Here is a 230,686-nt window from a genome sequence, read left to right as displayed (position 1 = left end):
GCCGTTGGCCATCCGGTCCTCGTTCTCGCGCATCTTGCGCAGCACGGTGTCCAGCTCGCGGGCGGAGAGGATGCGGTCGCGGGCGAGCACGTCGAGATCGCCGGTGCGCGGGTCCTGCGGGAGGTAGCCGACCTGGCCGGAGCGGGTGATGGTGCCGCCCGCCGGGATGCCCTCACCGGCCAGGCACTTGGTGAGGGTGGTCTTGCCCGCGCCGTTGCGGCCGACCAGACCGACGCGGTCGCCCTTGGCGATACGGAAAGAGGCGGACTCGATGAGAACGCGGGCGCCGGCACGCAATTCGACGCCGGAGGCGGTGATCACGGGAATTACTCCTGGGCAGGATGGGGCGGCTGACGGGAGGAGCCGAGGGGCCGCGCGCAGCGCGTCGTCCAAGGGTGGCGGTGGGCGACGGGCGGGCTGGCCGGCGCCGTCTAATGCACGAGGAGAATTGCCATGCGGCTAGCTTAGCGGGGCGGGCAAGTCGTTTTTCCCGGGCCCATTCCCCGCCGACGCCCCCGCTTTCCCCTCGGTGAGGCCCCTGTTGAGGCGGCGGCCACCGGCTTTGCGGGCGTCCGTACCACGAGGCTCTGTCGTACCCCGGTGCCAGATTGTGGAGCAGATCACATCCGAGGCGTGCGAACCGGATGGTCCACCGGCGGCGGCCGTCAGACGCCGCCGGTATGCACCTGGAAGGCCGCCCGGCGCACCGCCTTGGCGAGCGCGGGGTCAGGATGGGCGGCGGCCAGCGCCACCAGCACCTGCACGGTGCGGGGATGGCCCACCGCCCGTACCTCGCGCAGCAGGGCGGGCACCGTGCCCTGGACCGCGGACTCCAGATGGCGGACCAGCAGCGGGCTCTCGCCGTGGTCGGAGATGGCCGCGGCGGTGTCCACCCACAGCCAGGTGGCCTCCTCGCGGGTGAGCGCGTCGAGCGCGTCCTCGGGGTCGGCGCCCTCGTGCTCGGCCAGCCACAGCAGCGCGTAGGGGCGCAGACAGGACTCCTCGACAGCGGCCCGCACCGACGGCTCGGCGGGCGCCCCGACCACCCGCAGCGCCTCGAAGGCGAGCCCGCGCAGCAGGGCGTCGTCCCCGCGGGCCGCGTCGAGCAGTTCCACGACGGCGCTGCCCACGGGCCGCGCGGCCAGCCAGGCCCGGTACTCGGCGCGGGCCGGTCCGGGGGTGAGTCCGGCGCAGCCGCGCAGCATGTCGGGGGCGGGCTGCTCGATGTTCCCCGCGGGGCTCTGGGCGGCCACGCAGATCTGTTCCAGCTTGACCCAGACCGCCCAGTTGCCCAGCGCGGTCAGCACGGCCTCACGGTCGCCGTGCGCGGCCCCGTCCTCGGGCCCCACGGTGAGCGCCCCCACGGAGGTGAGCGCGTCCAGGGCCCAGTCGAGGAGCCGCTCGAGCGCGTCCTCGTGCGCGGCGGCCGACTCGGCCCGGCCGGCGGACTCCGCGGTCCGTCCGCCGTCATGGTCCTGGGGCACCTCGCAGCGCTCGGTGCGCAGTTCGGCCACCCGCTGCCGGAGCATGTCCAGCAGCGCGGAGATCTGCACCGGCCCCGCCGACAGCTGGAGCAGGGAGAGCAGTTGCGGTACGGCCTCGACGACCTCGGCCACGGCCGTGGGCTCCGCCGTGGCCGGAGCCGGGCTCACCAGGGACCACGCGTCCAGCAGCGCGACCCAGCCGCGCAGTACCGCGCTGTCGTCGCGGTGCCACGCCTTGAGCCGCCAGCCGAGGCGGGCGGTCCCGCCGTGGATCTCGACCAGGCCGACGAGCCGGGCCCGGTCCCAGTCGGCCCGTACCTCCTCGGGGGTCAGCCCCAGCGCCTCGGCGGCGCGGGCGGCGGTCTCGTCGGAGAGCGCGCCGGGCGCGCCGTGCCGGGCCGCGGCCCAGTGGGCCATCTCAACGGCACCGGCAAGTCCCGATCTGGCCTGCCGGGCCAGCTCCGCGGGCGGCGGGGTGCCCTCGGGCGGACGGGGCGCCGGGCGGGAGCCGCGGTGCGACGCGGGCCGGCGGTCGGTGGCCGTCGGCCGCTGGCGGACGAGTCGGAGCCGGGAGTCGCGCGGAGTACGGGACGTCACGGGAGCAGTTTCGCCGTTGACGGCCCGAAAGCCCAATCGGCACCCGTCCGGCGGTCGCCTCCGGCGCGGGGAGCGCGCTCCCCGCGCGCCGCGCGAGCGGCGCCGAGCGCTACAGGAGAGGGGTCAGAAAGCGCCGCAGCGCCTCTTCGTAGCCTTGCGGATCGGCGTTCCACATGGCGCCGTGCGGGGCGTCCGCCACCGGGTGAAGGGTGACCAGTTCGGATCGGCTTTCGGCCAGTTCACGGGAGACCGACCAGGGGGCCAGGGTGTCGTCGGGGCCGTGCACGATGAGCACGGGGACGGTCAGCCGCTCGGGGTCGGCCGCTTCCGCGAGTCCGCTGCCGTGGAGTCCGGTGCGCCCCTCGGCCGCGCGTATGACGAGCGGCATCAGCGCCGCGGGCGTGCCGCGGGCCGCGGCGAGGGCCCGCAGGGTGGCCTGCCAGTCCAGCACCGGGGAGTCGAGGACAACGCCGTTGACGCGGTGGCGCAGGGCGGAGTTGGCGGCGGCGTGCAGGGCCATCGCACCGCCGGTGGACCAGCCGTGCAGCACGACGCGGTGCGCCCCGTACCGCACCGCGTAGCGGATCGCCGCGTCCAGGTCACGCCATTCGGTGTCGCCGAGGTGACCTATCCCGTCCTCCGGGGGCGGGGCCCCGGGGTCGCCGCGGTAGGCGAGGTCGAGCACCGGGACCCGGAGCTTCCGCAGAAACGGCATGACGACCATGGGGTGTTCACGGGTGGTGCCCAGCCCATGGACGGTGATGACCCAGGTGGCGCGTTCACCGGGGACGAACCAGGCGGGCAGCGGGCCGAGTTCACCGGGTACGTCGACTTCGGCGTGGTCGATGCCGAGGGTGTCCCGCGGATTCCCGATGTGCACCTGCGGGGTGAGCCGCACCTTGTCGCCGAGGCCGAGGGTGCCGTGGGTGATCCGCTCCAGGCGGCGCACCACGCAGTCGGCGGGGCTCGGCGCGTCCTGAAGGACCGGGCCGATGACGGCATGGCAGGCCGGGCCCGCCAGTCCGTAGACGCCGGGGCGCAGCGAGGCGAGGGACCGGGTCAGGGTGATCCGGCCGGGCTCGGTGGCGTGCACGGTGAGCGGGGGCTCGTCGGGCAGCGGACGGTCGGGGGCTGGGCGGAGGGCAGCGTCGGTGGCGTACCGCCCGGCCGCCACCGCGGCCACGCCGGCGCTGAGCAGGGTGCTGGCGGCCGCGGCCGCCGCTGTCCGCAGACGCACCCTCCCAGTGTGGGCGGCCGGGCGCTCGGTGGCCAGCGGGCGTACCCGGCGGGGTGATGTCCGGCGGCGGGACGGTGACAGAGCGGTGAGCGGACCGTGAGCGGGGTCAGTGGGGCTGGCCGTAGCCGCGCAGCTTGGCGGCGGCGCGCTCCAGCTCGTCCGGCGGGATCAGCGCGGGGGTGCGGCCGGGGACGGCCGAGGCGGCCAGCCAGACCTGGCACATCCACTCCAGCTGCGCGGTGCGGTCGTACGCCTGGTCCAGGGTGGCGCCGTACACGACGGTGCCGTGGTTGCGCAGCAGACAGCCGGAGCGGTCGCGCAGCGCCTGGAGCATACGCTCGGCCAACTCGTCGGTGCCGTAGAGGGCGTAGTCGGCGACCCGCACGGGCCCGCCGAGCGCGCCGGCCATGTAGTGGATCGCCGGGAGCTCGTCGACGAGTGTGGAGACCGCCGTGGCGTGGACGGCGTGGGTGTGCACGATGGCCTGCGCGTCCGTGGCGCGGTAGACGGCCAGGTGCATGGGCAGCTCGCTGGTGGGCTCCAGGGTGCCGAGGACCTGCTCGCCGTCGAGGTCCACGGCGACGGCGTCCCGCGGGCCGAGCCGGTCGTACGGGACACCGCTGGGGGTCACCAGGACGGTGTCCCCGACCCGGGCCGAGACATTGCCCGACGTCCCGACGACCAACCCCTCGGCGGTGGTCCTGCGGGCGGTCCTCACCACCTGCCCCCACGCCTGCCGCAGGGGCTGGTTCGGCCGCCGCGCGGATCGCTCCTGTGCCATACGCCTCACCTCCGGCCCGATCCTTCCAGCAGCCCGGTGTCCGACGAACCCCCGGGGCCGCCGGGTCCGCGGGTGAGGTACGACCGGGGGCCGCAGACGACCATCAGCCGGGTGGGAGCGGCGGAACGGGCAGTGGGGTGGGGCGCGAGGGACGGGAGGGGCTTGGGTGTACGGTGCCCAAACTCCTTGCGACAGGCGGAAATACGCCAGGTGGCCGACAGATGCTGGACCCCCTCAGCCACGTCACCCTCACGCCCGCCACCGTTAACCTTTCGTTCACCAAGTTTCCTTACGTTCACCGTGCCACTATCGACCTTCGAACTGATTGACCGGGTGTATGGAACACATCACGCTTCTGATCGGGATCGTGATCATCACGGCCTTGGTGTTCGACTTCACGAACGGCTTCCACGACACAGCCAACGCCATGGCCACCACCATCTCCACGGGCGCACTCGGTCCCCGGGTGGCGGTGGCGATGTCGGCCGTCCTCAATCTCGCCGGTGCCTTCCTGTCCGTGGAGGTCGCCAAGACCATCTCCGGCGGAATGCTCGACGAGGATTCCGGTATCCGGCCCGAAGTGATCTTCGCGGGTCTGGTCGGAGCGATCCTCTGGAACCTGGTGACCTGGCTCGCCGGGCTGCCGTCCAGTTCCTCGCACGCCCTCTTCGGCGGTCTGATCGGCGCCACCGTGGCCTCGGTCGGCATCGACGGGGTCAACGGGGACGCGATCGTCATGAAGGTCCTCATCCCGGCCGTCGCCGCTCCGCTGGTGGCGGGTATCGCCACGGTGGCCGCGACCCGGCTCACCTACCGGCTCGGCCGCGGCCGCGCCCCTGAGGACACCGCGAAGGGCTACCGGGCCGGACAGATCGCCTCGGCCGCCCTGGTCTCCCTCGCCCACGGCACCAACGACGCGCAGAAGACGATGGGTGTGATCACCCTGGCGCTGGTGACCGGCGGTGTGATCGCGCCGGACTCCGACCCGCCGATGTGGGTCATCGTCTCGGCGGGTCTGGCCATCGCGCTCGGCACCTACCTGGGCGGCTGGCGGATCATCCGCACCATGGGCAAGGGCATCACCGACATCCAGCCGCCGCAGGGCTTCGCCGCCCAGACCGGCGCGGCGACCGTCATCCTCGCCTCCTCGCACATCGGCTTCGCGCTCTCCACCACCCAGGTCTGCTCCGGCGCCGTCATGGGCGCGGGGCTCGGCCGCAAGGGCGGTGTGGTGCGCTGGTCGACCGCGGGCCGCATGGTCATCGCCTGGGTGCTGACCCTGCCCGCCGCGGGTCTGATCGCGGCCGGGGCCGCGCTCCTGGCCGACCAGGGCAACTGGGGTGTCACGGCGGTGGCCGTGCTCGCCATCGCGGCCTGCGGAGTGATCTGGGTGCTGTCCCGCCGCAAGCCGGTGGACCACAGCAACGTCAACGAGGTCGGCACCGCCGAGCCGGTGGGTGTGGTCACCGCCGCCCTCCAGTCGGTGGCCCCGCCGCCGGTGGGTGCCACCGCCGGACCGGGCAGCGGCACCGACACCACCGCCGACAGCGCCACCACCGACAGCACGACCGACCAGCCGAAGGCCGTCGCCACGGCCGGCTCTGCCGCCCCCGTGGCGTCGAGCAGCACCAGCAGCTAAAGGGAGCAACTCAATGAGCATCGACTGGGCGGCACTCGGCCAGGTCTTCGGCGTCAGCCTCGCGGTGACGGTCGGCGTGGTGGGCGTCTTCACCCTGGGCATCGTCGGTACGTCCCGCAAGGAGCTCGAGTCCGCGGGCGCGGGCGCGGCCACCGGTGGCGTCACGGCGCAGGGCGGCGCGTCGGCCCTCGCCCGCTCCGGCGCGTACGCCTGTTTCGCGCTGTGCGCCGCGGTGGTGGCGTACGGCATCTATCTGATCGTCGCCTGAGGGCCCCTCGGCAACTTCAGGGACGCCTGACGGCACCACGGCCGCCGGGCGGGAGACGCTGACCGGCGTTTCCCGCCCGGCGGCCGTGTGCCATGCGCTCCGCGCGGGCCCCATGTGGGCCTCGGCACACTCGTGCGTCGCAGGTCACGGGTGAGTTGACGGCCCTTCGCGGCCCATGGTGGACTTCCGGAGCCAAACGGCGGCAGCAGAGGAAGCCGGTGCGAATCCGGCGCGGTCCCGCCACTGTCACCGGGGAGCGCTCTCCCATCGCCTGCACGGGGTCACGGCTCGTCAGTACGGCTGGTTCGTACACAGAGCTGGAAGACCGGGAGAACCGCGGATCCGGGAGCCAGGAGACTCTCACCGCCGGTCACGTCGAGCCAGGGCGCGGACCCTGAGTGAGGACACCGCCATGCCCGGCACCGCCACGCCGCCAGCCCCACCGCTGCACAGCCCCCTCGGTGAACGCACCACGGGGGAACCCCTCGGCCGAGGCACGACGGCGGGCTGACGGATGCGTGCCGATCACGCCTCGTTCGCGTGCGGCGCCGCTCTCGGCTTCCTCTGCGACCTCGCCACGGGTGACCCCCGCCGCGGCCATCCGGTGGCCGCGTTCGGGCGGGCCGCCCTGGCCGCCGAGCGGGTGCTGTGGCGCGACCACCGCGGTTACGGGGCTCTGCACACCGCGCTGTGCGCGGGCGGCGCCGCCGCCGGTGCCGCCCTGCTGACGCGCGCCGTACGGGCCGTGGCGGGGCGCCGCCGCGCCGATATCGCCCTGACCGCGGCCGCCACCTGGGCGGTGCTGGGCGGTACGACGCTGGGGCGCGAGGCGCGGGCCATCGGCGGCGCGCTGACCGCCGGGGATGTGGCGACCGCGCGGGAGCGCCTGCCGCATCTGTGCGGACGCGATCCCCAGGCGCTGGACGCGCAGGCCATCGCCCGCGCGGTGGTGGAGTCGGTCGCGGAGAACACCTCCGACGCCGTCGTGGGTGCCCTGGTGTGGGGGGCCGTGGGCGGCGTGCCGGGGCTTGTCGCCTTCCGGGCCGTCAACACCCTGGACGCCATGGTGGGCCACAAGTCGCCGCGCTACCGGCGGTTCGGCTGGGCCGCGGCCCGGCTGGACGATGTGGCGGGCTGGCCCGGGGCGCGGCTGACGGCCGCTCTGGCGACCGTGGTGGGTCCCGATCCGCGCGGTGCCCGGCGCGCCTGGCGGCGGGACGGACGGCGCCATCCGAGCCCCAACGCGGGGCCGGTGGAGGCGTCGTTCGCGGGCGCCCTCGGGGTGCGTCTTGGCGGCACCCTCGCGTACGCCGGGCGGGTCGAGCACCGGCCGGTGCTGGGCGGCGGCGGACGGCCGGTGCGCGCCGCCGACATCAACCGCGCGGTGCGGCTGTCACGGCGGGTGGGCGCACTGGCCCTGGTGACGTCGGTGACGGCACGGCTGGTGGTGGGCAGGGTTCTGTCCGACAGGGGCGGGGCCACGGGCGGGCCGGAGAAGCGGAGAGGGAGCGGATGAGCGGGACAGGGGGCGGGCTGCTCGTCGCCGGGACGACCTCGGACGCGGGCAAGAGCGTGGTCACGGCGGGCATCTGCCGGTGGCTGACCCGCAAGGGCGTGAGCGTGGCGCCGTTCAAGGCGCAGAACATGTCGCTCAACTCCTTCGTCACCCGGGACGGGGCGGAGATCGGGCGGGCCCAGGCCATGCAGGCGGCCGCCGCGCGAGTGGAGCCCAGCGCGCTGATGAACCCGGTGCTGCTGAAGCCGGGCAGCGACCGCAGCAGCCAGGTGGTGCTGCTGGGCAAGCCGGTGGGCGAGATGAGCGCCCGCGGGTACCACGCGGAGCGGCGCGAAGGGCTGCTGGAGACGGTCACCGCGTGCCTGGAGGAGCTGCGGCGCACCCATGACGCGGTGATATGCGAGGGCGCGGGCAGCCCCGCCGAGATCAATCTGCGCCGCACCGACATCGTCAATCTGGGGCTGGCACGGGCGGCCGGGATCCCGGCGGTGGTGGTCGGGGACATCGACCGCGGCGGGGTGTTCGCGTCGTTCTTCGGTACCACCGCGCTGCTGTCCAAGGAGGACCAGCGCCATATCGCCGCCTATATGGTCAACAAGTTCCGCGGTGATGTGACCCTGCTGGAGCCCGGATTGGAGATGCTGCGCGGGCTCACCGGGCGGCCGACGGTCGGGGTGCTGCCGTTCGCCCACGGCCTCGGCATCGACGAGGAGGACGGGCTGCGGGTGTCGCTGCGCGGCGCGGTGCGCGAGAGCGTCGTCGCGCCGCCCCACGGCGACGATGTGCTGCGGGTCGCGGTGGCCGCCGTCCCCCTGATGTCCAACTTCACGGATGTGGACGCGCTGGCCGCCGAACCGGGCGTGGTGGTGCGCTTCGTGGACCGCCCCGAGGAACTGGCCGACGCCGACCTGGTGGTGGTGCCGGGCACCCGCGGCACGGTCCGGGCGCTTCAGTGGCTGCGGGCGCGCGGGCTCGCCCGCGCCATCGTGCGGCGGGCCGCCGAGGGGCGGCCGGTTCTGGGCATCTGCGGCGGCTTCCAGGTGCTGGGCGAACGCATCGAGGACGAGGTCGAGTCCAAGGCCGGGACGGTCGAGGGGCTGGGGCTGCTGCCGGTGCGGGTGCGGTTCGCGGCGGAGAAGACCCTCGCCCGGCCGGTGGGCGAGGCCCTGGGCGAGCGGGTGGAGGGCTACGAGATCCACCACGGGGTCGCCGAACTCCTCGACGGCGGCGACGAACCCTTCCTCGACGGCTGCCGCGCGGGCTCGGTGTGGGGCACCCACTGGCACGGCTCGCTGGAGAGCGACGGCTTCCGGCGGGCCTTTCTGCGACGGGTGGCCGACGCGGCGGGCCGGGCGTTCGTCCCCGCGCCCGGCACCCGCTTCGGTGAGCTGCGCGAGGAGCAGCTCGACCGCCTGGGCGATCTGATCGAGGAGCACGCCGACACCGACGCGCTGCTGCGGCTGATCGAGGACGGCCTGCCGGACGGGCTGCCCTTCATACCGCCGGGGGCGCCAGGAGGACCGAAGTGAGCATCCCGGACCGCGACCGCGTACGCACCGCTGGAGGTACCGCCGAATGACCACCGCCACCTACCCGTTCACCGCGGTCGTCGGGATGGCCGACATGCGGCTGGCCCTGCTGCTCAACGCGGTCTCCCCCGCCGTCGGCGGCGTCCTGGTGCGCGGTGAGAAGGGCACGGCGAAGTCCACGGCCGTCCGTGCCCTGGCCACGCTGCTGCCGCCGGTCGAGGTGGTCCCGGACTGCCGGTTCTCCTGCGATCCGGCCGCGCCCGACCCTCAGTGCCCGGACGGGCCGCACGAGCCGGGCACGGGCGCCGCGCGGTCCGCGCGGATGGTCGAACTGCCCGTCGGCGCCTCCGAGGACCGGCTGGTGGGCGCGCTGGACATCGAACGGGCGCTGTCGGACGGGGTCAAGGCGTTCGAGCCGGGGCTGCTGGCCGACGCGCACCGGGGTGTGCTCTACGTCGACGAGGTCAACCTGCTGCACGACCATCTGATCGACCTGCTGCTCGACGCGGCCGCCATGGGCGCCTCCTACGTGGAGCGCGAGGGCGTGTCCGTCCGGCATGCGGCGCGCTTCCTCCTGGTGGGCACCATGAACCCCGAAGAGGGCGAACTGCGGCCGCAGTTGCTGGACAGGTTCGGGCTGACGGTCGAGGTCACCGCGTCGCGCGACACCGAGGAGCGGGTCGAGGTGGTGCGGCGGCGGCTGGCGTACGACGAGGACCCGGCGGGGTTCGCGGCGCGCTGGGCGGAGGACGAGGGGAGCCTGCGGGAGCGCATCGCGACGGCGCGCGCCCTGCTGCCCGACGTGGTCCTGGGCGACCGCGCGCTGCGGCAGATCGCCGCGGTGTGCGCCGCGTTCGAGGTGGACGGGATGCGCGCGGACATCGTGACGGCGCGTACGGCGACGGCGCTGGCCGCGTGGGCGGGCCGGACGGATGTGCGCACCGAGGACGTGCGCCGGGCGGCGCTGCTGTCGCTCCCCCACCGGCGGCGCCGGGCCCCGTTCGACGCGCCGGGGCTGGACGAGGACAAACTCGACGAGGTGCTGCGGCAGTTCGAGGACGAGGAGCCGGAGCCGCCGGAGCCGGACGAGCCGGACCAGGGTCCCGGGTCCGAGGACGGCGACGGTGACGGGCCGGACGGGCCGGAGGGCGGCCCCGACGGTCCCGAGGGCGGCCCCGGCGGCGGACTGCCGCACGACAGCGACGGCGCGCAGGAGCCGCCGGCGGCGCCCGAGCCGTCCGTCCCCGGCCCGCGCGAGAGCGAACCCGAGGCGGCCGACGGCCCCGAGACACCCCAGGAAGCCGGGGCGGGCGACGGAGCGGGCGCGGGCGGCGGCGGGGAGAAGGCGGCCGTGGGTGCCGCCGAGCCGTTCCGGACCCGGCGGCTGGATGTACCGGGTCTGGGCGAGGGGGCGGCCGGACGGCGGTCGCGCGCCCGCACCGCGCACGGTCGCACCACCGGCGCCCGGCGCCCCCGTGCCACGCTCTCCTCGCTCCATCTGACGGCGACCGTACGGGCCGCGGCCCCGCATCAGCACGCGCGCGGACGCAGCGGTCCGGGTCTGCTGGTGCGCCGTGACGATCTGCGCGAGGCGGTGCGCGAGGGCCGGGAGGGCAATCTTGTGCTGTTCGTGGTGGACGCCTCGGGGTCGATGGCCGCGCGCAAGCGCATGGGCGCGATCAAGGGCGCGGTGCTGTCCCTGCTGCTGGACGCCTATCAGCGCCGCGACAAGGTCGGCCTGATCACCTTCCGGGGCACGGACGCGGAGCTGGCGCTGCCGCCCACCTCCTCGGTGGACGCGGCCGCCGCCCGGCTGGAGCGGCTGCCCACCGGCGGCCGGACACCGCTGGCGGCCGGGCTGTTGAAGGCCCGCGAGGTGCTGCGGGTGGAGCGGCTGCGGGACCCCTCACGCCGACCGCTGCTGGTCGTGGTGACCGACGGCCGGGCCACCGAGGCCCGCCGGGACGGCGTGGCGGGGCGGGACGGCTCGGCCACGCCGGTGGCACGGGCCGGGCGGGCGGCGCGGCTGCTCGCGGGCGACGGGATCGCCTCGGTGGTCGTGGACTGCGAGTCGGGGCCGGTACGGCTCGGGCTGGCGGGGGCACTCGCCCAGGAGCTGCGGGGGACCCCGGTGACACTCGACGAACTGCGCGCGGACAGCGTGACCGCGCTGGTCCGCGAGGTACGGAACGTTTCGACCACTTCGACCACTTCGACCGCACGGAGGGCCGCCTGATGCCGCAAGGACAACCGACCGTCGTCCCCGACGACGGGCTGACCACCCGCCAGCGCCGCAACCGTCCGCTGGTGCTCGTGCACACGGGCGCGGGCAAGGGCAAGTCGACCGCCGCGTTCGGGCTGGCGCTGCGGGCATGGAACCAGAACTGGCCGGTCGGTGTATTTCAGTTTGTAAAGTCCGCGAAATGGCGGGTCGGCGAGGAGCGTGCGCTGCGCGTCCTGGGCGATTCGGGCGAAGGGGGGACCGTCGCATGGCACAAGATGGGCGAGGGCTGGTCGTGGGTCCAGCGCGACATGGCTTCCAGCGAGGAGGCCGCACGCGAGGGCTGGGAGCAGGTCAAGCGCGATCTCGCGGCGGAGACATACCGGCTGTATGTGCTGGACGAGTTCGCGTATCCGATGCACTGGGGCTGGGTGGATCCTGACGAGGTGGTGTCGGTGCTGCGCGACCGGCCGGGGACCCAGCACGTTGTCATCACCGGGCGCAACGCACCCGCGCAGCTGCTGGACTTCGCCGACCTGGTCACTGACATGTCCAAGATCAAGCACCCGATGGACACCGGTCAGAAGGGCCAGCGAGGCATCGAGTGGTGAATGTTCCCCGTCTGGTCGTCGCCGCTCCCTCCTCCGGGAGCGGCAAGACGACCGTCGCCGCGGGGCTGATGGCCGCCTTCGCGGAGCGGGGGCTGGATGTGTCCCCGCACAAGGTCGGGCCGGACTACATCGACCCCGGCTATCACGCGCTGGCCGTCTCGCGGTCGGCCCGGTCGGCCGGGTCCGCACGGTCCACTGTGTCCGGTGGCGGGGGCTCCCGTCCCGGCCGGAATCTGGACGCCTATCTCTGTGGTCCGGACCGGATCGCCCCGCTGTTCCTGCATGGCGCGGCGGGCTGCGATCTGGCCCTGGTCGAGGGCGTGATGGGGCTGTTCGACGGTGCGGCCGGACAGGGCGAGCTGGCCTCCACGGCCCATGTGGCGAAGCTGCTGCGTGCCCCGGTGGTGCTGGTGGTCGACGCGTCCTCGCAGTCGCGGTCGGTGGCCGCGCTGGTCCATGGCTTCGCCTCCTGGGATCCGGAGGTGCGGGTCGCGGGGGTGATCCTCAACAAGGTCGGTTCGGACCGGCACGAGACCATGCTGCGCGAGGCGCTGGAGGGTTCCGGGGTCCCGGTGTTCGGCATGCTGCGCCGTACGGACGCGGTGCGGGCCCCCAGCCGCCATCTGGGGCTGGTGCCGGTGGCCGAGCGGCATGCGGAAGCGCTGGACTCGGTGGCCGCCCTCGCCGCCCAGGTGCGCGAGGGGTGCGATCTGGACGGCCTGTTGGCGCTGGCGCGCAGCGCGCCACCGCTGTCCGGCCCGGTGTGGGACCCGGTGGCGGAGGTGGGTGCGGAAGCGCTCGGGGACGCGAACGCGCTCGGGAACGTGCCCGGGACGGGCCCCGTCCCGGCCGGCCGGCCGGTGGTGGCGGTCGCGGGCGGGCCCGCGTTCACCTTCTCCTACGCGGAGCACAGCGAGTTGCTCACCGCCGCCGGGGCACAGGTTGTGCCGTTCGACCCGCTGCGGGACGAGCGCCTCCCGGACGGCACGGGTGGTGTGGTGATCGGCGGTGGCTTCCCGGAGGTGTACGCGCCCGAGCTGTCGGCCAACGAGCGGCTGCGTGCGGAGGTGGCCCGGCTGGCGGCGTCCGGGGCGCCGATCGCGGCCGAGTGCGCCGGGCTGCTGTATCTGGCGCGCTCGCTCGACGGACAGCCGATGTGCGGGGTGCTTGCGGCGGAAGCACGTATGTCGGATCGGCTGACCCTGGGCTACCGTGAGGCCGTGGCCGTCTCCGACACCGCTCTCGCCGTCGCCGGGACACGGGTGCGCGGCCATGAATTCCACCGCACCACCATCACCCCGGACGCCGGACCGGAGCCCGCCTGGGGCATCGTCCACCCGGAGCGCCGCACCGAGGGGTTCGCCCAGGGGCGGGTGCATGCCTCGTACCTCCATGCGCACTGGGCCGCGGTCCCGGGCGCGGCGGCCCGGTTCGTCGGCGGATGCGTCCCGTATGTGTCCCGCGCCGGGTGAACGGGTGGAGCTGGTGGTGGGGGTCGGTGCGAGCCGGGGGGTGTCCGCCGGGGAGGTCGCCGGGCTGATCGAGTCGGTCCTCACCGCCGAGGGCCTCGCCCCGGCCCGGATCACCGAGTTGGCCACCGTCGAGGCCAGGGCGGCCGACCCCGGCCTGCTCGGCGCGGCCGCGCGTCTCGGGGTACCCCTGCGCGGCTACCCGGCATCGGCGCTGGCGGCGGTGGATGTACCCAGCCCGTCCGCGACCACCCTCGCCACGGTGGGCACACCGGGCGTCGCCGAATCCGCGGCGCTGCTGGCGGCGGGCCCGGACGCCCAACTGCTCGTGCCCAAACGCAAGTCCACCCCGCCCAGTGGCCCCGCACGGGCCACCTGTGCGGTGGCCCGCCGCGTACCCCGTGCGCCGGGGGCCATCGAAGCCACTTCCCGGTCGTACCTCGCGCCCCTACCGGGCGCCGCCGCCGCCCAGGACGCCGAGCCCAGCCGGCCCGCACGCCCCGAGCCTGGCACCACACCCCGGCCAAAGGCCGCGACCCGACCGGGCAGCCCCGGGCCGAGCGCCGTGCCCGCGCGGCGCGGCAAGCCCGCACAGGACGGCGAAGGTTCGTCGGCTACCGGCACCGGGGCCGGGCCGGACGGCGCCCCCGCAGCCACACTGTCCGCGCAGCGCGGCAATCGCAGCCACGCCGCGCCCGCAGGGCGATGCGAACCCGTACCTCGCAAGAATCCCATGCCCCGTGCCACACCCCGGCCGCGCGGCCTCCCCACGCGGGACGCTGAGCCCGCCCACCGCGCCGGCCCCGCGCCGAACGCCGCGACCGCGCGGCGGTTCAACCCCGTGCCGCGCGGGAATCCCAACCCCCGTGCCACACCCCGGCCGCGCGGTCACCCCGCGCGGGGCAGTGGGCCCGCCCACCGCGCCACCCCCGCGCAGGACGCCGTGCCCGGGCGGGGCGCCCCGCCCCAACGGGGCAGGGCGCCAAGTCTCCGTGGCGAACCCGCCCCGGACGGCAAATCCGCCCAGGACGGACAGCGGAGACCTGCTGTCGCGCGCAGCGGCATCCGTCAGTAACGTCTCGGGGGCGAACCGGCCCCCGCCGCACCCCCGTTCGCCGAGAGCCCCCGCATCACCTGCACCATCAAGGAGAGCTTGTGACGACCCCGCCAGCGCTGCTGATCGCCGGCATCGGCACCCGGGACGACAGGCACGCCACCGTCTTCCACAACTTCGTCCAGGAGGTGGCCGCCCGCCACCCGGAGCTGCCCGTGGCGGGCGGCCTCACCGGACCGGGCGGCGCTCATCCCCTGTCCGACGCGATAGGCCGTCTCGTCGAGGACGGGGTGACCCGATTCGCCGTGGTGCCGCTGACCCTCATACCCGTGGAACACCCCAGGGACGGCATCGCCGCCGCGCTCGCCCAGGAGGCGGAGCGGCACGCCGACGCCTCGTTCTCCTGCGCCCCCGCGCTGGGCCCGCACCCCGCTCTGCTGGATGTGCTGGAGCGCCGCCTCGACGAGGCGCTGGGCGACGGCCGCCGACGGCCCTCGGACCGGGCCGAGACCACCGTGCTGCTGGTGGGCGGCGGTTCGCCGCTCCCCGAGGCCAACGCCGAGGTGCACCGGGCGGCGCGGCTGATGTGGGAGGGCCGCGGTTTCGCGGGGGTGGAGGTGGCTTTCGCCTCCATCGCCGCACCCGACGTGCCGTTCGGCCTTGACCGCTGTGCGCGGCTCGGGGCACGACGCGTCGTTGTGCTGCCGTACGCCCTCTTCCCCGGCGACGCGCTGGAGCGAGTGCGGCAGCAGGCGGAGGGCTGGTGGCTGGCCCATCCGGAGGTCGAGGTGATGACCGCCGACGCCATCGGCCCGGCAGAGGCGTTGATGGAGGTTGTCCTCACTCGTTACCAGGAGGCGGCGGGAGCCTCCGAGCGGGCGGGCTTCACCTCCGAGGACCACGCCTTCGCCCACCCCGACGCACACGCCGATGTCCGCTGAGTTCGATCTGCGGCACCACGGGGACGCGGAGGTACGGGGTGCCGACGCCGAGTTGACGGACCTGGCCGTCAACGTCCGGGCTGATACGCCCCCGGACTGGCTCAAGGCCCGGATCGCCGCGTCCCTCGACGGGCTGGCCGCCTACCCCGACGGGCGGGCGGCCCGCGCGGCGGTCGCGGCGCGCCATGGGGTGCCGGTCGGCCGGGTGTTGCTGACGGCGGGAGCGGCGGAGGCGTTCGTCCTGCTGGCGCGGGCCCTTCAGGCGCGGCGGCCGGTTGTGGCGCATCCGCAGTTCACCGAGCCGGAGGCCGCGTTGCGGGACGCCGGGCACCGGGTGGAGCGAGTCGTCCTGGACGAGCGGCACGGCTTCCGGCTGGACCCGGCGGCGGTGCCGGACGACGCGGATCTGGTGGTGATCGGCAACCCCACCAACCCCACGTCGGTGCTGCACCCGGCCGATGTGCTGGCCGGACTGGCCCGGCCGGGACGGACGCTGGTGGTGGACGAGGCGTTCATGGACGCCGTGCCGGGTGAGTCCGAGTCCCTGGCGGCCCGAACCGATGTGCCGGGGCTGGTGGTGCTGCGCAGCCTCACCAAGACCTGGGGCCTGGCGGGGCTGCGTATCGGCTATGTGCTGGCGGATGAGGAGACGATCGGCGCGCTGGAGCGGGTGCAGCCGCTGTGGCCGGTGTCCACGCCCGCCCTGGTGGCGGCCGAGGCGTGCTGTGCGGGCCCGGCGTTGGCCGAGGCCGCGCGGGCGGCGGAGCGGACGGCCGCCGACCGGGCCCATCTGGCCGCCCGGCTGGCGGAGTTCCCGGAGGTGCGGGTGTGCGGCCCGGCCGCCGGGCCGTTTCTGCTGATCCAGGTACCGGGCGCCGCCGCGCTGCGCACCAGGCTGCGGGAGCTGGGCTTCGCCGTACGGCGCGGCGACACCTTCCCGGGTCTGGGCCCGGACTGGCTGCGGCTGGCGGTCCGCGACCGCCCCACCACGGACCGGTTTGTCATAGCCCTGGGCAAGGCCCTGGCGGAACACCGCCCTTGACCTCCTGAGAGCCGGGAAGACCCCCGCCCCCTGTGGGGTCGGGTAGAGGCGGCGTCGGAGCACGGGGTCCTGGCACCCGATCCAGGACCCCGGCCCCGCCACCGCCCATGCCCACGCCCCCGCGCCTCAGGGGCGTGGGGAAGGCCGACCCCGCGCCCCGGACGGACGCCGACCCCGGGCCGGGCCACACCGGGCCGATGCCCGCTCCCGCGCCGTCGTCACGGCACGGGAGCGGGGACCACCGGCACCTGCCACCTGCCACCCGTCGGTGCCAGTGAGTGCCAGTGAGTGCCGGTCAGTGCGCTGAGTGCCGGTTACGCGTCGGCGTCCGCTCCGGCGCGACGCCGGCGGGCCAGGGCCACGGCCCCACCTCCCAGCACCAGCAGCAGCGCGCCGCCGCCGATCAGGTACGGCGTGGCCGAACTGCCACCGGTCTCGGCCAGGTTCTCCGGCTTGGGATCGGGCTTGGTCTGGTTGCCTACCTCCGGGGTCTTCGGCTCGTCCGCGGCCGCGGGGGACTCGCAGGTCGCGCGGGCGAGTGTGATCTGGCCGTTGACCTCGGAGACGTTCAGCTTGAGCGGGTTGACCGAGACCTTGAGGTTCAGGGCCGTGGCCGCCGCCGTGCTGGATGTGACCGAGGTCTTCGACAGGTCGAGCTGGACCTTGCCGACCGACGGCACGTCGACCGTGGCGGTGCCGCCCGCGGTCAGGTTGACCTTCTTCCCGAGCACGGTGGCGCTGCCGAGCACGTTGGAGTCGGCGGTCGGCCGCTTCCCGGCCGCGCAGACCGCCTTCGAGGTCACCTGCTCGACCTGGATGAGCGGCATGGTGGCCAGACCGGGCACATGGACCTGGGCGTTGACGAGGTTGGAGTAGCCCTCGGCCCGCTGCTTGTCCACGGCCGCCCGCGCGGTGGCCACATCGGCGCGCAGCACATTGAACGGCTTTCCGCCGTCGACCCCGTCCAGGGTCGCGGAGAGCGCGGTCTTGCTGGCGGTCTGGGGCGCGTGCACCTCGTTGAGGGCGACGGCGAGCGGTGCGGAAACCGTCTTGTTGAGCAGCGCGACGTTCAGGTCGGTGCGGAGCACGACCGCGTCGGCCTTACCGGTGGTCTTGCCGGTGTCGGCATGCGCGGACCCCGCGGGCAGGGCGCCCAGGACGGAGACAGCGGCAGCAGCAGTGGCGGCCGCCAGACGGCGAGCAGGCATGCCGAAGAAGGTGTTACTGGAACAGGACACGTGAGTTGACCCCCACAGGAGACATGGAGCCGCCGGCGCCTGCCGCGGGGGACTCCACGGGCGCCGACGGCCTCGACCACGCCATATTTGCGCACCGACGGTAAACAGGCAGACACATGATGTCCGTTCATCCCAAAGGGTGGGGTTCGGCGCTGAGTTCGAACCCGGTCGAACTCCTCCACCGACCTCGGACCCCGCCTTCGGACCCCGCCCTCGGACCCCGGCCGCCAACCCGGCCTCAGGCCACGACCCGCCCCCGCAGCACCACACGCCGCGGCGACGTCAGCACCCGCACGTCCTCCCGCGGATCCGTCTCGTACACCACGAAGTCCGCGGAGGCCCCTTCCGTGAGGCCCGGCCGTCCGAGCCACGCCCGTGCGCCCCAGGTGGCCGCCGAGAGCGCGTCCCGGGCCGGAATGCCGGCCTTCACCAGCTCGGCCACCTCCTGGCCGACCAGCCCGTGGGCGAGCGAGCCGCCCGCGTCGGTGCCGGTGAAGATCGGGATGCCCGCGTCGTAGGCCGCGCGCACCGTCTCGTAGCGGCGTGCGTGCAGCTGCCGCATATGGTCCGCCCAGCGCGGGAACTTCGCCTCGCCGCCCAGGGCGAGCCGGGGGAAGGTGGCGATGTTGACCAGGGTCGGGACGATCGCGACCCCGCGCTCCGCGAACAGCGGGATGGTCTCCTCGGTCAGCCCGGTGGCGTGCTCGATGCAGTCGATCCCGGCCTCGACCAGCGGTGCGAGCGTCTCCTCGGCGAAGCAGTGGGCCGTGACCCGGGCGCCGAGCCGGTGGGCCTCGGCGATGGCCGCCTCGACCGCGCCGCGCGGCCAGCAGGCGCCCAGGTCCCCGGTCTCGCGGTCGATCCAGTCGCCGACCAGCTTGACCCAGCCGTCGCCGCGGCGCGCCTCCGCCGCGACATACGCGACCAGGTCCTCCGGCTCGATCTCATGGGCGTAGTTGCGGATGTAGCGCTTGGTACGGGCGATATGGCGGCCCGCGCGGATGATGCGGGGCAGATCCTCGCGGTCGTCGATCCAGCGGGTGTCGGAAGGCGACCCGGCGTCCCGCAGCAGCAGCGCCCCGGCGTCGCGGTCGGTCAGGGCCTGCTTCTCACTGGTGGACTCGTCCACGGGGCCATGGGCGTCGAGGCCGACATGGCAGTGGGCGTCGACGAGGCCGGGCAGCACCCAGCCCTCGATGAGGCGGACGTCACGCGCCCCGGCCGGGCGCCGGAAGGTGATCTTGCCGTCGAGCACCCACAGTTCGTCCCGGACACTCTCGGCGACCTCGGCGACCCCGGCGACCTCGGCGTCGTCCCCCGGCCCCACCAGGACCCTGCCCTTGATGTGCAACACCGCGCAATCCCTCATGTCACGCACTGTACGAGACCGAGCACAACATCAGGTACGGCCATCACTTCCGTCAGTCAGTTCCCCGGGGCTTCCGCCCGTTCCTCGGGGCCTCGCCGGGACTTCCCGGTATGTTCCTCTGGACTTCTCCGCGGAGGATTGAATTCAGGGTCGCCAAAAGATAAATTCTTGACGCCTTTCCAGTGCAGCTTCCCACAATCGTCTGCCCGCTCCCCGGGAACTTAAACCCAGATTTTTCCCACGCTCCGGATCCCAGAATTCACGCCCGCCGCCTGCCCGATTGCAGAGATGTGACGGACTCCACACGCGAGGCGATTCATCCCGCTAACTCCCGTACAAACCAACGCTTTTCAGCGATCCGCCGCGCGTACGCACGTGCCCGCGTGATAACACACCCACCCCCCTCCGCGTAACCCCTCCCCACGATGCAATTTTGGATTTCGCTCGGTAAATTTAATTTGCATGACCGCCGCACAAGCAGACCTAGCCCGTAGCGAATTGGATTTGCCGGAGGGACTGACCCTCGACACACCGCGCGTCGAGGACGGAGCCGCGATCTGGCGAATCGCTCGCGACTCCAAGACCCTGGACCTCAACTCCTCCTACAGCTACCTCCTGTGGTGCCGTGACTTCGCAGCCACCTCCGTGGTGGCCCGCGACGCCGCGGGCGGACCGGTCGCCTTCATCACCGGCTACATCCGCCCCGAGCGTCCCGAGACGCTCGTCGTCTGGCAGGTCGCCGTCGACCACGCCTGGCGCGGCCGCGGACTGGCCGCCACCCTGCTGGACGGGCTGACCCAGCGCGTCGCCGGGATGGGGGTCCGTGGCATCGAGACCACGATCACCCCGGACAACACCGCCTCGAACCGGCTGTTCACCTCGTTCGCCGAACGGCACGGTGCGCCGGTGGAGCGCGAGGTGCTCTTCCACGGCGGGCTGTTCCCCGACGGAGGACATGAGCCCGAGGTGCTGTACCGCATCGGCCCCCTCGCGGAGCGGCCCTGATCCGGTCCGGGATCCGGTCCGGGTCCGACCGCGGCCCCTGACCGCGGCCCCGCTCCCCCTCCCACCCAACGCCCCCTCCTCACCCCCCCTCGTAACACTCATCTCCCAGGAGAATGCTGTGACCATCACCCCGCCCGCCCTGAGCGTCTTCGAGGCCCTGGAGTCGGAGGTGCGCAGCTACTGCCGTGGCTGGCCTGCTGTCTTCGACCGCGCCCAGGGCAGCCACATGTACGACGAGGACGGCCACACCTACCTCGACTTCTTCGCCGGTGCCGGGTCGCTCAACTACGGCCACAACAACCCGGTACTGAAACGCGCACTGATCGACTACATCGAGCGCGACGGTGTGACGCACGGTCTCGACATGTCCACCACCGCCAAGCGCGCGTTCCTGGAGTCGTTCCAGAACAACATCCTTCGCCCGCGCGACCTGCCCTACAAGGTCATGTTCCCGGGCCCGACGGGCACCAACGCCGTCGAGTCCGCGCTGAAACTGGCCCGTAAGGTCAAGGGCCGCGAGGCGATCGTCTCCTTCACCAACGCCTTCCACGGCATGTCGCTGGGCTCGCTGGCCGTCACCGGCAACGCCTTCAAGCGCGCCGGTGCCGGTATCCCGCTGGTCCACGGCACGCCGATGCCGTTCGACAACTACTTCGACGGCACGGTGCCGGACTTCCTGTGGTTCGAGCGGCTGCTGGAGGACCAGGGCTCCGGCCTCAACAAGCCCGCCGCCGTGATCGTCGAGACGGTCCAGGGCGAGGGCGGCATCAACGTCGCGCGTCCGGAGTGGCTGCGCGCCCTGGCCGAGCTGTGCGAGCGCCAGGACATGCTGCTGATCGTGGACGACATCCAGATGGGCTGCGGCCGCACCGGTGCCTTCTTCTCCTTCGAGGAGGCGGGCATCACCCCTGACATCGTGACCGTCTCCAAGTCCATCAGCGGCTACGGCCTGCCGATGTCGCTGTGCCTGTTCAAGCCCGAGCTGGACATCTGGGAGCCGGGCGAGCACAACGGCACCTTCCGCGGCAACAATCCGGCATTCGTCACCGCCGCCGCGACCCTGGACACCTACTGGTCCGACGGCCAGATGGAGAAGCAGACGCTGGCCCGCGGTGAGCAGGTCGAGCAGGCCCTGCGCGCCATCTGCGACGAGGAGCAGTCCGGTGCCCACTTCCGCGGCCGCGGTCTGGTCTGGGGCCTGGAGTTCGAGGACAAGGACCGCGCCACCGCCGTGTGCCGCCGCGCCTTCGAACTCGGACTGCTCGTGGAGTCCTCGGGCCCCGAGAGCGAGGTCGTCAAACTGCTGCCCGCACTGACCATCTCGCCCGAGGAGCTGGACGAGGGCCTGCGGACCCTCGCCCGCGCGGTCCGCGAGACCGCTTGACCGTTCCATAACAGCACCACAGAGAAAGGCAGCAACTCACCGTGATCGTCCGATCCTTCAAGGACATCGAGGGCACCGAACGCCATGTGAAGGCGAAGTCCGGCACCTGGGAGAGCAAGCGCATTGTGCTGGCCAGGGAGCGCGTCGGCTTCTCCCTGCACGAGACCGTGCTGTACGCGGGCACCGAGACGTCGATGTGGTACGCCAACCACATCGAGGCCGTGCTCTGCGTCGAGGGCGAAGCGGAGCTCACCAACGACGAGACCGGCGAGAAGCACTGGATTACGCCCGGCACCATGTACCTGCTGGACGGCCATGAGAAGCACACGATGCGGCCGAAGACCGACTTCCGCTGCGTCTGTGTCTTCAACCCCCCGATCACCGGACGGGAGGACCATGATGAGAACGGCGTATACCCGCTGATCACAGAGGACGAGGAGGTCTGATCCGATGACCACGGTCACTGACCTGTATCCGACCCGAGGAACAACCGAGGTGGCCACACCGCGGGTGGACCCGGTGGTGTGGTCCGAGCCCGGCGCCCCGGGCCCGATCACGGAGTCCGAGCTCAGCGACTTCGATCGCGACGGTTTCCTCGCGATCGAGCAGCTGATCGCCCCGGACGAGGTCGCGGTCTACCGGGACGAACTGGACCGGCTGATCCACGACCCGGAGGTACGTGCCGACGAGCGCTCGATCATCGAGCCGAAGTCGAAGGACGTACGGTCGGTGTTCGAGGTGCACCGGATCAGTGAGGTCTTCGCGAACCTGGTGCGCGACGAGCGTGTGGTGGGCGGCGCCCGCCAGATCCTGGGCTCGGACGTGTATGTCCACCAGAGCCGGATCAACGTCAAGCCGGGTTTCGGCGCCTCGGGCTTCTACTGGCACTCGGACTTCGAGACCTGGCACGCCGAGGACGGTCTGCCGAACATGCGGACCGTGTCGATCTCGATCGCGCTGACCGAGAACTTCGACACCAACGGCGGGCTGATGATCATGCCCGGCTCGCACCGCACGTTCCTCGGCTGCGCAGGTGAGACGCCGAAGGACAACTACAAGAAGTCGCTCCAGATGCAGGACGCGGGCATCCCGTCGGACGAGGTGCTCACCGCGTTCGCGGACAAGCACGGCATCAGGCTGTTCACCGGCAAGGCCGGGTCGGCCACCTGGTTCGACTGCAACGCCATGCACGGCTCGGGCGACAACATCACGCCCTACTCGCGCAGCAATGTCTTCATCGTGTTCAACAGCGTGGAGAACACCGCGGTGGAGCCGTTCGCGGCGCCCATCCGCAGGCCGGAGTACATCGGAGCGCGGGACTTCACCCCCGTGCGGTGAGCCGAGTCGGCCGTACGCCGAGTCGGCCGTACGGTAAGCCGACGCACGCCTGAGCCTGAGGGGAGCCGGGATGTCCCGGCTCCCCTCAGGCTTTCCTGGCCACGTCTCAGGCTTTTCTGGCCACGGAGCGCCAGCACGCTCAGCCCGCCAGCACCTCCAGCAGTCGGTCCACCTCGGCCGCCGTGTTGTACAGGTGGAACGATGCGCGCAGGTTCCCGGCCCGCGCCGAGACATAGACGTCCCGCTCGGCCAGCCGGGGCGCGGCGTCCCCGAGCCCCGGCACCGAGACGATGGCCGAGCCCGGGGCGGCCACCGGAGTGTGGCCCAGTGCGGTGACCCCGTCCCGGAAGCGGTCGGCGAGCGCGCGGTCGTGGGCGGCGATGGCCCCGGTGCCCAACTCCTCGATCAGCGCCAGGGAGTGCCGAGCGGCCACATAGGAGAACAGGCTGGGGCTCTCGTCGAAGCGGCGGGCGGAGTGGGCCAGTTCGGCCACCGGGCCGTAGCAGCTGTCCCAGGGCTTCTCACCGGCGACCCAGCCCGCGAAGACCGGGGTGAGTCCGCCCAGGTCCTCGGGCACGGTCAGGAAGGTGACCCCGCGCGGGCACAGCAGCCACTTGAAGCCGACGGACACGGTGTAGTCGGCGTCGGCGGCGTTCACCGCCAGCCATCCGGTGGCCTGGCTGGCGTCCACCAGGGTGCGGGCGCCGTGGGCGCGGGCCGCCGTACGGATGGCGTCGAGGTCGGCGATCCGGCCGTCCGCCGACTGTACGGCGCTGACGGCGACCAGCGCGGTGCCGGGCCGTACCGCGTCCGCGATCTCCTCCAGCGGGACGGTGCGCAGCTTGAGGTCGCGGCGGACGGCGAAGGGGTTGACCAGGGAGCTGAAGTCGCCTTCGGCGGTGAGGACTTCGGCGCCGGAGGGCAGCGCGGCGGCGATCATTCCGGCGAAGACGGCGACCGAGCCGCCGGTGGCGACCCGGCCGGCCGGTACGCCGACGATCCGGGCATAGGCGGCGCGGGTCTCCTCGACGGCCTCGAAGGCCACATCGGCGGCGGGGCCCCCGGCCGCCGCGTCGTCGAGGGCCGCCTTCATGGCGGTCACGGAGCGTGCGGGGATCAGACCGCTGGACGCGGTGTTGAGGTATGTCGTCTGTGGCGCGAACTCCGCGCCGGACAGGCTCTCCATGCCCATCAACTATGGTTCGGCCGCACCCCCGCGTCCATTGCGGGTTTTTGACGCATGCCTTCAAGGGACCCTTATGAATCCCTTCTGACCTGCGATGTTCCTCCGAGGATCGGCGACGCGGGGACAAAAACCGGGGTCAGCCGGTCGGGTCCGCGCCGCCCCGCTCCTGGACACCGTCGACCCGGCGGGGCAGCCCGAGCGGGTTGTCCTCGCGCAGCTCCGGCGGCAGCAGGGCTGCCGGGGTGTCCTGGTAGGTGACCGGCCGCAGCCAGCGCTCGACGGCGGTGCCGCCGACGGACGTGGAGGTCGAGGTGGTCGCCGGGTACGGGCCGCCGTGGTGCTGGGCGGGTGCGACGGCGACACCGGTCGGCCAGCCGTCGACCAGGACCCGGCCCGCGAGCGGGGTCAGCTCGGCGAGGAGGGCGGCGGCACGGCCGTCCTCCTCCTCGGCCTCGGCGGCGGAGATCTGGACGGTGGCGGTGAGACTGCCCGGGAGCCGGCCGAGGACGGCGGTGATGTCGGCGTCGCCGTCGTAGCGGGCCACCACGGTCACCGGGCCGAAGCACTCCTCCAGCAGGACGTCGTGCGGCCCCTCCTCGGCGAGCAGCCGTGCCGGGACGGTCAGGAAGCCCGCACTGACCGTGTGCTCACTGCCCGCGCCCGGGGTGACCGGGGCCTTCACCTCCGGCAGCTCGGCGCGCTCGAGGATCCCGGCGAGGAAGGCGTCGCGCATCCGGTGGTCGAGCAGCACCCCGGGGTCGGTATTGCTGACCGCGTCGGTGAGGGCGGTGACCAGCCGGTCGCCGGTCTCCCCCGCGGGCGCGAGCACCAAGCCGGGCTTGGTGCAGAACTGGCCGACGCCCAGGGTCAAGGAGCCCGCGAGGCCCGCGCCGATCTGCTCGGCCCGCTCTGCGGCGGCGGCCTCGGTCACCACCACCGGGTTGAGGCTGCCCAGTTCGCCGTGGAAGGGAATCGGCACCATCCGGGCCGCCGCGGCGTCGAACAGCGCCCGGCCGCCCCGGATCGAGCCGGTGAAGCCCGCGGCGGCGACCAGCGGATGGCGGACCAGGTCCAGCCCCGCGTCGAAGCCGTGCACCACACCGATCACCTCGGTGGGCAGCCCGACCCGCTCGGCGGCACGGCGCAGGGTGGCGGCGGCCAGTTCGGAGGTGGCGGGGTGGTCGGGGTGGGCCTTGACGACGACCGGGCAGCCCGCGGCCAGGGCGCTGGCAGTGTCGCCGCCGGGTACGGAGAAGGCGAGCGGGAAGTTGCTCGCGGCGTAGACGGCGACAACGCCCAGCGGGACCTTGTGGCGGCGCAGATCGGGCCAGGGCGGGGTCTGCGCGGGGTCGGCGTGGTCAATGCGGATGTCGAGGAAGCCGCCCTCGTCCACCACCTCCGCGAACGACCGCAGTTGGTAGGTGGTGCGGGCGAGTTCACCGGTGAGACGGGCGGGGCCGAGCGCGGTCTCCGCGTCGGCGGCCTCGACCAGCACATCGCGCGCGGAGTCCAGCAGGGCGGCGGCGGTGCGCAGCAGGGCGGCGCGTACCGCGCGGTCCGCGAGGGCGCCGCGGGCCGCGTGGGCGGCCGACACCACGCGGTCCACCTCGTCCGCGGTGGCTTCGACAGCCACCTGTTCCCGTTGGTTTCCGGTTCGGGGGTCGACGCTCCACACTGGTGCTGACACCGCGGATTCCTCCTGCTGTGTATCCACTGCTTGCGTCTCGCATCTCGAGCGCTGTTCGATACGCTGAACGCTGTCCCGGGTGATGAATTCCCCTCGGGACTCGGACTCTATGGCTGGCCGAACAGAGGGGTCAAGGCGATGTCTGCTGCCGCACCGGGCAGAGCTGCCGAGTCGGACACGGTCCAGGGCGGCGGCCAGGTGAAGTCGGCGGTCCGCACCGTGGAACTGCTGGAGTACTTCGCCGGACGCCCCGGAATGCACAGCCTGGCAGCCGTCCAGGAGGCCGTGGGCTATCCCAAGTCGAGCCTGTACATGCTGCTGCGCACGCTGGTCGAGCTGGGCTGGGTGGAGACGGACGCCACCGGCACCCGCTACGGCATCGGGGTGCGCGCACTGCTCGTGGGCACCTCCTACATCGACGGCGACGAGGTGGTGGCCGCGGCCCGCCCCACCCTGGACCGGCTCTCCGACGACACCACCGAGACCATCCACCTCGCCCGGCTGGACGGCACCAACGTCGTCTATCTGGCCACCCGCCAGTCACAGCACTATCTGCGCCCTTTCACCCGCGTCGGCCGCAGGCTGCCCGCCCACTCCACCGCGCTGGGCAAGGCTCTGCTGGCCACCTACTCCGACGAACAGGTGCGCTCGATGCTGCCGGAGAGCCTGGACCGGCTCACCGAGAACACCGTCACCGACCGCGAGCAGCTCATCGAGGAGCTGTACACCGTCCGCGCACAGGGCTATGCGGTGGACCGCGAGGAAACCACCCTGGGCCTGCGCTGCTTCGGCCTCGCCATCCCCTACCGCACCCCGGCGCGGGACGCGATCAGCTGCTCGGTGCCGGTGGCCCGGCTGACCCCCGCCCATGAGCAGATGCTCAAGGACGCGCTGTTCGACGCCCGCGACCGGCTCACCCTCGCCACCCGCCGTCTGTAAGGCCGCGGGGAGGACGGCCCCCTCCGCCGCGCGGCGGATACGGTTCATCGGACGGGCCGAGGCGCGAAGGGGCGGCGGACCGGAATCCTGACGGCATGACCGATTCCCGACCCGTCCTGCGGGCCGTCGCCATCACCGCCTGTCTGCCCTACATCGCCCTCAAGGTTGCCTGGATGGCGGGCAGTTATGTCGGCATCCCCGAAGGAAGCGAACTGCGCGAGCCCGGTGAACGCGCGATGATGCTCGCCTTCAACGGGCTGTCGATACTCATGGACGGCGCCGTGATCGTCCTCGCGCTGCTTCTCACCCGCCCCTGGGGCAGACGGGTCCCCTCCTGGCTGCTGGTCCTGCCGGTGTGGGCGGCCTGCGGTCTGCTCGCCCCGATCATGACCGGTTTCCCGGCCCAACTGGCCGCCAGGGCACTCGGCTTCGGCGGAGGCGGCAGCGGCGGTTCCGACGAGAAGGGCGGGCAGTTCCTGGCCGAGTGGGTCTTCGGTGTCGTCTACGGCGGCTTCATCGTCCAAGGGCTCGCCCTGGGAGCCCTGTTCGTGGCGTACGCCCATGAGCGCTGGGGCCATCTGTGGCGCGGCCGGGTGGCCGACCTGCCCGCCCGGGGCCCGGCCCGCGCGGCGCACCGCCTCACCGCCGTGATCATCAGCGTGCTCGCGGCGCTGCCCGCCACCATCCATGCGCTGTGGGCCGGGGGTTCGGCGGCGGGGCTCAACGAGGCCATGGCCGCGGACCGCAACGCCGACTTCTACCTGCCAGAGGCGCTGTACGTGCTGTATGCCCTGGTCACCGCCGTCGGCGTGAACATGGTCGCCTTCCGTGCCGGAGGCCGGGCCCGGCTGGTCCTGCCGCTCTCGCTGGCCTGGGTCGGCTCGGGGGCGCTGGCCTGCTGGGGCGCCTGGATGACACTGAACGGGCTGACCGCGGAGGGCGCCAAGGCCCCGACGGCGCTGCTGAATCTGACATACGCTGTGCAGATGATCGTCGGCTTGCTGGTCCTCACGGCCGGCACGTACTTCTTCAGCGAGCGGCGCGACGCCCTCACGTCCGGCGACACCCCCGTCGAGGCCGACAGGGACGGGGCCGACGGACGCCCGGCCCTCTCCCCCCTGGTCCGGCAGATCCCGTGACCGACGCGTGGTGGCGGCGGGCGGCGCGTACGGCGCTGGGGCGGCGGACCCGGCTGCGATGGGTGCATCTGGTACTCGGCGGCGCCCTGTTGATGCCGTACTTCCTGCTGACCACCGTGATCCTCGCGGCGTTCGCCCCGGACTCCAATCCCTTCAGCTCGCTGGGCTGGCAGCTCACCACCTTCGTGACCGCGCTGCCGCTCACCGCGATCACCGCGCTCTTTCCGCTGGTGCGCCCCCTGGAGGCGACCGCGGCGCGCTCGCTGTGCGGGCTGCCCGCCTCCGTCGAGCTCGCGACGGGGCCCGCCACCTCGTGGGACGCGCGCAGCCGCACCTCGCTCTGGTACACCCTGCATCTGGCGGTCGGCGGGCTGGTCAGCGGGGTGACGCTGTCCCTGCCGCCCGCCGCGCTCATGCTGCTGATGGTGCCGTTCGCCGATCCCTCCGACGCCCGGGAACTGGGCTGGCCGACCGGGTTCACCGGATCCCGTACGGTGCTCGCCCCGCTCGCCGCGCTCGGGGTGCTGGCCGTGGTGGTGGCGGTCGCCGTGGGCGCCGGGGCGCTGCTGGCCCGCTGCGCTCCCGCGCTGCTCGGCCCGGCCCCGGCCGAACGGCTCGCCGCCGCCGAGGAACGGGCCGCCCGGCTGGCCTCCCGCAACCGCCTCGCCCGTGAACTCCATGACTCGGTCGGCCATGCGCTCAGCGCGGTGACCCTCCAGGCGAGCGCCGCCCGCAAAGTGCTGGACGCCGACCCGGAGTTCGCCCGGCAGGCGCTGGCCGCCATCGAGGAGACCAGCCGGGGCGCGGTCGGCGAACTCGACACCGTGCTCGGACTGTTGCGGGAAGGCGAAGAGGGCGCGGCCGGTGCGGCCACCGCCCCCTCCCCCACCCTGGCCGATCTGGACGGACTGCTGGACCGCACCCGCGCCGCGGGCGTCACGGTCGAGCTGACGGCCCCCGGCCCGCTGGGCGCGGTACCGCCGGTGGTCTCCCGCGAGGCGTACCGGATCGTGCAGGAGGGCCTGAGCAACGCGCTGCGCCACGCGGGCCCGGTGCCGGTGCGGCTGCGCGTCGGCGAGGACGGACCACGGAAGGAGCTGGAGATCAGCATGGAGAACCCGGTGGGCGGCACCGCCCGGGGGCACCGCACCGGCGGCGGCCGGGGCTTGCGCGGTATCGCCGAGCGCACGGCACTGCTGCGCGGCGTCTGCGACTGGGGACCGGAGGGTGAGGTCTGGCGGCTGACGGTCCGGCTCCCCCTGGAGGTCTCCCGGTGACCACCGCACCGTCCACCCTGCGGGTGCTGCTCGCCGACGACGAGCGGATGGTGCGCACCGCACTGCGCGCGATCCTGTCCAGCGAACCGGATCTGGAAGTGGTGGGCGAGGCGGGCAGCGGCGCCGAGGCCGTCCCGCTGGTCCGCCAACTACGGCCGGACGTGGTACTGATGGACGTCCGGATGCCCGACGGGGACGGGATCCGCGCCACCGAGGAGATTCTGCGCACCGTTCCGGAGCCACCGCGCATCATCGTGGTGACGACCTTCGAGAACGACAGCTATGTGTACGACGCGCTGCGCGCCGGAGCCAGCGCCTTCCTGCTGAAGCGGTCCCGGGCGGAGGAACTGGTGCAGGCGGTGCGGCTGGTGGCGAGGAGCGACTCGCTGCTGTTCCCGGCCGCGGTCCGGGCGCTGGCCGCCGAGCACGCGGCCACCCGCGCGGAAGGCTCCCAGAAGGCCGGGCGCCGGCTGCACGATCTGCTCTCCGAGCGGGAGGCGGCGGTGCTGCGGCTGATGACCTGCGGGATGACCAACGTCGAGATCGCCGAGCGGCTGGCGGTGGGCCCGGCCACGGTCAAGACGCATGTGGCATCGGTCCTCGCCAAACTGGGCGTCCGCGACCGCACCCAGGCGGTGATCGCGGCATACGAGTGCGGGTTCGTCACCCCCGGCTGACATCCGGCCCCCGCAGTGGTCTGCTGTGGGGTGAGGGGGGTGGGAACCGCGAGAAGGGAAGCGACATGGAGTACGCGCGGCTCGGCACCTCCGGCGTCAAGGTGTCCCGGATCTGCCTGGGCATGATGAGCTACGGCAGCCCCGAACACCGCCCCTGGCAGCTGGACATCGACGCGGCGCGGCCGATCGTACGCCGGGCGGTGGAGGGTGGGGTGACCTTCTTCGACACCGCCGATATGTACGCCATGGGCCGCAGCGAGGAGATCACCGGCGAGCTGCTGCGCGAGCTGTTCCCGCGCCGCGAGGACTATGTGCTGGCCACCAAGGTGTACTCCCCGATGGGTTCCGGCCCCAACGACCGGGGACTGTCGCGCAAGCACATCATGGCGGGCATCGACGCCTCGCTGCGGCGGCTGGGCACCGACCATGTGGACCTCTACCAGATCCACCGCTTCGACCCCGAGACCCCGGTCGAGGAGACCATGGAGGCGCTGCACGATGTGGTGCGGGCGGGGAAGGCCCGGTACATCGGGGCGTCGTCGATGTGGGCATGGCAGTTCGCCATGTGCCAGTACACGGCCGCCTCGCACGGCTGGACCCGGTTCGTGTCGATGCAGAACCACTACAACCTGCTGTACCGGGAGGAGGAGCGGGAGATGAACCCGCTCTGTCTCGACCAGGGGGTGGGGGTCATCCCCTGGAGCCCGCTGGCGCGCGGTCTGCTCGCAGGCAACCGCGACCGGGACCGCTCCGGCCCCACCACCCGCGCGCGGAACGACGCGATGGTCGAGAAGTGGTACGCGGACGCCGAGTTCGACATCGTGGACGCCACCCGCGCGGTGGCCGCCGAGCGCGGGGTGGCCCCGGCGCGGATCGCCCTGGCCTGGCTGCTGGGCAGACCCTCGGTGACGGCGCCGATCGTGGGCGCGACGAAGGCCGCACATCTGGACGACGCGGTGGCGGCGGTCGATCTGGAGCTCGACGAGTCCGAGGTGGCCCGGCTGGAGGCGCCCTACCGGCCGCGCCCGATCATGGGCCACCGCTGACCCACGACGGTCAGCGGGCGGTCAGTTCATCGTCGAGCGCTGACGTCGAGCGCTGACCCGGACGGTCAGTTCATCGGCGAGCCGAGCGGCGTGCTGTCCATGACCACCAGGAAGCTGGTGACGGGCAGCGCGCCGTTCTGCCGCCGGGAGCCGTAGGCCGTCGTGGGATCGGTGGTGACGAAGGGCGGCGAAGGGCGGGCCCCCGGAGTCCAGTTGTCGTCCTGGGAGAGCGCGAAGCGCCCCATGGCGGCCTTGTCCCGGCCGTTGGAGACGGACAGGTTGTACCGCAGCCGGGCATGGGAGCCGTCGAGGTCGTAGCCATCGTCCCGGTTGCCGAAGGCGGTGGTGCGCTGGATGCGGAGCGCGCCCTTGTTGCCGCCCGCGTCAAAGCCGTTCTTGCTGTTGCTCCAGGCGCTCGAGGCCCGTACGACATGGGCGGGCGAGGGTGCGGGGACACGGTCGGCGCCGAGCTGGAAACCGCTGCCGTTGCCCTTGAAGCCGGGGATCTGCCAGCGGTTCTCGCCGTTTCCGTACGCCCAGGAGTGCTCGATGGTGACGGGGCTGGCCCACATCCACAGATCCACGCCATCGTCGCTGTTGTGGTAGAGCCGGGAGCCGCTGATCACATTGCCCTTGCCGGAGCCATGGGTGATGGCCAGGCCGTCGGCTCTCTGCCCGCCGGTGGCGTCGTCGTGATTGCCGAAGGAGTCCAGGTTCCGGATGAGGTTGTCGGTGGTGCCGCCGCCGCGCAGAGTCAGTCCGGTGTCGCCGTTGCCCCAGGTGGTGAGGTTCTCGAAGACGCCCTCGGAGCAGGAGGTGCACACCAGCCCGCCGCCGGGGGCGTTGCGCAGTTCGAGACCGGAGACGGTCCAGTAGTCGCCGCTGAGCGCGACCAGGGTGGAGCCGCTGCGCAGCCGGGAGCCGTCGATCCGTACCTTCTCGCCTTCGTACGGCCGCAGTTCGACCCGCTCGCGCCGGGTGCCGTCGACCGAGGAGCGCAGGGTACGACCCGGGTAGTAGGTGCCGCCGCGGACCTCGATGGTGGTGCCCGCCTCGGCGACCGAGAACGCCTTCTCCAGCGTCCGGAAGGGCGACGTGAGTGTGCCCGCCTTGCTGTCGCTGCCGCCCGGGGAGACATAGACGGTGCTGGGCACGGCCTGCGCACCGTCCGGGGAGGCCGTGAGATACACCCCGGCCACAGCCGATGCCACGATGATCGCGCTGCCCAACGGCAGCGTGCGGTCCTTGCGGCGGCGGTGGCGGCCCCGCTTTCGCCTCACCCTCATGGCAACTCCTGTTCTGCGTCGAGAGAGCGGACCGGGGGATCAGGACCGGCCGCTCCGTGCGTAGTTGCCGCCAGTCCAGAGTAGGTTGCCGCCGTCTCGAGGATTCTTAGATTACGAAAATGGACCTCCCTGGGGATAGGGCTCGGCAAGTCTTGATCGTTTTGTGGCCGATCCTGTTCGGCACCACCCCGGTCCGCACGGCACCTACCCGGTCCGCACGGTGCCTACTCGGCCTGCACGGGGACGCGTAGCCCTCAGGGCTTTCAGCCCTGAGGGCGCGTGGATCTCAAGGACCTCAGGGCTAGGTGTTCTGTCCACAGAGGTTGGTGATGGACGGCACGGCTTGGTGGTCTTGAACGAGTGAGGGCCTTCCGGCTTCGGTGTGGATTGCGACATCTCCACCGAGCACCGAGAAGGCCCTCTTGCCCCACCGTAATGCACCCCTGACTGAGACCGGCCGTCTTCGCCTCGCCCGCTGTGTGGTCGAGGACGGCTGGACCCTGCGCCGTGCCGCCGAACGTTTCCAGGTCTCACCGACCACAGCCCAGCGATGGGCGGACCGCTACTGTCTGCTCGGCGAGACAGGTATGACCGACCGGTCCTCCCGGCCACACACGAGCCCACGACGTACCCCGACCCGCACCGAACGCCGGATCATCAAGGTCCGCCTCCAGCGCCGGTGGGGCCCGGCCCGCATCGCCCACCTGCTGGGCCTGGTGCCTTCGACCGTGCACCGCGTGCTGACCCGCTACCGGCTGGCCCGGCTCACACACCTGGACCGGGCCACCGGACACGTCATACGCCGCTACGAACGCGACCGGCCGGGCGAACTGATCCACGTGGACATCAAGAAGCTCGGCAACATCCCCGACGGTGGCGGCCACAAGATGCTGGGCCGCCAAGCGGGGCGCAAGACCCGCAAGAACGCCGGCTACAGCTACATCCACACCGCCGTCGACGACCACTCCCGCCTGGCCTACAGCGAGATCCTCGGCAACGAGAAGAAGGAGACCGCGACGGCCTTCTGGACCCGGGCCCAGGCATTCTTCACCTCGTGCGGGATCACCGTCGAGCGGGTTCTGACCGACAACGGCGCCTGCTACCGCTCACGCGACTGGCGCGAAGCCCTCGCGGCGGCTGGGATCACCCACAAGCGAACCCGGCCTTACCGCCCCCAGACCAATGGCAAGGTCGAACGCCTCAACCGCACCCTGCTCGACGAATGGGCCTACGCCCGCCCCTACCGATCAGAGACCGAGCGACGCGAAGCCTTCCCCGGCTGGCTGCACACCTACAATCACCACCGCGGACACACCGCGCTGAAGGGCCAACCACCCGCCAGCCGCGTCCCCAACCTCACAGGGCAAGACAGCTAGGGCTTGTAGACCTTGCCCGGCTCCGGCACGGCCGGAGACAACAGCTGGCCGACGGTCACCACCGTGTAGCCCTGCTTCTTCAGCGCCTTGAGGATGCCCGGCACCGCCGGGACCGTGCCCTTGTAGATGTCGTGCAGCAGGATGATGCCGTCGCGGTCGGTCTGCTCGAGGACCCGCTTCTTGATCAGGGCGGAGTCGGTGGTCTGGTAGTCCTTCGCGGTGACGCTCCACAGCACCTGCGCCACCCCCAGCTCCTTGCTGAGCTTGGAGACCCGCTCATCGGTGCGGCCCTGCGGCGGACGCATCAGCAGGGGCGTCCGGCCGGTCAGCTTCTTCACGGCCTTCTGCACCCGGTTGATCTCGGAACGGACCACATCGTCGTCGGACTTGGTCAGGATCTTGTGCGACCAGGTGTGGTTGGCCAGTTCATGCCCCTCGTCGGCGATCCGCCGCACCAGGTCGGGGTGCTTTTCGATGTGGTTCTTGCCGAGCATGAAGAAGGTCGCGTGGACGTCGTTCTTCTTGAGGATCTTCAGCAGCCGCGGGGTGTTCTCACTGGGACCCGCGTCGAAGGTCAGGGCGACGCACTTGGCCTTCGAGCAGTCGACGGCCTTTTTGCCGTCCGCCGTGTCGACCGTGGTGTTCTTCGCGTCCGCCTTCGACTCCTGATCCTTCACCGCGTCTTCTCTGGCGCTGCGCGGTGCGGTGGTGTCGTAGGAAGCGCCGCAGCCACTGAGACTCAACGCCAGGGCCACGGCCGTCACCAGCCCGGATATGCGGCCTATCCGCCTCATGAAGATCTCCGCTTGATCAAGTTGTGCGACGTATGCCGGTTTCCGCCATGCTCAGGTCGTTCGGCGGTCACATAACGGCACATGCGCGCTGTAGTGGACGGTATGCCGTCAACAGACACTGAAAGACGCCTTGTTGGCAACATGGTCGATCACACTACACGCAAGGTATACACCGTGTTCATAGGGGGCTGGGGCGAAGCCGGTGCCATCAAATCGCTGGACGTCACGCGCGTGCTGGCGACACTGAGTCCGAACGGGATCGCAGCACACGCCCACAGGAGGTACCGCCCATGCCCGCCCCCCGCACCGTCCTTCTCACCGGCGCCGCCGGCGGTATGGGCACCCAGATGCGCGCACTGCTGCCGCAGTACGGCTATGAGCTGCGGCTGCTGGACCTCGTCCCGATCGAGGGCACACCGGACGCCATCACCGCGGACCTGGCGGACAAGGACGCACTGCGCGAGGCCGTACGGGGCGTGGACGCGATCGTGCACTTGGCGGGCATATCCGTAGAGTCCACATTTGAGAAGATTCTGCGCGCCAACATCGAGGGCACGCACAACGTTTACGAGGCGGCGCGGGAGGCGGGCGTCCGCCGCGTGGTCTTCGCCTCCAGCAACCACGCCGTCGGCTTCACCCCGCGCCCGGTCGCCGAAGGCGATCCACGAACCCCTGTCGGCACCCGGCACCGGCCCGACACGTTCTACGGGCTGTCGAAGGCGTTCGGTGAGGACCTGGGGTCGTACTACTGGGACAAGTACGGCATCGAGTCCGTCGCCATCCGCATCGGCTCCTGCGATCCGGAGCCGCTCACGGTGCGGATGCTGTCGACCTGGCTGAGCCCGGCCGACGCCGCCCGGCTGCTGCACGCCGCGCTGAGCGCGGAGGACGTCGGCTTCCGGGTGGTCTACGGCAGCTCAGCCAACACCCGGCTGTGGTGGGACCTTTCGTCCGCGCGCGAGCTGGGGTACGAGCCCCAGGACAACGCGGAGGCGTACGCGGCGAAGCTGATAGCGGAGCAGGGCGAGCTGGTGCCGGGAGATCCCGACACCGATCGCATCGGTGGGGACTTCTGCACCAACCCGCCCTTGTGGGACCGCTTCTAGTCGTTGGCCGCGAACCCTACGAACGCGGCCCACGCGTCGGCCGTGAACGTGAGGACCGGGCCGGTGGTGTCCTTGGAGTCGCGGACGTGGATGTTGCAGGGGCAGGTGGCGACCTCGACGCAATCGCCGCCTTCAGCTCCGCTGTAGCTGCTCTTGTGCCAGTCGGTGGCGACCTCGACGCAGTCGCCACCTTGGGCACCGCTGTAGCTGCTCTTACGCCAGTCCATGGCGACCTCGACACATTGGCCGCCTTCGGCACCGCTGTAGCTGCTCTTGAACCACACCAGTCGGTCTATGTCGTTGCTCATAGCTCTCCCAGCAGCTTCTCAATGAAGACCAATGACTCTCGTGGAGTGAGAGCCTGCGCCCGGATAATTCCATACCGCGCAGCGATGGCGTGGACTTCTTCTCGGTCAGTGAGCAGGGTGCTGCGTCCCTGACCCTCGAGATACGCGAGCTGCTCACCCCCCTTGGGGGTCATCAAAGTGAACGGGCCGTCAACTCCGGCGTTGTCCTCCCGAGCTGTCGGCATGACCTGGATCTCCACATTGCGCTTCTCGCCGATGAGGAGCAGTTGCTCCAGTTGCCCGCGCAGCACCTGCTTCCCGCCGAACGGCTTGCCCAGGACAGCTTCTTCGATGACGAACCCGAGCAGCGGCGCAGGCCGCGCGTTGAAGATCTCCTGTCGAATCAATCGCGCGGCTACACGCTGCGCGATGACCTCTTCGTCAAGTAGAGGGCGGCGCATGCCGAAGAGGGCTCGTGCATACTCTTCCGTCTGCAACAGCCCGTTGATCACGACGGTGTCGTAGACCTGAAGCTCAACCGCTTCGGCTTCCAATCGCGCCGCATCGCGGAAGAACGCCGGGTACCGCGCCTGCGCGACCTCGTCCTTCATGGCCTTGAGAAGGCCACCGGCCTCCAGCACCTCATCCGCCTTGTCGATCAACTCCGGCTTCGGAATGCGCCGTCCGCACTCGACCGACGCCACCTGTTCCGTGCTGTACCCGACGCGCGACGCCAGCTCCGCCTGGGTGAGTCCGGCACGCTCGCGTAAGAGCTTCAGTTGCTTACCGAGGCCCTTCAGGAACGCCGACCTCTCCGTCCCCGCCATCGTCAAATCCCTCCCATCCGCACTTCACGTGTCCGTACAGGGACTGTCCGTACACGCGCGCTTCCTGGTCAGGCTAGGCACGGCACCGCAAGGCTCGTACCCATGACGACCGAAAAAGCGCCCGCACGAGGGACGGGAGGGGGACATTCCCCTTCCGTCCCCGGCGAGTTCGCCATGCGCTTCACCTCGACCGCAAGGGGTGCGCGGCTCGCCCGGCGGCTCGTTTCGCACCGGCTGGCCGAGTGGGGGTACCCGTACGATTCCGGCCCCAACGAGACCGCGACCCTCATCGCCAGCGAGCTGGCGGCCAACGCCGTACGCCATGGGCGCGTCCCCGGGCGGGACTTCCATCTGCGGCTGACCGCGCCGCCGTTCTCCCCCGGCCCGACCATCCGTATCGAGGTGTCGGACACCCGCGCCGAGAGGCGCCCGGCACTCCGCCTGGCGGGCCCCGAGGCTGAGACCGGGCGCGGTCTGTTCCTCGTCTCGCAGCTCGCGGAGCGCTGGGCGGTAACACCCCGCTTCGGCGACGCACCAGGGAAGACCGTCTGGGCGGAGATCGCGACGGACTGAGGTTGCCCGGGACCGGCGGAAGGGGATGGGCCTCCACACGCCCATCCCCCTCGCGCGCGCCGTTACTGGCGCGCGGTCAGTACCGAGCCGGGACCCACGTCCTGGGAGCCCGTGGCCGGGCGCGATCCGGTGACGTCGATGGTCCGGCCCGAGACCGAGACGTCGCTCGCCGTATACGGCTTGGCGCCGTCGGCGGGCAGTTTCATCGACACCCACTCTCCGCCGGAGTAGCGGAGCGCGGTGCTGGTGTCCGCCGTCTTCCGCTCCAGGACGACAGGACCACCCTGACTGATCGCGACCGAGACCAGCTCCTTGATCCCCCGCGGCAGCGGGACGTTGACCCACTTCTTGCCGTCGTAGCGCACCGCCAGCGCCTGTAGGGAGCCGTCAGACGCCTGGGTTGTACCCACGGCCCACACCTGCCCGCCCGGTCCGGCGACGACATCATTCAGCCTTGCGTGCGCGGCACCGACGCCAGGAACGGCGACCTTGCTCCAGCGTGCGCCGTCGTAGTGCAGCAGCAACGGCTTCTCGGGCTTGAAGAAGCCTGTGCCGCCCACGGCCCACACGTCGTCGGCGGCGAGCGCGGTGACGTTCTGCAGATACCAGTCCTTGCCCCCCGCACCGACGTCCGGCAGCTTCTGCGCCTTCCAGCGGGTGCCGTCCCAGTGCTGGAGCGTTCCGGCAGACGTGGAGCTGCCTTCCGTCCAGCCCGCTGCCCAGGCATCGTCGGGAGCGCGGGTGTCGACGGAGGTGAACCCGGCCCCTACGGTCCCCCGGGGCACCGGAGCGACAGCGGCCTTCCACGTCTTGCCGTTCCAGCGCTGTGTCACCACACCGCCGGCGTGCTCTGAGTAGTCACCGACCAGCATGCCGTTGCGCGTCGAAGTGGCATCGACATCGTTGAACCGGACGTCGTCCTGGGTCGCCACCGGCGCCGTCTTCACCCGCTTCCAGCCGGGGCCCTCGCGTTCGTCGCGCTCCCACAGGGTGGGCGCGAAGTTGGAGCTCCCCTGGACGAACCGCGCCCCCGCCACCCACGTGGTCTGCGCGTCGGGCCGCGTGGAGGCCAGGAGCGTGGCGTCGCCCGTCGTCACCTTCGACTCGCTCCACCCGGCGGCATGCGGCGAGGCCGCGGACGTCGTGGGCTCGGTCTCGGAGGCGGCGGCTATCGCCGGCATCGTGCCCGCGGCCAGCGTCAGCGCCGCCCACGCCACCATCGCACCGCGGACACCGCGGGTGCTGATGAACTTGTTCACGTTGCTGCCTTTCACATAGACGTCAGCGGACGGCCCGTGCGCTCTCCCCCCTGGGGGCACCGCGGCGCGACCGCTCCGCCATTCCAGCGGCCGTACGGTTGTTCAGCAGCCCTCTTCCGAAGCACTGAACAATGAAGAAAGCGCTGGTGGTTGGGGGGTACGGCGGGGAGCGCAAGAGCTGCGCAAGCTACGTCACTCGGCAGGTGCACGCGGGTCGCTAGTCGGTGACCCCTCGGCCGATCTTGTGTCCGTCCCAACGATTAGTATTCGGCAACCCGTGCGACTCAGAAGGGGCAGTCATGGCCAAGGAACCGATCGACCTGATCTGCCTGGAGGGGGATGGCAACAGCGTCATCCTCCGGATCGCGGGAAAGGAGCAGCGGAAGCCTCCCGCCGAGGCCGATGCCCTGGTCGGCGAATTCCTGGTCGATACGCCCTTCGTCCGTGGCACCCTCAAGACCTGGATCTTCCCCGAGGACCTGCGGGAGTGGCAGCAGGCTCTGGACTCGCTCGACGCGGGACAGGACATCGCCTGGTGCGAGGGGAAACGCAATCCGTGGTTGTTCATCGAACTCGACGAGGACGATGACCGGTGCGAGGTCACGATCAAGGACCACTCCATGTCCCTGACGACGGTGACGGTCACCGTCCCACTGGTCGATGCCTGGTTCGACGACGCCTACCGACGCCTTGACCTGGTCTTGGATACCTGGCCCATGACCGAAGACTGAACCACGGCCGACGGTTCTGTCCGGGGAGGACGGGAGGCTCAGGAGAGGGAGCAGGTCAAGGAACCGTAAAGCGAGGATGTTCGTTACCCCGGTCATGACCGCAATGACTCCCGGCTCGAACCTCCCCCTCCCCGTCGCACGCGTGGCGGTCGATGTCACCGCCCCGGTGCGGCTCGATGTGTCGGGCCTGCTGCTCACCGCCCATGGCAAGGTGCGCTCCGATGACGACTTCGTCTTCTACAACCAGCCGTCCGGCCCTGGGGTGACCCACCGCGCGGGCGCCGGGGGCGCGGGCGACACCATCACCGTGGACACCGCAGCGGTCCCCGCCGACATCGAGAAGATCGTGGTGACCGCGAGCCTGGACCAGCCCGGTGCGACCTTCGCGGGCACCGAGCCCACCGCCACCGTGCGCGGCGCCGAGGACGGCGCCGTGATCGCCACCTTCACCCCGCCCCGGCTCGGCACCGAGACGGCGCTCGTGGTGGTCGAGGTCTACCGGCGCAATGGCGCGTGGAAGGTCCGCGCGGTGGGCCAGGGCTATGCGAACGGGCTGGCGGGGATCGCCACCGACTTCGGCGTCTCGGTCGAGGAGCCCGCCACCCCTGCGGCTCCGGCCGCGGCCCCCACCGCCCCTGCCGCACCCGTCGCGCCGCCGGTGCAGGCACCGCCGCCGTCCGGGCCGCCCGCCGGTTTCGGGGCCCCGCCGCCGCCCATGCCGAGCGCCGCGCCGGCCGCTCCCCCGGCCGCCGGGGTGGCGTCCGGCGGCAAGATCAACCTCGACAAGGGGCGGGTCAGCCTCCAGAAGAACCAGACCGTCTCGCTGGTCAAGGGCGGCCGTCCGCTGCTCAGCTCGGTGAAGATGGGCCTCGGCTGGGAGCCCGCCTTCCGCAGCAAGGACATCGACCTCGACGCGTCCGTCATCGCCTTCGGCGTCGACCGCAAGAAGATCGACGCCTGCTTCTTCGGCAAGCTGGCCATCCTCAACGGCGCGATCCAGCACTCCGGTGACAACCTCACCGGTGAGGGCGGGGGCGACGACGAGACCATCACCGTGCATCTGGGCGGGCTGCCGCCGGAGGTCACCGGGCTGGTCTTCACGGTCAACTCCTTCTCCGGTCAGAAGTTCACCGACGTGGCGAAGGCGTACTGCCGTCTGATCGACGCGCAGTCCGGGGAGGAGCTGGTCCGCTTCGACATCACGCACTCCGAGCCGCGCACGGGCGTGATGATGGCCAAGTTCATCAAGCAGTTCTCGGGTGAGTGGGAGATGACCGCCATGGGTGAGTATGTGGACTCACGCACGGTGCGCGGCATGGTCAAGCCCGCCGCAAAGGCCCTCTGAGGTCTGAAGTCTGAGGTCTGAGGTCTGAAGTCCGAACGCTTCGGAACTCACTCTCACGCCAACGCGAACGCGAACGGGGCCGGGGGATTCCCCCGGCCCCGCCCGTGCCATCGGGTGTTCAGCGCTGGCGGCGCCAGGGCCCGGTGATCGCGAGCATGATGCCCGGCTCCTGGATGTTGGCGTAGAGAGTCTGGCCGTCGGGCGAGAAGACCACGCCGGTGAACTCGCTGTACGACGGCGCCTCGGCGCTGCCGATGTTCAGCTCGTTACGGGCGATCGGGTACGTCCGGCCGTCATCGGTGGCGCCGAACAGGTGCTGGATGCCCTCGCCGTCCTCAGCGAGGATCAGCCCGCCGTAGGGCGAGACGGTGATGTTGTCCGGGCCGTCGAAGGCGCCGTCCTTGGCGGGGTCGGGGTTGACACCCAGCAGCACCTTGAGGGTGAGGGTGCGGCGCTTGGGGTCGTAGAACCACACCTGGCCGTCGTGCTGGACCGGGCTCTCCGCACGGGCGAATGAGGAGACGATGTACGCGCCACCGTCGCCCCACCACATGCCCTCCAGCTTGCGGGCGCGGGTGATCCGGCCGTCGGCGAACTGCTTGCGCACCGGGACGGACTTCGCGTCGCGGTCCGGGACGTCCACCCAGTCCACGCCGTAGACCGTGCCGATCTTGGTGGCGCGGGAGAGGTCGTCGACGAACTGGCCGCCGGAGTCGTAGCACACGGGCGCCTGGAGCACACCCGCGTCATCGGCCAGCGTGCGGAGCTTGCCGCGGCCGTGCTCGAAGCCGTGCGGCGGGACCCAGCGGTAGAGGAGCCCGTTCGGGCCGGAGGCGTCCTCGGTGAGGTAGAGGTCACCGCGCTTGGGGTCCACAACCACGGCCTCGTGGGCGTAGCGGCCCAGGGCCTTGATCGGCTTGGGGTCGCGGTTGGCGCGACGGTCGTGCGGATCGACCTCGAAGACATAGCCGTGGTCCTTGGTCATCCCGTGCTGACCGGCCTTGTCCTCGGTCTCCTCACAGGTCAGCCAGGTGCCCCAGGGGGTGCGTCCACCGGCGCAGTTGGTGGAGGTGCCCGCGATACCGACCCACTCGGTGACGTGGTCGCCGTGCTTGGACACCTCGACGACGGTGCAGCCGCCGGACGCCGCCGGGTCGTAGACCAGCCCCTCGGTGAGCGGCACCGGGTGCGGCCAGTCCGAACGGAGGCCCTTCAGCTCGTGGTTGTTGACCAGCAGGGTCGCACCGCGGGTGCCCTCGAAAGTGGCGGTGCCGTCGTGGTTGGACGGGGTGGACTCGCCGGTCTCGAGAGTGGTCTCGCCGGTGCGGGTGATGATGCGGTACCGGAACCCCTCGGGGAGGGCGAGGATCCCCTTGGGGTCGGAGACGAGCGGCCCGTACCCGAGCCCGGTCGCGGCCGCGTCTGCGGCGTCCGCGCCATGGTCCTCCGCCGCGAGGGCACCGGGCGCGGTGCCGAGCACCCCGGCACTGCCGACGAGGGCGACCCCGGCCCCGGTGTACGCGGAACGCTTGGCGAAATCTCTTCGGGTGAGCGGCATCTTCATCTCCTGAGCGGCAGACATCTCCTCCGAACTGCGCGCTCACGGTCCCGCTCGCGCCCAAACGCCAGTTGAACGCAATGCGACTTCACCACGCCGATTGGCCTCCCGGCCGGGGGTGGGTGGCCTCCTGGCCCGGGGTGGGTGGCCTCCTGGCCGGGGGTGAGTGGCCTCCTGGCTCGGGGTGGGTGGTTGGCCTTCCGGCCGGGGTGGTGAGGCGGCTCCCCGACCGACGGGCAGTGGTGGGCTCCCGGCCGGGGGGTCGGTAGGGCGGCGCCCCCGCCGGGCGTGGTGGCTTCCCCGCCGGGGGGTGGGTGGCCTTCCGGCCGGAGGTCGGTGGGGCGGCGCCCCCGCCGGGGGTGGGTGGCCTCCCGGCCGGGGGCGGGTGGTTGGCCTCCCGGCCGGGGATGGGTGGGCGGCGCCCCCGCCGAGAGTGGTGGCTTCCCCGCCGGGGGCGGTCTCCTGGCCGAGGGGCGATGGGCGGCTCCCCCGGCCGGGGGTCGGTGGACCGACTTCCTGGCCGGATCGGTACGGCGGAGCCGGGCGTCGGTGGTTGGCCTTCCGGCCGGGGTCCGTGGGGTGGCTCCCCGACCAGGGGAGGAGAGACGGCTTCCCCCGGAGGGCCGGTGCCGAGGGTCGGGGGGTGGCCTCCCGCCTGGGGCGCGGCGGGTGCGGCGGGCGCCGGGCGCTCGCGGCGGGGCCGGGTCGCGGTCGCGCGGTGCCCGGCCGGGCATGTCGCGGGTGCGGGCTGTGAGGCCAGGGAGTGCAGCCTCACCAGCGGCGCGAGGCGCGCTCCCGCCAAGCCCTCGAACCGTAAGCCGCCCGGCCCGGCCCCAGGTGGCACAGGAGCCGAGGCGGGGCAGGGCCCGGCGGGTGTGTGGGGTTCGTGCGCGGCCGCCGGGGGCCCGCAATCGTCCGGCTCGCCGCCAGGCGCTCGCGTTATGTCCGGGAGCGGGCCTTGAAGGCGGCCTTGCGGGCTTCCTTCGCGGCCTTCTTGTCCGGGTGGAGGCGGCCCATCGCCTCCAGTACATCCGCCGTGGCCGGGTGATCCACCCGCCAGGCCGAGTCGAAGAAGCTCCCCGACTGGTCCACCAGTCCGCGCACCAGCTCCCGCATCTCCTCCGAGTCGTCCTCGGTCGCGAGCTGCGCGGCCAGCGTGTCCACCGTCAGCCAGAAGACCATCTGCTCCGAGGGCTCCGGCACCCCCGCCACACCGTGCTCGGCCAGCCAGACCCGGACCAGACCGCCCAGGTGGCGGTCGTCGAGCACCTCGCGCAACGCGGGCTCGGCTTCCGCCCCGACCAGCGACAGCGTCTGCTGGCAGGTGAGGCGGCGCAGCGGCGCGGCCTCGTCGTCGCCGCGGGCGGCGGCCAGCAGTTCGCGGGCGGCCTCCGCAGGCGTACGGCGGGCGAGCCACTGCTCGGCCTCGGCCTGGGCCGCGGGCTCGGGGTGGCCGGGCAGGGCGTCCAGCAGTACATCCGCGCCCTTGTCGGCCAGGTCGCCGACGGCCGGGGCGTCGATGCCCGCCTCGATCATCCGGGACCGCATGCCGTAGATCCCGAGCGGGGTGAGCCGGACCATGCCGTAACGGGAGATGTCCTCCTCCTCGTCATCAGCGAGGGCGGCGTCCGAGCTGTGGATACGGCCCTCGCCGTCGACCTCCTCAATGAGCGCCTCGTCCACCGGCTGGTAGTCGATCAGACCGGTCGGCGCGAGCAGCCGGAACTGGTCGTCCAGCCGCATCATCGCCTCGGAGACCTCTTCGAGGACGTCGTCGGTGGGCTCGTCCATGTCCTCGGGGACGATCACGGAGGCGACGAGGGCGGGGAGCGGGACGGAGCCGACGGTGGCGTCCTCGTCGAGGGCGGTGAGCATGTACAGATTGCCCAGGATCCCGTCGAGGAAATCGGCCTCTTCCTCCGGGTTCCAGTCGATCGCGTCGAGGTCGAGCTCGCCGCCCTCGCTGATCTGGTCGACGATGTCGGCCAGGTCGGGGGCCGCGGCGTCGGCGAGGACGGTCTCGAAGCCGTCGAGCCAGATGTCCAGGACGTCCTGGGGGCTGCCCTGGGTGATCAGGCGCAGCTCCTCACCGCTGACGGCGGTGGCGCTGACGTTGACGGCCTCGGCGTTGTTGTCCTCGGCTTCCTCGCCGTCCTCGGCTTCCTCGCCGTCCTCGCTCTCCTGGATCTCCACGAGTCCGGTGTCGACGGCGAGCTGCCACGCCTGGGCTGTGTACTCGGGGCCGTTCTCGTCGGCGGTGAGGTCGAGCAGCTCGACGGCGGCGCGCAGATCGTCCCCCGGCAGGACGCCGCCCGCACCGACCGGCTTCCCCGGCTCGACCCAGCGGGCGAGCCGCACCGCGCGGGCGAGGAGCGGCGCGGCGAGCGCGTCCCGCGCGAGTTCCGCGTCGGTGCGCAGCCGCACGGGCGGCATGGTGGGGCGGTCTCCGGACATGGGCGGAGTCATCTCCTCGGGGTGCGGATGTCGCGGGCACGGTATGGACACGCGGCCCGACCCCAGCGTAGACGGAACGTGCGGGCAGTTTCGTCCCCCTGTGACCCCGCGCCCCGGCAACCGGATGATTCGGCCACGACGGCACTGGGCGGGGCCCCGCCCGAGTCTCCCCCACTCCCCCGAACCGCAGGCCGCATGCGCCGCACGCCCGCCGGATCGCCGTACGCATCCGCTCCGCCGGGGCGCGGCCGCGCCTCCAGGGAATCTCTACCGCGCCACTCACCGGCACGCGATCACCTCACCAGCGACCAGCGATCACCACGCGCCGGCCCCCGATCGGGACGCAGCCGCTCCGCTTCCCTCTCCGCCCCCAGATTCCGTGAATTCATTCACGTGTCCCACCCCGAACACCCGCCATCTCTTGACAACTGCCCTACCCAGGGCCGAAATTGACGCGCGTAGAGGCCCATTTTCCCTCTGTTCACTCCTTTCCGGAGGCCACCACCATGTCCCCACGCGCACTGCGCGCACCTCTCACCGTCACCGCCGTCGTCGCCTCCGCGCTCGCGGCCGGGTTGCTCGTCGTACCGTCGTCGGCGTCCGCCGCCGAGGTCCGGATCCATGACATCCAGGGCAACACCCGGATATCCCCTCTGGCCGGGCAGAAGGTGGCCGACGTTCCCGGCACGGTCACGGCGATACGTTCCTTCGGTTCCGCGCGCGGGTTCTGGATGCAGGACGCCAGCCCGGACAAGGACCAGGCGACCAGTGAGGCGATCTTCGTGTTCACCGGATCGACCACGCCGTCGGTCGCCGTCGGCGACGCGGTCACGGTGTCCGGCACGGTGAGCGAGTACTACCCGGGCGGGGCCGACGCCGGGCTTCAGTCGATGACCGAGATCACCAAGGCGACCTGGACGGTCGGATCGTCCGGCAACGCGCTGCCCGCCGCGTTCCGCCTCAACGCCTCCACCGTCCCGGACCGGTACGCCCCCGAGCCGTCGGACGCCGGGAATGGCTCCAACGGTTCCAACGGCTCCATTGAGGGGTTGACGCTGCGGCCGCGTTCGTACGCGCTGGACCGGTACGAGTCGCTGGAGGGGATGCGGGTCTCGGTCACGAACGCGCCCGTCGTCGGGGCGACCAACACCTACAAGGAGCTGTGGGTCACCGCCGAGCCGCGGCACCACCGCACCGCGCGCGGCGGGGCGCTCTACGACTCCTACCGCGATCCGAACTCCGGTCGGCTGAAGGTGGCTTCCCTCCTGCCGTACGCCCAGCACCCCTTCCCCGTGGCGGACGTCGGCGACGAGCTGACCGGCACCACCGAGGGTCCGCTCGAGTACGACAACTTCGGCGGCTACACCATCGCGGCCACCGCACTCGGTGAACTCGCCGACCACGGGCCGGAGCGCGAGCGGACCCGGCCGCAGACGTCGGACGAACTCTCCATCGCCACCTACAACGTGGAGAACCTCTCCCCCAAGACCGCGCAGGCGAAGTTCGACCGCCTCGCATCCGCGCTCGTCGGCAACCTCGCCTCGCCGGACATCGTGGCGCTGGAGGAGGTCCAGGACAACAACGGGCCGACCAACGACTCCGTCGTCGCCGCGGACGCCACCCTGAAGAAGCTCACCGACGCGATCGCGGCGGCCGGTGGCCCCTCGTACGAGTGGCGGCAGATCGACCCGGTTGACGATCAGGACGGCGGGCAGCCGGGCGGCAACATCCGCGTCGCGTTCCTCTACAACCCCGAGCGGGTCTCGTTCACCGACATCCCGGGCGGGGACGCCACCACTCCGGTGCGGGTGGTGAAGAAGGACGGCAAGGCGTCGCTGTCGGCCTCACCCGGCCGTATCGCCCCGGGCGACGAGGTGTGGAAGGCCAGCCGCAAGCCGCTGGCCGGGCAGTTCTCCTTCCGTGGCCGCCCGGTGTTCGTGGTCGCCAACCACTTCAACTCCAAGGGCGGCGACCAGGGTCTGGACAGCCGCTTCCAGCCCCCGGCCCGCTCCTCGGAGACCCAGCGCACCGGGCAGGCCAAGGCGGTGAACACCTTCGTCAAGGAGCTGCTGGCCGCCGATCCGAAGGCCGCCGTCGTGGTCGCGGGCGACCTCAACGACTACCAGTTCTCGCCCGCGTTGGGCGCGCTCACCAAGGGCGGGGTGCTCACCGACCTGGTGACGCGGCTGCCGCGCGCCGAGCGCTACGGCTATGTCTACAACGGCAATTCGCAGGTGCTGGACCACATCCTCACCAGCCGCGCGCTGCGGAGCCCGGACTACGACATCGTGCACATCAACTCCGAGTTCGCGGACCAGTCCAGCGACCACGACCCGCAGGTCGTCCGCGTACGCCCCTAGGTTGCTCGTGCGAGCGCCGCCCGGGGAGTCCTGGGCGGCGCTCGTGGTCACCGGCAATGGAGTTTTTGCTGCGCGAAGGGTACGAACTTTTTCATCAGCGAAGTGAGCACCTTACGGTGGTTACTGGGGTCGCCGGGAGAGTCCCAGGTATGAAGCTCCAGAACGATGTGTTTTTCCGAGTTCGGATGCCAGCGATCCTTGGGCAGGTTGGCCGGACGATCGCAGGTGAAATATGAAGCCGCGCCATTGTCGGACAACATTCCTTCCTGACCGACCTGCATCTTGGCATCGTAATCATCTTTTCTGAACTTCCAGCTCGAGTAACTGTCGAACCTGTTGGCTGCCGCGAGGAACTTGGTGTTGCCATCGATATACACGAGGCAGCTGGTGTCGACTTTCCCGTTGTATAAGTCGAAAGGGCGCTTCGCGTCTATGCTCACGCGAGACCCCGGCTTCAACAGCTTTCTCACTTCGTCCCCCGGGAGCGCGCCCCAGCAGATGCGACGAGGGAGTTCGGGCACGGTCTCCTCGGAGCTGCTTTGAGAGCACGACGTGAGGATCGCCGAAGCCAGAAAGGCGCCTGCGCATCGTGTGAGTGTGAATCGTCTGCGGTTGCTCATCTTGCCTCAATCAGGACGCAGGAATGGGGAGTTCCATGCTGGTTGACATAACCCAATCAACCTTGATCTCCGGGCGCCACCCCTGTGTGCCCGGCGGAATGCGCTGCCGCCGACTTGGTTCTAGCCGATCCTACAAGCATGTTGATGAATTCCTGAGACAACCCGCTATCTCTGCAGGCGGCTCTTACTGCCCGCTCCGCTGCACTCTTCGTGGCTGTCTCAGCTTTCGTGTAGGATGCGACCGATTCCTTGTAGGCTTCGTCGGTCGTGTCCTTTTGGGCGCGCTCGGCAACCGCGTCAATTGTGTCTTCCTTGTACCACTGGATAGGGTCACCGACCACTGGGAGCATCTCGACGTATTTAGCTCCCACAGCATCCCAGATCCTATTACCCCACTTGACGTTATCGGCGACCCCTTTATTGAAATCCTCGTTCGCGGCGGCATGCTTGTCAAAAATAGCCTCAGCGCGCGCCTCAGTCATGATCCCGGCGACTTCGGACCCCGGCCACACCGCGTTCTCGATCGTCTCAGGTCGGACATTCTCACCCCTCTCCTGCACGATGTCGTGGACAAGCGACGTCGTGTACGCCTGTTGTGCATGGCTGATGGCACCGTAAGCCTGGGGGTCCTGGGACACAGCTCGGAGAAAGAGCTTGAGGTCTGCTTTATCAAATTCCGCCGGATGCCCGAACGGCTTGATCAGCTTCTCACCGTTCTCCACAGCCATCTGCACATCGGCCGTGTAATCAGCCGTGATGTTCCCAAAGTTCTTGGAGAGAATCCCAAGGGGTCCGGACTCACCCGGCTCCTTTCCCGATACGGACTCGGGGTTGTGGCCGATCTTCTCCACGATCCTCTCCGCGACGTTGGACATCCCCTCGGTGTGGCGCACGAGGGGTGCGTCGTCATCTCCGGGAACTCTGCCCGTGCTGGCCGCCTCCAGGGCGTTGCCCGCCGCCCTGGCCGCGGGCCTTGACTCGCCTCCTGAGGTCTGGTCGGTGGGGTCCATATTCTCGGAGCGGTCGAGGATGTAATCCACCATGCTCATGGGACGCTTGTCACCGCTGTTGGTCTTGCCGTCGTAGTTGGAGTCGTAATCCATGACGGCCTTGTCGTCTTTGGTGACAATTCCGTCACCATTGGTGTCTGAACGCACCGGCTCATTGAAGAACTGAGTGGAAGCCTCCGGGCTGTGGCTGAATGCCTCCATGAGGCCGGTTATCGGGTCGAATCCCTTGCCGCCCTTCTTGTCGAGGTTCAGCGCCATGTTCATGTTGGACGGCGCGTTGCGAGTCCAAACATCCGGATCCTTTCGATCCATGGCGACCATGTCACGCCCCACGGCCGTGAGGAGGTTGGAATCACTGAAGTCGCCGTGCCTGATGATCGAGCTCAGCGCCTGATAGCCGTATACCTCCTTGCCGTAACCGGCAACATCCGATACGTCGATTCCCTTGCGCCCGGCACGCAGCATGCCGTTGATCCATGTGGAGTCGAGATGTCCTTTGGTATCCCTGTCCGTCGCAACGCCGAGCATCGTTCCCATGTCGGTCTGGACGGCGTGGACCAGATTGATGCGTGCCTTCTCGTGCAGCGCCGTGGAGTCCAACGAGACATGGGTATAGAACTCCAGGGCCTTCTCCTGGCCCAGCGTCTTATAGAAAGTCACATCGAAATCGGGGTCTTTCGCATGCTCATGCAGGAGAGCCTTCAACTTCTTGAGGTCATCAAGATTCCGCGCCACTCGCTCCTTGGTTAGTTCTTCGGCGAGTTTCGCGGCTTTCTTGGCGTCCGCGACCGCCTCCTGCTTCTTGATCTTCTTCGCGGACTCGAGGGAGTCATACTTCGTGGTGCTGAAGTTGTACGGGTCGCTGCTGAGCGTCTTCAGTGCCCATGCGGCTTCGGAGTCGACTTTCGCGGCCTTGTTGAGTACTGCCTCGATCTTCGCGACCATGGCATCGATTTTCGCCTGGGACCCCTTGGGGGGTTCACCGCTGTCGCCGGAGTCGGCGTCCTTGAGGTCGACCACACCCTTGGCGCTGACAGTGAGGCCCTGCGTCTTGGCCTCATGTACCAGTTCCTTCAGGTCACCTTTCGCAATCTTGAGCGCATCATGGGCGTCCCGCAGGATATTGCGGAAGCTCGTGGCCTCGGTGATGGCGTCGTGAAACTCCTTGGCGGTCTTCTCGATGAAAGGCTTTGTCACGCCGGCGTTCTTGCCTGCCCAGTCGGCGCTCTTCGCCTTGGCTAACATGCCTTCGTCGGCGCTTTCTGCCAGCGTTTTGAGCTTTTTGATGGTCTGTGTCCAGTCGGAAACCGCTTCACTGAGAGACTTCAGTCTGAGGTGGTAGAGGTCCTCGAACGACGGCACTGAAACTCCTCAGTGGAAGTACTTGTTGATTTTCGACACGGTCAGCCGCTTGTTCTGGGCGTCGCACATCGTGTAGGCGATGTCCGCGTCGTCCTTGGCGTGTGACTTGGCGGAGAAATCGAGATGATTGGAGATGTGCGCACAGGCGTCCTGCAAGGTGCCGAGTTTCTTCTGCCATGCTTCCTCGGCTTTGCCGAGTGCCGCCCCCGTCTCGAGATGTCCTTCCGTGAGGGCGGTGGATGCCTGGAGAGTGGTGATCTGGGCCCATCCGCCGTCCGAGGCGATCCTGTCGTACAGCAGGAACGCGTCGTGTCCGATCTTGCCGAGCTCGTCACTCTTCACGCTCAGGTCCGGCTGCGGCGAGCCGCCGCTCGGGGTGCCCCGACCACCGCTTCCGTCATCAAGCTGATTGAGCCGCATCTGAGCCCGCTGCCCCTGCGCTGCTTCCGCACGAAGCGCACTCCATTGCTCGTCGAACGACACGCTTCCCTCCCCTGTAGTGCGTGTTCGAGACTCAAGTGTTCACAAGTCACCCTCAGTTTAGGGAAGTTGACCGTACGTAGGATGAAGTGAAGGGGTGTGTCGCCACGCAAAGACCTCTGCTCCAGCAGCCACCCCGACCGCGCTGGGGTGCCCAGGTCATACAAGGGTTCGCCTAGAGTGCTCCGGAGTCCGGCGGCCCGTCGGGCTTTGGAGCACTCGTGTGTCAGGGGGCCAGATGTCACCGTCGTCAGCCACGCGCCACCGGGCGGCCTGGGCCGTTCCGCTGGGTGGTGCGGGTCTGGTGCTAGCCCTGCTCCTGGCCGCCGCCGCGTGGTTCCTCCTCGGCCCCGACAGCAGAGCCCGCCCCTCGGCGGTGGACCGGGCCGAGCAACTGGCCCGTTTCGCGCCCGAGCAGAACCCGAACGCGGCCCGCTTCTACGTACCGGTCGAGGGCCGTAGCGCCGGGCACACCGCCTGCCTGCGCTACCGGATCAACGGCGGCCAGGACAGCAACCTCAAGGACTTCCGCTCCACTTACCGGATCGGCGGCCCGGCCCGCGTCGACGCCGCCATCCCGCGCGCGGTCGGGGACGGCCTCAGCAGCCATGTCCCCTCCCATGCGGACCTGGCCTTCACCGATATCGACAGCGGTGTACGGCGGGATGTGTACGTCGTCTACGGCGGCCAGGGCGAGGGCAGCCCCATCGAGTCGGCCGCCCGGGTCTACGTTCTGGCCGAGAGCCCGTAGCCACGCAGCCGCGTAGCCACATAGCCAGGCAGTCACGTAGCCCGTCCACCCGACAGCGATACTGCACGGTGGCGTGAAGAAGTCTGAAGTAGACCTACAGCACAGGGGGCATGAGACTTCCCTCATGTCCACCATGTCCACACACCCTCACCGCACCGGCGGCCCCTCCGGCCGTTCCGCCTGCGCCATGATCACGCCGTTCACCGCCGACGGTTCACTCGACCTCGACGGCACCCAACTGCTCGCCACCCGCCTCGTCGACGACGGCGGCTGCGACGGACTGGTGGTGAACGGCACCAGCGGCGAGTCGCCCACCACCAGCGACGCCGAGCGGGAGGCGGTCGTCCGGGCAGTGGCCGAGGCGGTCGGCGACCGGGCGCGGATCACCGCGGGGGTCGGCAGCAATGACACCCGGCACACGGTCGAGCTGGCGCGGGCGGCCGAACGGGCGGGCGCCCACGCGCTGTTGGTGGTCACCCCGTACTACAGCCGCCCACCGCAGGAAGCGGTCCGGGCCCACTTCCGCACCGTCGCGGACGCGGTCGGACTGCCCGTTGTGCTGTACGACATCCCCGGCCGGACCGGCACCGCGCTCACCTGCGACACCCTGCTGCGGCTCGCCGAACATCCGCGGGTGACGGGGGTGAAGGACTGCGCGTACGACCTGATGAAGTCGGCGAAGGTAATGGCGGCGACCGATCTCGCCTACTACTCCGGCTGCGACGAGCAGAATCTGCCGCTGCGGGCGATCGGCGCCGCCGGGTACATCAGCACGGTCGCCAATGTGGCCGGGCGCCAGGTGCGCGCCGTGGTGGACGCCTACGACGCGGGGGACCCGCGGACGGCGGCCCGCCGCCATCTCGCGCTGACCCCGCTGATCGACGCGATGATGTCGCGGCTGCCCGGCTCGGTCACCGCCAAGGCACTGCTCGACGCGCTGGGGCTGCCCGCGGGGCCGGTCCGGGCGCCGCTGCTCCCGGCCGACGCCGACACCACGGCCGGCCTGGTCGACACCTACAAGCGGGCGACGACCGGGCCGGCCTGGGACATCAGCGACGACTAGCGGTGGCTAGTTGTGGCTGTGGAGCGCCTCGTTGAGACCGCCCCACGAGCCGGAGCGCGGCAGCGCCTCGACCGCACCGGTGGTGGAGTTGCGGCGGAAGAGGAGGTTCTGGGCGCCGGACAGCTCCAGCGCCTTGACGATCGTGCCATCGGGCAGGGTGACACGGGTGCCCGCGGTCACGTAGAGGCCCGCCTCCACGATGCAGTCGTCGCCGAGCGAGATGCCGATGCCCGCCTGGGCGCCCAGCAGGCAGCGCTCGCCGATGGCGATGGTCTGCTTGCCGCCGCCGGAGAGGGTTCCCATGATCGACGCGCCGCCGCCGATGTCCGAGCCGTCGCCCACCACGACGCCCGCACTGATCCGGCCCTCGACCATCGAGGTGCCGAGGGTGCCCGCGTTGAAGTTGACGAAGCCCTCGTGCATGACAGTGGTCCCGGCGGCCAGGTGCGCACCGAGCCGTACGCGGTCGGCGTCGCCGATGCGGACCCCGGAGGGGACCACGTAGTCGGTCATCCGCGGGAACTTGTCGACGCTGGTCACGGTGAGCTGAAGGCCCTCGGCGCGGGCCGCGAGCCGGGCGCGCTCCACCTGGTCGACGGCGACCGGGCCCAGCGACGTCCAGGCCACATTGGCCAGCAGACCGAACATCCCGTCCAGGTTCTGGCCGTGCGGCGCGACGAGCCGGTGGCTGAGCAGATGGAGCCGGAGGTAGACGTCGTGGGCGTCCAGCGGCTTGTCGTCCAGCGAGGCGATGACCGTACGGACGGCCACGACCTCGACGCCGCGACGCGGGTCCGGGCCGAGCGCCTTGACGGCGGTCTCGCCCAGCAGACTCGCGGCCTGCTCGGCGTTGAGCCGCTCGGTCCCGGCCGGACCGGGCGTGTCGGCCAGCTCGGGGGACGGGAACCAGGTGTCCAGAACGGTGCCGTCCTCGGTGAGGGTGGCGAGTCCGGCGGCGACGGCGCCGGGGCGGGTGGTACGGGTGGTGGCTGCGTCGGTCATGGTCAGAACGCTAACCGGAGCCGCCCCCGGCAGGCGAACCGGTCTCATGTCCCGGTCCGGAGACCGGTCCGGAGACCGGTCCGGACGCCGGGCCGGGGCGGAGTCGGCCGTCGTTGCCGGCCTGCCCCGGTGGTCCGCTTTCTCCCGTCTCTCCCGCCCGCGAGCGGGCGGCCCCGTCGTCGTCGGCGGCGGATCAGCCGTGAGCCGTTCCAGCGCTGCCCGTACCTCGGTCCGCTCCAGCGGTCTGCCGGTCAGCAGTACCTGGAGTATCACCCCGTCCAGCAGCGCCGCGACCGCCCGTGCGGTGGCGGGGTCCCCGATCCGGCGGGCCAGCAGGGTGGCCATCTCGTCCGGACAGGCGGCGGCGATGGGCCGGACCGTATCCCGGCGCAGCGCGGCGAAATACAGCTCGTACTCCAGCTCCAGCCGGGTGCGGTCGCCGCCCAGCAGCATCTCGATCAGCCGCAGCAGCTCGTCGGCGAGCGGGTGGTCGGGGTCGGCGGTGCGCTCCCAGCGCTCCAGTTCGGCCTGCCACTCGGCGTTGACCTGGCGGAGGGCGGCGACCAGCAGATCGTCGAGGGTGGCGAAGTGGTACGTGGTCGAGCCGAGTGGGACGTCCGCCTCGGCGGCCACCGCGCGATGGCTCAGCCCGCCGATACCGCGCTCGCCGACCACCGCGATCGCGGCGTCGATGATGCGCTGCCGCCGTCCTGGGTCGTAGCGGCGCGGCATCAGTGCGCCCCGCCGAGGTTGAGCACCACGACCCCGGCGATGACCAGCAGCACGCCGATCACCTTGGCGGCGGTCGCGGCCTCGCCGAGGAAGACCATGCCGATGACGGCGATCACGGCGGTCCCGGCCCCGGCCCATATCGCGTAGGCGGTGCCGACGGAGACCGTCCTGAGGGTCTGGGCGAGGAGGCCGAAGGCGATCAGATATCCGGCGATGGTCGCCGTGGAGGGCCACAGCCGGGTGAGGCCGTCGCTGTACTTCATCGCGGTGGTGGCCAGAACCTCGGCCATGATCGCGCCGGAGAGCATCATGTACCCCATACGTACGAGCGTACACAACGATGCGTACGACCGTACACAGCAAGGCAGCATTCTGAGCACCGCCAGCCGATCACAGTGCGGCCGAAGCACGCATACTTGAACATATGCCGCATAGCACTGTCCTTTTTGAGCGAAGCGGCGAGCTCGAGGTCTTGCACAAGGCGATGAGGGCGGCCGGGGAAGGCCATGGCGGAGCCGTCCTGATCGAGGGTGCCCCCGGAATCGGCAAGACCAGCCTGCTTGCCGAGGGCAAGCGGATGGCCGAATCCGCGGGCCTTCAGGTGGCGACTGCGCGCGGGTCGGAGCTGGAGAGCGACTTTCCCTTCGGTGTGGTGCGGCAGCTTTTCGAACCGCTCCTGGCGCATATGGATCCCCGGGAACGCCGACGCATCATGTCCGGGGCGGCGGGCCAGGCGGCCGTTGTGCTGGAGCGGGTGGTCCCGGAGGACTCGCGGGGCGGCGACTTCTCGATTCCGCACGGTCTGTACTGGCTGACCGCCGATATCTGCGAACGGCAGCCGCTCGCCCTGCTGATCGACGATCTGCACTGGGCGGACGGCGACTCGCTGCGGTTCCTGAACCATCTGCTGCCTCGCCTGGAGGACCTCGGCTGCTGCGTGGTGGGCACCTTGCGGCCGTTCGGACTCGGCAACCAGCCGCACCTGCTCGACCAGATCGTGACCACGCCGCCCTCCGTACTGCTGGCCCCCTCCAAGCTGAGCCCGGCCGCCGCGACCTCGCTGATCACGGCGCAGTTCGCGAAGTCCGGCTCCCCCTCACCACAGGACGAGCACTTCCTGTCCGCCTGCTGTGCGGCGACCGGAGGCAATCCCCTGCTGCTGAAGGAACTCGCCGAGGCGCTCGCCGCCGAAGGCGTCGAGGCCACCGCCGCGAACATCCCCCAGGTCTACTCGGTGGGCCCCCGCGCGGTGGCCCGGCGGGTGGCGGTGTGGATGCGGCGCCTCCCCGAGGACTGCGTGGCGCTGACCCGGGCGGTCGCGGTGCTGGGGGACGGAGCGGAGGTGGCGCATGCGGCCGCGCTTGCGGATCTTCCCCTGGAGGACGCGCTGCAAGCGGCCAAGGGCCTCGAACAGGCACAGATCCTCTTCGCGGACTCGTCGAACGCCTTGAAGACCCGGCTGGGTTTTGTCCATCCACTGGTCCGTGCGGTGATCTACGAGGGGATGTCCCCCGCCGACCGCCACCGCGCGCACCGCAAGGCCGCCGTTCTGCTGAAGAGCTCCAAGGCGGAGGTCGAGACGGTGGTTCCGCAGCTGCTGCGGACACTGCCCTGCGGCGACGACGAGACGGTCGGCATGCTGTGGTCGGCCGCGAACAGCGCGCTGGCCCGCGGCTCCCCGGGCACCGCCGCGACCTGTCTGCGCCGCTGTCTGGCCGAGCCCCCGCCGCCCCGGATACGGCTGGACCTCCTCTCCGCGCTCGGCAACGCGATGCGGTACGTGGACACCGCGGGAGCCGTCCCCTATCTCGAGCAGGCGCTCGCCCTCGCCGGACACTCACGGCGGCGGGTGGAGATCGCGCTCGCGCTGGGCAATGCCCTGCTGCTGCTCCAGCGCGCCGAGGAAGCGCTAGCGGTGTGGCGCAGCGCGCTGGCCGACACCGCACCGGACGACACCGAACTGCGGTATCAGCTCCACGCCTGCATCCTGTCGATCCCGCTCTACGAGCCCGGACGGCAGGACATGCGCGAGGACATCCTGAGCCAGGTGTCCGAGCTGCGCTCCGCCGTACCGCACCCGGGTCCCGGCGGCAGGTCCCTGGACTGCGTCATCGCCGGACATGACGCGATCATCGGTGATCCGCGGGCGGTCCTGCGGGCCCGGAGCGCGCTCCGCGACGCCCCCGCGGCCCAGCAGCCCAACGGACAGATCTCGGTGTCCTTCGGCTGGCTGGCCCTGATCAGCGCGGACCGGGACGAGGTGATGGGCAGCCTGGACGCCGCGGTCGAGCAGGCACACCGGGAGGGTTCGCTGAACGGGCTGACCGGGGCCCTGACCTACCGGTCGCTGGCCTGGCTGTGCCGCGGCAACCTCGACGAGGCCACCGCCGACGCCGTGACCGCGATGCGCGCCGTGGAGACCTCGTCCGTACGCCTGCGCCGGCTGGTCCTCGGTCCCGTCCACGCCGAGGCACTGCTGGAGCGGGGAGCCCTGGACGAGGCCGGGAAGGCCCTGGAGTGGACCGGCGTTCCCGATCCCGCACCGGGCACCGGGCTGATGTACTACGTGCTGCACAGCAGGGCGCGGCTGCTGCGCATGCGGGGCCGTACCGCCGAGGCCCTCGACGCCGCCCTCGCCGCGGGTCGGTCCTTCAGCGCGGCGGGCGGGCAGAACCCCGCCGTCGTCCCCTGGCAGTCCGAAGCCGCGGTCTCCCTGCATCTGCTGGGACGCGACGAGGAGGCCAGGGTCATGGCCGCCGCGGAACTGCGGTCGGCCCGCTACTGGAGCGCGCCCAGGGCCCTCGGCCGTGCGCTGCGCGTCGCGGGAGCCCTGGCCGAGGGCGAAGCCGATCTCCCGCTGCTGCGGGAGGCGGTGGACCGACTGCGGGACTCGCCCGCCCGTCTGGAATACGCCAAGGCGCTGGCGGACTACGGTGCGGCGGTGCGCCGGCACGGCAAGCGGCGCGAGGCCCGGAGCGCGCTCAGCGACGCGCTGGACATCGCCGAGGCCCGCAAGGCGGCCCCCCTCGTCCAGCAGATCCGCGATGAGCTGCATCTGGCAGGGATCCGACCGCACCGCCACGCGGCCACCGGTCTCCAGTCGCTGACGCCGGGAGAGCAGCGGGTCCACGAACTCGTCGTCCAGGGAAAGACCAACCGGGAGATCGCCCAGCATCTGTTCGTGACCACCAAGACGGTGGAGGTGCATCTCTCCAGCGTCTACCGGAAGCTCGGCGTGTCCGGCCGGCACGAGCTCGCCGAGAAGTCGCCAAGCGACTTCTCCACACGGGCCCCGGGGTGATCCATGCGTACCCCCTTCGGTCCGAAGTCTCCGCGCCGGCCCCCGGACGCGACGCGGCGCGGATCGCGGAACGGATCGCGGAACGGACAGGACTTCCACTTCACCGCCCGCATCTGGCACAAGCTGCTGGCGCTGTGCGTAGCCCTGACCGTTCCCCTCGGACTCGCCACGTTCTACCTGGTCGAGCAGCACAACGCCAAGATCGCCTTCACCCGCACCGAACGGGACGGGCTGGCCTATCTGCACCCGGTGTCCACGCTGGTGCGGGACGTTTCCGAGCGCCGCGCCCTGGAGCACCGGCAACTGGCCGGAAAACCGGTGTCCCAGAGCCGGATCGCCGCGCTGGACCGTGCCATCGACCGGGGTTTCGCCTCGCTCACGGACACCGACAAGCGGCTGGGGAAGCAGCTGCGGACCACACCCGCCGATCTCAACTCCCAGGACAAGAGCGCGCTGCGGCCGGCGCTCCTCGCCGACAGCTGGCGGCGGATCTCGGCCGATCACCGGCCCAGCAGAGCCGACGAGGCGCGGCAGACCCAGCTCATCGGACGGCTGCTCCAGCTCGGTTCGTATGTCGGGGACACCTCGAACCTGATTCTCGACCCCGACCTCGACACCTACTACGTCATGACCGGGATCGTGCTCCGGGAACCGCAACTGGCACATCAGCTCTACCGGTTGAGGGACGCCGCGGACACGGCCCTCACCCGCGGGAGCGCGTCCCCCCGGGAGCGGCTGAACATCGCCTACGACGCCACCGTCGCGGACCAGAACATCCGCCAGCTCAGGGAGGAAGTCAACCGGGCGATCAAGGCCACTCCCTCGTTCAACCACCACAGCGGTCTCGGACCCGCCCTGCGCCCGCCGCTGAACGCGGCCACGTCATCGACCACCAAGCTCGTCGCCACCACGGAGAAGCAGTTCGTGGGCAATGGCCCGGCCCGGGTGTCAGCCGCCGCCTACACGGCCCAGGCGTCCCGGGCGATCGAGGCGAACTCGCGGCTGTGGAACGCGCTGTTCGTCCAAGAGGACCAGATGCTGCGGACCCGGCTGGACACCTTCCACGAGCGCAATCTGCGCGCCATGGCCAGTATCGCCCTCGTCCTCGTCGTGATCACGGGTGTGGCCGCGCTGCTGTCCCGGCACATCGCACGCAATGTGGCGGCCGTCGCGGACGCCTCGCAGGCCCTCGCCGCCGGAGACCTCAGCCGCCGGGCCAGGGTGCGAAGCCGCGACGAGGTCGGGGCGATGGCCGCCGCCTTCAATGTCATGGCCGACCGCCTCCAGGCGAGCTACGCCGCCGTCGAGCAGGAGGTCCGCGACCGCACCCTGGAACTGCGCCGGAAGACAGAGTCCCTCAGCCTGCTCCAGCATGTCTCCGCCGCCGCCAATGAGGCGCTCACCTGGGACGAGGCACTGCGGACGATCCTGCGCCTGGTGTGCCGCCACATGGGATGGCCGGTGGGCCACGCCTATCTCGTCGAACCCGTCGCCGACGCCCCCGAGGGGAGGCCGGACACCAGGCTCACTCTGTCACCGGTCTGGTACGCCGATGAGCAGAAGCTGCGGAAGCCGCTGCACGACACCGCGGCGGCGGCCGGTCTGTACTCGCCGGAGGGGCTGCCGGACACCGTCCGGACCACGGGGCGGCCCGTCTGGATCGGCGATCTCGGCGCTCGCGCCGCGGGGCCGGGGCTCCCGGACGGACAGCCGGGCGGCCGGTCGCTGAGCGGCACGGGCGTGACCGGCAGGATCGCCACCCCGGTCGTCATCGGGAAGGACGTCGCGGCGGTCCTCGACTTCCTCACCCCGGAGGCCATCGACCCCGACGAGGAGCTGCTGCGCGTCCTGCTCAACGTCGGCGCACAGCTCGGGCGGGTGCTGGAGCGGTCCCGGGCCGCGGCGGAACTCCGGGCGTCCAAGGAGCGGGCCGAGGTCGCCGACCAGGCGAAGAGCGCGTTCCTGGCGACCATGAGCCATGAGATCCGCACCCCGATGAACGCGGTGATCGGGATGACGGAGATCCTGCTCGACACCCCGCTCAACGCCGAGCAGAGCGAGTTCACCCAGATCATCCGCAACAGTGGGAACAGCCTGCTCACCCTGATCAACGACATCCTGGACTTCTCCAAGTCCGAGGCCGGACGGCTCGAACTGCGCGACGACCCCATGCAGCTCCGCCAGTGCGTGGAGTCGGCCTTCGACGTCATCGCGCCGATGGCGGCCGAGAAGCGGGACATCGATCTCGCGTACATCATCGATCCCGAGGTCCCGGAAGAGATCATCGGCGATATCGACCGGCTGCGGCAGATCATGGTCAATCTGCTGAACAACGCCGTCAAGTTCACCGAGTCCGGCGAGGTCGTCCTGAAGGTCGACAAGGACCTGGACGGAGAGGCCGCGGACCGGCGGGCCGGGGACGAGGATTCCGCGCGCGCCCCGGCGGAGGCCGCGGAGTCCGCCTTCATGCTCCACTTCTCGGTCTGCGACACCGGCGTGGGAATCGCCCGGGATCGCCAGGCCGACCTCTTCAAACCCTTTGAGCAGCTCGACGTCTCGACCACGAGGCGGTTCGGCGGCACCGGCCTCGGGCTGGCCATCAGCAAGCGCCTGGCCGAGCTGATGGGCGGGACCATGTGGGTCGAGAGCGAACCCGGTACCGGCTCGACCTTCCATTTCACCCTGGAGACGAGGGAGGTGCCCGAGGCCATGCGCACCAGCCGGGTGCTGTCCCAGATCGAGCTCAGGGGCAAGCGTCTGCTGGTCGTGGACGACAAGGCGACGAACCGGACCATCCTCACCCACCAGGCGGGCTCCTGGGGCATGCTGGTGCGGGCCACCGGGTCGCCGCGCGAGGCGCTCTCCTGGGTGCGGCGCGGCGATCCGTTCGACCTGGCCATCGTGGATATGCAGATGCCGGACATCGACGGAGTGATGCTCGCCAGGGAGATCCGCCGCTATCGGAGCAAGGACGAACTGCCCCTGTTCCTGCTGACCTCCATCGGCCATCCGACGGGGGCCGGAACGGACATGCGGGAGTTCTCCGGGTACCACACCAAGCCGATCAAGGCGGCGGAACTCTACGCCGATCTGTGCCGCACCCTGCTCGGCGCGTGGGCACCGGCCGGGACGCTCCCCGAGCCGACGCCGCAGCCGGTGCGCGCCGGCCATGCCCCGCCGCTGCGCATCCTGGTGGCCGAGGACAACGTGGTGAACCAGCAGCTGATCGTGCGGATGCTGGAGAAGATCGGTTACCGTGCGGACACCGTCGAGAACGGGGCGGAGGCGCTGGAAGCGCTGCGCCGCCGACCGTACGACGTGGTCCTCATGGATGTGCAGATGCCGGTGATGGACGGCCTGGACGCCTCGCGCCGGATCCACCAGACGCTGCCGCGCGCACGGCGGCCGTACATCATCGCCCTCACCGCCAGCGCGATGAGCGAGGACCGTGACGCCTGCCTGGCCGCGGGCATGGACGACTATCTCAGCAAGCCGCTGCGCGGTGCGGAACTCTCCGCCGCCCTCAGCCATTGCGCCCCGCTCGGCTCCTCCCCGCGGACAGCCGAACCGGCGGCGTCCCCGGCCACGCGGGTGCCACCGGCGGAGGAGAGGGCACCGGCCGATGAGGAGGCACCGGAGGGTGAGACACCGGGGTCCGATCTGCCCGTCATCGCAGGCGCCACCCTCCAGCGTCTGATCGGCTCCCTCGACGAGGCCTTCGTCCTCCGGCTCCTCGACACCTTCCTGGACGACTCCCCGGAACTGGTGAGCGACCTTCGCCAGAGCCTCGACGGCCGTGATGCGACGCGGCTACAGCGGACGGCGCACACGCTGAAGTCCCATGCGGACACCTTCGGCTTCCAGCGGCTCTTCCCGTTGTGCCGGCAAGCGGAGCAGCTGGGCGCTTCCGGCGACCTGGACGCCGCTTCACCCTTGGTCGCGCGGATCGAGGGGGAGTACCGGGCCGCCCGGGAAGCTTTGATCACCAAGCGAGCGGAGCTCAGCCATGACCGATAGAAAAGGACGCGTCCTGGTCGTGGACGACGACCGGACCAATCGCATGATGCTCACCTACCGCCTGGAGGTGGCGGGGCTGGAGACGGCGACCTCCGAGAACGGGCTCACGGCCCTGCGGATGCTGCGCGAGAGCGACTTCGATCTGGTGCTGCTCGACATCCTCATGCCGGAGATGGACGGCTACGCGACCCTTGAGCTGATGAAGCACGATCAGCGGCTGAGCCGGACACCGGTCATCATGATGTCGGCCGTCGGCGACCTCGACAGCGTCATCCGCTGTCTGGAACTGGGCGCGGAGGACTATCTGCCGAAACCGCTGGACTCGCTGCTGCTGACCTCCAGGGTCAACAGCATCCTGCTGAGAGGCAGGCTGGAGCGGACCGAGGAACGGCTCGGCCGGCTGGCCGACGCCGTCTCGGCCATCGCCGACGGCACCCTGCCCTCCGAGGTCTTGGACGAGACCGCCCAGCGCACCGACGCCCTGGGGCGCCTGGCACGGGAGCTGCGGCAACTGGCGTCGGTGACCCTGAACCGCTAAGTGGCCTCGCTGAAGTCCGGTGCGGTTCGGGTGCGCCCCGCAGGGGCGCGGGGCTGTGTCGATGTGCGGCTCCGCCGCGCGGACGACCAGCCACGACGCAGCCGCAGACGCATGACGGCACCTTTTCGCACTTCCCGCGGAGCGCTTAGCACCGCCGCACCCTCTCCGTACGAGGTCGGGGGCGTCTCCTCGGGGGTTGGGGGTCATCCTGGGGGGTCCCCCTAATGCCGACCGTCCCGCGCGCGATGCAGCGTGGAGGCATCAGCCGGATTCCCGCCGTGGACGACGCAAAGGGACGGTGAGGGACATGACCAGGATGCAGGGGATGCATCTGGACAACGTGGGGAGGGGGCCATGAGCAGCACTCTGTGCACAGGACACGACCGCACGGCGACGCCCTCGGGGCCGCCCCTGCGACACCGTATGACGGCCGCGTCACGACGGGTTATGCGACGGTTCATGCGGCTGGTCCGGTACCTCGTCCTGCGCGTGGGCCGCGTTCTGGCCTGGCTCATGAACGAACAGCGTCGGCACCGCGATGTGCTCCACCCGCTGGACCGCAGTGCGCGGGCTGTCTCCCAGGCCAGGGGGATGACCCGGGACCAGCTGGCCCAATGGAATCTGCATGAGCACGCCGAGACCGCCGAACTGCTGGTCAGCGAGCTGGTCACCAATGCGCTCCGGCACGCCTGGGGCCCGATCCAGCTGCGGCTGGTCCACTCACCGCGGCGGCGGCGACTGCGCTGCGACATCGCCGACGGCTCGTCGGCCCAGCCCCGGCTGCTCCACGCCCGACTGGACGCGGAGAACGGGCGCGGTCTGCGTCTGCTCGACCAGCTCTCCACCCGCTGGGGCGCACGGCCCACGGCGCACGGCAAGACGGTCTGGTTCGAGCTGCGCACCCGCGGCCCGGCGATCGCGCGTCTGCGGACCTGGCTGGGACTGTGACCCCGCCCGGCCACGGTCGGTGGACGCGCGTGGGACCCGTGACCGCACAAGGTCACGGGTCCCACGTAAGGGTGCGGTGAGGCTGGTCAGACGTTGAAGCCGAGGGCGCGAAGCTGCTCACGGCCATCGTCGGTGATCTTGTCGGGACCCCACGGCGGCATCCAGACCCAGTTGATCCGCAGCTCGTTGACGATGCCGTCGGTCGCGGACTTCGCCTGGTCCTCGATGACATCGGTCAGCGGACAGGCCGCGGACGTCAGCGTCATGTCGATGGTGGCGATGTTGGCGTCGTCAATGTGGATGCCGTAGATCAGCCCGAGGTTGACCACGTCGATCCCCAGCTCGGGGTCGACGACGTCGTACAGGGCCTCGCGGACCTCTTCCTCGCTGGCGGGCTTGGTGGTCGTCACGTCGTCACTCATGCGGTCTTCCCTCCAGCGGTCTCGCCCAGCGCCTGCGCGGTGGCGTCCTTCCACGCCATCCAGCTGAGCAGGGCGCACTTCACTCGGGCCGGGTACTTGGAGACACCGGCGAACGCGACCGCGTCCTCCAGCACCTCCTCCATGGCGTCGTCCGGAACGGTCTGCCCCTTGGACTGCATCAGCTCCAGAAACGTCTCCTGGATCCTGCGAGCCTCACTCAGCTCCTTGCCCACCAGCAATTCATTGAGCACGGACGCGCTGGCCTGGCTGATCGAACAGCCCTGGCCCTCATAGCTGACGTCCTCGATCGTCTCGCCGTCGAGCCGCACCCGCAGGGTGATCTCGTCACCGCAGGTGGGATTAACGTGGTGTACCTCTGCGTCGCCGTCCCTGAGGCCCCGTCCATGGGGGTTCTTGTAGTGGTCCAGGATGACGTCCTGGTACATCGAATCCAGTTTCACGCGGTCGCCCCTACCCGAAGAAGTTCCGTACGTGCTCCAGGCCCTCCACCAAGGCGTCGACCTCGGCGGGGGTGGAGTACAGATAGAACGACGCCCGCGTGGTCGCGGGAATTCCGTAGCGCAGGCAGACGGGGCGGGCGCAGTGGTGGCCGACCCGGACCGCGATGCCCTGCTCGTCGAGGACCTGTCCCACGTCGTGGGGGTGGATGTCGCCGAGCGTGAAGGAGATCGCGGCACCGCGCTCCTCGGCCGTGTTGGGGCCGATGATGCGCAGATCGGGGACCTCCAGGAGCCTGCCGACCGCGTAGTGGGTGAGGGCGTGCTCATGGCGGGCGATGTTGTCCATGCCGACCGAGGTCAGATAGTCCACCGCCGCGCCGAGGCCGACGGCCTGGGCGATCGGGGGCGTACCGGCCTCGAACTTGTGCGGCGCGGGGGCGTAGGTCGAGGAGTGCATCGAGACGGTCTCGATCATCTCGCCGCCGCCGAGGAACGGGGGCAGGTCCTCCAGGAGCTCCTGGCGGCCCCACAGCACACCGATCCCGTCCGGGCCGCACATCTTGTGGCCGGTGAAGGCCACGAAGTCGGCCTGGAGCGCCTGGACGTCCAGGGTCATATGCGGAGCGGCCTGGGAGGCGTCGATGACGACCAGGGCGCCCACGTCCTGGGCGCGGCGCACGATGGCCTCGACCGGGTTGACCGTGCCCAGGATGTTGGACACCAGGACGAACGAGACGACCTTGGTCTTCTCGGTGATGACCTGCTCGATGTCCGACAGGTCCAGACGGCCGTCGTCGGTGAGACCGAACCACTTCAGCTTCGCGCCGGTGCGCTGCGCGAGCAGCTGCCACGGAACGATGTTGGAGTGGTGCTCCATCTCGGTGATGACGATCTCGGTGTCCTGGTCCACCCGGTAGGGCTCTTCGGCCCAGCCGAGCATGTTGGCCACGAGGTTCAGCGACTCCGACGCGTTCTTGGTGAAGATCACCTCGTCGCGGCTGGGAGCGTTGATGAAGCCGGCGACCTTGTCGCGGGCGCCCTCGTACAGCGCCGTGGCCTCCTCGGCGAGCACATGGACACCACGGTGGACATTGGCGTTGGAGCGCTCGTAGTACGTGTTCAGCGCGTCCAGGACCTGGCGCGGTTTCTGGGACGTGGCCGCGTTGTCCAGGTAGACGAGCTTCTTCCCGTCGTGGACCACGCGGTCCAGGATGGGGAAGTCCTTGCGGATCGCCTCGGTGTCGAGGAGGCCCGGCAGCTGTGTCACTCGGACGCGCCTCCCTTCACGTACGCCTCGTAGCCCTCTTCCTCCAGCTTGTCGGCCAGCTCCGGGCCGCCGGACTCGGCGATCCGGCCCGCGGCGAACACATGGACGTGGTCGGGCTTGATGTACCGCAGGATACGGGTGTAGTGAGTGATCAGCAGGGTGCCGACCTGGCCGGACTCGCGGACCCGGTTGACGCCCTCGGAGACCACCCGCAGCGCGTCCACGTCGAGGCCGGAGTCGGTCTCGTCGAGGATCGCGATGGCGGGCTTCAGCAGCTCCAGCTGGAGGATCTCGTGGCGCTTCTTCTCACCGCCGGAGAAGCCCTCGTTGACGTTGCGCTCGGCGAAGGACGGGTCGATCTGGAGGCGCGCCATGGCCTCCTTGACCTCCTTGACCCAGGTGCGCAGCTTGGGGGCCTCACCGCGGATGGCGGTGGCCGAGGTCCGCAGGAAGTTGGAGACCGAGACACCGGGGACCTCGACCGGGTACTGCATGGCGAGGAAGACACCGGCGCGGGCGCGCTCGTCGACGGACATCTCCAGCACGTTCTCACCGTCGAGGGTGACGGTGCCGCCGGTGATCGTGTACTTCGGGTGACCGGCCAGCGAGTAGGCCAGGGTGGACTTGCCGGAGCCGTTGGGGCCCATGATGGCGTGCGTCTCGCCCTGCTTCACGGTCAGGTCGACGCCGCGCAGGATCTCCCGGGGGCCGCCCTCGGCCTCGACGGAGACGTGCAGGTCGTGAATCTCAAGCGTTGCCATGGGTGCCTCAGGACTCCTGGGTGACGGAGACGAGCACGTCGTCCCCTTCGATCTTTACGGGGTATACGGGGACGGGGCGGGTGGCGGGGAGACCGGACGGCTTGCCGGTGCGCAGATCGAAACTGGAGCCGTGCAGCCAGCACTCGATCTGACAGTCCTCGACCTCGCCCTCGGACAGCGAGACGTTCGCGTGCGAGCAGATGTCGTTGACCGCGAACACCTCGCCCTCGGTGCGGACCAGGGCGATCGGTACCCCCTGGAGCTCGACCCGCTTGGGGGTGTCCTCCTCGAGCTCGGCCAGGGCGCAGGCGCGTACGAAGTCGGTCATCCTACGGACGCCTCCAGCTCTGCCTCGATCTTGGCGATCAGACGCTCCTCCAGCTCGGGGATGCCGATCTGCTGGACGAGCTCGGCGAAGAAGCCGCGGACCACCAGACGGCGGGCCTCGTCGGCCGGGATGCCGCGCGCCATCAGGTAGAACAGCTGCTCGTCCTCGAAGCGGCCGGTGGCGCTGGCGTGGCCGGCGCCGACGATCTCGCCGGTCTCGATCTCCAGGTTGGGCACCGAGTCGACGCGGGCGCCGTCGGTGAGGACCAGGTTGCGGTTGAGCTCGTAGGTGTCGGTGCCCTCGGCGGCGGCACGGATCAGCACGTCGCCGATCCAGACCGCGTGGGCGTCCTTGCCCTGGAGCGCGCCCTTGTAGGCCACGTTGCTCCGGCAGTGCGGGGTGTCGTGGTCGATGAAGAGGCGGTGCTCCTGGTGCTGGCCGTTGTCGGTGAAGTACAGACCGTAGAGCTCGGCCTCACCGCCGGGGGCGCCGAAGACCACCCGCGGGTGGAGCCGCACCAGATCGCCGCCGAAGGTGACGACCACGGACTTGAAGCCGGCGTCCCGGCCGACCAGCGCGGTGTGCTGACCGGCGTGGACGGCGGTGTCGTCCCAGTCCTGCACGGAGACCACGGTGAGCTTGGCGCCGTCGCCGATCACGTACTCGACGTTGGCGGCGAGGGTGGCGTCACCGGTGTGGTCGATGACCACCACGGCCTCGGCGAAGGCGCCGAGCTCGATCAGCTGGTGGCCGAAGGCGGTACCGCCCTCGCCGTGCACGGAGATCCGCACCGGCTCGGTGAGCACCGTCTCCTTGGGCACCGAGACGACCGACGCCTTCTCGAAGGAGCTGTACGCCTGGGCCGCCACCCGGTCCACCGGCTTGCCGGCCTTGCCCAGGCGTGCGTCGTCACGGCCCACGGTCTCGACGGTGACGCCCTCGGGGGCGCTCACCTCGACCCGGACACCGCCGTCGGCGACGGCGGTGCCGTCGTGGAGGCCGCGCAGCCGCTCCAGCGGAGTGAACCGCCAGTCCTCCTCCCGGCCGTGGGGCACGGGGAAGTCGGCCACGTCGTACGACGCGGGGGCGCTGACCCGCGCATCGGTGGGCTGGCCCACCTGGATGACACCGTCCGTAGTGGATCCGGCGGGAATGGTTTCAGCCATGGCTGTCGTACTGCTCGCTTTCTCTGCCTGAGTTGTGTCGCGGCTTGGCGGGGTCGCCCCCCGGTGGGGCGGGAGGGGCGGTGGCGTCAGCCGACCGCGCCCTCCATTTGCAGCTCGATCAGCCGGTTGAGCTCCAGCGCGTACTCCATGGGCAGCTCGCGCGCGATCGGCTCGACGAAGCCGCGGACGATCATCGCCATGGCCTCGTCCTCCGACAGACCGCGGCTCATCAGGTAGAAGAGCTGGTCGTCGCTGACCTTGGAGACGGTCGCCTCGTGGCCCATGGACACGTCGTCCTCGCGGACGTCCACATACGGGTAGGTGTCCGACCGGGAGATGGTGTCCACCAGCAGGGCGTCACAGAGCACATTGGACTTGGAGCCCTCGGCGCCCTCGCCGATCTCGATCAGACCGCGGTAGGAGGTGCGGCCACCGCCACGCGCCACCGACTTGGAGACGATGTTGGACGAGGTGTGGGGCGCCATGTGGACCATCTTGGCTCCGGCGTCCTGGTGCTGGCCCTCGCCCGCGAAGGCGATGGACAAGGTCTCGCCCTTGGCGTGCTCACCCATCAGGTAGACGGCGGGGTACTTCATGGTCACCTTGGAGCCGATGTTGCCGTCGACCCACTCCATGGTGGCGCCCTCGTAGGCGACGGCGCGCTTGGTGACCAGGTTGTAGACGTTGTTCGACCAGTTCTGGATGGTCGTGTAGCGGCAGCGGGCGCCCTTCTTGACGATGATCTCGACGACCGCGGAGTGCAGCGAGTCCGACTTGTAGATCGGCGCGGTGCAGCCCTCGACGTAGTGGACGTAGGCGTCCTCGTCGACGATGATCAGCGTCCGCTCGAACTGGCCCATGTTCTCGGTGTTGATCCGGAAGTAGGCCTGGAGCGGGATCTCCACATGGACGCCCTTGGGCACGTAGATGAACGAGCCGCCGGACCACACCGCCGTGTTCAGCGAGGCGAACTTGTTGTCGCCCACCGGGATCACCGAGCCGAAGTACTCCTTGAACAGCTCCGGGTGCTCCCGCAGACCGGTGTCGGTGTCGAGGAAGATGACGCCCTGCTCCTCGAGGTCCTCACGGATCTTGTGGTAGACGACCTCGGACTCGTACTGGGCGGCGACACCGGCGACCAGGCGCTGCTTCTCGGCCTCCGGGATGCCCAGCTTGTCGTAGGTGTTCTTGATGTCCTCGGGCAGCTCCTCCCAGGAGGCGGCCTGCTGCTCCGTGGAACGCACGAAGTACTTGATGTTGTCGAAGTCGATGCCCGACAGGTCCGAGCCCCAGGTGGGCATGGGCTTCTTGTCGAAGAGCCGCAGGCCCTTCAGACGCAGCTTGAGCATCCACTCCGGCTCGGACTTCTTCCCCGAGATGTCGCGGACGACCTCCTCGGAGAGCCCGCGCTTGGCCGAAGCGCCGGCCACGTCGGAGTCGGCCCAGCCGTACTCGTAGTTGCCCAGACCCTCGAGCTCGGGGTGAGCGGTCTCCGTGGGGAGAGTCATTCGGGGTTCCTCCCGGCCGTGCTGGCAGATGCGGTGGTGGTCTTGGTGGTACTGGGGTCGGCCGTCACGGCCGCTTCGGCCCTGTCGGTCTTCGGAATGAACGTCGTGCACACTCCGTCGCCATGGGCGATGGTGGCCAGACGCTGCACATGAGTCCCGAGCAGCTGGGAGAAGACCTCGGTCTCCGCCTCGCACAGCTGCGGATATCGCTCGGCTGCGTGGGCGACCGGGCAGTGGTGCTGGCAGAGCTGTTCGCCGACCGGCGCGCTGCGCGCCGTAGCAGCGTACCCGTCTACGGACAGTGCGCCCGCAAGGGCCTGGGTACGGCTGCCGGGGTCGGCGGCCTCGACGGCACCGCGGTATCTCTCGGCCTGGGCGGCCAGCCGGGCGCGGGCGAACGCCGCGACGGCGGCCCGTCCGGCCTCACCGCCCCCGGCGCTCTGCTCGATCCAGCGCAGGGCGTCGACGGCGAGCTTGTCGTAGGCCTGGTCGAAGGCGTCACGGCCACAGTCGGTGAGTGCGAAGACCTTGGCCGGGCGGCCGCGCCCCCGCGCCCCGTACACCCTCTTCTCGCGGGGCTCGACGACGCCGTCGGCAGCGAGGGTGTCGAGGTGGCGGCGGACGGCCGCCTGGGTCAGCTCCAGTCGCAGCGCGAGCTCGGCCGCGGTGGAGGGGCCATGGTCGAGGATCGAGCGGGCCACCCTGTTACGGGTGCCGTGCTGCTCCTCGGACGCGGACACGGGCATGCCAGACCGCGCGGCCTCCTCGACCGCGCGTCCCTTCGGAGCCTCGCTCGCGTATTTCACAACACCATTGTTGCGTAATTCCCGGGAGACATACAAGCGAGGGCGGGGGCGCCCTTCGGTGGGGTGTATCACTTAGGCACGCCTAACTTCACCTGCGACGATGCGGTTCCGGGCACTCCGCTTCCGCCCTGCCGCCCACGGCGCCCCCGGCGATTCGTAGACTGCCCGGCATGCGAGAAGAGCCCGCGGTCGATGTCGTCGGCCTGGTCAAGCGGTACGGCTCGAAGACCGCCGTCGACGGGCTCGACCTGTCCGTCGCGCGCGGCACCGTGAGCGCCGTTCTCGGGCCCAACGGGGCCGGCAAGACGACCACTGTCGAGACCTGCGAGGGGTACCGCCGCCCCGACGCCGGAACGGTGCGCATATTCGGCCTGGACCCGGTCGGGGACGCGGCGGCGCTGCGGCCGCGGATCGGTGTGATGCTCCAGTCCGGAGGCGTTTATTCCGGCGCGCGCGCAGAAGAGATGCTGCGGCACACCGCCTCCCTGCACGCCCACCCGGTGGACGTCGACCTGCTGATCGACCGGCTGGGCCTCGGCTCCTGCGGCCGCACCACCTACCGCAGGCTCTCCGGCGGCCAGCAGCAGCGGCTCGCCCTCGCCATGGCCGTCGTGGGCCGTCCCGAGCTGGTCTTCCTCGACGAGCCGACCGCCGGTCTCGACCCACAGGCCCGCCGCGCCACCTGGGATCTCATCCGCGAGCTGCGCCAGGACGGTGTCACCGTCGTGCTGACCACGCACTACATGGACGAGGCCGAACAGCTCGCCGACCATGTCGCGATCATCGACGGCGGCAAGGTGATCGCCGACGGCAGCCCCGAGGAGCTCTGCCGCGGCGGCGCCGAGAACACGCTGCGCTTCACCGGCCGCCCCGCGCTCGACCTGGCCTCGCTGCTCAAGGCGCTGCCCGCCGACAGCACGGCCGACGAGGTGACCCCCGGCGGCTACCGCGTCACCGGCAAGGTCGATCCGCAGCTGCTGGCCACCGTCACCTCGTGGTGTGCGCAGAACGGGGTGATGCCGGACCGGATCTCGGTCGAGCGGCACACCCTTGAGGACGTCTTCCTGGAGCTCACCGGTAAGGAGCTGCGAGCGTGACCGCCACGGGCACTTTTCTCCCCCGGCCGGGGGCCGCGCCGCTGCCGCGGATGATCCGGGCGCAGGCCGCGCTGGAGACCCGGATGCTGCTGCGCAACGGTGAGCAGCTGCTGCTGACCGTGGTCATCCCGTCCCTGGTGCTGGTGCTGTTCAGCAGCGTCGACATCGTGGACACCGGCGCCGGCGGCAAGGCGGTGGACTTCCTCACTCCCGGTGTGCTGGCGCTGGCCGTGCTGTCCACGGCGTTCACCGGACAGGCCATCGCCACCGGTTTCGAGCGGCGCTACGGCGTACTCAAGCGGCTCGCCGTCTCCCCGCTGCCCCGGTGGGGGCTGATGACCGCCAAGACCTGCTCGGTGCTGGTCACCGAGATCCTCCAGATCGCGCTGCTGACCGCGATCGCCCTGGCGCTGGGCTGGTCGCCGCACGGCAACCCGCTGGCGGTGGCACTGCTGCTGATCCTCGGCACCGCGGCGTTCTCCGGACTCGGACTGCTGATGGCGGGCACCCTCAAGGCCGAGGCGACGCTTGCCGCCGCCAACCTGGTCTTCCTGCTGCTGCTCGTCGCGGGCGGGGTGATCGTCTCGCTGGACAAGTTTCCGGACGCGGTCAGCGGCGTACTGGAGCTGCTGCCGATCTCCGCGCTGTCCGGCGGACTGCGGGACGTCCTCCGGGACGGCGGGCCGATGCCCTGGCGGGAGCTGGGGATCCTGGCGGTGTGGTCGGTGCTGGGCCTCGGCGCGGCAGCGCGCTTCTTCCGCTGGGAGTGAGCCCCCGGGCGGGCCCGAACGGCTGGGCCCTCCTGAGGACGACCCCTCGTGAAAAGCTGCACAAGCAGCCGCCTACGATAGGTCCGTGCCGAATTCGCTGAATCCGTTGGAGCTCATCGCCCGGCGCTGGCAGCCCTCCGTGCGCTTTGTGCAGCGGGCCGCGCTGGCCACCGTGGTGATGGCCGTCGTCATCGTCGTCACCGGTGGCGCGGTGCGGCTCACCGAGTCCGGGCTCGGTTGCGACACCTGGCCCAAGTGCACCTCCGGGAGCCTGACGCCCACCTCCGACATGGGCATTCACGGCGCCATCGAATTCGGCAACCGCATGCTGACGTATGTGCTGTGCGTGTTCATCGGCCTGCTGATCATCGCCGCGCGGGCCCGTACGCCGGTGCGCCGCTCCCTCACCCGGCTGGGCTGGGCCCAGTTCTGGCTGGTGATGAGCAACGCCGTCATCGGCGGCATCATCGTGCTCACCGGGCTCAACCCGTACATCGTCAGCTCGCACTTCCTGCTGTCCACCGCGCTCCTCACGGTCGCGATGGCGGTCTGGCAGCGGTCGCGCGAGGGTGACGGCGAGCCTCGCGGCCTGGTGGCCCGACCGGTGCGCCAGCTGACCGGGCTGCTGGTCGGCTCGACCCTGGCACTGATCCTGATCGGCACGGTGGTCACCGGATCCGGTCCGCACGCCGGTGACGCCCGCGAGGTGCACCGGATCCCGCTGGACTGGCAGGAGATCACCCAGCTGCATGTGGACTTCGTCTACATCGTGCTCGGCCTCACGGTCGCCCTGTGGTTCACCCTGCGCGCCGTGAAGGCCCCGGCGGCCCAGCGCCGTACGGTGCTCGACCTGCTGGCCGTACTGCTCCTCCAGGGCGTGATCGGGTACGTCCAGTACTTCACGCATCTGCCCGAAGTGATCGTCGGCATCCACATGTTCGGGTCCTGCCTGGTGTGGATCGCGGTCCTGCGGGTGCTCTTCGCGCAGCGCGAGCGCCCCGCACTCGCCGCGCCGGCCCCCGGCCCCACGGGCGACGACGCGGCGGTTCAGCCGGAGACCTCACCGGCCCCGGAGCCCGAGCCCGCCGCCTCCAGCCGGTAGACCCGGCGCGCGGTCCCGGCCGCGACCAGACCGGTGATCCGCCGCGCCTCGGAGCGGGTGCAGACGCCGTCGGCCACCCACTCGGCGGTCAGCCGCGCCATGGAGTGGGCGAACAGCCGCGCGGCGGTCACATACAGCTCGGGAAGCGCCCGCGCGCCGGTGGAGAACAGCAGCTTGCCGAACGGCGCCTCGCCCAGGGTCTCCTCCGGCCGCGGCCCGGCGTCCGCGTAGACATGCGGGAAGGCCGCGGCCAGCTGAGCCGCCCGCCGGTGGTACGGCCGCTCGGGCAGCAGCACAAGATCGGTGCCGAACCCCGCCGTGGCGCGCAGGAAGCCGAGAAGCGGCTGCGGATCGGCGCAGTGCAGCTGCACCGGCAGCCCGGTGGCCACCGCGCTCCACAGCAGATGCTGGGCGAGCGCGGGGTCGAAGGGGCGGTCCCGGGCCGGGCCTCCGGCGAGCCGCCGGGCGGCGGCGCGGCGCACCTCGCGCGGGTCCGGGGGGACCTCGTCGCAGTAGGCGATGCCCATGGCGAAGGCGGTGGCGTGCTGGGCGGCGGCGTAGAGCGCCTCGGCGGTGTTGCCGGTGAACGCGTCGACCGTGCCGGAGGTGTCGGCCACCTGCTCGGCCAGCGGCTCCAGCCGGACCACCTCGTGGACCCGGCCGTCAGCGGCGGCCGCCAGTTCGGCGGGTGAGGTCAGGTCGCTGGGAGCGCCGGACTCCATCAGGAAGGTGCCGATGCCCGCGCCGCGCAGCAGCAGCCGGGCGGCCTGGTAGGCGCCCAGTTCACGGCGGCGAGCGAGATAGCTGACCGGTGCGCAGTGGGGGTCCATGCCCAGCAGCGGAGGGCACCAGCGGCGCACCGCGAGCCCGGCCCAGCTGTCGAAGAAGGTGGTGCCCGCGGGGGCGGCGCCCGATCCGGCGGCGGCGGCCAGATGGGTTTCGAAGGAGCCGAGCCCCAGCTCGCCGTGGACCGTGCCGTGGCTGTGCTGGTCGACCAGCGGCGGCAGCGCGGGCAGGCCCGCCACCGAACCCGGCCCGTCCCGCGGGACCGGGCCGGTCGGCGGGCCCAAAGTGCTCGGGGAGTCCGTCGCCTCGTCCATCGCCGCCGCCTCCTCGCCCTTAAGGCATCGATGGGCTTAACGGGCGAAAGGGGTGCGAGGTGTCGGGACCCCGGCTCAAGGGCTGACGAGGCCCGGCTCAGGAGTTGGCGGGGCCGCCGATCTGGATACCCGCCATGCGCGTCCACTCGTACGGACCGGTGCGGACCTTGGCGGCCATCTCACCGTCGAACGCGTCCTGGAGGGTGAGCCCGGCGAGCTCGGCGGCGCGGCGGGCGCTCTCGTGCGAGGGGGCGACCAGCACGCCCCACTCCCCGTCGGCCCCCACCAGGGCGATCCGGGTGGTGCCACGGCCGATGTGGGCGAGCTGGCCCTCCGCGCTGCCGCCGTGGCCCGCGGCGAAGGCCGTGATCTGGTGGGCGAGCCGCTGGGCCCGCTTCTCGTCCTTGGAAGGCTTGGAAGGCTTGGCGGGCTGGGCGCTCCCGACCGTCTCCGCCTCGGTGCTGTCTGCCATAAGGCCAATCTACCCGTCGGTAATCAACGCAGGAAGGGGTCCACGGCAACGGCGACGAAGAGCAGCGAGACATAGGTGATGGACCAGTGGAAGAGCCGCATCTCCTTGAGCTTGGCTCCGGTGATCCCGGCCCGGGCGCGCGCCTGGAGCGCATGCGCCTCCTTGAGCCAGAACCCGCCCAGCACGACCGCGACGACCGGGTAGAACCAGCCGGTGTAGCCCAGCGGCCACAGCAGCAGGGAGACGCCGACCATGGCCCAGCTGTAGAGGACGATCTGCCGGGCGACCACCTTGTTGCCCGCGATCACCGGCAGCATCGGCACGCTGGCCCGCTCGTAGTCCTCCTTGACCTTCATCGACAGCGGCCAGTAGTGCGGCGGCGTCCAGAAGAAGATGACGAGGAAGAGGATGACCGCGGCCCAGGAGACCTCGTTGGTCACCGAGGACCAGCCGATGAGCACGGGCATACAGCCCGCGATCCCGCCCCAGACGATGTTCTGCGAGGTGCGCCGCTTGAGCAGCATCGTGTAGATGACGACGTAGAAGACCAGCGCCCCGAGTGACAGCATCGCGGACAGCGGGTTGACCAGGGCCCAGAACCAGGCCGTGGAGCCCACCGCGAGGGCCGAGGCGAAGACCAGGCACTCGGTCGGCGAGACCATCCCGGTGACCAGCGGACGCTGCGCGGTGCGGTCCATGAGGGCGTCGATGTCGCGGTCGAGGTACATGTTGAACGCGGCCGCGCCGCCCGCCGACAGATAGCCGCCGACGCAGGTCTTCACCACCAGCCACAGATCCGGTACGCCCTGGGCGGCCAGGAACATGACCGGCACCGTGGTCATCAGGAGCAGCTCGATGACGCGCGGCTTGGTCAGCGCGACGAACGCCTTGACACGGGCCCCGAGCGGCCGGTGGCCGGAGCCCGTTTCGCTCGTCTCCAGCACCCCCGCAGGACGGGATTCGACGGCCGTCACGCACACCCCTGGTGGAAGCAAGAACCAGCAAGCACCGGACATGAGGAGCCGGTAAAGACTTGCGCGTACCACGCCACTCTAGACGCAGCGGATATGCCGCCCATCGCCGGGGTCCGCTCGTGTTGGCGGCGCACGCCGGGCGGGGCGCGCAGGGCGCGTACGCCTCGGAACAGCTCCTTCCGATCACTCCGCGCAACCGCCACCGGGAATGCGGCGAGCCCCCTGATTCGTTCCCTGTCCGTCGGGTGGAACTCGAAAAGATGACCGTCCCTCCAGGGGTAGGCTCGACAGCGCCGGTGTGCACTCGGTCACCGGATAGCGACAGTGTGGAGAGGAGCCCTGACTCAGGGTGAGCACCAAGCCGACTACCACAGCCCTCGAATGGACCGATCTGGACCAGCGGGCTGTGGACACCGCCCGCGTCCTGGCCATGGATTCCGTGCAGAAGGTCGGTAACGGCCACCCCGGCACGGCCATGAGTCTCGCGCCCGCCGCGTACCTGCTCTTCCAGAAGCTGATGCGGCACGACCCCTCCGACGCCGAGTGGGCGGGCCGTGACCGGTTCGTGCTGTCCCCGGGTCACACCAGCCTCACTCTCTACGTCCAGCTGTACCTGGCGGGCTTCGGTCTGGAGCTCGAGGATCTGAAGGCGTTCCGCACCTGGGGCAGCCTCACCCCGGGTCACCCGGAGTTCGGCCACACCACCGGTGTGGAGACCACCACCGGTCCGCTCGGCCAGGGCATCGCCAACGCGGTGGGCATGGCGATGGCCGCTCGCTACGAGCGCGGTCTGTTCGACCCGGAGGCGCCCGAGGGCGCCTCCCCCTTCGACCACACCATCTGGGCGATCGTCTCCGACGGCGACCTGGAGGAGGGCATCTCCGCCGAGGCGTCCTCGCTCGCCGGCCACCAGAAGCTGGGCAGCATCGTCGCCCTGTACGACGACAACCACATCTCGATCGAGGGCGACACCGCCACCGCGCTCTCCGAGGACGTCCTCAAGCGCTACGAGGCGTACGGCTGGCATGTCCAGCGCATCGAGCAGGCGCCCAACGGCGACTTCGACATCCACCAGCTGTACGCCGCGCTGAAGGCGGCGCAGGCCGAGACCGAGCGTCCCTCGATCATCGCGGCCCGCACCATCATCGCCTGGCCCGCGCCCAACGCGCAGAACACCGAGGCGTCGCACGGCTCGGCGCTCGGCGCGGAGGAGGTCGCCGCCACCAAGCGCGTCCTCGGCTTCGACCCCGAGCAGCACTTCCAGGTGGACACCGAGGTCATCAACCACACCCGTGAGCTGGTCGACCGCGGCCGCCAGGCGCACGCCGCCTGGGACAAGCAGCTCCAGGAGTGGCGGAACAACCACCCCGCGCGGGCCGCCGAGTTCGACCGGATCACCGCGGGCGAGCTGCCCGAGGGCTGGGAGAGCGTGCTGCCGGTCTTCGAGGCGGGCAAGGACGTGGCCACCCGCAAGGCGTCCGGCCAGGTGCTCAAGGCGCTCGGCGGGGTGCTCCCGGAGCTGTGGGGCGGCTCGGCCGACCTCGCGGGCTCCAACAACACCACGATCGACGCCTCTTCGTCCTTCCTCCCGAAGGACAACCCGCTGCCGGAGGCCGACCCCTACGGCCGCACCATCCACTTCGGCATCCGCGAGCACGCCATGGGCTCGACCATGAACGGCATCGCGCTGCACGGCAACACCCGGGTCTACGGCGGCACCTTCCTGGTGTTCTCCGACTACATGCGCCCGGCCGTCCGGCTCGCCGCGCTGATGAAGCTGCCGGTCACCTACGTGTGGACGCACGACTCCATCGGCCTGGGCGAGGACGGCCCGACCCACCAGCCGGTCGAGCACCTGTCCGCGCTGCGCGCCATCCCGGGTCTGAACATCGTCCGCCCGGCCGACGCCAATGAGACGGCGATCGCCTGGCGCGAGATCACCCGCCGCCACACCGAGTCGCCCGCTCCGCACGGCATCGCGCTCACCCGGCAGAACGTGCCGACCTACGAGGCCAACGAGGGCGCCGCCAAGGGTGGTTACGTCCTGTTCGAGGCCGAAGGGCCCGAAGGGCAGAGCGCGGCGCCGAAGGTCGTTCTGATCGCCACCGGTTCCGAGGTCCAGCTCGCCGTCGAGGCGCGTGAGCAGCTCCAGTCCGCCGGGGTGCCCACCCGCGTGGTCTCGATGCCGTCGGTCGAGTGGTTCGAGGAGCAGGACCAGGGGTACCGCGACAGCGTGCTGCCGCCGTCCGTGAAGGCACGCGTGGCCGTTGAGGCCGGTATCGGCCTGACCTGGTACCGCTACGTCGGCGAGGCGGGCCGCATCGTCTCGCTGGAGCACTTCGGCGCTTCCGCCGACTACAAGGTGCTCTACCGGGAGTTCGGTCTGACCGCCGAGGCCGTGGTCACCGCCGCCCGCGAGTCTCTCGACGCCGCCGGGCGCTGACGCCCGCCATACGACTAGTAGCGACGAGTAGGAGACAATCCTCATGACTGACGCACTCAAGCGGCTGGCCGACGAAGGCGTCGCGATCTGGCTCGACGACCTCTCGCGCAAGCGGATCACCTCCGGCAATCTGGCCGAACTGATCGACCAGCAGCATGTCGTCGGTGTCACCACCAACCCGTCGATCTTCCAGAAGGCGATCTCCGGCGGCGACGGCTACGAGCAGCAGCTCGCCGACCTCGCGGCCCGCAAGCTCACCGTCGAGGAAGCGGTCCGCATGATCACCACGGCGGATGTACGGGACGCCGCGGACATCCTGCGCCCCGTGCACGACGCCACCGGCGGTCAGGACGGCCGGGTCTCCATCGAGGTCGACCCGCGGCTGGCGCACAACACGGCGGCCACCATCGCCGAGGCCAAGCAGCTGGCCTGGCTGGTGGACCGGCCCAACACCTTCATCAAGATCCCGGCCACCAAGGCGGGGCTCCCGGCGATCACCGAGGTGATCGGTCTGGGCATCAGCGTCAATGTCACGCTGATCTTCTCCCTGGAGCGCTACCGCGCGGTCATGGACGCGTTCCTGGCCGGTCTGGAGAAGGCCAAGGCCGCGGGTCTGGATCTGTCCAAGATCCACTCGGTCGCGTCCTTCTTCGTCTCCCGGGTGGACACCGAGATCGACAAGCGGATCGACAAGCTCGGCACCGATGAGGCCAAGGCGCTGCGCGGCAAGGCGGCCCTGGCCAACGCCCGTCTCGCCTACCAGGCGTACGAGGAGGTCTTCAGCTCCGACCGCTGGGCCGCCCTGGACCGGGCCAATGCCAACAAGCAGCGTCCGCTGTGGGCCTCGACCGGTGTGAAGGACCCGGCGTACAAGGACACCCTGTACGTCGACGACCTGGTCGCCCCGGGCACGGTGAACACCATGCCGGAGGCCACCCTGGAGGCCGTGGAGGGCCACGGCGAGATCATCGGCGACACCGTGCGCGGCACCTACGAGCAGGCCAAGGCCGACCTGGACGCGCTGGCCGGTATCGGGATCTCGTACGACGAGGTCGTACAGCTCCTGGAGGACGAGGGCGTCGAGAAGTTCGAGGCGTCCTGGAACGACCTGCTGAAGTCCACGGAGGCGGAGCTCAACCGCCTCACACCTTCGGAGGCGTGAAAACCTTGACCACCAGCAGCAATCCGCTGCGTGACCCGAGGGACCGGCGGCTCCCGCGTATCGCGGGGCCGTCCGGCCTGGTCATCTTCGGCGTCACGGGCGATTTGTCCCGGAAAAAGCTGATGCCGGCCGTCTACGACCTGGCCAATCGCGGTCTGTTGCCGCCGGGCTTCTCGCTCGTCGGCTTCGCCCGCCGCGACTGGGCGGACGAGGACTTCGCCCAGGTCGTCCATGACGCCGTCAAGGAGCATGCGCGGACCCCGTTCCGCGAGGAGGTCTGGCAGCAGCTCGCCGAGGGCTTCCGCTTCGTCCCCGGTGACTTCTCCGACGACGAGGCGTTCAAGACGCTGCGCTCGACCATAGAGGAGCTGGACAAGGCGCGCGGCACCGGCGGCAACTTCGCCTTCTATCTGTCCGTGCCGCCGAAGTTCTTCCCCACCGTGGTGCAGCAGCTCAAGAAGCACGGGCTGTCCAACGGACAGGGCGACTCCTGGCGCCGCGCGGTCATCGAGAAGCCCTTCGGCCACAACCTGGAGAGCGCACAGGAGCTCAACAAGGTCGTCCACGAGGTCTTCCGCCCCAGCGACGTCTTCCGGATCGACCACTACCTGGGCAAGGAGACGGTCCAGAACATCCTGGCGCTGCGCTTCGCCAACACGATGTTCGAGCCGATCTGGAACCGCAGCTATGTGGACCACGTACAGATCACCATGGCCGAGGACATCGGCATCGGCGGTCGCGCGGGCTACTACGACGGCATCGGCTCCGCCCGTGACGTCATCCAGAACCACCTGCTCCAGCTGCTCGCCCTGACCGCCATGGAGGAGCCCGCCTCCTTCGAGGCGGACGCGCTGGTCACCGAGAAGCTCAAGGCGCTCCGGGCCGTCAAGCTGCCCCGGGAGCTGGGCAAGCACACCGTGCGCGGCCAGTACGCCCACGGCTGGCAGGGCGGCGAGGAGGTGCTCGGCTATCTCGAGGAGGAGGGCATCGACCCGCACTCCAAGACCGACACCTTTGCCGCGATCAAGGTGGAGATCGACAACCGCCGCTGGGCGGGCGTCCCCTTCTATCTGCGCACCGGCAAGCGGCTGGGACGGCGGGTCACCGAGATCGCCGTGGTCTTCCAGCGCGCCCCGCACTCCCCGTTCGACACCACCGACACCCAGGAGCTGGGGGAGAACGCCCTGGTCATCCGGGTGCAGCCGGACGAGGGCGTCACCATCCGGTTCGGCTCCAAGGTGCCCGGCACCTCCATGGAGATCCGGGACGTGACGATGGACTTCGCCTACGGCGAGTCCTTCACCGAGTCCAGCCCCGAGGCGTACGAGCGGCTGCTGCTCGATGTGCTGCTCGGCGACGCCAACCTCTTCCCCCGTCATCAGGAGGTGGAGCAGTCCTGGCGGATCCTCGACCCGATCGAGGAGTACTGGGACAAGCACGGCAAGCCCGAGCAGTACACGGCCGGGACCTGGGGTCCGAAGGCCGCGGACCAGATGCTCGCACGAGATGGACGGAGCTGGCGGCGGCCATGAACATCGATCTCACGGACACCACGTCCGCCCGGATCAACTCCGCTCTGGTCCAGGCGCGCCGGTCCACCGGCACCCCCGCCACGGGCATGGTGCTGACCCTGGTCATCGTCACCGACGAGGGCAATCACTACGACGCGCTGAAGGCGGCCAGCGAGGCGTCCAAGGAGCATCCGTCGCGCAATCTGGTGGTCATCAAGCGGCCGGGGCGCTCGCCACGGGACCGCAAGATGGCGCGGCTGGACGCCGAGGTGCGCCTCGGCGGCGAGACCGGCACCGGTGAGACGGTGCTGCTGCGGCTCCACGGCGAACTGGCCAACCACGCCCACTCGGTGGTCCTGCCGCTGCTGCTGCCGGACGCCCCGGTGGTGGTGTGGTGGCCCGAGGACGCCCCGGAGAACCCCAGCGAGGACCTGCTCGGCCAGCTCGCCCAGCGCCGGATCACCGACGCCCAGGCCACCGAGGACCCGGTCGCCACGCTTGGGCTGCGGGCCGACACCTACACCCCGGGCGACACCGATCTGGCCTGGACGCGGATCACCCCGTGGCGCAGTGTGCTCGCGGCAGCGCTGGACCAGAAGCACTCCCCGATCAAGTCCGCGACCGTGGAGGGCGAGGCGTACAACCCGAGCAGTGAGCTGCTGGCGCTGTGGCTCGCCGAGCGGCTGCGGGTGCCGGTGGACCGCCAGGTCTCGGACGGCCCCGGGCTGACCGCGGTCCGGCTGGAGACCGCCGACGGTGTGATCTGCCTGGACCGGGCCGATGGTTCGCTGGCCGAGCTGGCGATGCCGGGTCAGCCGGACCGCCATGTGGCGCTCCAGCGGCGGGAGATGTCGGAGCTGATCGCCGAGGAGCTGCGCCGTCTCGACCCGGACGAGATGTACGCCTCGTCGGTGAAGTTCGGGGTGAGCAAGCTGGGCAAGGCCGCCACCGCCGCCCATGCCCCGGCGCCCAAGCCCGGCGACGGCCACGGCGACGGCCAGGCCCGGCCGGTCCCGGCTCCGCCGAAGCACAAGCCCGAGGGCAAGGCCGAGCACAAGCCCGAGAACAAGGCGGCGGACGCATGACGGCTCCGCAGGTCGTCGTCCACCGCGACAAGGAGCTGATGGCCCAGGCGGCGGCGGCCCGGCTGCTCACGAAGATCGTGGACGCCCAGGCCGCCCGCGGCTCCGCGTCGGTGGTCCTCACCGGCGGCCGCAACGGCAATGGGCTGCTGACCGCGCTCGCCTCCTCCCCCGCGCGTGACGCGGTGGACTGGTCGCGGCTGGACCTGTGGTGGGGCGATGAGCGCTTCCTGCCGGAGGGCCATCCGGAGCGCAATGTCACCCAGGCCCGGGAAGCGCTGCTGGACGCGGTGCCGGTGGACCCCGCGCGGGTGCACGCCATGCCCGCGTCCGACGGTGCGTACGGCGGCGATGTGGACACGGCGGCCGAGGCGTACGCCGTCGAGCTGGCGCGGGCCGCGCGGCCGGAGAACCACAGCGCGGTGCCGTCCTTCGACGTGCTGCTGCTGGGCGTCGGGCCGGACACCCATGTGGCCTCGCTCTTCCCCGAGCTGCCCGCCGTGCGGGAGACGGAGCGGACGGTGGTCGGGGTGCGCGGCGCGCCCAAGCCGCCGCCCACCCGGGTCACGCTGACCCTGCCCGCGATCCGCGCGGCACGGGAGGTGTGGCTGCTGGCGGCCGGTGCGGACAAGGCGAAGGCGGTCACCATCGCGCTGTCGGGCGCCGGGGAGCTCCAGGCCCCGGCGGCGGGGGCGTACGGCCGCAGCCGGACGCTGTGGCTGCTGGACCGGGCCGCGGCGGCGGGGCTGCCGCGCGAGCTGTATCCCCCGGCCTCACCGTGAGCCCGTCACCGGCGTGTTGACGACCGATCCCCCGTGCGCCCTCTGCGCACGGGGGATCGCTGTCTCTCAGGAGAGAGCCGAAAGGCTCAACGGCCGCGCAGCGCACGGTAGGTGGCGACGAGCTGCTCGGTGGACGGGTCGAGTCCCTCGACCGTCGCGCCCTCGGTGAGGGCGGGCTCCACCCGCTTGGCGAGCACCTTGCCGAGCTCCACGCCCCACTGGTCGAAGGAGTCGATGTTCCACACCGCGCCCTGGACGAACACCTTGTGCTCGTAGAGGGCGACGAGCTGGCCGAGCACCGACGGGGTCAACTCGGAGGCGAGGATCGTGGTGGTGGGGCGGTTGCCGCGGAAGGTCTTGTGCGCCACCAGCTCCGGCGGTACTCCCTCGGCGGCGACCTCCTCCGGGGTCTTGCCGAAGGCCAGCGCCTGGCCCTGGGCGAAGAGGTTGGCCATCAGCAGATCGTGCTGGGGGACCAGTCCGGGCGCCAGGTCCTCCACCGGCCGGGCGAAGCCGATGAGATCGGCGGGGATCAGCTTGGTGCCCTGGTGGAGCAACTGGTAGTACGCGTGCTGTCCGTTGGTGCCGGGGGTGCCCCAGACCACCGGGCCGGTCTGCCAACTGACCGGCTCGCCCTGGCGGTCCACCGACTTGCCGTTGGACTCCATGTCCAGCTGCTGGAGGTAGGCGGTGAACCGGGACAGATAGTGGCTGTAGGGCAGCACGGCATGGGACTGGGCGTCGTGGAAGTTGCCGTACCAGATGCCCAGCAGGCCCATCAGCAGCGGGGCGTTCTCCTCCGGCGGGGCGGAGGTGAAGTGTTCGTCGATCAGATGGAAACCGGCCAGCATCTCGCGGAAGTGGTCCGGGCCGATGGCGATCATCAGGGAGAGGCCGATCGCCGAGGCGTAGGAGTAACGCCCGCCGACCCAGTCCCAGAACTCGAACATGTTGGCCGTGTCGATACCGAACGCGGAGACCTTCTCGGCGTTGGTCGACAGCGCCACGAAGTGCTTGGCGACGGCCTCCGGTCCGGCCCGCAGACCGGTCAGCAGCCAGTCGCGGGCCGAGGTGGCGTTGGTGATGGTCTCGATGGTGGTGAAGGTCTTGGACGCGACGATGAACAGCGTCTCGGCCGGGTCCAGATCGCGCACCGCCTCATGGAGGTCGGCGCCGTCCACATTGGAGACGAACCGGAAGGTCAGCGAGCGGTCGGTGTAGGAGCGCAGCACCTCGAACGCCATCGCCGGGCCCAGATCCGAGCCGCCGATGCCGATGTTGACGATGTTCTTGATGCGCTTTCCGGTGTGACCGGTCCAGTCGCCGGAGCGGACCCGGTCGGTGAAGACGGTCATCTTGGCGAGCACCGCGTGCACATCCTGGACGACGTCCTTGCCGTCCACTGTGATGACGGCGGAACGGGGCGCCCGCAGCGCGGTGTGCAGCACCGCCCGGTTCTCGGTGGTGTTGATCTTCTTGCCGCGGAACATCGCGTCCCGCAGCTCGGCCACCTTGGTGGCGCGGGCCAGCTCGCGCAGCAGCCGCAGCGTCTCATCGGTGACCAGATGCTTGGAGTAGTCCAGATGGAGGTCGCCGACCTGGAGGGTGAGCCGACGCCCACGCCCGGGGTCGCTTGCGAACAGCTCGCGCAGATGCGCGTCACCCAGCTCTTTGCGGTGTGCGGCCAGCGCCTGCCACTCGGGCAGCTGGTCGAGCCTGCTGCGGCCTTCTGCGTTCATCTCGGACATCAGCCCACTTCTCGTCGGTGCTTGTACCCCGCCGGCCACCAACCTAATTGATGCCGGAGCGCAATCCGGGAACGAGGGCCAGCAGACCACAGGCGAACAGCGCCGCGGCAGCCAGCGCCGGGCTGTTCAGCCCCCAGGCCGCGGCGATCACCCCGCCGAGCAGGGCACCGAGCGGTGTACCGGCGACGGTCAGGGTGCGGAACGCCGCGCTCACCCGGCCCAGCATCTCGGCGGGGCTGCGCTGCTGCATCATCGTCACCTCGGTGACGTTCCAGACCATTCCGGAGAAGCCGAACAGGCCCATGGCGGCGACGGCCACCGGCAGTTCGCGGATGGTGCCGAGCGCGACCAGGGCGGCGAGCTGCGCCGCGCCGCACACCACCAGGGAGCGGATCCGGCCCAGCCGGTCGGTGATCCAGGCGGCCACCAGTCCTCCGGCCACGCTGCCGATCCCGTAGACGGTCACCACCACGGCATAGCCGGTGTTCCCCGCGTCCAGCCAGCCGGTGACGATCAGCACCAGGGTGGCGATGAGCGCGCCGATGCCGATGTTGACCAGCATGGTGCAGCCGCACAGCGACCTCAGGACCCGGTCCCGCCACAGCAGCCGGATGCCCTCGGCGATCTCCTGGCGCAGCGTGCGGCCCGCCGGGCGCGGGGCACGCTCCGGCGCCGCCACCCCGAGCGAGGCGACCAGGAGGGCGGCCAGGAGATAGGTGGCCGCGTCCGCCCAGAACGGCACCGCAGCGCCCAGCCCCAGCAGCACCGGCAACAGCGGGGCGCCCACGAACCGGCCCATCACCTCCTGCCCGGTCATCAGCCGGGCGTTGGCCCGGCCCAGCGCCTCCTGGCCCACCACCGACGGCAGCAGGGCGGTGGCGGCGTTGTCGAAGAGGGTCTGGAGGGTGGTCAGGGCGAAACCGAGCGCCAGCAGCAGCCCGATCGTGGCGTGGTCCAGCCAGACGGCGACGGCGAACCCCGCCATCAGGGCGGCCCGCGCCGCGTCCACCGCCCACATCGCCCGCCGCTGGTCGACCCGGTCGGCGATCGCCCCGCCGATCAGCCCGAAGAGCAGCCAGGGCAGAAAGCCGCAGGCGGTCACCAGGGACACCAGCACCGGTGAATCGGTCAGTGAGACCGCCAGCAGCGGCAGCGCCGCCCCGCGCAGCGCGTCCCCGAAGCGGGAGACCACGGCGGCCGTCCACAGCCGCCCGAACCCCCCGCGCCAGGCGGGCGCCGCCGGTTTCCCGCCGCCCCGCTCCCTCTCGCGCTCCCCCGCTTCCACCGCGCTCATCGGCGCCCCTCCCTCATGGGCGGCGCCCCGGCCGCCGCACCCCCGTGAATCAGCACCCCCGACCGTAGCCCCCGCCACTGACAACGGCCCCGGACATGGACGACGGCCCGGCCGCGCACCCCCTGCGAGGGTGCCCGGCCGGGCCGTCGTACGCGCTGTTCGGTCGGCGTGCTGCCTGGATCTCGCCCTAGATCTCGCCCCGGAGCTTGGCCAGCGCCTCGGCGAGGATCGCCTCGCCGTCGGCATCGCTGCGCCGCTCACGCACATACGCCAGATGCGTCTTGTACGGCTCGGTGCGCGGCGGGTCCGGCGGGTTGTCCCGGTCCTTGCCGGCGGGGAAGCCGCACCGGGGGCAGTCCCATGTGTCCGGGACCTGCGCGTCGCTGGCGAAACTCGGCTGAGTCTCGTGTCCGTTCGAGCACCAGAAGGAGATGCGCAGGCGCGGAGCCGATTCGCCTCGCTCGGCTTCTCCCATCGGCCCCGCTCCGACCCGACTTCCACGGATCGCGTTGCCACTTGCCACGGTCGTAACTCCCTGCGTGATGGTGCCGCGAAGCTTCGATTGTCGGCCTCGCTGCCCGGCGCCCCAGTCTACGTAAGGCCCAACGCGCGTCCAGTGAGAGGAGTTACACCCACCACCGAGGACGCCACCCCCATGATAAGCCGCCCTTGGCCCACTGACGGACGGAACGTCAGTTATCGGATGCCGGTCGGCGGACGAACGACCCCTGGCCGAAGGCCCGGCTGACCCCACTGCGAGCTCCGGTCGAGCTCCAGTCGGGCTCCAGTCGAGCTTCAGTCGAGCTTCATCAGGAGGCCGAGGACAACGATGCAGACGAACCACAGCAGCCCGACCACGATGGTGATCCGGTCGAGGTTGCGCTCGGCGACCGAGGAGCCGCCCACCGAGGACTGCATACCGCCACCGAACATGTCGGACAGGCCGCCGCCCTTCCCCTTGTGCATGAGCACCAGCATCATCATCAAAAGGCTGAAGATGATGAGGGCGATCGAGAACCCCATGATCACAGCTGGACCAACTCTCTCGGGCAGTTACGGACGTCGGGGGCCGGGTGGCGCGATCGCACCACCACGACCCCCGACAGGGTACGACGACCCGTGCGCTAGGGCATACTCACTGGTCGCGGAAACGGACGATCTTGACGAATTCCTCCGCGTCCAGCGCGGCCCCGCCGACCAGGGCGCCGTCCACATCCGGCTGGGCCATGATCGCGGCCACGTTCCCGGACTTCACCGAGCCCCCGTACTGGATCCGGACCTTGTCGGCCAGCTCCTGGCTGTAGAGCTCGGCCAGCCGGGCGCGGATCGCCCCGCAGACCTCCTGGGCGTCCTCGGGGGTCGCCACCTCGCCGGTGCCGATCGCCCAGACCGGCTCGTAGGCGATCACAATGGTCTCGGCCTGCTCGGCCGGAATGTCGGCCAGACCGCCGTCGACCTGCGCGAGGGTGTGCGCGACCTGGTTGCCCGCCTTGCGGACCTCCAGGCCCTCGCCCACGCACAGGATCGGGGTGAGCCCGTACCGATAGGCCGCCTTGACCTTGCGGTTGCAGATCTCGTCGGTCTCATCGTGGTACTGACGCCGCTCGGAGTGGCCCACGACGGCGAAGGCGCAGTTCAGCTTGGCCAGCATGGCGCCGGAGATCTCTCCGGTGTAGGCGCCGGAATCGTGTTCGGACACGTCCTGGGCACCGTACTTGATCTTCAGCCGGTCGCCGTCGACCAGCGTCTGCACCGACCGGAGATCGGTGAAGGGCGGCAGGACCGCGACCTCGACGGCCTCGTAGTCCTTGTCGGCGAGGGCGAAGGCGAGCTTCTGGACATGGGCGATGGCCTCAAGGTGGTTGAGGTTCATCTTCCAGTTGCCCGCCATCAGCGGAATACGGTCACTCACGGTGTTCAGTCCTCCAGTGCGGCGAGGCCGGGGAGAGTCTTGCCCTCGAGATATTCGAGGCTTGCGCCGCCGCCGGTCGAGATATGGCCGAAAGCGGATTCGTCGAATCCCAGGATGCGGACGGCCGCTGCCGAGTCGCCGCCGCCGACCACGGTGAAGGCGGGGCTGTCGATCAGGGCCTGGGCGACGGCCCTGGTGCCGTCGGCGTAGTCGGGGTGCTCGAAGACACCCATCGGACCGTTCCAGAAGACCGTGGCGGTGTCGGCCAGCTTGGCGGCGTAGACCTTACGGGTCTCCGGGCCGATGTCCAGGCCCTGCCGGTCGGCCGGGATGGCGTCGGCGGACAGCACCTCGGGGTTGGCCGGGGCCTTCGTCTTCAGGTCCGGGAACCCGGCGGCGGCCAGGACGTCGACCGGGAGCACGAACTCCACACCGCGCTCCTCGGCGCGGCGCAGATACTCGCGTACCACCGGGACCTGGTCCTCCTGGAGCAGCGAGCCGCCGACCTCGTGGCCCTGGGCCTTGAGGAAGGTGTAGGCCATACCGCCGCCGATCAGGATGCGGTCGGCCTTCTCCAGCAGGTGGTCGATCACGCCCAGCTTGTCGGAGACCTTGGCGCCGCCGAGGACCACCGCGTAGGGCCGCTTGACGTCCTCGGTGAGCTGCTTCAGGACGGTCAGCTCCGCGGCGATCAGATCGCCCGCGGCGTGCGGCAGCCGCGCCGGGAGGTCGTAGACGGAGGCGTGCTTGCGGTGCACCGCGCCGAAGCCGTCGCCCACGTAGAGGTCGGCGAGGGCGGCGAGCCGGTCGGCGAAGGCGCCGCGCTCGGCGTCGTCCTTGCTGGTCTCACCGGCGTTGAAGCGCAGGTTCTCCAGCAGCGCGACCTGGCCGTCGGCCAGCCCCTCGACGGTGGCGCGAGCGCTGTCGTCCACGGTGTCGGTGGCGAAGGCGACCGGCTTGCCGAGGAGTTCACCGAGCCGCCGGGCCACCGGGGCCAGCGAGTACTGCGGGTCGGGGGCGCCCTTGGGACGGCCGAGGTGCGAGGCGACGATGACCTTGGCGCCCCGGTCCAGGAGCTTGGTGATCGTCGGGACGGCGGCGCGGATCCGGCCGTCGTCGGTGATCGTCTCGCCGTCGAGCGGGACGTTCAGGTCGGCGCGGACGAACACCCGCTGCCCGTTGACCTGGAGATCGTCAATCGTCTTCACAGAATGGCTCCTTGATCATGGAAAAGGGACCCGCTGCGACAGCGTCGTAGCGGGCCCCTTTCCTCGCTCATCGCGACAGCGTCAGAGCTTGCCGCCGACAAAAACGGTCAGGTCGACCAGGCGGTTGGAGTAGCCCCACTCGTTGTCGTACCAGCCGACGACCTTCACCTGCTTGCCCTGAACCATAGTCAGGGAGGAGTCGAAAGTGCAGGAGGCCGGCCAGTTGACGATGTCCGAGGAGACGATCGGGTCCTCGGTGTACTCGAGGATCCCCTTGAGCTGGCCCTCGGCGGCCTTCTGGAAGGCGGTGTTGATCTCGTCCTTGGTGACCTCGCGGTCGAGTTCGAGAACGAGGTCGGTGACCGAGCCGGTCGGGACCGGGACGCGCATCGCGATGCCGTCCAGCTTGCCCTTGAGCTGCGGCAGGACCAGGGCGGTGGCCTTGGCGGCGCCGGTGGAGGTCGGAATGATGTTCTCCGCGGCGGCGCGGGCGCGGCGCAGGTCCTTGTGCGGGAAGTCCAGGATGCGCTGGTCGTTGGTGTAGGCGTGGACCGTCGTCATCATGCCCTTGACGATGCCGAAGTTCTCGTCGAGGACCTTGGCCATCGGCGCCACACAGTTGGTGGTGCAGGAGGCGTTGGAGATGACGTCGTGTTGGGCGGGGTCGTACTTGTCCTGGTTGACGCCCATCACGATCGTGATGTCCTCGTCCTTGGCGGGCGCGGAGATCAGGACCTTCTTGGCGCCGGCGGCGAGGTGCTTGGCGGCGTCCTCGCGCTTGGTGAAGATGCCGGTGGACTCGACGACGATGTCGGCACCGAGCTCTCCCCACGGGAGGGCGGCCGGGTCACGCTCGGCCATGGTCTTGAACGTCTGGTTGCCCACCGTGATGGTGTCCTCGGTGTGGCTGACCTCGTGCTTCAGCCGTCCGAGAATGCTGTCGTACTTCAGCAGGTGAACCAGGGTCGCGTTGTCGGTCAGGTCGTTGACACCGACGATTTCGATGTCCGCGCCCTGCTCGAGAAGTGCGCGGAAGTAGTTGCGGCCGATGCGACCGAAGCCGTTGATGCCTACGCGGATCGTCACGAACCGATCTCCTCGTTAGGTATGCCGGGCTGCCCGGCGAGCTTATGTGGATGTCCCCGACCGCCTCCGACCCTACCGCTATCACGAGACGTACGTGACATTGGCATCGGCGGCCTATGACCACCGGAACGTGGTATAGGCCGCCGATTCAGTCACGACTCGTCACGGTCTGTCAACGGTGCAGCGCCCGGAGCGCGCCACCGATCAACTTCGCCCGCTCCGCCGCGCCGGGTACGTGCTCCAGGCCGAAGCCCAGCAGCACGGTGTCCCGGGTGGTGACCGCCGCGGAGGTGTGGAAGAGCTCCTTGGACCGTGTCCAGTCGGCGGGATTGGCCGGACTGCCCTGCGGCGGTCCGGCCGCGGACCACGGCCCGAGCGCCGTCTCGAATCCCTCGCTGTCCTGGGTGGCGCCGCCGACGACCAGCGCGGTGCTGTCGACGAAGGCGCCGCGGCCGCCGGTGCCCGGGTCGGTGACATAGGAGACCGCCAGTTCGACCTTCTTGCCCGCGTAAGCGCTCAGGTCGAGCGAGACCGGCCGCCAGCCGTCGGAGGAACCGGTGAAGCTGTTCCAGGCGCCGCTGGTGCCGGTGGCCTTGCAGCCGTCGTCCCCAGGGGTGAGGTAGTGCTTGAGGAACGGGTGAAGGTTGAGCAGGAAGCCCGCCTCGCACTCGGCGGGCACCTTGGTGGAGCTGCCGCCGCCCGCGTCGGGCAGCGTGGTCCAGTCGTCCTGGCCCACGGTGTGCGCCTCGACGATCACATGGTCGTAGCCGGGCTCGGTGTCATGGCTGAGCCGGAAGGTCAGGCCCGGCTTGTCGGCCGCGCTCACCCCGGTCAGATCGACGGTCCGGGCCAGCCGCTGCCAGGAGTTGTCGTGATGGCCCGCGGCGGCCATCCAGTCACCCTCGTACGGCTGGTACGGGGAGCGCGCGCCGGGGTACTCGCCCGCGGACGCGCTGCGGAACTGCGGGAAGTCCTCCGGCGGCAGCACATCGGAGGTGACGGTGTAACCGCCCGCGCTGTCCAGCGGGTTGCCGGGGGCGTCGGCCAGGGGGGCCGCGGTGCCCTTGAGCGCGCCGCCGCCCTGGTACCTACGGGGCGACTTGAGGGTGATACGGCTGTCGGCGCCCAGGTAGTACTGACTGAAGTCGTCGGTGTCGGCCGGGCCCACCTCGGAGCTGCCACCGGCCCGTTCACCGGTGGTGATCAGCTTGCCGCCCTCGTTGAGGAAGTCGCGTACGGCCAGCAGGGTCTGCCCGCCGGGGCGCTCGGCGCCGGTGTACCAGAGCACGGTGCGGAAGTGGCTGAGCACTCCGAGCGCGGAGGGCGCGCCCCTGGCGGCGACGTCCCAGACGGCGGCCTTGCGGCCGTTGTCCGCGAGCGCCTTGGTGTAGGTGGCGGTGTGCCGGGCCGGGGCGCTGCCGCCCTCCTCGGCGATCACCAGGGTGTCGGCGCGGGGCCGGGAGGCGACGGTATAGGTGAACGGCTTGCTCGCGGTCCGCTTGCCGCTCTTGGTGCGGCCGGTGAACCAGACCTCGACCTTCTCGCCGGTGTCCGCGCCCTCGACGGTGGCGCGGTACTGGTCGAAGCGGATGTTGTCCTCGCCGCCGTAGGTCTCTCCGCCCTTCCAGGGCTTGAGCGCCGCGCGGTGGGTACGGCCGCCGTCCACGCGGTAGTTGAGCCGCTTGTCGCGGACGCTCTTGCGGACGGTCACGGAGACGTCCTGGTCGCCGCCGCGGGCGTAGGAGGTGGTGAAGGCGTCCGGGGTGAAGTCGGGCGCGTCGATACCGACCGAGGAGGAGGGTTGGTCGGGGTGGTCCGCGGTCTCGGCGACGGAGAGCGCGAACGGGATGTTCTTGGCGAACTCCTGCTGGATCAGCTTCTCGTCGTCCGGGAAGGTGAAGACGGACGCGCAGTCACTGGGCTTCCAGGCGTCATCGGGGTCCACAGCCGACGCCGTCTGACAGGTCGACATCTCCGGGGTGAACATCATCATCCCGTTGACGTTGGCCGCGTGCCCGTCGGCCTCGCCGTTGGTGGTGTACAGCTCGGAGGAAACCTGCGGGTGGTAGCCGGGGATCGCCGACTTCTCCGGGGTTCCGGCGAGCGCCTTGTAGAGGACGTCGTCGGGGGTCGGGGTGGCGACCTGCCAGCCGACGCCGTAGAGCAGCAGTTCGGCGGCCGAGTGGTAGTTGATGCCGTAGTCGAAGCCGATGCGCTTCTCGAAGGAGTCCAGCGCCTTGGTCTCGGGTTCGGAGCCGGGGGCGGGGCCGCGGTAGGTCTCGTCGGCGGGGTCGGCCGATGAACCCTCGTTGTCGTAGCCCCATCTGTACGGGAAGTTGCGGTTGGGGTCGACACCGTCGCCGGGAGTGATCTTTCCGTCGCCGTTGTTGTCGCGCAGGTTCTTGCGCCACTGGCGGTTGGCGGGGCTCTGGTGGGTGAAGTCGTAGCCGTCCGGGTTGGCGGAGAGGACGAACCACAGTTCGGTGCGGTCCACGATCCGGGTGACGCGGTCGTCCTTGCCGTAGTTGTCGAGGTAGTAGTGCATCAGCCGCCGGGTCATCTCCGGCGTGATCCACTCCCGGGCGTGCTGGTTGGACATGTACAGCACCGACGGCTTGCTGCCGTCGCGGGACTTCGCGGCGCCCTTGGTGAGCTTGAGGGCGAGGATGTCCTTGCCCTGGGTGGTCTTGCCGATGCTGACGACCTTGGTGAGGCCGGGATGGGCCTGACCGGTCTTCACCATCTCTTCCTTCAGCCCGCCCGCACCGCTGTAGGGGCGGAACACCCCGTCGCCCGCGGCCTTGAGACGGTTGCGGGCCTGTGCGGAGACCTTCTTCTCGGTGAGCCGCACCCCCTTGCCGCGCAGCTTCGCGGCCTGCTTTCCGGTGAGGTAGAGCTCGACCGCTCCACGGCCCTTCTCGGGGATCTGCCGCCCGAGTTCATGGCCGTCCGCGCCGGAGCGCAGCAGCAGCGGGATCTGGTCCTTGCTCACCTCGGCGGTCCAGACGGACAGTCCGTCGGCCGAGGTGTCCGCGGTGGGCTGTGCCTGCGCGGCGGGTGCCGCGGCCAGTCCCCCCAGGAGCAGTGAAGCCACCGCGACGAGCGATCTGATCGGTCTCGCCTTGCGTCTGTGCATGAGCCCCCCTGGCTGTCGTCCGACGCATTGGGTTGCGCAGGCGCCTAAGACTGATGTCGGCCCATGGCCATGTCAACAGTGAGGTGAAGGGTTCAACAGTGGGCGGAAAAATGCTCCCCCGGGCCCAGTTGGGGTCCGGGGGCAATCGACGCGGAGTGCGGGACGGTGCGGGCGGGGCCAGGTCAGCCGACCATGCCCTCGGCCATCTCGTCGGTCAGGCTCGACTCGGTGCCGGGGATGCCCAGGTCCTGGGCGCGCTTGTCGGCCATGGCCAGCAGCCGTCGGATCCGGCCCGCGACCGCGTCCTTGGTCAGCGGCGGGTCGGCGAGAGCGCCCAGCTCCTCCAGCGACGCCTGCTTGTGCTCCATACGCAGCCGCCCGGCGGCGGCGAGGTGCTCGGGCACCTCATCGCCGAGGATCTCCAGGGCGCGCTGCACCCGGGCCCCGGCGGCGACGGCGGCGCGGGCCGAACGGCGCAGATTGGCGTCGTCGAAGTTGGCCAGCCGGTTGGCGGTGGCCCGGACCTCGCGGCGCATCCGCCGTTCCTCCCAGGCGAGCACCGACTCATGCGCCCCCAGCCGCGTCAACAGCGCGCCGATGGCATCACCGTCCCGGACGACCACCCGGTCCACTCCGCGGACCTCGCGGGCCTTGGCGGCGATCTGGAGCCGGCGGGCGGCGCCGACCAGCGCCAGCGCGGCCTCCGGCCCGGGGCAGGTCACCTCGAGCGAGGAGGAGCGGCCCGGCTCGGTGAGCGAGCCATGGGCGAGGAAGGCGCCGCGCCAGGCGGCCTCGGCGTCACAGGTGGCGCCGGAGACGACCTGCGGCGGCAGCCCGCGGATCGGCCGGCCGCGGCCGTCGACCAGGCCGGTCTGCCGGGCCAGCTGGTCACCGCCCGCCACCACCCGCACCACGTACCGGCTGCCGCGGCGCAAACCGCCGGGGGCCATCACCACCAGATCGGAGGAGTGACCGAAGATCTCCAGGATGTCCTTGCGGACCCGGCGGGCGGCGATGCCCGTATCCAGCTCCGCCTCGATCACGATGCGCCCGCTGACCAGGTGCAGACCGCCCGCGAACCGCAGGATCGCCGAGACCTCCGCTTTCCGGCAGCAGGTGCGGGTGACGGGGAGCCGGGAGATTTCATCCTTCACCGCTGCCGTCATCGCCATGGGCCGATCCTTCCATGCATCCGAAAAATACGGTCGTACGCGGCCGCCAGAAGCTCCGGGTCATGCTTCGGGGCACCGTCGGTCGCGGCCACCGGCGCCAGCTCGACCGTGCCGCCCAGCCGCTTCGCGGCGTCGCACAGACTGCTCTGGTCGGGAACGGCGGCCTCGTCGGCCAGCACCACGTCGAAGGCGAGTTTAGGGGCGTGTCGGGCCAAAACCTCCAAATGACGCTGCGGGGAGAAGCCATCGGTTTCGCCCGGCTGGGGGGCGAGGTTCAGCGAGAGCACGCGGCGGGCCTTGGTGTCGGTGAGCGCCTGGAGCAGGTCCGGGACCAGCAGATGCGGGATGACGGAGGAGAACCAGGAGCCGGGCCCGAGGACCACCCAGTCGGCGTCCATGACCGCCTCGACGGCCTCGGGCACGGCGGGCGGGTCGTGCGGCACCAGATGCACCGACTGGACCTCACCCGGGGTGAGCGCCACGGTCGCCTGCCCCGCGACCGTGGAGACCTCCTCGGGACGGGCCGGGTCATGGCCGCGCACATACGCCTGGAGCTCCAGCGGCACGGCCGACATCGGCAGCACCCGGCCGTGCGCGCCCAGCAGCTTGCCCACCAGGTCCAGCGCCTTCACATGGTCGCCCAGCTGCTCCCAGAGGGCGACGATCAGCAGATTGCCGACCGCGTGGCCGTGCAGCTCGCCCTCGCTGATGAAACGGTGCTGGATCACCCGGGCCCAGGTCTGGCCCCAGTCGTCGTCCCCGCAGAGCGCGGCCAGCGCCTTGCGGAGATCGCCGGGCGGCAGCACGTCCAGCTCGTCGCGGAGCCGTCCGCTGGAGCCCCCGTCGTCGGCCACGGTGACAACAGCGGTGAGATCGCCGGTGATCCGGCGCAACGCGGCGAGCGACGCGGACAGGCCCATCCCGCCGCCGAGCGCCACGACCTTGGGCTGGGCGCCCCGGGTCGTCCGGGCGCCGACCAGCCGCCGCAGCCGCCTGGACCGGATCGTCACTCGCGCCCCATGTCACGGTGGACGAGCACGGTCTCGACGCCCTCGGCGGCCAGCCGGGGGGCGAGCCGCTCGGACATCGCGACGCTGCGGTGCTTACCGCCGGTGCAGCCGATGGCGATGGTCACATAGCGCTTGCCCTCGCGGCGGTAGCCCGCGGCGATGAGCTGGAGCAGCTCGGCGTAGCGGTCGAGGAACTCCTTGGCGCCCGGCTGGTTGAACACATAGCTGGACACCTCCTCGTTGAGCCCGGTGAAGGGGCGCAGCTCCGGAACCCAGTGCGGATTGGGCAGGAAGCGGCAGTCCACCACCAGATCGGCGTCGACGGGCAGGCCGTACTTGTAGCCGAAGGACATCACGGTGGCCCGCAGCTCGGGCTCCTCCTCACCCGCGAACTGGGCGTCCATCTTGGCGCGCAGCTCGTGCACGTTCAGGCTGGAGGTGTCGATCACCAGGTCGGCATCGCCGCGCAGCTCACGCAGCAGATCGCGCTCGGCGGCGATACCGTCCACGATCCGGCCGTCGCCCTGGAGGGGGTGCGGACGGCGCACGGACTCGAAACGGCGCACCAGCGCCTCGTCGGACGCCTCCAGGAACAGCACGCGCCGCTTGACCTTCTTGGCGGCCAGGTCCGCGAGGGACTCACGGAGGTTGTCGAAGAAACGGCGGCCGCGGACGTCCACCACCACGGCGATCCGGGCCACATTGCCCTGGGAGCGGGCGCCGAGGTCGACCATGGTGGGGATCAGTGCGGGCGGAAGATTGTCCACGACGAACCAGCCGAGGTCCTCCAGACACTTGGCGGCGGTGCTGCGGCCCGCGCCGGACATTCCAGAGATGATCACCAGCTCGGGAATGGCCGCCGCCTCGGCGCCGCCCTCTCCCGTCGTGCCCGTCTTCACCTGCGCTCCGTCTCCGTGGTTATCGTGCTCTGTGATGCTCTCGTGCTCTGTCATGATCTCGTCCCCCGATTCACCGATGGCGCCGCGTTCGCGGCCTCATCCTCAATGATCTCTCCTGTGGCGGTATTCACCGCCGGGGCGGCCGGGGCCGCCTGGGTGAGGGCGGCGGCCACCGTCTCCGCCGTCTTGCGGCCCACGCCGGGTACCTCGCAGATCTGCTCGATGGTGGCGGCGCGCAGCCGTTTGAGGGACCCGAAGTGCTTCAGCAGTGCCTGCTTGCGGCTCTCGCCCAGCCCCGGGACGGCGTCCAGCGGTCCGGCCTTCATGGACTTGGCGCGCTTGCTGCGCTGGTAGGAGATGGCGAAGCGATGGGCCTCGTCACGGATCCGCTGCAACAGATAGAGCCCCTCGCTGCTGCGGGGCAGCACCACCGGGTCGTTCTCGCCGGGCAGCCAGACCTCCTCCAGCCGCTTGGCGAGGCCGCAGACGGCCACGTCATCGATGCCCAGCTCGTCCAGGGCCCGCTGGGCGGCGGCGACCTGCGGCTGTCCTCCGTCGACCACCACGAGCTGCGGGGGGTAGGCGAACCGCTTGGGACGGCCGTTGTCGTCGAGCGAGCCGGAGGACTCCCCTGAACCGTCGGGGGCCGTGTCCTGGGGAGCGGCGATCCCGTCGGGGGCCGGTCCCTGGGGGGTGACGGGCTCGGGGGCCGTGGCCTGAGCGGTGACGGGCTCGGGAGTCGTGGCCTGAGCGGTGGCAGGCTCGGGGGCCGTGTCCGGGGCGGTGACGGGCTCCTCGCGGGGCTCCTCCTCCCACTCCCCCGTCCGCTGCTTCTCCTGGAGATAGCGGCGGAAGCGGCGGCCGACCACCTCGTGCATGGAACGTACGTCGTCCTGCCCGGCGAAGCTCTTGATCTGGAAGCGGCGGTACTCGCTCTTCCTGGCGAGCCCGTCTTCGAAGACCACCATGGAGGCCACCACGTCATCGCCCTGGAGATGGGAGATGTCGAAGCACTCGACGCGCAGCGGCGCGGAGTCCAGGTCCAGGGCGACCGCGATCTCCTCCAGCGCCCGGGAACGCGTGGTCAGATCGGAGGCGCGCTTGGTCTTGTGCAGTGCCAGCGCCTGCTGGGCGTTTCGCTGCACGGTGGCCATCAGGTCCTTCTTGTCGCCGCGCTGCGGGATGCGCAGATCGACCCGGGAGCCCCTGCGGTCGGTGAGCCACTGGGCGACCGGCTCGGCCGGGTCGGGCATGGCGGGCACCAGCACCTCCTTGGGCACCGCGTCGCCCCGCTCCTCGCCGTAGAGCTGTTGCAGGGCGTGCTCGACGAGATCGGCGGTGTCCACGGCCTCGACCTTGTCGGTGACCCAGCCGCGCTGACCGCGCACCCGGCCGCCGCGCACATGGAAGATCTGGACGGCTGCCTCCAGCTCGTCCTCGGCGACCGCTATCAGATCGGCGTCCGTCGCGTCGGCGAGCACCACCGCGTTCTTCTCCATGGCGCGCTTGAGCGCCCCTATGTCGTCACGCAGCCGGGCGGCCTTCTCATACTCCAGCTCCTCGGCCGCCTCCTGCATCCGCTGCTCCAGGCGGCGCAGATAGGTGCCGGTGCGCCCGGCCATGAAGTCGCAGAACTCCTCGGCCAGTTCACGGTGTTCCTCGGCGGTGACCCGGCCGACGCAGGGGGCCGAGCACTTGCCGATGTAACCCAGCAGACAGGGCCGGCCGATCTGGGCGGAGCGCTTGAACACCCCTGCGGAGCAGGTGCGGACGGGGAACACCCGCAGCATCAGATCGACGGTCTCGCGGATGGCCCAGGCATGGGCGTACGGGCCGAAATAGCGCACGCCCTTCTTCTTGGGACCGCGCATGACCTGGACCCGGGGGAATTCCTCGTTGAGCGTGACCGCGAGGGACGGATAGCTCTTGTCGTCACGGTATTTGACGTTGAACCGGGGATCGAACTCCTTGATCCACGAATACTCGAGCTGTAGCGCCTCGACCTCGGTGGAGACCACGGTCCACTCGACCGCGGCGGCCGTGGTGACCATGGTGCGGGTGCGCGGGTGAAGATTGGCGAGGTCCTGGAAGTACGACGAAAGCCGCTGGCGCAGGCTCTTCGCCTTTCCGACGTAGATCACCCGGCCGTGCTCATCACGGAACTTGTACACCCCCGGCGAATCGGGGATCTGTCCCGGCTTGGGGCGGTAGCTGCTCGGGTCGGCCATGGTCACCACCCTACTTGCGGGGAGTGACAGTTCCGGCGCCCTTCGGCCGCGGGTCCGGGGGCATCCGGCCGCGGGTCCGGGGGTGTACGGGGCGTACGAACCAGTGGGGTTCAGGCGTCCGGGCCCGCGACGAGCTTCCCGCCCTTGGCCCTGACCGGGACGGAGGGCAGCGGCTCGGTGGCGGGGCCCTCGAGAACCTTGCCGGTCCGGGCATCGAACCGGCTGCCGTGGCAGGAGCAGCTGATCTTCCCGTCCTCGACCGCGTCCACCACACATCCGGCGTGCGTGCACACCGCGCTGAACGCCGTGTACGCACCGTCCGCGTCCCGGGCGACCACCACCCGGTCCTCGCGGTAGATCTTCGCGCCACCGGGCTGGACGGCGTCCGCCGCACCGAGGTCGACCGGTGCGGTGGGGGTGACCGGGGCCTTCGCACCCGCGCCGCCCGTGGAGCAGGCGGTGGCTCCGAGGCCCGCGGCACCGGCCAGTGCCGCGCCGCACAGCACGGTTCGTCGGGAGGCGGGCTTGCTGCTCATAGCGGGCTCCTGGTGGGGGGTCGTGGCGTAACGACGATACCGGCACAGATCCCTCAGCTTGCCACCGCGGTCCCGTGGCGGTGTCGCACGGTCCCGTGGTGGCGCCGACCGCGGCGTAAACGCTTGCGCAAGCGTTTACGTCATGCCCTCGACTGGTGTACGTTCCCCCGGCGGGCAGCACAAGTGGGCCCGGCACAACGGCCCTGCACAACGGCCCTGCACAACCGCACAGCACGGCAGCACAGCGGCGCGGCGACAACCGCGCGGGACAGCGAAAGGGACGGCGGATGACGACCATGGCGGATGTGGCCCGGCGTGCCGGCGTGTCCGTGGCCACCGTCTCGCATGTGCTCAACGAGACCCGGCCGGTGCGCCCGGACACCCGCCGGGCGGTCCTGGACGCCATCGACGCCCTCGGCTACACCCCGAACACGCTGGCGCGCTCCCTGGTCACCGCGCGTACCCGGTCGATCGGACTGGCCGTCTCGGCGATCAGCAATCCGTACTTCACCGAGATTCTGCAAGGGGTCGAGTCCCATGCCCTCGAACACGGCTACAGCCTGCTGATCGCCGATCCGCACGACGATCCCGCGCATGAGCGCAAGGTGGTCCAGCTGCTCCATGAGCGGCGGGTGGACGGTGTGATCGTGGCCCCGTCCGCCGAGCCCTCGGCGCTGGTGGAGTATCTGACCCGGCGTGAGGTGCCCGCGGTCTTCCTCGACCGGCTGGTGAGCGAGAGCCACGACCAGGTGTGCGCCGAGAACACCGCCCCGGTCGAGCAGTTGGTCCTCCATCTCGCCGACCTCGGCCACACCCGGATCGGCCTGGTCGCCGGGGAACCGGGGCTGAGCACCACCACCGAGCGGATCGCCGGTTACCGGACCGGGCTGCGCTCGCGCGGGCTGCCGTTCGCACCGGAGCTGCTGGCCGGTGGCCACTCCGCGGCCCAGGGCGCCGAGGAGGCCACGCACCGGCTGCTCGCCCTCCCCGAACCGCCCACCGCGATCATCACCGCGAACAACACCATGACCATCGGCGCGCTGCGCGCCCTGCGGGCGGCGGGTCTCGGCGTACCGGACGACATCGCGCTCGTCTGCTTCGACGACTTCTCCTGGGCCGATGTGTTCTCCCCCGGGCTCACCGCGATCGCCCAGCCCAGCCGGGAGATCGGCAGTGCCGCGCTGGGGCTGCTGCTCGACCGGCTGGCGGACCCGGCGCGGCCGCCCCGGACCGTCCGACTGCCCTGTTCCTTTGTCCATCGCACCTCCTGCGGCTGTGCCGCCTGAGCCCCCGGTCCGCACCAGGAAAGGATCCGTCCCGTGATCGTCGTCGCCGGAGAAGCCCTGATCGACCTTGTGCCCGGTGCTGCGCCCGGTGGTACGCCCGGTAGTACGCCGCCGGGTTCCCCGGCCGGTGGTGAGCTGCCCGCGCTGCTGCCCCGGCGCGGCGGCGGGCCGTACAACACCGCGATGGCGCTGGCGCGGCTGGGTTCGCCCACCGCGTTCTGCTCACGGGTGTCCACCGACAGCTTCGGTGAGGCGCTGCTGTCCGGGCTGCGGGCGGACGGGGTGGACACCGCGCTGGTGCAGCGCGGCCCGGAGCCCACCACTCTCGCGGTCGCCTCCATCAGCGCCGATGGCTCGGCGGGATACGGCTTCTATGTCGAGGGCACCGCGGACCGGCTGTTCGAGCTGCCCGGGGCGCTGCCCGACGGGGTCACCGCTCTGTCGCTGGGCACCTGTTCGCTGGTGCTGGAGCCGGGCGCCAGCGCGTACGAGGCGCTGCTGCGGCGTGAGGCGGAGCGCGGGGTCTTCACGGCGCTGGATCCCAATATCCGCACCGGTCTGATCGCGGACGCGGACGCCTACCGGGCGCGCTTCCGCGGCTGGCTGCCGTATGTCGGGCTGCTGAAGCTGTCGGTCGAGGACGCGGCCTGGCTGGCGGGCACCGATGATGTGGACGCGGCCGTACGGGAGTGGCTGGCGGCGGGTCCGGCCGCGGTGGTGCTGACTCATGGCGGGGACGGGATCAGTGTGCGGCGCCAGGACGGCAGTGGCTGCGCGGTACCGGGTGAGCGGGTGGAGATCGTGGACACCATCGGCGCGGGCGACACCGTGAACGCCGCGCTGCTCCACCGGCTCGCGGCGCATCACGCGCTGTCGGCGCCCGCGCTCGCCAAGCTGGACGAGGCGGCCTGGCGGGATGTGCTGGGCTTCGCGGCGCGGGCCGCCGCGATCACCTGCTCACGCCCGGGTGCCGAACCGCCCTACGCCGCCGAGCTGACCTGACGCCGCCCCCGGGGCCCCGGTGAGCCCCAACACCCGTGGCCCGGCCCGCCGTTCAGCACGGCCGGCCGGGCCACGGCTCATCTCGCTATCTGCCGGCCGCCTTCTTCGCCGCCACCGTCTTCTTGGCGGTGGTCTTCTTGGCAGCGGTCTTCTTGGCGGCCGTCTTCGCCGCCGTCTTGGCGGGCGCCTTCTTGGCCACGGTCTTCTTCGCGGTACCGCCGCTCTTGCCGCCGTTGCGCGCCGCGGGCACCATCGCGTCGCTCACCCGCTCGCCCAGCATGTCCCGCAGGAACTTCCCGGTGTGGCTGGCCGGGACGGAGGCCACGTTCTCCGGGGTGCCCTCGGCGATCACCAGACCACCGCCGCTGCCACCCTCGGGGCCCATGTCCACCACCCAGTCGGCCGTCTTGATCACATCGAGGTTGTGCTCGATGACGATCACCGTATTGCCCTTGTCGACCAGTCCGGAGAGCACGGTGATCAGTTTGCTGATGTCCTCGAAGTGCAGACCGGTGGTCGGCTCGTCGAGCACATAGACGGTGCGCCCGGTGGACCGCTTCTGGAGCTCGCTGGCCAGCTTGACGCGCTGGGCCTCACCACCGGAGAGGGTCGGCGCGGGCTGCCCCAGCCGGACGTAGCCGAGCCCCACCTCATTGAGCGTGCGCAGATGGCGGCTGATCGTAGGCACCGCCTCGAAGAAGTCGAGCGCCTCCTCGATGGGCATGTCCAGCACCTCGGCGATGGACTTGCCCTTGTAGTGCACCTCGAGGGTCTCCCGGTTGTAGCGCGCGCCGTGGCAGACCTCGCACGGCACATACACATCCGGCAGGAAGTTCATCTCGATCTTGATGGTGCCGTCACCGGAGCAGTTCTCGCAGCGGCCGCCCTTGACGTTGAAGGAGAAGCGGCCCGGCAGATAGCCGCGCACCTTCGCCTCCATCGTCTCGGCGAACAGCTTGCGCACATGGTCGAAGACACCGGTGTACGTGGCCGGGTTGGAGCGCGGGGTGCGGCCGATCGGTGACTGGTCGACATGCACCACCTTGTCGACCAGATCGTCACCGGCGACCCGGGTGTGCCGCCCGGGAACCGCCCGCGCGCCGTTCAGCTCACGGGCCAGATGGGTGTAGAGGATGTCGTTGACCAGGGTGGACTTACCCGAGCCCGAGACGCCGGTGACCGCGGTGAGCACCCCGAGCGGGAAGGACACATCGATGTCCTGGAGGTTGTTCTCCCGGGCGCCATGGACCGTCAGCTGCCGCTTGGGGTCCACCGGCCGCCGCATCGCGGGCAGCGCGATGGCCTTCTTGCCGGACAGATAGTGGCCGGTCATCGACTCCTTGTTGACCAGCAACTCGCTCAGCGGCCCGCTGTGGACCACCTTGCCGCCGTGCTCACCGGCGCCCGGACCGATGTCCACCACCCAGTCCGAGGTCTTGATGGTGTCCTCGTCGTGCTCCACCACGATCAGGGTGTTACCGAGGTCGCGCAGCCGCACCAGCGTCTCGATCAGCCGGTGGTTGTCACGCTGGTGCAGCCCGATCGAGGGCTCGTCCAGCACATAGAGCACACCGACCAGACCCGAGCCGATCTGGGTGGCCAGCCGGATACGCTGGGCCTCGCCACCGGAGAGGGTGCCCGCCGCGCGGTTCAGCGAGAGGTAGTCCAGGCCGACGTCGACCAGGAACCGCAGCCGCTCGTTGACCTCCTTGAGCACCCGCTCGGCGATGGTCTTCTCACGGGCGGTGAGCTTCATGTTCCGCAGGAACTCGGCGCAGTCGCTGATCGACATCGCGGAGACCTCCGCGATGGACCGGCCCTGCACGGTGACCGCGAGGACGATCGGCTTGAGCCGGGTGCCCTCACAGGTGGGGCAGGGCACCTCGCGCATATAGCCCTCGAACCGCTCCCGGCTGGAGTCGCTCTCCGCCTCAGAGTGGCGCCGCTTGACGAAGGGCACCGCCCCTTCGAAGGCGGTGGTGTAGGCGCGCTGACGGCCGTAGCGATTGCGGTAGCGGACCTCGATCTGGGTCTTGTGCCCGTTGAGCAGCGCCTTCTTGGCGCGCTGCGGCAGCCCGGCCCAGGGGATGTCGGTACGGAAGCCGAGCGCGTCGGCGAGCGCGCCGACCAGCCGCCCGAAGTAGTCCTTGGTGTGACCGTGGGACCAGGGGTGGATGGCGCCCTCGTCGAGCGACTTCTCCTCGTCCGGGATGATCAGCTCGGGGTCGACCTCCATCCGGGTGCCGATACCGGTGCACTCCGGGCAGGCGCCGAACGGTGAGTTGAAGGAGAAGGAGCGCGGCTCCAGCTCCTCGAAGGACAGGTCGTCGTACGGGCAGTAGAGGTGCTCGGAGAACATCCGCTCACGCTGCGGGTCGTCCTCATCGAGATCCACGAAGTCGAGGATCACCATGCCGCCGGAGAGCCCGAGCGCGGTCTCCACCGAGTCCGTCAGCCGCCGCTTGGCGCTGTCCTTGACGGTGAGGCGGTCGATGACCACCTCGATGGTGTGCTTCTCCTGCTTCTTCAGCTTCGGCGGGTCGGACAGATGGACGGTGGTGCCGTCCACCCGGGCCCGGCTGTATCCCTTGGCCTGAAGGTCGGAGAAGAGGTCGACGAACTCCCCCTTGCGCTCGCGCACCAGCGGGGAGAGCACCTGGAAGCGGCTGCCCTCGGGCAGCTCCAGCACCCGGTCCACGATCGCCTGCGGTGACTGGCGGGCGATCGGACGGCCGCACTCGGGGCAGTGCGGCTTGCCGATCCGGGCGAACAGCAGCCGGAGGTAGTCGTAGACCTCGGTGATGGTGCCGACCGTGGAGCGCGGATTGCGCGAGGTGGACTTCTGGTCGATGGACACCGCCGGGGACAGGCCCTCGATGAAGTCCACATCGGGCTTGTCCATCTGGCCCAGGAACTGACGGGCGTAGGAGGAGAGCGACTCGACGTAGCGGCGCTGCCCCTCGGCGAAGATCGTGTCGAACGCGAGGGACGACTTGCCCGACCCGGACAGACCGGTGAAGACGATGAGCGAGTCACGCGGGAGGTCGAGCGAGACGTTCTTGAGGTTGTGCTCACGAGCGCCACGGACGATGAGACGGTCGGCCACGCCGGTCGGCACCTTTCTTGAGAGAGGTGGGTGCGCCGGGCCCGCTCCCGGGGCTCCCTGCCGACAAGCAGGAACGGAGCGGAGCGAAGCCCCCAGACCAAGAGTATGGGGGCGCCACGGCGGTGTCTTAAGGATGGTGTCTTAAGGATGCAGCACACCGAGCCTATAGCACGCACATTCGATTTGCGGGACTGGTGAGCCGGGTTCACCCGATCGTGTAGCCCGCACTACGGTCGGGACATGATCGACTACGCACGGGGCGCCGCCGTCGGCCGCACCGTGGCGGACACCGCGGCGGATCCGCCGACCGATTCGTCGAGCGCCGGCCCGACGTCCTCACTTCTTCAAGGTTCGCGGGGCACCCCGGTATTCCCCCGCCGCGGCTGACCGTTCCCGGCCCGGATCCGGTCCGCCGGGGCGGCCCCCTGCCCGTACTCCCGCCGCCGGACAGGGCCTAGGCTTGAGGCCATGACCTACAGCGGAGCGGTGACGGTCGGCGGACCGGCGGATGTGCACGAACTGACCGATCTCATGATCTCGAAGGTCGCGGTCGGACCCATGCACAACAACGCCTATCTGCTGCGCTGCCGGGCCACCGACGAGCAGCTGCTGATCGACGCCGCGGCCGAGCCGCGCACCCTGCTCTCCCTCATCGGCGACAGCGGCATCGCGTCCGTGGTCACCACCCACCGCCACCAGGACCACTGGGGCGCGCTGCGCGAGGTGCGGGAGGCCACCGGCGCCCGTACCTACGCGGGCCGCTACGACGCGGAGGGCATCCCGGTGCCCACCGATGTCCTGGTGGAGGACGGCGATACGCTGCGCGTCGGCCGGGTCGAGCTGACCGCCCGCCATCTGGTCGGCCACACCCCGGGCAGCATCGCGCTGGTCTACGACGACCCGCACGGCCACCCCCATGTGTTCACCGGTGACTGCCTCTTCCCCGGCGGGGTCGGCAACACCCACAAGGACCCGAAGGCGTTCGAGAGCCTGATCAACGACGTCGAGACCAAGCTCTTCGACCGGCTGCCGGACGAGACCTGGGTCTACCCCGGCCACGGTGACGACACCACGCTCGGCGCCGAGCGCCCGCAGCTGGGCGAATGGCGCACGCGCGGCTGGTAGCGACCCCCACGCGCCACCGGAGCCCCCTACCCCTCCGCACGCCTGCCGTGCGCCCCGTAACCGCTGGAGGGCGGCCGGGGTTGGCGCGGCATGCACCCTGACCGCTCCCCGTCCCTGGCCCGACTCGCGGCCGCGGCCCTGGCCGGTACCGCGATCGAGTTCTACGACTTCTTCGCCTACGGCACGGCCGCGGCCCTCGTCCTCGGCCCGCTGTTCTTCCCCACCTTCTCGCCGCTGGCCGGGACTCTCGCCGCCTTCTCCACCTTCGCCGTCGGCTTCATCGCGCGGCCGCTCGGCTCCCTGCTCTTCGGGCCGATCGGGGACCGCCACGGGCGGCGGCCGGTCCTGGTCGCCTCGCTGCTGCTGACCGGTCTGGCCACGGTCGCGGTGGGCTTTGTGCCCACGTACGACTCCATCGGGATCGCCGCCCCGGCGCTGCTGCTGGTCCTGCGCTTCCTCCAGGGGCTCGGCGTCGGCGGCGAATGGGGCGGTGCGGTGCTGCTGACCGCCGAGCACGCGCCCGCGCGGCGGCGCGGGCTGTGGTCGGGCTTTCCGCAGATCGGCCCGTCCATCGGGTTTCTGCTGGCCAACGGGACCATGCTGGCCCTGTCGGCGGGGCTGAGCGATGCCTCGTTCCGCTCCTGGGGATGGCGGGTGCCGTTCTGGGCCGCGGGGGTGCTGGCGGGCGCCGGGCTGCTGCTGCGTACGCGGCTGACCGAGACCCCGCGCTTCCGGGAGCTGGCCGAGCAGGGCGAGCGGGCCACCGCGCCGCTGGCCGAGGTGGTGCGCGGCCACTGGCGGCTGGTGCTGCTCACCGCGGGCGGGCTGGCGGTCGGCTACGCCGTCTTCTACGCGGTCACCACCTGGTCGCTGGTGTACGGCACGGAAGAGCTCGGCGTGGACCGTACGGTGATGCTGGGCTGCATCATGGGGGCGGTGGCGGTGTTGGGCGCCTTGACCCCGCTGGCGGCTCATCTCGGCGACCGCTTCGGACGCCGGCCGATGTGTCTGACGGGCTGCGCGGCCACGATGGTGTGGATGTTCCCGATGATCGCGCTGCTGCGCACCGGGGAGCCGCCGCTGATGTTCCTGGCGTTCGCGGTGGCGCTGCTCTGCTTCATCAGCATGTTCGCGGTGATCTCGGCGTATCTGCCAGAGCTGTACGCGGCGCGGGTGCGCTGCACGGGTGCCGCGGTCGGCTACAACCTCGGGGGTGTGCTGGGCGGGGCGCTCACCCCGGTGGTGGCGACGGCGCTGTCGCGCGGCGACGGCCCGCCGTGGGGCGTGGCCGGGTATCTGACCGCGGTCGCACTGCTCAGCCTGGGCTGTTTCGCGCTGCTGCCCGAGACCCGGCCGACGGCCGACCGTCCCCCGGAGGGGCGGCCGGCCGTACGGCCCCTGGAGACAGGAGAGGCGCCCGCCTGATGGAGGGGGCGCCTGTCCCGGGCGCGCGCACCGGGTGCGTCGGAGTGGGCGCCGGGCGGGGCGCCCGCACCGGTGCGTCGGAGTTGCGCGCCTGGCGGGGGAGTCGGACGGGGGCGTGCGGGATGGTTCACGCCCCCGCGTGGGTCAGATGTCCACGCTGTCCTTCTCCCGCTTCGGGTCCTCGGCCGCGACCGCGGGCTTCGGGTCCTCGGCCGTGGCTCCGGCCTCCGCCGCGGCCTGCTTCTTCGAGGCGTAGAGGCTGGTGACCGTGGTGACCGCGAGCACCGCGCAGATGACGCCCAGCGAGACCGGGATGCTGATCTCGGGGACGTGCACCCCGGACTCGTGCAGCGCGTGCAGCACCAGCTTCACACCGATGAAGCCGAGGATGACCGACAGCCCGTACGAGAGGTGGACCAGCTTCTTGAGCAGTCCGCCGATGAGGAAGTACAGCTGGCGCAGACCCATCAGGGCGAAGGCGTTGGCGGTGAAGACGATGTACGGGTCCTGGGTGAGGCCGAAGATCGCGGGTATCGAGTCCAGGGCGAACAGGACGTCCGTGGTGCCGATCGCCAGCATGACGACCAGCATCGGGGTCATCAGCCGCTTGCCGTTCTCCACGATGAACAGCTTGGTGCCGTGGTACTTGTCGGTGGACGGGAAGCGCCGCTCGACCGCCTTCAGCAGGCGGTTCTCCTCGAACTCCTCTTCCTCCTCACCGGATCGCGCCTCCTGGATGAGCTTCCAGGCCGTCCAGATGAGGAAGGCGCCGAAGAGGTAGAAGACCCAGGAGAAGTTGGAGATGATCGCCGCGCCTCCGGCGATGAAGACCGCGCGCAGCACCAGCGCGATCAGCACACCGACCATCAGCACCCGCTGCTGATAGATCGTCGGCACCGCGAACTTCGCCATGATCAGGACGAAGACGAAGAGGTTGTCGACGCTCAGCGACTTCTCGGTGATGAAGCCCGCGAAGAACTCCCCGGCGGGCTGACCGCCTCCGAAGAACAGCAGGCCGAGGCCGAAGAGCCCGGCGAGGACGACCCAGACGGCGGTCCAGATCCCGGCCTCCTTGAGGGAGACCTCATGCGGCTTGCGGCCGCCGATGAAGAAGTCGACGGCGATGAGGGCACTGAGACCGGCGATGGTCAGTGCCCACACGGTCAGGGAGATATCCACTGTTCCTCCGGCATGTATGCGGCAGTTTCAGCGTGTCGCTGCCGGAGGTCTCTTCCGCCCGCGCATCCGCTCGGGCCGATGCCCCGGGATCTTGTCCGGCCTCACAGGAAGCCGACCGTGATCCGTATTGACGGGAACACCGCGTGGGAGTACTCCCCTCCGCACGGAAGAGAGTACAGGAATACCCATGGAAGAGTAAAGAAAAAGATAAACGCCCAGGTCAGAGAGGTTTACCAATGCATTACGCAGTCCAAAGAGCACCCGCGGTGACCGGATCACCGGCCACCGCGGGTGCTCTGGCGGAGCGCCGCGCGCCCTACCTGCCGTATGCCTCCCGGGCGCGGGCCACCTGCCCCATCACCTGCCACAGCACCTGGCTGCCCGCCGGGGCCAGCGACGGCTCGTAGGTCCAGGCGTGCCCCACCCAGGGGTCGGCGAGATGGTCGTCGGCGACCGGGGTGATCCGCAGCAGCGAGCGCCACAGCGGGTCCAGCACCGGCCCGTACCCCCGTGCGTCGTCACGGTCGGCGACCATCATCAGATGCACGCCCACCGAGGGCCCCTCGTCCGCCAGATACCGCAGCTGGGTCACGGCGCGGTCGTCGAAGCCGTGCGGGAAGTCATGGACGATCAGCAGCTGTTCGGCGGTGTCCACATCCGGCGGCAGCGCGTCCGTGGCACCGCTGCGCACCGCCATCTGCACCAGGTCCACCCGGCGCGTCAGCGCGGCGAGCGTCGAGGTCACGCCCGGGGCTCCGGCCGCGGGCGCCCGCAGCGCGCCCGACTCCAGCAGCGGGGCGTACGAGGCCGAGGCCGAACCGGCCGGGTCGATCACATGCAGCTGGAACTCCCCCACCGGATAGACGGCCATCAGCCGGGCGGCGATGGCCACCGCGGTGTCCGAGGCCAGCTTGCGCAGGCCCCCGGAGTCCAGCAGCGCCCCCTCGGGCGAGCCGGTCCGCCCGGCGTCGATCCACAGCCCGCGCTCCAGCGGCAGCCGCACCAGCATGGGGATCCGCAGCTCGGTGCGCTCGGGAAGGTGCAGATCGCCCAGGCGCAGCGCCATCGGGATCTCCATCGGCACCTGGTAGCCCTGCCAGACCGGGCTGCCCCAGCGGGCGTACGCGGGTGGCAGCGCGGGCTCGACCACCTCGGCCTCGGCGGCGAGCTGCGCCAGGTCGCGGTCGAGGGCGGTGCGGGCCTGGTCCACCAGAGCGGTGTGCTTGGCGCGGGCCTCCGCGCGGGCGGTGTCGGCGGCGGCGCCGATCCGGGAGCGCGGATCGGAGAGCACCCGGTCCAGCTCCTGTTCCATCCTGGAGTCCGCGAAGTCCACGGCGCTGCGGTAGGCGGCAGTGGTGCGGGCCAGGTCCTCGAACATCCCCCAGACCTGGTTGTAGAGCCGCTCGTCCATGGTCCAGCCGGAGGCGTCGCCCGCGACCGGCTGGGGCGGCCGGCCGGGCGCGGCGGGCGGTACGGCCGGGGGCGGGGTGGGCGGGCTGGCCGTACGGCGACCGGGGTGCTGGTAGTTGACCGGCCCGCCGGAGCCGGACGCGGCCGGGGTCTGCGGCTGCGCCGGGCTCTGCGGCTGGGCGGGAACCGGCGCGGGCTCGGAACTGCCGCCCGCGGTGGCGGTCCGCACCCGTCCGTCGTCCCCGGGGCGGGGCGGGGGCTGGGCGACCGAGCGGGCCATGCCCCGGGCCACCGCCTCGTTGATCTCCGCGGCGAGTTCGGCGGCCTGCGGCAGCCCCTGGTCCTGGAGCATCGCGGCGAGCCCGCCCGCGTACCCCTGGCCGACGGCGCGTACCTTCCAGGCGCCCTGCCTGCGGTACAGCTCCAGCGCGACCACCGCGGACTCCGCCTCCAGGCCGGTGATGGTGTAGCTGGCCACCTCGGCGCCGTCGAGCCCGGTGACGGCCGCGAATGGGGCGGCCAGGGAGCCGAACCGGGCCGGGCCGCCGACGCCGGTCGGCAGCGCGAGCAGCACGGTGACCCGGTGGACGCTCTCGGGCAGCGCGCCGAGGTCGACGGCGAGCCGGTGGTCCGCCGCGGCCTGCTTGGACACCTCGATACCGGGCAGCTGCGGCGAGGCGGGGTGGGCGACCCACTCCGCCCCGTGCACCGTGCCCTGTTCATCGCCGAGTGTCGCCCCGGCCACGATCGGATTGCCCGCCGAGATCCGGATCTCCAAACGGGTCTGGGGCAGAGGGTGGTTCTGCCCCCGCACCAGCTCGGCCGTCATCGCTGCGTCCCCTCGTTGTGTTCCGTTGTGTGCGTCATGCGTACGGATGTGTCTGCTGCGGTGCGGGTGTTGCGGGCGCCGAACACATCGGCCCGGCGGGCGGATGCGCCACCGGGCCGACGGACAGCGGCGTCTTACAGATGCGGCAGGATGTGCGGCATCAGGTCCTGGAAGGTACGGCCGTTGGCGGGCTCACCCACCGCCTTCATCTCCCAGCCATTGCCCACGCGCTGCACCTTGGCCATGATCTGCGCGGTGTACTGACCGCCGCCGGTGAGGGTGTAGCGCGCCAGCTCCTGGCCGTTGGTCTCGTCCACCAGACGGCAGAACGCGTTCTGCACCTCGGCGAAGGTCTGGCCGGTGAAGGAGTTCACCGTGAAGATGATCTGGTTGATGTGCACCGGAACGCGCTGGAGGTCGACCAGGATCGCCTCGTCGTCGCCGCCCTGGCCCGCGCCACCGACCAGGTTGTCACCGGTGTGGCGCACCGAGCCGTCGTCGCTCACCAGGTGACGGAAGAACACGACGTCGGTGGGCTGCTGGTCGGCGAAGAGCACCGCCGAAGCGTCGAGGTCGATCTCCCGCGTACGTGATCCGAACAGCCCGCGGCGGGGCGCCGCCTGCCAGCCCAGCCCCATCCGCACCGCGGTCAGGGTGCCCCCGTCGGCCTTTTGCAGGCTGATGGCCTGACCCTTGGACATGTTGACCGTCACGTGCCGTCCCTACTCTCGTCTCTCGAAATTCCCCGTGGCCTGCGCAGGGCGCGGCCCCGGACCGCCCGGCTGTGCGGCCCTGCGAAAACCCTATGCACTGGTGCCGGGAGTCCAGCCGGACGGGCGGCTTTTGTGTCGCTCTTGCAACACAGCGGGGTGGCATGGCGGGGACGGGCAATGGGGACACGGTGCGGGCACGGCAGGGCGCGGTGCGGGGCACGGACGGGGCACACCGGAGGAAGCCGGTGTGCCCCGGGGGGGGCCGGGGCGGGTCAGGAGAGCCCGGCCTCCTTCATCTGCCGCAGCTCCTTCTTCAACTCCCCCACCTCGTCCCGCAACCGGGCCGCGACCTCGAACTGGAGCTCCGCCGCCGCGGCCCGCATCCGGTCGGTCATCTCCTCGATCAGCTCGGCCAGTTCGGCGGCGGGACGGTCGGTCAGTGCCCCCTCCTTGCCCGCGGCCGCCTTGCCGCCCTTCCTGCCTGCCTTCTGCGCGCCCAGGGCGGGCACCGGCGCCTTGCCCTTGCCCTGGTCCTGCTTGCGGTAGCCGGTGCCCAGCAGCTCCTTGGTGTCGATCTCCTCGCGGGCCAGGGTGGCCACGATGTCGCCGATCCTCTTGCGCAGCGGCTGCGGATCGATTCCGCGCTCGGTGTTGTACGCGATCTGCTTGGCGCGGCGGCGGTTGGTCTCCTCGATGGCCTTCTCCATCGCGGGGGTGACCTTGTCGGCGTACATATGGACCTGGCCCGAGACATTGCGCGCGGCCCGGCCGATGGTCTGGATCAGCGAGGTGCCGGAGCGCAGGAAGCCCTCCTTGTCGGCGTCGAGGATGGCGACCAGCGACACTTCCGGCAGGTCCAGGCCCTCCCGCAGCAGGTTGATGCCCACCAGCACGTCGTACTCGCCGGCGCGCAGCTCGCGCAGCAGCTCCACCCGGCGCAGGGTGTCCACGTCGCTGTGCAGATACCGCACCTGGATGCCCAGTTCGAGCATGTAGTCGGTGAGGTCCTCGGCCATCTTCTTGGTGAGGGTGGTGACGAGGACGCGCTCGTCCTTCTCGGTGCGGGTGCGGATCTCATGGATCAGATCGTCGATCTGTCCCTCGGTGGGCTTGACGACGACCTCGGGGTCGACGAGGCCGGTCGGCCGGATGATCTGCTCCACGAAGCCGTCGGAGCGGGAGAGCTCGTACGGGCCGGGAGTGGCGGAGAGATAGACCGTCTGTCCCACCCGCTCGAGGAACTCCTCCCATTTCAGCGGGCGGTTGTCGAGCGCGGAGGGCAGCCGGAAGCCGTGCTCGATCAGGGTGCGCTTACGGGAGGCGTCGCCCTCGTACATCGCGCCGATCTGCGGCACGGTGACATGGGACTCGTCGATGACCAGGAGGAAGTCCTCCGGAAAGTAGTCGAGCAGGGTGTGCGGCGGGGTCCCGGACTCACGGCCGTCGATATGCAGCGAGTAGTTCTCGATACCGGAGCAGGTGCCGATCTGGCGCATCATCTCGATGTCGTAGGTGGTGCGCATCCGCAGCCGCTGGGCCTCCAGCAGCTTGCCCTGCTTCTCCATCCGGGCGAGGGTCTCCTCCAGCTCGGTCTCGATCCCGGAGATCGCCTTCTCCATGCGCTCGGGACCGGCCACGTAGTGGCTGGCGGGGAAGACATACAGCTCCTGGTCGTCGCTGATGACCTCGCCGGTGAGCGGGTGGAGGGTGGAGAGCGCCTCGATCTCGTCGCCGAACATCTCGATGCGGACCGCGAGCTCCTCGTAGACCGGGAAGATCTCGATGGTGTCGCCGCGGACCCGGAAGGTGCCCCGGGTGAACGCCATGTCGTTACGCGTGTACTGGATGTCGACGAAGCGGCGCAGCAGCTGGTCGCGGTCGGTCTCCTGGCCGACCTTGAGCGGCACCATGCGGTCCACGTACTCCTGCGGGGTGCCCAGGCCGTAGATGCAGGAGACGGAGGCCACGACCACCACATCGCGCCGGGTCAGCAGCGAATTGGTGGCGGAGTGGCGCAGCCGCTCCACCTCCTCGTTGATCGAGGAGTCCTTCTCGATGTAGGTGTCCGACTGCGGAACGTACGCCTCGGGCTGGTAGTAGTCGTAGTACGAGACGAAGTACTCCACCGCGTTGTTCGGCAGGAGCTCGCGGAACTCATTGGCCAGCTGGGCGGCCAGCGTCTTGTTGGGCGCCATGACGAGCGTCGGCCGCTGGAGCTTCTCGATCATCCACGCGGTGGTGGCGGACTTTCCGGTGCCGGTCGCGCCGAGGAGCACGACGTCCCTCTCACCGGCCCGGATGCGCCGGTCGAGGTCGGTGATGGCGGTGGGCTGGTCACCGCTGGGCTGAAACGGGCTGACGACCTCGAAGGGCGCCACCTTGCGTTCGATCTGGGTTACGGGCCGCATGTCACCCACGGTACGACTCGCCACCGACAACTAGGGTCCGTCTTCACAGGGGGCGTCCGGCCGTGAGCGGCGTCTTGGCCCGGTCGCCCCGGCAGCCGCCCCGTAGCCTGGCCCGGACGGGCTCCCGGCCGGTTCCCCTGGCCTGCGGACGGCCCCTGACGACACCGGAGCGAAGGGAATCGATCATGTACGAGTACAAGGTGATCCAGATCCGTGAGGGTCTGATCGGCGGCAAGATGTCGGCCGACAAGGTCGAGGATCTGCTGAACAAGTACGCGGCCGACGGCTGGCGGGTGAAGGCGATAACGAGCGCGGATGTGAAGGGCCGGGTCGGACCGGGCGCGGTGGAGGGGCTGCTTGTCACATTCGAGCGCCCACGAGGCTGAGCGGGGGGCGCGGACTGTTCCCCCGGCGGACTTTTCCCCCATTCGATACCTATCCCCGGGGCCGCGCGTCTGGGACCCTCTGGCCGTTCGCGAGCCATGCGCGAGTCACACGACGCGAGGAGTCCGTATGCAGATCCGTCCTGCCGCCGCGTTAACCGGCGCGCTCCTGGGTATGTCCGCGCTCTTCCTCCTCCCCATGACCACGGCCGAGGCCACCGGTCATCCGCACCACCACACGACCACCGTGGCGCATCGGGGCGCCTCCGCCTACGCCCCCGAGAACACCCTCGCCGCCGTCGACGCGGCCGACGAGCTCGGCATCGACTGGGTGGAGAACGACGTCCAGCGCACCAAGGACGGCGAGCTGGTCATCATGCACGACACCACCCTCGACCGGACCACCAACGCCGAGCAGGTCTTCCCGGACCGCGCGCCCTGGAAGATCTCCGACTTCACCCTCGACGAGATCGAGAAGCTGGACGCCGGAAGCTGGTTCAGCTCCCAGTTCGCGGGCGAGACCGTACCCACCCTCGAGGAGTACATGGACCGGGTTTCGGACAACCACCAGAAGCTCCTGCTGGAGCTCAAGGCCCCCGAGCTCTACCCCGGCATCGAGCGCCAGACCCTGCGGGAGCTGCGGCACGAAGGCTGGCTCGACGGCAAGCACCGGAAGCGGCTGATCGTCCAGAGCTTCAACGCGACCTCCCTGCGGACGGTCCACGGGCTGCGGCCGGACGTCACCACCGGCTATCTGGGCACCCCCGCCGTCGAAGACCTGCCGCAGTACGCGGAGTTCGCCGACCAGATCAATCCGAGCTACCGGACCATCGACACCGGGTACGTGGCCGCGGTCCATGCGGTGTGCGGCCCGCACGGGCGTCCGCTGGAGGTCTTCACCTGGACCGTGAACGACGGTCCGTCGGCGGTCTCGGTCGCGGGGATGGGGGTGGACGGCATCATCACCAACAAGCCCGATGTGATCCGGGACGCCCTGGACGACCTCGACTGACCCGTCTGTTCGCGGGCCCGTGACCGGGCCTTTAGGGCCCGTCGTCAAAGGGACCGCCCTGCTCCCGACGCCTGGCACGGCACCTCGCCGCGTTGTCGGAGTCGCCCGAGTACGCCCAGTACGAGGACGATCCTCCGCCTTGCGATCTACCGCACCAGACGCCGCTCGCGGCCGGACGCCCCCTTCGACGACGGACCCTAGTGTGGGGGAGCGCCCCGGCGGCCGACCGGCTGCCGGGGCGCTGTCGGTGCCCCCGCCTACGCTGGAACCGTGACGAGCGCAGAGCGGGACACCCCGGAGCAGCAGGCCCCCGAGCGGGAGGCCCAGGCGCGGCCGGACATGCGTGCGCCGGAGATACGTGCCTGGTCCTGGGAGGTGCTGGACACCCCCATCGGTCCGCTGCTGCTCGCGGCCACCGACCAGGGGCTGGCCCTGGTGGCCTTCCACGCCGACGCGAAGACGGCCGCCGAGGCCGTCTCGCGGCTCACCCGCCGGCTGGGCACCGGACCCGCGCCCGCGCCGCACCGCGCCGCGGCTCTCGCGGAGGCGGTCCGGCAGCTGGAGGGCTATTTCGCGGGTGATCTCAAGGAGTTCACCGTCCCCCTGGACTGGTCGCTGACCACGGGCTTCAACCGCCGGGTGCTGCGTGAGCTGGCCGACGGCGTGCCGTACGGCACGGTGGTGGGCTATCAGGACCTCGCGGACCGGGTGGGTGAACCGGGCGCCGCCCGCGCCGTCGGTATGGCCATGGGCGGCAACCCGCTGCCGGTCGTGGTCGCCTGTCATCGGGTTGTCGAGAGCGACGGCGGAATCGGCGGCTTCGGCGGTGGGCTGGAGACCAAACGCACAAACGCGCACTTCTGGCACTGGAAGGCGTTCTGCCGCAGCCGCTGTTCTGATTCCTTCTCCGGTCCGCCTCTTCACCGGTGCGACGGGCGAAAAATATCTTGCCCGGGAAATACTCGTTCCCACTTGTCGTGGATGCCGCCCACCCTTATCTTAGGAGCGCTCGCGGACCCGCATCGGGCAAGAATGCGTCGGGCGCATATTTCTGACGTTCATTCCCCTGGCATTCTGCCAGCCGTCGGGTCCCTCTCTGGTAGCTGTTCCGCTCAACAGCTCTTCCGCACCGCGCTCTTCGTACGGCGTTCTTGTCCCGCGTTGTTCGTACCGCGTTCTGCCGCTCTTCCTGAAACACTCGCACATTCCTTCATGGTTCAATCACGTCCCCGTCGTTGATCGAATTGGAGTGCCATGTCCGGTGTACTGCTCGCCGGTGGCGCGGCCGCTGCGTTATTCGCTTCGGCCCTTTCCACCCAAGGCGTTTCCTCGGCCCCCGATGTACCCCCGGAAAAGATCCAGGTGAGCGTCAGGACCGTGAACGGATCGGGCTGCCCGAAAGGCACCGCGGCCGTCGCGGTGGCGAGCGACAACACGGCGTTCACCGTCACCTACAGCGACTACCTCGCCCAGGTCGGCGGCAGTGCGGACCCGACCGACATGCGGAAGAACTGCCAGCTCAACCTGGATGTGCACATCCCGCAGGGCTTCACCTACGCGATCGCCGAGGTCGACTACCGCGGCTATGCCTCGCTGCAAAGGGGTGCCCGCGGCACCGAGAAGGCGAGTTACTACTTCCAGGGCTCGGCCGACACCGCCTCGCGCACCCATGACTTCAGCGGCCCGTACCAGGACAACTGGCAGACCACCGACAGCACCGACTGGGGCTCGCTGGTCTGGGCACCTTGCGGCCAGGACCGGAACCTCAACATCAACTCCGAACTCCGGGTGAACGCCGGGTCCTCACCGGCGGGCAGCAACAGCTTCATGGCCATGGACTCCACCGACGGCGGCGTCAACACCATTTACCGCCTCGCCTGGAAGGAATGTCCTTCCACCTCCCGGTAGTACGGAAATCCATCAGCCACGACGGCATCGGAGCCCGCCCGGATCCCCGCCGCCGTCAGCCCGATGATTGAATGGAGAATCATGCCCGGTGTGCTGTACACAAGTGGTGTGATCACGGCGTTATTCGCCGCGACGATGACCTCTCAGGGGTCCGCACAACCACCGTTCGACACGGTGCCACCCGACAAGATCGTGATCACCGTGGCCACCGTGAACGGCTCGGGCTGTCCGGCGGGTACGGCGGCAGTGGCCGTCTCCGAGGACAATACGGCGTTCACCGTCACCTACAGCGACTATCTCGCCCAGGTGGGCAAGGGCGCCAATCCGACCGACTTCCGGAAGAACTGTCAGCTGAGCCTGGTCACCCATGTTCCGCAGGGCTTCAGCTACGCGATCGCCAGCGTCGACTACCGCGGCTTCGCCCACCTGGAAAAGGGCGCCTCCAGCGTGGAGAAAGCCTCGTACTACTTCCAGGGGCAGTCGCAGACCACGTCCAACGCCCATGATTTCAACGGGCCGTACGACGACAACTGGCAGACGACCGACACCGCCGATATCGCCACCGTGGTGTGGTCGCCCTGCGGTGAACTGCGGAACTTCAACATCAACACGGAGCTGCGGGTCAACGCGGGCACCTCCAACACCCGTGACACCACCAGCTTCATGACGATGGACTCCACCGACGGCGATGTGAGCACCACCTATCACTTCGCCTGGAAGGAGTGCCCGGAGAAGAAGTAGGGCCCGAGCAAACGCACCTGTGCCGCCCGGAGGCGAGGTCATGCCTCCGGGCGGCGCCATGCCGGATGCCGGGGGTCGTCCACCCGTACCACCACATCCGCCGTCTCGTCGGGCCGCACCTCGTCCTCGTAGCGCGCGAACGCGGGCAGGGTCCACCGCTCGTCCTCGTCGGTGCGGCGGGCCAGGGCGGCCGGGGACAGCCGCAGATGCACCGACAGGTCGAACGGGAACCAGTGCCCCAGCAGCAGCGCGCCATGGAGCAGCAGCACTCCGCCCGGCGGCAGTTGGGCGTACGGGGAGCGGGTGGCCCGGTCGGTCACCGGGTCCCACAGATCGGGGAGCACCCGGCCGGTCGCCTCCAGCCCCGCCTCCAGCGGGGCGAAGACCTCACGCCACAGCGCCCCGGTGTCGAGCCAGCCGTCGTAGTACGCGTCCGGATCCCGCCGGCCGTACTCCAGACGCAGTGAGGCGGGCCGCCAGAACCCCGCCGCCGCGACCACCAGCACCGGACGCCCCCGCAGCCGCAGACCCTCCGCCAGCTCACCGGCCAGCCGCGCGGTGTCCGCCGCCGGAGCGCCGTCGACCGCCACCCGGAGCCAGGAGCCGCCGTCGGCCGCCGTCAGCCCGGCGATCCGGTCGGCGGTCGCGTCGGTCAGCCGCTCCCAGGTGATCGCTTCCAGCCGCACTCCCCCATCATGCCGGGGGCCACTGTCGGACCCGGGTCGTACGATCGGAGCGTCCGGTCCACGCGCAGAGGGCGCAGCGGCCGGTGCACGAGGAGAGTACGGCCATGGCATCCCAGATAGCGCTGCTCCGCGGCATCAATGTGGGCGGCAACAAGAAGTTCCCGATGGCCCGGCAGCGCGAGCTGATGGCCGGCCTCGGGTTCACGGACGTCACCGTCCACCTCCAGACCGGCAATATCGTCTTCGCCGACCCCGGGACGCCGCCCGAGGAGACGGCCCGCGTCCTTCAGGAGCGCTTCTCCACCGATCTCGGCTTCTCCGTACCGGTGATGGTCCGCACCCGGGACGAGTTGGCCGCCGCCGTGGCGGCCAATCCGTACCCCGGGGCCACGGCCGAGCCCAAAAGCCTGCATGTGGTCTTCCTGTCGGACGTACCGCAGGACACCGCGCCGCTGGACGCCCTGGACCAGGCCGGGTACGCGCCCGACAGCTTCCGCCTCGTCGGACGCGAGATCTTTCTGCACTGCCCGGACGGGCTCGGGCGCTCCAAGCTGGCCGCGAAGATCACCGGGATCCGGCTCGGAGTGCTGGTGACCGCCCGCAACTGGAACACGGTCACCAAGCTGCTGGCCCTGGCCGACGCCGTCTGAGCCCGGACCCGGGCCCGGACCCGGACCCGATTCGCTCAGCTCCAGCCGTAGCGCTGCCGCAGCCGCGCCACGACCCGGTCGAAGCGCGGCCGGTCGAGCGCGCACGCCTCCCGCCGCATCCCCTCCGGATGCACCCGCAGCACCCGGTCCAGATCCACCCAGGACTCGCGCCCCGCCCGGTCCCACGGCCCGGAGCCGATCGCCACCCACTCGCGGTCGTCGTCATGCCGCTTGCTGGACAGCTGCACGGCCAGCAAGGTCCCGCCCCGCTCCCGCGCCACCACCAGCACCGGACGGTCCTTGCCCCGCCCGTCGTTCTCCTCGTAGGGCACCCAGGTCCAGACGATCTCCCCGGGGTCCGGATCCCCGTCCGGGTCCGGTGCGTACTCCGTCCGCACCCGGCCGACCTGGCGCGGATGGGCCTCGACCGTGGCGGCAGGTCCGGTGCTCCCCGGGAGGGCCTCGCCGTCGCTCTCCTCGGTCGCGCGGGTTCCGCCCATGGCGTGATTCCGATGGAATGGCCTGATCATGCCCACACGTTAGCCCGTCCGCGAGACCGGATGTCATGCCAGGTCCCCCCGAGTGGAAGGGGCAGTAACGTGCCAGAAGTTCTCGACCCCTTGGCCGACCTCGTCAAACGGCGCAGTGACCCGGTCGTCGTACAGACGGTGCGTTCCGCGGCGGCCGCGACCATCGCGTACGTCGTCGCGCTGCAACTGAGCAATGAGACGGCCCCGCTGACCGCACCGCTCACCGCCCTCCTCGTCGTCCAGGTCACCCTGTACGCCACCCTCACCACCGGTATCCGCAGGGTCAACGCGGTGGTGGTGGGGGTGCTGATCGCCATCGCCTTCAGCGCGCTGATGGGACTGTCCTGGTGGAGTCTGGGGCTGATCATCCTGGCGTCGCTGACCGCGGGCCACTTCGCGCGGGTGAGCGAGTTCGTACCCGAGGTGGCGATCAGCGCGATGCTGGTCCTCGGTGTGACCCAGGTGACCAACACCGCCTGGGACCGGGTACTGGAGACGCTGATCGGCGCCGTGGTCGGACTGCTCTTCAACTTCCTGCTCGCGCCCCCGGTCTGGGTGGAGACGGCAGGCAAGTCCATCGAGGACCTGGCCCGGCGGATGCGTCAGCTGCTGCTGCACATGGCCGAGGAGCTCGGCAGCCACACCCCGGTGGAACGTGCCGCCGCCCGGCTCCACGAGGCCCGCCGCCTCGACCACGACATCGCCCAGGTGGACGCCGCCCTCCGGCAGGCGGAGGACAGCGTACGGCTCAACCCCCGCGTCAAGGAGGGGCTGCTGCACCGGGTGGTGCTGCGCACCGGGCTGGACACCCTGGAGATCTGCACGGTTGTCCTGCGGGTCCTCACCCGCACCCTGACCGACCTGGCCAAGGAGCGGACCGACGAGCCCTTGTTCCCGCCGACCGTGGCGGAGGAGCTGCACGACCTCTTCGTCCATATGGCCTCGGCCGTCGAGAGCTTCGCGGTGCTGGTCACCAGCTCGGTCAGCGCCAGCGCCGAGGAGGCCGAATCCCGGCTGGCGAACGAGCTCGCCACCGCACACGCCAGTCGTGACCACGTCGCCCGGACCCTGCTGCGCCGCGTCCGGCAGCACCCCAGGCATTGGCAGCTGCACGGCGCGCTGCTCGCGGAGGTCGACCGCATCCTCGCCGAGCTGGACATGGAGCAGCGTTCCAAGCGGCTGATGGAGGAGCTGGACCGCAGCGCCCGGGAGAAGCACGAACGCTTTCCCTTCCTGGCCAAGGCGCAGCGCTGGTTCCGCAGGGGTCGCTCGAAGCGCACTCCGGCGAAGTGAGCAACTCGCTTGATGTGCCGCCTCATTGACACCCTGACACTATGAACGCATTCTGTCAGAATGCCACGTGACACCAGCGTCAAACGCGACCAGATCCTCGACGCGGCCCTCGGCGTCTTCGGCCGCTACGGCTACCGGCTCACCTCCATGGACCTCCTGGCCCAGGCGTCGGCCATGTCCCGCCCCGCCCTTTACCAGCACTTCGGCGGGAAGGAGGACATCTTCCGCACCGTGGGGAACCGGCTGGTCGACCAGATGATCCGCACCGCGGAGCGGGCGGCCGAGACCGAAGGCAGCACGGCGGACCGGCTGTTCGGCGTCCTCACGGTGAAGCTGGAGCTCTCCGCCGGAACGCTCGATGCGAACGCGCGCAGGGAGCTGTTCGCCGAGTCCGCCGTGCTCGGCGACGCCACCGGGACGTCCGGAAACCTCTCGGCCGCCCTGAGGGCCCGTCTGATCACCGTCGTCGCGGCCGTACTGGACTCCGCCGCGGCCGACCTCGACCTCCTGGGCGACGCCCTCACCGCCCAGGACACCGCCACCCTGCTGGTGGACGCCCTCACCGGCCTCGCCCAGGAGCCCGAACCCCTGGACGTCCTCAGCACACGGCTGCGCCAACTCATCGACCTCAGCCTGCGCGGTCTGAGCGCCGGGGCGAGCGCATGACCGAACGCCGCCCACCGACGGACCCCGCTCAGCCGACGGGGTAGCGGTCCCGAGGGAAGACCAGGTCCTCGTAGGGCTCGTAGAGCTCGACCGAGCGGTGGAACGCGAAGGCCATGTCGTCGGCGAGTTCGGCGATCACACCGCGGCCCTCGATCCGGGCCAGCCAGGACGGCGGGAGGCGGTGGTCGCCGTGCTGGGCGCCGAGGAGATTGCCGCAGATGGAGCCGGTCGAGTCGCTGTCACCGGAGTGGTTCACCGACAGCAGCAGCGCGGCCTGGAGCGGGGTGCGCGGCGGCATCGGGTCATAGCTGATCAGGCCGCCGGGACCATAGGAGATCTGCTGGTCCGGGGTCCGGGCCAGGGCGCAGTACACCCCGATGGCGAGCGCCTCCTCGGCGATCCAGCCACCGCCCAGCGATTCGGTCTTCTCCGGGGACGGATCGCCCTCGGCCGCCAGGTCGATCGCGGCGCGCAGCGCGGCGGTGGTCTCCTCGTGGCCCGGATAGCGGGCCAGGACTTCCAGGGTGCGCAGGGCGGCGCCCTCCAGGGATTCGCCGTCGAGCAGGCACGCGACCATCGCGGCCAGGGCGCCCGCGGCGTAGTAGCCCGTGGGGTGGCCGTGGGTGATCTGGGCGCAGCGGGCGGCGAGTTCGAAGGAGCCGCGGGGGTCCAGGCCGACCATGCCGAAGGGGGCCGAACGCATGACGGTGCCACAGCCCTTGGAACCGGAGTTCACCGGGCCTGGGCGGCCGTCGAGCGGGTCGTGCGGGGATGGAATGTGCTCCTCCGCCAGCCCGGAGAGACAGGCGTTGCCGGGGGCACGGCGGGCGTACAGCCAGGGCTGGTGGCGCAGCCAGCCGGAGCGCACCGGGTCGTACGCGTCCGGGGCGGGCGGCGGCGCGGGGTGGTTCTGGGTGTCGAGCCAGCGCAGATAGGCGTTGCGGACAAGGGCGGTCTCGGCGCCGCCGATGCCTTTGGACAGGGCCCTGGCGTGCGCCCGTATCAGGCCCTCGACGGTGAACAGGGTCATCTGGGTGTCGTCGGTGACCCGGCCCACGGCGCCACTTCCGTCCGGGAGGAGGGTGGTGACCCCCGCGTCCCCATGGGTGTCGCGAATCGCCCGCAGGGAGCGGAACTCGACCGGATTGCCCAGGGCATCGCCGATCGCGCCGCCCAGCAGACAGCCGCGGATCCGGGCCCGCAGGGCGGCCGATTCGTCCCATGACTGGCGGATCACTGGCGGCTCCTCTTCCGATGCGTTCTGCTCGGGACATGATCGCAGGTCCCCGCGGCCGACCGAACGGCGTTAGATTCGAAGAGGGAGAACGTGGGAGGTGCAGGGCCATGTCGATGCGCTTCATCCGGACGGGCGATGAGCCCCTGCACGCGCGCAGCCCGCTGCGGCTGCGGTTCTGGCTCGCCGCATGGGGCCTGCTCTGGACGCTCGGCGGCACGGTGGCCTTCGTGGTCGCGGGGCGGCCCGGCTGGGCGGCGGCCTGCGCGGTGCTCACCGCCATCACCCTCACCGATCTCGCCCTGGTCATCCGGCACATCCGGCAGGGGCCGCACTACCAGCCCGGACGGGACGTACCGCCGTACGCACCGGTCAGGGGGCGCGGCCGGTGGATGGCCGGGAACCACGGACGGGATGTACGGGGTCACCGAGGGTGAGACCCGCGGCCTCCCCCGCTCCTGTCCTCGTCCGTGTCCTCGTTCTCGTTCTCGTCCCCGTCCCGGTACCCGTCCCTGGAGAGCTACTCCCCCGCGCTCCGCTCGCCCCGCTCGCCGAACCGCGCCGCCTCGACGAAGTCCGGGCGCGGGTCGAGCGCCGCCGCCAGCCGGAAGTGGCGGGTGGCCTCCTCGGGCCGGTTGGCCCGCTCCAGGGTGCGGCCCAGCGCGAAGTGCGCGAAGGCGTTGTCCGGCTCACGCTCCAGCACCAACTGGAACTCCAGCTCCGCCGAGCGCAGCTGGGCCGCGCCGAAGAAGGCGCGTGCCCGCAGCAGCCGGGCCGCGGTGTTCTCCGGATGGGCGTTGATCACAGAGTCGAGCAGCTTGACGGCGCCGCGCGGGTCGCGGGCGGCGAGCAGTTGCTCCGCGGCGCGGAAGTCGATGACATGGGTCTCGGGCGTGGGCTGGGGCACGGCTGTTTCCTTCCCCTGGCACGGACAACGGATCGGCGACGGCGGAACGGCGACGGCAGTCGGTACGGGCAGCACAACAACCGCCCCGTCCACCTCATTCCCCGTCCGGCGCCTCGCCAGACCCGGTCAGCTCCCGGCCGCCCGCTCCATCAGCTCCGTCCAGACCGTGCGGACCTGCGGCTCCAGGGCCTCCAGCGGACCGTCGTTGTCGATGACCACATCGGCGACGGCCAGCCGCTCGGCCCGGGTCGCCTGTGCCGCCATCCGGGCCCGCGCCTCGTCCTCGGCCATACCGCGCAGCCGGACCAGCCGGTCGAGCTGGGTCTCGGGCGAGGCGTCCACGACCACCACGACGTCGTAGAGGGGTGCCAGGCCGTTCTCGGCGAGGAGCGGGACGTCATGGACCACCACGGCATCGGATCCGGCGGCCGCCTCGAGCTCGGCGGAGCGGTCGCGGACCAGCGGGTGCACGATCGCGTTCAGGGCGCGCAGCCGCTCGGGGTCGCTGAAGACGATCCCGCCCAGTTTGGGCCGGTCCAGGGTGCCGTCGGCGGTGAGCACCTCGGGCCCGAACTCCTCGACGACCGCGGCGAGTCCGGGCGTACCCGGCTCCACCACTTCACGAGCGATCCGGTCCGAGTCGATCAGCACCGCTCCGTACGAGGAGAGTATGCGTGACACTTCGCTCTTGCCCGCGCCGATTCCGCCCGTGAGCCCCAGCTTCAGCATGGGGCCACGCTATACGGGCCCCGGTCAGCCACCGCCCTCGCCCTCCCGCTCGGCGAGGAAGCGCTCGAACTCGGCGCCCAGTTCGTCCGCCGAGGGCAGCTCGGCCGGTTCGGCGACCAGATTGCCGCGGGTCTCGGCCCCGGCCACCGCGTCGTACTGGTGCTCAAGCCCCCGGACCAGCGCGACCAGTTCCTCATCGCCCTCCGAGATCTGCCGCTCGATCTCCTCCTGCGCCTTCAGCGCCTCGGTGCGCAGCGTGTGGGCGGCGCCCGGCAGCACCAGACCGGTGGCGGCGGTGACCGTCTCCAGCGCGGTGAGCGCCGCGTCCGGATAGGCGGAGCGGGCGAGGTAGTGCGGGACGTGCGCGGCGACGCCGAGCACATCATGGCCCGCCTGGACGAGCCGGTACTCGATGAGCGCAGCGGCGCTCCCGGGCACCTGGGCCTCGTCGAACACCCCGCGGTGGCCGGGCGTCAGATCGGTGCGGTTGCCGTGCGGGGTGATCCCGACCGGCCGGGTGTGCGGAACGCCCATGGGGATGCCGTGGAAGTTCACCGCGAGGCGCACCCCGAGCCGCTCCACCAGCTGCCGCACGGCCGCCGCGAACCGCTCCCACTCCACATCCGGCTCCGGGCCGGTGAGCAGCAGGAAGGGCGCCGCGGTCGCGTCGCGCACCAGATGGAGCTCGATGACCGGGGTCTCGTAGTCGGTCCAGCGGTCGCGCTGGAAGGTCAACAGGGGGCGCCGGGCCCGGTAGTCGACCAGCCGGTCGTGGTCGAAGCGGGCGACGACCTGGTGCGGCAGTCCGTCCAGCAGCCGCTCGACGATCTGGTCACCGGTCTCCCCGGCGTCGATGTAGCCGTCGAAGTGGTAGAGCAGCACCAGCCCGGCCGAGTCCCGGGAGGCAATCGCGTCGACTTCCGCGAGCCCGCTCGACTCCCATGCGTACAAATCCTGCGGATCTAGCACCGTGACCGCTCCTCCTCGTGTTCCACCCCCAAGAACACCGAACAGGGGCGGGGACATTCCCGACCGGTCCCGAACTTCTTGCGCGGCCACCGCCGTTGTCCCCCGCCCGACCGATTCAGGTCGCGTACATGCCAGGCGGGGTTGACGCCCCGGTACGCGGACCCTATCTTCGCGAGCCGTCAGCGGTTCACTATGTCGTCCAATGTTCACTTATCAGAACCTGAAATGCACCTCTCGGGTACATCGGGTCCTCGAGCATTCCGGATCCCCCGGACCACGTCAGTGCGCGTCCCCTGGCCACGACAGGAAGGCAGCCCCCGTATGCAGCCACACGGCCCCTCCCGGTTACGCACCCTGGCCGGCGCCTGCGCCGCCGCCGTGATCGCCACCGGTGGACTGGTCGCGGCGGGCTCGATCCCACAGGAGGCCGCCGCGGTCACGGTGGCTCCGATTCCGGTCTCCGACGCACACGGGCTGAGGAACGCCCTGGCCGGCGCCCGGCCCGGCGATACGATCCGGCTCGCCGACGGGACCTATCGCGGCAGCTTCGAGATCACCGCGTCCGGCACCTCCGACTCACGGATCACCCTCACCGGCTCCTCCAGAGCCGTTCTCGCCGCGCGCCGCGGCTATGGGCTGCATCTGAACGGGGCCTCGTACTGGACGGTCAAGGGGATCACGGTCAGCGGCGGCCGGGAGGGCATCAGGATCGACAGCGCGGAGAGCATCACCGTCGACTCGGTGTCGGGTTCGGTCTCGGTCTCGGTGGGCGTCCGGCCGCACTCGCGAGCGGATGGCCCGGGGGGTGTGTGAGCACGCGGGCGAACGTGACGGCCGCGCGGCGTGTGGCCGCGTAGGCACGCGCAAGGCCCCCAGTCATGCGCAGAGCCCCTGGGCGCGCGAAGGCCCCCGGTCATGCGTAAGGCCCGCTCCCCGGCGGGGGGAACGGGCCTTACGCGACAATCAGGCGATCGAGCCGTCAGCCGGTGCGGTCGGTGGCGGGTCCGCCGCCGACCGCCTCAGCCGATGGTCAGCTCTGGCCGCCGGCCAGCTTCTCGCGGAGCGCGGCCAGGGCCTCGTCCGAGGCGAGGGCGCCGGAGTTGTCGGTCGACTCCGAGGAGTACGAACCGCCACCGGAGGTCTGCCCGCCCTGCGCCGGAGCGGCGGCGCCGGCTTCGGCGGCAGCCTGCTCGTCGGCCTCGCGGGACTTGATGACCTGCGCCTGGTGCTGCTCGAAGCGGGTCTGCGCCTCGGCGTACTGGCGCTCCCACTCCTCGCGCTGCTTCTCGTAGCCCTCGAGCCAGTCGTTGGCCTCGGGGTCGAAGCCCTCGGGGTAGATGTAGTTGCCCTGGTCGTCGTAGGACGCGGCCATGCCGTACAGGGTCGGGTCGAACTCGACCGCGGACGGGTCGGCACCGAAGGACTCGTTGGCCTGCTTCAGCGAGAGGCTGATGCGACGGCGCTCGAGGTCGATGTCGATGACCTTGACGAAGATCTCGTCGTTGACCTGGACGACCTGCTCCGGGATCTCCACGTGGCGCTCGGCCAGCTCGGAGATGTGGACCAGACCCTCGATGCCCTCGTCCACGCGGACGAACGCACCGAACGGAACGAGCTTGGTGACCTTACCCGGGACGACCTGACCGATCTGGTGGGTCCGGGCGAACTGCTGCCACGGGTCTTCCTGGGTCGCCTTGAGCGACAGGGAGACGCGCTCGCGGTCCATGTCGACATCCAGGACCTCGACCGTGACCTCCTGGCCGACCTCGACAACCTCGGACGGGTGGTCGATGTGCTTCCAGGACAGCTCGGAGACGTGGACCAGACCGTCGACGCCACCCAGGTCCACGAAGGCACCGAAGTTGACGATGGAGGAGACGACGCCGGAGCGCACCTGACCCTTCTGGAGGGTGGTGAGGAAGGTCTGGCGGACCTCGCTCTGGGTCTGCTCCAGCCAGGCACGGCGGGACAGGACCACGTTGTTGCGGTTCTTGTCCAGCTCGATGATCTTGGCCTCGAGCTCCTTGCCCACGTAGGGCTGGAGGTCGCGAACGCGGCGCATCTCCACCAGGGAGGCGGGGAGGAAGCCACGGAGGCCGATGTCGAGGATGAGACCACCCTTGACGACCTCGATGACGGTACCGGTGACGATCCCGTCCTCTTCCTTGATCTTCTCGATGGTGCCCCAGGCACGCTCGTACTGGGCGCGCTTCTTCGAGAGGATCAGGCGGCCTTCCTTGTCCTCCTTCTGGAGAACAAGGGCCTCGATCTCGTCGCCGACGGCCACGACCTCATTGGGGTCGACGTCGTGCTTGATCGACAGCTCGCGGGAAGGGATGACGCCTTCGGTCTTGTAACCGATGTCGAGCAGGACCTCGTCCCGGTCGACCTTCACGATGACGCCGTCGACGATGTCGCCGTCGTTGAAGTACTTGATCGTCTCGTCGATCGCGGCGAGGAAGGCTTCCTCGGAACCGATGTCGTTGACCGCCACCTGCGGAGTGGTGCGGGTTGCCTCGGTGCTGCTCGTCATGTGGGAATGGGCTCCGGTACGGACATTGAGTCGTAGGTACTGCTACGCCGGGGCCCTTATCGCACTGCCGAAGCCGGACAGCCTTGGAGGCGACCTTTCCGAGGATTTCGAAAAGCGCCTCGACAACCGAGGGGACATACAACAGATGCGAGCGCGGCCTGCTCCGTCCGAGGCGCGCAAGCCCGCAGCGCAACTTGTAGCATACGGGGGCAGCCGGGCATGGTCAATGCACGAAGAGCACACGTGGGGCTTATCGCCCCCAACCCGGCAATTTGCATGGTCCGTACTGCGACGCGGTCACCACCGTGCCCCGCAGCCACAGGTCGATACAGAGAGTACGACGACGCGCGCGATGGTCCAAGAACACGAGCCCAGCGGCCACCTCGGGACAGCGGCGGACGGGTCCGCGGACCGGGCCCACCAGACGGACGCGGCGGAGCCGACGGCCACCCGGCGGACCGCCGGCGACACGGAGAGCAGCCGGGCGAGCCGCGGGTGGTGGGACCGCAACGCGGACGAGTACCAGGAGGAGCACGGCGGCTTCCTCGGCGACGATCGCTTCATATGGGGCCCGGAAGGGCTCGACGAGGCCGAGGCCGGACTGCTCGGCCCGGCGGACCGGCTGACGGGACTGGACATCCTGGAGGTGGGAGCGGGCGCCGCGCAGTGCGCGCGCTGGCTGGCGGCGCAGGGCGCCCGGCCGGTCGCCCTCGACCTCTCGTACCAGCAGCTCCGGCACGCCCGGCGGATCGACGCGGAGGACCGGGCGCGGGGCGGCACGGCAGGGCGGGAGCCGGTGGTCCTGGTCCAGGCCGACGCCACGGCGCTCCCCTTCCGGGACGGCTCCTTCGACCTGGCCTGCTCGGCCTACGGGGCGGTGCCGTTCGTCGCCGATCCGGTGCGGCTGATGCGGGAGGTCCACCGGGTGCTGCGGCCGGGCGCGCGCTGGATCTTCTCGGTGACGCATCCGATCCGCTGGGCGTTCCCCGACGAGCCGGGGCCCGAGGGACTGTCCGTCGCCGCCTCCTACTTCGACCGCACGCCCTATGTGGAACAGGACGAGCAGGGCCGCGCCGTCTATGTGGAACACCACCGCACTCTTGGTGACCGGGTACGGGACGTGGTGGCCGCCGGTTTCCGGCTGATCGATCTCGTTGAACCGGAATGGCCCGACTGGAATCACCAGGAGTGGGGCGGCTGGTCCCCGCTGCGCGGCGGGCTCATCCCGGGCACCGCCGTCTTCGTCTGCGAGCGGGACCGGGCCGCCCGGTGACCCATCGCTCCGGCACCGCGGACTCCGAGACCGCCGACACCGCCGACGCCGCCTTGGAGCGCCTTCCCGTACGTGAAGCCCTGCCGACTCTGCTGCGCGCCCTCGACGAGCGGGGTGCGGCGGTGCTGTGCGCGCCGCCGGGCACCGGCAAGACCACCTTGGTGCCGCTGGTGCTCGCCGGTCTGGTGGGTGACGGGCAGCCGGTGCGGCGGGTGCTGGTCGCCGAGCCGCGGCGGATCGCGGCCCGTGCCGCGGCACGGCGGATGGCGTGGCTGCTGGGCGAGCGGGTCGGCGGACGGGTGGGCTTCACGGTGCGCGGGGAGCGGCAGGCGGGCCGCGAAACCGTGGTCGAGGTGGTCACCACCGGTGTGCTGCTGCAACGGCTGCAACGTGATCAGGAGCTGGCCGGGGTCGACGTGGTCGTCCTCGACGAATGCCATGAACGCCATCTGGACGCCGATACGGCCGCCGCCTTCCTGCTGGACGTCCGCGCGGCGCTCCGCCCGGAACTGCGGCTGGTCGCGGCGTCGGCCACCACGGACGCGGAGGGCTGGGCGCGGCTGCTCGGGGACGGCGGCGAGGGCGGGGCTGACGGGGCCACCGCGCCCGTCGTATCGGCCCCCGGTGTGTCACACCCTGTGGAGGTCGTATGGGCGCCACCGGCCCGCCCGGTACGCCCGCCGCACGGGATGCGGGTGGACCCCGCCCTGCTGGAGCATGTCGCGTCGGTGGTGCGACGGGCACTGCGCGAGCGCGAGGGCGATGTGCTGTGCTTCCTGCCGGGCGTCGGGGAGATCGCGCGGGTGGCCGGGATGCTGGGCGGCCTCGACGGGGCCGAGGTGCTCCAGGTGCACGGGCGGGCCCCGGCCGCCGTCCAGGAGGCGGTGCTCGCCGGGGCGGACGGCGGCCCGCGGCGGGTGGTGCTCGCGACCTCCGTCGCCGAGTCCAGCCTGACCGTGCCGGGCGTACGGGTGGTGGTGGACTGCGGGCTGGCCCGCGAACCGCGGATGGACCACGCGCGGGGCCTGAGCGCGCTGACGACCGTACGCGCCTCCCGTGCCGCCGCCCGCCAGCGCGCGGGCCGTGCGGGACGCGAGGCGCCGGGCACGGTCTACCGCTGCTGGCCGGAGGCGGAGGACGCCCGGCTGCCGCGCTTCCCGTCCCCGGAGATCGCCGGGGCGGATCTGACGGCCTTCGCACTGCAAGCGGCGTGCTGGGGCGACCCGGACGCGTCCGGCCTCGGCCTGCTCGACCCGCCGCCCGCCGGGGCGATGACGGCCGCGCGGGAGGTGCTGACCGCGATCGGCGCCGTGGACGCGGCCGGACGGGCCACCGAACGCGGCACCCGGATGGCCCGGCTGGGCCTCCACCCCCGGCTGGCGCGGGCGCTGCTGGACGGCGCGCGGGAGGTGGGCGCGCGCCGGGCGGCCGAGGTGGTGGCGCTGCTCAGCGAGGAACCGCCGCGGGAGTACGGCGACGATCTGGCGGGCGCCTGGCGTACGGCCCGCCGTGGCGGCGACCCCTACGCCTCCCGCTGGCGGCAGGAGGTCCGTCGGCTGGAACGCGCCGTGACGGCGGGCGGCACCGGGCCCGGCCCCTCGGCGGCCGCCCCGCTCGGCGCGGACGGCGACGCGAAGGACGGCGACGCGAAGGGGGCAGAGGCGAAGGGGGGCGACGCGAAAGGGGGCCCGGCAGCCGACCGCGGGCGGCGGACCGGTGCGGGCGCCCGGAGCGATGACGCGGTGGCGGGGCTGGTGGCCGCGCTGGCGTTTCCCGAGCGGGTGGCCCGGCGGCGCGGGGAGCGGGCGTATCTGATGGCGGCGGGGACAGGCGCCGAGCTGGGCGAGGGATCACGGCTCGGCGGATCGGCCTGGCTCGCCGTGGCCGTCGCCGACCGGCCGGTGACCTCCGCCTCCGCGCGGGTGCGGCTCGCGGCCGTGACCGACGAGGACACCGCGCGGGCCGCTGCCGCGGCGCTGGGCTCGGACGGCGAGGAGGTGCGCTGGGCCGAGGGCGACGTTCTCGCGCGACGGGTGTCGCGGCTCGGCGCGATCGAGCTGGTGGCCCGCCCGCTGACCGCCCCCGATCCGGAGCTGGTGCGGGACGCCCTGCTGGAGGGGTTGCGCCGGGAAGGCCCGGGGCTGCTGCGCTGGTCATCCGGCGCGATATCGCTACGGCAGCGGTTGGCCTTTCTGCACCGGGAGTTGGGCGCCCCCTGGCCGGACGTCTCCGACGCGGCGCTGCTGGAGCGGGCGGACGACTGGCTCGGCGTGGAACTTGGCCGGGCGCGCAGACGGGCCGATCTGGAGCGGGTGGACGCCGGGCAGGCACTGTCCCGGCTGCTGCCGTGGGCCACGGGGGACGCGGGGCGCCTCGATGAGCTGGCGCCGGAGCGGATCGAGGTGCCGAGCGGGTCACGGGTGCGGGTCGACTACGGCGAGGGCCAGCCGGTGCTGGCGGTGAAGCTCCAGGAGTTGTTCGGCCGGCAGGAGACCCCGCGGATCGCGGGCGGACGGGTGCCGCTGCTGGTGCATCTGCTGTCCCCGGCGGGACGTCCGGCGGCGGTCACCGCCGATCTGGCGTCCTTCTGGAAGGACGGCTACCGCTCCGTGCGGGCGGAGTTGCGCGGTCGGTACCCCAAGCATCCATGGCCCGAGGACCCGGCCACGGCCGAGCCCACCCGCCGCACCAACCCCCGCCGCTGAGCGGCGGGTACACGGCAGTCCGGCGGGCATCCGCGCCCGTGCGCCGGACCGCCGACACCGGGCGGGCGCCCCCGCTGCGGACGGTGGGCCGCCGCGCCGCGCACGCGCGGCGTCAGTCGGCCCAGCCGCGGAGGCGGCGTGCGGTTTCGCTCAGGCGGAACCGGGCGGACTTCCTTATGTCGCGGACCAGTTTGACCATGGCGCCCGGTGGTGGGGTGATCCGTTCTCCGGACTCCTCCATGTACATCTGCGCACAGGCCGCGCCGATCGTGGCGTTGTAGTCGGAGAACGGTTCCAGGATCAGCGAGGTGTGCAGAAACGTGGCGGCGCGGGCGGCGGCCTCCTCGTAATACGGCTCGCCCGCGAAGCGTTCGTAGCGGTGCCGTTCGGTCATGCAGTGCAGCGCGCCCCAGTCCCGCACCGGTGTGTTCACCGGGGAGACCGCGACTTGGACGTTCAGCACCCAGCCGGCATCGACGTAGAGGATCACCGCATGCCTTGCGGGAACTCCCGCTCGAATTCGGGCTTGTACTCCAGGGCGAACCGCACGGCGCCCTCGACAAAACGCTGCTTCTGCCGCCGCCGGACCACGTCCTCGGTCAGTATGTCGTGCGCCAGCCGCTTGATCGCGACGCCCTTCTCCTTGGCCTCCGCACGCAGCTCGGCCAGCTCCTGCTCGGTGAATTCAATCGTGATGCCCGGCATGGGCGGAATGCTAGCCATGCTCCTACCCTGATCACTACCGGCTTCGCTACCTCGAGCGAATACCCGGACGGGAGTTGACGACCCGGCGCCGCCACGGCCACCCGCCCGCCGCTACGAGGAGCCGCTGACCACCGGCTCGGCAGCCGACGTCCCGGCCGCGGCGGGCGGTCGCGGGCGGCGGCTGCGGGCCTCCAGCCACAGGGCGAGGGCGAACAGCCCGGCTCCGAGGGTGAGCAGACCCCACGGCAGATAGCTGGTCATCAGGAGGACCAGCCGCCGTTGGGAGGAGACCAGGTCCACGGTGTGTTTGATGTAGTCCTCGCGCATCTTCACATGGCCGGAGAAGACGGTCACCTTGTCCCGGCCGCCCAGCAGGGTGCCACCGCGCAGCTCCTCGCGGTGGATCTCCTCACCGTTGACGGGCGCGCCGGTGGTGGGTTCGACCCAGAACATGCGCTTGGTGGTGTACCAGCGGGAGGTTCCGGCCTTGTGGACCGCCTCGGGGGTGACGCCGTCGACAGGCATGGTCTTGGGCAGCGGCACCTTGGTCCAGGGGATGGTCTGCTCGAAGTAGTAGACCTCCAGCCCGCGGAAGGTGCGGGTGCCCTTGTAGTGGATGGGGGCGGAGGTGCGGGTCTGGGCGTCGAAGTAGCGGTAGTCGCGCTTCTCGGTGAGGAACGGCCATTTGAACTCGATGCCGTCGCGGCGCACCGCGTCCCCGTCGACGTGTTCACCACCGGAGTGCACCGGGTCCTGGGAGTGGGCGTCGAAGACATAGCGCTCGGGGATCCGGGAGACCATCTTCCCGTCGGGCCCCTGGAGGTAGGTCAGGGCGTCCCAGACCACCACATCGCGTCCGGTGGTCCGGCCGACCTTCTCGGCCGCCGTCACGTTTCCGCGCAAGGTCTGCACGATGGTGACCTTGGGGACCTTGCGGGGTTTCATGGTGCCGTAGTCGATGAGGGTGGCGGGGGCGGCTTCGAGGACGGCCGTCTGGTACTCGTCGGGCGGGATCTTGGCCAGCCGGGGGAACGCGTACCAGCGCAGCAGTGGTGAGAGGGCGGCGCAGAACACGGCGAAGGCGAGCAGCACCAGGCTGGCTGTGCGGCGCATGGTGGTCCGCCTCCCTCAGGGGTGTTCGGGGACGGTGGTGAGCAGGGGCTTGGGGGAGGTTTCGCCGCTGGGGCCGCCGATGGCGCTCACGGTGAGAACGAGCGCGAGGGCGGCGGTGAGCCCGATCGCGGCGGCTGCGATGGCACGCATGCTGGGCCTCCCGTTGTTCGGGGGGTGACGAGCTTGGATCTGACGTGGTGTCAGTTTCAAGGTTCGGTGCACCGTAGCAACGGGCGGCGCAGATGAGAACAGAACGGCGGGAACGAGGAGCGGCGAAAACACCGCACCGCCCCCGGGCCCGTGGGGCCCGGGGGCGGTGCGGATGCGCTACGCGGCCTTCCGGCCGCCGACCGTCAGGACGCGGCGGCCTGGGTGACCGTCAGCTCCACGGTGAGCACCGCGCCGTCGGCCGTGGTCAGCCGGAGCAGATAGCTGCCCGCGTGCTCGCCGGCGAGGATCTTGGGCAAGGTGAGCTGCCCCAGGGCGTTGGTCTTCAGCCCGGTCAGGGTGCGGACCGGCTTGCCCTTCTCGTCCAGGAAGTAGGGGCCCTTGTCGTTCTCCACGGGCTTCGCGGGATCCGCGGTGACCATGGTGGCGGTGACCGGCACACCCGCCGCGACCTTGCCCTTGTAGGTGGCTTTGACGGTGAGCGGATCGGCGAACGTGCCACCGGTCTCGGCCGTGAGCGCCTTGTCGTCGATCCGGGCCAGGACGTCGGCCTTCGGAGTGGGGCGGGCCTTGACGGTGGCCTTGAACTCGACCGGGGTCAGCCTCTTCCCCTCGACGGTGGCGCGCACGGTGAAGGAACCGGTCTGCTCGCCCGCGGTGAGCTTGGGCGCGGTGGCGGTGCCGTCGGAACCGGTGGGCACCACGGCGGACTTGACCAGACCGGCGAAGCGAGCGCCTGTCTCCCCGCGGATCTCGTACCGGATCTTCGCCTTGGCCACCGGCTTGCCCTTGGCGTCCACTGCGCGGACGCGGGGCAGCGTGGCGAACTCGGCGCCCGCGGTGGCGGACAGCTCCTTCGCACCGACGGAGGCGAGGGCGGCGGGCACGCTGGGCGTGGGGGTCTGGGGCGGCTTCGGCGAGGGAGTGCCGGGCGTCCCACCGCCGTGCGACGGAGGCTTGGGGCTGTCGGTGGGGTCGGGCTTGGGGAGGGTCCGCGGACGGCCGTGCTCGTTGCCCGTGCCGTTCCCGCCGCCGTGGCCGTTGTGCGAGCCGTTGCCGCCGGTGCCCGGCCCGGAGCCGCCCGAGCGGTTGTCCGAGGGCAGCACTCCGGTGCCGTCGGGCACCTCATGGGTGCCGCGCTTGTAGTACTCCAACCACGACAGGACCGTGTTCAGATACTCCTGCGAGTGGTTGTAGCCGAGGATCGCCTGGTGCAGATGGTGCTCGGTGGACAGGTCCCGGCCGCCCGCGCACAGGTAGTTTCCGGCGGCGAGGGCGGCGTCGTAGATGTTGTTGGGGTCGCGCTCGCCGTCCTTGTTGCCGTCCCGGCCCCAGCCGGCCCAGGTCGACGGGATGAACTGCATGGGGCCGACGGCCCGGTCATGCGTGGCGTCCCCGTCGAAGGCCCCGCCGTCGGTGTCCTTGATCATGGCGAAGCCATTGCCGTTGAGCACCGGGCCGAGGATGGGCTTGAGGGTGGTGCCCTCAGCGTCCACATTGCCGCCTCGGGCCTGACCGGACTCGACCTTGCCGATCGCGGCCAGCAGTTGCCAGGGCAGATTGCAGCCGGGGCGGGAGTCCTTGAGAGCGGCCTCCGCCTTCTTGTACGCGTCGAGGACGGTCGCGGGGATACCCGCCTCGGCCTTGGCGCCACCGCCGGGGATACCGGGCAGATCGGCCGAGTGGCCCGGTTTGCCGGGCGTCTTCAGCGGTGGCAGATCGGTGTGGTACGACGAACCGCCGTCAATGGGGGTGTCGTCCACCGCCGGTGAATCGCTGGCCGTCTGCTCCTGATTGCGGTCCCGGTCGCCGTGGTCCGAACTGCTGGCGAATCCCGGTGCCTGCGATGCGGTGAGGGCGGCCATCGCGGCCGCCGCCACCGCTGTCGTGGCCGCCCCCTTGCGCAATCTCCGGCCGATAAGCGGTGCCATCCGTGTGTCCCTCCCGTCGGACATCATGCGCTCCCCCGCGCGTCAACCCTGGTGACACTACGGCAACTTATAGCCCGCAGCCAGCGATGCACACCGCACTTCAGGGCTTCGCCGAGCTCTTCTGGTAAGGGTTGCCTTAGTGGGCGGCCGATTCCCAATCCGCGCCGGAACCGACGGATACGTCCAGCGGGGCGCGGAGTTGGAAGGCGTGCGCCATCTCCCGGCGCACCAGCTCCTCGACCCGCTCCCGCTCACCGGGGGCGACTTCGAGCACGATTTCGTCGTGGACCTGCAACAACATCCGCGACGAGAGTTTCTCCCGCGTCAACGCCGCGTCCACCTTGAGCATCGCGATCTTCACGATGTCGGCGGCGGTGCCCTGGATCGGGGCGTTGAGCGCCATCCGCTCGGCCATCTCGCGGCGCTGGCGGTTGTCGCTGGTGAGGTCGGGCAGATAGCGGCGGCGGCCGAGCATGGTCTCGGTGTAGCCGGTGGCCCTCGCCTCCTCCACGACGCGCTGGAGGTAGTCGCGCACTCCGCCGAACCGCTCGAAGAAGTTCTCCATCAGCTTGCGGGCCTCGTCCGGGGTGATGCCCAGCTGCTGGGAGAGGCCGAACGCCGACAGGCCGTACGCCAGACCGTAGGACATCGCCTTGATCTTGCGGCGCATCTCCGGGTCCACCTCGGACTTGGCGACGCCGAAGACCTGGGAGGCGACGGTGGTGTGCAGATCCTCGCCGGAGGTGAACGCCTCGATCAGGCCCTCGTCCTCGGAGAGATGGGCCATGACCCGCAGCTCGATCTGGCTGTAGTCGGCGGTCATCAGGGACTCGAAGCCCTCGCCCACCACAAAGCCGCGCCGGATGGCCCGGCCCTCGTCGGTGCGCACCGGGATGTTCTGGAGGTTGGGGTCGGTGGAGGACAGCCGTCCGGTGGCGGCCACCGTCTGGTTGAAGCTGGTGTGGATCCGGCCGCCGGGCGCGATGGTCTTGATCAGCCCCTCGACGGTGGAGCGCAGCCGGGCCTGCTCACGGTGGCGCAGCATGATCACCGGGAGTTCGTGGTCGGTCTGCGCGGCCAGCCAGGCGAGCGCGTCGGCGTCGGTGGTGTAACCGGTCTTGGTCTTCTTGGTCTTGGGCAGGCCCAGCTCACCGAAGAACACTTCCTGGAGCTGCTTGGGCGAGCCGAGGTTGAACTCATGGCCCACCGCGGCGTGGGCCTCCTTCACGGCCTGCTGCACGGCGGCCGCGAACTGCTGCTCCATGCGGTCCAGCCAGGCCCGGTCGGCGGCGATGCCCGCGCGCTCCATCCGGGCCAGCAGCTCGGAGATGGGCAGCTCCACATCGTGCAGCAGCCCGGCGGCGCCGACGGCCTCGAGCCGCTCGCCGAACGCCTCGCCGAGGTCGAGGATGGTCCGCGCCTTGATCATCAGGGCGTCCTGCTCGGCCTCGTCGTCGGTGCCGAAGGCGAGCTGTCCACTGTCCGCGGCGGCGGCCGGGGACAGCTCACGGCCCAGGTACTCCACCGACAGCGCGTCCAGCTCGAAGGAGCGACGGCCGGGCTTGACCAGATAGGCGGCGAGGGCGGTGTCCATGCGCACGCCCGCGACGGACCAGCCGTGCTCGGCGAAGACCCGCATGAGCCCCTTGGCGTTGTGCATCACCTTGGGGCGGCCGGTGTCGGCGAGCCAGTCGGCGAAGGCGCGCTCATCGGCCTCGTCAAGACGCGCGGGGTCGAAGCAGACGGCCGGTCCCTCCGCGGTGGCCAGCGCGATCTCGCTGACGCTGCCGCTGCCCAGGGCCCAGCTGTCGACGGTGGCCAGACCCAGCGCCGCGCCGCCGTGGGTCTCCAGCCAGGGGGCGAGCTCGCCCGCGGCCAGCGTGACGCCGTCGACCTCGACACCGGGGCCCGCGGCTGGCGGCTCCTCCTCGGCGGCGCCGGGATCGACGGCCATGAGGCGGTCGCGGAAGTTCTGGTGGCGGAACTCCAGGGCGTCCAGCATCACCGAGAGCGCTTCCCTGTTGTAGGGGCTGCGCTTGAGACCGTCCGGGCCGGTGCCCAGCTCCACATCCCGCACCAGCTCGGTGAGCTGCCGGTTGAGCTTGACGGCCTCGAGGTGGTCACGGAGCTTGTCGCCGACCTTCCCCTTGACCTCGTCGACCCGGTCCACCAGCTCCTGGAAGGAGCCGAACTGGTTGATCCACTTCGCCGCGGTCTTCTCGCCGACACCCGGGATACCGGGGAGGTTGTCCGACGGGTCGCCGCGCAGCGCCGCGAAGTCCGGGTACTGGGCGGGGGTGAGGCCGTACTTCTCCTGGACCTTCTCCGGCGTGAAGCGGGTCAGCTCGGAGACGCCCTTGGTCGGGTAGAGGACGGTGACATGGTCGCTGACCAGCTGGAAGGAGTCACGGTCGCCGGTGACGATCAGCACCTCGAAACCCTCGGCCTCGGCCTGGGTGGCAAGGGTGGCGATGACATCGTCGGCCTCGAAGCCGTCGACCGCGAAGCGGGTGACGCTCATGGCGTCGAGCAGCTCGCCGATCAGCTCGACCTGGCCCTTGAACTCGTCCGGCGACTTGGAGCGGTTCGCCTTGTAGTCGGTGAACTGCTCGGAGCGCCAGGTCTTGCGCGAGACATCGAAGGCCACCGCCAGGTGCGTGGGCCGCTCATCACGCAGCGTGTTCGCCAGCATCGAGGTGAAGCCGTAGATCGCGTTGGTGGTCTGGCCGGTTGTTGTGTTGAAGTTCTCCGCCGGCAGCGCGAAGAACGCCCGGTAAGCCAGGGAATGCCCGTCCAGCAGGAGCAGGCGGGGACGGTCCTCCCCCGTGCGGTCGGGCGCGGGCGCTGCGGTCTTCTTCGATGCTTTCTCTGCCACGTCCCCGATCCTGCCACGCCTCACTGACAATGCTTCCCGCCCCGGCACCGGACCGGCGGACGGAACCGGTGGACGAGAACAGCGTGCGGGACAGCGGAGAAGAAGAAAGGGAAGGAGCGGAAGAAGAGGAAGAAGAGGAAGAAGGGGGGAAGGGGAGAAGGGGAGAAGGGGACGGGGAGAGAAAGGATCAAGGGAGACCGCCCGGTCCCGGATGTCGGTACCCCATGACAGGATCGGTGCCAGCAGATCCCTGCGCAGGACGCGCACCGCCGAACTCAAAGGGGAGCGACATGGCAGCCAAGCCGCCCACAGGCGATCCCGTCCAGGACGCGCCGGAGGTCACGCCGCCAAAGCACTCGGCCGTCGGTCTGCCCGCCGTCGGCCACTCCCTGCGTATCGCTCACCAGCAGATGGGGGTGCGCCGCACCGCGCTCACCCTCCTCCGGGTCAACCAGAAGGACGGTTTCGACTGTCCGGGTTGCGCCTGGCCGGAGCCGGAGAAGCGGCACAAGGCCGAGTTCTGTGAGAACGGCGCGAAGGCCGTCGCCGAAGAGGCCACGCTGCGCCGGGTCACCCCCGAGTTCTTCGCCGCCCACCCGGTGGCCGACCTCGCCACCCGCAGTGGTTACTGGCTCGGTCAGCAGGGGCGGCTCACCCACCCCATGTATCTGCCCGAGGGCGCCACCTCCTACGAGCCGGTCTCCTGGGACCGCGCCTTCGGCATCATCGCCGAGGAACTGGGCGCCCTGTCCTCCCCCGACGAGGCCGTCTTCTACACCTCGGGCCGCACCAGCAACGAGGCGGCCTTCCTCTACCAGCTCTTCGCCCGCGAGTTCGGCACCAACAACCTGCCGGACTGCTCCAATATGTGCCATGAGTCCTCGGGCTCGGCGCTCACCGAGACCCTCGGCGTCGGCAAGGGCAGTGTGCTGCTGGAGGACCTCTACAAGTCCGACCTGATCGTCGTGGCCGGGCAGAACCCGGGCACCAACCATCCGCGGATGCTCGCCGCGCTGGAGAAGGCCAAGGCCAACGGCGCGAAGATCATCTCGATCAACCCGCTGCCCGAAGCGGGTCTGGAGCGGTTCAAGAACCCGCAGACCCCGCGCGGTCTCACCACCGGTGTCGCGCTCACCGATCTCTTCCTCCAGATCAGGCTCGGCGGTGACCAGGCCCTCTTCCGCCTGCTCAACCGGCTGATACTGGAGACCGAGGGCGCGGTCGACGAGGAGTTCGTCCGCGAGCACACCCATGGCTTCGAGGAGTTCGCCACCGCGGCCCGCGCCGCCGACTGGGACGAGACGCTGCGCGCCACCGGTCTGGACCGCGCCGAGATCGACCGCGCGCTGCGTATGGTCCTGGACTCCAAGCGCACCATCGTCTGCTGGGCGATGGGGCTCACCCAGCACAAGCACTCGGTGCCCACCATCCGGGAAGTGGTCAACTTCCTGCTGCTGCGCGGCAACGTGGGCCGTCCCGGCGCCGGAGTGTGCCCGGTGCGCGGCCACAGCAATGTGCAGGGCGACCGCACCATGGGCATTTTCGAGCGGCCCGCCCCGGCCTTCCTGGACGCCCTGGAGCGCGAGTTCGGCTTCGCGCCGCCGCGTGAGCACGGCTTCGACGTGGTCCGCGCCATCCGCGCGCTGCGCGACGGCCAGGCCAAGGTCTTCTTCGCCATGGGCGGCAACTTCGTGGCGGCATCGCCCGACACCGAGGTCACCGAGGACGCCATGCGCACCGCGCGGCTGACCGTCCATGTCTCCACCAAGCTCAACCGCTCGCATGTGGTCACCGGAGCCCGGGCGCTGATCCTGCCCGCCCTCGGCCGTACCGAGCGGGACGTCCAGGCCGGCGGTCCGCAGTTCGTCACCGTCGAGGACTCCATGGGCATGGTGCACGCCTCGCGCGGGCGCCTGGAGCCCGCGGGGCCCCAGCTGCTCTCCGAGCCCGCGATCGTCGCCCGGCTGGCCCGCCGGGTGCTGGGGCCCGGCAGCCGCACCCCCTGGGAGGAGTTCGAGAAGGACTACGCCTCGATCCGGGACCGCATCGCCGCCGTGATCCCGGGTTTCGAGGACTTCAACGCCAGGGTGAGCGACCCCTCCGGCTTCGCCCTGCCGCACGCCCCGCGCGACACCCGCACCTTCCCCACCACCACCGGCAAGGCCAACTTCACCGCCGCCCCGGTGGAGTACCCGGAGCTGCCCGAGGGCCGTCTGCTGCTCCAGACCCTCCGCTCCCACGATCAGTACAACACCACGATCTACGGCCTGGACGACCGCTACCGCGGGATCAAGAACGGCCGCCGGGTGGTGCTGATCCACCCCGAGGACGCCCGGGAGCTGGGGTTCGCCGACGGCTCCTACGCCGATCTGATCAGCGAGTGGACCGACGGCAGCGAGCGGCGCGCGACCGGCTTCCGCGTGGTCCACTACCCGACCGCGCGCGGCTGCGCCGCCTCCTACTACCCGGAGACCAATGTCCTGGTGCCGCTGGACGCCACCGCCGACACCAGCAACACCCCGGCCAGCAAGTCGGTGGTGATCCGTATGACCCGGAGCGACCCGATGGAACAGGGCGACCCGGCCTAAGCGTTTGCTCAGTCACCTGATAGGAAGAGGGCGACAACCAGCACACGAACGGAGCCGGTCCATGGGCGAGCAGTCCAGCGTGAAGTTCCCGCAAGAGGTCATCGACGAGTACGCGGCGCTCGGCGTCGACCTTCCCGCGCTGTTCTCCGCCGGCCACCTCGGCACCCGCATGGGTGTGCAGATCCGGGAGGCCTCCGTCGAGCGCGTGGTGGGCACCATGCCCGTGGAGGGCAACACCCAGCCGTACGGACTGCTGCACGGCGGCGCCTCCGCGGTGCTGGCCGAGACCCTCGGCTCGATCGGCTCGATGCTCCACGGCGGCAGCGGTCGGATCGCGGTCGGGGTGGACCTCAACTGCACCCATCACCGGGGGGCCCGCTCCGGTCTGGTCACCGGGGTCGCCACCCCCGTCCACCGCGGCCGCTCCACCGCCACCTACGAGATCGTGATCAGCGATGAGCAGGACCGCCGGGTGTGCACCGCCCGGCTGACCTGTCTGCTGCGCGAGGTCGGCGAGGCCGGACGGGCCAAGACGATCGCCGACGTCCAGGACGCTAAGGAGCGCGCCGCCCAGTGACGCCCTGACCGGTGGTGCGGCCCGGTGATGCGACCCGGTGGTGCGGCCCTCTTGGGCCCGAGGGCGCCTCTTCGCCCGAGGGCGCCCGGGACCGCACCACCGGCTGTTCGTGCGTGCACGGCCGTTGCCTCCCCCTCGGGCGCGGTCTAACGTTTTTCCATGAGGGCGTCGACCCACGTGCGCACGGTCCGTGCCGCACCGGAGTTGAGCACGCGTCAGCCGAAGCGGCGCCGTGCGCCCGCGAAGAGCCACGCCCGCCGCCGGAACAGCCATGCCCGCCGCCATGAGAACCGGCAGCCACCGCGATGAGCGGCATCGGCCCGGTCGAACCGGCCGCCCCCGGCAGCGATCCGCAACCCCTGACCCCCGTCACCGAGGCGTTCACCGACGGCCCTGCCCCCGAAACCCTCACCGGCCGCGCCGGTGACCGCGACGCCCCCGGCGTGTACGGGCGTTGGGCGGCGCTGCCCCGGCGCACACGCCGTATCGTCCTCGTCCTCACCGGTGTCGTCGCCGCCATCACTATGGGCTGCTATTTCCTGCTGAACCAACCCGCACCGCCCGCACCCCCGCCACCCCCGTGGCCCGCCCAGGCCGTCGAGGTGAGCTATGCGGGCACAACTGGCCTGAGGAGTGCGGCAGACGAGGGTGTCTTCGCATTCCGGATCCGCGTCTCCGCGATCCGGAACACCGCTGTGACCGTGGACAACATCGCCCAGCCGTATCCCGCGTTGACCCTCACCACCAGCCCTCGCACCCCCATCACGGTCCGGAGCGGGGCCAGTCGACAGCTCACGGTGCGCATCTCGGTGCGGCGCTGTTCGGGGATTCCGCTCGGGGTCGAACTGCCTCCGCTCGACATCACACTCCGTAACATTCGCGCAATGCAGAACCAGACTTTTCTGTTCGGCGACGCCTACGCAAATGATCTTTCCACCGCGCTGCGTGCACACTGCTCCGCACATCGCGCGCGAGTTCCCCACACTCCTTAGCGGAACTGCAACTTCTCAGCATCCGGACCAAATATTTAGTCCGGTTTTGCCCGATTCGTTCTTTCTGTTCCGCTACACAGACGGAATCGGTGACACGCGTCATAACAAGACAGTCACATCATGGCCTGCACCTCTGCCCCCCGCGACATCCCACGCTTAGAGTCACAGCCAGTCACGACCCCGTCGGGTGTACGCCGCACCCGCACGGCTAGAACAGGTCCATTCGGCGAGGACACGGCACCCCCTGAGAAGAGTGCCGGGCCAGGAAAGGATTCCTCGTGCGACACCGTTCCTTGCTCATCATGACGACCGCGATCACTGCGGGAGCCCTCACCCTCAGCGCCTGCGGGTCGCGCGACGGCAAAGACAGCGGAGACAAGGGCGGCAAGACGACCGTGGTCATCGGTGTCGATGCCCCGCTGACCGGTTCGCTCTCCGCCCTCGGCCAGGGCATCAAGAACTCCGCCGACCTCGCGACGAAGATCGCCAACAAGAACAACGAGGTGGAGGGCGTGACCTTCAAGGTCAAGTCCTTCGACGACCAGGCCGTGCCGTCCTCCGGCAAGCAGAACGCCACCTCGATGGTCGACGACGAGGAGATCCTCGGCACCGTCGGCCCGCTGAACTCGGGCGTCGCCCAGTCCATGCAGGGCGTCTTCGACAAGGCCAACCTCGCGGAGGTCTCCCCCGCCAACACCAACCCGGCGCTGAGCCAGGGTGACAACTGGGCCTCGGGCAAGAAGGAGCGCCCGTTCAAGACCTACTTCCGCACCGCGACCACCGACATCATCCAGGGCCGGTTCGCCGCGCAGTACTTCTACAACGACGCCAAGAAGCGGAAGGTCTTCGTCGTCGACGACAAGCAGGCGTACGGCGCGGGTCTTGCCAAGATCTTCGCCGCCGAGTTCAAGCGGCTGGGCGGCAAGGTCGTCGGCACCGACCACCTGACCGTCAAGGAGACCGACTTCACCGGTATCGCCAACAAGGTCAAGTCCGCCAAGGCCGACTCGGTCTACTACGGTGGCCAGTTCCCCGAGGGCGGTCTGCTCTCCGACCAGGTCAAGCAGGCCGGTGCGAACGTCCCGATCATGGGCGGCGACGGTCTCTACGACCCCGCCTTCATCAAGGCGTCGGGCACCAGCAACGACGGTGACCTCGCGACCTCCGTGGGCTACCCGGTCGAGCAGCTGGACTCCGCCAAGACCTTCGTGAAGAACTACCAGGCCCAGGGCTACAAGGACCCGTACGGGGCCTACGGCGGCTACTCCTACGACGCCACCTGGTCGATCATCCAGGCCGTCAAGCAGGTCATGGCGGACAACGACGGCAAGCTCCCCGACGACGCCCGCGCCAAGATCACCGAGGCGCTCGGCAAGGTCTCGTTCGACGGCGTCACCGGCAAGGTCTCCTTCGACCAGTACGGCGACACCACCAACAAGCAGCTCACCGTCTACGAGGTCAAGAAGGGCGCCTGGAAGTCCGTGAAGAGCGCCACCTTCAAGGACTGACCCGCCAACTGCCCGCTCCTTCCCCCCAACGAACCGCGCGAGGGCGCACACCAGCGCCCTCGCGCGGCGTCTAATCCGACACGCTCATCGGAGGCCCTGCGGTGCACGAACTGCCGCAAACGCTGGTCAACGGCCTGACCCTCGGTGCTCTCTACGGCTTGATCGCCATCGGGTACACCATGGTCTACGGCATCGTCCAGCTCATCAACTTCGCCCATGGCGAGATCTTCATGATCGGGGGCTTCGGCGCCCTCACCATCTACATCTGGCTGCCCAGCGGCACCGCACTCTCCCTCGCCCTGCCGCTGATGCTCATCGGCGGAGTAGTCGCCTCGGTCGGCATCGCCACGGCGGCCGAACGCTTCGCCTACCGACCCCTGCGTGGCGGACCACGACTCGCACCACTCATCACCGCGATCGGCCTGTCCATCGCGTTGCAGCAGGCCGTCTGGGCGTTCTACCCGGACGCCAAGAAGCCCCGCAGCTTCCCGCAGTTCGAGGGCTCGTCCTTCGAGATCTTCAACAATCTGCACATCCAGCGCGGCGACGCGTTCCTGCTGATAGCCGCCCCGACGTGCATGCTCGCCCTGGGCCTGTTCGTCTCCAAGAGCCGGGCCGGCCGCGCCATGCAGGCCACCGCGCAGGACCCCGACACCGCCAAGCTCATGGGCATCAACACCGACCGCATCATCGTGATGGCCTTCGCCATCGGCGGTGCGTTCGCCGCCGTCGCCGCCCTCTCCCACGGGCTCAAGTACGGCCAGATCAACTTTGAGATGGGCTTCATCGCCGGTCTCAAGGCGTTCACCGCCGCCGTCCTCGGCGGCATCGGCAACATCTACGGCGCCATGCTCGGCGGTGTGGTCCTCGGTATCGCCGAGGCCCTCGCCATCAAGTACATCCAGGACATCCCCGGGATGGACCAGCTCGGCGGCGGTGCCTGGAAGGACGTCTGGGCGTTCGTCCTGCTCATCCTCGTGCTGCTGGTCAGACCACAGGGTCTGCTCGGCGAACGCGTAGCGGACCGGGCGTGAGGGAGTGACACCATGAGCACCGACACCACCAAGAACACCGCCCGGAACACCGGCGCCTCCTCCCGGACCACCCTGCTGCGCGCGCTCACCGCCGCCGGCGGGCTCGCCGGGGTCATCTCCACGTTCCTCGCCTGGACCTGGACGGCCGAGTTCCCCGGGGACCTCACCGTCTACGGCTACCCCGGCGGGCTCCAGCTCCTCACCCTGGTCCTGGCCCTGATCACCACCGCGTTCGCGGGCGCCGCCCTGGGCATCCGGGGGCTGCGCTGGCTCACCCCGGCCGGTTCCACCATGGCCCTGCGCGGAGCGGCCCTCGGCACCTTCGCCACCACCTGGTTCACGGTCATCGCCATCGCCGTCGACCTCGACGGCCTGGTCAACCTGGAGCCCGGCGGCTTCGTCGCCGCCCTGGCCACGGCGATCCCGGTCGCCACCACCTTCCTGCTGCCGGACGACACCCGGCCGATCTGCCGCCCCAAGGCGCTCCCCTCCTGGGCCGAGATCCTGATCATCGCGGGCGCCTTCGCGGTCGGTCTGTACGTCCTCAACTACGGCATCCAGACCGACTCCGACCACCCCGAGCCGTTCATCGGTTACCTCATCGCGGTGATCTTCGGTGCCCTCGCCCTGGTCAAGTCGGGACTCATCACCCGGATCAGCGCGATCACCACCACCCACCGCTCCACCACCCTGGTCGCGGCGCTGGTCACGGCGGTCGTCTTCCCCTTCCTCCAGGAGAAGGCCAGCTTCACCGAACTCGGCGTCAGCATCGCCGTCTTCGCGACCGTCGCCCTCGGCCTGAACATCGTCGTCGGCCTGGCCGGACTCCTCGACCTCGGTTATGTCGCCTTCCTCGGCGTCGGCGCCTACACCGCGGCCCTGGTCTCCGGAGCCGCCTCCTCCACCATCGGCGTCCACTTCCCGTTCTGGGCCGCCATGATCACCGGAGCGGTGGTCTCGCTGATCTTCGGCGTCGTCATCGGCGCCCCGACCCTGCGGCTGCGCGGCGACTACCTCGCCATCGTCACCCTGGGCTTCGGAGAGATCTTCCGCATCACCGTGCTCAACCTCGACGGCACCTCCGGGCCCTCGGTCACCAACGGCCCCAACGGCATCCCCAACATCCCGCCGCTGGAGATCTTCGGCTTCAACTTCGACGACGACCACACCTTCGGTGGGCTCACCCTCGACTCCAACGGCAACTACTACCTGCTGATGCTGCTCGTCACCATCCTCGTGGTGCTCGTCTTCAGCCGGGCCGGCAACTCCCGTATCGGACGCGCCTGGGTAGCCATCCGCGAGGACGAGACGGCCGCCACCGCGATGGGCATCAACGGCTTCCGCGTCAAGCTCATCGCCTTCGCCCTCGGCGCCACCCTCGCCGGTGTCGCGGGCACCGTCTGGGCCCACTTCCAGACCACCGTCGTCCCCGAGCAGTACGTCTTCGCCGGTCCCGTGCCGCCGAACTCCACCTTCCTGCTCGCCGCCGTCATCCTCGGCGGTATGGGCACCATCGGCGGTCCGCTGCTGGGCGCCACCCTGCTCTTCCTGATCCCCAAGAAGCTGGAATTCCTCCAGGACTACCAGCTCCTCGCCTTCGGTATCGCGCTGATCCTGCTGATGCGCTTCCGCCCCGAAGGAATCATCCCCAACCGGCGGCAGCAGCTCGAATACCACGAGACCGGCCAGCTCGACGTGCCCGACGACACCGGGCTCCAGAGCAGCACCGTCGGCGTCACCAAGGCGGAGGCGTGACCGAGATGACGACCATCACCACGACCAACCCCGTGCTCACCGCCACCGGCGTCACCATGCGCTTCGGCGGACTCACGGCCGTACGCTCGGTCGACCTCGCCGTCCACCCCGGCGAGATCGTCGGCCTCATCGGCCCCAACGGCGCGGGCAAGACCACCTTCTTCAACTGCCTCACCGGCCTGTACGTGCCCACCGAAGGCACCGTGTCCTACAAGGGATCCGTGCTGCCGCCCAAGCCCCATCTGGTCACCCAGGCCGGTGTCGCCCGCACCTTCCAGAACATCCGGCTCTTCGCCAATATGACGGTGCTGGAGAACGTCCTCGTCGGCCGCCACACCCGCACCCGGGAGGGCCTGTGGTCCGCCCTGCTGCGCGGCCCCGGCTTCAAGCGCGCCGAGGCCGCGTCCAAGGAACGGGCCATGGAACTCCTGGAGTTCACCGGCCTCGCCGACAAGGCCGACCACCTCTCCCGCAATCTCCCCTACGGTGAACAGCGCAAGCTGGAGATCGCCCGGGCCCTCGCCAGCGACCCCGGACTGCTCCTCCTCGACGAGCCCACCGCGGGGATGAACCCGCAGGAGACCCGGGCCACCGAGGAACTGGTCTTCGCCATCCGGGACAAGGGCACCGCCGTGCTCGTCATCGAGCACGACATGCGCTTCATCTTCAACCTCTGCGACCGGGTCGCCGTGCTCGTCCAGGGCCAGAAGCTCGTCGAGGGCACCTCGGACGTCGTCCAGAGCGACGAACGCGTGGTCGCCGCCTACCTCGGTACGCCCTTCGAGGGCGACCCGGGCGAGGCGGAGGCCGCCGAGATCGAGGCCGCGGAGGCCGAAGCCGCCGGGGCCACCGGTGGGGCGGGCCTGACGAACACCACGGGCGCCACCGGAGACGCGGGGGGCACCACAGCACGTACGGAGGACGAACAGTGACCGCACTGCTCGAGGTCGAAGACCTGCGGGTCGCCTACGGCAAGATCGAAGCCGTCAAGGGCATCTCGTTCAGCGTCGAGGCCGGCCAGGTCGTCACCCTCATCGGCACCAACGGCGCCGGTAAGACGACCACCCTGCGCACCCTGTCCGGCCTCCTGGAACCCCTCGGCGGCTCCATCCGCTTCGACGGCAAGCCGCTCAAGGGCATCCCCGCCCACAAGATCGTCGCGCTGGGCCTGGCCCACTCACCCGAGGGACGGCATATCTTCCCCCGGCTGACGATCGCGGAGAACCTCCAGCTCGGAGCGTTTCTCCGAAAGGACACGGACGGGATCGCCGCCGATATCCAGAAGGCGTACGACCTCTTCCCCATCCTCGGCGAACGCCGCTCCCAGGCGGCGGGCACCCTCTCCGGCGGTGAGCAGCAGATGCTCGCCATGGGCCGCGCGCTGATGTCCCGCCCCAAGCTGCTGATGCTCGATGAGCCCTCGATGGGGCTCTCGCCGATCATGATGCAGAAGATCATGCAGACGATCGCCGAGCTGAAGGCGCAGGGCACCACCATCCTGCTGGTGGAGCAGAACGCCCAGGCGGCGCTGTCTCTGGCCGATCAGGGCCATGTGATGGAGATCGGCAAGATCGTGCTGTCGGGGAGCGGGGAGTCGCTGCTGCACGACGAGTCGGTGCGGAAGGCGTACCTCGGCGAGGACTGATCGCCGCGACAGAGATAAGGAGAGGCCCGCACCGCAGCAGCCGGTGCGGGCCTCTCCCGTGCACATCCCTCTACTCCTTGGCCTTCTTCTCCTCCGCGTCCTCGATGACGGCCTCGGCCACCTGCTGCATCGACAGCCGACGGTCCATCGAGGTCTTCTGGATCCAGCGGAACGCGGCGGGCTCGGTCAGCCCGTACTGGGTCTGGAGAATGCTCTTGGCCCGGTCCACCAGCTTGCGGGTCTCCAGCCGCTGGGAGAGATCGGCGACTTCCTGCTCCAGCGTCTTCAGCTCGGTGAAGCGGGAGACGGCCATCTCGATGGCGGGCACCACATCGCTCTTGCTGAACGGCTTCACCAGATACGCCATCGCCCCGGCGTCCCTCGCCCGCTCCACCAGCTCACGCTGGGAGAAGGCGGTGAGCATCAGCACCGGCGCGATCCGCTCACCCGCGATCCGCTCGGCGGCGGAGATCCCGTCCAGCCGGGGCATCTTCACATCGAGGATGACCAGGTCGGGCTGGTGCTCCAGGGCGAGCGCGACGGCCGTCTCACCATCGCCCGCCTCGCCGACGACGGAGTACCCCTCCTCCTCGAGCATCTCCTTGAGGTCGAGGCGGATCAGCGCCTCGTCCTCGGCGATGACGACGCGGGTGGTCTGCGGGGGGATGTGCGACTGCGCGTCGGGGGCGTCAGCGGTGGTCACCGTGCTCCTCGTTTCCTGGCAGGTGGGGCACCACGAGCCTACCGATGTCCTGTATCTTTGACGCACGGAGGGGTTAGACTAACCTTCGGAACGCAGGGGCTCCGGTAGTCCAATCGGCAGAGACGATACCCTCAAAAGGTATTCAGTGTGGGTTCGAATCCCACCCGGGGCACTTTTCCTTCGATTCCATGGTCGTCGAAGAATTGACCCCGTTCACTCGATGAAGTGAACAATTCTTCGAACGGGCATACGGCGGCCGTGTCACCGCCAAGCTCGCAATCGTGTACGACCTCGAAACGCGCAAGCGTGCCCTTACTCTCGTTGCCCAAGGCCGCAGTCTCAACGCTGTGAGCAAGCAGACGGGCATATCCCGATGGGCAATTCGCGCATGGCAGACCCGGATTGAGCCTGCTACCCGTACGACCGAGTGCCCCAGATGCGCGCACGAACCACAACCACCGAAAGACACCGCTTCCTACGCGTACTTGCTCGGCCTCTACCTCGGTGACGGGTGTATCAGCCGCCTCAAGAACGGTGCGTACTTCTTGCGCATCGCATGTTCGGATGCCTGGCCGGGCCTCATCGATTCCTGCGCGGACGCCGTACGAAGTGTGCGTCCCGACAACAGGGTGTGCCGCGTGCAGCGCCAGGGGTGCGTCATGGTAACCAGCTACAGCAAGCACTGGCCGTGCCTGTTCCCCCAGCACGGTCCCGGCAAGAAGCACGACCGCATCATCGCCCTCGAACCCTGGCAGCAGCACATCGTGGACGCCCACCCCTGGGAGTTCATCCGCGGGCTCTTCCACTCCGACGGATGCCGGATCACCAACTGGACCACGCGCATCGTCGCGGGCGAGCGCAAGCGCTATGAGTATCCGCGCTACTTCTTCACCAACAAGTCCGACGACATCCGCAGATTATGCTCCGACACCCTCACCAAGGTCGGCGTCGAGTGGACGACGTTGGCGCGTGGCAGCGACCCGTTCAATATCTCCGTCGCCCGCCGGGCCTCGGTCGCCCTCATGGACGCCCATGTCGGGCCGAAGCACTGAGCCCAGCGCTCCGGCCCCGGATTCGGCGGCTAGCGCAGATCGTCCGCCCCGATGTAGTGGGCGCGGACCAGGTTGGTGGAGCCGGAGACGCCGGGCGGGGAGCCGGCGGTGATGATGACGAGGTCGCCCTTCTTGCAGCGGCCGAGGCGCAGCAGTTCCTCGTCGACCTGGGCCACCATCGAGTCCGTGGAGTCGACCCTCGGGCCGAGGAACGTCTCGACGCCCCAGGTGAGGTTGAGCTGGGAGCGGGTGTTCGGCTCCGGGGTGAAGGCGAGGAGGGGGATCGGGGAGCGGTAGCGGGAGAGGCGGCGGACGGTGTCGCCGGACTGGGTGAAGGCGACCAGGAACTTGGCGTCGAGGAAGTCGCCCATCTCGGCCGCCGCGCGGGCCACCGCGCCGCCCTGTGTGCGCGGCTTGTTGCGCTCGGTGAGCGGGGGGAGGCCCTTGGCGAGGATGTCCTCCTCGGCGGCGGCGACGATCCGGCCCATCGTCTTGACCGTGGCGATCGGGTATTTCCCGACGCTGGTCTCGCCGGAGAGCATCACCGCGTCGGTGCCGTCGATCACCGCGTTGGCCACATCGGACGCCTCGGCGCGGGTGGGGCGGGAGTTGTCGATCATCGAGTCCAGCATCTGGGTCGCGACGATCACGGGCTTGGCGTTCCGCTTCGCCAGCTTGATCGCGCGCTTCTGGACGATCGGCACCTGCTCCAGCGGCATTTCGACGCCGAGGTCGCCGCGGGCGACCATGATGCCGTCGAAGGCGTCGACGATCCCGTCCAGGTTCTCGACCGCCTGCGGCTTCTCGATCTTGGCGATGACCGGGAGGCGGCAGTCCTCCTCGTCCATCACCCGGTGCACATCGATGACGTCCTTCTCATTGCGGACGAAGGACAGGGCGATGATGTCGGCGCCGGTGCGCAGCGCCCAGCGGAGGTCTTCGATGTCCTTCCGGGAGAGGGCGGGGACGGAGACGGCGACACCGGGCAGATTGAGGCCCTTGTGGTCGGAGACCATGCCGCCTTCGATGACGATCGTGTGCACGCGCGGGCCGTCGACGTCGACGACCTCCAGGGTGACGCGGCCGTCGTCGACGAGGATCCGCTCGCCCCTGCTGACGTCGGCGGCCAGTCCCTCGTAGGTGGTACCGCAGCGGTGCTGGTCGCCCTCGATGGGTTCGACGGTGATGGTGAACTCATCGCCGCGTTCAAGCAGTACGGGACCTTCGCGGAATCGGCCGAGGCGAATCTTCGGGCCTTGAAGGTCGGCGAGGATGCCGACACTGCGGCCGGTTTCCAGCGAGGCTTTCCGCACTCGCCGGTACCGCTCCTCGTGCTCGGCGTAGGTGCCGTGGCTGAGGTTGAAGCGGGCCACGTCCATTCCGGCCTCGACGAGTGCCTTGATCTGCTCGTACGAGTCGGTGGCGGGTCCCAAGGTACAGACGATTTTTGCTCGGCGCATGTCTTCGAGCCTATGACTTACCCGTGAGTAAAGGACCGCGAAGTCCATACTCCTCCATGGCAATTGCATGGCAGGTTATTGACAACTAATGAAACGTGCATGGCCATGCTCCGATGAGCGTTTTCCGGGAGTGTTCCGGGGTGTTTCAGAGTTCGGGGCGGGTCATGGTGAAGCGCGCGTTGACATGCGCGTATACGGTCTGGCGCTCCGGTTCCAGGTCCAGGGCGGGTGCGCGCTCGGCGCCGCCGAAGCCGGAGCGGGAGCGGGAGCGCACCGCGACCGGTGTCATCGGCGCGGCCTCCACCTCGACATCGGCCAGCTCGACCAGGGCGACGAGCGAGGCACCCAGTGCCTCGGCGTACTCGCGGGCGCGCCGTACCGCCTGCCGGACGGCTTCCTGGCGGGCGTCGCGGTGGGTGGGGGAGTCGGGGCGCAGCGCCCAGCGGGGGCCGTTGACGGTGGTGAGTTCGGCGTCGCCCAGCCGGGTGGTGAGTTCGCCGAGCACGGTGAAGTCGGTGATCGTCACGGTGAGGTGGACCCGGCCGTGGTAGGCGCGGACGCGCTCGTGGCGGCCCTTGGCGGTGAGCTCGGGGGTGATGGTGAAGGCGCCGGTCTCCAGTGTGTCGATGGCGTCGCCGTAGGACTTCACCAGCTCGAGGACGTCTTTGTTGCGGCGGGTGAGGTCCTCCAGTGCGGCTCGCCGGTCGGGGCCGCGGGCGGCGACGGCGATACCGAGGTGGGCGATCTCGGGGTCGGCCTCGAGCCGCGCCTCGCCGCGGACGGCCAGGCGCGGGGTGTCGGGGGTGCCGTACGGGACGGGGGCTGCGGTCTGGTCCATGGGAGCTCCCTGAGGAGGAGAAGGAAGGGCGGAAGGGAGGGGCTCAGGCGGGCGGTGCGGGGAGCCGTCCCTGCGGCGGGCGTTCGGCGTTCAGGGACAGCGCGATGTCCACCAGCGGCACCCGGTCCAGGCCGGGCACCTGGTCCAGTGCGATCCACGCCGCCCGGTCGGTCGAACCGCCGGTCTCGTGGCGCAGTTCCCCGCCGGTGACCCGGGCCGTGTAGAGGATGCGCACCCCGTGGAAGTCGGCGTCGCGGCCGAGCCGTCGGGGGGTGCGGTCGCGGACGGTGTCGATACCGAGCAGCCGCTCTATCTCTACCGTATAGCCGGTTTCCTCCTCGACCTCGCGGTGGACGGCGTCGTAGGGGTCCTCGCCGTGGTGGAGTCCTCCGCCGGGCATCGTCCAGCGCTTGCCGTCGGGGCCGAGCCATCGGGCGAGGAGGACCTTTCCGTCGTCGATACAGACGGCGTACGCCGCGACTCGCAGATGTCGGTTGGCCATTCCCCCAGCATGCCGGAAGCAATGCGATCGCAACCTGTCAAGGCTGTTGCGCAATGGGCGGGTTGGGCCAGAATCTACGCGCGTTGTGCCCCGTTCCGGAGGGTGCCGCGCATCGCATCAGGGGAGACTCCACATGCCGCTCAACCGTAGGACGTTCCTGGGCCGCTCGGCGGCGACAAGCGCCGGGGTGGCCCTGGCCGGAGGTGTGGCCGCCGCTCCGGCCGTGGCGGACGACCGGGAGAGCGGGACGGGTGACGGGCGTGCCACGCGGTACGCCTTCACCGTCATGGGCACCACCGATCTGCACGGCAACGTCTTCAACTGGGACTACTTCACCGACGCCGAGTTCGACGACACCGCCCACAACGATGTCGGCCTGGCCAAGATTTCCACGCTGGTGGAGCGGGTCCGCGAGGAGAAGGGGCGCCGCCACACCCTGCTGATCGACGCGGGTGACACCATCCAGGGCACCCAGCTGTCGTACTACTACGCGAAGGTGGATCCGATCACCGGCGCGGGCGGCCCGGTGCATCCCATGGCGCAGGCCATGAACGCCATCGGCTATGACGCGGCGGCGCTGGGCAACCACGAGTTCAACTACGGCATCCCGGTGCTGCGGAAGTTCGAGGAGCAGTGCGACTTCCCCCTGCTGGGCGCCAACGCGCTGGACGCGAAGACGCTCAAGCCGGCGTTCCCGCCGTACTGGATGACCCGGCTGCGCACCCCCTGCGGGCGTCAGGTGAAGGTGGCGGTGCTGGGGCTGACCAACCCGGGCATCGCGATCTGGGACAAGGCCAATGTCCAGGGGAAGATGACCTTCCCCGGGCTGGAGGAGCAGGCGGCGAAGTGGGTGCCGCGGCTGCGTTCGATGGGCGCCGATGTGGTGATCGTCTCGGCGCATTCGGGCACCAGCGGAACCTCCAGCTACGGCGATCAGGTGCCGTATGTGGAGAACGCGGCGGCGCTGGTGGCGGAGCAGGTGCCGGGGATCGACGCGATCCTGGTCGGCCATGCCCATGTGGAGGTTCCCGAGTCCCGGGTGGTGAACAAGAAGACCGGCCGGGAGGTGGTGCTCTCCGAGCCGCTCAAGTGGGGCCAGCGGCTGACGGTGTTCGACTTCGAGCTGGAGTGGGACCGGGGCCGCTGGCGGGTGGAGTCGGTGTCGGCGAAGGTGCTGAACTCGGCCACGGCCGAGGAGGATCCGCGGATCGTGAAGCTGCTCGGCGATGAGCACCAGAAGGTCGTCGGCTATGTGAACCAGGTCATCGGCAGCTGTACGGCGGCGATGTCGGCCACCGAGGCGCCGTACAAGGACGCCCCGATCATCGACTTCATCAACCATGTACAGACGGAGACGGTGAGGAAGGCGCTGGAGGGCACCGAGCACGCCTCGCTCCCGGTGCTCTCGCAGGCGTCGTGTTTCTCGCGCACGGCGAGGGTTCCGGCGGGCAAGGTCACCATCCGGCAGGTGGCGGGGCTCTATCCGTTCGAGAACACCCTTGAGGCACGGGTGCTGACGGGCGCCCAGCTGAAGGAGTATCTGGAGTTCTCGGCGCGCTACTACGTGCAGACCCCGGCCGGTGGTGAGGTGGATCCGGCGAAGCTGACGAACGCGGGGAACACCCCGGACTACAACTACGACGTGGTCAGCGGGGTCGCTTACGAGATCGACATCGCCAAGGCAGCGGGCACGCGAATCGCACAGCTGACCTTCGACGGCAAGCCGGTGGACGATGCGGCCCGGTTTGTGCTGGCGGTGAACAACTACCGTGCCAGTGGTGGCGGGAACTTCCCGCATGTGGCCAAGGCCAAGCAGGTGTGGGCGCATTCGGACGAGATCCGGAACACGATCATCTCGTGGGTGAAGGCCCAGGGGACGATCGATGTGGCGCGGTTCGCCTCGGTGGACTGGAAACTCACGCGCGAGGGCACCCCGGTGTTCTGAACAATGGGCGCATGACCGATGACCTCGCCGCCGCTCTGGAACCCGTGCTCCGCGATCTGCGGGCCACCTGTGCCGTTCAGCCCGTCGTCCGGGAGGGACGGGGTGCGGGGGACGACGGCGAGGACATCATCTGGCTCCACGAAGCCGACGGCAGCGGCGTCGGCATCGTGCTGTGGCCGGGGCTCAACGCGGCCGAGCGGCTGGCGCAGGTCGCCGAGCAGGCGAGCGACTGGGCGGTGGAGGCGCTGTGCGCCGCGCTCAAGCCCGCCGTATGGCCGGAGTGCCCCGCCCACCCCGACTCCCATCCGCTGGAGGCCGGGGTGCGGGGCGGGGTGGTGCGGTGGTCATGTCCGCGTACGGGCCAGCCGGTCGCGCTGGTCGGGGAGTTGGGGCCGTCCGACCACCGTGGCGCAGGGGCCTGAGGGCTGGAGCCCGAAGGTGCTGAAGGCGGTGCGGGAGGGCAGGGGGTAGGCGGGTTCCGGCGTCATCGAGTTGAGGATGACGGCGGAGCGCCAGGCCGCGAGCCCCAGATCGGGGGTGCCCACGCCGTGGCTGTGGCGCTCGGCGTTCTGGACGTACACCGAGCCCTTGATCATCGGGTCGAGGATCAGCCGGTGCTGGGCGTCGATGCGGGGGCGTTCGGAGGAGTCCCGGCGGATGTAGGGGTCGAGGGCGGCCAGCAGAGTGTCGACGCGGCGCTCGCGGTAGCCGGTGGCGAGGACGACGGCCTCGGTGGTGTGCCGGGCCCGGGTGCCCTGCTGGGCGTGCTCGAGGTGGAGTTCGAGGCGGGCGGCGGCGATCCGGCCCGCGGTGCGGACGGTGACACCGGGGCTGAGTACGGCGCCGGGCCAGCCGCCGCTGAGCTGAGCGCGGCGGTAGAGCTCCTGGTGGATGGCGTCGATGGTCTCGTGGGCGATGCCCTTGTACAACTGCCATTGGCGGGGCAGGAGTTGGTCCCGTACGGGTTCGGGGAGTCCGTGGAAGTAGCGGGTGTAGTCGGGGCTGAACTGCTCCAGTCCGAGCTTGCTGTATTCCATGGGGGTGAACGCGGGGGTGCGGGCCAGCCAGTGGAGGCCCTCGGCGCCCAGGGGGCGGTGGCGCAGCAGGTCGAGGAAGACCTCGGCGCCGGACTGGCCGGAGCCGATGACGGTCACCTGGCCGGTGGTCAGCAGCCGTTCGCGGTGTTCGAGGTAGTCGGCGGCGTGCAGCACGGGCACATTGGGGGCTTCGGCGAGCGGGCGCAGCGGTTCGGGGACGTGGGGCTCGGTGCCGACGCCGAGGACGACATGGCGGGCGTAGGTGCGGCCGAGGGCTTCGGCCTCGCCGTCGGCGCCGATGCGGGTGAAGTCGATTTCGAAGAGGTTGTGGGTGTGGTCCCAGCGGACGGCGTCGATCTGGTGGCCGAAGTGGAGGCCGGGGAGTTGTTCGCTGACCCAGCGGCAGTAGGCGTCGTACTCGGACCGTTCGATGTGGAAGCGCTCGGCGATGTAGAAGGGGAACAGCCGCTCCGTGGCCTTGAGATAGCTGAGGAAGCTCCAGGGGCTGGCGGGGTCGGCGAGGGTGACCAGGTCGGCGAGGAAGGGCACCTGGATGGTGGCGCCGTCGATGAGCAGGCCGGGGTGCCACTGGAAAGCGGGCCGCTGGTCGTAGAAGGCGGTGCGCAGTCCGGGGACGCGGTGGGCGAGGGCGGCGAGGGAGAGGTTGAACGGGCCGATGCCGACACCGGCGAGGTCCAGGGGGGCTTCGAGGGGGGAGGCGGCGCCGGGCCGCGGACCGGGTACGGAGGCGGGGGTCCCGGTGGGGGGTTGTGCGGTGCTCATGGGGTGCTGTCGCCTTCCACGAGTTCGAGCAGCCCGCGCAGATCGGCGGGCTGGGTGTGCGGGTTGAGGACGGTGGCCTTGAGCCACAGCCCGTCGGCGGTGGTGGCGCGGCCGAGGACGGCGCGGCCGTCGGTGAGCAGGCGGCGGCGCAGTGCGGCCACGGTGGCGGGTCCCGCTCCGGTGGGGCGGAAGAGGACGGTGCTGATGGTGGGGCGCGCGTGGAGTTCGAGGCGGGGGTGGGCCTCGATGAGGTCCGCGAGCTGATGGGCGGCGGCGCAGACGTGGTCGACGAGGTCGCCGAGGCCACGGCGGCCTAGGGCGCGCAGGGTGACCGCGATCTTGAAGACGTCGGGGCGTCGGGTGGTGCGCAGGGAGCGGCCGAGGAGGTCCGGAATCCCGGATTCGGTGTCGTCGTCGGCGTTGAGGTAGTCGGCGCGGTGGTCCAGGGGGGCCAGCGCGGGGGCGTCGGGAACGGCGAGGAGTCCGGCGGCGACCGGCTGCCAGCCGAGTTTGTGGAGGTCGAGGGTGACGGTGCGGGCGCGGTCGAGCCCGTCGAGGCGGTGCCGGTGGGTGTCGCTGAACAGCAGCGGTCCGCCGTAGGAGGCGTCGATGTGGAGCGCGGCGGTGTGGCGGTCGCAGAGGTCGGCGATGGCCGGGAGGGGGTCGATGGCGCCGGTGTCGGTGGTGCCCGCGGTGGCGACCACCAGGACCGGGCCGCGGCCGGTGAGCCGGGTGAGGGCGTCGTGCAGACGGGCCGGGTCGAGGACTCCGGCGGGGGTGGGGAGGGTGACCGGGGTGGCCAGCCCGAGCAGCCAGGCGCCGCGGTGGACGCTGTGGTGGGCGTTGGCCCCGCAGACGATCCGGAGGGCGGCGGACGGGCCGGGCGGGACGGCGGTACGGGCGGCCTCGCGGGCCAGCAGCAGGGCGAGTTGGTTGGCCTCGGTGCCGCCGGTGGTGACGAGGGCGTCGGGTGCGGGGCCGCGGGGGTGGACCAGCGTGGCCAGGGCACGGCAGGTGAGCGCCTCCAGTTCGGAGGCGGCGGGCGCCTGGTCCCAGGAGTCGAGGGAGGGGTTGAGCGCGGAGACCGCGAGGTCCGCGGCGGCCGCGACGGCCAGCGGCGGGCAGTGCAGATGGGCGGCGCAGCGGGGGTCGGCCGGGTCGGCGGCACCCGCGGCGAGGGCGCGTACGAGGGTGCGCAGGGCGCGCGGCGCGCCCTCGCCGACGTCGGGGATGAGCGGTTCGGCGACGGCCCGGACGCGCCGCGCCACGGCGTCGGGGCCGCCGGCGGGCAGCGGGCCGGAGCGGTCGGCGGCGCCGCGGGCCAGCGCGTCCAGGACGGTGCCGACCATGGGCCTCAGCGCGTCCGGGCCACGGCCGCCGCCCGCGAGCAGGCGGGCGGTCCCGGTGGCGGGCACAGGCATGGATGTGCCCCTCGTCTCGAAGTAGGGGAGGCGAAAGCTGCCTCAACGTACTTCGTGCGCAAGCGGATCGGCCGGTGGCGTCATGAAGTCCACTCGTACGTGGTACGCGGCCGTGCGGCGCCTTGCCACCGCGCGACGGAACCGCCCCGGCGCGTGTCCGCGAGAGCGGGTCGGGATCTGCCCGCGGCGTGCCGCGGGAAGTGCCGCGAGGTGCCGTCATGCGGCTGCGGCTGCGGCGTGGCTGGTGCGCCCGACTTCAGCGAGGCCGTCTACGCCCCGCTCCCCCGCTCCTCCTGCCTGCGCTGGACGCGCAGGGCGCGGCGCAGATCGTCGAGTTGGTCGGCGAAGCGCCGGCGCAGTGCGGGGAGCAGATCGTCGCGGCGCAGACACTCCTCCCCCAGCTCCAGGGTCCGGGTGTCCACGGTGGTGGGGAAGCCGGAGCGGGCGACGGCGTCGGCGATGGCGGAGCCCCGCCGGGTGGCCACCTCGGCGGCGGCCGGGAAGTAGCGGGGGAGGTAGTCGGTGAGCAGCTCGTGATGCTCGGGCTGCCAGAAGCCGGTCGCGGTGGCGGTGACGAGGTAGTTGGACAGTCCGGACGGTTCGTCGGCGGTGCCGAACAGGGCGTCCCAGGCGGCCTGTTTGGCGTCCGGGTCGGGGAGGGCGGCGCGGCAGCGGGCGGCGCCCTCCTGGCCGGTGGCACTGGAGTCGCGGGTGAGTTCGGCGTCGATCTCGGCGGGGCCGATGGCGCCGAGGACGGCGAGCCGCCCGAGGATCTGCCAACGCAGTTCGGGGTCGAGGGCGGGGCCGCCGGGGACGGTGTCGCCGTCGAGCCAGTCGCTGAGCCCGGCCGGGGCGGTGGCGCTCTCGATGAAGCCGCGGACGGCGGCGAGCCGCAGTCCGGGGCCGGAGTTGTCCTCGGTGCGGCGCAGCAGGTCGCGGCAGGTGGCGCCGAGGGTGGCCAGGGCGGCGGGGCGCTGCTCGGCGGGGAGGTAGCGGTCGGCGATCTGGGTGCGGGCGAAGGCCAGGACGCCCTGGACGATGGCTATGTCGGTCTCGCGCGGGAGGTGGGCGCGGACGGTGTCGAGGTAGTCGGTGGGTGGGAGTTCGCCGTCGCGGACCATGTCGCGGGCGGCGTTCCACACCACGGCGCGGCTGACGGCGTCGGGGAGTCCGGACAGTGAGCGGACGACGGCCTGCCAGGAGCCGGGGTCGAGCCGGACCTTGGCGTAGCTGAGGTCGCCGTCGTTGAGCAGCAGCAGAGCGGGGCGGGGGCCGGTGAAGGAGAGGGTGAGGGTGGGTTCGGTGGCTGTGAGCTCGGCTTCGACGCGCTTGCGCAGTACCAGCTGATGCGCGGCGGCGGGTTCGTGGTCGTACAGCCCGATGGCGATGCGGTGCGGACGGGGTACGGGGGCGGCGCCATTGCCTCCGCCGTCGTGGCGGATCTCCGCGCTCCAGCGGTCGCCGTGGGTGGTGATGGAGGGGGTGAGGGTGTCGACGCCGGTGGTGCGCAGCCAGGCGTCGGCCCAGGCGTGCACATCGCGGTCGGAGCCGTGGGCGAGGGAGTCGATGAAGTCGGCGAGGGTGGCGTTGCCGAAGCGGTGGCGGGCGAAGTGCCGGTTGATGCCCTGGAGGAAGTCCTTCTCGCCGAGCCAGGTGACGAGCTGGCGCAGGGCGGAGGCGCCCTTGGCGTAGGAGATGCCGTCGAAGTTGAGGCGGGCGGCGGCGGTGTCGGGGACCTGCTCGGGCGCGGGGGCGACGGGGTGGGTGGAGGGGCGCTGGTCGGCGTCGTAGCCCCAGTTCTTGCGGCGGACGCCGAAGTCGGCCCAGATGTCGGTGTAGCGGGTGGTCTCGGTGAGCACCTGGTAGCCCATGTACTCGGCGAAGGACTCATTGAGCCAGATGTCGTCCCACCAGGTCATGGTGACGAGGTCGCCGAACCACATATGGGCCATCTCATGGGCCATGACCATGGCGCGGGTCTGCCGCTCGGCGTCGGTGACGGCGGAGCGGTAGATGAACTCGTCGCGCAGGGTGACCAGACCGGGGTTCTCCATGGCGCCGACGTTGAACTCGGGGACGAACGCCTGGTCGTAGGAGTCGAACGGATAGGGCTCCTCGAAGATCTCGTGATAGCGGTCGAAGCAGCGCCGGGTGATGTCGAACAGCTCCTCGGCGTCGTCCTCGAGGTAGGGGGCGAGGGAGCGGCGGACATGCAGCCCGAGGGGCAGTCCGGCGTGCTCGGTGCGCACCGAAAGGTACGGCCCGGCGGCCAGCGCCACGAGGTAGGTGCTGATGGGCGGGGTGGCGGCCAGCTCCCAGCGGCCTTCGGCGGGGTCGCCGACGCGGGTGGCGATGCCGTTGCCGAGGACGGTCCATTCGGGCGGTGCGGTGACGCGGACGTCGAAGACGGCCTTGAGGTCGGGCTGGTCGAAGGCGGCGAAGACGTCGCCTTCGTCCGTGGTGTAGAGGTAGGTCTCACCGTCGGCGGGGTCGGTGAAGCGGTGCATGCCCTCGCCGGTGCGGGAGTAGCGCATGTCCGCCTCCACGCGCAGCTCGTGCTCGCCTTCGGCGAGGGCGGTGAGCGGAAGCCGTCCGTCGGCGAGGGGCGCGGCGGCGAGGTCGAGCTCGTGGCCGTCGAGGACGGCGCGGTGCAGTGCGGCCGGGTTGAGTTCGACGAAGGTGTCCGCGCCCGCCTCGCGCGCGTGGAAGCGGATGGTGGTGGTCGAGCCGAAGAGTTCGTCACCACGGGTGAGGTCGAGTTCGACCGTGTAGCGGTGGACCTCGATGAGGCGGGCTCGGTTCTGCGCTTCCTCGCGCGTCAGTACGGACATGGGGACATGCTGCCCTACCTCCCGTGGACAGCACACGGGTAGGAAGCGGTTGCGGGGTGCGGGAGGGTGCGGGGCGCGCCACCGGAGTGCGCCCTCCGGGGCGGCGGGGGCGATCCGGTGGCCGGGGCCGGGGCTCAGGAGCGGGCGATGGTCTCGTGGTGCCGGATGACCTCGGCGATGATGAAGTTGAGCAGCTTCTCAGCGAAGGCCGGGTCGAGTTTGGCGCCTTCCGCCAGCTGGCGCAGCCGGGCGATCTGGCGGGCCTCGCGACCGGGGTCGGCCGGGGGGAGGGTGTGGGCGGCCTTGAGGTGGCCGACCTGCTGGGTGCATTTGAAGCGCTCGGCGAGTACATGGACCACGGCCGCGTCAAGGTTGTCGATGCTGTCGCGCAACCGGGTCAGCTCGGCGAGGACGGAGTCGTCGATGTCCGGGGCGGCGGCGTCGGCGGCCGGGGCGGCGGGGGTGCCGGTTCCGCCGGGGGCGTCGCGGTCCGTGCCGGGGGCGCTGCCGCGGTCGGGCTCGTCGGCGCGGTGGGTCTCGCTGTGCGTCATGACCCCCGACCCTATGCCAGGGCATTGCGGGACCGCCTCGACCCCGGTGGGGGGTTGAAAAGGGGGCGAGGCGGTCCGGCCCGGAGGGGCCGCCCCCGGCGCGGCTCCTCCACCGTGAAGGACCGATCCTCGGCCGGGGAGGTTCCACTTCTTGCCGCACTTTCATGTCCCGCCCCGGACTTTTCCCTCTGTAGCCGGGACTTTTCCGTCCGTGAAACGGATTTCTCGGCTTTGATCGGCTCTTGTCCGTCTCGTACGCGTGCTCATGGGGCGACGGGACTCCGGGTCACAGCCCAGGCCAGGGCCTAGGGTCGGCATATGATCGCGACGCTTCAGTGCACCGTCATCGATTGTCCGGACCCAGCCGCGCTGGCCGCCTTCTACGGCCGGATCCTGGGCTGGCGGCTGGATGACAGCGACCCCGAATGGGCCACGCTCACCTCATCGGACGGTCAGCGCCTGGCCTTCCAGTTGGCCCCGGACCACCGGCCGCCGCGCTGGCCGGACCCGGCGCATCCGCAGCAGTTCCATCTGGACTTCGATGTGACCACTCTCGAGGACATGGAGCGGGCGCAGCGTGAGGTGATCGCGCTGGGGGCGACCTTTCTGCACGACAGCGGGGGTGAGCGGTCGGGGTTCCGGGTCTTCAACGATCCGGCCGGGCACCCCTTCTGCATCTGCTACGGCCAGAGCTGACGCCACGGCCAGAGCTGATACGTCACGGGCAGCGCGGAACCGGGGCCGGCCGCGGTGGCCGGCCCCGGTCCGGGGTGGGTTGAGGATCAGCCGCCGAACTGGTCCGCGCCCGCCTTGATGTCCTTGGCGAAGGTGCTCACCTCGGTGTAGACGCCGGGCTTGCCGGGCCGCGCGCAGCCCTCGCCCCAGCTGACGATGCCGACCTGGATCCACTGGTCGTTGTCGTCCTTGCGGAACATCGGACCGCCGGAGTCGCCCTGGCAGGTGTCGACGCCGCCGGTGTCCATCTTCCCGGCGCAGATCTCCTCACCGGTGACGAGGTTGCTGTAGGCGCCCTTGCAGGTGGCGTCGTCGACGAACGGAACGCTGGCCTTGAGCAGATAGCGCTGCTGGTCGCCGCCTTCCTTGTCGGCGCCCCAGCCCGCGACCGTGAAGTCGCCCTTGTTGTAGGCGTCCGTCTCGGCGATCTTCAAGGTGGGCTGGTCGATCGGCTTGGCCAGCTTGATGAGGGCCCAGTCCTTGCCCGTGCCGTTGTAGCCGGGGGCCTGGAGGACCTCGGTGGAGTTCACCTTGGTGGCAGCGGAGTCCTCGAGGTCGACGACGCCCCCGGTGGCGGTGATGGAGGTGTTGGGGCCGCTGCCGTCGACGCAGTGGGCGGCGGTCAGCACGATGTCCTTGGTGTAGAGCGCACCGCCACAGCCCATGGACAGCCGGACCATGAAGGGGAATTCACCCTGCGCGGCGGGGGTGCCGCCGACGACGGTGGGGCCGGGCTCGGGTCCGCGGGGCAGGGCCGTAGCCGTACCGGGGGCGAGGCTGAAAGCGGCGAGGGCGACCGCGCTGAGGGCCGTAGCTCTGGTGAGGTGCTTCAGGTGGTTGCGCAACGGATTTCCTCTCGTGGGGGGTTGGTGCGCCGTGTCAGGCTCATGCCAAACCAGAAATCGGAAACGCCCGCCGAAGCCCAGTGGGGTGAGCCCGCGAAACACCCTGAAATTATGTGGAGCGGGTGAACCGTGTGACAAGGGGTGCGTTCCGGCCAGCGCGGCCTACCGGCCAGTGTGAAATACGTCCGTAACGTGGAATTCTGACACGGTATCGGCGAAACACGGACTCGGGGTGACGGCGTGGCGGCACCGGGCAGTGACATCAAGCACGGGTTTCCCCATCTGGACACCGTCCGGGCCGCCATCACCGCGCTCTACCGGCGGCTGTCCCGGGACTCGGTGGAGCGGTTCGACGTCAGTGTGGTCCCCGGCGATGTGGCCTTCGCCGACCAGGACGACCTCTACCTCGGAGTGCAGCGGATCGCCCGGGTGATGGTGCGGCACCTGATGCTTCCCGACGCCCGGATGATCGTGAGCTTCCGCGAGATGGAGCATGCGGGCAATGTCGACCTGGCCGCAGGTCCGGAGTACTTCATCGAGCTCAACTCCCGTTTCAAGGAGCACCGGCGGGACATCGGCGCGGCCCTCGCCCACGAGGTGACGCATGTGTATCTGCACCGTCTGGATCTCACCTTTCCCGGCAGCCGCGACAACGAAATCCTCACCGACACCACCGCCGCCTATCTCGGCACCGGCTGGCTGCTGCTCGACGCCTACCGCCAGGACCGGCTCTCCAGCCAGAAGCTCGGCTATCTCACACCGGAGGAATTCGGCTATGTGCTGGCCAAACGGGCGATGTTCTTCAACGAGGATCCCCGGATCTGGTTCACCAGCCCGCAGGCGTACGAGGCGTACACCACGGGGCTGGAGCTGGCGGAGCGGGACCAGCGGCAGCCACCGCTGGCCGCGGCCGGATGGGCGGGCCGCCGCCGCTACGCCCGGGACCGACGCTCGGCCCGGTCACAGGCCGAGGCCGGAGACCGCACCGGGGCCCCGCTCGACACCCTGCCCACCGGCGGTGACTACACCTTCGAGGGCGGCCGTCCGCTGAACGTCTCCTTCCCCTGTCCGACCTGCCGTCAGCGGATCCGGGTGCCGGTGCGCGGACGGCTGCGGGCCCGCTGCGGCCTGTGCCGTACGGTCCTGGAGTGCGACACCTGAGCGCGTGTCCTCCGGGCGGCGTCGCTCCGCTCCGGCCCGTAGGCTCGGCTGTATGAGCCCCTCCATCGCCACCAACACCGCTGTCGGCATCGATGAGCTGCTGGAGTTCGTACGCCCGCGCCACCGCGCCCTCCTGATGACCCGCCGGTCCGACGGGTCGCCCCAGGCATCCCCGCTGACCTGCGGAGTCGACGACTCCGGACGGATCGTCATGTCCACCTATCCCGAACGCGCCAAGGTCCGCAACGCACGCCGCGACCCGGCGGTGAGCCTGGTGGTGCTCTCCGACGAGTGGAACGGCCCGTGGGTCCAGATCGACGGCACCGCCGAGGTGATCGACATGCCCGACTCCGTCGAACCGCTCGTCGAGTACTACCGCAATATCGCCGGTGAGCACCCGGACTGGGACGAGTACCGCTCGGCCATGCGCAAGCAGGGCAAGTCGCTGATCCGCGTCACCCCCACCCGCTGGGGCCCGGTGGCCACCGGCGGCTTTCCCGCCCGTCTGGTGGAGGGCGAACAGCAGGGGTGAGGGACGCTCAGCCCGCACCCGGGGCAGCCTGATCCGCGTCCCCGGGCAGCGTCGCCACGGGAAAACGGCATGCGAACGCCACGCGGCGCCCGCCCCGGTCGGGTAGGGGAGGGCGCCGCGCGGCCGGTTCCGTACGCCGTTGTACGGGCGGAAACCTGGAGTGCTCGAGAGGGGTGGGACCTCAGACCATGAGGGACCGGTCGGTGGGACGGATCGGGGCGGGCAGGGCGCTGGTCCCGGCCAGGTAGCGGTCCACTCCGCGGGCGGCGGAGCGGCCCTCGGCGATGGCCCAGACGATCAGCGACTGGCCACGGCCGGCGTCGCCCGCCACGAAGACCCCGTCCACATTGGTGGCGAAGGAGGCATCGCGCGCCACATTGCCGCGCTCGTCCAGCGCCAGGCCGAACTGCTCGACCAGTCCGTTCTCCCGGTCGGTGCCGGTGAAGCCCATGGCCAGGGTGACCAGCTGGGCGGGGATCTTCCGCTCGGTGCCGGGCTTCTGCTCCAGCTTGCCGTCCTTGAACTCCACCTCGATCAGGTGCAGCCACTGGACATTGCCCTCCTCGTCACCCTCGAAGTGGGTGGTGGAGACGGAGTAGACCCGCTCACCGCCCTCCTCATGGGCCGAGGTGACCTTGTACAGCATCGGGAAGGTGGGCCACGGCTGGTTGGCGCCGCGCTCCTCGCCGGGCCTGGGCATGATCTCCAGCTGGGTGACGGAGGCGGCGCCCTGGCGGTGGGCGGTACCCACGCAGTCCGCGCCGGTGTCACCGCCGCCGATGACCACCACATGCTTGCCCTCGGCGCTGATCGGCGGGGTGACGAAGTCGCCCTCCTGCACCTTGTTGGACAGCGGCAGATACTCCATCGCCTGGTGGATGCCGGTCAGCTCCCGGCCGGGCACGCGCAGATCGCGCGCCGTGGTGGCACCGGCCGCGATGACCACCGCGTCGTAGCGGCGGCGCAGCTTGGCCGCGTCGATGTCACGGCCGATCTCCACCTCGGTACGGAACTTGGTGCCCTCCGCGCGCATCTGCTCGATACGGCGGTTGATGTGGCGCTTCTCCATCTTGAACTCGGGGATGCCGTAGCGCAGCAGCCCGCCGATGCGGTCGGCGCGCTCGTACACCGCGACCGTGTGGCCCGCCCGGGTCAGCTGCTGGGCGGCGGCCAGGCCCGCCGGGCCCGAGCCGATGACGGCGACGGTCTTGCCGCTCAGCCGCTCCGGCGGCTGCGGGGTGACATCGCCGGTCTCCCACGCCTTGTCGATGATGGTGACCTCGACGTTCTTGATGGTCACCGGCGGCTGGTTGATGCCGAGGACACACGCCGACTCGCACGGGGCCGGGCACAGCCGCCCGGTGAACTCCGGGAAGTTGTTGGTGGCGTGCAGCCGCTCGCTGGCCTCCCGCCAGTCCTCGCGGTAGGCGTACTCGTTCCACTCGGGGATGAGGTTCCCCAGCGGACAGCCGTTGTGACAGAACGGGATACCGCAGTCCATGCAGCGTCCGGCCTGCTTGCTGATGATCGGCAGCAGGGAGCCGGGGACGTAGACCTCGTTCCAGTCCTTGACGCGCTCTTCCACCGGGCGGGTCTCGGCGACCTCGCGGTCAGTGGTCAGGAAGCCCTTGGGGTCAGCCATTGGTCGCCGCCTCCATCATCTTCTCGGTGGTCTCGGACTCGGAGAGCCCGGCTCGCTCGGCGGCGTCCTTGGCGGCGAGCACGGCCTGGTAGGTAGCGGGGATGATCTTGCTGAACCGGACGAGGGCGGCGTCCCAGTCCTCGAGCAGCGCGCCCGCGACGGTGGAGCCGGTCTCCTCGTGGTGGCGTCGCACCGCGTCGTGCAGCCACTGCTTGTCGGTGTCGTCCAGCTCGCCGATGGCATCGGTCAGCTCACCGTTGACATTGTCCCGGTCGAGGTCGATGACGTACGCGATACCGCCGGACATACCGGCCGCGAAGTTGCGCCCGGTCGGGCCGAGGACAACCGCCCGGCCGCCGGTCATGTACTCACAGCCGTGGTCGCCCACGCCCTCGGAGACCACGGTGGCACCGGAGTTGCGGACGCAGAACCGCTCGCCGACCCGGCCGCGCAGGTACATCTCACCGCTGGTCGCGCCGTAGGCGAGGGTGTTGCCCGCGATGGTGGAGTACTCGGCGAGGTGGTCGGCGCCGCGGTCCGGGCGGACCACCACCCGGCCGCCGGACAGGCCCTTGCCGACGTAGTCGTTGGCGTCGCCCTCCAGCCGCAGGGTGAGCCCGTGCGGCACAAAGGCACCGAAGGACTGACCGGCGGAACCGGTGAAGGTGATGTCGATGGTGTCGTCGGGCAGTCCGGCGCCGCCGAACCTCCGGGTCACCTCATGGCCCAGCATGGTGCCGACGGTCCGGTTGATGTTGCGGATCGCGACCTGGGCGCGGACCGGCTGGGCCGCCTCGGCGCTCTCGGCGTTCAGCGCGTCGGACGCCAGCTTGATCAGCTCGTTGTCCAGCGCCTTGGCCAGCCCGTGGTCCTGCTCGACCGTCTGGTGGCGGACGGCGCCCTCGGGCAGCTCGGGCACGTACAGCAGCGGCGCCAGGTCCAGGCCCTGCGCCTTCCAGTGCTGGACGGCGCGGGCGGTGTCCAGCAGGTCGGCGTGGCCGATGGCCTCGTCGAGGGTGCGGAAGCCCAGCTCGGCCAGGAGCTCGCGGACCTCCTCGGCGATGAACTCGAAGAAGTTGACCACGAACTCGGCCTTGCCGTTGTACCGCTCGCGCAGCACCGGGTTCTGGGTGGCGATGCCGACCGGGCAGGTGTCCAGGTGGCAGACGCGCATCATCACACAGCCGGAGACCACCAGCGGGGCGGTGGCGAAGCCGAACTCCTCGGCGCCCAGCAGTGCGGCGATGACCACGTCACGGCCGGTCTTCAGCTGGCCGTCGGTCTGCACCACGATCCGGTCGCGCAGTCCGTTGAGCAGCAGGGTCTGCTGGGTCTCGGCGAGGCCCAGCTCCCAGGGACCGCCGGCGTGCTTCAGCGAGGTCAGCGGGGAGGCGCCGGTGCCGCCGTCGTGGCCGGAGATCAGCACCACATCGGCATGGGCCTTGGAGACGCCCGCGGCCACGGTGCCCACGCCCACCTCGGAGACCAGCTTGACGTGAATACGCGCCTGGGGGTTGGCGTTCTTCAGGTCGTGGATCAGCTGGGCCAGATCCTCGATGGAGTAGATGTCGTGGTGCGGCGGCGGGGAGATCAGACCGACGCCCGGGGTGGAGTGCCGGGTCTTGGCCACCCACGGGTAGACCTTGTGACCGGGCAGCTGGCCGCCCTCGCCTGGCTTGGCGCCCTGGGCCATCTTGATCTGGATGTCATCGGAGTTGACCAGGTATTCGCTGGTCACACCGAAGCGGCCGGAGGCGACCTGCTTGATGGCGGAGCGGCGTGCCGGGTCGTGCAGTCGCTCGGAGTCCTCGCCGCCCTCACCGGTGTTGGACTTTCCGCCCAGCTGGTTCATGGCGATGGCGAGGGTCTCGTGCGCCTCCTGGGAGATGGAGCCGTACGACATGGCGCCGGTGGAGAACCGCTTGACGATCTCGCTGACCGGCTCGACCTCCTCGATCGGGATCGAGGGCCGGTCACCCTTGAAGGAGAACAGACCGCGCAGCGTCATCAGCCGCTCGGACTGCTCGTTCACCCGCTCGGTGTACTTCTTGAAGATGTCGTAGCGGCGGGCGCGGGTGGAGTGCTGGAGCCGGAAGACCGTCTCGGGGTCGAACAGGTGCGGCTCGCCCTCACGGCGCCACTGGTACTCACCACCGATCTCCAGCGCCCGGTGGGCGGAGGGGATGCCGGAGGCCGGGTACGCCTTGGCGTGGCGGGCGGCGACCTCCTTGGCCACCACGTCCAGACCCGCACCGCCGATCTTGGTGGCGGTGCCGTGGAAGTAGGTGTCCACGAAGGACTCGTCCAGACCGACGGCCTCGAAGACCTGGGCGCCGCGGTAGGAGGCGACGGTGGAGATGCCCATCTTGGACATCACCTTCAGCACACCCTTGCCGAGCGCCTTGATCAGGTTGCGGATGGCGGTCTCGGCCTCGACACCGGGCAGGAAGGTGCCCGCCCGGACCAGGTCCTCGACCGACTCCATCGCCAGGTACGGGTTGACCGCCGCGGCGCCGTAGCCGATCAGCAGCGCCACATGGTGCACTTCGCGGACGTCGCCAGCCTCGACCAGCAGCCCCACCCGGGTGCGCTGCTTGGTGCGGATGAGGTGGTGGTGGACGGCGGAGGTGAGCAGCAGCGAGGGGATCGGCGCATGCTCGGCGTCGGAGTGGCGGTCGGAGAGGACGATCAGCCGGGCGCCGTCCTCGATGGCGGCGTCGGCCTCGGCGCAGACCTCGTCCAGCCGGGTGGCGAGCGCCTGACCGCCGCCGCCGACCCGGTACAGACCGGAGAGAGTGGCCGCCTTCAGCCCGGGCATGTCGCCGTCGGCGTTGATGTGGATGAGCTTGGCCAGCTCATCGTTGTCGATCACCGGGAAGGGCAGGGTGACGCTGCGGCAGGAGGCCGAGGTGGGCTCCAGCAGATTGCCCTGCGGGCCCAGCGAGGAGATCAGCGAGGTGACCAGCTCCTCGCGGATCGCGTCCAGCGGCGGGTTGGTGACCTGCGCGAACAGCTGGGTGAAGTAGTCGAAGAGCAGCCGCGGCCGCTCGGAGAGGGCGGCGATCGGCGAGTCGGTGCCCATCGAGCCGATCGGCTCGGCGCCGGCCTTGGCCATCGGCGCGAGCAGGACGCGCAGCTCCTCCTCGGTGTAGCCGAAGGTCTGCTGGCGGCGGGTGACCGAGGCGTGGGTGTGCACGATGTGCTCGCGCTCGGGCAGCTCGGCCAGGTCGATCAGACCGGCCTCCAGCCACTCGGCGTACGGGTGCTCGGCGGCGAGCTGGGCCTTGATCTCGTCGTCCTCGATGATCCGGTGCTCGACGGTGTCGACCAGGAACATCCGGCCGGGCTGGAGCCGCCCCTTGCGGACCACCTTGGAGGGGTGGATGTCCAGCACGCCGACCTCGGAGGAGAGCACGACCAGGCCGTCGTCGGTGACCCAGTAGCGGCCCGGCCGCAGACCGTTGCGGTCCAGCACGGCGCCGACCTGGGTGCCGTCGGTGAAGGTGACACAGGCCGGGCCGTCCCAGGGCTCCATCATCGTGGAGTGGTACTGGTAGAAGGCGCGCCGGGCCGGGTCCATGGAGGTGTGGTTCTCCCACGCCTCGGGGACCATCATCAGCACGCTGTGCGGCAGCGAGCGGCCGCCGAGGTGCAGCAGCTCCAGGACCTCGTCGAAGCTCGCGGAGTCGGAGGCGTCCGGGGTGCAGACCGGGAACATTCGGTCCAGCTCCTGGTCCCCGAACAGCTCGCTCATCAGCTGGGACTCCCGGGCCCGCATCCAGTTGCGGTTGCCCTGGACGGTGTTGATCTCACCGTTGTGGGCGACGAACCGGTAGGGGTGGGCCAGCGGCCAGCTCGGGAAGGTGTTGGTGGAGAACCGGGAGTGGACCAGCGCGATGGCCGTGGCGAAGCGGCGGTCGGACAGGTCCGGGAAGAACGGCTCCAGCTGGCCGGTGGTCAGCATGCCCTTGTAGACGAGGGTGCGGGAGGACAGCGAGGGGAAGTAGACGCCCGCCTCGCGCTCGGCGCGCTTGCGCAGCATGAACGCCTTGCGGTCCAGGGCCACCCCGGTGCTGGTGCCATCGGTGACGAAGAGCTGGGAGAAGGCGGGCATGGTGCTGCGCGCGCCGTTGCCCAGCAGGTCGGGGGCGACCGGCACCGCACGCCAGCCGAGGACGGTCAGCCCCTCCTCGGCGGCGATCCGCTCGATCTGTGCCACGGCCGCGGCGCCCTCGGCCTCCGCCTCCGGGAGGAAGGCGATACCCACCGCGTACGCACCGGCCTCGGGAAGCTCGAAGCCGGTGACGGCCTCCCGCAGAAAAGCGTCGGGGACCTGGACGAGAATGCCCGCGCCGTCGCCCGAGTCGGGCTCCGAGCCGGTGGCTCCGCGGTGCTCGAGGTTGCGGAGCACGGTGAGAGCCTGCTCCACGAGCTCATGGCTGGCCTCGCCGGTGAGGGTCGCCACGAAGCCGACGCCGCAGGCGTCGTGCTCATTGCTCGGGTCGTACATTCCCTGGCGGGCGGGGTGGGATGCGGAACGCATCGGCTCTCCCGTCGTCGTCATGGCATCTGGGTGTGCCGAGGGACGACGTTGGCCCTCCGCGAAATTTCGTGCAGGTTACATGATGCGGCGGTTCTCGGGAACCGGTCATTCCGTTTCATCATGCGGACATCCCCGCACGGGGTGATCAAGGCAATTGAGTACCGGGCGACGATCATCGCCACGGTGGGGGGCGGGCGACACTGCCCGCGCGTTACGGCTTTATGCCCGCGCGAAAAACGCTCGAAACCACCGAGTAATGGAATAGTGATGCGGATCGCTGTATGACCACAGCGGGGCGCTAGGTCCTGTCCTGTCGATCTTCGTGGATCAGCCCGCGGCGTCTGGTGAGGGGGCACCTCCAGCAGGTAGCTGGGGGAGGATCGCAGGAGGGTCATCCTCGTACTGGGCGTACTCGGATGATCCCGACAACGCGGCGGGGCGCGGTGCCAGGCCCCGCGGGCCCGCGAAGATCGGCAGGAGGAGGGCCTAGCCTACGGCCGTGCCGAAGAAGGTGCCCAGGGCGTAGGTCACACCGGCCGCCGCCCCGCCCAGCGCCAGCTGTCGCAGCCCGCTGAACCACCAGCTCCGGGCGGTCACCCGGGCCACCACCGCACCGCAGGCGAACAGCCCGATCAGCGCCACGACCACCGCGGGCCACAGCGCCACCGCGCCCAGCAGATACGGCAGCACCGGCAGCAGCGCGCCCAACGCGAACGATCCGAACGACGACACCGCGGCGACCATCGGCGACGGCAGATCGTCCGGGTCCACCCCCAGCTCCTCGCGGGCGTGTATCTCCAGCGCCTGCTCGGGATCCTTGGACAGCTGCTTGGCCACCTCACGAGCGAGCCGCGGCTCCACACCCCGCGACTCGTACAGCGCGGCCAGCTCCTCCAGCTCGTCCGCCGGGTGCTTGCGCAGCTCGCGCCGCTCCACCTCCAGCTCGGCCTGGACCAGCTCACTCTGGGAGGCAACGGAGGTGTACTCCCCCGCGGCCATCGAGAACGCACCGGCCGCGAGCCCGGCGAGTCCGGTGATCACGATGGTCTGGCGGTCCACCGCACCGCCCGCGACACCGGTCATCAGCGCGAGGTTGGAGACCAGACCGTCCATCGCACCGAAGACGGCAGGGCGCAGCCAGCCGCCGTTCACATCCCGGTGGGTGTGGTTGTCACGGTGGGCGATATGCGGTGACGTGGCGCTGTCGATGACGGACATCTGAGAAGTGCTCCCTTCGCGGAGGGCGTGTCGCCCTCACCCCAACGCTTCGAAGGTACGCGCGAATTCCTCTGTTCCGCCAGCAAGGAAGGCCGAACTTACCTCGCTGACCTGCGTAAACGCGAAAGCCGCCGAACCCGGTGGGTTCGGCGGCCTTCTACGGTGCGCTACTTGGAGGGTTCCGCCTCCGCGGACGCCGTGGAGTCGGCGTCCCCGGCGGCCTCGGTGCCCTTGACCGTCTTGGTGCCCTCAGCCGTCTCGCTGGCCTCCGCCGTCTTGGCACTCGTGGCGGGCTTGGGGTCCCCGGCGGCGTCCGCGCCGTCCTCCACCGCCGCGGGCTCGACCACGGTCTCCCGGCCCGGCGCCTTCTTCGCGGAGAGCACCATGTAGACGACCGCGCCGATGAAGACGACGATCGAGGTCCAGTCGTTGAGCCGCAGGCCGAGCACATGGTGGGCGTCGTCCACCCGCAGGTACTCGATCCAGAAGCGGCCCACCGTGTAGGAGGCGACGTAGAGGGCAAACGCCCTGCCATGCCCCAGCGTGAAACGCCGGTCCGCCCAGATCACCAGCAGCGCGACACCGACGCACCACAGCGACTCGTAGAGGAAGGTCGGGTGGTACGTACCGGCCACCCGGCCCGCGTCGGGGTCGGCATCGATCTTCAGGCCCCAGGGCAGCGAGGTGGCCTTGCCGTAGAGCTCCTGGTTGAACCAGTTGCCCCAGCGGCCGATCGCCTGGGCGAAGGCGATCCCGGGCGCGATGGCGTCCGCGTAGGCCGGGAGCGGGATCCCCCGGCGGCGGCAGCCGATCCAGGCGCCCAGCGCACCGAGCGCGACGGCCCCCCAGATCCCGAGGCCGCCCTCCCAGATCTTGAACGCGTCGACCCAGTTCCGGCCCTCCGTGAAGTACAGCTCGTAGTCGGTGATGACGTGGTAGAGACGTCCGCCGACCAGGCCGAAGGGCACCGCCCAGACGGCGATGTCGGCAACGGTGCCGACCCTGCCGCCGCGGGCGACCCAGCGCCGGCCACCGAGCCAGACCGCCACGAAGACGCCGATGATGATGCAGAACGCATAGCCGCGCAGCGGGATCGGACCGAGATAGATCACGCCGGACGACGGGCTGGGAATGTAAGCGAGGTCCATGACAGAGTCGACGCTACCGTGCCGGGCGGCGAATACCACAACCCACCCGGCACAACGGCTGCATAACGGGCTCAGCCCCGGGCCGCCGCGGCGACCATCCGCTTGAGCTTGTTGGGGCTCAGCGGCTTGTCGGGCTTGCCGTAGATGGACTTCCCGTTCAGCACGACGGTCGGGGTCGAGGCGAAGCCGGAGTGGTTGAAGGTGTCGCTGGACTTCTTCACCCAGCCGTTGTGGCGGCCGTCCTTCACACAGGAGCGGAAGGCGGCGGTGTCGAGCCCCGGGACCGTGCCCGCCAGCTTGATCAGCCGGTTCTTGTCGGCGTAGATGTCGCGGGTCTCGTCGGGCTGATGCTTGTAGAGCACATCGTGGTAGGCCCGGAACTTCCCCGCGTCCTGGGCGCAGGCCGCCGCGTTCGCCGCGTGCAGCGAGCCGATGCCGCCCATGTTGCCGTCGATGATCGTCACCAGGTGGTACCGGACCTTCAGCCGGCCGGTGTCCTGCAAGTCATGCAGGGTGGTGCGGAAGACGTCCTCGAACTGTTTGCAGCCGGGGCAGCGGAAGTCCTCGTAGACGTTCAGCGTCGAGGGGGCGGGCCGTCCCGGCTTGGCGGACTTCCCGGTCTCGATCACCAGACGGCCCTTGCCGGCCGCGCCCCGCGGCGGCTCCACCGAACTGCCGGATTTTCCCGAGTCCTTGGTGGCGTTGGACGCGAACATGCCCACCCCGGCGGCCACCGCGAGCACGGCCACGACCGCCCCGACGGCGCCCATCGTCCGCTTCCGCTTGTTGCGCGCCCTGTCCTTCTCACGCTGTTCCCGCAGCCGCTCCCGGGCGCTGCGCTTTCCCACACGGTTTTTCTGGCTCACCCCACGCCTAACGAGGCGGAGGAGCCCGCTTGAGCTCCTCCGCCCCGCGATTCCCTCTAACGAGGGACGCGAACGCCCTCGGCGAGCTCACCGGCCAGCTCGCGCACCGCCTGGAGCCCGGCCTCGTGGTCCGCGGCCTCCAGCATCCGCTTCACGAACGCCGAACCCACGATGACCCCGTCCGCGAAGACCGCGACCTCCGCCGCCTGTGTCGCGTTGGAGACCCCGAGGCCCACGCACACCGGCAGCTCGGTGGTGGCGCGGGTACGCTCCACCAGCTCACGGGCCTCCAGACCCACCGATTCCCGGGTACCGGTGACGCCCATCAGGGAGGCCGCGTAGACAAAGCCGCTGCCCGCCGCCGTGATCTTCGCCAGCCGCTCGTCCCGGCTGCTGGGCGCCACCACGAACACGGTCGCCAGACCGTGCTGCTCGGCGGCCTTCCGCCACACCTCGGACTCCTCGACCGGCAGATCGGGCAGGATGCAGCCCGCTCCCCCGGCCTCGGCCAGATCGGCGGCGAATCGCTCGGGGCCGTAGCGGTCCACCGGGTTCCAGTACGTCATGCACAGGATCGGCGCACCGGTGGCCGCGTACACCTCGCCGACGGTCCGGATGACGTCGCGGATCTTCACCCCGCCGCGCAGGGCGATGTCATCGGCGGTCTGGATCACCGGTCCGTCAAGCACCGGGTCGCTGTGCGGCAGACCGACCTCGACCACATCGCAGCCACCCTCGATCATGGCGGTCATCGCGGCCACCCCGCCGTCCACGGTGGGGAATCCGGCGGGCAGATAGCCGACGAGCGCGGCGCGGCCCTCGCTCTTGGCGTTGGCCAGGACGGACGACAGCAGCTCCAGATTTCCGGCCATCACTTCGCTCCCTCGTCGTACAGCCCGAAATACCGCGCCGCGGTGTCCATGTCCTTGTCCCCGCGCCCGGAGAGATTGACGACGATCAGGCCGCCCTCGCCCAGCTCACGGCCCAGGTCCAGCGCCCCGGCCAGCGCGTGGGCGCTTTCGATCGCCGGGATGATGCCCTCGGTCCGCGACAGCAGCCGCAGCGCCTGCATGGCGCCGTCGTCGGTGATCGCCCGGTACTCGGCACGGCCGATGTCCTTCAGATACGCGTGCTCGGGGCCGACACCGGGGTAGTCCAGACCGGCCGAGATCGAGTACGGCTCGGTGATCTGGCCGTCCTCGTCCTGGAGGACATAGGACCGGGAGCCGTGCAGGATGCCGGGCTCGCCCTGGCTGAGGGTCGCGGCGTGCTCACCGCTGTCCACCCCGTGTCCCGCGGGCTCGAAGCCGACGATCCGCACGCTCTCGTCCGGCAGGAAGGCGTGGAACAGCCCGATCGCGTTGGAGCCGCCGCCCACACAGGCCGCCACGGCGTCGGGCAGCCGCCCGGCGCGCTCCAGGATCTGCCGCCGCGCCTCCACTCCGATCACCCGGTGGAAGTCGCGCACCAGGGCGGGGAAGGGGTGCGGTCCGGCCACGGTGCCGAAGAGGTAGTGGGTGCGGTCCACATTGGCGACCCAGTCGCGGAACGCCTCGTTGATAGCGTCCTTCAGGGTCCGGCTGCCGGACTTCACGGCGATGACCTCGGCGCCCAGCATCCGCATCCGGGCCACGTTGAGGGCCTGCCGCTGGGTGTCCACCTCGCCCATGTAGATCGTGCACTCGAGTCCGAACAGGGCGCAGGCGGTGGCCGTGGCCACCCCGTGCTGTCCGGCCCCGGTCTCGGCGATGACCCGGGTCTTGCCCATCCGCTTGGTGAGCAGGGCCTGACCCAGCACGTTGTTGATCTTGTGTGAGCCGGTGTGGTTGAGGTCCTCCCGCTTGAGGAAGATCCGCGCGCCGCCCGCGTGCTCGGCGAACCGCGGCACCTCGGTCAGGGCGCTGGGCCGCCCCGTGTAGTTGACGAGGAGGTCCTCGAGCTCGGCGGCGAACGCCGGATCGGACTTCGCCTTCTCGTACTCGGCGGCGACCTCGTCCACCGCGGCGACGAGCGCCTCGGGGATGAACTTGCCGCCGAACGCGCCGAAATACCCCTGGGCGCTGGGGACCTGACCCTCCGGGTCCGGGATGAAGAAATCAGAGGACATTCGCTGTACTCCGCAGGTTTCGATGGATGACGATCACAACGCGGGACGGGCACACCGCCGCCCGCGCGGGGCGGGGCGACAAGGGGCCGGTGCCACGGAGCCGGGGCGTCGCCGGACCACGGCGAACGCTGGGATCCCCGGTGTCCGGACGGCCCGGCGGCCGCGGCACGGTACGGCCTACGGCACCTCTGCCGGTGTCAGCGGTGCGCCGTACGCCGCCATCGGCGCCCGTTGATCTGTCCCGGTTCGCATCCGATGTGATACCGCACGCGCCGTCCGCGCACCCGTCGTGCGGGCGCGCGGCAGCCCCGGGGACGGCACCCCCGGGCCAAGCGTGCGTATGTCTCCATGCTCCGTCAGTCCCGCCCGTGCCGCAGCGCCGGATGGGCTCCGGCCGCCACCAGATCGGCGACGGCGCCCTTGGGGTCGCGCCCGGTCACCAGGGACTCGCCGACCAGCACGGCGTCCGCGCCGTCGTTGGCGTAGGCGATCAGGTCGTGCGGGCCGCGCACCCCGGACTCGGCGATCTTCACGATGTTGTCCGGGATCTCCGGCGCGACCCGGGCGAAGTTGCCGCGGTCCACCTCGAGGGTCTTCAGATTGCGCGCGTTGACGCCGATGAGCCGCGCTCCGGCGTCCACCGCCCGCGCGACCTCCTCCTCGTCGTGCACCTCGATGAGCGGAGTCAGCCCGATCGACTCGGCCCGCTCGATGAGGGAGACCAGGGCCTGCTGGTCCAGTGCGGCGACGATCAGCAGCACCACGTCCGCGCCGTACGCCCGCGCCTCCCACAGCTGGTAGGAGGTGACGATGAAGTCCTTGCGCAGCACCGGGATGTCGACCCTGGCGCGCACCGCCTCCAGGTCGGCCAGCGACCCGCCGAAGCGGCGCTGCTCGGTCAGCACGCTGATGACGGCGGCGCCGCCCGCCTCGTAGTCGGCGGCGAGCCCGGCCGGGTCGGCGATGGCGGCCAGCGCGCCCTTGGACGGGCTGGACCGCTTGACCTCGCAGATCACCTTGACGCTGTCGCCCTTGAGGGCCGCGACACCGTCCTTGGCCGGCTGCGCCTTGGCCGCCCGCTTCTTGAGCTCGTCGAGGGTGACGCGTGCCTGCCGCTCCGCAAGGTCGGCACGGACTCCGTCGATGATCTCGTCGAGCACACTCACGCGAGCGGCCCCCTTCCCGGATGGGGATGAAGCAGATGGTCGGTGCCGGTGGGGCGGTCAACCGCTGCACCAGGCACTGCGATGGTAGCTGTCAGAGGACCCAGGTCTCGCATCCGGTTGACGCCGAGTCCCACCACGTGGACATACACAACAACGGTCACGGCGTCAGTAGTCCCCCGAACGGGGAATTCCGGACAATCGTGAAGATCACTACAACCCCGAGGAACGCCCGGACCTGCCAGCCGCGCGGGGTGAACGACCGCCCCCGCGCCAGGCCCTGTCCGGTGGGTCTTCGCGGAGCAGCCCCTCCGGCCACCGACCGCGCACACCACACCAGCCAGCACACCGCGAGCAGGGCGTAGCAGAGGACCGCGAGGGCGTTGTCGCGCAGCGCAGCGGGCAGATCGCCGTGGGCGAGGGCGTGGGCGCCGCGCAGGCCGCCGCAGGCCGGGCAGTACAGCCCGGTGAGCCGCAGCACCGGGCAGACCGGGTAGTGGCCCGGCCGATGCGGGTCGACGGCGCCGACGTAGCCGAAGGCGGCGACGACGCCCGCGAGCACCCCCAGGGGCGCGAGGAGCCGCCGTACCGCACCGCCGCCGGGCGGCGGGGCGGGCGGACGAGCCGGGTCCGGGGCGGTCGGCAGGGGTGCGCTCACACCGCCGAGTCTGCCCGCGGATCGACGAAGGCGCAGCTCAGGATCTGCCGTATCCGCGCCGTACGGGGCCGATGCCAAGGATCGGCCGCCGCGGGCGCCGGAACGGGGCCTGTGCCGCGCCCGACGTCACACCTACTGCTGGGTCTGCGCCTCGGGGCGGGGCAGCGGGTGGGGCTGCGCCTTCGGCATCCCGAGCCCGGCCGCGCGCATCGCGGCACCGACCACACCACCGAGCGCGACGATGACCATGCCCGCCCAGAAACCGAGCGGATTGGCCAGCACGGTGAAGGCACCGGAGACGCAGAAGCCGATGAAGGCGATGGTGACACCGGTCCAGGCGGCCGGGGTGTGTCCGTGGTTGTGACCCGCCATGAATACTCCTCGTAGCTGTACTGCGCCTGGTCCGGGCGCCGGGGGCGAACGCCCCACGCTATTGTCCCCGACGCGCGAAGTTGCCTTGAGCGGGGGTGCCGCTGGGCACTCCGGTTCCCTTGAGCGGGGGTGCCGGCGGCCGCTTCCGGCTCGCGCCCGTGCCGGTGCGCCCCGGGCGCCTATGCCCCCTGCTGGGCTGTGGGGTCCTCGCCCCGGTCCAGCGCCTTCCACAGTTCCTCGGGGCGGTCGGGGTCGGCGGCGGGGCGGGCGCTGCGGCGGCCCCGGGCGCGTCCCTCGGCGCCGGAGCGCTCGTACCGCCCGGACATCGCGGGCCAGTGGCGGCCGTAGCCGAGCGCGAGCAGCCCGGCGAGCATCAGCAGCACCCCGCCCGCGAGGGCGACCCAGGGCCAGGGGGTGTACGCCACGTCGTGGATGGCGCTGTCGGTCAGACCGGTCGCCTTCGACGCCTTCTCCTCCAGCGCCGCCTTGTCGGACGCGCCCAGCGCGGAGGCGACGACGATGCCCGCGCCGGTGAGCGTGAGCAGTCCGGAGACGACGACCCGGCCGACCCGGCGTACGGCGAACACGGCGACCAGCGCGGCGAGTCCGACGACCGCGAGCGCGCCCGGCAGCCCGGTGATGTCGTCGCCGTTCGCCCGCTGGGGCAGGGTGCCCTGGGCGACCGAGGCGGTGCCCTCGGCCCAGGTACGACTGGTGGCCAGCAGGACGAGTGCGGCGCCGAGCGCACCGGCGAGCAGGGCGACGGCAAGGCTGATCCGGCGGCCGCGCGCGACGGGGGCGGAGGGCTCGTTCTCGGCCCGGGGCTGGGGTACGGCTGCTGCACTCACGCGTACCACTATCCCCCACGGGGTGCGGAGCCCGGGTCCCGGGTATATCGGATGACCCGTTCCGCACGGATACGGCCGGTGGCGACCAGGGATGTGCCGCGAAGTGCCGTCGTTCGTCTGCGCTGCCTCGTGGCTGGTCGCGCCCACGCGGCGGAGCCGCACATCGACACAGCCCCGCGCCCCTTCGGGGCGCACCCGAACCGCACCGGACTTCGGCGAGTCCGCTGAGGCGCTCCGTCTCCGCGCGGTGCGCGCCAGGACCCGCCTCGGTCAGCGGCGGAGCCGGTTGGCCGAGTGCACCGCCCGCAGCACCGCCGCCGCCTTGTTGCGGCACTCCGTGTCCTCGGCCGCCGGATCGGAGTCGGCCACCACGCCCGCGCCCGCCTGGACATAGGCCGTACCGTTGCGCAGCAGTGCGGTCCGGATGGCGATCGCGGTGTCGGAGTCGCCCGCGAAGTCGAGATAGCCGACACAGCCGCCGTACAGCCCTCGGCGGCTGGGCTCCAGCTCCTCGATGATCTGCATGGCGCGCGGCTTGGGTGCCCCGGAGAGGGTCCCCGCGGGGAAGCACGCGGTGAGCACATCGAAGGCGGTACGGCCGTCGGCGAGGGCGCCGGTGACCGTGGAGACGATGTGCATGACGTGGCTGTAGCGCTCGACCGACATGAAGTCGACGACCTCGACGCTGCCGGGTTCGCACACCCGGCCCAGGTCGTTGCGGCCGAGATCGACCAGCATCAGATGCTCGGCCCGCTCCTTGGGATCGGCGAGCAACTCCTCGGCGAGCGCCGCGTCCTCCTGCGGAGTGGCGCCGCGCGGGCGGGTCCCGGCGATGGGGTGCACCATCGCCCGGCCGTCCTCCACCTTGACCAGTGCCTCCGGGCTGGAGCCCACCACGTCGAAGCCCTCGAAGCGGAAGAGGTACATATAGGGGCTCGGGTTGGTGGCCCGCAGCACCCGGTAGACGTCGAGGGCGGAGGCCGTGCACGGCGTCTCGAACCGCTGGGAGGGGACGACCTGGAACGCCTCACCCGCGCGGATGCGCTCCTTGATGTCGTCGACGGCCACCCGGTAGTCCTCGCCGCCCCACAACGCGGTGTACGCGGGGACCTCGGAGGCGGGCAGCGCGGTGGGGTCGGTGGGCACCGGGCGGACCAGGTCGGCGGCCATCGCGTCGAGCCGCGCCACGGCGTCCGCGTACGCCTCGTCGACACCGGTGTCGAGGTCGTTGTGGTTGATCGCGTTGGCGATCAGCAGCACGGTGCCGTCCCAGTGGTCGAGCACCGCGAGGTCCGAGGTGAGCAGCATGGTCAGCTCGGGCAGCCGCAGATCGTCGCGGCCGTGCTCGCCGATCTTCTCCAGGCGGCGGACGATGTCGTAGCCGAGGTAGCCGACCATGCCGCCGGTGAACGGCGGGAGATGGACCAGACCGCCGAGATCACGAGGGGTGTGCAGGGCCTCGACCGTGGCGCGCAGCGCCTGGAGCGGATCTCCCTCGGTGGGGACGCCGACGGGCGGGGTGCCCAGCCAGTGGGTGCGGCCGTCGCGCTCGGTGAGGGTGGCGGCGCTGCGGACGCCGATGAAGGAGTAGCGGGACCAGGAGCGGCCGTTCTCGGCGGACTCGAGGAGGAAGGTGCCGGGGCGCTCGGCGGCCAGTTTGCGGTAGAGGCCCACGGGGGTGTCCCCGTCCGCCAGCAGCCGTCTGCTGACGGGGATCACGCGGCGGTCGGCCGCCAGCTTGCGGAAGGTCTCGAGATCCATCGTGGCAGCGTCCTGGGTCATGGATGAGGAGCCTAGTGGGGGCGGGGGCGGGCGCCGGGCCCGGTCACCGGCCGAGCGGGAGGACGTCGGCGTCGAAGCAGGTGCGGTCGCCGGTGTGGCAGGCGGCCCCGACCTGGTCGACCTTGACGAGGATGGTGTCCGCGTCGCAGTCGAGGGCGACGGACTTGACCAGCTGGACATGGCCCGAGGTGTCCCCCTTGACCCAGTACTCCTGGCGGCTGCGGCTCCAGTAGGTGCAGTGGCCGGTGGTGAGGGTGCGGTGCAGCGCCTCGTCGTCCATCCAGCCGAGCATCAGCACCTCGCCGGTGTCGTACTGCTGGGCGATGGCGGGGACGAGCCCGTCGGCGCCGCGCTTGAGGCGGGCGGCGACGGCCGGGTCGAGAGCGGAGGGGCGGTCGGAGCCGGTCATGCGACCATTCTGCATGGCCGGGCGGGTGGTCCCGCGAACGATCTCACAGGTTGATCACCCGGGGCGGAGGGCGTGAGACGTTCCGGGGGCGCGCCGCCCTACGGTGCGGGAGCCGGTACCGCGTCGCGGGTGGCCGGTATCGCCGGGCCCGATGGCCGGGGTGTCAGTGGGATGGGGCATGCTTCGGGCATGACGTTTCCGCCGCCGAACGACGCCAACCGGCCAGGAAGCAGCGGGGGGTTCGGTCCGCCGCCGCCACAGGACCCACAGCAGGCACAGCCACCTCAGCAGGCACAGCCTCCTCAGCAGCCGCAGGCCCAGCAGCCGTCGCAGGGCTTCGGCCCGCCGCCGTCCCAGCCGGGACAGCCCGGCCCGGCGGGTCAGCCCGCGCTGCCGCCCGGCGGCGGGTTCGGCACGTTCGGCCCGCCGTCGGCGCCGTCCGGCGGCCCGCTGCCCGGAGGCTTCCCGCCGGGCAGTCTCCCGCCGGGTTCCCTGCCGCCCGCTCCGCCCCGCGGCGGAGGCCCCAAGGTCGTGGCGATCGTCATCGCGGCGGCGGTGGCCGTGGCGGTGATCGTCGGTGCCATTGCCCTCGGCTCCCAGGGCGACCATGACAGCGACGAGGCGTCGGCCGACGAGACCTCGCGCGCCTCGGCCTCCACAAGCGCCACGGCCTCCCCGTCCGCCCCTTCCTCCGACCCCTCGAGCACCGAGGACCCGGGCAAGGGCGCACCGTTCGGCGACGACCCCAAGGGCGACCCGGACTCCGGGACCTCCCCGACCCCCTCCGAGTCCGCCGGCTCCCGCGACCGGGTGCCGTATGTGGTGCTCGCTCCCGGCACCTGCTTCGACCACCCCGCGATGGACAGCAGCGTCACCAAGATCGAGAAGCGCTCCTGTTCGGCTGCGCACGACGGGGAGGTGATCGCCAACGAGAAGCTGACCGGTGACTTCTCCTCCGAGAAGGCGATCCAGAAGAAGGCTCTCTCGCTCTGCGCGGTGGACGCCAAGACCCGACTCCAGAAAATCCCCAACGACGGGCGGAATTATTACTACTACGCGCTCTACCCGGCGCTGGGCACCTACTCCGTCCAGGGCGAGGACAAGGTCTCCTGCGCACTGACGCTGAGCTCCGGCCCGGACGGAACCAAGCTGCGCAAGCCGCTGCCCAAGTAGGCCCGGCCACGGCTCCGGCGCGCCGGTCGCGTCCGGCGTGGCGAGGCGCGGGCAGCGGTCGTAGGGTGGGCGTTATGTCCACTCACGCGAAGCGGGAACGTCTGCTCCTCGCCGACCTCTTGGAGAGCGCGGGCCCCGGCGCCCCGACGCTGTGCGAGGGCTGGGCCACCCAGGATCTGGCGGCCCATCTCGTGGTCCGCGAGCGCCGCGCGGACGCCGCCGGCGGCCTGGTGATCAAGCCGCTGGCCGCGCGGCTGGCCCGGGTGCAGGCCGAGTTCGCGGCCAAGCCGTACGAGGAGCTGCTCCAGCTCTTCCGCACCGGTCCCCCGCGGATGTCGCCGTTCGCGCTCAAGCAGGTGGACGAGGCGGCCAACAGCCTCGAGTTCTACGTGCACGGCGAGGACGTCCGCCGGGCCCAGCCGGACTGGACGCCGCGCGAGGTGGACCCGGTCTTCGCCAATGTGCTCTGGTCCCGGATCGAGCGCGCGGCCCGGGTGTTCGGCCGCCGGTCCCCGGTGGGCCTGGTGCTGCGCCGCCCCGACGGCCGTACGGCGGTGGCGCACCGGGGCACCCCGGTGGTCACCGTCACCGGTGAACCGGCCGAGCTGGCGCTGTTCCTGTACGGCCGTCAGGGCGCCGCGCGGGTCGAGCTCGACGGCGACAAGGAGGCCGTGGAAGCGGCCCGATCCGCCCCGCTCGGTGTCTGAGCCACAGCATCGGCATCACCGCCCGGGACCGCTCGGCGCCACTTAGGGTGGCGTGATGTCCCGGACCTACTGGAACCACAACGTCCATTACCACCCGCTGGTGCTCGACGCCGTACCGGACGGCTGTGGCACGGCTCTGGACATCGGCTGCGGTGATGGGCTGCTCGCCCGCAAGCTGGCCGGACGGGTGACCTCGGTGACCGGCGTGGACCGCTCCGCGGAGATGGTCCGGCTGGCCCGCGCTCCCGAGCCGCACGGCGCTCCCCCGCCCCATGTGACGTATGTGGAGGCGGACTTCCTCGACCCCTCCCCGCACCGGCTCCCCGAGGGCGGCTACGACTTCATCAGCGCCGTCGCCGTGGTCCACCACATGGAGTTCGCGGAGGCGGTGCGCGCGATGGTGCGGCTGCTCGCGCCGGGCGGGCGGTTGGCGATCGTCGGCCTGGCCCGTAACCGGACCCCGCTGGACTGGATCATCAGCGGGGCGGGCGTGCCCGTGGCCCGGTCGCGCGCCCGGCGCAACGGCGGCAAGACGTATCCCGACGGTATGCCCATCCGGACGCCCGGGATGAGCTGGGGCCAGGTCCGCCGGGAGGCCCGCCGGCTGCTGCCCGGCTGCCGCTTCCGACGCCATCTGCTGTGGCGCTACTCGCTCGTGTGGGACAAGCTCTGATCATGTCCTCCGCCCCCTGGCCCGTCTCCCTGACCACCGCGCGGCTGCACCTGCGCCCCATCGAGGCCGCCGATGTCCCCGCCGTGTCCCGGCTGTGGACCGACCCCGCGGTGCGCCGCTACCTCGGCGGCCCGGTGCCCGAGGAGACGGTCCGCGCCCGGGAGCGGGGATGCGTGGGCGCCTTCGGGGCGTTCGGCGTGGTGCTGCGCGCCGACGGAACGGTGGTCGGCGGAGTGCTGCTGGAGCCGGACTCGCGCCACGACGGCCGTACGGAGGTGTCGTACCAGCTGCTGCCCGAGCACTGGGGACACGGCTACGCCCGCGAGGCGGTCTCGGCCGCGGTCTCCTGGGCGTTCGACGCGCTGACGCCCGGCCGCCCGGAGGTCGTCGCGGTCACCCAGGAGGCCAACGCCCCTTCGCGGCGCCTCCTCGAAGCCCTCGGGATGCGGCAGGTCGACGCGTTCACCGAATTCGGCGCACCACAGGTGATGTACGCCCTCACCCGGGACCCGGACGGTCAGCCCCGGCAGGTCCCACGGACGTAGCCGTCGTCGCCCCGGGGCGTGACATCGACGTCCCGGCGCACGATGCTCAGCCGGTCGCCCCACTCCGCACAGCCCTTGGCGAGCCCCTTGGCGGTGTACTCGATCACCACCACATGGCGACCGAAGGCGTCCACATAGCCCTCGCACTCCTCGTATGCGCCGCACTCCTCGACCACGGCGAAATCCAGCCCGGTCTCCCTGCGGCTGTCGGCGAGTTCCACGGTGTTCTTCTGGCCGATGGCCAGGCCCCGGGAGTGGGCGTGCGCGGACAGCAGGGTGATGAACGCCTTCGCGTCGGCCGCCGACAGCCTGCCGCCGGAGCGGGCGTAGCTGTCGTAGTTGTCCGGCTCCACGGCGTCGTAGCCCTTGTCGGCGCAGCCGTCGATCCACCGGTTGACCCGGGCGGCGATCCGCTCGCGCTTGGCGGGGGTGCCGATGTCCAGCAGCGGTTCGTTCCAGTCCTTGTCCAGGACCTCGTCGCCGTCCGCGTCGCGCAGCAGCAGATCGGCGGGCCACTGCTTCCGCTCCTCCGGCTGGGCCTGGAAGGCGTTGACGTAGCAGATGTTGTACAGCCCGTCCGCCGGAGTGGACGTGCGGTCACGGCTGACGATCCGGACGCCCTTGGGCGGGGTGTAGGCGCCGCCCAACTGGTAGTCGAATCCGGCGTGGACGGGCGGCAGCGTCACCCGCGAACGGCCCTCGGGCCCGGAGGATCCCGGGGACCCGGAGGACGCGGCGGGCCCGGCGGAATCCGACGACGACGTACAGCCGGTGAGGGCGAGGAGCACCGCCGCGGCGGCGACGGCGGTGGACCGGACGGTCGGACGGCGGGCGGGCATGGCGCACTGCTCCAGCGTTCGCGGGTAACGGCCCCGCCTCGGACGCGTCGTGTGCGGTCCTGGCGACTCGGGCCGGGCTGGGGATACGGATCCCGTACCGGCTGGGCGCACCTCTGGGGCTCCGGGCGGTCTCCCCGGGCCGGCCAGGCCCTGTCCTGCCGATCTTCGCGGGCCCGCGGGGCCTGGCACCGCGCCTCGCCGCGTTGTCGGGATCATCCGAGTACGCCCAGTACGCGGACGACCCTCCTGCGATCCTCCCCCAGCTACCGCTGGGAGGTGCCCCCTCACCAGACGCCGCGGCCTGATCCACGAAGATCGACAGGACAGGACCCAGCCGCGATCCAAGCGCCCCGGGTGACACCAGGTCAAGTCCGCCCCCGCCGCGCCCGGGGCGACCTCGTCGGCGGCCCCCTCAGCGCACCGGGTGCCCCGCCGCCCGCAGTTCGTCCTTCACCTGGCTGATCCGCAGATCGCCGAAGTGGAAGACCGACGCGGCCAGGACCGCGTCCGCGCCCGCGGCGACGGCCGGGGGGAAGTGGGCGAGGGTGCCCGCGCCACCGCTGGCGATGAGCGGGATGGAGACGTGCTTGCGGACGGCTTCGATCATGGGGGTGTCGTAGCCGTCCTTGGTGCCGTCCGCGTCCATGGAGTTGAGCAGGATCTCGCCGGCGCCCAGCTCGGCCGCGCGGTGGGCCCACTCGACGGCGTCGATACCGGTGCCCCGGCGGCCGCCGTGGGTGGTGACCTCGTAACCGGACGCGGTGACCGCGGCCGGTCCCCCGTCGGCGGCGGGCGTGCAGCGGCGGGCGTCGACCGAGAGGACCAGCACCTGGCTGCCGAAGCGTTCGGCGATCTCGCGGATCAGCTCGGGGCGGGCGATGGCGGCCGTGTTGACGCCGACCTTGTCCGCACCGGCGCGCAGCAGCTTGTCGACGTCCTCCGTGGTGCGGACGCCGCCGCCGACCGTGAGGGGGATGAAGACCTGCTCGGCAGTGCGGCGGACGACGTCGTAGGTGGTCTCGCGGTTGCCGGAGGAGGCGGTGATGTCGAGGAAGGTCAGCTCGTCCGCGCCCTCCTCGCCGTAGATCTTGGCCATCTCGACCGGATCGCCCGCGTCGCGCAGGTTCTGGAAGTTGACACCCTTGACGACCCGGCCGTTGTCCACGTCCAGGCAGGGGATGACTCGGACCGCGAGGGTCATGGCTGTCGGGCTCCTCGGAATGCTTCCAGTTCGACTTCCACCAGGACGCGCGAGTCGACGAAGCCGGAGACCACGACGAGGGTCGCGGCCGGGCGCACGGCGTCGAAGAGCTCCTTGTGGGCGCGGCCCACCTCGTCCACGTCCCGGGCGTGGGTGAGGTACATCCGGGTGCGGATCACGGATTCGACGCCCAGGTCGAACTTGGCCAGCGCGTCCAGGGCATGGCGGAACGCGGCGAGCGTCTGCTGGTACGGATCGCCCTCGCCCTCCAGCACGCCGCGCTCGGCCAGCGGCATCGTCCCGGCGACGACCACCAGGTCACCGGCCTCGACGGCCCGTGCGAAGCCGATGGTCTCCTCCCAGGGACTGTGGGTCTGGATCCGTCGCGCGATCTCGGGTGAGGTCATACGGACACCGCCTCCAACGCCTCTTCCAGGGTGAACGCCTTGGCGTAGAGCGCCTTCCCGACGATGGCACCCTCGACGCCTTCCGGTACCAGAGTCGCAAGGGCGCGCAGGTCATCAAGGGAGGAAACGCCGCCGGAGGCGACGACCGGCTTGGGCGTGGCGGCGCAGACGTTGCGCAGCAGCTCCAGGTTGGGGCCCTGGAGGGTGCCGTCCTTGGCGATGTCGGTCACCACGTACCGGGCGCAGCCCTCGGAGTCCAGCCGGGCCAGCGTCTCGTACAGATCGCCGCCGTCGCGGGTCCAGCCGCGGCCGCGCAGGGTGGTGCCGCGGACATCGAGGCCGACGGCGATGCGGTCGCCGTGCTCGGCGATGACCTTGGCGACCCACTCGGGGGTCTCCAGCGCGGCGGTACCGAGGTTGACCCGGGTGCAGCCGGTGGCGAGGGCGGCGGCCAGCGAGGCGTCGTCGCGGATACCGCCGGACAGCTCGACCTTCAGCTCCATGGCGCGGGCGACCTCGGCGATCTGCTCGCGGTTGTCCCCGGTGCCGAAGGCGGCGTCCAGGTCCACCAGATGCAGCCATTCGGCGCCCGCCGCCTGCCAGGCGAGGGCGGCCTCCAGCGGGTCGCCGTACGACGTCTCGGAGCCGGACTCACCATGCACGAGGCGGACGGCCTGACCGTCGCGGACGTCGACGGCGGGGAGGAGTTCGAGGCGGTGCGTTGGCATGCGGGGAACCTTACGGTGAGTGCGTGAGCTGGGCGGGCCGGTCAGAGCGTGTCGAGCCAGTTGCGGAGCAGCCGCGCGCCCGCGTCGCCGGACTTCTCGGGGTGGAACTGGGTGGCCCAGAGCGGGCCGTTCTCCACGGCGGCCACGAACGGCTCGCCGTGCGTGGTCCAGGAGACCTTGGGGGCGGGCATGGCGGGGTTGGCCACCTCCAGCTCCCAGGTGCGGACCGCGTAGGAGTGGACGAAGTAGAAGCGCTCGCCCTTGTCCACGCCGTCGAACAGCCGGGAGCCGTCGGGGGCTTCGACCGTGTTCCAGCCCATGTGGGGGACAACGGGGGCGCGCAGCGGCTCGACGGTGCCGGGCCATTCGTCCAGGCCCTCGGCCTCGACACCGTGCTCGATACCGCGCCCGAAGAGGATCTGCATACCGACGCAGATGCCCATCACGGGGCGGCCGCCGGAGAGGCGGCGGCCCACGATCCAGTCGCCCCGGGCCTCGAGCAGCCCCTTCATACAGGCGGCGAAGGCGCCGACGCCGGGGACCAGCAGACCGTCGGCGGCCATGGCCGTGTCGTAGTCACGGGTGATCTCGACATCGGCGCCGACATGGGCGAGGGCGCGCTCGGCGGAGCGGACGTTGCCGAAGCCGTAGTCGAAAACGACGACCTTCGGGGCCGTACTCAATTCCAGACCTCCAGCCGCATGATGCCCGCCACCAGGGCCATCGAGGCGCCCAGGCCGAGCAGCACGATCACACTCTTGGGCAGCCCCTGCTTGACGAAGGAGAAGACCCCGCCCAGCAGGAAGAGCCCCAGCACGATGAACGCCGTGGACGTCCCGTTCACACCATCTCTCCGTTCGCTTCTCCGTCCGCGCGGCCGTCGCTCACAGCGCGCCCTTCGTCGAAGGAATGATCCCCGCCGCCCGCGGGTCCCGCTCGCTGGCGTAGCGCAGCGCCCGCGCCAGGGCCTTGAACTGGCACTCCACGATGTGGTGGGCATTGCGCCCGTACGGCACGTGGACATGCAGGGCGATCTGCGCCTGCGCCACGAACGACTCCAGTATGTGCCGCGTCATCGTGGTGTCGTAGGTGCCGATCATCGGCGCGATGTTCTCCGGCTCGGTGTGCACCAGGTAGGGGCGGCCGGAGAGGTCGACGGTCACCTGGGCGAGGGACTCGTCCAGCGGCACCGTGCAGTTGCCGAAGCGGTAGATGCCCACCTTGTCGCCGAGCGCCTGCTTGAACGCGGCGCCGAGCGCGAGGGCGGTGTCCTCGATGGTGTGGTGGGTGTCGATGTGCAGGTCGCCCTCGGTCTTGACCGTGAGGTCGAAGAGGCCGTGGCGGCCGAGCTGGTCGAGCATGTGGTCGTAGAAGCCGACACCGGTCGATACGTCGACCTGTCCGGTGCCGTCGAGATCGATCTCGACGACGACCGAGGTCTCCTTGGTGGTGCGCTCCACGCGTCCCACGCGGGTCATGCGCTCTTCTCCTTCATCAGCTCGCGTACCGCCTCGAGGAACGCGTCGTTCTCGGTGGGGGTGCCCGCGGTGACCCGCAGCCACCCGGGTACGCCGTTGTCACGGACCAGAACTCCCCGGTCCAGCAGGCTCTGCCATGCCGCGTGCGCGTCCTCGAAGCGGCCGAACTGCACGAAGTTGGCGTCCGAGTCGGTCACTTCGCAGCCGATGCTGCGCAGCTCGCTCACCAGCCGGTCGCGCTCGGCCTTGAGCGCCTCGACGTACCCCAACAGCGTATCGGTGTGCTCCAGGGCGGCCAGCGCGGTGGCCTGGGTAACGGCGGACAGGTGGTAGGGCAGCCGGACCAGCTGGACGGCGTCCACCACGGCCGGGTGGGCGGCGAGATAGCCCAGCCGCAGCCCGGCGGCGCCGAACGCCTTGGACATGGTCCGGGAGAGGATCAACTGCGGGCGGTTCTCGATCAGCGGCAGCAGCGAGGGGCGGTGGCTGAACTCCCCGTACGCCTCGTCGACCACGACGATCGAGGGCCCGGCAGCCTGCGCCGCCTCGTACAGCTTCAGCACCGTGTCCGCCTCGACGGCGGTCCCCGTGGGGTTGTTGGGGGAGGTGATGAACACGACGTGGGGCCGGTGTTGGGCGATGGCCGCGCGGGCGGCGTCCACATCAATGGTGAAATCCGCGTTCCGCGGGCCGGAAATCCAGCCGGTACCGGTGCCACGGGAGATCAGCGCGTGCATCGAGTACGAGGGCTCGAAGCCGATCGCGGTGCGCCCCGGACCGCCGAAGGTCTGGAGCAGCTGCTGCAACACCTCGTTGGACCCGTTGGCCGCCCAGACGTTGGCCACGCCGACCTCGTGCCCGGCGGTGCGGGTGAGATAGCGGGCCAGCTCGGTGCGGAGCTCGACCGCGTCCCGGTCCGGGTAGCGGTTGAGGTGGCGGGCCGCCTCGGTGACCCGCTCGGCGATCCGGGCCACCAGGGGCTCGGGCAGCGGATACGGATTCTCGTTGGTGTTCAGCCGTACGGGGACGTCCAGCTGCGGAGCGCCGTACGGGGACTTGCCACGGAGCTCTTCCCGGATCGGGAGATCGTCAATGCCGGTCACTTGCTCGGTGGCACCTTCCAGTCGAACCTTGCCTTCACCGCGGCGCCGTGGGCGGGCAGATCCTCCGCCTCGGCGAGCGTCACCACATGGCCCGCGACCTCGGCCAGCGCCTCCCGGCTGTAGTCCACCACGTGGATACCGCGCAGGAAGGACTGCACGGACAGACCGGAGGAGTGGCAGGCACAGCCGCCGGTGGGCAGCACATGGTTGGAGCCCGCGGCGTAGTCGCCGAGGGAGACGGGGGCGTACGCGCCGACGAAGACCGCCCCGGCGTTCCGCACCCGGGCGGCGACCGCCGACGCGTCCTCGGTCTGGATCTCCAGGTGCTCGGCCGCGTAGGCGTCCACCACGGCCAGGCCCTGCTCGACCCCGTCGACCAGCACGATGCCGGACTGACGGCCGGAGAGCGCCGGGCGGATGCGGTCCTCGACATGCCGGGTGGCCGCGATCTGGACCTCGAGCTCCTTCTCGACCGCGGTGGCCAGTTCCTCGGAGTCGGTGACCAGCACCGAGGCGGCCAGCGGATCGTGCTCGGCCTGGCTGATCAGGTCAGCGGCGACATGCACCGGGTCGGCGGTGGCGTCGGCGAGGATGGCGATCTCGGTGGGCCCGGCCTCGGCGTCGATCCCGATCCGACCCTTGAGCAGGCGCTTGGCGGCGGCGACCCAGATGTTGCCCGGTCCGGTCACCATCGCGACCGGACGGCACTCCTCGGTGCCGTACGCGAACATGGCCACGGCCTGGGCGCCCCCGGCCGCGTAAACCTCGTCGACGCCCAGCAGGGCGCAGGCCGCCAGGATGGTGGGGTGCGGCAGCCCGCCGAACTCGCGCTGCGGCGGGGAGGTGACGGCCATCGAGCCGACTCCGGCCTCCTGCGCGGGCACCACGTTCATCACCACGGAGGAGGGGTAGACCGAGCGGCCGCCGGGAACGTACAGCCCGACCCGCTCGACCGGCACCCAGCGCTCGGTGACGGTGCCGCCGGGCACCACCTGTGTGGTGTGGTCGCTGCGCCGCTGGGCGCTGTGGACCAGCCGGGCCCGCCGGATGGACTCCTCCAGGGCGGCCCGCACGGCCGGGTCCAGCTCGGCGAGGGCGCGCTGAAGGGCCTCGGCGGGCACCCGCACCCGCTCCAGGGTGACGCCGTCGAACCGCCGCGCGTAGTCGATCAGCGCCGCGGTGCCGCGATGCCGTACGTCCTCGCAGATCGGGCGCACCTTCTCCAGGGCGGCCTCGACATCGAGCTCGGCACGGGGCAGCAGGTCACGGTCGATGCCGCCCTCGGGGAGGGCGGCGCCGCGCAGATCGATACGGGAGATCACGCGATCAATTGTCTCAGACCCGATACGGCCGCCCGCCCCCCGTATCAGTGAGTGATACGGACCCCCTAAGTTGACCCTGACCGTTGGCGTTCAACCGGTTACTCAGCGGGAATGTGGTCCGTACGGGGACACGGAGTACAGGAGGGGGACACGGCTGTGACCGAGCCGCACGATGGCGATCCGCCCCCGGGCCTCGATCTGACCACCGCCGAATGGGGCATGTGGCAGGCGTTCCGCAATGGCAGCACCCACGATCTGCGTACCTCCCACCCCCAGCGGAACGACCCCTCCGGTCCGTACGCCTGGGGCCCCGAGCGCAGTGTGCGGGCGCGGGTCGTGGCGCTGCTGCTGCTGAACGGGCCGCCCGCCCAGCCGGGCCGGGTCGCGGCGCTCAAGCTCAACGGGGTGCACATCACCGGCACCCTGGATCTGGCCGGCGGGGTCATCAGTCCGTACGTGGAGCTGAAGAACTGCCGCTTCGAGCGCGAGGTGCTGCTCCCCGAGGCGCACTTCACCACCCTGCGTCTGGTGGGCTGCGCACTCCCCCGGCTGGAGGCGGCCCGGCTGCGCACCGAGGGCGATCTGCATCTGCCCCGGTGTGTCGTGGAGCACGGCATCCGGCTCACCGACGCCCACATCGGCACGGATTTACTGCTCAACCAGCTCATCGTGCGCCGGGACCGCCGGGGCATGTCGATCAGCGCCGACGGGCTGACCGTCGCCCAGGACTTCCAGGCCGACATGATCGAGTCGTACGGCGAGCTGAGTCTGCGCGGGGCGCAGGTGGGCGTGTCGCTCAGTCTGCGCGGCTCGCGGCTGCGCAATCCGTACGGGCGGCGGGCGCTGAACGCACCGCAGCTGACCGTCGAGCGCAGCATGTATCTGACCGGCGGCGGGATATCCACCTACTCCCCCGGCTCCACCCCGCCGTACGGCACCACCGACACCCCGACGCGCGGGACCCGGATCCAGCGCTTCGAGTGCGAGGGCGGGATACGCCTGGACGACGGGCGGATCGGTGACGCGATCGACTTCGACCAGGCCCGCTTCATCCTGGAGAACGACCAGGAGCTGTCGCTGCGCCGGGTCCAGACGCCCGAACTGCGCTTCGTCGGGGAGCGCCCGCAGCGCGGCCGGGTGATCCTCTCCGGCGCCCGGGTGGTCAACCTGGTCGACAAGTCGGTGAGCTGGCCGGGGCCGGGCGGGCTCACCATGGCGGGCTTCTGCTACGAGAATCTGATCCCGCGCGGCCACTTCCCGCTGACCCGGCGGCTGGAGTGGGTGGCCGCGGCGACTCCGGAGTACGCGCCCGAGCCGTACGAGATGCTGGCCAACTCGATGCGGGCCAGCGGTGAGGACGCGGACGCGCGCGAGGTGCTGCTCGCCAAGCAGCGCCGCCGCCGGGAAACGCTGCCGCTGGCCGGGAAGATGTGGGGATACCTCCAGGACTGGACGGTGGCCTACGGCTACCGCCCCGGCCGGGCGGCGGTGTGGATGGCGGTGCTGTGGGCAGTGGGCTCGGTGTTCTTCGCCCACAACCGCCCCGAGGCGCTGAAGCCGGATGAATCCCCGCACTGGAACGCCTCGCTGTACACGCTCGACCTGCTGATCCCGGTGGTCAATCTGGGCCAGGACGGCTATTGGAACCCCCGCGGGGCGGTCCAGTGGGCGGCCATCGTGATGATCCTGCTGGGCTGGGTGCTGGCGACCACGGTCGCCGCGGGCGCCTCCCGGCTGCTGCGCCGCCAGTGAAGAGGGACGCGCGGGGCCATTAGGCTTACGCCCCGTGACCTCCGCGCGCCTTCCGCTCTTCCCGCTGAACACGGTGCTGTTCCCGGGGCTCGTCATGCCCTTGAACGTTTTCGAGCAGCGGTACCGCTCCCTGATGCGCGATCTGTCGGCGCTCCCGGAGGAGACTCCGCGCCGGTTCGGGGTGATCGCGATCCGGGACGGCCATGAGGTCGCGCCCAGCGCGATCGGGCTCCCGGAGGCCGTGACGCTGCCCGACCGCGGCCCCGCCGCGGGCTTCGGCCCGGATCCGGTGAAGTCGTTCTATCCGGTCGGCTGTGTCGCGGACGCGGCCACCATCCGGGAGCAGGAGGACGGCACCTTCGAGGTGCTGGCCACCGGCACCACCCGGTTCGAACTGCTCTCGGTGGACTCCTCGGGCCCGTATCTGACCGCCGAGGTCAAGGAGCTCCAGGAGGAGCAGGGCGACGGTGCCGGGGCGCTGGCCTCCGGGGTGGTGCGGGCGTTCCGCACCTATCAGAAGCGGCTGGCGGGGGCGCGGGAACGCACCCTGGCCGCCGAACAGGACCTGCCGGGCGAGCCGTCCGTCCTCTCCTATCTGGTCGCGGCCGCCGCCGTGCTCGACACCCCGGCCAAACAGCGGCTGTTGCAGGCGCCGGACACCGCCAGCCGGCTGGCCGAGGAACTGAAACTCCTTCGCGCGGAGAGCGCGGTGATCGGTAAGCTCCCGTCGCTTCCCGCCGTCGATCTGACCCGCCGCCCGACCAGCCCCAACTGACGCCCGAGAGACATGGCCAAGAAATCCAAGAAGAACTCCGCCGGGACCCCTGCCACCACCGCCCTCACCACGGCGGGCACCCCGTTCACGCTGCACTCCTACACCCATGACCCGGCGGCCCCGTCCTACGGCGAGGAGGCCGCGCAGGCTCTGGGGGTGGAGCCGGGCCGGGTGTTCAAGACCCTCGTCGCCAGCGTGGACGACCGGCTGACCGTGGCGATCGTCCCGGTCTCCGCCTCGCTGGACCTCAAGGCCCTGGCGGCGGCGGTCGGCGGCAAGCGCGCGACGATGGCGGACCCGGCGGCGGCGGAGCGCACCACGGGCTATGTCCGCGGCGGCATCTCCCCGCTCGGCCAGCGCAAGCGGCTGCCCACGGCCCTGGACGCCTCGGCGGACGGATACGAGACGGTGTGTGTCTCGGCGGGCCGCCGCGGTCTTGAGGTCGAGCTGTCCCCCACGGATCTGGCGGCGCTCACCGAGGCCGTGGTGGCCCCGATCGCGCGCCACGCGGGGTAGGCCCGCCTCGGGGCATCCCGGTCAGGCGGGGGTGAGGCCCGAGTTCGGCAGCGGGGGCTCCGGGTCACGCGGGCCGAACAGCCCGGTCAGCATCAGATGCACCACCATCGCCGCCATCGACCAGGACAGCAGGGCGCCCTTGGCGCGCAACTCCAGCGGCCCGTCGAAGGTGACGCCCTTGCCGACCTCCCTGGCGTGGGCCGCGATGTCCGCGCTGGGTCCCAGCCAGACGCCCAGCCGCCAGGCGATCACCGAGGCGAGCACCCCGCCGATGGCCAGTCCGATGACCAGCGCGATCCCGCCCTGCCGGAAGAGCAGGAACACCACGATCGCCGTCACGGCCCCGAAGGCCAGAGCGAGCAGCGCGAACACCCCGTCCGCGCCGATGGCGTCCTCCCCCTCGGAGTTCTTCAGATAGACGGCGTTGTCACCGGCCAGGACCATCGGCACCTTCGGCGACAGCCAGAGCCACAGCAGCCCCAGCAGTACGCCCGCCACCGCCACCGCGATGGCCACCAGCGACGCCTGCACCAGCTCCGCCCGCAGCTCGGGCCCCGGCTCGGAGTACTCGCCGGGCTCGGGGTATTCAGGGTGTCCAGGGTGTTCGGAAGGTCCGGAGGTGTGCGCTTCGCCGGAGGGATACGGCGCGGAGCCTCCGTGCGGCTGCCCCTGCGGCTCCGGCCCCCGCGATCCGGCCCGCCCCTCGGCGGGCTCGTCCTGCGGCGACGGCTGATCTTGTGGCGTCAACGGTGCGGTCACCCCGTCATCGTGCCAGGTGGACGGCGTACTTCGGTCAGCGGGAGGTCCGCTGCGGCGCGTCACCGCACGGCCGCCCGCCGGTAGGCCCAGGTCGCGGCGGCGAGCGACACCACGGCCACCACGGCGCACACCCCGAGGTCGGCACAGACCGCCAGCCAGTCGGGCTGCCCGTCGAAGGACCGCGCCAGGGCCTCCACACCGTACGTCGACGGCAGCAGATCACGCGTGTACGACACTACCTCCGGCATCCGCTCGGCGGGCAGCACCCCCAGCAGCAGCGCCGCCGACATCCCCAACTGGCCGCAGAGCGTGGCCAGTTCCTGGCGTGGGGCGAGCAGTCCGAGGGCCGCGCCGAGCCCGGCGAGGGCGGCTCCGGAGAGCGGGATCACCGCGGCGAGGATCCACAGATGCCCCATCGGGAGCTGGAAGAGCGCACTGCCCACCACGGCGGTGACGGCCGTTCCGGGCACGGTGAACGAGGCGTACGCGGCGGCCGCGCCGAGCACCACCGCGGACGGCGGCACCGGCAGGGTGGCGTAGTGGTCGAGTCCGCCGCTCGCCCGCAGCTGTCCGAAGTACTGGGCCAGCAGGTTGAGCGCCACGAACGCCACGACCAGCACACTGGACCCGGCGACCACCGAGCGGGCCTCCGCCCCGCCGTCCACCACCCCGCGCATCAGGACCATGATCCCGACGGACTGGAAGGTGGCCACGAACAGCAGCGGGATCCGGGCCACCCGGGCCCGGCTGAGCTGGGCCCGGTAGACCGCGACGAGGGCGGGGAACAGCCGTGCGCGGGCCGCCAGCGGGGCGGGCACGCCGACTGCGTCTCCGGCCTCACCGGCCGGCGCGGCGGCCTTCGCCGGGGCGCTTCCCCCGGTGATACCGGACGGCATGGCCTGCGCGGGCACGACACTCACGTTGTGCTGCTCCTCTTCGCCTACAACGGCTTCGGTCGCTTCACGGACTTCACTACGGACACGGTCACGTCTGCGTTCACGCCTTCACCAGCCCCTGCGTCCCTTCCGCACGGCCGCCGAGTGCGAGGTACACATCCTCCAGGCTGGGCGTGGCCAGAGTGAAATCGTCCAGTGCGGCGAAGGCGGGGCCGCCGGTCACGGTGGCGATGGCGGCGCGTGCCTCGTCCGGGGCGAGCCGCAGCGTCCAGCGGCGCCCGGCGACGGAGTGGGCGGTCTCCCGCAGCGCGGCGACCCCGGCGACGTCCAGCGGCGGCTCGGTGCGCCACACCAGCTCCACCCGCACCTCGTCGGCGACCATCGCCTTGAGCCCGGCGGGGGTGTCGCAGGCGATCACCCGGCCTCGGTCCATCACCGCGACCCGGTCGAGCACCGTCTCGGCCTCGATGACGTTGTGGGTGACGAGCAGCACCGTCACCCCGCGCTCGGCCCGCCGCCGGTCGACCGCGGCCCACACCGCCCGGCGGGCCACCGGGTCCATCCCGGTGGTGGGCTCGTCCAGCACCAGCAGCGGCCGCTCGCCGACCAGCGCGGCGGCGACGCAGGCCAGCCGCCGCTGACCGCCGGAGAGCTTCTTCAGCGGCCGTCCGGCCAGCTCACCGAGGTCCAGCTCCTCGATCACCGCGTCGCGCTCGGCACGGGCCGCGCGGGCGTCGAGGCCGCGCAGCCGCGCCGTGGTCTCGGCGGCGAGGGCGACGGTCAGCTCGTCCAGCGCGGTCGAGTCCTGGCCCAGATAGCTCAGCAGCCGGGCGGCGCGCTCTGGGTGGCGGACGAGATCGTGGCCGAGCACCCGGACGGTGCCCTCGTCGGGCCGCAGCAGTCCGGTGAGCTGGCGGACCAGGGTGGACTTTCCAGCGCCATTGGGGCCGAGCAGCCCGAAGACCTCACCGCGCGCCACATCGAGGTCGATACCGTCGCTGGCCCGTACGGCGGGGGTGGCGGGCGCGCCGCGGCGTCCCCGCGCGGCGGGATAGGTCTTGACCAGGCCGCGCACGGTGCACACCACATCGCCGCCCGTCGCCTGTTTCGCGCCCATCCTCACGAGCTATGAGGGTACGCGCCCGGACAGCCGCTCCTGCCCTCGGGTCCCTCGCCGGACGGTGCGGGCCGTCGGCGGACCCCGCCGCCAGGTCCTGTCCTGTCGATCTTCGTGGATCAGCCCAGGGGCGTCTGGTGAGGGGGCACCTCCCAGCGGTAGCTGGGGGAGGATCGCAGGAAGGTCGTCCTCGTACTGGGCGTACTGGGCGTACTGGGCGTACTGGGAAGATCCCGACAACGCGGCGAGGCGCGGTGCCAGGCGTCGCGGGCCCGCGAAATCGGCAGGACAGCGCCTAATCGGGCGCCGGAGCGTGTTCCGCGGCCGTCCGGACGTCGATCTCGCGCCAGAACCCGGCCCGGATCGCATAGCGGTCGTGCTCGTCGATCTGATCGTCCTTGTGGGCGAGCAGACCGAAGCGCGCGGCATAGCGCAGCAGTTCACCGTCGATGCGGTGCGGGATACGGGGGTACTCGGTGGAGAGCTGCGGGAGGTTACCGGGGTCGGATAGCCGCTCGATCCAGCGGCGGGCGAAGACCTGGCCCACCTCGAAGGGGTCACCGCTGACGGTGGTGATGTCCTCCTCACGGTCGGCCCAGCGCTGCTCGGCGCTGGTGAGCTGGGCCAGCATGGGGAGGTTGGCGGTCTCCGGCGGCTCGCCCACTCCGGTGCCGGGGCCACGGTCGATCCAGCCCTTGTCGGAGGACCAGCGCAGGGTGGCGCTGGGGACGGGATGCGGGGCGGCGGGCCCGCCCGGTGCCCGGCCCAGCCCCGCGAGGTCCTTGGGGGTGGGCACACCGCCCTTGCTGACGGCGCCGCCCGCCCCGTCGGCGGCCCGCTCGGCGGGGTCCGCGGCACCGTTGCCGTCCGCCGCGCCGGGCCGGACGACGCCCGCGCCGGGCCGGGCGGAGCCGTTGGGGGCGTCGGTGGCGCCGGATCCGACGGCAGCTGCCGCCGCGGCGGCAGCTGCCGTCTCGGGCAGCGGGGCGGACAGGATGGCGGCGATCTCCGGGCGCGGCGCGGCGGTGCGGGCACAGGGGCCGGGGGCCTCCTTGGCGCGGACCGCCCCGGTGATCCAGGCGCGGTCCAGCACCCGCCGCTCATCGGCCTCGGCGACCAGGTCCTCGGACTGGTTGTAGTCCCCGTCCGCGGCCTGGACCGCCCACAGATGGACGGCGACGCCGTGCTCCTTGGCCGACATCAGCCCGGGGAGCAGATCGCCGTCCCCGGTGACCAGCACGATGTCGGAGCAGGCGCGGTTGCGGGCGAGTTCGGTGAGTTCGGCGTGCATGGCGGCGTCCACGCCCTTCTGCGCCCAGCGGCCGTCGCTGCGGGTCAGGGCGCCGAGCCGGACGGTCACCCGGGGCATCACCCGCAGCCGCCGGTGCTCGGGCTGCGGTACGCGGTCGGGGGCGCCGTCGAACCAGTAGATGCGCAGCAGGGGGCGCTCGGTCTCGGTCTCGGCGCGCTCCCGCAGGCCCTGGATAAGGGTCGCGTGGTCAACGGAGATACGGGACCGGGCGGGTTCGCCGGCCAGCAGGCTCGCGGCGGCGCCCAGCAGGTACCCGGCGTCCACCAGGACGACGCAGCGGTCCACGTTCCACCCTCTTTCAGACAGTCCAGTCCTCGGTCGCCCCCGTACACAGCCGTACCCCGGAATTTCTGATGGCTTTCTCTCGAGTCTGCCCGACCGCGCGGGGGTTATCAGTCCGAACTGGATCACCGGCGTGGCGGATACGGCCTACCCGCGAAGACCCCCCTTCTCACTCACGGTAATTGCCCGAAATGCACGGGTCACCAAGGCATGTCACTGTTCTTCCCGGAGGGCTTCCTCTCCGGAGGGCCCTGCACCGGGGGCTGATCCCAACTGGAGGCACACCACCATGGGCAAGAACAAGAACCGCGATCGCAAGCAGGCGCAGGCCCAGGCGCGGCAGAACCGCGGCCCGGCCGACCGCCCCGCCGAGCAGACGGGGGCCTCCTCGCAGGAGGCGCAGTCGCAAGCGATGCGGCCGGAGGGCGCCCCCGTGGCGGGTCGCAAGGACCGACAGAAGAGTTTCGGCCACAACTGACCGCCGCTTGCGAACGGTTGAGGGGCGCGCCCGGACCGGGCGCGCCCCTCGCGCGGAGTACGGAGCCGGGCGTCACCCGGCCAGACAGGACGCTCCCAGCAGCACCTTGAGGTCGCCGAACAGGGCCGGGTCCGCGGTGACCCGGTGCCGGTCGAGCCTCAGCACGGTGGTCTTACGGGCCCCTTGGAGCTTGATCCGCACCTCGGTGGAGCCGCGGTGGTGGCTGAGCACCTCGCCCAGCTTCTCGACCAGCGGCGGGGTGACCTTGACCGTCGGAATGGTGATCGTCACCGGCGCGTTGGCCGATGCCTCGGACAGATCGGGGACCATCAGCTCCATGGCGACCAGCCGGGGTACGTCCTCGCGCTTGTCCAGACGGCCCTTGACGAAGACCACCGCGTCCTCGACCAACTGGGTGGAGACCAGCTGGTAGGTGGCGGGGAAGAACATGCACTCGATGGAACCGGCGAGGTCCTCGACGGTGGCGATGGCCCAGGCGTTGCCCTGTTTGGTCATCTTGCGCTGGAGACCGGAGATGATGCCGCCGATGGTGACGATCGCGCCGTCGGCGTGCTCACCGCCGGTGAGCTGGGCGATGGCGGCGTCCGCCTTCTCGTTGAGGACATGCTCGATACCGAAGAGCGGATGGTCGGAGACATAGAGGCCGAGCATCTCCCGCTCCTGGGCGAGCAGATAGGTCTTCTCCCACTCGATGTCGGAGAACTCGATGTCCAGCCCGAAGCCCGGACCATCGCCCCCGCTGTCGTCGCCCATGCCGCCGAAGAGGTCGAACTGCCCCTCGGCCTCCTTGCGCTTCACCGCCACCACGTTGTCGATCATCGTTTCGTAGTGGGCGGTGAGGCCCTTGCGGGTGTGGCCCATCTCGTCGAAGGCGCCCGCCTTGATCAGCGATTCGGTGGTGCGTTTGTTGCAGACGACCGCCTCGACCTTGTCCAGGTAGTCGGGGAAGGAGCTGTACTTCCCCTTGGACTTGCGGCTGCGGATGATCGCTTCCACCACGTTCTGACCGACGTTCCGCACGGCGGTGAGACCGAAGAGGATCACATCGTCGCCCTGCGCGGTGAAGTTGGCCTCGGACTCGTTGACGTTCGGCGTGAGGACCTTGATGCCCATACGGCGGCACTCGTTGAGGTAGATCGCCGACTTGTCCTTGTCGTCGCGCACCGAGGTGAGCAGCGCCGCCATGTACTCGGCGGGGTAGTTGGCCTTGAGATAGGCGGTCCAGTAGGTGACCAGGCCGTACGCGGAGGAGTGCGCCTTGTTGAACGCGTAACCGGCGAACGGGACCAGCACGTCCCACACCGCCTGGATGGCCTCGTCCGAATAGCCCTTCTCGCGGGCGCCCTTCTGGAAGTTGACGAACTCCTTCTCCAGCACCTCGGGCTTCTTCTTGCCCATCGCGCGGCGCAGCAGGTCGGCCTGGCCCAGCGAATAGCCCGCGAGCACCTGGGCGGCCTTCTGCACCTGCTCCTGGTAGACGATGAGGCCGTAGGTGATCCCGAGGACCTCCTTGAGCGGCTCCTCCAGCTCGGGGTGGATCGGGGTGATCTCCTGCTGGCCGTTCTTCCGCAGCGCGTAGTTGATATGCGAGTTCATGCCCATCGGGCCCGGCCGGTAGAGGGCCGAGACGGCGGAAATGTCCTCGAAGTTGTCGGGCTTCATCATGCGCAGCAGGGAGCGCATGGGGCCGCCGTCGAACTGGAAGACGCCGAGGGTGTCACCGCGGCAGAGCAGTTCGAAGGTCTTGGGGTCGTCCAGGGTCAGATCGAGCATCGTCAGATCGACGCCCTTGTTGGCCCGCACCATCTTCACGGCGTCGTCCATGATGGTGAGGTTCCGCAGGCCGAGGAAGTCCATCTTCAGCAGGCCGAGCGACTCACAGGTGGGGTAGTCCCACTGGGTCACGACCTGGCCGTCGTTCTTGGGCGAGAAGACCGGGACATGGTCGGTGACCGTCTCGCTCGACATGATCACGCCCGCGGCGTGCACGCCCATCTGCCGCACCAGGCCCTCGATACCGCGCGCGGTGTCGATGACCTTCTTCACATCCGGCTCGTTCTCGTACATCCCGCGCACCTCGCCCGCCTCGCTGTAGCGGGGGTGCTTCTCGTCGGTGATACCGGACAGCGGGATGCCCTTGCCGAGCACATCGGCGGGCATGGCCTTGGTGATGCGGTCGCCCATCGCGTACGGATAGCCGAGCACCCGGGCCGAGTCCTTGATGGCGTTCTTGGCCTTGATGGTGCCGTAGGTGCCGATCTGCGCGACCTTGTCATGGCCGTACTTCTCGGTGACGTACCGGATGACCTCACCGCGCCTGCGCTCGTCGAAGTCGATGTCGACATCGGGCATGGAGACGCGCTCGGGGTTGAGGAACCGCTCGAAGATCAGCCCGTGCTCGACCGGGTCGAGGTCGGTGATGCCCATCGCGTACGAGACGATCGAGCCGGCCGCGGAGCCACGGCCGGGGCCGACCGCGATGCCGTTGTTCTTCGCCCACATGATGAAGTCGGCGACCACGAGGAAGTATCCGGGGAACCCCATCTGGATGATGACGTCCATCTCGTACTCGACGAGCTTCTGGCGGTCCTCGGGGACGCCGCCGGGGAAGCGGCGGGCCATCCCCTTGCGGACCTCCTCCTGGAACCAGGTGACCTCGGTGTACCCGTCCGGCACGTCGAACCGCGGCATCAGGTCGCGCTTGTCGAACCAGCCGTCGGTGTTGATCTGCTCGGCCACCAGCAGCGTGTTGCGGCAGCCCTCCTGCCAGGCGTCCGAGGAGTCGATGGCGTACATCTCGTCGGTGGACTTGAGGTAGTAGCCGGTGCCGTCGAAGCGGAAGCGGTCGGGGTCGGAGAGGTTCTTGCCGGTCTGCACGCACAGCAGCGCGTCATGGGCCTCGGACTCGCGGGAGTAGGTGTAGTGCGAGTCATTGGTGACCAGCGGGGGGATGCCCAGCTTCTTGCCGACCTCCAGCAGCCCGTCCCGGACCCGGCGCTCGATCTCGATGCCGTGGTCCATCAGCTCCAGGAAATAACGGTCCTTGCCGAAGATGTCCTGGTACTCGGAGGCGGCCTTGACGGCCTCGTCGAACTGGCCGAGCCGCAGCCGGGTCTGGAGCTCGCCCGAGGGGCAGCCGGTGGACGCGATCAGCCCCTCCGACCACTGGGCGATGGTCTCCTTGTCCATCCGGGGCCATTTGACGAAATAGCCCTCCATATAGGCGTCCGAGGAGAGCCGGAAGAGATTGTGCAGACCGGTCTTGTCGGCCGCCCAGATCGTCTTGTGGGTGTAACCACCGGAACCGGAGACGTCATCGCGCTTCTGGTGCGGCTGACCCCACTGCACCCTCCGCTTGTAGCGGCGCGACTCCGGCGCCACATACGCCTCGATCCCGATGATCGGCGTGACCCCGGCGCCCGTCGCCTGCTGATAGAAGTCGTACGCCCCGTGGAGGTTGCCATGGTCGGTCATGGCGATGTGGGTCATGCCCATCTCATTGCACGCGTTGAACATGTCCTTGAGCCGCGCGGCACCGTCCAGCAGCGAGTACTGGGTGTGGACGTGCAGGTGCGTGAAGGGCGGCTTGGTCACGGTGGCAGACCTCCGGAGAACGGTCGATGACGGCAGGGCGAGCCAGCTCCGAAGGTTACCCCTCCGCACTGACAGCGGGCGGGCACCGGCGAGTAGCCTCAGGCGTTGATCCGGACAGGCCGTCCCCTCCGTCGGGCGCTTGCGCGCGCGCCGGGCGGGACGGAAATTACCCTGTCGGTTCCGATCCGGATCCACATGAGTCCGGCCAGATCTCTGATGCCCCAGGAGGCGTTCCGCATGTCGACCCAGCTGACCCAGGCGGAACAGCGCGGTGAGCACATCCTCGCCGTCTTCGACACCGCCTTCGGCGAGCTGCTCGCCGCCGACCCGGCCGCCTTCCGCGTCAAGTTCCGGAAGATGGCCGCCTCGGCGTTCGCGTTCTACCGCGGCACGGCGTGTCTGTTCTACTCGGACGTGGAGCGGGAGCGCTCGGGCGGTCCGTATCTGGACGAGCGCACCAGCCGGGTGTGGATCCACGGCGATCTCCACGCGGAGAACTTCGGCACCTATATGGACGCCAACGGACGGCTGATCTTCAATGTGAACGACTTCGACGAGGCATACGTCGGCCCCTTCACCTGGGACCTCAAGCGCTTCGCCGCCTCGGTCGCGCTGATCGGCTACACCAAGGCGCTCAGCGACGAGATGATCTCCGATCTGGTGCGCACGTACGCCACCGCCTACCGCGAGCGCATCCACGCCCTGGCCACCGGCGCCAAGGACGACGAGGTGCCGCCGTTCACGCTGGAGACCGCCGAGGGCCCGCTGCTGGACGCGCTGCGCGACGCCCGTTCGCTGACCCGCTTCGGGCTGCTGGAGTCGATGACCGGGATCCGCGACTTCGAGCGCCGCTTCTCGGCGGGCGGCGGCTCCATCGAGCTGGACGCGGCCACCCGTTACAAGGTCCTGGCCGCCTTCGACGGCTATCTGGAGACGCTGCCGGAGTCCAGCCTCACCCGCCCCGACTCCTACCGCGTGAAGGACGTCGTGGGCCGTCGTGGCATCGGCATCGGCAGCGCCGGACTCCCCTCGTACAACATCCTTCTGGAGGGCAACAGCGACGCCCTGGAGAACGATGTGGTGATCTACATGAAGCAGGGGCAGACCCCGGCCGTCTCCCGGCACATCACCGATGAGGCGGTGCGCTCGTACTTCCATCACGAGGGCCACCGCACGGTCATCTCCCAGCGCGCCCTCCAGGACCACGCCGATCCGTGGCTGGGCTGGACCGAGCTGGACGGCGCCGGGCAGCTGGTCGCCGAGATCTCGCCGTACGCGGTGGACCTGGACTGGTCCGACATCGACGACCCGGCCGAAATCGCCGCGGTCGTCGCCGATCTGGGGCGGGCCACGGCCACCATGCACGCGGCCGCCGACGACCAGAGCGGCCACTCGCTGGTGCCGTTCTCCACCGAGCGCGCCATCGACGCGGTGATCGCCGCCGACGAGGACGGCTTCGCGGAGCTGCTGGTGGAGTTCGCGCACTCCTACGGGGCGCGGGCACGGGCTGACCACCAGATCTTCGTGGACCTCTTCCGCAACGGCCGCATCCCCGGGCTCTGACGGCAGCGTCCCCGGGCCGGAGGGCCACAGCCGCCAGGCGGGACCCGCGGCCGTGGCCCTCCGGCCCGCCCCATAGGGTTGTTGACCATGTGGCCCGGAGAGCAGCCGCCAGGGGGCGAGCAGAACCCGCAGCACAACGGTCAGCACCAGCCGTACCCGCAGCCGGGGTCGCCCCCGCCGCCTCCGGGACCACCACCCGCCCAGCCTCCGGGCGGCGGGGGAGGCTGGGGCACCCCGCCACCGGACCGGCAGCGCCGGGCCGGGCTGACCGCGATCATCGGGGTCTCCGCGGCCGCCGCGGTGCTCGCCGCCGTGCTGGTGATCACCGACGACGCCCCGGAGGACGGCTCCACCGGCTCCTCGGACCAGGTGCAGCCCTCCCTGCCGGGCCCGCGGGGCTCCGCACCGGCGGGCGGCACGGGTGGCACGGACGGCAGCGGCGGCTCCGGCGATGACGCCCCCGGAAGCGGTGGCGGAAGCGGCTCGGGCGACTCCGGATCCGGCGGATCCGGCGGCTCGGGCCCCGTGGTCAAGCCCGCGCACACCTCCGGTGCCAACGGCACCACGGTGCTGATCGGCAAGAAGGGCTCCGGGCACACCCTGGATGTCTACGAGGACATGCGCTGCCCGGTCTGCTCCCAGTTCGAGCAGGGGGTCGGGGCCACCGTCCGCGAGGACATCAAGGACGGCACGTACCAGGCGTCGTTCCACTTCGGCACGTTCCTCGACAAGACCCTGAACGGCAGCGGCTCCCGGAACGCACTCAGCGCACTCGGTGCGGCACTGAACGTGAGCACCGACGCCTTCCTCGACTACAAAGCCGCTCTGTTTTCCGCCGAGCACCACCCCGCGGAGTCCAAGGACTCCTTCGCCAGTGACGCCTTCCTGCTGGACGTCGCCGACGATGTGCCCGCCCTCAAGGACAGCGCCGCCTTCCGCAAGGCCGTCCGCAAGGGCACCTACGACCGCTGGGCCCAGGAGGTCTCCTCGGACTTCGACCGGTCCGGGGTGAGCGGGGTCCCCACCGTGAAGCTGGACGGCTCCGAGATCACCGGGAGCGGCGGGTCGGCGCCCTTCACTCCGAGGGAATTCACCGAGGCGGTGAACGACCAGCTGGGGGACTGACCGGCAGGGGCCGGGCCGGCTCTTGATGTCGCCCCTACAACCGGCCATGGCAGACTTTGAGGTCATGGACAGCACCGGACCGCAGCTGAGGACCGTGCGCGCGGCGCTCTTCACAGCGCTGTGCGTCACGCTGTCGTCCGCCTCCCATGTGCTGCTGTCGCACACCCCGCTGCCGCTGGCCACCGTCGCCGTGCTGTCGGTCGCCGTCTTCGCCCTCGCCTACGCCCTCGCGGGCCGGGAGCGCGGCTTCTGGAGCATCGCCGCCCTGCTGGTCCCGCTGGAGCTGGCCGCCGACACCGTCTTCACCACCGGCCAGGACGCCTGCTACGGGCAGTCCGGCGGACCGGTGGCGGGCTCCCTGCGCTCCATGGGCGTCACGGTGCTCTGCGATGGCGGCGATGTCGGCACCCCGCTGGCCCAGGTGACCCATCCGGGCGGTGGGACCCCGCTGGCGGCCGCGGTCAGCTCCGCCACGCCCTGGCTGCTGCTGGCCGCGCATATCGCGGTGGGGCTGATCGCCTCGGCCTGGCTGCACCGCGGCGAGGCCGCCGTCGGGCGGCTGCTGGGCTCGCTGGCCTGGTTCGCCTTCCGGCCCCTGCTGCTGGCCGCCGCGGCGGCCGGCGCGGCGCTGGAGCCGCACCGCCCGGGTCCGCGCGTGGTGCGCCCGGCCCGTCCGGCACCCGCGTTCCCCCTCCTCGTGCACTCCGTCGTGCGTCGTGGACCGCCCTGCTCGGCTCTGGTCTGAGCACGCTCCGAGCACAGCTCTGAGCACAGCGATCCACCCACCCGTACGCAGTACTGACGCATTCACGACGGAGATCGATCACATATGAGCAACCGCAATAGCCACCAGAACAAGCAGGCCGCACGCGAGCGGCTGCGCGCCGAGCGCGAGCGCCAGGCGAAGAAGGACCGGATGCGCCGCCAGCTGATCGTGGGCGGCGCGGTCGTCACGGTGCTCGCGATAGCCGGCGGCATAGGTTACGCCGTCTCCAACATGGACGGCGACACCACCGTCAGCCAGAAGTGGTCGGCGGCCGCCGAGAAGACCAAGCTGGTCACGCCCGCGAACACCTCCGGCCCCAACGGCACCACGCTGATCATCGGCAAGAAGAGCGCCAAGAACACCCTCCATGTCTACGAGGACATGCGCTGCCCGGTCTGCTCCCAGTTCGAGCAGCTCAGCGGCAAGACCGTCGAGGCGGACATGAAGAAGGGCACCTACAAGGTGCAGTACACGATGGCCGCCTTCCTGGACGACGCCGACCCGATCCTCGGCACCGGCTCCAAGAACGCCCTGAGCGCGCTGGGCGCGGCGCTGAACGTCAGCCCGGACGCCTTCCTCGAGTACAAGTCCGCGCTCTACTCGGCGAAGAACCACCCCAAGGAGACCGACGACGCCTTCAAGGACGACAAGAAGCTGCTCGCCGTCGCGCAGCAGGTCAAGGTCCTCAAGGGGAACAAGGAGTTCGAGCGGGCCGTGAAGAAGGGCACCTACGACCACTGGGCGGTCGAGATGTCCAAGACCTTCAACAAGGCCAAGAAGGACGGCATCACCGGTACCCCGGCCTTCCAGATGAACGGCCACAACCTGGAGGTCAACGAGAACCCGCCGATGACCCCGCAGCAGTTCACCCCGCTCGTCCAGAAGTACCTGAAGAAGTAGCCGCAACCCCACGGCTCTTGACGGGGCCGGTGCGCGCCGGGAACGGCCCGCGCACCGGCCCCTCGGTGTCTGCGAGCGGTCTCCGGGGAGACATGTAGGCGAACTTCCCGCCGAGGCCTGTCCTCTGGGATTACTAACCAGTAATCTCCTCCGCCGTGACCCCCCATGACCATCACCACATATCGCGCCGCAGCGCCGTCACGGCCGTAGCCGCGACCGCCGCCCTGCTGCCCCTCGCCGGCCTCCCCGCCCACGCCGCGGAAGGACCTGCCTTCGTGCACGGCGTCGCCTCCGGTGACCCGTTGCCCGACGGAGTCCTGCTGTGGACCCGGATCACCCCCACGCCGGACGCGGTGCCCGGCTCCGGGCGCGGCTCCGCCATCGACGTCCGCTGGGAGGTGGCCTCGGACAAGGACTTCCGCTCGGTCGTCGCCCACGGCACGGTCCGCGCCTCCGCCGCCGCCGACCACACCGTCAAGGCCGATGTCCGCGGACTCAAGCCCGCCACCGACTACTTCTACCGCTTCAGCGCCGACGGCGGCGCCACCTCACCGGTGGGCCGCACCCGCACCACCCCCGCCGAGAACGCCGCCGCCGACAAAGTGCGCTTCGGCGTGGTCTCCTGCGCCAACTGGGAGTCGGGCTACTTCTCGCCGTACCGTCATCTGGCCGGCCGTACCGACCTGGACGCCATCCTCCACCTCGGCGACTACATCTACGAGTACAAGAGCGGCGAGTACCCGGAGGCGAAGTACGTCGTCCGGCCGCACCAGCCCACCCACGAGATCATCACCCTCGCCGACTACCGCATCCGGCACGCCACGTACAAGACCGACGCCGACGCGCAGGCGCTGCACGCCGCACTGCCGGTGATCGCCATCTGGGACGACCACGAGTTCGCCGACAACGCCTGGTCGGGCGGGGCGGAGAACCACACCCCGGACAGCGAGGGCACCTGGGCGGCCCGGATGTCCGCCGCCAAGCAGGCGTACTTCGAGTGGATGCCGGTGCGCACCTCCACCCAGGGCACCACCTACCGGCGGCTGCGCTACGGCAGTCTGGCCGACCTCCACCTGCTGGACCTGCGCTCGTTCCGCGATCAGCAGGTGTCCACCGGCAGCGGCGAGGTGGACGACCCGGACCGTACGCTCACCGGACGCGCCCAGCTGGACTGGCTCAAGTCCGGTCTGTCCGGCTCGAACACCACCTGGCGGCTGGTGGGCAACTCGGTGATGATCTCGCCGGTGGCCTTCGGCTCCATCCCGGCCGATCTGCTGGGCCCGCTCGCCGAGTTGCTCGGACTGCCCAAGGGCGGGCTGACCATCAACACCGACCAGTGGGACGGCTATACGGACGACCGGCGCGAGCTGCTGGCCCATCTGACCGACAACTCCATCAACAACACCGTCTTCCTGACCGGTGACATCCATATGGCGTGGGCCAACGACGTACCGGTGAAGGCCGCCACCTATCCGCTGTCCCGGTCCGCCGCCACCGAGTTCGTGGTCACCTCGGTGACCTCCGACAACATCGACGACATGCTCCATGTGGCACCGCACACGCTGTCCCTGGTGGCGGCCGCGGCCATCAAGGCCGCCAACCGCCATGTGAAGTGGCTGGACATGGATTCGCACGGCTACGGTGTGCTCGACATCACCGCCGAGCGGGCCCAGATGGACTACTACACGGTCTCCGACCGGACCGATCCGCACGCCACCTCGTCCTGGGCCCGGTCGTACCGCACGCTCTCGGGCACCCAGAAGATCGAGCGCGTCGACAACCCGGTGGCCTGAACCGTACGAACCCGCCTGGACGGGCTCAGAGTTCGTCGAGGAAGCCGAGGGCCACCCGCCAGGTGGCCTCGGCCGCTTCCTTGTCGTAGTCCGGCAGCTCGGGGTCGGTGTACAGATGCCCGGCCCCGGCGTAGCGGAAGACCTCCACCTCGGCGCCCGCCCGCCGCATCCGCAGATACCACGCGCTCAGCCAGTCGTGCGGCTCGAACGGGTCGGGGTCGGCGACATGCAGCTGCACCGGCAGTTCGTCGGTGGCCGCGTCGTCGGCGATGTCCGAGGTGCCGTGCAGCAGAAGCAGCCCACGGGCCTTCTCGTCGCCCAGGGCCAGGTTCTGCGCGATGGACGCGCCGAGCGAGAAGCCCGCGTAGACCAGGCCGCGCCCGGAGTGTGGCGCCGCGGCGGTGATGGCCCGCTTCAGCAGCTCCTCCCGGCCGATCTCGTCCTTGACGGCAATGCCCTCCTCGACGCTGTCCGCCGTCCGCCCCTCGTACAGGTCGGGCACGATCACCTCGTGCCCGGCCGCCCGCAGCAGGTCGGCCGCCGTGTGCACCGCGGGGCGCAGCCCGTACACGGAGTGGAACAGAACGACCGTCGACGCTTCCGCCACCGCTTCACTTCTCCTCATTCAGGGTTCCGCTCGTCCCATCGTGCCAGTTACGTTCCGAAGGACGCGGATCCGGGAAGACGGGACACCCGGGACTCCCGAAGGAAGGATGAGGTAGGTGTCCATGGAGGACGTACTGCGTCCGCTCGTCGTCATCGGCGGCTCACTGGCCATCACGCTGTGCATCGGCTGGGCCGTCGACTGGTCGCTGCGGAGGGCCGACGCCCGGCACCCGGAGACCCCGCTGTGGGGTCTGCTGCGGCGCTGTCGAATCCCCTTGCAGGTGACCGTGTGCACGGCGCTGCTCAGCGGTTCGTACGACAAGACACGGGCGAAGGTCGTCGAGGCACACAGCTCGGCCATCGGTCAGCTCCTGGCGCTGGTGCTGATCGCGGCCACCGCATGGCTGGTGGTGCGGGTCGCGTCGGTCGTGGTGGAGTCCACCTACGCGCGCTACGCCGCCAGTGCCCACGACCCGGCGCGGGTGCGCCGGGTGCGGACCCAGGTGACGCTGATCCAGCGGGTGGTGACCGCGGTCGTCGGGGTGGTGGCGATCTCCGCGATGCTGCTGACCTTCCCGGCCATGCGCGCGGTCGGCACCTCGATGCTGGCCTCCGCCGGGCTCGTCGGCATCGTCGCCGGTATCGCCGCCCAGTCGACGCTGGGCAATCTCTTCGCGGGACTCCAGATCGCCTTCGGCGACATGGTGCGCATCGGCGACACCGTGGTGGTCGACGGCGAATGGGGCACGGTCGAGGAGATCACGCTGACCTTCCTGTCCGTACGCACCTGGGACGAGCGCCGGATCACCATGCCGGTGTCGTACTTCACCTCCAAGCCGTTCGAGAACTGGTCGCGCGGCGGCACCCAGAAGACGGCCACGGTCCTGTTCCACCTGGACCACGGGGCGCCCATCGAGGAGATGCGCAACCGGCTGCGGGAGATCGTGCGGAGCTCCACCGCCTGGGACGGCCGGGACTGGAACCTGCTGGTGACCGACACCACCCCGAGCACCATCGTGGTGCGGGCGCTGGTCACCGCCCGGGACCCGGACGACGCCTGGACGATCCGCTGCGAGGTGCGCGAGCAGATGATCGCGTTCCTGCGGGACTTCCATCCCTACGCCCTGCCGCGGATCGCCACCGCCCCCGCGCCGGCCACCGCCCCGCAGCCCCGGCGCCGCCCGGAGCGCGAGGACCACTTCGCCCGCTTCGACGACAAGCTGAGCAAGGACGGCACGGGGCGCGGCCGGAGCTGAGACGTCCCTACAGGACCCGCCGCACCGCGCGGTGCGGAATGCCGCTGCCCTCGTCGAACTCCGGGCCGAACGCCTCGTGGCCCAGCCGCTCGTAGAAATCGCCGTCGGTGATGACGCCGATCGCGGGAACGGTCAGGCACTCTCCGCGCGCACGATGTCCAGGGCGCGCTGGAGGTCGTCGGGGTAGGCGCTCTCGAACTCGGTCCAGCCGCCGTCGGCCGGGTGCTCGAAGCCCAGCCGCACCGCGTGCAGCCACTGCCGGGTCAACTTCAGCCGCTTGGCGAGCGTCGGGTCCGCGCCGTAGGTGAGGTCGCCGACGCAGGGGTGGCGGTGGGCGGCCATATGCACCCGGATCTGATGGGTGCGGCCGGTCTCCAGCTTGATGTCCAGGAGGCTGGCGGCGCGGAACGCCTCGATCAGGTCGTAGTGGGTGACGCTCGGCTTGCCGTCGCTGGTCACCGCCCACTTGTAGTCGTGCTGCGGATGGCGCCCGATCGGTGCGTCGATGGTGCCGCTCAGCGGGTCCGGGTGGCCCTGCACCAGCGCGTGGTAGCGCTTGTCGACGGTACGCTCCCGGAACTGCTGCTTGAGCAGGGTGTAGGCGCGCTCGGACTTGGCGACGACCATCAGCCCGGAGGTGCCCACGTCCAGCCGGTGGACGATGCCCTGCCGCTCGGCGGCGCCGGAGGTGGAGATCCGGAACCCGGCGGCGGCAAGCCCTCCGATCACGGTGGGACCGGACCAGCCGGGGCTGGGGTGAGCGGCGACCCCGACCGGCTTGACGATCACCACGATGTCGTCGTCGTCATGGACGATCTCCATGCCCTCGACGGGCTCGGCGACGATCCGCACCGGCGGCGCGGCCTGCGGCATCTCGACCTCGAGCCAGGAACCGCCGGAGACCCGGTCGGACTTGCCCGCGACGCTGCCGTCGACCTGCACCTTCCCGGCAGCGGCCAGTTCGGCCGCCTTGGTCCGCGAAAAGCCGAACATCCGGGCGATCGCGGCATCGACGCGCTCGCCCTCCAGGCCATCGGGTACGGGCAGGGTGCGGATCTCGGGAATCGTACTCACCCGTCGAGTATGCCGGACCGGACGGACCGGTTCGTACGGCCGTCGTACACCGGCCGTCGTACACCGGCCGCCGCACACCGGCCACGACCGGCCGGTCCCGCTCCGTCCTTGTGGACCGTGGCTCAGTCCTTGTGGACCGTGCCGTCCGGGTCCAGGCCGCGGAAGGACAGGATCACGATCAGGAAACCGCCGCACACGATGGCCGAGTCGGCGAGGTTGAAGACCGCGAAGTGGGCCGGGGCGATGAAGTCCACTACCGCGCCCTGGAGGTGTCCCGGTGCCCGGAAGACCCGGTCGGTGAGGTTGCCGAAGGCCCCGCCGAGCAACATCCCGAGCGCGATCGCCCACGGCAGGCTGTAGAGCTTGCGGGCCAGCCGGGCGATCACCAGGATCACCCCGGCCGCGATCACCGTGAAGACGATGGTCATCGCCTCGCCGAAGCCGAAGGCCGCGCCGCGGTTCCGGATCACCTCGAACCGGAGCAGCGTGCCGACCAGATCCACCGGAGCGTGGTGCTCCAGCTTGGCGACCACGACCAGCTTGCTGACCAGATCGAGCAGGTACGCGAAGGCGGCCACGGCGAGCAGCACCCCGATCCGCCGCTTCCCCCTGGCTCCGGTACCCGCCGTATCGGCGCTGGTCCCGGCGCCCTCCTCGGCCTTCCCGGCATCTGGTGTACCGATGGCCTGCTCCGCCTCTGTCACGTGAGTCCCTCAACCTCGTCCGGGCCAGTCTCCCCCTGGCTCAGGACGAGGGTACGGCACACGCGCTCGGGTGGTCAGCGGCGCTCCTGGCGCTGCTTGCACTCGACGCACAGCGTGGCCCGCGGGAACGCCTGCATCCGGGCCTTTCCGATGGGGTCGCCGCAGTTCTCGCAGAGACCGTAGGTCCCAGCATCCAGCCGCTCGAGGGCTCGCTCGGTCTGGAGCAGCATCTCGCGGGCGTTCCCGGCGAGGGCCATCTCGTGCTCACGGGTGATGTTCTTGGTGCCGGTGTCGGCCTGGTCGTCGCCCGCGCCGTCCCCGGAGTCACGCATCAGCCCGGTGATCGCCTCTTCCGAGGCGAGGATCTCGGTGCGCAGCCGGCCGGCCTCGGTCAGCAGCTCAGCGCGCGCCTCGGCCACCTCCTCCGCCGACCAGGGGTCCTCACCGGGGCGTACCGCGAGCTCGCTGGGGTCGACCGGGGCGCCGGCGGCACGGGCCTTGGGCACGGGGGGCGCGGTCGTCGTGGCCTTCTTCGCCGTCGGCGCACCACCCGGGGTCTTCTTCGCAACCACTTTCCTGGCTCCCGTCTTCTTCGCGGGCACCGCCTTCTTGGCCGGTGCGGCCTTCTTGGCTGTGGCCTTCTTCGTCGGTGCGCTCTTCTTGGCAGCCTTCGCGGTCGCCTTGGCCGTGGACTTCGCCGTGGACTTCGCCGTGGACTTCGCCGCCGCGGCGGTCTTCTTCGCGGCCTTCTTGCCCGATGCGTTCTTCTCGGCGGGCGCGGCCTGCGTCGCCTTCGCCCTGCTCTTCTGCACGGCGGTCTTCCTAGCCACCATGGCCGCGGCCCCTTCACATATTGTGATCTTGCTCGCGAATCGTTCCGGAACGATAAATCGACTCCGGGCATGCGGCAACGGGGCACGCCGCCCGATTCGCCCAGCTTGCCCGTACGACAAACCGGTCTCCACCGTTGTGCCCCACTCCGCACCCGATGAATCCGGCCGCGGACCGGTACCGGAGGGTGACCCGCACTGCCCCGGGACTCCAGCACCCGGCGTATCGGCATTCGGGTCATCCCCGGGCGGCCCGGTACCTCACTCGGCGCAGTGGGGCGGCGACGGGGCGGTAAGGGAGCCCGTGAGCGGGCGGTGCGGAAATCGGTCGGCCGCGGTGCGTCCGGCCCCGTACACTGGGCGCAGCGAAAGGCATGGATGGGGACGAGTAGCGTCGTACGCGGCCATGAGCGACCCGGGGACGGTGAGAGCCCGGGGGCGAGCGCGATGTGAAGGATCACCCCGGAGCCGCCGGAAGAACCCCCGCTCAGGGCCAGTAGAACCGGCATCGCGACCCCAATGAGGGGGCCGGGAGCGCAGCGTTCTCGGCCAAGGAGGGTGGTACCGCGGGAGCACGAAAGCTCTCGTCCCTCCGACGGAACGACGAGCGTGTGTCCGCCGGAGGAAGATTCCCGATGACGCTGTACCGCCAGGTGCCCGCCCAGGTCGACCTGCCCGCCCTCGAGCACGCCGTGCTCGACTTCTGGCGGGAGCACAAGATCTTCGCCCGTACCCTCGAGCAGTCCGAGGGGCGACCGGAGTGGGTCTTCTACGAGGGCCCGCCCACCGCCAACGGCATGCCGGGCGCCCACCACATCGAGGCCCGCGTCTTCAAGGACGTCTTCCCGCGCTTCCGCACCATGCGCGGCTACCACGTCGGCCGCAAGGCGGGCTGGGACTGCCACGGTCTGCCGGTGGAGCTCGCGGTCGAGAAGGAGATGGGCTTCAACGGCAAGAAGGACATCGAGGCGTTCGGCATCGCCGAGTTCAACGCCAAGTGCCGGGAGTCGGTGACCCGGCACACCGATGCCTTCGCCGAGCTGACCCAGCGCATGGGCTACTGGGTGGACCTGGACGACGCGTACCGCACGATGGACCCCGAGTACGTCGAGTCGGTGTGGTGGTCGCTCAAGGAGATCTTCTCCAAGGGGCTGCTGGTCCAGGACCACCGCGTCGCCCCCTGGTGCCCGCGCTGTGGCACCGGTCTGTCCGACCACGAGCTGGCGCAGGGCTACGAGACCATCGTGGACCCCTCGGTCTACGTCCGCTTCCCGCTGACCTCCGGCCCCCTGGCGGGCGAGGCGGCACTCCTCGCCTGGACGACCACACCCTTCTCCCTGGTGGCCAACTTCGCGGTGGCCGCCCACCCCGAGGTGACCTATGTGGTCGCCACGGACGGCACGGAGAAGCTGGTCGTCGCCGAGGCGCTGGTCGAAAAGGCGCTCGGCGAGGGGTGGCGGACCACGGGCCAGACGTTCACCGGCGCGGAGATGGAGCGCTGGACGTACCAGCGCCCCTTCGAGCTGGTGGAGATCCCCGGAGCGCACTTCGTCGTCAACGCCGACTACGTCACCACGGAGGACGGCACCGGCCTGGTCCACCAGGCTCCCTACGGTGAGGACGACTTCAAGACCTGCCGCGCCTACGGGTTGCCCGTGGTGAACCCGGTCCGCGCGGACGGCACCTTCGAGGAGGAGCTGGACCTGATCGGCGGCCAGTTCTTCAAGAAGGCCGACGAGAGGCTGGTGGCCGATCTGGAGGCGCGCGGGCTGCTGTTCAAGCACCTGGCGTACGAGCACAGCTACCCGCATTGCTGGCGCTGCCACACCCCGCTGATCTACTACCCCCAGCCGTCCTGGTACATCCGCACCACCGCGGTCAAGGACGCGCTGCTGCGCGAGAACGAGCGGACCAACTGGTATCCCGAATCGGTCAAGCACGGTCGTTTCGGTGACTGGCTGAATAACAACATCGACTGGGCGCTGTCGCGCAACCGCTACTGGGGCACCCCGCTGCCCATCTGGCGCTGCGCGGAGGACCACCTCACCTGTGTGGGCTCGCTCGCCGAGCTCTCCGAGCTGACCGGCAGCGACCAGTCCGGACTGGACCCGCATCGTCCGTTCATCGACGAGATCACCTTCACCTGCACCGCGGAGGGCTGCTCGCTCACCGCCCAGCGCGTGCCCGAGGTGATCGACGCCTGGTACGACTCGGGGTCGATGCCGTTCGCGCAGTGGGGCTACCCGTACCGCAACAAGGAGCTGTTCGAGAAGCGCTACCCGGCGCAGTTCATCTCCGAGGCCATCGACCAGACCCGCGGCTGGTTCTACACGCTGATGGCGGTCGGCACCCTGGTCTTCGATAAGTCCTCGTATGAAAACGTGGTCTGCCTCGGTCACATCCTGGCCGAGGACGGTCGGAAGATGTCCAAGCACCTGGGCAACATCCTCCAGCCGATCCCGCTCATGGACCAGCACGGCGCCGACGCGGTCCGCTGGTTCATGGCCGCGGGCGGCTCGCCCTGGGCCGCTCGCCGGGTGGGCCACGGCACCATCCAGGAGGTCGTCCGCAAGACGCTGCTGACCTACTGGAACACGGTCGCCTTCCAGGCCCTGTACGCCCGCACCTCCAACTGGGCGCCCGGCGCGGACGACCCGGCCCCGGCCGACCGCCCGCTGCTCGACCGCTGGCTGCTGGGCGAGCTGGGCACCCTGACCGAGCAGGTCACCCAGGCCATGGAGGCGTACGACACCCAGCGCGCCGGAAAGCTGCTGTCGTCGTTCGTGGACGACCTGTCCAACTGGTACGTACGCCGCTCGCGCCGCCGCTTCTGGCAGGGCGACGCCGCCGCGCTGCGCACCCTCCACGAGGTCATCGAGACGGTCACCCGGCTGATGGCCCCGCTGGTGCCCTTCATCACCGAGCGGGTCTGGCAGGACCTGGTGGTGCCGGTGGCGCCGGAGGCCCCGGAGTCCGTCCACCTGGCGAGCTGGCCGGAGGCGGACCAGGCCATGATCGACCCCGCGCTGTCGACGCAGATGACCCTGGTCCGGCGGCTGGTCGAGCTGGGCCGGGCGACCCGTGCCGAGTCCGGGGTGAAGACCCGTCAGCCGCTGTCCCGCGCGTTGGTCGCGGCGTCCGGCGTCGAGCAGCTCTCCACCGAACTGCGGGCCCAGATCGAGGAGGAGCTGAACGTCTCCTCCCTCGCCTCGCTGAGCGAGGTCGGCGGCTCACTGGTGGACACCACGGCGAAGGCGAACTTCCGTGCGCTGGGCAAGCGCTTCGGCAAGGGCACCCAGCCGGTCGCCAAGGCCATCGCCGACGCGGACGCTGCGGCGCTGTCGGTGGCCCTGCGCGAGGGCACGGCCTCGGTGGTGGTGGACGGTGAGACGGTCACCCTCTCCCCGGACGAGGTGATCATCACCGAAACCCCGCGCGAGGGCTGGTCGGTGGCCTCCGACGCGGGCGCCACGGTCGCCCTCGATCTGGAGATCACTCCGGAGCTGCGCCGCGCCGGGCTGGCCCGCGACGCCATCCGGCTGATCCAGGAAGCCCGCAAGAACAGCGGTCTCGATGTGGCGGACCGGATCGCGCTGCGCTGGGAGTCGGCGGACGAGGAGCTCCGCCGGGCGCTCACCGACCACGCGGGTCTGATCGCCGACGAGGTCCTCGCCACGGACTTCGCCTCGGGCGAGGGCGACTCCGGTTACGGCGAGCCCTTCACCGACGAGCCGCTCGGGCTGACGTTCCGCCTCCGCAAGGCGTAACGCTCCCGCCCTCGCGTCCACCGCCCGTCCACCCCGGATCCGCCGGGGTGGACGGGCGGTGGTGCGGGGGCGGCCCTGTTGACGACGGGCCCTGGCTCAGCGGATTCGCTGTCGGGTGCGCCCCCAGGGGGCGCGCAGAACTTCCCGCGAAGCGCTTAGTCGAGGCCGAGCCGCTCGGCCAGCGGCTGGTCCGGCCCCGCGCTCACGTACAGCAGGTGCTGCGCAAGGTCGTTGGGGCTGGGGACCACGGTGAAACCCCCGGTGGTGAGGATCCGGTCGAGGGCGTCCCGCATGGCCTCGCCCACCCCGGACAGATGCAGTGCCAGGGTCTCCTGCGGACGCTGCTGCCGTGCTCCGTCCACGAACGCGGACCACAGCCAGGGGTGGGCCCGCCATCCCACGTAGACCCCGCCGGCGCTGTCGCCCCCCGGGTCGATGTCCACATGCGCCCCGGCGCTGACCCGGAAGTCCATCTCCGGTATCACCGGCAGCCCCGCCGCGGCGAGATGGGTGCGCACCTGGTCGGCGAGGCGCCGCCACCGCTCCAGGGTGGAGGAGTCGGCCTGCTGGTAACCGCGCGGCATGACCGCAGGCTAGCAACGGCTCTCGCACGGCAAGGGCCGGGCCCCGGGAGGATCCTCCCGGGGCCCGGCCCCTGTGATTGCCGAGACGGTGACGCGCTGGACGCGCGCAGCGTCAGTTGTCGTCCTCGTCGATGAGGAAGCCACGCATCGGGCTGGGCGCCTGCTGCATCGGCTGCGGACTCTGCGGCCGCACCGGTGCCATCGGCTGGGTCATCGCGGGCGACATCTGCTGCTGGCCACCGTAGGACGGACCGCCGCCGTTCTGCCCGTGACCGCCGCCCATGGGCTGGTTGCCGCCCATGGTGTGGCCGCCCATCGTGCCGGCACCGGCCGAGGCCATGGAGCCGCTCATCGAGGGGGACGGCGGCAGCGAGGCGGTCGCCGGGGTGCGCGGCGGGGCCAGCGAGTCATCGGCCTGGTTCTCCAGCTGGCGCAGCTGGCTCTCCAGGTACGACTTCAGCCGCGTGCGGTACTCGCGCTCGAAACCGCGCAGGTCCTCAACCTTGCGCTCCAGCGTGGCGCGAGCGGACTCCAGGGAGCCCATCGCCACACGGTGCTTCTCCTGCGCGTCCCGCTCCAGGGCGTCGGCCTTGGCGCGGGCGTCCCGCTCCAGGCCCTCGGCGCGGCTACGGGCCTCGCCGACGATCTTGTTGGCCTCGGAACGGGCCTCCGCAATCGCCTGGTCGGCGGTCTGCTGCGCGAGCGAGAGCACCCGCGCGGCGCTGTCGCCGCCCGGGCCCTGGCCCGGCTGCGGCAGCTGGGGGCCGCCGGGACCGCCGGGACCGCCCATCGGGCCACCCATGGGGCCGCCGGGGCCCATGGGACCGTTCTGACCCATGGGGCCGTTCTGGCCCATCGGACCGTTCTGGCCCATCGGACCGGGTCCGCCCTGCTGCATCGGCCCGGGGCCGTTCTGGCCCATCGGGCCGGCCGGCAGCTGCGGGGCACCACCCGGAAGTTGGGGCGGGCCACCCATCTGCTGCTGGCCGGGCGGCACCGGCTGTGGTCCGGATATGGCGGCGGGGACAGGTGCCCCCGGCCTCTCCTGCTGTTCGGGAGGCTTGCGCATACCTTGTTGCTGCTGGCTCTGAGCGGCGGCCCTGGTGGCGGCCGCCAGCTTGGCGCGCAGGTCCTCGTTCTCCCGCAACAGCCGGGTCAGTTCGGCTTCGACCTCATCGAGGAAGGCATCGACCTCGTCCTCGTCATAGCCTTCTCGGAGGCGGACGGTCGTGAACTGCTTGTTCCGCACGTCCTCGGGGGTCAACGGCATCTCTACTTCACCTCAACGTAGTCGTCGGCAATCGGCAAGACCGTATCGTTCACACGCTGCTCGCAAAATTGCTCACGACGGTGATCAGGATCCAGACGATGATCATCAGCACGAAGAAGGACAGGTCGAGCGCCACACCCCCGAGACGCAACGGTGGAATAAACCGCCGCAAGAGCTTGAGTGGCGGATCGGTCACAGTGTAGGTGGCCTCGAGGATGACCACCATCGCCCGACCGGGTTGCCACGAGCGTGCGAACTGGAAGACGTAGTCCATCACCAGCCGGAAGATCAGCACGATCAGGAAGCAGTACAGCGCGATGTAGACCACCTGTAGTGCGATGCCCATCCCGCGCGTCCCTCTCCCCTGTGTCGTACTGGGCCTCGCGGCCCGAAGATGACTCGGTGTTGCCGTGTTGCGTCTCAGCTCTGGTTGAAGAATCCGCCCTCTGCGATACGGGCCTTGTCCTCCGCCGTGACATCGACGTTAGCAGGAGACAACAGGAACACCTTCTGCGTCACCCGCTCAATGCTCCCATGGAGACCGAACACGAGTCCGGCGGCAAAGTCGACAAGTCGCTTCGCATCCGTGTCGTCCATCTCCGTCAGATTCATGATCACCGGAGTGCCCTCACGGAAGTGTTCCCCGATAGTACGGGCCTCGTTGTAGGTCCGCGGGTGCAGCGTGGTGATGCGGTAGGGCTCCCGCTCGGACACGACCTTGGGCATGATCACCGGTGCGTTCTTCTCCAAGTTCTGACGTTCAGGTGTGATGGACGCCACGGGGGCGATTCGCGCGGGTCGTCCGGTTTCCACCGCGAGCGGAGCGGGTTCACGCTGTGCGGGGGGATGGACGACTCGCACAGATTCGCCCCTTTCCGGGCGAGGTTCGGTCTCCACCACCTGGTGCCGCCGACGGTCCCGTTCGGGCTCCGGCTCGGGCTCGAAATCGTCATCGGGGTCGAACCCCCGGCCGTCGTACCCATCGTCCTCCACGAGGCCGAGGTAGACCGCCATCTTGCGCATCGCGCCGGCCATTCTCTGCGTCCTCCGCTCTGTGGTGGATCGGCTCCGCCACCGGATGCCATGGATCCACGTGGCCTGCCCGCCTTTTGACGGGAATGACCATATTTTCTGCTGTGGTCCGACTTCTTCGCGACGTTACCGGAGCGGGGGTCGGACTCCGAGTACCGCAGTGCCGACGCGCACATGTGTCGCTCCCGCCGCCACCGCTTCCTCCAGGTCCGAGCTCATTCCCGCGGAGACCATGTTTGCAGCCGGATGGGCGGCGCGCAGGCGGGACGAGATTTCCATCAGCCGGTCGAACGCCGCCCGCGGCTGCCCCGCGTAGGGGCCGGCCAGCGGCGCCACGGTCATCAGACCGTCCAGCCGCAGCCCTTCGGCCGCGATCACGGACTCGGCCAGCGACTCCACTCCGTCCGGTCCGACCCCTCCCCGCGATCCCCGCTCACCGGAGTCCACGTCGAGGGCGACCTGAAGCAGGACGCCCATCTCCCGGGCGGCGCGCACCGCCGCTCCGGAGAGAGCGTCGACCAATCGCTTGCGATCGACAGATTGCACCACATCGGCATAACTGGAGACGGAACGCACCTTATTGGTCTGCAATTGCCCAACAAAGTGCCAGATCAATGGCAGATCCGCACATTCGGCCGCTTTGGGCCCCGCCTCCTGGTCGCGGTTCTCGGCGACATGCCGTACGCCCAGTTCCGCCAGCAAACGGACGTCGCTCGCCGGGTACGTCTTGGTGACCACGATCAGGGTCACCTCTTCGCGCTTGCGACCGGCGGCGGCGCAGGCCGCGGAGATACGTTCCTCCACCTGGGCCAGGTTCGCGGCCAGTTCCGTCTTGCGATCCGTCACAGCTCAGCCGTCCAACCACACATAGCTCGCGAGCCTCCCGGTGGTGCGCTCGCGCCGGTAGGAGAAGTGGTCTGCCGATTCCAGCGTGCAGATGTGAGATTGTCCATCCATCTCGACGCCGGCTCTGGCGAGTTGGGCCCGCACACCCGCGGCCACATCGACCGCCGGGGTGCCCCAGCCGGTCTCGGCCCATGCCTCGGGAACCGTCTCCGCGACCTCGGCGCGCATCGCCGCGGGCACCTCGTAGCAGCGTCCGCACACCGAGGGGCCGGTGCGGGCGATGATCCGGGCGGGGTCGGCGCCCCGCGCCGTCATCGCCTCGACCACCGCCGGGACCACCCCGGCGACCAGGCCCGGCCGCCCGGCGTGGGCGGCCCCGGCCACGCCTGCCACCGGGTCGGCGAGCAGCACCGGGGTGCAGTCGGCGGTGAGAACGGCCAGGGCCAACCCCCGATGCGTCGTCACCACGGCGTCCACCGCGGGGATCTCGTCATCGCCGGTCCACGGGCCGTCGACCACCGCGACATCCCGGCCGTGCACCTGGTTCATCCAGACCACCGCAGCCGGGTCCAGGTCCAGCGACTTGGCGGCCAGCTCGCGGTTGGCGCGTACGGCCTGGGGGGCGTCGCCGACCGCGCCGCCGAGATTGAGCTCGTCATACGGAGCGGCGCTCACCCCGCCCCACCGGTCGGTGAAGGCGAAGTGCGCGCCGCTCGCGTCGTGCTGTTGCGCTATCACTGCTGGATCTCAGGGTCGCCGTGGCGCCATCTCACCGGGCTCACTTCAGGAAGTCCGGTACGTCCAGCTCCTCGGCCTGGCTCTCCGGGTAGGGCCGGGCCGGGGGGACCTGGGGAGTGATCGGGGGTGCCGGGACCTCGGCCACCGGCATGGGGTCCGCCGGGGCGGGCTCCTCCTCGCGCGGGGTGACGCTGCCGAGTCCGCCGAAGGACGGCCGGCTGGGCTCCGGGGTGGAGGGGCGGCTCGCGGAACTGCTCGAGCCCTCCTCGCGGCCGCCGCCGCTGTACGAACCGAGCACCTTGTCGCGGTTCTTCGCGGGCGGCTGGCCGCCGTCGAAACCGGCGGCGATCACGGTGACCCGGACCTCGTCGCCCAGGGCGTCGTCGATCACGGCGCCGAAGATGATGTTCGCCTCGGGGTGGGCGGCCTCGCTCACCAACTGGGCGGCCTCGTTGATCTCGAACAGACCGAGGTCGGAGCCGCCGGAGATGGAGAGCAGCACGCCCCGGGCGCCGTCGATGGACGCCTCCAGCAGCGGCGAGGAGATGGCCATCTCGGCCGCGGCGACCGCGCGGTCGTCACCGCGGGCCGAGCCGATACCCATGAGCGCCGAGCCCGCCTCGGACATCACGGACTTGACATCGGCGAAGTCGAGGTTGATCAGGCCCGGGGTGGTGATCAGGTCGGTGATGCCCTGGACACCCGACAGGAGCACCTGGTCCGCGGACTTGAACGCATCGAGCACGCTCACCTGGCGGTCCGAAATGGACAGCAGGCGATCGTTCGGGATCACGATCAGGGTGTCGACCTCGTCGCGCAGTCCCGCGATGCCGTCCTCGGCCTGGTTGGCGCGGCGGCGGCCCTCGAAGGTGAACGGCCGGGTGACCACACCGATCGTCAGTGCGCCCAGCGACCGGGCGATGTTGGCGACCACCGGAGCACCGCCGGTGCCGGTGCCGCCGCCCTCGCCCGCCGTCACGAAGACCATGTCGGCCCCCTTGAGGACCTCCTCGATCTCCTCGCGGTGGTCCTCGGCGGCCTTCCGGCCGACCTCGGGGTTGGCACCCGCACCGAGGCCGCGCGTGAGCTCGCGGCCGACGTCGAGCTTGACGTCGGCGTCACTCATGAGCAGGGCCTGCGCATCGGTGTTGATCGCGATGAACTCGACGCCCTTGAGCCCGACCTCGATCATCCGGTTGATGGCATTCACGCCACCGCCGCCGATGCCGACGACCTTGATGACTGCGAGGTAGTTCTGCGGTGCTGCCACGTCGAAGGCCTCTCGCCTCGAGTTACGTGTCGCCACCCCGCTGTTGTCGCGGTGCGCCGACTGATGCCGAATGGGACGGTTCCGATTGCCGACCCCAACCCTAACGCTGAAGTTTAGGGTTACCAGTACCTCTGTTTCCCGGACTCTTCGGAACAGGACACTAAGTCGACAAGTGGCGCGCGTTCAATGAACACGCCGAACCTCCCGCTTTTCTTTTCACCCTATGTGATCACCCAGTGCGCAAGCCAACCAGGGTGCTGGCCAGGGTCTATCAGGTCAACTGCGAGACACCGCGGGGGCGCTCGGAGCACTGACGTCGAAGTGGTCCGCGTCCGGCCGCGCTTTCATGAGCGCGGTGAGGGTCCGCGCCTTCGCCGTCCCGCGCTCCCCGCTGCCCCAGGCGACCGTACGCCCACGGGTGAGGACCAGTGTGATCGAGTCGTACGAACGGACCCGGAGGGACCGGGCGTCCCGGCGGACCGCGGTGGGGAGTTGGGTGACCACGCGGACCGCCTCCCGGCGCAGTCTGGCGGCGCCGAAATGGCGTGAACTCGGCGACCGGTCCGGCTCCATTTCCAGCAGCGGAACACCCTTCGGACGCGTGACCGAGGTCGCGAACCGTACGCCGTGAGCGTCCACTTCGCGGAACTTCCCGCCCTCCTGGACAATCGCTTCGGCCTTGCGTTCCGTCACATCCAGACTGACGGTGTGCGGCCATGACCGGGAAACCGTCACTTTCGCAATCCGCGGCAGCCGGTCCCGCAAGCGGCGTTCGATCCCGGCGGTGTCAACGCTCACCAGCGGGGTGTCCGGGGATACATCCGCGGCCTCGCGGACCTCATCGGCGGTGAGTTCCCGGGTGCCGGTGACACGCACCCGCTCGGCACGCAGCCAGCTCGAGCCGTAGACCACCCAGACGCCCGCGGCGCCCAGCAGGGTCAGGGTCACCACGATCACCACCAGGGTGCGGCGGCGGGGCAGCCGCACCCTGCGGCGCGCATGAAAAACGCTCGGGAGCGGGCCGGACGACGACGTCCGTCGGGTACCGCTCTTGGCGGTCGTCGATCCGGCCACGCTCCCTGCCTTCTCACGCCTGGCGGCGTGCCGCGATTGCCTCGTACACCATGCCGACCAGCAGCTCGTCGGCGTCCCGGCGGCCGAATTCGGCGGCGCGCCGGGACATGTCGTACAGCCGGTGCGCATCGCCGAGCACCGGGAGCACATGGTTCTGCACCCATTCGGGGGTCAGCTCGGCGTCGTCGACCAGCAGCCCGCCGCCCGCCTTGACCAACGGCTGGGCGTTCAGCCGCTGCTCGCCGTTGCCGATGGGCAGAGGCACATAGGCGGCCGGAAGCCCGACGGCGGACAGCTCGGCGACGGTCATCGCGCCCGCGCGGCAGAGCATCATGTCGGCCGCGGCGTACGCGAGGTCCATCCGGTCCACGTACGGTACCGGGATATAGGGCGGCATTCCGGGCATGTTGTCCACATGCGGCAGTTCGTTTTTCGGGCCGACCGCGTGCAGCACCTGGATCCCGGCGCGCTGGAGGAACGGGGCGACCGCCTGGACCACCTCGTTGAGCCTGCGGGCGCCCTGCGAACCGCCGGAGACCAGCAGCGTGGGCAGGTTGGGGTCGAGGCCGAAGGCCGCGCGCGCCTCGGGCCGGACCGCGGCCCGGTCCAGGGTGGCGATCGAGCGGCGCAGCGGGATGCCGACGTAGTGGGCGTTGCGAAGCTTGCTGTCCGGGGTGGAGACCGCGACGTACTTGGCGTAGCGGGAGCCGATCTTGTTGGCCAGGCCGGGCCGGGCGTTGGCCTCGTGGACCACGATCGGCACCCCGAGGCGCTTGGCGGCCAGATAGCCGGGCAGCGCCACATAGCCGCCGAAGCCGACCACACAGTCGGCCTTGGTGCGCTCCAGGATCTGCTCGGCCGCCTTGATGGTGCCGCGCAGCCGCCCGGGGACGGTGATCAGCTCGGGGGTGGGCTTGCGCGGCAGCGGTACGGCCGGGATCAGCCCGAGTTCATAGCCGCGCTCGGGCACGAGCCGGGTCTCGAGCCCCCGCTCCGTGCCGAGCGCCGTGATCCCCACGGTCGGGTCCTGCCTGCGCAGGGCGTCCGCGAGGGCGAGCGCGGGCTCGATGTGGCCGGCGGTCCCCCCACCGGCGAGTACAACATGCACCGAAATTCACCGCTCTCCGGACGGCCGCTTCTTGCTGAGCCGTCTCATCGTCTTCCGTCTCACCCGAGCCAGCTTCTTCCGCAAAGCAGGCTGCCGCGTGGCCAGTGCCGCCCGCGCGGCGGGCTCTGCCCGTGCGAAGGCGATCAGCAGACCGACGGCGAACATGGTCGGCAGCAGGGCGGACCCTCCGTAGGAGAACAGCGGGAGCGGAACCCCGGCGATCGGCAGCAGACCGAGCACCGCACCGATGTTGATCACGGCCTGGGCCGTGATCCAGGTGGTCACGCCTCCCGCGGCGTACCTCACGAAGGGGTCCTCCGTGCGTCCGGCCACGCGGATACCCGCATAGCCTAGAGCCGCGAAGAGAACGAGGACCGACAGCGTCCCCGCCAGGCCGAGTTCCTCCCCGGTAATGGCGAAGATGAAGTCGGTATGCGGTTCAGGTAGTTCGCCCCATTTCTCCATGGATGCCCCGAGTCCGGAGCCGAACCAGCCGCCGTTGGCGAGGGCGTAGATCCCGTGCACCGCCTGCCAGCACTGATCATGGTCTCCGGGCTCGGTTGCGCCGATGCAGGCGAGCCGGGACATCCGGTTGGCGCTGGTCTTGATCAGCACCACCCCGACCGCCCCGGCGAACGCCAGCACGCCCACGAACATCCGGGTGGGGGCACCGGCCAGCCAGAGCAGACCGAACAGGATCGCGGTGAGAATGATCGCAGTGCCCATGTCACCGCCCAGCATGATCAGGCCGAGCAGCATCCCCGTGGCGGGCACCAGCGGCACCAGCAGATGCTTCCACTGGGCCAGCAGCCTCTTGTCCTGTTTGCGGGCCAGCAGATCGGCTCCCCACAGCACCAGCGCCAGCTTGCTGAACTCGCTGGGCTGGAGGAGGAACGGACCGCCGAAGGAGATCCAGTTGCGGTTGCCGTTGACCGAGATGCCCATCCCGGGCACCTGGACCAGACACATCAGAAAGACCGAGACCGCGAGCAGCGGATAGGCGAAGGCACGGTGCAGCTTGATGGGCATACGCACCGCCAGCAGCATCAGCGAGCCGCCCAGCGCCGCCGCGAAGAGCTGCTTGCGGAAGAAGTACGACGGGGCCAGACCGGACTGCATCGCCTTGATCTGCGAGGCCGAGTAGACCATCACCAGACCCAGCACCGTGATCAGCAGCGCACCGCCGAGGACCAGGTAGTACGCGGTGAGCGGCCGGTCCCAGGCCCGCCGGGCGCGCGCTTGCGTGCGACGCAGCGACTCCAGCACCGAGGTGCGGGGGGGACGGCGCGGCCGCCCGGGGCCGCGGCCGCCGCCGCGCGGGCGCGCGAGAACCGCCGCACGCCCTCCGGCGCGCACGGCCGCCCGCACGCGCGGCGGCGCGCCCGCGCGGGGCGCGCTGCGGCCCGCGCGGGCTGCGCTCGGCCGGGACCGCGGGGCGGCGGGCTGGTCAGGCGTCATCTCGTATCCCCTCCGGATTCCCCGCGCGAGCGGCGCACGCGCGGGGACGGACCGGCGGGCTACCGGTCGTCCGGGACCCGGCCGGAGGCCAGATCGTGGACCGCCGCGGCGAAGGCGTCGCCCCGCTTGTTGTAGTTGACGAACATGTCCATCGAGGCGCAGGCCGGTGCCATCAGGACGGTATCGCCCGGCCGGGCGAGCCGGGCCGCTTCGCGCACGGCCGCCGCCATCGCCCCAGTGTCGGTCCGCTCGAGGTCCACGACCGGGACATCCGCTGCGTGTCGCGCGAGCGCTTCGCGGATCAGCGCGCGGTCGGCGCCGATCAGCACCACCCCGCGCAGCCGCTTGGCGGCCGACACCACCAGCTCGTCGAAGGTGGCGCCCTTGGCCAGCCCGCCCGCGATCCACACGATGTGCTCGTAGGCGCCCAACGACGCCTCGGCGGCATGGGTGTTCGTGGCCTTGGAGTCGTCGACGTAGGCGACCCCGCCGACGTCCGCGACATGCTCCACCCGGTGCGGATCCGGGCGGAAGGCGCGCAGGCCCTCGCGGACGGCCGCGGGCGGCACCCCGTAGGCGCGGGCCAGGGCCGCCGCGGCGAGCGCGTTGGCGATGTTGTGGGGCGCCGGGGGGTTCACATCGGAGACCTCGGCCAGCTCCTGCGCCTGCTTCTGCCGGTTCGCCACGAAGGCCCGGTCGACGAGGATGTTCTCGACCACGCCGAGCTGGGAGGGTCCGGGGGTGCCGAGGGTGAAGCCGATCGCCCGGCAGCCCTCCTCGACATCGGCCGCGCGCACCAGGTCCTCGGTGGCCGGGTCGGCGACGTTGTAGACGCAGGCCACCTGGTTGCCCTCGTAGATCCGGCCCTTGTCGGCCGCGTAGGCCGCCATGGAGCCGTGCCAGTCGAGGTGGTCGGGGGCGAGGTTGAGCACCGCCCCGGAGTGGGCGCGCAGCGAGGGCGCCCAGTGCAGCTGGTAGCTGGACAGCTCGACCGCCAGCACGTCGTACGGCTCGTCGCCGAGCACGATGTCCAGCAGCGAGACGCCGATGTTGCCGACGGCCGCGGTGCGCAGCCCGGCGGCCTCCAGGATGGAGGCCAGCATCCGCACCGTGGTGGTCTTGCCGTTGGTGCCGGTGACCGCCAGCCACGGCGGCGCGTCCGCGCCCCGCAGCCGCCACGCCAGCTCCACATCGCCCCAGACCGGCACCCCGGCCTCCGCGGCGGCCAGGAACAGCGGGCTGGTGGGCTTCCAGCCGGGCGTGGTGACGACCAGTTCGGTCCCCTTGGGGAGGGTGTCGCCGTCACCGAGCCGGACGGTGATGCCCAGCGGCTCCAGTTCGGCGGCCTGGGCGCGCTGCGGCTCGCCGTCGCTGCCGTTGACGACGGTGACCTCGGCCCCGAGGCCCCGCAGCGCACGCGCCGCGGGGACCCCGGAGACGCCGAGCCCGGCGACAGTGACCTGCCGACCGGCGAGGTCGGTCACATCGGGGCCGGTGGCGGGGGATGTCACTGGGCCCGCCAGCCCGCGTAGAAGAGGCCGAGTCCGACGATCACGCACATGCCCTGGATGATCCAGAACCGGACCACCACAAGGACCTCGCTCCACCCCTTGAGTTCGAAGTGGTGCTGGAGCGGTGCCATCCGGAAGACCCGCCGTCCGGTGAGCCGGAAGGAGCCGACCTGGATGATCACGGACATGGTGATCAGGACGAACAGACCGCCGAGGAGGGCCAGCAGCAGCTCCGTACGGGAGCAGATGGCCAGACCCGCCAGCGCGCCGCCCAGGGCGAGCGAACCGGTGTCCCCCATGAAGATCTTGGCGGGTGAGGTGTTCCACCACAGGAAGCCGAAGCAGGCGCCCATCAGCGCGGAGGCCACGACCGCGAGGTCGAGCGGGTCACGGACCTCGAAACACGACGAGGGGTTGATGAGCGTCTCGGAGTTGGCGCAGGACTCCTGGTACTGCCAGACGCCGATGAAGGTGTACGCGCCGAAGACCATCACCGAGGCGCCGGTGGCCAGACCGTCCAGACCGTCGGTGAGGTTCACGCCGTTCGACATCGCCAGGATCATGAACAGCGCCCAGATCGCGAAGATCACCGGGCCGAAGGTCCAGCCGAAGTCCTGGACGAAGGAGAGCCGGTCGGAGGCCGGGGTCTGCCCGCGCGAGTCCGCGAAGTTCAGCGAGAGGATCGCGAAGGCGATACCGACGATCAGCTGTCCGGCCATCTTCGCCTTGGCCCGCAGGCCCAGGCTCCGCTGCTTGACGATCTTGATGTAGTCGTCCAGGAAGCCGACCAGGCCCATGCCCGCGAACAGGAAGAGCACCAGCACACCGGAGAAGGTCGGCTGACTGCCGGTGATCACCTTGGTCACGGCGTACGCGATCAGCGTGGCCAGGATGAAGGCGATACCACCCATGGTCGGGGTGCCGCGCTTGGAGCCGTGCGTCCGCGGGCCGTCGTCCCGGATGTACTGGCCGTAGCCCTTACGGGCCAGCAGCTTGATCAGCAGCGGTGTGCCGATCAGGGTCAGGAAGAGCCCGATGGCTCCCGCGAAGAGGATCTGCCTCATGCCCATCGGCCGGCGACCTCACCCTCACCCTCGAGCAATGCCTGCGCCAGCCGTTCGAGGCCGACCGACCTGGAGGCCTTCACCAACACGACGTCCCCCGGTCGCAGCTCGCTGCGCAGCAGATCGACCGCTGCCCGCACGTCGGACACGTGCACCGACTCCTCACCCCACGAACCCTCGTTCTTGGCGCCCATGTCCAGCCAGGCGGCCTCCTGGCCACCGACCGCCACGAGCTTGCTGACGTTGAGCCGGACGGCCAGCCGCCCGACCGCGTCGTGCTCGGCGAGTGACTCCTCACCCAGCTCGGCCATCCGGCCCAGCACCGCCCACGTACGACGCCCCGGTGTAGCGGCGCCCATGGCGACCAGCGCCCGCAGCGCGGCTCTCATGGACTCGGGGTTCGCGTTGTAGGCGTCGTTGACGACCGTCACGCCGTCCGAGCGCTCGGTGACCTCCATCCGCCAGCGGGAGAGCTGTTCCGCTTCGGAGAGCGCCACGGCGATCTCGTCGACGGACATGCCCGACTCATGGGCGACGGCGGCCGCGGCGAGCGCGTTCGACACGTGGTGCTCACCGTACAGGCGCATGGTCACTTCGCTGCACCCGGTAGGGGTGTGAAGCGTGAAGGCAGGCCGACCACCGTCGGCGAGCCGGACATTTACCGCGCGTACGTCGGCGTCCTCGCTCTCGCCGAACAGCACCGTACGGGCCGCGGTACGGGACGCCATGGCGCGCACCAGGGGGTCGTCGGCGTTGAGCACCGCCACTCCGCCGTCCTCGGCGGCGGGCAGCGCCTCGACCAGTTCGCCCTTGGCCTCGGCGATGGCTTCCCGGCCGCCGAACTCCCCGATGTGGGCGGTGCCGACGTTGAGGACGAGGCCGATCCGGGGCGGGGTGAGGTCCGTCAGGTACCGGATGTGGCCCTTGCCGCGGGCGCCCATCTCCAGCACCAGGTGCTCGGTGGTCTCGTCGGCGGTCAGCGCGGTCAGCGGCAGCCCGATCTCGTTGTTGAGCGAACCCGGCGTCCACACGGTGGGGCCGTGGCGCTGGAGCGCCTGCGCGATCAGGTCCTTGGTGCTCGTCTTGCCCGCGGAGCCGGTGAGCGCCACCACGGAGGTGCCCAGGCGCTTCACGACGGCGCGTGCCAACGCCCCCATGGCGGCGATGACATCGGGCACCACGATCGTGGGGACCTGGTCGACCGGGCGGGTGGCCAGAACCGCCACCGCACCCGCCTCGACCGCGCCGTGCGCGAAGTCATGGCCGTCCACGCGCTCTCCGGCGAGCGCGGCGAAGAGGCTGCCGGGGCGCACCTCACGGGAGTCGATCACGACCGGACCCGTGACCTTCAGATCGAGGTCCGGTATGTCGTGCGGCTGCCCACCGACGAGGCCGGCGATCTCGGTGAGGGACAGTGCGATCACTGATCACCTCCGGCCGTGCGGGAGAGCTGCCTGGAGGGGGCTGGTGCACGCATGGCGGTCTGTCATCCCTGGTTGTCTTGATGTTTGTCCCAGTGCTGTCCGTTCACCCCAGGGCGATCGGACTGGCGCTGTCTGGTCCGCTCGCTCAGCTCGATGGCTTCACGGAGGACTTGGCGGTCGTCGAAGGCGCGGACCACTCCGGCGATGTCCTGGCCCAGTTCATGGCCCTTGCCCGCGATGAGGACGGTGTCCCCGGGTTCGGCGCGGGCCACGGCGGCCGCGATGGCGTTCGCCCGGTCCTCCTCGACCAGTACGTCGCCGCGCTCGTGCGCGGGCACCTCGGCGGCGCCCGCGAGCATGGCGGCGAGGATCGCGAGGGGGTCCTCGGAGCGGGGGTTGTCGGAGGTCAGTACGGCGGTGTCGGCGTACCGCGCGACCGCGGCGCCCATGGGTCCGCGCTTGAGCCGGTCGCGGTCGCCGCCGCAGCCGAGGACGGCGTGCAGTTTGCCCTCGGTGACCTTGCGCAGGGCGCGCAGCACCGACTCCACGGCGTCGGTCTTGTGCGCGTAGTCGACCACGGCGAGGTACGGCTGGCCCGCGTCC

200 protein-coding genes, 1 tRNA gene, 2 pseudogenes and 1 riboswitch (2 of these 204 only partly in view) are annotated in these 230,686 nt (G+C 70.6%); of the genes and pseudogenes, 85 read left to right on the top strand and 118 right to left on the bottom strand.

Translation table 11 applies throughout. The features are described from left to right. The 4 genes from AC4BEG_RS27060 to AC4BEG_RS27045 form a co-directional block, all read right to left on the bottom strand. A protein-coding gene (locus AC4BEG_RS27060) for an ABC-F family ATP-binding cassette domain-containing protein (RefSeq protein WP_490702344.1) crosses the window boundary here: on the bottom strand, positions 1-321 show its 5' portion. Its footprint begins 1,278 nt before the window's first position; the window shows 321 of its 1,599 coding nt (coding positions 1-321); its start codon is at positions 319-321; its stop codon lies beyond the left edge, outside the window. A 344-nt stretch (positions 322-665) separates the two neighbouring features. Continuing rightward, positions 666-2,081, bottom strand: coding sequence for a hypothetical protein (locus AC4BEG_RS27055; protein ID WP_490702343.1), 1,416 nt, complete (start codon positions 2,079-2,081; stop codon positions 666-668). A 109-nt stretch (positions 2,082-2,190) separates the two neighbouring features. After that, the gene (locus tag AC4BEG_RS27050; protein ID WP_490702342.1) at positions 2,191-3,318 is read right to left on the bottom strand and encodes an alpha/beta hydrolase family protein; all 1,128 of its coding nucleotides are present in this window, start codon (positions 3,316-3,318) and stop codon (positions 2,191-2,193) included. Positions 3,319-3,424: 106 nt separating this feature from the next. After that, positions 3,425-4,099, bottom strand: coding sequence for a class II aldolase/adducin family protein (locus AC4BEG_RS27045; RefSeq protein ID WP_490702341.1), 675 nt, complete (start codon positions 4,097-4,099; stop codon positions 3,425-3,427). Positions 4,100-4,436: 337 nt separating this feature from the next. Between AC4BEG_RS27045 and AC4BEG_RS27040 the strand changes: the two genes are divergently transcribed. The 10 genes from AC4BEG_RS27040 (at position 4,437) to cobC (ending at position 16,389) form a co-directional block, all read left to right on the top strand. Further along, on the top strand, positions 4,437-5,738 hold the full coding sequence (locus tag AC4BEG_RS27040; protein ID WP_490702340.1) for an inorganic phosphate transporter: 1,302 nt from the start codon (positions 4,437-4,439) through the stop codon (positions 5,736-5,738). Positions 5,739-5,751: 13 nt separating this feature from the next. After that, positions 5,752-6,006: a hypothetical protein gene (locus AC4BEG_RS27035; protein WP_490702339.1), complete on the top strand. Its 255-nt coding sequence runs from the start codon at positions 5,752-5,754 to the stop codon at positions 6,004-6,006. A 208-nt stretch (positions 6,007-6,214) separates the two neighbouring features. Further along, a riboswitch (cobalamin riboswitch) is annotated at positions 6,215-6,366 on the top strand. A 154-nt stretch (positions 6,367-6,520) separates the two neighbouring features. Continuing rightward, on the top strand, positions 6,521-7,522 hold the full coding sequence (locus AC4BEG_RS27030) for a cobalamin biosynthesis protein (RefSeq protein WP_490702338.1): 1,002 nt from the start codon (positions 6,521-6,523) through the stop codon (positions 7,520-7,522). Further along, complete coding sequence (locus AC4BEG_RS27025; RefSeq protein WP_490702337.1) at positions 7,519-9,051, top strand: cobyric acid synthase; 1,533 nt, start codon at positions 7,519-7,521, stop codon at positions 9,049-9,051. Before AC4BEG_RS27030 ends, AC4BEG_RS27025 begins: the two co-directional genes overlap by 4 nt. Positions 9,052-9,097: 46 nt before the next feature. Next, positions 9,098-11,287 (top strand): putative cobaltochelatase, encoded by a 2,190-nt coding sequence (locus AC4BEG_RS27020; RefSeq protein ID WP_490702336.1) that lies wholly within the window; start codon positions 9,098-9,100, stop codon positions 11,285-11,287. Further along, a complete protein-coding gene (cobO, locus tag AC4BEG_RS27015) occupies positions 11,287-11,883 on the top strand; it encodes a cob(I)yrinic acid a,c-diamide adenosyltransferase (protein ID WP_490702335.1) in 597 nt (198 codons plus the stop codon). Before AC4BEG_RS27020 ends, cobO begins: the two co-directional genes overlap by 1 nt. Continuing rightward, positions 11,877-13,355, top strand: a complete 1,479-nt coding sequence (locus tag AC4BEG_RS27010; RefSeq protein ID WP_490702334.1) for a cobyrinic acid a,c-diamide synthase CobB — start codon at positions 11,877-11,879, stop codon at positions 13,353-13,355. Before cobO ends, AC4BEG_RS27010 begins: the two co-directional genes overlap by 7 nt. Next, positions 13,336-14,427 (top strand): cobalamin biosynthesis protein, encoded by a 1,092-nt coding sequence (locus AC4BEG_RS27005; protein ID WP_490702333.1) that lies wholly within the window; start codon positions 13,336-13,338, stop codon positions 14,425-14,427. Before AC4BEG_RS27010 ends, AC4BEG_RS27005 begins: the two co-directional genes overlap by 20 nt. Positions 14,428-14,507: 80 nt before the next feature. Next, entirely contained in the window at positions 14,508-15,347 is an 840-nt protein-coding gene (locus AC4BEG_RS27000) for a sirohydrochlorin chelatase (protein WP_490702332.1), read from the top strand. Beyond that, positions 15,337-16,389 (top strand): Rv2231c family histidinol phosphate aminotransferase CobC, encoded by a 1,053-nt coding sequence (gene cobC, locus AC4BEG_RS26995; protein WP_490702331.1) that lies wholly within the window; start codon positions 15,337-15,339, stop codon positions 16,387-16,389. The genes AC4BEG_RS27000 and cobC overlap by 11 nt, the downstream gene beginning before the upstream one ends. A 314-nt stretch (positions 16,390-16,703) precedes the next feature. On the opposite strand, the gene AC4BEG_RS26990 is transcribed toward cobC, so the two are convergent. Beyond that, positions 16,704-17,597, bottom strand: a complete 894-nt coding sequence (locus AC4BEG_RS26990) for an SCO1860 family LAETG-anchored protein (RefSeq protein ID WP_490702330.1) — start codon at positions 17,595-17,597, stop codon at positions 16,704-16,706. A 268-nt stretch (positions 17,598-17,865) separates the two neighbouring features. Next, entirely contained in the window at positions 17,866-18,996 is a 1,131-nt protein-coding gene (locus tag AC4BEG_RS26985; protein ID WP_490702329.1) for an amidohydrolase family protein, read from the bottom strand. A 462-nt stretch (positions 18,997-19,458) separates the two neighbouring features. Between AC4BEG_RS26985 and ectA the strand changes: the two genes are divergently transcribed. The 4 genes from ectA to thpD all read left to right on the top strand — a co-directional run bounded on the left by ectA (position 19,459) and on the right by thpD (position 22,723). After that, positions 19,459-20,001 carry a diaminobutyrate acetyltransferase gene (gene ectA, locus AC4BEG_RS26980; protein WP_490702328.1) on the top strand — a complete coding sequence of 181 codons (543 nt, stop codon included), beginning with the start codon at positions 19,459-19,461 and terminating at the stop codon, positions 19,999-20,001. A gap of 118 nt (positions 20,002-20,119) precedes the next feature. Next, a complete protein-coding gene (gene ectB, locus AC4BEG_RS26975; RefSeq protein WP_490702327.1) occupies positions 20,120-21,385 on the top strand; it encodes a diaminobutyrate--2-oxoglutarate transaminase in 1,266 nt (421 codons plus the stop codon). Positions 21,386-21,426: 41 nt separating this feature from the next. Next, on the top strand, positions 21,427-21,831 hold the full coding sequence (locus tag AC4BEG_RS26970; RefSeq protein ID WP_176183635.1) for an ectoine synthase: 405 nt from the start codon (positions 21,427-21,429) through the stop codon (positions 21,829-21,831). Positions 21,832-21,835: 4 nt separating this feature from the next. Further along, the gene (gene thpD, locus AC4BEG_RS26965) at positions 21,836-22,723 is read left to right on the top strand and encodes an ectoine hydroxylase (RefSeq protein WP_490702326.1); all 888 of its coding nucleotides are present in this window, start codon (positions 21,836-21,838) and stop codon (positions 22,721-22,723) included. A gap of 139 nt (positions 22,724-22,862) precedes the next feature. Here the strand turns inward: thpD and AC4BEG_RS26960 are convergent, their stop codons facing one another. Both AC4BEG_RS26960 and AC4BEG_RS26955 read right to left on the bottom strand, forming a co-directional pair. Next, complete coding sequence (locus tag AC4BEG_RS26960; protein WP_490702325.1) at positions 22,863-23,909, bottom strand: aminotransferase class V-fold PLP-dependent enzyme; 1,047 nt, start codon at positions 23,907-23,909, stop codon at positions 22,863-22,865. A gap of 136 nt (positions 23,910-24,045) precedes the next feature. Further along, complete coding sequence (locus AC4BEG_RS26955) at positions 24,046-25,596, bottom strand: aldehyde dehydrogenase (NADP(+)) (RefSeq protein ID WP_490702324.1); 1,551 nt, start codon at positions 25,594-25,596, stop codon at positions 24,046-24,048. A gap of 138 nt (positions 25,597-25,734) precedes the next feature. Between AC4BEG_RS26955 and AC4BEG_RS26950 the strand changes: the two genes are divergently transcribed. From AC4BEG_RS26950 to AC4BEG_RS26930, 5 genes are all read left to right on the top strand, one after another. Beyond that, positions 25,735-26,535 (top strand): IclR family transcriptional regulator, encoded by an 801-nt coding sequence (locus tag AC4BEG_RS26950; protein ID WP_490702323.1) that lies wholly within the window; start codon positions 25,735-25,737, stop codon positions 26,533-26,535. 95 nt (positions 26,536-26,630) lie between these two features. After that, on the top strand, positions 26,631-27,674 hold the full coding sequence (locus tag AC4BEG_RS26945) for a hypothetical protein (protein ID WP_490702322.1): 1,044 nt from the start codon (positions 26,631-26,633) through the stop codon (positions 27,672-27,674). Further along, positions 27,671-28,951, top strand: a complete 1,281-nt coding sequence (locus tag AC4BEG_RS26940) for a sensor histidine kinase (RefSeq protein WP_490702321.1) — start codon at positions 27,671-27,673, stop codon at positions 28,949-28,951. The genes AC4BEG_RS26945 and AC4BEG_RS26940 overlap by 4 nt, the downstream gene beginning before the upstream one ends. Positions 28,952-28,998: 47 nt before the next feature. Further along, on the top strand, positions 28,999-29,628 hold the full coding sequence (locus AC4BEG_RS26935; protein ID WP_490707207.1) for a response regulator: 630 nt from the start codon (positions 28,999-29,001) through the stop codon (positions 29,626-29,628). Positions 29,629-29,693: 65 nt separating this feature from the next. After that, positions 29,694-30,674, top strand: coding sequence for an aldo/keto reductase (locus tag AC4BEG_RS26930; RefSeq protein ID WP_490702320.1), 981 nt, complete (start codon positions 29,694-29,696; stop codon positions 30,672-30,674). Between the two features lie 65 nt (positions 30,675-30,739). Here the strand turns inward: AC4BEG_RS26930 and AC4BEG_RS26925 are convergent, their stop codons facing one another. Further along, positions 30,740-31,960, bottom strand: coding sequence for a right-handed parallel beta-helix repeat-containing protein (locus AC4BEG_RS26925; RefSeq protein ID WP_490702319.1), 1,221 nt, complete (start codon positions 31,958-31,960; stop codon positions 30,740-30,742). 422 nt (positions 31,961-32,382) lie between these two features. Here AC4BEG_RS26925 and AC4BEG_RS26920 point away from each other — a divergent pair, with 422 nt between their 5' ends. Beyond that, the gene (locus AC4BEG_RS26920; protein WP_490702318.1) at positions 32,383-33,336 is read left to right on the top strand and encodes an IS481 family transposase; all 954 of its coding nucleotides are present in this window, start codon (positions 32,383-32,385) and stop codon (positions 33,334-33,336) included. Here AC4BEG_RS26920 and AC4BEG_RS26915 read toward each other — a convergent pair. Continuing rightward, positions 33,333-34,130 (bottom strand): polysaccharide deacetylase family protein, encoded by a 798-nt coding sequence (locus AC4BEG_RS26915; RefSeq protein ID WP_490702317.1) that lies wholly within the window; start codon positions 34,128-34,130, stop codon positions 33,333-33,335. The genes AC4BEG_RS26920 and AC4BEG_RS26915 overlap by 4 nt on opposite strands. A 290-nt stretch (positions 34,131-34,420) precedes the next feature. Between AC4BEG_RS26915 and AC4BEG_RS26910 the strand changes: the two genes are divergently transcribed. After that, positions 34,421-35,236, top strand: coding sequence for an NAD-dependent epimerase/dehydratase family protein (locus AC4BEG_RS26910; RefSeq protein ID WP_490702316.1), 816 nt, complete (start codon positions 34,421-34,423; stop codon positions 35,234-35,236). Here AC4BEG_RS26910 and AC4BEG_RS26905 read toward each other — a convergent pair. Beyond that, positions 35,233-35,544, bottom strand: a complete 312-nt coding sequence (locus AC4BEG_RS26905) for a DUF397 domain-containing protein (protein WP_490702315.1) — start codon at positions 35,542-35,544, stop codon at positions 35,233-35,235. The two genes, AC4BEG_RS26910 and AC4BEG_RS26905, sit on opposite strands and share 4 nt — an antisense overlap. Beyond that, positions 35,541-36,350 carry a helix-turn-helix domain-containing protein gene (locus tag AC4BEG_RS26900; protein ID WP_490702314.1) on the bottom strand — a complete coding sequence of 270 codons (810 nt, stop codon included), beginning with the start codon at positions 36,348-36,350 and terminating at the stop codon, positions 35,541-35,543. The genes AC4BEG_RS26905 and AC4BEG_RS26900 overlap by 4 nt, the downstream gene beginning before the upstream one ends. Before the next feature lie 174 nt (positions 36,351-36,524). Between AC4BEG_RS26900 and AC4BEG_RS26895 the strand changes: the two genes are divergently transcribed. Then, positions 36,525-36,923 (top strand): ATP-binding protein, encoded by a 399-nt coding sequence (locus AC4BEG_RS26895; protein ID WP_490702313.1) that lies wholly within the window; start codon positions 36,525-36,527, stop codon positions 36,921-36,923. Between the two features lie 62 nt (positions 36,924-36,985). On the opposite strand, the gene AC4BEG_RS26890 is transcribed toward AC4BEG_RS26895, so the two are convergent. Continuing rightward, entirely contained in the window at positions 36,986-38,182 is a 1,197-nt protein-coding gene (locus AC4BEG_RS26890) for a hypothetical protein (RefSeq protein ID WP_490702312.1), read from the bottom strand. A 299-nt stretch (positions 38,183-38,481) separates the two neighbouring features. Between AC4BEG_RS26890 and AC4BEG_RS26885 the strand changes: the two genes are divergently transcribed. Together AC4BEG_RS26885 and AC4BEG_RS26880 are read left to right on the top strand one after the other, a co-directional pair. Next, positions 38,482-38,913, top strand: coding sequence for a DUF5959 family protein (locus AC4BEG_RS26885; RefSeq protein WP_490702311.1), 432 nt, complete (start codon positions 38,482-38,484; stop codon positions 38,911-38,913). Positions 38,914-39,016: 103 nt separating this feature from the next. After that, positions 39,017-40,258: a TerD family protein gene (locus AC4BEG_RS26880; RefSeq protein ID WP_490707206.1), complete on the top strand. Its 1,242-nt coding sequence runs from the start codon at positions 39,017-39,019 to the stop codon at positions 40,256-40,258. Positions 40,259-40,376: 118 nt separating this feature from the next. Here the strand turns inward: AC4BEG_RS26880 and AC4BEG_RS26875 are convergent, their stop codons facing one another. Together AC4BEG_RS26875 and AC4BEG_RS26870 are read right to left on the bottom strand one after the other, a co-directional pair. Next, entirely contained in the window at positions 40,377-41,816 is a 1,440-nt protein-coding gene (locus tag AC4BEG_RS26875) for an alkaline phosphatase PhoX (protein ID WP_490707205.1), read from the bottom strand. 939 nt (positions 41,817-42,755) lie between these two features. After that, positions 42,756-44,270, bottom strand: a complete 1,515-nt coding sequence (locus tag AC4BEG_RS26870; RefSeq protein ID WP_490702310.1) for a hypothetical protein — start codon at positions 44,268-44,270, stop codon at positions 42,756-42,758. Positions 44,271-44,776: 506 nt separating this feature from the next. Between AC4BEG_RS26870 and AC4BEG_RS26865 the strand changes: the two genes are divergently transcribed. Further along, entirely contained in the window at positions 44,777-46,630 is a 1,854-nt protein-coding gene (locus AC4BEG_RS26865; RefSeq protein ID WP_490702309.1) for a DUF8508 domain-containing protein, read from the top strand. 47 nt (positions 46,631-46,677) lie between these two features. Here the strand turns inward: AC4BEG_RS26865 and AC4BEG_RS26860 are convergent, their stop codons facing one another. The 3 genes from AC4BEG_RS26860 to AC4BEG_RS26850 form a co-directional block, all read right to left on the bottom strand. After that, complete coding sequence (locus AC4BEG_RS26860) at positions 46,678-47,151, bottom strand: hypothetical protein (protein ID WP_490702308.1); 474 nt, start codon at positions 47,149-47,151, stop codon at positions 46,678-46,680. Between the two features lie 155 nt (positions 47,152-47,306). Continuing rightward, the gene (locus AC4BEG_RS26855; RefSeq protein ID WP_490702307.1) at positions 47,307-49,622 is read right to left on the bottom strand and encodes a hypothetical protein; all 2,316 of its coding nucleotides are present in this window, start codon (positions 49,620-49,622) and stop codon (positions 47,307-47,309) included. Between the two features lie 9 nt (positions 49,623-49,631). Further along, positions 49,632-50,105, bottom strand: coding sequence for a hypothetical protein (locus tag AC4BEG_RS26850; protein ID WP_490702306.1), 474 nt, complete (start codon positions 50,103-50,105; stop codon positions 49,632-49,634). A gap of 301 nt (positions 50,106-50,406) precedes the next feature. On the opposite strand from AC4BEG_RS26850, the gene AC4BEG_RS26845 reads away from it, so the two are divergent. Continuing rightward, positions 50,407-50,853, top strand: a complete 447-nt coding sequence (locus AC4BEG_RS26845) for a hypothetical protein (RefSeq protein ID WP_490702305.1) — start codon at positions 50,407-50,409, stop codon at positions 50,851-50,853. A gap of 124 nt (positions 50,854-50,977) precedes the next feature. Beyond that, the gene (gene dapA, locus AC4BEG_RS26840) at positions 50,978-51,916 is read left to right on the top strand and encodes a 4-hydroxy-tetrahydrodipicolinate synthase (protein WP_490702304.1); all 939 of its coding nucleotides are present in this window, start codon (positions 50,978-50,980) and stop codon (positions 51,914-51,916) included. Positions 51,917-51,922: 6 nt separating this feature from the next. Here dapA and dapD read toward each other — a convergent pair whose 3' ends face one another. From dapD to AC4BEG_RS26825, 3 genes and pseudogenes are all read right to left on the bottom strand, one after another. Next, positions 51,923-52,918 (bottom strand): 2,3,4,5-tetrahydropyridine-2,6-dicarboxylate N-succinyltransferase, encoded by a 996-nt coding sequence (gene dapD / locus AC4BEG_RS26835; RefSeq protein WP_490707204.1) that lies wholly within the window; start codon positions 52,916-52,918, stop codon positions 51,923-51,925. Positions 52,919-53,119: 201 nt separating this feature from the next. Next, positions 53,120-53,650 (bottom strand): annotated as a pseudogene (locus tag AC4BEG_RS26830) (TetR/AcrR family transcriptional regulator); the annotation flags it as partial. After that, entirely contained in the window at positions 53,650-53,970 is a 321-nt protein-coding gene (locus AC4BEG_RS26825) for a DMT family transporter (protein WP_490702303.1), read from the bottom strand. The gene AC4BEG_RS26825 and the pseudogene AC4BEG_RS26830, both read right to left, overlap by 1 nt. 104 nt (positions 53,971-54,074) lie before the next feature. On the opposite strand from AC4BEG_RS26825, the gene AC4BEG_RS26820 reads away from it, so the two are divergent. The 4 genes from AC4BEG_RS26820 to AC4BEG_RS26805 all read left to right on the top strand — a co-directional run bounded on the left by AC4BEG_RS26820 (position 54,075) and on the right by AC4BEG_RS26805 (position 62,454). Next, a complete protein-coding gene (locus AC4BEG_RS26820; protein ID WP_490702302.1) occupies positions 54,075-56,951 on the top strand; it encodes a helix-turn-helix transcriptional regulator in 2,877 nt (958 codons plus the stop codon). A gap of 3 nt (positions 56,952-56,954) precedes the next feature. Beyond that, the gene (locus AC4BEG_RS26815; RefSeq protein WP_490702301.1) at positions 56,955-60,968 is read left to right on the top strand and encodes a response regulator; all 4,014 of its coding nucleotides are present in this window, start codon (positions 56,955-56,957) and stop codon (positions 60,966-60,968) included. After that, positions 60,958-61,506, top strand: coding sequence for a response regulator (locus tag AC4BEG_RS26810; RefSeq protein ID WP_490702300.1), 549 nt, complete (start codon positions 60,958-60,960; stop codon positions 61,504-61,506). The genes AC4BEG_RS26815 and AC4BEG_RS26810 overlap by 11 nt, the downstream gene beginning before the upstream one ends. Positions 61,507-61,965: 459 nt before the next feature. Then, the gene (locus AC4BEG_RS26805; protein WP_490702299.1) at positions 61,966-62,454 is read left to right on the top strand and encodes an ATP-binding protein; all 489 of its coding nucleotides are present in this window, start codon (positions 61,966-61,968) and stop codon (positions 62,452-62,454) included. A gap of 86 nt (positions 62,455-62,540) precedes the next feature. Here AC4BEG_RS26805 and AC4BEG_RS26800 read toward each other — a convergent pair whose 3' ends face one another. From AC4BEG_RS26800 to AC4BEG_RS26765, 8 genes are all read right to left on the bottom strand, one after another. After that, complete coding sequence (locus AC4BEG_RS26800) at positions 62,541-62,876, bottom strand: metal-sulfur cluster assembly factor (RefSeq protein ID WP_176183611.1); 336 nt, start codon at positions 62,874-62,876, stop codon at positions 62,541-62,543. After that, positions 62,873-63,337, bottom strand: coding sequence for a Fe-S cluster assembly sulfur transfer protein SufU (sufU, locus tag AC4BEG_RS26795; RefSeq protein WP_431773146.1), 465 nt, complete (start codon positions 63,335-63,337; stop codon positions 62,873-62,875). The genes AC4BEG_RS26800 and sufU overlap by 4 nt, the downstream gene beginning before the upstream one ends. 10 nt (positions 63,338-63,347) lie before the next feature. Continuing rightward, entirely contained in the window at positions 63,348-64,604 is a 1,257-nt protein-coding gene (locus AC4BEG_RS26790) for a cysteine desulfurase (protein ID WP_490702298.1), read from the bottom strand. Then, complete coding sequence (sufC, locus tag AC4BEG_RS26785) at positions 64,601-65,365, bottom strand: Fe-S cluster assembly ATPase SufC (protein ID WP_490702297.1); 765 nt, start codon at positions 65,363-65,365, stop codon at positions 64,601-64,603. The genes AC4BEG_RS26790 and sufC overlap by 4 nt, the downstream gene beginning before the upstream one ends. 7 nt (positions 65,366-65,372) lie before the next feature. After that, entirely contained in the window at positions 65,373-65,693 is a 321-nt protein-coding gene (locus AC4BEG_RS26780) for a bifunctional 3-phenylpropionate/cinnamic acid dioxygenase ferredoxin subunit (protein ID WP_490702296.1), read from the bottom strand. Continuing rightward, positions 65,690-66,859, bottom strand: a complete 1,170-nt coding sequence (gene sufD / locus AC4BEG_RS26775) for a Fe-S cluster assembly protein SufD (protein WP_490702295.1) — start codon at positions 66,857-66,859, stop codon at positions 65,690-65,692. Before sufD ends, AC4BEG_RS26780 begins: the two co-directional genes overlap by 4 nt. A gap of 86 nt (positions 66,860-66,945) precedes the next feature. Beyond that, entirely contained in the window at positions 66,946-68,367 is a 1,422-nt protein-coding gene (sufB, locus tag AC4BEG_RS26770; protein WP_490702294.1) for a Fe-S cluster assembly protein SufB, read from the bottom strand. Beyond that, positions 68,364-69,173, bottom strand: a complete 810-nt coding sequence (locus AC4BEG_RS26765; protein ID WP_490702293.1) for a helix-turn-helix transcriptional regulator — start codon at positions 69,171-69,173, stop codon at positions 68,364-68,366. The genes sufB and AC4BEG_RS26765 overlap by 4 nt, the downstream gene beginning before the upstream one ends. A gap of 170 nt (positions 69,174-69,343) precedes the next feature. Between AC4BEG_RS26765 and AC4BEG_RS26760 the strand changes: the two genes are divergently transcribed. From AC4BEG_RS26760 to AC4BEG_RS26750, 3 genes are all read left to right on the top strand, one after another. Next, the gene (locus AC4BEG_RS26760) at positions 69,344-70,270 is read left to right on the top strand and encodes an ABC transporter ATP-binding protein (protein WP_490702292.1); all 927 of its coding nucleotides are present in this window, start codon (positions 69,344-69,346) and stop codon (positions 70,268-70,270) included. Next, positions 70,267-71,040 (top strand): ABC transporter permease, encoded by a 774-nt coding sequence (locus AC4BEG_RS26755; protein ID WP_490702291.1) that lies wholly within the window; start codon positions 70,267-70,269, stop codon positions 71,038-71,040. Before AC4BEG_RS26760 ends, AC4BEG_RS26755 begins: the two co-directional genes overlap by 4 nt. A gap of 85 nt (positions 71,041-71,125) precedes the next feature. After that, complete coding sequence (locus AC4BEG_RS26750) at positions 71,126-72,142, top strand: COX15/CtaA family protein (RefSeq protein ID WP_490702290.1); 1,017 nt, start codon at positions 71,126-71,128, stop codon at positions 72,140-72,142. On the opposite strand, the gene AC4BEG_RS26745 is transcribed toward AC4BEG_RS26750, so the two are convergent. The 3 genes from AC4BEG_RS26745 to AC4BEG_RS26735 all read right to left on the bottom strand — a co-directional run bounded on the left by AC4BEG_RS26745 (position 72,088) and on the right by AC4BEG_RS26735 (position 74,688). Continuing rightward, on the bottom strand, positions 72,088-73,242 hold the full coding sequence (locus AC4BEG_RS26745; protein WP_490702289.1) for an amidohydrolase: 1,155 nt from the start codon (positions 73,240-73,242) through the stop codon (positions 72,088-72,090). The genes AC4BEG_RS26750 and AC4BEG_RS26745 overlap by 55 nt on opposite strands. A 97-nt stretch (positions 73,243-73,339) precedes the next feature. Continuing rightward, the gene (locus AC4BEG_RS26740) at positions 73,340-73,714 is read right to left on the bottom strand and encodes a hypothetical protein (protein WP_490702288.1); all 375 of its coding nucleotides are present in this window, start codon (positions 73,712-73,714) and stop codon (positions 73,340-73,342) included. Between the two features lie 23 nt (positions 73,715-73,737). After that, a complete protein-coding gene (locus tag AC4BEG_RS26735; protein ID WP_490702287.1) occupies positions 73,738-74,688 on the bottom strand; it encodes a heme o synthase in 951 nt (316 codons plus the stop codon). 349 nt (positions 74,689-75,037) lie between these two features. Between AC4BEG_RS26735 and tkt the strand changes: the two genes are divergently transcribed. From tkt to pgl, 5 genes are read left to right on the top strand one after another with little or no spacing between them, the layout of a single operon-like run. Then, entirely contained in the window at positions 75,038-77,131 is a 2,094-nt protein-coding gene (gene tkt, locus AC4BEG_RS26730) for a transketolase (protein WP_490702286.1), read from the top strand. Between the two features lie 43 nt (positions 77,132-77,174). Then, the gene (tal, locus tag AC4BEG_RS26725) at positions 77,175-78,293 is read left to right on the top strand and encodes a transaldolase (RefSeq protein WP_490702285.1); all 1,119 of its coding nucleotides are present in this window, start codon (positions 77,175-77,177) and stop codon (positions 78,291-78,293) included. 5 nt (positions 78,294-78,298) lie between these two features. Then, positions 78,299-79,825 (top strand): glucose-6-phosphate dehydrogenase, encoded by a 1,527-nt coding sequence (gene zwf / locus AC4BEG_RS26720; RefSeq protein ID WP_490707203.1) that lies wholly within the window; start codon positions 78,299-78,301, stop codon positions 79,823-79,825. Next, positions 79,822-80,889: a glucose-6-phosphate dehydrogenase assembly protein OpcA gene (gene opcA, locus AC4BEG_RS26715; RefSeq protein ID WP_490702284.1), complete on the top strand. Its 1,068-nt coding sequence runs from the start codon at positions 79,822-79,824 to the stop codon at positions 80,887-80,889. The genes zwf and opcA overlap by 4 nt, the downstream gene beginning before the upstream one ends. Then, positions 80,886-81,668 (top strand): 6-phosphogluconolactonase, encoded by a 783-nt coding sequence (pgl, locus tag AC4BEG_RS26710; protein ID WP_490702283.1) that lies wholly within the window; start codon positions 80,886-80,888, stop codon positions 81,666-81,668. The genes opcA and pgl overlap by 4 nt, the downstream gene beginning before the upstream one ends. An 86-nt stretch (positions 81,669-81,754) precedes the next feature. Here the strand turns inward: pgl and pgi are convergent, their stop codons facing one another. The 13 genes from pgi to AC4BEG_RS26645 all read right to left on the bottom strand — a co-directional run bounded on the left by pgi (position 81,755) and on the right by AC4BEG_RS26645 (position 97,897). Further along, a complete protein-coding gene (pgi, locus tag AC4BEG_RS26705; RefSeq protein WP_490707202.1) occupies positions 81,755-83,407 on the bottom strand; it encodes a glucose-6-phosphate isomerase in 1,653 nt (550 codons plus the stop codon). Positions 83,408-83,459: 52 nt separating this feature from the next. Then, complete coding sequence (locus AC4BEG_RS26700; protein WP_490702282.1) at positions 83,460-84,710, bottom strand: MFS transporter; 1,251 nt, start codon at positions 84,708-84,710, stop codon at positions 83,460-83,462. Positions 84,711-84,897: 187 nt separating this feature from the next. Then, positions 84,898-85,185 carry an RNA polymerase-binding protein RbpA gene (locus AC4BEG_RS26695; protein WP_215910754.1) on the bottom strand — a complete coding sequence of 96 codons (288 nt, stop codon included), beginning with the start codon at positions 85,183-85,185 and terminating at the stop codon, positions 84,898-84,900. Between the two features lie 320 nt (positions 85,186-85,505). Then, the gene (secG, locus tag AC4BEG_RS26690) at positions 85,506-85,733 is read right to left on the bottom strand and encodes a preprotein translocase subunit SecG (protein WP_201874267.1); all 228 of its coding nucleotides are present in this window, start codon (positions 85,731-85,733) and stop codon (positions 85,506-85,508) included. A 112-nt stretch (positions 85,734-85,845) separates the two neighbouring features. Then, the gene (tpiA, locus tag AC4BEG_RS26685; protein WP_490702281.1) at positions 85,846-86,622 is read right to left on the bottom strand and encodes a triose-phosphate isomerase; all 777 of its coding nucleotides are present in this window, start codon (positions 86,620-86,622) and stop codon (positions 85,846-85,848) included. Between the two features lie 5 nt (positions 86,623-86,627). After that, positions 86,628-87,830 carry a phosphoglycerate kinase gene (locus AC4BEG_RS26680; RefSeq protein ID WP_490702280.1) on the bottom strand — a complete coding sequence of 401 codons (1,203 nt, stop codon included), beginning with the start codon at positions 87,828-87,830 and terminating at the stop codon, positions 86,628-86,630. A gap of 81 nt (positions 87,831-87,911) precedes the next feature. Further along, on the bottom strand, positions 87,912-88,916 hold the full coding sequence (gene gap / locus AC4BEG_RS26675; protein WP_490702279.1) for a type I glyceraldehyde-3-phosphate dehydrogenase: 1,005 nt from the start codon (positions 88,914-88,916) through the stop codon (positions 87,912-87,914). Between the two features lie 172 nt (positions 88,917-89,088). Further along, entirely contained in the window at positions 89,089-92,052 is a 2,964-nt protein-coding gene (locus tag AC4BEG_RS26670; RefSeq protein ID WP_490702278.1) for a M14 family metallopeptidase, read from the bottom strand. Positions 92,053-92,234: 182 nt separating this feature from the next. Next, a complete protein-coding gene (whiA, locus tag AC4BEG_RS26665) occupies positions 92,235-93,224 on the bottom strand; it encodes a DNA-binding protein WhiA (protein WP_201874257.1) in 990 nt (329 codons plus the stop codon). Further along, positions 93,215-94,234, bottom strand: a complete 1,020-nt coding sequence (locus AC4BEG_RS26660) for a gluconeogenesis factor YvcK family protein (RefSeq protein WP_490702277.1) — start codon at positions 94,232-94,234, stop codon at positions 93,215-93,217. Before AC4BEG_RS26660 ends, whiA begins: the two co-directional genes overlap by 10 nt. Continuing rightward, a complete protein-coding gene (rapZ, locus tag AC4BEG_RS26655) occupies positions 94,231-95,187 on the bottom strand; it encodes an RNase adapter RapZ (RefSeq protein ID WP_490702276.1) in 957 nt (318 codons plus the stop codon). Before rapZ ends, AC4BEG_RS26660 begins: the two co-directional genes overlap by 4 nt. After that, positions 95,184-97,361, bottom strand: a complete 2,178-nt coding sequence (gene uvrC / locus AC4BEG_RS26650; protein ID WP_490702275.1) for an excinuclease ABC subunit UvrC — start codon at positions 97,359-97,361, stop codon at positions 95,184-95,186. The genes rapZ and uvrC overlap by 4 nt, the downstream gene beginning before the upstream one ends. Positions 97,362-97,471: 110 nt before the next feature. Then, positions 97,472-97,897, bottom strand: a complete 426-nt coding sequence (locus tag AC4BEG_RS26645) for a QcrA and Rieske domain-containing protein (RefSeq protein WP_490702274.1) — start codon at positions 97,895-97,897, stop codon at positions 97,472-97,474. Between the two features lie 287 nt (positions 97,898-98,184). Between AC4BEG_RS26645 and AC4BEG_RS26640 the strand changes: the two genes are divergently transcribed. Together AC4BEG_RS26640 and AC4BEG_RS26635 are read left to right on the top strand one after the other, a co-directional pair. Further along, a complete protein-coding gene (locus tag AC4BEG_RS26640; RefSeq protein WP_490702273.1) occupies positions 98,185-99,183 on the top strand; it encodes a LacI family DNA-binding transcriptional regulator in 999 nt (332 codons plus the stop codon). Positions 99,184-99,216: 33 nt separating this feature from the next. Then, positions 99,217-100,185: a carbohydrate kinase family protein gene (locus tag AC4BEG_RS26635; protein ID WP_490702272.1), complete on the top strand. Its 969-nt coding sequence runs from the start codon at positions 99,217-99,219 to the stop codon at positions 100,183-100,185. 85 nt (positions 100,186-100,270) lie between these two features. On the opposite strand, the gene uvrA is transcribed toward AC4BEG_RS26635, so the two are convergent. Beyond that, entirely contained in the window at positions 100,271-103,291 is a 3,021-nt protein-coding gene (gene uvrA, locus AC4BEG_RS26630) for an excinuclease ABC subunit UvrA (protein ID WP_490702271.1), read from the bottom strand. Between the two features lie 468 nt (positions 103,292-103,759). Between uvrA and AC4BEG_RS26625 the strand changes: the two genes are divergently transcribed. Next, positions 103,760-104,416 (top strand): MBL fold metallo-hydrolase, encoded by a 657-nt coding sequence (locus AC4BEG_RS26625; RefSeq protein WP_490702270.1) that lies wholly within the window; start codon positions 103,760-103,762, stop codon positions 104,414-104,416. A gap of 90 nt (positions 104,417-104,506) precedes the next feature. Then, a complete protein-coding gene (locus tag AC4BEG_RS26620) occupies positions 104,507-105,841 on the top strand; it encodes an MFS transporter (protein WP_490702269.1) in 1,335 nt (444 codons plus the stop codon). A gap of 144 nt (positions 105,842-105,985) precedes the next feature. On the opposite strand, the gene AC4BEG_RS26615 is transcribed toward AC4BEG_RS26620, so the two are convergent. From AC4BEG_RS26615 to uvrB, 4 genes are all read right to left on the bottom strand, one after another. Beyond that, positions 105,986-107,020: a TerC family protein gene (locus AC4BEG_RS26615; RefSeq protein ID WP_490702268.1), complete on the bottom strand. Its 1,035-nt coding sequence runs from the start codon at positions 107,018-107,020 to the stop codon at positions 105,986-105,988. 316 nt (positions 107,021-107,336) lie between these two features. After that, positions 107,337-109,259 (bottom strand): TerD family protein, encoded by a 1,923-nt coding sequence (locus tag AC4BEG_RS26610; RefSeq protein WP_490702267.1) that lies wholly within the window; start codon positions 109,257-109,259, stop codon positions 107,337-107,339. 134 nt (positions 109,260-109,393) lie between these two features. Then, on the bottom strand, positions 109,394-109,972 hold the full coding sequence (locus tag AC4BEG_RS26605) for a TerD family protein (protein ID WP_490702266.1): 579 nt from the start codon (positions 109,970-109,972) through the stop codon (positions 109,394-109,396). A 272-nt stretch (positions 109,973-110,244) separates the two neighbouring features. Further along, complete coding sequence (uvrB, locus tag AC4BEG_RS26600; protein ID WP_490702265.1) at positions 110,245-112,380, bottom strand: excinuclease ABC subunit UvrB; 2,136 nt, start codon at positions 112,378-112,380, stop codon at positions 110,245-110,247. 185 nt (positions 112,381-112,565) lie between these two features. Between uvrB and AC4BEG_RS26595 the strand changes: the two genes are divergently transcribed. From AC4BEG_RS26595 to AC4BEG_RS26575, 5 genes and pseudogenes are all read left to right on the top strand, one after another. Then, complete coding sequence (locus AC4BEG_RS26595) at positions 112,566-112,766, top strand: DUF4177 domain-containing protein (RefSeq protein WP_490702264.1); 201 nt, start codon at positions 112,566-112,568, stop codon at positions 112,764-112,766. A gap of 127 nt (positions 112,767-112,893) precedes the next feature. Further along, on the top strand, positions 112,894-113,775 hold the full coding sequence (locus tag AC4BEG_RS26590) for a glycerophosphodiester phosphodiesterase (protein ID WP_490702263.1): 882 nt from the start codon (positions 112,894-112,896) through the stop codon (positions 113,773-113,775). A 339-nt stretch (positions 113,776-114,114) separates the two neighbouring features. Next, a pseudogene (locus AC4BEG_RS26585) lies at positions 114,115-114,674 on the top strand (methylated-DNA--[protein]-cysteine S-methyltransferase). 355 nt (positions 114,675-115,029) lie between these two features. Further along, positions 115,030-115,683, top strand: coding sequence for a DUF4360 domain-containing protein (locus AC4BEG_RS26580; protein WP_490702262.1), 654 nt, complete (start codon positions 115,030-115,032; stop codon positions 115,681-115,683). Positions 115,684-115,764: 81 nt separating this feature from the next. Next, positions 115,765-116,424 carry a DUF4360 domain-containing protein gene (locus AC4BEG_RS26575; protein ID WP_490702261.1) on the top strand — a complete coding sequence of 220 codons (660 nt, stop codon included), beginning with the start codon at positions 115,765-115,767 and terminating at the stop codon, positions 116,422-116,424. A 38-nt stretch (positions 116,425-116,462) separates the two neighbouring features. On the opposite strand, the gene AC4BEG_RS26570 is transcribed toward AC4BEG_RS26575, so the two are convergent. Beyond that, complete coding sequence (locus AC4BEG_RS26570; RefSeq protein ID WP_490702260.1) at positions 116,463-117,110, bottom strand: nucleoside/nucleotide kinase family protein; 648 nt, start codon at positions 117,108-117,110, stop codon at positions 116,463-116,465. 104 nt (positions 117,111-117,214) lie between these two features. On the opposite strand from AC4BEG_RS26570, the gene AC4BEG_RS26565 reads away from it, so the two are divergent. Beyond that, positions 117,215-117,760: a DUF1697 domain-containing protein gene (locus tag AC4BEG_RS26565; RefSeq protein WP_490702259.1), complete on the top strand. Its 546-nt coding sequence runs from the start codon at positions 117,215-117,217 to the stop codon at positions 117,758-117,760. A 35-nt stretch (positions 117,761-117,795) separates the two neighbouring features. On the opposite strand, the gene AC4BEG_RS26560 is transcribed toward AC4BEG_RS26565, so the two are convergent. Next, positions 117,796-118,260: a type II toxin-antitoxin system PemK/MazF family toxin gene (locus AC4BEG_RS26560; protein WP_490707201.1), complete on the bottom strand. Its 465-nt coding sequence runs from the start codon at positions 118,258-118,260 to the stop codon at positions 117,796-117,798. 99 nt (positions 118,261-118,359) lie between these two features. Between AC4BEG_RS26560 and AC4BEG_RS26555 the strand changes: the two genes are divergently transcribed. After that, positions 118,360-119,583 (top strand): FUSC family protein, encoded by a 1,224-nt coding sequence (locus AC4BEG_RS26555; RefSeq protein ID WP_490702258.1) that lies wholly within the window; start codon positions 118,360-118,362, stop codon positions 119,581-119,583. Positions 119,584-119,643: 60 nt separating this feature from the next. Further along, positions 119,644-120,249 carry a TetR/AcrR family transcriptional regulator gene (locus AC4BEG_RS26550; RefSeq protein ID WP_490702257.1) on the top strand — a complete coding sequence of 202 codons (606 nt, stop codon included), beginning with the start codon at positions 119,644-119,646 and terminating at the stop codon, positions 120,247-120,249. A 28-nt stretch (positions 120,250-120,277) separates the two neighbouring features. Here the strand turns inward: AC4BEG_RS26550 and AC4BEG_RS26545 are convergent, their stop codons facing one another. After that, a complete protein-coding gene (locus AC4BEG_RS26545; RefSeq protein WP_490702256.1) occupies positions 120,278-121,486 on the bottom strand; it encodes an ADP-ribosylglycohydrolase family protein in 1,209 nt (402 codons plus the stop codon). Positions 121,487-121,593: 107 nt separating this feature from the next. Here AC4BEG_RS26545 and AC4BEG_RS26540 point away from each other — a divergent pair, with 107 nt between their 5' ends. Beyond that, positions 121,594-121,920 (top strand): DUF6343 family protein, encoded by a 327-nt coding sequence (locus AC4BEG_RS26540; protein WP_490702255.1) that lies wholly within the window; start codon positions 121,594-121,596, stop codon positions 121,918-121,920. A gap of 83 nt (positions 121,921-122,003) precedes the next feature. On the opposite strand, the gene AC4BEG_RS26535 is transcribed toward AC4BEG_RS26540, so the two are convergent. The 3 genes from AC4BEG_RS26535 to AC4BEG_RS26525 form a co-directional block, all read right to left on the bottom strand. After that, a complete protein-coding gene (locus AC4BEG_RS26535) occupies positions 122,004-122,390 on the bottom strand; it encodes a tetratricopeptide repeat protein (RefSeq protein WP_490702254.1) in 387 nt (128 codons plus the stop codon). Between the two features lie 126 nt (positions 122,391-122,516). Continuing rightward, positions 122,517-123,119, bottom strand: coding sequence for a dephospho-CoA kinase (gene coaE / locus AC4BEG_RS26530; RefSeq protein ID WP_490702253.1), 603 nt, complete (start codon positions 123,117-123,119; stop codon positions 122,517-122,519). A 24-nt stretch (positions 123,120-123,143) separates the two neighbouring features. Next, the gene (locus AC4BEG_RS26525) at positions 123,144-124,088 is read right to left on the bottom strand and encodes a PAC2 family protein (RefSeq protein ID WP_490702252.1); all 945 of its coding nucleotides are present in this window, start codon (positions 124,086-124,088) and stop codon (positions 123,144-123,146) included. Between the two features lie 321 nt (positions 124,089-124,409). Between AC4BEG_RS26525 and AC4BEG_RS26520 the strand changes: the two genes are divergently transcribed. Next, positions 124,410-124,901 carry a hypothetical protein gene (locus tag AC4BEG_RS26520; RefSeq protein WP_490702251.1) on the top strand — a complete coding sequence of 164 codons (492 nt, stop codon included), beginning with the start codon at positions 124,410-124,412 and terminating at the stop codon, positions 124,899-124,901. A gap of 217 nt (positions 124,902-125,118) precedes the next feature. On the opposite strand, the gene rpsA is transcribed toward AC4BEG_RS26520, so the two are convergent. Further along, positions 125,119-126,621 carry a 30S ribosomal protein S1 gene (gene rpsA, locus AC4BEG_RS26515; protein WP_490702250.1) on the bottom strand — a complete coding sequence of 501 codons (1,503 nt, stop codon included), beginning with the start codon at positions 126,619-126,621 and terminating at the stop codon, positions 125,119-125,121. Positions 126,622-126,973: 352 nt separating this feature from the next. Between rpsA and AC4BEG_RS26510 the strand changes: the two genes are divergently transcribed. Together AC4BEG_RS26510 and AC4BEG_RS26505 are read left to right on the top strand one after the other, a co-directional pair. Further along, entirely contained in the window at positions 126,974-127,894 is a 921-nt protein-coding gene (locus tag AC4BEG_RS26510; protein ID WP_490702249.1) for a class I SAM-dependent methyltransferase, read from the top strand. Continuing rightward, on the top strand, positions 127,891-130,599 hold the full coding sequence (locus tag AC4BEG_RS26505; protein WP_490702248.1) for an ATP-dependent RNA helicase: 2,709 nt from the start codon (positions 127,891-127,893) through the stop codon (positions 130,597-130,599). Before AC4BEG_RS26510 ends, AC4BEG_RS26505 begins: the two co-directional genes overlap by 4 nt. 112 nt (positions 130,600-130,711) lie before the next feature. Here AC4BEG_RS26505 and AC4BEG_RS26500 read toward each other — a convergent pair whose 3' ends face one another. The 6 genes from AC4BEG_RS26500 to polA all read right to left on the bottom strand — a co-directional run bounded on the left by AC4BEG_RS26500 (position 130,712) and on the right by polA (position 137,391). Further along, positions 130,712-131,089, bottom strand: a complete 378-nt coding sequence (locus AC4BEG_RS26500) for a hypothetical protein (protein WP_201874211.1) — start codon at positions 131,087-131,089, stop codon at positions 130,712-130,714. Beyond that, entirely contained in the window at positions 131,086-131,304 is a 219-nt protein-coding gene (locus tag AC4BEG_RS26495; protein WP_201874210.1) for a hypothetical protein, read from the bottom strand. The genes AC4BEG_RS26500 and AC4BEG_RS26495 overlap by 4 nt, the downstream gene beginning before the upstream one ends. A gap of 111 nt (positions 131,305-131,415) precedes the next feature. Further along, positions 131,416-132,417, bottom strand: a complete 1,002-nt coding sequence (gene pgfA, locus AC4BEG_RS26490) for a cell envelope lipid trafficking protein PgfA (RefSeq protein ID WP_490702247.1) — start codon at positions 132,415-132,417, stop codon at positions 131,416-131,418. A 15-nt stretch (positions 132,418-132,432) separates the two neighbouring features. Further along, entirely contained in the window at positions 132,433-132,567 is a 135-nt protein-coding gene (locus AC4BEG_RS26485) for an SPW_0924 family protein (protein WP_490702246.1), read from the bottom strand. Positions 132,568-132,770: 203 nt separating this feature from the next. After that, positions 132,771-134,516: a lytic transglycosylase domain-containing protein gene (locus AC4BEG_RS26480; RefSeq protein WP_490702245.1), complete on the bottom strand. Its 1,746-nt coding sequence runs from the start codon at positions 134,514-134,516 to the stop codon at positions 132,771-132,773. A gap of 136 nt (positions 134,517-134,652) precedes the next feature. Then, positions 134,653-137,391, bottom strand: coding sequence for a DNA polymerase I (gene polA, locus AC4BEG_RS26475; protein WP_490702244.1), 2,739 nt, complete (start codon positions 137,389-137,391; stop codon positions 134,653-134,655). Between the two features lie 290 nt (positions 137,392-137,681). Between polA and AC4BEG_RS26470 the strand changes: the two genes are divergently transcribed. The 8 genes from AC4BEG_RS26470 to AC4BEG_RS26435 all read left to right on the top strand — a co-directional run bounded on the left by AC4BEG_RS26470 (position 137,682) and on the right by AC4BEG_RS26435 (position 147,490). Further along, positions 137,682-139,979 (top strand): FdhF/YdeP family oxidoreductase, encoded by a 2,298-nt coding sequence (locus AC4BEG_RS26470; RefSeq protein WP_490702243.1) that lies wholly within the window; start codon positions 137,682-137,684, stop codon positions 139,977-139,979. Between the two features lie 61 nt (positions 139,980-140,040). After that, positions 140,041-140,556 (top strand): hotdog fold thioesterase, encoded by a 516-nt coding sequence (locus tag AC4BEG_RS26465; protein ID WP_490702242.1) that lies wholly within the window; start codon positions 140,041-140,043, stop codon positions 140,554-140,556. Positions 140,557-140,861: 305 nt separating this feature from the next. Further along, a complete protein-coding gene (locus AC4BEG_RS26460) occupies positions 140,862-141,548 on the top strand; it encodes a hypothetical protein (protein WP_490702241.1) in 687 nt (228 codons plus the stop codon). Between the two features lie 302 nt (positions 141,549-141,850). Next, a complete protein-coding gene (locus AC4BEG_RS26455) occupies positions 141,851-143,056 on the top strand; it encodes a branched-chain amino acid ABC transporter substrate-binding protein (RefSeq protein ID WP_490702240.1) in 1,206 nt (401 codons plus the stop codon). Between the two features lie 101 nt (positions 143,057-143,157). Further along, positions 143,158-144,090, top strand: coding sequence for a branched-chain amino acid ABC transporter permease (locus tag AC4BEG_RS26450; protein WP_490702239.1), 933 nt, complete (start codon positions 143,158-143,160; stop codon positions 144,088-144,090). A 12-nt stretch (positions 144,091-144,102) separates the two neighbouring features. Continuing rightward, positions 144,103-145,845, top strand: a complete 1,743-nt coding sequence (locus tag AC4BEG_RS26445) for a branched-chain amino acid ABC transporter permease (RefSeq protein ID WP_490702238.1) — start codon at positions 144,103-144,105, stop codon at positions 145,843-145,845. A 5-nt stretch (positions 145,846-145,850) separates the two neighbouring features. Continuing rightward, complete coding sequence (locus AC4BEG_RS26440) at positions 145,851-146,777, top strand: ABC transporter ATP-binding protein (protein ID WP_490707200.1); 927 nt, start codon at positions 145,851-145,853, stop codon at positions 146,775-146,777. Continuing rightward, the gene (locus AC4BEG_RS26435) at positions 146,774-147,490 is read left to right on the top strand and encodes an ABC transporter ATP-binding protein (RefSeq protein ID WP_490702237.1); all 717 of its coding nucleotides are present in this window, start codon (positions 146,774-146,776) and stop codon (positions 147,488-147,490) included. The genes AC4BEG_RS26440 and AC4BEG_RS26435 overlap by 4 nt, the downstream gene beginning before the upstream one ends. Before the next feature lie 70 nt (positions 147,491-147,560). Here AC4BEG_RS26435 and AC4BEG_RS26430 read toward each other — a convergent pair whose 3' ends face one another. After that, on the bottom strand, positions 147,561-148,193 hold the full coding sequence (locus AC4BEG_RS26430; RefSeq protein WP_490702236.1) for an ANTAR domain-containing response regulator: 633 nt from the start codon (positions 148,191-148,193) through the stop codon (positions 147,561-147,563). Between the two features lie 98 nt (positions 148,194-148,291). Between AC4BEG_RS26430 and AC4BEG_RS26425 the strand changes: the two genes are divergently transcribed. After that, positions 148,292-148,365: transfer RNA gene (locus AC4BEG_RS26425), tRNA-Leu, on the top strand. 109 nt (positions 148,366-148,474) lie between these two features. Beyond that, positions 148,475-149,245: a transcriptional regulator gene (locus AC4BEG_RS26420; RefSeq protein ID WP_490702235.1), complete on the top strand. Its 771-nt coding sequence runs from the start codon at positions 148,475-148,477 to the stop codon at positions 149,243-149,245. A 29-nt stretch (positions 149,246-149,274) separates the two neighbouring features. Here AC4BEG_RS26420 and pyk read toward each other — a convergent pair whose 3' ends face one another. From pyk to AC4BEG_RS26405, 3 genes are all read right to left on the bottom strand, one after another. Then, positions 149,275-150,705, bottom strand: coding sequence for a pyruvate kinase (gene pyk, locus AC4BEG_RS26415; protein ID WP_490702234.1), 1,431 nt, complete (start codon positions 150,703-150,705; stop codon positions 149,275-149,277). A 145-nt stretch (positions 150,706-150,850) separates the two neighbouring features. Next, complete coding sequence (locus AC4BEG_RS26410) at positions 150,851-151,543, bottom strand: SIMPL domain-containing protein (RefSeq protein ID WP_490702233.1); 693 nt, start codon at positions 151,541-151,543, stop codon at positions 150,851-150,853. Between the two features lie 43 nt (positions 151,544-151,586). Continuing rightward, the gene (locus AC4BEG_RS26405; RefSeq protein WP_490702232.1) at positions 151,587-152,045 is read right to left on the bottom strand and encodes an NUDIX hydrolase; all 459 of its coding nucleotides are present in this window, start codon (positions 152,043-152,045) and stop codon (positions 151,587-151,589) included. Positions 152,046-152,178: 133 nt separating this feature from the next. Between AC4BEG_RS26405 and AC4BEG_RS26400 the strand changes: the two genes are divergently transcribed. Next, entirely contained in the window at positions 152,179-153,990 is a 1,812-nt protein-coding gene (locus AC4BEG_RS26400; protein ID WP_490702231.1) for a bifunctional metallophosphatase/5'-nucleotidase, read from the top strand. Between the two features lie 11 nt (positions 153,991-154,001). Further along, positions 154,002-154,412, top strand: a complete 411-nt coding sequence (locus AC4BEG_RS26395; protein WP_490702230.1) for a hypothetical protein — start codon at positions 154,002-154,004, stop codon at positions 154,410-154,412. Here AC4BEG_RS26395 and AC4BEG_RS26390 read toward each other — a convergent pair. The 4 genes from AC4BEG_RS26390 to AC4BEG_RS26375 all read right to left on the bottom strand — a co-directional run bounded on the left by AC4BEG_RS26390 (position 154,335) and on the right by AC4BEG_RS26375 (position 160,487). After that, positions 154,335-155,810, bottom strand: a complete 1,476-nt coding sequence (locus tag AC4BEG_RS26390) for a lysine N(6)-hydroxylase/L-ornithine N(5)-oxygenase family protein (RefSeq protein ID WP_490702229.1) — start codon at positions 155,808-155,810, stop codon at positions 154,335-154,337. The genes AC4BEG_RS26395 and AC4BEG_RS26390 overlap by 78 nt on opposite strands. After that, a complete protein-coding gene (locus AC4BEG_RS26385) occupies positions 155,807-157,231 on the bottom strand; it encodes a pyridoxal phosphate-dependent decarboxylase family protein (protein ID WP_490702228.1) in 1,425 nt (474 codons plus the stop codon). Before AC4BEG_RS26385 ends, AC4BEG_RS26390 begins: the two co-directional genes overlap by 4 nt. 269 nt (positions 157,232-157,500) lie before the next feature. Next, the gene (gene pepN / locus AC4BEG_RS26380; protein ID WP_490702227.1) at positions 157,501-160,062 is read right to left on the bottom strand and encodes an aminopeptidase N; all 2,562 of its coding nucleotides are present in this window, start codon (positions 160,060-160,062) and stop codon (positions 157,501-157,503) included. 134 nt (positions 160,063-160,196) lie between these two features. Further along, positions 160,197-160,487: a chorismate mutase gene (locus AC4BEG_RS26375; RefSeq protein WP_490707199.1), complete on the bottom strand. Its 291-nt coding sequence runs from the start codon at positions 160,485-160,487 to the stop codon at positions 160,197-160,199. Between the two features lie 444 nt (positions 160,488-160,931). On the opposite strand from AC4BEG_RS26375, the gene AC4BEG_RS26370 reads away from it, so the two are divergent. Next, the gene (locus tag AC4BEG_RS26370; protein WP_490702226.1) at positions 160,932-161,309 is read left to right on the top strand and encodes a VOC family protein; all 378 of its coding nucleotides are present in this window, start codon (positions 160,932-160,934) and stop codon (positions 161,307-161,309) included. Positions 161,310-161,395: 86 nt separating this feature from the next. Here AC4BEG_RS26370 and AC4BEG_RS26365 read toward each other — a convergent pair whose 3' ends face one another. Then, positions 161,396-162,193 (bottom strand): S1 family peptidase, encoded by a 798-nt coding sequence (locus tag AC4BEG_RS26365; protein ID WP_490702225.1) that lies wholly within the window; start codon positions 162,191-162,193, stop codon positions 161,396-161,398. A 240-nt stretch (positions 162,194-162,433) separates the two neighbouring features. Between AC4BEG_RS26365 and AC4BEG_RS26360 the strand changes: the two genes are divergently transcribed. Both AC4BEG_RS26360 and AC4BEG_RS26355 read left to right on the top strand, forming a co-directional pair. Beyond that, a complete protein-coding gene (locus AC4BEG_RS26360; protein ID WP_490702224.1) occupies positions 162,434-163,354 on the top strand; it encodes a hypothetical protein in 921 nt (306 codons plus the stop codon). A gap of 52 nt (positions 163,355-163,406) precedes the next feature. Beyond that, the gene (locus tag AC4BEG_RS26355; RefSeq protein ID WP_490702223.1) at positions 163,407-163,886 is read left to right on the top strand and encodes a PPOX class F420-dependent oxidoreductase; all 480 of its coding nucleotides are present in this window, start codon (positions 163,407-163,409) and stop codon (positions 163,884-163,886) included. Positions 163,887-164,067: 181 nt separating this feature from the next. Here AC4BEG_RS26355 and AC4BEG_RS26350 read toward each other — a convergent pair whose 3' ends face one another. The 14 genes from AC4BEG_RS26350 to hisI form a co-directional block, all read right to left on the bottom strand. Then, the gene (locus AC4BEG_RS26350; RefSeq protein WP_490702222.1) at positions 164,068-165,528 is read right to left on the bottom strand and encodes a glutamate synthase subunit beta; all 1,461 of its coding nucleotides are present in this window, start codon (positions 165,526-165,528) and stop codon (positions 164,068-164,070) included. Next, positions 165,521-170,071: a glutamate synthase large subunit gene (gltB, locus tag AC4BEG_RS26345; RefSeq protein ID WP_490702221.1), complete on the bottom strand. Its 4,551-nt coding sequence runs from the start codon at positions 170,069-170,071 to the stop codon at positions 165,521-165,523. Before gltB ends, AC4BEG_RS26350 begins: the two co-directional genes overlap by 8 nt. Positions 170,072-170,557: 486 nt before the next feature. Further along, entirely contained in the window at positions 170,558-171,289 is a 732-nt protein-coding gene (locus tag AC4BEG_RS26340; protein WP_490702220.1) for a VIT1/CCC1 transporter family protein, read from the bottom strand. Between the two features lie 167 nt (positions 171,290-171,456). Beyond that, complete coding sequence (gene lgt / locus AC4BEG_RS26335; protein WP_490702219.1) at positions 171,457-172,437, bottom strand: prolipoprotein diacylglyceryl transferase; 981 nt, start codon at positions 172,435-172,437, stop codon at positions 171,457-171,459. A 71-nt stretch (positions 172,438-172,508) separates the two neighbouring features. Then, positions 172,509-173,303 carry a DsbA family protein gene (locus tag AC4BEG_RS26330; protein WP_490702218.1) on the bottom strand — a complete coding sequence of 265 codons (795 nt, stop codon included), beginning with the start codon at positions 173,301-173,303 and terminating at the stop codon, positions 172,509-172,511. Positions 173,304-173,359: 56 nt separating this feature from the next. Next, positions 173,360-174,175: a tryptophan synthase subunit alpha gene (gene trpA, locus AC4BEG_RS26325; RefSeq protein WP_490702217.1), complete on the bottom strand. Its 816-nt coding sequence runs from the start codon at positions 174,173-174,175 to the stop codon at positions 173,360-173,362. Beyond that, positions 174,175-175,410 (bottom strand): tryptophan synthase subunit beta, encoded by a 1,236-nt coding sequence (trpB, locus tag AC4BEG_RS26320; RefSeq protein ID WP_490702216.1) that lies wholly within the window; start codon positions 175,408-175,410, stop codon positions 174,175-174,177. Before trpB ends, trpA begins: the two co-directional genes overlap by 1 nt. Positions 175,411-175,607: 197 nt before the next feature. After that, the gene (gene trpM / locus AC4BEG_RS26315; protein ID WP_368661717.1) at positions 175,608-175,760 is read right to left on the bottom strand and encodes a tryptophan biosynthesis modulator TrpM; all 153 of its coding nucleotides are present in this window, start codon (positions 175,758-175,760) and stop codon (positions 175,608-175,610) included. Between the two features lie 6 nt (positions 175,761-175,766). Continuing rightward, positions 175,767-176,576, bottom strand: a complete 810-nt coding sequence (gene trpC, locus AC4BEG_RS26310) for an indole-3-glycerol phosphate synthase TrpC (protein ID WP_490702215.1) — start codon at positions 176,574-176,576, stop codon at positions 175,767-175,769. A gap of 157 nt (positions 176,577-176,733) precedes the next feature. After that, entirely contained in the window at positions 176,734-177,231 is a 498-nt protein-coding gene (locus AC4BEG_RS26305) for a DUF2752 domain-containing protein (RefSeq protein WP_490702214.1), read from the bottom strand. Between the two features lie 132 nt (positions 177,232-177,363). Then, positions 177,364-177,603 carry an HGxxPAAW family protein gene (locus tag AC4BEG_RS26300; protein WP_490702213.1) on the bottom strand — a complete coding sequence of 80 codons (240 nt, stop codon included), beginning with the start codon at positions 177,601-177,603 and terminating at the stop codon, positions 177,364-177,366. 179 nt (positions 177,604-177,782) lie between these two features. Next, entirely contained in the window at positions 177,783-178,451 is a 669-nt protein-coding gene (locus AC4BEG_RS26295) for a TIGR02234 family membrane protein (protein WP_490702212.1), read from the bottom strand. Positions 178,452-178,721: 270 nt separating this feature from the next. Beyond that, the gene (locus tag AC4BEG_RS26290) at positions 178,722-180,212 is read right to left on the bottom strand and encodes an anthranilate synthase component I (RefSeq protein WP_490707198.1); all 1,491 of its coding nucleotides are present in this window, start codon (positions 180,210-180,212) and stop codon (positions 178,722-178,724) included. A 64-nt stretch (positions 180,213-180,276) separates the two neighbouring features. Next, entirely contained in the window at positions 180,277-180,642 is a 366-nt protein-coding gene (gene hisI, locus AC4BEG_RS26285; protein WP_490702211.1) for a phosphoribosyl-AMP cyclohydrolase, read from the bottom strand. 189 nt (positions 180,643-180,831) lie between these two features. Between hisI and AC4BEG_RS26280 the strand changes: the two genes are divergently transcribed. The 4 genes from AC4BEG_RS26280 (at position 180,832) to AC4BEG_RS26265 (ending at position 183,740) form a co-directional block, all read left to right on the top strand. Further along, a complete protein-coding gene (locus AC4BEG_RS26280; protein WP_490702210.1) occupies positions 180,832-181,815 on the top strand; it encodes a hypothetical protein in 984 nt (327 codons plus the stop codon). A gap of 74 nt (positions 181,816-181,889) precedes the next feature. Then, positions 181,890-182,522, top strand: a complete 633-nt coding sequence (locus AC4BEG_RS26275; protein ID WP_490702209.1) for a TIGR03085 family metal-binding protein — start codon at positions 181,890-181,892, stop codon at positions 182,520-182,522. A gap of 55 nt (positions 182,523-182,577) precedes the next feature. Continuing rightward, complete coding sequence (locus AC4BEG_RS26270) at positions 182,578-183,195, top strand: class I SAM-dependent methyltransferase (RefSeq protein ID WP_490702208.1); 618 nt, start codon at positions 182,578-182,580, stop codon at positions 183,193-183,195. A gap of 2 nt (positions 183,196-183,197) precedes the next feature. After that, positions 183,198-183,740: a GNAT family N-acetyltransferase gene (locus tag AC4BEG_RS26265; RefSeq protein WP_490702207.1), complete on the top strand. Its 543-nt coding sequence runs from the start codon at positions 183,198-183,200 to the stop codon at positions 183,738-183,740. Here the strand turns inward: AC4BEG_RS26265 and AC4BEG_RS26260 are convergent. From AC4BEG_RS26260 to hisD, 9 genes are all read right to left on the bottom strand, one after another. Then, positions 183,713-184,579, bottom strand: coding sequence for an endo alpha-1,4 polygalactosaminidase (locus tag AC4BEG_RS26260; protein ID WP_490702206.1), 867 nt, complete (start codon positions 184,577-184,579; stop codon positions 183,713-183,715). The two genes, AC4BEG_RS26265 and AC4BEG_RS26260, sit on opposite strands and share 28 nt — an antisense overlap. A 412-nt stretch (positions 184,580-184,991) precedes the next feature. After that, positions 184,992-185,780: an imidazole glycerol phosphate synthase subunit HisF gene (hisF, locus tag AC4BEG_RS26255; protein WP_490702205.1), complete on the bottom strand. Its 789-nt coding sequence runs from the start codon at positions 185,778-185,780 to the stop codon at positions 184,992-184,994. Beyond that, a complete protein-coding gene (locus tag AC4BEG_RS26250; protein ID WP_490702204.1) occupies positions 185,777-186,187 on the bottom strand; it encodes a Rid family hydrolase in 411 nt (136 codons plus the stop codon). Before AC4BEG_RS26250 ends, hisF begins: the two co-directional genes overlap by 4 nt. Then, on the bottom strand, positions 186,184-186,915 hold the full coding sequence (gene priA, locus AC4BEG_RS26245; RefSeq protein WP_490702203.1) for a bifunctional 1-(5-phosphoribosyl)-5-((5-phosphoribosylamino)methylideneamino)imidazole-4-carboxamide isomerase/phosphoribosylanthranilate isomerase PriA: 732 nt from the start codon (positions 186,913-186,915) through the stop codon (positions 186,184-186,186). The genes AC4BEG_RS26250 and priA overlap by 4 nt, the downstream gene beginning before the upstream one ends. Positions 186,916-186,956: 41 nt before the next feature. Next, positions 186,957-187,604 (bottom strand): imidazole glycerol phosphate synthase subunit HisH, encoded by a 648-nt coding sequence (gene hisH / locus AC4BEG_RS26240; protein ID WP_490707197.1) that lies wholly within the window; start codon positions 187,602-187,604, stop codon positions 186,957-186,959. Continuing rightward, positions 187,595-187,759, bottom strand: coding sequence for a hypothetical protein (locus AC4BEG_RS26235; protein ID WP_490702202.1), 165 nt, complete (start codon positions 187,757-187,759; stop codon positions 187,595-187,597). Before AC4BEG_RS26235 ends, hisH begins: the two co-directional genes overlap by 10 nt. A gap of 40 nt (positions 187,760-187,799) precedes the next feature. Continuing rightward, positions 187,800-188,393, bottom strand: coding sequence for an imidazoleglycerol-phosphate dehydratase HisB (gene hisB / locus AC4BEG_RS26230; protein WP_490702201.1), 594 nt, complete (start codon positions 188,391-188,393; stop codon positions 187,800-187,802). After that, on the bottom strand, positions 188,390-189,496 hold the full coding sequence (locus AC4BEG_RS26225) for a histidinol-phosphate transaminase (RefSeq protein WP_490702200.1): 1,107 nt from the start codon (positions 189,494-189,496) through the stop codon (positions 188,390-188,392). Before AC4BEG_RS26225 ends, hisB begins: the two co-directional genes overlap by 4 nt. Continuing rightward, positions 189,493-190,818, bottom strand: a complete 1,326-nt coding sequence (gene hisD / locus AC4BEG_RS26220; protein WP_490702199.1) for a histidinol dehydrogenase — start codon at positions 190,816-190,818, stop codon at positions 189,493-189,495. Before hisD ends, AC4BEG_RS26225 begins: the two co-directional genes overlap by 4 nt. Positions 190,819-190,974: 156 nt before the next feature. Between hisD and AC4BEG_RS26215 the strand changes: the two genes are divergently transcribed. From AC4BEG_RS26215 to ybaK, 3 genes are read left to right on the top strand one after another with little or no spacing between them, the layout of a single operon-like run. Continuing rightward, complete coding sequence (locus tag AC4BEG_RS26215) at positions 190,975-192,570, top strand: oxidoreductase (protein ID WP_490702198.1); 1,596 nt, start codon at positions 190,975-190,977, stop codon at positions 192,568-192,570. Positions 192,571-192,604: 34 nt separating this feature from the next. Continuing rightward, positions 192,605-193,345: an LON peptidase substrate-binding domain-containing protein gene (locus AC4BEG_RS26210; RefSeq protein WP_490702197.1), complete on the top strand. Its 741-nt coding sequence runs from the start codon at positions 192,605-192,607 to the stop codon at positions 193,343-193,345. A 12-nt stretch (positions 193,346-193,357) separates the two neighbouring features. Beyond that, a complete protein-coding gene (gene ybaK / locus AC4BEG_RS26205; protein ID WP_490702196.1) occupies positions 193,358-193,861 on the top strand; it encodes a Cys-tRNA(Pro) deacylase in 504 nt (167 codons plus the stop codon). Between the two features lie 21 nt (positions 193,862-193,882). On the opposite strand, the gene AC4BEG_RS26200 is transcribed toward ybaK, so the two are convergent. The 4 genes from AC4BEG_RS26200 to AC4BEG_RS26185 form a co-directional block, all read right to left on the bottom strand. Continuing rightward, a complete protein-coding gene (locus tag AC4BEG_RS26200; RefSeq protein WP_490702195.1) occupies positions 193,883-194,620 on the bottom strand; it encodes an ABC transporter permease in 738 nt (245 codons plus the stop codon). A 59-nt stretch (positions 194,621-194,679) separates the two neighbouring features. Further along, positions 194,680-195,516 (bottom strand): ABC transporter permease, encoded by an 837-nt coding sequence (locus AC4BEG_RS26195; protein WP_490707196.1) that lies wholly within the window; start codon positions 195,514-195,516, stop codon positions 194,680-194,682. Positions 195,517-195,616: 100 nt separating this feature from the next. Continuing rightward, complete coding sequence (locus AC4BEG_RS26190) at positions 195,617-196,633, bottom strand: ABC transporter ATP-binding protein (RefSeq protein ID WP_490707195.1); 1,017 nt, start codon at positions 196,631-196,633, stop codon at positions 195,617-195,619. Between the two features lie 295 nt (positions 196,634-196,928). Next, a complete protein-coding gene (locus AC4BEG_RS26185) occupies positions 196,929-198,230 on the bottom strand; it encodes an NYN domain-containing protein (protein WP_490702194.1) in 1,302 nt (433 codons plus the stop codon). Between the two features lie 286 nt (positions 198,231-198,516). On the opposite strand from AC4BEG_RS26185, the gene AC4BEG_RS26180 reads away from it, so the two are divergent. Beyond that, positions 198,517-198,705, top strand: coding sequence for a hypothetical protein (locus tag AC4BEG_RS26180; RefSeq protein WP_490702193.1), 189 nt, complete (start codon positions 198,517-198,519; stop codon positions 198,703-198,705). A gap of 72 nt (positions 198,706-198,777) precedes the next feature. On the opposite strand, the gene dnaE is transcribed toward AC4BEG_RS26180, so the two are convergent. Next, positions 198,778-202,320: a DNA polymerase III subunit alpha gene (dnaE, locus tag AC4BEG_RS26175; protein ID WP_490702192.1), complete on the bottom strand. Its 3,543-nt coding sequence runs from the start codon at positions 202,318-202,320 to the stop codon at positions 198,778-198,780. Between the two features lie 237 nt (positions 202,321-202,557). Here dnaE and AC4BEG_RS26170 point away from each other — a divergent pair, with 237 nt between their 5' ends. The 5 genes from AC4BEG_RS26170 to AC4BEG_RS26150 all read left to right on the top strand — a co-directional run bounded on the left by AC4BEG_RS26170 (position 202,558) and on the right by AC4BEG_RS26150 (position 208,467). After that, positions 202,558-203,883: a DUF2252 domain-containing protein gene (locus tag AC4BEG_RS26170; RefSeq protein WP_490702191.1), complete on the top strand. Its 1,326-nt coding sequence runs from the start codon at positions 202,558-202,560 to the stop codon at positions 203,881-203,883. An 87-nt stretch (positions 203,884-203,970) separates the two neighbouring features. Further along, positions 203,971-205,008 carry a thioredoxin domain-containing protein gene (locus AC4BEG_RS26165; RefSeq protein WP_490702190.1) on the top strand — a complete coding sequence of 346 codons (1,038 nt, stop codon included), beginning with the start codon at positions 203,971-203,973 and terminating at the stop codon, positions 205,006-205,008. A 64-nt stretch (positions 205,009-205,072) separates the two neighbouring features. Continuing rightward, positions 205,073-205,753 (top strand): hypothetical protein, encoded by a 681-nt coding sequence (locus AC4BEG_RS26160; RefSeq protein WP_490702189.1) that lies wholly within the window; start codon positions 205,073-205,075, stop codon positions 205,751-205,753. A gap of 84 nt (positions 205,754-205,837) precedes the next feature. Continuing rightward, positions 205,838-206,674 carry a thioredoxin domain-containing protein gene (locus AC4BEG_RS26155; protein ID WP_490702188.1) on the top strand — a complete coding sequence of 279 codons (837 nt, stop codon included), beginning with the start codon at positions 205,838-205,840 and terminating at the stop codon, positions 206,672-206,674. Between the two features lie 155 nt (positions 206,675-206,829). Further along, complete coding sequence (locus tag AC4BEG_RS26150) at positions 206,830-208,467, top strand: alkaline phosphatase D family protein (RefSeq protein WP_490702187.1); 1,638 nt, start codon at positions 206,830-206,832, stop codon at positions 208,465-208,467. Positions 208,468-208,492: 25 nt separating this feature from the next. On the opposite strand, the gene AC4BEG_RS26145 is transcribed toward AC4BEG_RS26150, so the two are convergent. Next, a complete protein-coding gene (locus tag AC4BEG_RS26145) occupies positions 208,493-209,092 on the bottom strand; it encodes a dienelactone hydrolase family protein (protein WP_490702186.1) in 600 nt (199 codons plus the stop codon). A 103-nt stretch (positions 209,093-209,195) separates the two neighbouring features. Between AC4BEG_RS26145 and AC4BEG_RS26140 the strand changes: the two genes are divergently transcribed. Continuing rightward, positions 209,196-210,329 (top strand): mechanosensitive ion channel family protein, encoded by a 1,134-nt coding sequence (locus AC4BEG_RS26140; RefSeq protein WP_490707194.1) that lies wholly within the window; start codon positions 209,196-209,198, stop codon positions 210,327-210,329. A 132-nt stretch (positions 210,330-210,461) separates the two neighbouring features. Here the strand turns inward: AC4BEG_RS26140 and AC4BEG_RS26135 are convergent, their stop codons facing one another. From AC4BEG_RS26135 to AC4BEG_RS26125, 3 genes are all read right to left on the bottom strand, one after another. Next, complete coding sequence (locus tag AC4BEG_RS26135; protein ID WP_490702185.1) at positions 210,462-211,403, bottom strand: RluA family pseudouridine synthase; 942 nt, start codon at positions 211,401-211,403, stop codon at positions 210,462-210,464. A 122-nt stretch (positions 211,404-211,525) separates the two neighbouring features. Then, a complete protein-coding gene (locus AC4BEG_RS26130) occupies positions 211,526-212,107 on the bottom strand; it encodes a signal peptidase II (RefSeq protein ID WP_490702184.1) in 582 nt (193 codons plus the stop codon). A gap of 74 nt (positions 212,108-212,181) precedes the next feature. Then, positions 212,182-212,940 (bottom strand): TraR/DksA family transcriptional regulator, encoded by a 759-nt coding sequence (locus AC4BEG_RS26125; protein ID WP_490702183.1) that lies wholly within the window; start codon positions 212,938-212,940, stop codon positions 212,182-212,184. A gap of 632 nt (positions 212,941-213,572) precedes the next feature. Between AC4BEG_RS26125 and ileS the strand changes: the two genes are divergently transcribed. Next, entirely contained in the window at positions 213,573-216,704 is a 3,132-nt protein-coding gene (ileS, locus tag AC4BEG_RS26120; protein WP_490702182.1) for an isoleucine--tRNA ligase, read from the top strand. Positions 216,705-216,859: 155 nt separating this feature from the next. Here the strand turns inward: ileS and AC4BEG_RS26115 are convergent, their stop codons facing one another. From AC4BEG_RS26115 to AC4BEG_RS26050, 14 genes are all read right to left on the bottom strand, one after another. Continuing rightward, on the bottom strand, positions 216,860-217,288 hold the full coding sequence (locus AC4BEG_RS26115) for a hypothetical protein (protein WP_490702181.1): 429 nt from the start codon (positions 217,286-217,288) through the stop codon (positions 216,860-216,862). A 112-nt stretch (positions 217,289-217,400) separates the two neighbouring features. Beyond that, a complete protein-coding gene (locus tag AC4BEG_RS26110) occupies positions 217,401-218,558 on the bottom strand; it encodes a DivIVA domain-containing protein (RefSeq protein WP_490702180.1) in 1,158 nt (385 codons plus the stop codon). A 49-nt stretch (positions 218,559-218,607) separates the two neighbouring features. Beyond that, positions 218,608-218,904 carry a YggT family protein gene (locus AC4BEG_RS26105; protein ID WP_176183480.1) on the bottom strand — a complete coding sequence of 99 codons (297 nt, stop codon included), beginning with the start codon at positions 218,902-218,904 and terminating at the stop codon, positions 218,608-218,610. A 74-nt stretch (positions 218,905-218,978) separates the two neighbouring features. After that, on the bottom strand, positions 218,979-219,593 hold the full coding sequence (locus AC4BEG_RS26100; protein ID WP_201874106.1) for a cell division protein SepF: 615 nt from the start codon (positions 219,591-219,593) through the stop codon (positions 218,979-218,981). A 123-nt stretch (positions 219,594-219,716) separates the two neighbouring features. Further along, the gene (locus AC4BEG_RS26095) at positions 219,717-220,436 is read right to left on the bottom strand and encodes a YggS family pyridoxal phosphate-dependent enzyme (protein ID WP_490702179.1); all 720 of its coding nucleotides are present in this window, start codon (positions 220,434-220,436) and stop codon (positions 219,717-219,719) included. A 3-nt stretch (positions 220,437-220,439) separates the two neighbouring features. Beyond that, positions 220,440-221,174 carry a peptidoglycan editing factor PgeF gene (pgeF, locus tag AC4BEG_RS26090; RefSeq protein ID WP_490702178.1) on the bottom strand — a complete coding sequence of 245 codons (735 nt, stop codon included), beginning with the start codon at positions 221,172-221,174 and terminating at the stop codon, positions 220,440-220,442. A 40-nt stretch (positions 221,175-221,214) separates the two neighbouring features. Beyond that, complete coding sequence (gene ftsZ, locus AC4BEG_RS26085; protein WP_490702177.1) at positions 221,215-222,444, bottom strand: cell division protein FtsZ; 1,230 nt, start codon at positions 222,442-222,444, stop codon at positions 221,215-221,217. A 276-nt stretch (positions 222,445-222,720) separates the two neighbouring features. Next, positions 222,721-223,518, bottom strand: coding sequence for a cell division protein FtsQ/DivIB (locus AC4BEG_RS26080; protein ID WP_490702176.1), 798 nt, complete (start codon positions 223,516-223,518; stop codon positions 222,721-222,723). Between the two features lie 13 nt (positions 223,519-223,531). After that, entirely contained in the window at positions 223,532-224,626 is a 1,095-nt protein-coding gene (murG, locus tag AC4BEG_RS26075) for an undecaprenyldiphospho-muramoylpentapeptide beta-N-acetylglucosaminyltransferase (RefSeq protein WP_490702175.1), read from the bottom strand. 6 nt (positions 224,627-224,632) lie between these two features. Beyond that, on the bottom strand, positions 224,633-226,084 hold the full coding sequence (gene ftsW / locus AC4BEG_RS26070) for a putative lipid II flippase FtsW (RefSeq protein ID WP_490702174.1): 1,452 nt from the start codon (positions 226,082-226,084) through the stop codon (positions 224,633-224,635). A gap of 59 nt (positions 226,085-226,143) precedes the next feature. Further along, positions 226,144-227,595: a UDP-N-acetylmuramoyl-L-alanine--D-glutamate ligase gene (gene murD, locus AC4BEG_RS26065; RefSeq protein ID WP_490702173.1), complete on the bottom strand. Its 1,452-nt coding sequence runs from the start codon at positions 227,593-227,595 to the stop codon at positions 226,144-226,146. Further along, the gene (gene mraY / locus AC4BEG_RS26060) at positions 227,592-228,659 is read right to left on the bottom strand and encodes a phospho-N-acetylmuramoyl-pentapeptide-transferase (protein WP_490707193.1); all 1,068 of its coding nucleotides are present in this window, start codon (positions 228,657-228,659) and stop codon (positions 227,592-227,594) included. The genes murD and mraY overlap by 4 nt, the downstream gene beginning before the upstream one ends. Beyond that, positions 228,656-230,083 carry a UDP-N-acetylmuramoyl-tripeptide--D-alanyl-D-alanine ligase gene (locus AC4BEG_RS26055; RefSeq protein WP_490702172.1) on the bottom strand — a complete coding sequence of 476 codons (1,428 nt, stop codon included), beginning with the start codon at positions 230,081-230,083 and terminating at the stop codon, positions 228,656-228,658. Before AC4BEG_RS26055 ends, mraY begins: the two co-directional genes overlap by 4 nt. A gap of 62 nt (positions 230,084-230,145) precedes the next feature. After that, positions 230,146-230,686: the end of a UDP-N-acetylmuramoyl-L-alanyl-D-glutamate--2,6-diaminopimelate ligase gene (locus AC4BEG_RS26050; protein WP_490702171.1), read on the bottom strand. The gene runs 1,220 nt beyond the window's last position; 541 of the gene's 1,761 nt are visible here — the last part of the coding sequence; the start codon falls outside the window, past its right edge; the stop codon is at positions 230,146-230,148.

It is taken from the genome of Streptomyces sp. JLBJ103 (assembly GCF_058215575.1).
This window is presented reverse-complemented; position numbering and strand designations above follow the sequence as displayed.

What these genes read in the sequence shown, in the direction of transcription:
- AC4BEG_RS26105 (WP_176183480.1), bottom strand. Translation starts at nt 218,904, where the DNA reads ATGGGCATCGCACTACAGGTGGTCTACATCGCGCTGTACTGCTTCCTG.
- AC4BEG_RS26340 (WP_490702220.1), bottom strand. Translation starts at nt 171,289, where the DNA reads ATGTCCGTCATCGACAGCGCCACGTCACCGCATATCGCCCACCGTGAC.
- AC4BEG_RS26140 (WP_490707194.1), top strand. Translation starts at nt 209,196, where the DNA reads ATGGAGGACGTACTGCGTCCGCTCGTCGTCATCGGCGGCTCACTGGCC.
- AC4BEG_RS26800 (WP_176183611.1), bottom strand. Translation starts at nt 62,876, where the DNA reads ATGAGTGACGACGTGACGACCACCAAGCCCGCCAGCGAGGAAGAGGTC.
- AC4BEG_RS26760 (WP_490702292.1), top strand. Translation starts at nt 69,344, where the DNA reads ATGCGAGAAGAGCCCGCGGTCGATGTCGTCGGCCTGGTCAAGCGGTAC.
- pyk (WP_490702234.1), bottom strand. Translation starts at nt 150,705, where the DNA reads ATGCGCCGAGCAAAAATCGTCTGTACCTTGGGACCCGCCACCGACTCG.
- AC4BEG_RS26400 (WP_490702231.1), top strand. Translation starts at nt 152,179, where the DNA reads ATGCCGCTCAACCGTAGGACGTTCCTGGGCCGCTCGGCGGCGACAAGC.
- uvrB (WP_490702265.1), bottom strand. Translation starts at nt 112,380, where the DNA reads ATGCGGCCCGTAACCCAGATCGAACGCAAGGTGGCGCCCTTCGAGGTC.
- pgfA (WP_490702247.1), bottom strand. Translation starts at nt 132,417, where the DNA reads ATGCGCCGCACAGCCAGCCTGGTGCTGCTCGCCTTCGCCGTGTTCTGC.
- AC4BEG_RS26990 (WP_490702330.1), bottom strand. Translation starts at nt 17,597, where the DNA reads ATGCCTGCTCGCCGTCTGGCGGCCGCCACTGCTGCTGCCGCTGTCTCC.
- AC4BEG_RS26875 (WP_490707205.1), bottom strand. Translation starts at nt 41,816, where the DNA reads ATGCCGCTCACCCGAAGAGATTTCGCCAAGCGTTCCGCGTACACCGGG.
- AC4BEG_RS26455 (WP_490702240.1), top strand. Translation starts at nt 141,851, where the DNA reads ATGACGACCGCGATCACTGCGGGAGCCCTCACCCTCAGCGCCTGCGGG.
- AC4BEG_RS27030 (WP_490702338.1), top strand. Translation starts at nt 6,521, where the DNA reads ATGCGTGCCGATCACGCCTCGTTCGCGTGCGGCGCCGCTCTCGGCTTC.
- AC4BEG_RS26265 (WP_490702207.1), top strand. Translation starts at nt 183,198, where the DNA reads ATGTCCTCCGCCCCCTGGCCCGTCTCCCTGACCACCGCGCGGCTGCAC.
- trpA (WP_490702217.1), bottom strand. Translation starts at nt 174,175, where the DNA reads ATGGCCGGAAATCTGGAGCTGCTGTCGTCCGTCCTGGCCAACGCCAAG.
- AC4BEG_RS26410 (WP_490702233.1), bottom strand. Translation starts at nt 151,543, where the DNA reads ATGGACCAGACCGCAGCCCCCGTCCCGTACGGCACCCCCGACACCCCG.
- lgt (WP_490702219.1), bottom strand. Translation starts at nt 172,437, where the DNA reads ATGGACCTCGCTTACATTCCCAGCCCGTCGTCCGGCGTGATCTATCTC.
- AC4BEG_RS26810 (WP_490702300.1), top strand. Translation starts at nt 60,958, where the DNA reads ATGACCGATAGAAAAGGACGCGTCCTGGTCGTGGACGACGACCGGACC.
- AC4BEG_RS26880 (WP_490707206.1), top strand. Translation starts at nt 39,017, where the DNA reads ATGACTCCCGGCTCGAACCTCCCCCTCCCCGTCGCACGCGTGGCGGTC.
- cobO (WP_490702335.1), top strand. Translation starts at nt 11,287, where the DNA reads ATGCCGCAAGGACAACCGACCGTCGTCCCCGACGACGGGCTGACCACC.
- AC4BEG_RS26930 (WP_490702320.1), top strand. Translation starts at nt 29,694, where the DNA reads ATGGAGTACGCGCGGCTCGGCACCTCCGGCGTCAAGGTGTCCCGGATC.
- coaE (WP_490702253.1), bottom strand. Translation starts at nt 123,119, where the DNA reads ATGCTGAAGCTGGGGCTCACGGGCGGAATCGGCGCGGGCAAGAGCGAA.
- AC4BEG_RS26915 (WP_490702317.1), bottom strand. Translation starts at nt 34,130, where the DNA reads ATGAGGCGGATAGGCCGCATATCCGGGCTGGTGACGGCCGTGGCCCTG.
- AC4BEG_RS26945 (WP_490702322.1), top strand. Translation starts at nt 26,631, where the DNA reads ATGACCGATTCCCGACCCGTCCTGCGGGCCGTCGCCATCACCGCCTGT.
- AC4BEG_RS26575 (WP_490702261.1), top strand. Translation starts at nt 115,765, where the DNA reads ATGCCCGGTGTGCTGTACACAAGTGGTGTGATCACGGCGTTATTCGCC.
- AC4BEG_RS26580 (WP_490702262.1), top strand. Translation starts at nt 115,030, where the DNA reads ATGTCCGGTGTACTGCTCGCCGGTGGCGCGGCCGCTGCGTTATTCGCT.
- AC4BEG_RS27045 (WP_490702341.1), bottom strand. Translation starts at nt 4,099, where the DNA reads ATGGCACAGGAGCGATCCGCGCGGCGGCCGAACCAGCCCCTGCGGCAG.
- AC4BEG_RS26740 (WP_490702288.1), bottom strand. Translation starts at nt 73,714, where the DNA reads ATGGCAGACAGCACCGAGGCGGAGACGGTCGGGAGCGCCCAGCCCGCC.
- pgl (WP_490702283.1), top strand. Translation starts at nt 80,886, where the DNA reads ATGACGGCTCCGCAGGTCGTCGTCCACCGCGACAAGGAGCTGATGGCC.
- AC4BEG_RS26550 (WP_490702257.1), top strand. Translation starts at nt 119,644, where the DNA reads ATGCCACGTGACACCAGCGTCAAACGCGACCAGATCCTCGACGCGGCC.
- AC4BEG_RS26870 (WP_490702310.1), bottom strand. Translation starts at nt 44,270, where the DNA reads ATGTCCGGAGACCGCCCCACCATGCCGCCCGTGCGGCTGCGCACCGAC.
- mraY (WP_490707193.1), bottom strand. Translation starts at nt 228,659, where the DNA reads ATGAGGCAGATCCTCTTCGCGGGAGCCATCGGGCTCTTCCTGACCCTG.
- AC4BEG_RS26160 (WP_490702189.1), top strand. Translation starts at nt 205,073, where the DNA reads ATGGACAGCACCGGACCGCAGCTGAGGACCGTGCGCGCGGCGCTCTTC.
- AC4BEG_RS26825 (WP_490702303.1), bottom strand. Translation starts at nt 53,970, where the DNA reads ATGGGGTACATGATGCTCTCCGGCGCGATCATGGCCGAGGTTCTGGCC.
- ileS (WP_490702182.1), top strand. Translation starts at nt 213,573, where the DNA reads ATGACGCTGTACCGCCAGGTGCCCGCCCAGGTCGACCTGCCCGCCCTC.
- AC4BEG_RS26560 (WP_490707201.1), bottom strand. Translation starts at nt 118,260, where the DNA reads ATGGGCGGAACCCGCGCGACCGAGGAGAGCGACGGCGAGGCCCTCCCG.
- hisI (WP_490702211.1), bottom strand. Translation starts at nt 180,642, where the DNA reads ATGACCGGCTCCGACCGCCCCTCCGCTCTCGACCCGGCCGTCGCCGCC.
- AC4BEG_RS26290 (WP_490707198.1), bottom strand. Translation starts at nt 180,212, where the DNA reads ATGGATCTCGAGACCTTCCGCAAGCTGGCGGCCGACCGCCGCGTGATC.
- AC4BEG_RS26385 (WP_490702228.1), bottom strand. Translation starts at nt 157,231, where the DNA reads ATGCCTGTGCCCGCCACCGGGACCGCCCGCCTGCTCGCGGGCGGCGGC.
- hisF (WP_490702205.1), bottom strand. Translation starts at nt 185,780, where the DNA reads ATGACCCTCGCGGTCCGAGTCATCCCCTGCCTGGACGTGGACAACGGC.
- AC4BEG_RS26280 (WP_490702210.1), top strand. Translation starts at nt 180,832, where the DNA reads ATGACGTTTCCGCCGCCGAACGACGCCAACCGGCCAGGAAGCAGCGGG.
- AC4BEG_RS26195 (WP_490707196.1), bottom strand. Translation starts at nt 195,516, where the DNA reads ATGCCGTCCGGTATCACCGGGGGAAGCGCCCCGGCGAAGGCCGCCGCG.
- AC4BEG_RS26910 (WP_490702316.1), top strand. Translation starts at nt 34,421, where the DNA reads ATGCCCGCCCCCCGCACCGTCCTTCTCACCGGCGCCGCCGGCGGTATG.
- AC4BEG_RS26865 (WP_490702309.1), top strand. Translation starts at nt 44,777, where the DNA reads ATGTCCCCACGCGCACTGCGCGCACCTCTCACCGTCACCGCCGTCGTC.
- AC4BEG_RS26640 (WP_490702273.1), top strand. Translation starts at nt 98,185, where the DNA reads ATGACGACCATGGCGGATGTGGCCCGGCGTGCCGGCGTGTCCGTGGCC.
- AC4BEG_RS26465 (WP_490702242.1), top strand. Translation starts at nt 140,041, where the DNA reads ATGGGCGAGCAGTCCAGCGTGAAGTTCCCGCAAGAGGTCATCGACGAG.
- trpM (WP_368661717.1), bottom strand. Translation starts at nt 175,760, where the DNA reads ATGGAGACATACGCACGCTTGGCCCGGGGGTGCCGTCCCCGGGGCTGC.
- AC4BEG_RS26115 (WP_490702181.1), bottom strand. Translation starts at nt 217,288, where the DNA reads ATGCCGCGCGGTTACCAGCAGGCCGACTCCTCCACCCTGGAGCGGTGG.
- AC4BEG_RS26780 (WP_490702296.1), bottom strand. Translation starts at nt 65,693, where the DNA reads ATGACCGACTTCGTACGCGCCTGCGCCCTGGCCGAGCTCGAGGAGGAC.
- AC4BEG_RS26250 (WP_490702204.1), bottom strand. Translation starts at nt 186,187, where the DNA reads ATGACCTCACCCGAGATCGCGCGACGGATCCAGACCCACAGTCCCTGG.
- AC4BEG_RS26985 (WP_490702329.1), bottom strand. Translation starts at nt 18,996, where the DNA reads ATGAGGGATTGCGCGGTGTTGCACATCAAGGGCAGGGTCCTGGTGGGG.
- AC4BEG_RS26165 (WP_490702190.1), top strand. Translation starts at nt 203,971, where the DNA reads ATGTGGCCCGGAGAGCAGCCGCCAGGGGGCGAGCAGAACCCGCAGCAC.
- AC4BEG_RS26480 (WP_490702245.1), bottom strand. Translation starts at nt 134,516, where the DNA reads ATGGCACCGCTTATCGGCCGGAGATTGCGCAAGGGGGCGGCCACGACA.
- AC4BEG_RS26155 (WP_490702188.1), top strand. Translation starts at nt 205,838, where the DNA reads ATGAGCAACCGCAATAGCCACCAGAACAAGCAGGCCGCACGCGAGCGG.
- AC4BEG_RS26670 (WP_490702278.1), bottom strand. Translation starts at nt 92,052, where the DNA reads ATGCACAGACGCAAGGCGAGACCGATCAGATCGCTCGTCGCGGTGGCT.
- AC4BEG_RS26100 (WP_201874106.1), bottom strand. Translation starts at nt 219,593, where the DNA reads ATGGCCGGCGCGATGCGCAAGATGGCGGTCTACCTCGGCCTCGTGGAG.
- AC4BEG_RS26925 (WP_490702319.1), bottom strand. Translation starts at nt 31,960, where the DNA reads ATGAGGGTGAGGCGAAAGCGGGGCCGCCACCGCCGCCGCAAGGACCGC.
- AC4BEG_RS26110 (WP_490702180.1), bottom strand. Translation starts at nt 218,558, where the DNA reads ATGCCGTTGACCCCCGAGGACGTGCGGAACAAGCAGTTCACGACCGTC.
- AC4BEG_RS26590 (WP_490702263.1), top strand. Translation starts at nt 112,894, where the DNA reads ATGCAGATCCGTCCTGCCGCCGCGTTAACCGGCGCGCTCCTGGGTATG.
- AC4BEG_RS26895 (WP_490702313.1), top strand. Translation starts at nt 36,525, where the DNA reads ATGCGCTTCACCTCGACCGCAAGGGGTGCGCGGCTCGCCCGGCGGCTC.
- AC4BEG_RS26405 (WP_490702232.1), bottom strand. Translation starts at nt 152,045, where the DNA reads ATGGCCAACCGACATCTGCGAGTCGCGGCGTACGCCGTCTGTATCGAC.
- rapZ (WP_490702276.1), bottom strand. Translation starts at nt 95,187, where the DNA reads ATGACAGAGCACGAGAGCATCACAGAGCACGATAACCACGGAGACGGA.
- AC4BEG_RS26960 (WP_490702325.1), bottom strand. Translation starts at nt 23,909, where the DNA reads ATGGAGAGCCTGTCCGGCGCGGAGTTCGCGCCACAGACGACATACCTC.
- AC4BEG_RS26935 (WP_490707207.1), top strand. Translation starts at nt 28,999, where the DNA reads ATGGTGCGCACCGCACTGCGCGCGATCCTGTCCAGCGAACCGGATCTG.
- sufD (WP_490702295.1), bottom strand. Translation starts at nt 66,859, where the DNA reads ATGGCTGAAACCATTCCCGCCGGATCCACTACGGACGGTGTCATCCAG.
- AC4BEG_RS26260 (WP_490702206.1), bottom strand. Translation starts at nt 184,579, where the DNA reads ATGCCCGCCCGCCGTCCGACCGTCCGGTCCACCGCCGTCGCCGCCGCG.
- AC4BEG_RS26820 (WP_490702302.1), top strand. Translation starts at nt 54,075, where the DNA reads ATGCCGCATAGCACTGTCCTTTTTGAGCGAAGCGGCGAGCTCGAGGTC.
- uvrC (WP_490702275.1), bottom strand. Translation starts at nt 97,361, where the DNA reads ATGGCCGACCCGAGCAGCTACCGCCCCAAGCCGGGACAGATCCCCGAT.
- pgi (WP_490707202.1), bottom strand. Translation starts at nt 83,407, where the DNA reads ATGAACGCAGAAGGCCGCAGCAGGCTCGACCAGCTGCCCGAGTGGCAG.
- AC4BEG_RS26350 (WP_490702222.1), bottom strand. Translation starts at nt 165,528, where the DNA reads ATGGCTGACCCCAAGGGCTTCCTGACCACTGACCGCGAGGTCGCCGAG.
- pepN (WP_490702227.1), bottom strand. Translation starts at nt 160,062, where the DNA reads ATGTCCGTACTGACGCGCGAGGAAGCGCAGAACCGAGCCCGCCTCATC.
- cobC (WP_490702331.1), top strand. Translation starts at nt 15,337, where the DNA reads ATGTCCGCTGAGTTCGATCTGCGGCACCACGGGGACGCGGAGGTACGG.
- AC4BEG_RS26885 (WP_490702311.1), top strand. Translation starts at nt 38,482, where the DNA reads ATGGCCAAGGAACCGATCGACCTGATCTGCCTGGAGGGGGATGGCAAC.
- AC4BEG_RS26485 (WP_490702246.1), bottom strand. Translation starts at nt 132,567, where the DNA reads ATGCGTGCCATCGCAGCCGCCGCGATCGGGCTCACCGCCGCCCTCGCG.
- AC4BEG_RS27040 (WP_490702340.1), top strand. Translation starts at nt 4,437, where the DNA reads ATGGAACACATCACGCTTCTGATCGGGATCGTGATCATCACGGCCTTG.
- gltB (WP_490702221.1), bottom strand. Translation starts at nt 170,071, where the DNA reads ATGCGTTCCGCATCCCACCCCGCCCGCCAGGGAATGTACGACCCGAGC.
- AC4BEG_RS26520 (WP_490702251.1), top strand. Translation starts at nt 124,410, where the DNA reads ATGCAGCCACACGGCCCCTCCCGGTTACGCACCCTGGCCGGCGCCTGC.
- AC4BEG_RS26745 (WP_490702289.1), bottom strand. Translation starts at nt 73,242, where the DNA reads ATGGACGAGGCGACGGACTCCCCGAGCACTTTGGGCCCGCCGACCGGC.
- AC4BEG_RS26190 (WP_490707195.1), bottom strand. Translation starts at nt 196,633, where the DNA reads ATGGGCGCGAAACAGGCGACGGGCGGCGATGTGGTGTGCACCGTGCGC.
- dapD (WP_490707204.1), bottom strand. Translation starts at nt 52,918, where the DNA reads ATGACCGACGCAGCCACCACCCGTACCACCCGCCCCGGCGCCGTCGCC.
- ectA (WP_490702328.1), top strand. Translation starts at nt 19,459, where the DNA reads ATGACCGCCGCACAAGCAGACCTAGCCCGTAGCGAATTGGATTTGCCG.
- AC4BEG_RS26270 (WP_490702208.1), top strand. Translation starts at nt 182,578, where the DNA reads ATGTCCCGGACCTACTGGAACCACAACGTCCATTACCACCCGCTGGTG.
- AC4BEG_RS26610 (WP_490702267.1), bottom strand. Translation starts at nt 109,259, where the DNA reads ATGACGGCCGAGCTGGTGCGGGGGCAGAACCACCCTCTGCCCCAGACC.
- opcA (WP_490702284.1), top strand. Translation starts at nt 79,822, where the DNA reads ATGAACATCGATCTCACGGACACCACGTCCGCCCGGATCAACTCCGCT.
- AC4BEG_RS26815 (WP_490702301.1), top strand. Translation starts at nt 56,955, where the DNA reads ATGCGTACCCCCTTCGGTCCGAAGTCTCCGCGCCGGCCCCCGGACGCG.
- dapA (WP_490702304.1), top strand. Translation starts at nt 50,978, where the DNA reads ATGTCCACCATGTCCACACACCCTCACCGCACCGGCGGCCCCTCCGGC.
- secG (WP_201874267.1), bottom strand. Translation starts at nt 85,733, where the DNA reads ATGGGGTTCTCGATCGCCCTCATCATCTTCAGCCTTTTGATGATGATG.
- AC4BEG_RS26300 (WP_490702213.1), bottom strand. Translation starts at nt 177,603, where the DNA reads ATGGCGGGTCACAACCACGGACACACCCCGGCCGCCTGGACCGGTGTC.
- priA (WP_490702203.1), bottom strand. Translation starts at nt 186,915, where the DNA reads ATGCCAACGCACCGCCTCGAACTCCTCCCCGCCGTCGACGTCCGCGAC.
- AC4BEG_RS26645 (WP_490702274.1), bottom strand. Translation starts at nt 97,897, where the DNA reads ATGAGCAGCAAGCCCGCCTCCCGACGAACCGTGCTGTGCGGCGCGGCA.
- AC4BEG_RS27025 (WP_490702337.1), top strand. Translation starts at nt 7,519, where the DNA reads ATGAGCGGGACAGGGGGCGGGCTGCTCGTCGCCGGGACGACCTCGGAC.
- hisB (WP_490702201.1), bottom strand. Translation starts at nt 188,393, where the DNA reads ATGACCCGCGTGGGACGCGTGGAGCGCACCACCAAGGAGACCTCGGTC.
- AC4BEG_RS27035 (WP_490702339.1), top strand. Translation starts at nt 5,752, where the DNA reads ATGAGCATCGACTGGGCGGCACTCGGCCAGGTCTTCGGCGTCAGCCTC.
- AC4BEG_RS26540 (WP_490702255.1), top strand. Translation starts at nt 121,594, where the DNA reads ATGTCGATGCGCTTCATCCGGACGGGCGATGAGCCCCTGCACGCGCGC.
- ybaK (WP_490702196.1), top strand. Translation starts at nt 193,358, where the DNA reads ATGGCCAAGAAATCCAAGAAGAACTCCGCCGGGACCCCTGCCACCACC.
- AC4BEG_RS26805 (WP_490702299.1), top strand. Translation starts at nt 61,966, where the DNA reads ATGCGGCTGGTCCGGTACCTCGTCCTGCGCGTGGGCCGCGTTCTGGCC.
- AC4BEG_RS26495 (WP_201874210.1), bottom strand. Translation starts at nt 131,304, where the DNA reads ATGCCGGGCATCACGATTGAATTCACCGAGCAGGAGCTGGCCGAGCTG.
- AC4BEG_RS26700 (WP_490702282.1), bottom strand. Translation starts at nt 84,710, where the DNA reads ATGAGCGCGGTGGAAGCGGGGGAGCGCGAGAGGGAGCGGGGCGGCGGG.
- AC4BEG_RS26565 (WP_490702259.1), top strand. Translation starts at nt 117,215, where the DNA reads ATGGCATCCCAGATAGCGCTGCTCCGCGGCATCAATGTGGGCGGCAAC.
- AC4BEG_RS26390 (WP_490702229.1), bottom strand. Translation starts at nt 155,810, where the DNA reads ATGAGCACCGCACAACCCCCCACCGGGACCCCCGCCTCCGTACCCGGT.
- AC4BEG_RS26395 (WP_490702230.1), top strand. Translation starts at nt 154,002, where the DNA reads ATGACCGATGACCTCGCCGCCGCTCTGGAACCCGTGCTCCGCGATCTG.
- thpD (WP_490702326.1), top strand. Translation starts at nt 21,836, where the DNA reads ATGACCACGGTCACTGACCTGTATCCGACCCGAGGAACAACCGAGGTG.
- AC4BEG_RS26625 (WP_490702270.1), top strand. Translation starts at nt 103,760, where the DNA reads ATGACCTACAGCGGAGCGGTGACGGTCGGCGGACCGGCGGATGTGCAC.
- AC4BEG_RS26595 (WP_490702264.1), top strand. Translation starts at nt 112,566, where the DNA reads ATGTACGAGTACAAGGTGATCCAGATCCGTGAGGGTCTGATCGGCGGC.
- AC4BEG_RS26275 (WP_490702209.1), top strand. Translation starts at nt 181,890, where the DNA reads ATGTCCACTCACGCGAAGCGGGAACGTCTGCTCCTCGCCGACCTCTTG.
- AC4BEG_RS26170 (WP_490702191.1), top strand. Translation starts at nt 202,558, where the DNA reads ATGTCGACCCAGCTGACCCAGGCGGAACAGCGCGGTGAGCACATCCTC.
- sufB (WP_490702294.1), bottom strand. Translation starts at nt 68,367, where the DNA reads ATGACTCTCCCCACGGAGACCGCTCACCCCGAGCTCGAGGGTCTGGGC.
- AC4BEG_RS26125 (WP_490702183.1), bottom strand. Translation starts at nt 212,940, where the DNA reads ATGGTGGCTAGGAAGACCGCCGTGCAGAAGAGCAGGGCGAAGGCGACG.
- AC4BEG_RS26620 (WP_490702269.1), top strand. Translation starts at nt 104,507, where the DNA reads ATGCACCCTGACCGCTCCCCGTCCCTGGCCCGACTCGCGGCCGCGGCC.
- trpB (WP_490702216.1), bottom strand. Translation starts at nt 175,410, where the DNA reads ATGTCCTCTGATTTCTTCATCCCGGACCCGGAGGGTCAGGTCCCCAGC.
- sufC (WP_490702297.1), bottom strand. Translation starts at nt 65,365, where the DNA reads ATGGCAACGCTTGAGATTCACGACCTGCACGTCTCCGTCGAGGCCGAG.
- AC4BEG_RS26370 (WP_490702226.1), top strand. Translation starts at nt 160,932, where the DNA reads ATGATCGCGACGCTTCAGTGCACCGTCATCGATTGTCCGGACCCAGCC.
- AC4BEG_RS26355 (WP_490702223.1), top strand. Translation starts at nt 163,407, where the DNA reads ATGAGCCCCTCCATCGCCACCAACACCGCTGTCGGCATCGATGAGCTG.
- AC4BEG_RS26510 (WP_490702249.1), top strand. Translation starts at nt 126,974, where the DNA reads ATGGTCCAAGAACACGAGCCCAGCGGCCACCTCGGGACAGCGGCGGAC.
- AC4BEG_RS26145 (WP_490702186.1), bottom strand. Translation starts at nt 209,092, where the DNA reads ATGAGGAGAAGTGAAGCGGTGGCGGAAGCGTCGACGGTCGTTCTGTTC.
- AC4BEG_RS27020 (WP_490702336.1), top strand. Translation starts at nt 9,098, where the DNA reads ATGACCACCGCCACCTACCCGTTCACCGCGGTCGTCGGGATGGCCGAC.
- AC4BEG_RS26950 (WP_490702323.1), top strand. Translation starts at nt 25,735, where the DNA reads ATGTCTGCTGCCGCACCGGGCAGAGCTGCCGAGTCGGACACGGTCCAG.
- tal (WP_490702285.1), top strand. Translation starts at nt 77,175, where the DNA reads ATGACTGACGCACTCAAGCGGCTGGCCGACGAAGGCGTCGCGATCTGG.
- AC4BEG_RS26470 (WP_490702243.1), top strand. Translation starts at nt 137,682, where the DNA reads ATGGCAGCCAAGCCGCCCACAGGCGATCCCGTCCAGGACGCGCCGGAG.
- rpsA (WP_490702250.1), bottom strand. Translation starts at nt 126,621, where the DNA reads ATGACGAGCAGCACCGAGGCAACCCGCACCACTCCGCAGGTGGCGGTC.
- whiA (WP_201874257.1), bottom strand. Translation starts at nt 93,224, where the DNA reads ATGGCGATGACGGCAGCGGTGAAGGATGAAATCTCCCGGCTCCCCGTC.
- AC4BEG_RS26905 (WP_490702315.1), bottom strand. Translation starts at nt 35,544, where the DNA reads ATGAGCAACGACATAGACCGACTGGTGTGGTTCAAGAGCAGCTACAGC.
- AC4BEG_RS26180 (WP_490702193.1), top strand. Translation starts at nt 198,517, where the DNA reads ATGGGCAAGAACAAGAACCGCGATCGCAAGCAGGCGCAGGCCCAGGCG.
- AC4BEG_RS26440 (WP_490707200.1), top strand. Translation starts at nt 145,851, where the DNA reads ATGACGACCATCACCACGACCAACCCCGTGCTCACCGCCACCGGCGTC.
- AC4BEG_RS26445 (WP_490702238.1), top strand. Translation starts at nt 144,103, where the DNA reads ATGAGCACCGACACCACCAAGAACACCGCCCGGAACACCGGCGCCTCC.
- AC4BEG_RS26460 (WP_490702241.1), top strand. Translation starts at nt 140,862, where the DNA reads ATGAGCGGCATCGGCCCGGTCGAACCGGCCGCCCCCGGCAGCGATCCG.
- AC4BEG_RS26695 (WP_215910754.1), bottom strand. Translation starts at nt 85,185, where the DNA reads ATGGGAGAAGCCGAGCGAGGCGAATCGGCTCCGCGCCTGCGCATCTCC.
- AC4BEG_RS27005 (WP_490702333.1), top strand. Translation starts at nt 13,336, where the DNA reads ATGTGTCCCGCGCCGGGTGAACGGGTGGAGCTGGTGGTGGGGGTCGGT.
- AC4BEG_RS26900 (WP_490702314.1), bottom strand. Translation starts at nt 36,350, where the DNA reads ATGGCGGGGACGGAGAGGTCGGCGTTCCTGAAGGGCCTCGGTAAGCAA.
- ftsW (WP_490702174.1), bottom strand. Translation starts at nt 226,084, where the DNA reads ATGACGCCTGACCAGCCCGCCGCCCCGCGGTCCCGGCCGAGCGCAGCC.